Raw genomic sequence first — 228,025 nt, forward strand, 5'->3', positions numbered from 1 at the left:
ACCAGCTCGTGGGCGGGGAGCGCCGAGTCGGCAGCCAACGACGCCACCACACCCGAGGTGTCGAAGGTTGCCGTCTCGCTCATGTGTTCGATTGTACGGTCACCCACCGACAGGAATCGGCCGCGGCAATCATCGGTCGCCGACGCGCGCCAATCTGTAGTGGAGTCGCATCGCGGTCAGGGAACCGACGGCGAGGCGGTGGTCGGTACGGACCGTGTATTCGCCGTCGGGGTAGACGACGAACTCCTCCCGAAGTGGGGCCCGCGCGGCGAACCACCGACCGCGGTGCCGGACGGAGACATACGCCCCGTCCGCACCGAACGTCTGCGATCCGGAGACAAGTCTCAGCGAACCGTCAGGGGTCACCGACGGACGCAGGAACACCTGGACCGACCCCATCTCGAGTGCGAACGCGACCTTCACGTGCGGCTGCCCGTCGGCGGCGGCAGGTGGGGTCTGCACCCCGTAGAAACCGCTGTAGACGGGGCTGCCGTCACTCACCAACGTGCGCAGCCATGCGGCGCCGAGTCGACTGCCATCGTGGTCGCGCACCACACGAACGTCGCTGGTCATGCCGCGACTGACCGACAGAGACGACGTGGGTAACGCGAGCTGACGGACGCGCCGACCGAAGTATCGGGTGACGAACGCCCCGCCCGGGGCGAAGAGTGGGTTCCACTGCGACCACACGTCCATCGCCCAGGCCGAGGTCTGCTCGTAGAAATCCCGGACGAGGCCGTCGAGATCGTCTGCGCGGAACCCGGGCCCGTCGAGGGCCGACATGTCGTCGAGAAGCCCCGCGGGGCCGGCGGCCGCGACCATCCCCTCCGCGGCGAAGTCCTCCAACCAGGCGTCACCGGTGCCGCCACGCCGGTTGTGAGGAGCGGCGAGCCACGCGCCGTCGTCCGACGAGGGGTCGATCGGAACACCGACCGCCCGCCAGAACAGACGGGTGGACAGGTCGATCCGTGCGCTGATCCCGCCTGCCGTCATGCCACCGGAGAGTAGGGCGTTGCCCCCACACTGGCATCCTCGGTCCGTGACCACCCGTCTCGCCTCTGACCCGCACGAGGTGGCGGCCCTGCGCTGCGAATGGGCCCACGAGCGTGACCACACCGTCGACCCTCATCCGGACCAGGACTTCACCGAGGCCGTCGGCGCTTGGATGGACAACCCCTCACGCACGGTCTGGACAGCGCGCGGCGTCGACGACGCGGTCGGGATGGTCTGCCTGACCGAGTACACCCGGATGCCGTCGCCGTCGGAATCGGCGAGCGGGCGGTGGGGGTACCTCGGCCACCTCTATGTCCGGCCCGAAGCCCGCGGCGCGGGCGCCGGGGAGGCACTGGTCCGGACGCTGCTCGCCGAGTCGGCACGGCGTGGCCACACCAAGGTGGTGCTGTCACCGACCGCCCGGTCGATCCCGCTCTACGAGCGCTGCGGATTCACCGCCGGCAACGACCTCATGATCCGGCACCCCTGACCCACAACGGTTCCGGTGCAGCTGCGTGTCGCCGGGCGACACGTGCGTGCACCGGAACCGTCATGAGCGGAGCGGATCAGGTCAGGGCGTAGACCGTCTGGCCGCCGACCGTCGTCGCGGTGTAGTTCGCCGCGACCCACTGCGCGATCTGCTGCGCGCTCGAGCTGCTACCACCCGGGCCGCCGCCCGATCCACTGCCGATGTAGTAGGCGATCTTGCCGTCCTTCACGTAGGAGATGAACTGCGCGAGCGTCGGGGTGGGATCACCACTCCATCCGCCGATGGCCATCACCGATGTGCCGCTGGCGATCTCGAGGCCCGCAGCCGACTGTGACCCGTTGGTGGCCGCCGCCCACGTGGTGGTGGTCGACTTCAGCAAGGCCGTCAGCTGCGACGAGGTCGCGCCGCCGCCCATACCCATCCCGCCACCTGCACCACGGGCTCCGGCCTGCGCGGAACCCTGCCCGGCCGGCGCAGAACCCTGACCACCCGGTGCACCGGAACGTGCGGCGCCGCCACCCATGCCACCACCGGGGCCACCCATGCCCGACGACTGCGATGTCGACACCGCGGTCGGGATGGACCCCGTGTGCTCCGTCGCGGCGGTCGCGATGCCGAACGCGGCTGTCGCACTGGACCCGACGAGCGCACCGAGGATCGCCGCGGTGGCAACCATCTTCTTCCACCGGAGGACACCGCCGACGAGGACAGCCAGTACGCAGATGACCGCGACGACGCCGATCGCCCAGCGGGTCCACACCGGGCCGAAGTCGTTGCGGGAGAGCAGCACGATCGACCATCCGGCGGCCAGCCCGATCATGGCGGAGAGGGCGACACGGCCGTCGAGCCGGTCCCGCAGTCGCCACGCGAACGCCGCGCCGAGCCCGACCAACGCACCGATCGCCGGCGCGAGCGCCACCGTGTAGTACGGGTGAATCGTGCCGCTCATGTAGCTGAAGATCACGCCGGTGACGACGAGCCACCCACCCCACATCAGCAGTCCGGTCTTCTCCCCGCGGTCGAGCTGGCGGGTGTCCCGTGCCCGGATGAACTGTTGTGCAACGAGATACAGACCGAAGACGAGCACGAACAGTGCGACGGGGAGCAACCAGGAGATCTCGTTGCCCATCTCGGACCCGAAGAGCCGATCGAGTCCGGTGGCGCCACCGAAGCTGGACCCGGCCGCTCCCTGGCCACCACCGCCGCCTCCGCCACCGTTACCGCTCCCGCCCAGGATCCGGCCGAGGCCGTTGTACCCCAGCACCAGGTCCATCACGGTGTTGTCCGTCGACCCGCCGATGTAGGGCCGCGATCCCGCGGGCCAGAGCGCGACCACGAGAACCCACCACCCGGCGCCGACGATCAGCGACACGAACGCCAGGGCGAGGTGCGCGATCCGACGCAGCCACCCGGTGTTCGCCAGCAGCAGGTAGGCGAGACCGAAGGCAGGCAGGACGAGCAGGCCCTGGAGCATCTTGGTCAGGAACGCGAATCCCAGTGCGACACCGACGAGGGCGAGCCACCGGCCGGATCCGCCGGTCGTCGCCCGGATCAGCGCATACCCCGCGGCGACCATCAGGAGCACCAACAGCGCGTCGGGGTTGTCGAACCGGAACATCAGTGCGGCCGCCGGGGTGAACGCGAGCACCGCACCCGCGATGGTCGCGGCAGCGGTCCCGAGCCCTGGGTCGGCGATCGTCCGTCGGATGGTGGCGTACAGCAGGGCGACAGCGGCGACACCCATGAGTGCCTGCGGGGCGAGGACGGCCCAGCTGTTCATCCCGAAGACCCGCACCGACAATCCGGTCACCCACAACGACGCGGGCGGTTTGTCGACGGTGATGAAGTTCTGCGCATCGAGCGATCCGAAGAACCACGCCTTCCAGCTCGTCCCGCCGGCCTGAGCGGCCGCCGCGTAGAAACTGTTGGCGTATCCGTTCATCGACAGGTTCCACAGGTAGAGCACCGCGGTCACCGTCAGAAGGATGGGCAGTGGCGCCCTGGTCAGCAGACGTGAACGGGTGGTCTGCGGGGATCGCGCGCTGACCCGATGGCGACCGCCGTCAGGGTCCGGATCGGCGGGCGGACGGGCCCGGTCGACGAGGGTGGTCATGGTTCCTCCGTGGGGATGGGACCGACACATGTCGGTCGGTTCGGTCCTGACGATGTCCGTTCTGCCTCGGTTGCGACTGTCCGGAGGCTGGGAGGTCGCTGGGAGCGATCGCTGGTAGGAACGAGAGATGATCGGCGATCGGTGGGGAGTGCGGGACGACGAGACCCGTCGCCGGTTCGCCTGCGACGACATCGTCACCGCACCGGTCCTGCAGGCCTGGCGGGGCGTGACGATCGATGCACCGGCCGACCGTGTCTGGCCGTGGGTCACGCAGATCCGCGCCGCGCCGTACTCGTACGACTGGATCGACAACCTCGGGCGACGCTCACCGCAGACGTTGCTCGGCCTGCCGGGACCGGAGGTCGGTGAACCGTTCATGTCCTGCGGTGCGCGCCCGATGGGTCGCATCCTGGACGTGACGCCGGGCGAGCAGCTCACGGGCGAGATCGCCGGGGCGGTGATGTCCTATGTGCTGATGCCGCAGGGTGATTCGACGCGACTGCTGCTCAAGATCGTGATGGGCCGAGGGCGCCTGATCGCGCCGCTGGTGTCCGTCGGCGACCTCGTCATGGCCCGACGCCAGCTGCTGAACCTGCAGCGCCTCGCGGCGACCTGAACCGGGATCAGCTGCCGGCGATCGCCGCCTGATCGCCGACGCCGGTCACCGTCGCCTGCAGCGCGGCGACCGTCGAGGCATACCGCGACGACTTGATCTCGCCCAGAGTGCGACCGCGGGTGTTCTGGTGGGTCCGTCCGTAGGTGATGGCGGCGGCCAGCACCTCGTCGACCGCGACAGCCGCGTCGGCGATCCCGAGGTCACGCGCCAGTTCCCCGCCATAGCGACGGCCGGTCATGAGCATCTCGTGGGCGGGGCGCACGGGCAGGCGGTCGGCCACCAGCAGCACGCTTCCCGGTGCGTAGCTGGCACCGATGGTGATGCCGGGCATGCAGATGTAGCCGCGGTCGGCGCGCATGACGATGTGGTCGTGGGCGATGGCGACGAGCGCGCCACCGCCGAACGCGTGACCCTGCACCGCGGCGGCGGTCGGCATCGGGAAGGTCAACAGCCGCGCGAGGAGCTCCTGCACGCTCTGGGTGTAGGCGTCCACCTGGTCGACGTGCTCGAGCACCCACGCGGTGTCGAGACCGGTGGAGAAGAACTTGCCTGCGCCGGTGGTGACCAGCGCCGCAGGTCCTTCCGAGGCGAGCACCTCGTCGAGCAGGGTGTTGATCTCGGTGATCTGCGGCGGTCCCAGGACGTTCTCGGTGTCGGTCACACCCTCGTCGTTGAGATGGAGCACGAACACGGTGTCATCACGCGTCAGGTGGGGCACACGCCTGACCCTAGTCGGCCGCGCGGACCGGTGACGCCGGGTCGAGAACGTCCGGCGGCGCCGGCCTAGCCCGCGGCCGGCGCCGACTGATCGCCACACCGGTCAGGCACAGGGCGCCCCCGACGAATCCGAACACCGTCGGCACCTCGCCGAGGGTCAGCCACGACAGGCCGATCGCGAGCGCCGGCACCACCAACGACGTCGCCGCGAGCTTGCCCGCATCCGTGCGGGTCAGCGCGTACGCCCACGTGGTGAAGGCGATCGCGGTCGGTCCCACGCCCAGGTACACGACCCCCAGGACGGCGGACACCGGGGCGTCGGCGAGTTCACCGACGCCCACGGGCGCGAACGGGAGCGTCGCGAGCATGCCCGCGGCACAGCCGACCCACGTCGCCGTCACCGAATCCACCGTGCGCAGTGCGGCCTTCTGCATCAGGACACCTGACGCGTAGAGGACCGCGGTGACCAGTCCCAGCCCGATCCCGAGGACGTCGTTGGTCCCACCGCCCGTGCCCCCGACCGCGATGATGACCACCCCGGTGAACGCGATCGCCATGCCGACCACGAGCGGCCGGGGGAATCCCTCGCCGAAGAACAGCCCGGCCAGCACCGCGACGATGATCGGCGCGAAGTTGACCAACAGCGACGCCGTGCCCGCGTCGAGGTGGCGTTCGGCCCAGTTGAGGATGACGGTGTAGGCGCCGAACCACAGCACGCCGTACCCAGCCACCAGCGCCAGCGGACGTCCCCGCGGGATCCGACGCCGGTGCCGCAGTGCGAGGAGCAGCAGCACAGCGGTCCCCACCAGCAGCCGACCGAGAGCCATCACCCCGGGTGAGAAGTGCTCGCCCACAGCGCGGATCACGACGAACGACGACGCCCACAACAGCATGGTGACCGCGGCGGCGATCACCGCCAGGTTCGCGGGATCCCTGCGACGCGTCATGGACAGAGCGTGCGCGACGGGACACCGCAGGGGCAAGCGGGATCCGGACGCGGACCGTACAGATCGCGCCAGAGTCCGTTCAGTCGAGGCCGAGGAACAGGGCGAGACGGTCGACCATCGCGTCCGGGTCCCACATGTGGTGGGCGCCGGCGATCCGCTCGGACGCGCCGTCGGGCGCCGCCGCGGCGATCGCGTCGGCCGCCTGCGCCATCCCGGGGAAGGTGTCCTCGCCGACGATCGCCAGCACCGGGACCGAAACCGCCTCGAGGACGCGCTGCAAGGGCTCGGCGGCGACCGCGACGAGCGCGCGCCCGTCGGGACGAAGGCTCTCGACCGCGGCGACGATCGCGTCCCACACCCCGGCCGCCTGCGCGTTCTCGATGAACTCGGCGGGCATGTCCCGCATGTACTGTCGCTGCGCGCCGTCACGGTCGCCGGCGTCGAGCCGACGCTCGAACTCGTCGATCCACTCCCGGGCGTCATCGGCCGTCTTCATGAACGGCGCCTCCCAGAGGACGAGGCCGTCCACCGGGGCCCCGGCCCGCGCCGCCTCGATCGCGATCGCACACCCCGACGAGTGGCCGACGAGCACAGCCGATCCACCCGCGGCGTCGATCATGGCCGCGACCGCCGCGAGTTCCCGCTCGAGCGTGAGGACACCCTCGGCGGGACTCTCGTTGCGTCCCAGTCGATCGTGGACGACGGCCGTGACCCCACGGTCGGCGAGCATGCGCGCCGTCGCGGTGGTCATCGGGTCGCCGGCACGGTTCGGTCCCGCACCGGCGATGAACACCACCCCCGGACCACCGTCGCCGTGGCGGTCGTAGGCGACGGTGTCGCCCATCGTGGTGGTCGCGAACTCGGTCATGCGCAGGTCCCCTCGGCTCGATGTCGTGTCACCGGTACTGACCCGACGCCGAGCGAGAACTCATCGCGGCCGGGGTCAGTCGGTCGAGACCGACAGCTCGCGCAGACGGGGCGCGAGGTCGGAGGCGAAGTTGTCGAGGAATCTCTGCTGGTCGTGGCCGGGCGCGTGGAACACCAGGTGGTTGAGACCGGCGTCGGTGTACTGCTTCACGGCCTCGACCGCCTCGTCGGGGTCGGACGCGACGATCCACCGCTTGGCGACCTGCTCGATCGGCAGCTCGTCGGCGAGGCGCTCCATCTCGGTCGAGCTGTTCACGCTGTGCTTCTGTTCCTGCGTCAACGACAGCGGCGCCCAGAACCGCGTGTTCTCCAACGCCAGTTCGGGATCCGGGTCGTAGGAGATCTTGATCTCGATCATGCGGTCGATCTCGTCGATGGACCGTTCCGCCTTCTCGGCGCCCTCCTTGACGGCGGGGATCAGCTTCTCGGTGTAGAGCTCCATCCCCTTGCCCGAGGTGCAGATGAAACCGTCGCCCTGGCGGCCGGCGTAGCGGGCGACGACAGGACCGCCCGCGGCGACGTACACCGGGACCGGCTTCTCGGGGATGTCGTACATATATGCACCCTGGGTCGTGTAGTACTCGCCCTCGAAGTCCACCTTCTCGCCGGTCCACAGTTCCCGCATCAGGCGGATGGACTCGCGCAGACGGGCGAAGCGTTCCTTGAACTCCGGCCATTCGCCCTGGAAGCCGGTCGCGTACTCGTTGAGCGCCTCGCCGGTGCCCACGCCGAGCATGATCCGGTTCGGGTAGAGGCAGGCCATCGACGCGAACGCCTGAGCGATGACGGCGGGGTTGTAGCGGAAGGTCGGGGTCATCACCGACGTGCCGATCTGGACGCGCTTCGTGCGCTCGCCGACCGCGGCCATCCACGACAGGGAGAACGGTGCGTGGCCACCCTCGTGGCGCCACGGCTGGAAGTGGTCGCTGACGGCGACGGAGTCCATGCCGGCGCCCTCGGCCGCGACGGCGATCTCGACGAGTTCCCGCGGGTCGAACTGTTCTGCCGACGCCTTGTATCCGAGTCTCAGTTCCTGGGCCACTGCTCCACCTCACCCTGTGACGATCACCGCCGCGTTCGCGACAGCTCCACCGTAGTCCGACCTACGGAACGGGCGACGGCGCAGATCCCGGTGCTGCCGCGGGGAGGTCGAGCCGGAACTCCGCGCCGGGCGGTCCCGTCGGCACCAGCACGACGTCCCCGCCGTGCAGGCGGGCCAGGCCACGGGCGACGGCGAGCCCGAGACCCGATCCGCCCGACCGCCGGTCGCGGGAGTCGTCGAGGCGCACCATCCGCTCGAAGACGCGGGCGGCGTCGTCGGGCGGGACGCCGACACCGGCGTCGATGACGCGCAGGTGGACCCAGCCCGGGGTGGGGTCGCGGGGGCTGGACTCGACGACGAGACGGACGTCGCCACCGGGGGGTGTCGCCTGGCAGGCGTTGTCGAGGAGGTTCGCGACCACCTGGGCCACGCGCACCGGGTCGGCCAGGGCGGGCGGGGCGGTGCCGCTCACCGTGATGGTCAGCTCGGGGTGCAGCAGCCGCACGCGCTGCGCCTGCTCGTCGGCGATGACGGCGAGGTCGGTCGGGACCGGGGTCAGGGTCAGCCCGGCGTCGATGCGGGCCATGTCGAGCATGTCGTCGACGAGGCGCCCGGCGCGACGGGTCTCCCGGATCAGCAGCAGGGTCAGCCGCTCCCGCTCCTCGACGGGGGTGTCGCTGTCGGCCTGGAGCAGCGTCTCGGCGACCGCCTGGACCCCGGTCACGGGGGTGCGCAGCTCGTGGGCGGCGTCGGCGACGAACTGTCGCACCGCCTGCTGCGCGCCGCGTTCGCGGACCTCGGCCCCCTCCAGCGAGTCGAGCATGTCGTCGAACGCCGCGGCGGTCCGACCGAGTTCGGTGTCGCGCCGGGTCGGCGCCAACCGGGCACCCCGGTTGCCGCCGGCGATGGACCGTGCCAGTTCCGTCATCGCGTCCAGCGGGGCGAGCGCGACCCGCACGAGGACCAGCAGCAGACCGGCCGTCACGAGCAGGGCGACCGCACCGGTGACGACCATCCCCCACACGAGACGCGACTCGACGCGGTCGAGCAGCCGTCCGTCGACCTCGAGCGTGAGCCGTGCACCCCTCGTCCACGCCCGCGCACCCGTCAGGTCCACGGTCCGGCGGGCGCGCGCGTCCTCCGTCGGCGACTCCGGCGGGCCGTAGACGGTCCCGTCGGACAGGACGAGCCGGGCCCGCACCGACCGCCCGTCGACGCGGGCGAAGAACTGTCGCGGGGTCGCCGCCGTGCGCGCGAGTTGACGGGCGACGGCGACCCGGTCGGTGAGTTGCCCGTCGACGGCGTGCCGCGACGCGGTCTGGAACAGGGTCAGGCCGATACCGACCACCGCGGCGAGCGCGACGGTGAGAACGAGCACCCCGGCCGCGGTCACCCGCAACCGCAGCGACCCGGTCACCGTGCGGGCCCCAGCAGGTATCCCAGCCCACGCTCGGTGTGGATCAGCCGCGGCCCGTGCGCCTCGACCTTGCGGCGCAGCGCGCTGATGTTCACCTCGACGATGTTCGGATCGTAGTGCTCGTACCCCCACACCCCGGTCAGGATCTGGGTCTTGGTGACCACCCTCCCCCTGCGCCGGGCGAGGAACAGCAACACTTTGAACTCGGTGGCGGTCACCGCGATCGGTTCGCCGTCGCGCTGCACCACCGCGGCGTCGGGATCGATGACGAGGTCGTCGACGTGGAGCACGTCCGACGACCGGCCGCGACGCCGGAGCACCGCACCCACCCGGGCCACCAGCTCCGCCATCTCGAACGGCTTGGAGATGTAGTCGTCGGCGCCCTCGGTGAGTCCGTGCAACCGGTCGGCCACGGAGTCCCGCGCGGTGACCATGAGGATCCCGGCGTCGCTGCGTCGCCGGACCACGTGGAGCAGGTCGAAACCGTCCGAGCCGGGCAGCATCACGTCCAGCAGCACCGCGTCGGGGCGGAACTCGCGCAGGTCGTGTTCGATGCGCGATCCGTCGCCCCGCGCGCGGACGGTGTGCCCGGCCGCGCCGAGCGCAGCGCTGATCGCCACACGGATCGGTTCGGAGTCCTCCACCACGAGGACCGCGGGGCTCACGGGCGCCGATTCTGCCAGGTGGCGACGCCGATCAGCTCGGCTGCACGGGCGCGCTCGACGACGGGGCCGTCGTCGGTGCGGTGCGCTTCACCACGTGCGTCGCGGTGAGGGCGCCGTCGGTGCGTGTCCCGGTCGCGGCGACGCGGTCGCCGACGGCGAAGTCGGTCCGCTGCTGGGGCGTCCTCGTCGTCCCGAAGGCCGTCGACGCGGTGATGGTGACCGTCACGTTCTGACCCTTCGCGGTCGTGAGCGTCCACGAGTCGCCGTTGATGGCGTCGATCGTCCCGACGACACCGCGCGCCCGGTGGGCCCTCTTCTGGCCGCCCCCGTTCTGCGTCCCACCGGTCCCGTCGCCGAACCGATGGCTGTGGGACGCCTGCGCGACCGCGGCCCGCGAGGAGCCGCCGGAGTCGCCGGTGACGCCCCAGCCGATCAACCCGCCGAGCACGGCACCGATCACCAGACCGCCGGCCGCGGCGAGCACGCCCACTCGCGTGGCCCCGGTGAGGCGACGGCGAGGCGGCGGCCCGGCGACGACCTGTCCGTCACCGCCGGCGGTGTACGGCGCGGCGGGTGGCGGCGAGCCCGGCGGCGTCTCGAACTGCCGTGTCGGCTCGTCCTGCGGTCCGGGGTTCTCGGGTGTGTCGGTCATGGCACCACGCTAGGAACGAACGGACGGCCGGGACAGAAGGCCACCTGAGGGATCGTCGGATTCCTCTGAGCGCGAACATGCCCTGAGCAGCAGACTTCGAGTCCGCTTGATGTCTTACGCTCGGGTCCATGACCATGGAATCGGTCGCGTACAACACCATGTACCGCGGCATGGCCGCGAGCCGGAAACCGCCTCGCCTGCCGAAGGGCACCCGGCGGAGCACCATCCGCCGCATCGGGGCGTTCGCCCGCCCGCACCGTCGGATGATCTCGGTGTTCCTCGCACTCAGCGTGCTCACCGCGATCCTCACCGTGGTCACGCCCATCCTCGCCGGACGGGTCGTCAACCAGATCACCGGACACGGGTCCACGACGACCATCACGTGGCTGGCCGTGGTCATAGCGGTGGTCGCTCTCGCCGAGGCCGGCGTCGGGCTCGTCGTGCGGTGGCTGTCGGCGTCGATCGGCGAGGGGCTGATCCTCGACCTCCGTCGGACCGTCTACGACCACGTCCAGCGGATGCCGGTCGCCTTCTTCACCCGCACCCGCACCGGTGCGCTCGTCAGCCGGTTGAACAACGACGTGATCGGCGCCCAGCGCGCCTTCTCCGACACCCTCTCCGGTGTCGTCTCCAACTTCGTGACGCTGGTGCTGACGCTGACCACCATGCTGCTCATCTCCTGGCAGATCACACTTCTCGCGCTGGTGCTGCTGCCGGTGTTCGTCATCCCCGCACGGCTGATGGGGCGCCGGATGGCGGCGCTCTCACGCCAGGCCGCGGAGTACAACGCGCTGATGTCCACGCAGATGACCGAGCGGTTCTCGGCGCCCGGCGCGACGCTGGTGAAGCTCTACGGTCGACCCGACGAAGAGTCGCGGCGCTTCGCCGACCGGGCGTCGTCGGTGCGGGACATCGGTGTCGCGCGGGCGATGTCGCAGTCGTACTTCGTCACCGCGCTGACGCTGGTCTCGGCCCTGGCGCTGGCCATGGTCTACGGCCTGGGCGGCGTGCTCGCCGTCGACGGTCACCTGAACGCGGGCGCCGTCGTGTCCCTCGCGCTGCTGCTCACCCGGATGTACGCACCGCTCACCGCACTGGCGAACGCGCGTGTCGAGATCATGAGCGCGCTGGTCAGTTTCGAGCGCGTCTTCGAGGTCACCGACCTCGTCCCGCTCATCGACGACAAGCCCGACGCGACACCCGTCCCCGCCGGACCGCTGTCGATGCGGTTCGAGGACGTGCGCTTCGCCTATCCATCGGCGGACAAGGTGTCGCTGGCGTCGCTGGAGGAGGTGTCCGCGCTCGACACCCGCGGGGGTGTCGATGTGCTGCACGACATCTCCTTCGAGGTGCCGGCCGGCGAGATGGTCGCCCTCGTCGGCAGTTCCGGTGCGGGGAAGTCGACCATCGCCCAGTTGGCGACCCGCCTCTACGACGTCGACTCCGGCGCGGTCCGGGTGAACGACGTCGACGTCCGCGACGTGACATCGCAGTCACTGCACCGGGCAGTGGGCCTCGTGACCCAGGACGGCCACCTCTTCCACGACTCCGTCCGCGACAACCTCCTGCTGTCGAACCCGGACGCGTCCGAGGACGACATCTGGACGGCGCTGCGGCGCGCACGCCTCGAGGAGCTGATCGCGTCACTGCCCGACGGACTCGACACCGTCGTCGGGGAGCGCGGGTACCGCCTGTCGGGCGGGGAACGGCAGCGGCTGACCATCGCGCGGCTGCTGCTCGCCGCGCCGTCGGTGGTGATCCTCGACGAGGCCACCGCCCACCTCGACTCGACGTCGGAGGCAGCGGTGCAGGAGGCCCTGTCCGAGGCGCTCGTGGGTCGGACGTCGATCGTCATCGCCCACCGACTGTCGACGGTCCGGGCCGCGCACCAGATCCTCGTGCTCGAGGCGGGGCGCATCGTCGAACGGGGCACCCACCTGTCGCTGTTGGCCGCGAACGGCCGGTACGCCGAGCTGTACCGCACCCAGTTCGCCGACGACGCCGACGCACCGGTCGCGGCGATCGCCCCCGCACAGGTGTGATCGCGCCCCAGGTGTGACTGCCCCGCAGCGCGGGTAGCCGTGCACCTGTCCCCGACAGACAGGTGCTCCCCGATGACGTCCATCGCCCACCGCCCGGTGCACGAACTGGGCGGGCCCACCAGCGTTCTCGTCCGCCAGCGCGACGACCACGTCGAGCTCGACCGACTCATCCGGGCCGTGCACGACACACACGGCCCCGAACGTCAGCTGACGGTGAACCGCCTGTGCCGCCTCGTGTTCCCGCACGCGTTCGCCGAGGAGTCGGTGCTGTGGCCGGTGATCCGTCGCGTCCTCCCCGACGGTGAGGAGCAGACACTGCAGATCGAGCGGGAGCACCAGCAGATCAACGAGCTGTTCACCCGCCTCGAGCGCGCCCGGCCCGACTCGATCGAGTACGACGACCTGTTCGCACGGATCACCGACCTGCTGAGGGAGGACGTCCGCGACGAGGAGGACCAGATGTTCCCCGACCTGCGCGATGCCCTCGACGACCGCGAACTCCGACGTCTCGGGTGGGCGTGGCTGGCAGTCCGGCGCACGGCGCCGACGCGGCCCCATCCGGTGGTCTCACGGCGACCACCAGGGAACGCCCTGGCCGCCCTCCCACTGACCCTGATCGACCGCTCCCGCGACGTGCTCGATCAGGTCGCGGTGCGGGGGTCCTCGCGGGTCGCGTCGTCGATCAGCACCGGACTGGCCGCCGCGGCCGGTCGCGTCGAACGCGTCGGCGTCCTCCGTCGGGGCGAGCGCCCCGACACCCACATCGACTGATCCCCGCGTCAGCGCGGTGAGGCCAGCAGCAGTTCGACGTTGTGGTCGGCAGCACCGCCGAGACGCTTCGCCTCGTAGCCGATGTCGTTGTACGAGAACTCGCGGTACATCGACGCCAGACCCGTCACCGAGTGGTCGCTGTAGTCCACCGAGTACGGTGCGCCCGACTCGATGAGCGTGCAGAACAGTGACAGCGTGCCGTCGCGGTTGTCGCACACCTCGATGATGCGGGCGTTCTGTGGGAAGTCGATGTGCGAGGCGGTGTTGATCTCCCAGAAGCTCTGTGCCGGAGTGGCGCCGGCGTGCGGGGTGATCTTGTTCTCGTGCGTGTGCCCGTTCACCCAGGCGACGACGTTCGGGAAGCGGTGGAAGAAGTCGACGAGCTGCTTCCCCGTCCGGCGGGCCTCGAACGGTCGCTCCGGGTCGGGGATGGGCAGCTCCATCGTGTCGCTGGTGTGGTGACTGAACGCGACGAACAACGTCCCGCGGTTGCCGGTGATCAGCCGTTCCATCCAGTCCAGCTGGCCCTGCCCGATGGACCCGTCGGTGAACCCGGCGTGGTTCGTCGTGTCCATGGAGATACCCACGACGCCGGGGGCGATCTCGAACGAGTAGTAGGTGACGCCGGATTGCGGTGCGTCGGAGGCGAACCCGTGTCCGACGGGGCCGGGACCGGTGTAGCGCGGCCGGAAGTGCTCGGCCATGTACTGCCGCGGCGTGAACGGTGCCCGCTTCGCGTCGGGGGTGACCTTGCGGATCGGTCCGGTCGCGACCTGCTCGGCGAACACGCGGCCGGCCGCCTTCGGGTCGGACCCGAACACGCGTGCCATCGCGTCGATCTGACGACGATCCTGCGGCAGGTCGATCTTGATGTCGCCGGTGTACAGCGCGTCGATGAAGGCGATACCGCTGGGCAGGGTGCCCTCGACGCTGTCGTCGTGGTTGCCGAAGACGCTGTACCAGCGGGTGTTCAGCCCCGGGCTGGCGATCGGCGTGATGCTCGACGCGAGGAGGCCGGGGATCTGGGGGAACCCCTTCTGCTTGTAGATGTCGTTCACCGCCGACTCCGGCTGCCAGTAGAGCGTCGACCCCCACACCTGCACGCCCTCATAGCGGTTCGGGTCGCCGGTGGACGGGCGGAACGTCCCGCCGCTGAACGCGGTGAGGAACCAGTCCAGCTCGGCGAACTCGTGGTTGTCGGTGTTGTCACCGGTCGAGACGACGGCGTCGAACGTCCGGCCCGAGAACGGGGCCGACCGCAGTGCGTTGATGCGCTCGACGAGGGTGATCGCACCGTGCGGACCCAGCTTCTCGTGGGGGCGGAACGCCGACCCGTTCTGCAGGTGGATGAACTCCGCGCGCACGGGACTCTCCGCGTCGACCATGTGGATGTCGGTGGTCTGCACCACCGAGGCCAACCCGACGCGGCGACCGTCGCGACCCGCCTTGGGCGCCGCCAACTCCGAACGCACGATGAGCGGCCATCCCGGGCCGGCGACCAACCTGCGGTACTTGTCCGGCCCGCTCGCGGCGGGAACGCCGACCACGTCGAGGGTGGTCCCGGCGACCGAGGCCGCGCGGGACGCCGCGGGCTCGGCCCAGGCGAACGGCGACAGCTTCGTCCCCAGGTACGCCGCCGCGGCACCGACACCGGTGGCCTTGACGAATGTGCGGCGGTTGAACGAGCGACGATCCATCACGACCTCCTGGTGCGGCAGGCGCTCTGCCCCGGGCGCCCAGGTGGATCCTGCCCTACCGAGTCACCGATCGTCGGTGTTCTCCGCGACGCGGAGTCCGTCGAGCAGCACCGTCACCATCCGGCGGGCGTCGTAGCGCGCGTCGGTCCCCGCCCCGATGCAGAGGCTGCCGACGGCCCGCATCACCGCGATCGCCCCGACGTCGGCGCGGATGTCGCCGTGGGCGACACCGGCCTGCAGGAGGTGCGCACAGACCGGCACGAGACGGTCGAGGAAATAGGTGTGGAGGTTCTCGAACGCAGCGTCGTCCGAGCGCAACGCCTCCGCGAGCCCGTGCTTGGTCACGAGGAAGTCGACGAACTGATCGATCCACCGGGACAGGGCCTCGTGCGGGGTGAGTTCGCCGTCGAGCAGCGCCGGCCCCGCGTCCGCCAACGCCTCCACCTGGTGGCGGTACACCGCGACGATCAGGTCGGCCCGCGTCGGGAAGTGCCGATAGATGGTCCCGACCCCGACGCCGGCGCGGGTCGCGATCTCGCGGACCGGGACACCCACGCCGGACTCGACGAACGCGGCCGCCGCGGCGTCGACGAGAGCGTCCGCGTTGCGTCGTGCGTCGGCCCGCTGACGCGGTGGCTGATCGCCGGCCATGCCCGCCTCCCGAAATGATCCCTTGGCAAACGGAACAGTGTTCCGTATCGTCGTCGTGGTGAGCGGAACAACGTTCCGCTTCACGCCCCAGGATGCCAGACCAGCCCTGCCGCATCCACTCGCACCACGGAGAAGAGATCACCATGCAGTACCGCACTCTCGGACGCACCGGCGTCACCGTCAGCACGCTCTCGCTCGGGGCGATGAACTTCGGCGCCATCGGTCGCACCACGCAGGACGAGGCGACCGCCATCGTCGACGCCGCGCTCGAGGCCGGCATCAACGTCATCGACACCGCCGACATGTACGGCCAGGGCGAGTCGGAGGAGATGGTCGGACGGGCCATCGCCGGCCGTCGCGACGACGTCGTCCTCGCGACGAAGGTCTTCAACCCGATGGGCGACGAGCGCAACCACCGGGGCAGCTCACGCCGGTGGATCACGACCGAGCTCGAGAACAGCCTCCGCCGGCTCGACGTGGACCACGTCGACCTCTATCAGATCCACCGCGCGGACCCGACGACGAGCGACGAGGAGACGCTGTCGGCGCTCACCGATCTGCAACGCGCGGGCAAGATCCGCTACGTCGGCTCGTCGACCTATCCGGCCCACCGGATCGTGCAGGCGCAGTGGGCGGCGCGGGAGAACCACCTCACCCGCTTCGTGACCGAGCAGCCGCCGTACTCGATCCTGCAGCGCGGCATCGAGTCCCACGTCCTCCCGGTGACCGAGCAGTACGGGATGGGTGTGCTGGTGTGGAGCCCGCTGGCCGGCGGCTTCCTGTCCGGTGCGATCCGCGCGGGTCAGGAGAACACCACGCACCGCGCCACGCTGCTCCCCGATCGATTCGGGCCCGACGCCCCCGCGACGGCCTCGAAGCTCGATGCGGTCGAGAAGCTCGTCGCCCTGGCGGACGAGGCGGGTCTGACCCTCATCCAGCTCGCCCTGGGGTTCGCGACCGCTCATCCGGGTGTGACCAGCGCGATCATCGGCCCGCGCACACTCGACCACCTGCGCTCGCAACTCGCCGCCGCCGACACCGTCCTGACCGCGGATGTGCTCGACGCGATCGACGAGATCGTCGCGCCCGGTGTCGATCTCGCGCCCGAGGAGAAGTTCGACACCCCGCCGTCGCTGCTCGAGAAGTCCCTCCGGAGGCGCTGACATGGTCTCGTTCGGCATCATGACGGCGGCGCAGAACGTCGACTACGCCGACGTCGCACGCGTCTGGCAGGAGGCCGACGGCCTGCCGGAGATCGAGCACGCCTGGCTGTTCGACCACCTCATGCCGATCGGCGGCGACCTCGACGGTCCGATCCTCGAGGGGTGGACGCTGCTGTCGGCGCTCGCCGCCCAGACGCGTCGTCTGCGGCTGGGGCTGTTGGTGACCAGCAACAGGATCCGTCCGCCGGCCCTGCTCGCGAAGATCGCGACCACCGTCGACGTGGTGTCCGACGGGCGGCTGGACTTCGGCATCGGTGTGGGGTCACGACCGAGCGTCCCGTGGGCGCGTCGCGAATACGACGCGTTCGGCCTGCCCTGGGTCGAGACACAGGAGGCGATCACCGGTCTCCGCGAGGGCGTGGCGCTCATCCGACGCGTCTGGACCGAGGAGTCACCGTTCGACGTCGACGGCGCCGTGGTGCGGGTGGCCGGGGCGTTCCAGAGGCCCACACCGGTGCAGTCGCCGGGGCCGCCGATCATGATCGGCGGCCGGTCCGCCGCGGTCCTGCGGATCGCCGCCGAGCACGCGGACCTGTGGAACATCCCGGGCGGCGACATCGCCGACGCCGCCGACCGGAGCCGCCTCCTCGACCGGTACTGCGCGGACGCCGGACGCGATCCGGCGGCGATCACCCGGTCGATCCATCTCGGGGTGTCCTACGACCGCCCACAGGACACCCGCGCTGCGATCGGCGCGGCGATCGACGCAGGGTTCACGCACATCGTGCTCGGACTCGGTGCGCCGTACCCCGACGGCGTCGCCGGGTGGGTCGCGGACGAACTCGTCCGACCGTCGAACTGACGGGTCCGGGATCCGCGGGTCAGTGGTCCGCGCGGGCCTCGGAGACGAGCGATGCGGCCTGGGCCAGGCTCAGGCCCCTGTCGGCGCGACGCAGCGTGCGGATCTGCGCGACCTCACCGTGGACGGGCTCGATCACGGCGCGCACCTCGTCGACCGTCCAGTCGCGGGGCTTGGGTGTGGGCCGCAGCCGCACGAACACCACACCCAGGTTGGCCACGATCACGACGACGCCGATGACGACCCAGCCCCAGCGGCGGTCGTCCCACCAGCCGCCCAGCAGGTAGCCGACGCAGGCGATCAACACCACCGACCCGATCAGGGTCAGGCTGTTGGCGAACGTCCGCATCCCCTTCTCCATGGGCAGCAGCCTAGTGGGGGATCAGCGGAACGCGTCACGCCCCGTCAGGGCCTTGCCGACGGTGAGCTGGTGCATCTCGCTCGTACCCTCGTAGGTCAGCACCGACTCGAGGTTGTTGATGTGCCGGATCACCGGGTACTCCAACGTGATCCCGTTCGCGCCCAGGATCGTGCGGCACTCGCGTGCGATCTGGATCGACTCACGCACGTTGTTCAGCTTGCCGGTGCTGATCTGCTCGGGACGGATCTCGCCGCGGTCCTTGATGCGGCCGAGGTGCACGGCCAGCAGCTGACCCTTCCCCAGCTCGAGCGCCATGTCGGCGAGTTTCGCCTGGGTCAGCTGGTATCCCGACAGCGGCTTGTCGAAGACCTCGCGGTCGGCGGCATAGGAGATGGCGGTCTCCAGGCAGTCGCGAGCGGCGCCCAGCGATCCGAAGACGATGCCGAAGCGTGCCTCGTTCAGACAGCTCAGCGGCCCCTTGAGCCCGGTGACACCCGGGAGCATCGCCGACGCGGGCAGCCGCACGTCCTCCAGCACCAGCTCGGAGGTGACCGATGCGCGCAGCGAGAGCTTCCGGGTGATCTCCGGGGCGCTGAAACCCGGTGTGTCGGTGGGCACCACGAACCCGCGGATGCCGCGGGGCCCCTCGTCGAGGTCGGTGCGGGCCCAGATGACGGCGACGTCGGCGACGGACCCGTTGGTGATCCACATCTTCGAGCCGTTGAGCACCCAGTCGTCGCCGTCGCGCTTGGCGTTGGTGCGCATGCCGCCGGGGTTCGAGCCGTAGTCGGCCTCGGTGAGACCGAAGCAGCCGATGGCCTGGCCCGCCGACATCTTCGGCAGCCACTCGTCCTTCTGCTCGTCGCTGCCGAACGCGTGGATGGCGAACATCGCCAGCGACCCCTGCACGGAGACGAAGCTGCGCAGGCCGGAGTCGACGGCCTCGAGCTCCTGGCAGGCGAGGCCGTAGGTGGTGGCCGACATGCCGGCGCACCCGTACCCGGTGAGGTGCATGCCGAACAGCCCGAGCTCGCCGAGCTCGCCGGCGAGCTCCCGCACCGGCAGGTGGGCGTTCTCGAACCACTCGCCGACGTGGGGGCGGAGCTTCTCGTCGCCGAAGCGACGGACGGTGTCCCGGATCTCCCGCTCGTCGGCGTCGAGGATGTCGTCGAACGCGAACAGGTCACCGATCGTCTGAGCGGACATCAGCGTCACTCCCTCTCGTGTGGAACTCGATCCACACTAACCCCGGCACAATGGGGAGATGACCGACCGCGAATCCAAGGTGTGCGAGGTGTGCGGCCGCCCGTTCACCAACCGGAAGCGGTGGAACTCCCGCGGCCAGTGGGACGAGGTGCGCTACTGCTCGCAGTCCTGCCGGCGCGCGGCCCGCCGGTTGCGCCGGAGTGGAGACCGTCCCGCGTCCTGACCTGAAGTCATTCATCGAGCAAGGTGCGGGCGCTTGACGGCTGCGCGCTCAAGGATTCGCGTGACCGACGGCTTAATGGCATCCTCGCGACGCCACCCGAGATGACTCTCAGTCGGGTTGTAGCCCCGCCGATCGTCGATCAGCGAGAGGTCGCCCGCACTATCGAGGGTCCAGCCAGTCCCGGACCAGCTGATCGTTGACTTCGTTTCTATCGAGCGTCTTGTCGGCCTCCAACGCTGCCTTGAGGCGGGCCACGAGATCGATGTCGACACTCCCAAGCAACGGCGTGCGCTTCTTCGGTTGCCTCGTCGGCTGAACCGCGAGCTTTTCTCTCGGGAACAGGTCGACCAGATCGATCATTTGCTCGTAGCGGACCTGTATCGGATCACCCTTGTTGAACTTCCACGGGATCACCCGCAGCTTGGTTGCGCTGTCGGCCTCGCCGTAGTGGTGGACGAAGTCGTTCCTGATCAAACGAATATCACCGAAGAAGTCAGACGTTATGTCATTCTTGCCCAACGCATCCGGTTCCGGCAGCGACCGGTTGAAGAACTCGGCGAGCCGCGGCCTGAACTGTTCATCCCAGATTGCGTGCATGTAGGTGAACCACTGGGCGTACTCGATCGACTGCATCTCGGGGTAGTACTCAGTCTCGCCGAAGCCGCCGCCCGCGATAGCCAGGTTGGTCCCTGAGTTAATCGCAGAAATAAAGTGCTGCATGTGAACGCGTCCTGGGCCTGGGGTGTTCGCGTAGAACCGCCTCTCCTCCGGGATCAACGCCGCCTGCATGGGTGATGTCTCCGCCGGAACGTTTGCACGGAAACTGAAGTAGTGCCCGATATCCCGGGATCTTCCGCCTTCCAGAAACCGCTTGTGTTGCTGCTCCCACCCCTCGACACGCTGCGTGCTCGGGAAGTGTGCGGACATCGACATGAATAGCGAGATCATGAACGTTCGTTCTAGCTCGGCAATCAGATCCTCGACCACCTCGACTTCGTCTACGACCGTCGCCTGAAGCACAGGTACAACGACTCGAACCGCGTCCAGCAGGGTCTTTATGTCGGCATCGAATGTTCGTCCTGTCCGCAGACCTGCCGCCGCTTCGATCACATCCTCGAGCTGGCTCTTCAGGACCGTCCCAGCCATCGGTGGGTCCGCCTCCGCGATCAAGTTGATCGGGTCTGCAAGGTGAATGACGAGCAGTTGTTGACCTTGCACTGGGATTGAGTTTCCCGCCGATGCGAAAGCGGCGAACGATCTTAAAATCTGCTCCGTCATGTTTTGACTGTTTTCGAGCACCTTCAACCACCGCGAGGCCCTGCTCTGCCTGTTCATGGGGCAAGTATCGACGCGAGCACTGGCGTCGAACCCGATCTAAGAGACCGGTGTCCTACGAACGGCCGACCCAGCTGATCGCCATATAAAGCAACCCGATTGATTGCAGCAGCGCGGAGGAGTCTCGGTGTTCTTTGACTAATTTGCGACGTTGCATGTCGGCTTCCCGTGCTGCTGGAGAACGCCTGGCTGCGAACCAGTAGGCGGTTTACGCACCTGTTTAAGGCGCAGCGGACGCCCATCACGTGGCGCCCGGACCGATCGGTCAGAACACAGACCCGACGTCGGACGGGATGATTCGGTCGATTGCCCATTCGGCGATCGCCGCGATCGTCATCGACGGGTTGCACGCCGCGGTGTTGCCCGGCATCAGGGCGCCGTCGAGGACGTAGAGGCCCCGGTGCCCGTTCACACGCCCCTGCAGGTCACACACCACGTCCATCGGTGCGCCACCGAGCGGGTGCCAGGTGGACGGGTAGGGCTTGAACGTGTCGAACAGGATCGACGACGGGCCGGCGATCTTCTGCGTCAGCGGGCCGATCCGGGTGTCCTGCAGGACGTGGTCCCCGTCGCGTGGCCAGCGCAGCACCGCCTGGTCCTGGGCGCGGTCCCACACGAACGTCCCGCGGGCGTCGCTGACGCCGTAGCCGACCATCATCGTGGTCCGCGGATCGGTGCCCAGCGTCGGGATCGACGCCTGGATGACCGTCGCGGCCTTCCGGGGGTCACCGGACCAGTCGAGGCTGCCGAACACCACCGGCCCACCCTGCTGTGTGCCCATGCTGTCGGCGGGGTCGGTCCACGTGTAGATGCGGTCGCCGTTGCTGCCCCACCCGGTACCGAGACCGGCCGGCAGGTCCGGGATGGTGTCGTGCGCCTGGGCGCGCATGAGCAGCTTGGTCGTGTTCATCGTCCCCGCGGCCATCACCAGAGCCCGCGTCGTCATCTCGATGGTCTCGAGGACTCCGCCGGACGACGAGATGCGGTTGACCCGGACCCTCCAGCGCCCGTCGCGCTCGCGGATCACGTCGGTGACCTCATGCTGCAGGCGCAGGTCGAGCCGGCCGGTGGCCTCCGCCTGCTTGATGTAGGTGACGTCGACGGTGTGCTTGCCACCGTTGTTCACCCCGAGTGATCCGGCACCGTTCGTGTAGGACTTGCGCATCTCACCGCGCAGCTCGGCGAGCGCGTAGCTCCAGTCGATGGGCATCGGGATCTTCGACACCGGCAACCCGGCCCGGATGCAGTGATCCCGGAACACCCGGGGCGCGAGGTACTCCGGCGAGCTGATCAACGCGTCCGGCGCTGTCTCGATCCGGAGCATCTTCGAGACGCGCGGGTAGTAGGTCCGGGCGAGCAGGCCGTAGTCGATGCGCGAGGGGAACTGCGTGTAGAAGACCGACTCGATCGGCTGCAGCGTCATCCCCTGGTACACGAGCGATCCGCCGCCGAGCCCCGCCGCACACAACGCCGACATGTTCTCGCCCGCAACGGCTTCGATCAGACCCACGTAGGGATCGACGACGAGCGGCCGCCCGAACAGTGTCGGCGCCGACCGGTACCAGAGCATCCGCTTGTCGGGGTTCGTCGGGGTGGCGAAGGTGTTCGCGTTCGGGCCGGTCGCCCACCGACGGCCACGCTCGAGCATGGTGACCGGGACACCCGCCTGGGTCAGACGCAGCGCGGTGACGCCGCCGCCGAAGCCGGACCCGATGACCACGACGCGGTGGTCCTCGCGTCGGAACGGGATGCGGCCCGGCCGCGGGGCGGTGGGCTCGGCGACCGCCCTCCCCGCGACGCCCGCACCTGCGGCCACCGCAGCCGCCGCCCCGGCACCCGCGATGAACGTCCTGCGTCCGAATCCACCCACTGTCGACCCCCGCGTCGTCTCGTGACCTGTGTCACGCAAAAACTAGACAGAACGCAGCGCGAGTGTCAATTTCGTGGTGACGGCGACCAGTCGCGGAACGCCGGCTCGACCCAGCGCAGCAGGAAGGCCGCCAGGTCGTCGTCGGGGCGGTCGGGGCTCTCGAAGAGCACGCTGAACAATCCGACCGCGAGCGCGATGTCGATGACGTCGTCCCAGCGATCCGCGAGCTCGGGATGGCGAGACGCCATGCGGGCGAACATCTCTCGCGCGATGGGCCGTGCTCGGTCCACCATGCCGGGGTCGAACAGGGGGTTCTGGCCGGAGGGTCCCATCAGGACCGCGAGCACCGGGTGGTCCCGCATCACCGCCCGGGCGCCGACGATGAGCGCGACGAACTCCCCGGCCGGCCCGGGATGTGTCGGTGTCACACCATGGATCTCGTCGAACGCCGTTCGCGCGAGTTCGGAGACGGCCTCGGAGATGAGCTGCTCGCGCGACCCGAAGATCGAGTAGACGGTCTGCCGGGACACGGCCGCGGATTGCGCCACCGCCGCGATGGACGCCGCGTCGAACCCGCCCGACCCGATCAGGTCCAGCGTGGCGTCGAGGATCTTCTGTCGCGACCGCACTCGGTCATGGTCCCACCGCGGGACCCGTCACGGCGGAGGTCGGCTCAGCCGGCCTGGCCCCGTGCGGTGTCGTGCTCCGCTGCGCGGGACGACCGGATCGCCTCGGTGATGAAGTCGGCGGCCAGTGCGATGGCCTCGAGCGACTCGGGATGTCGGGCGTTGAGCGCCGGGAACGCGTGTACCTGCCAGCGGAAGCGATGGGCCACCGCGACACCACCCACCGAGTCGATCGACTCGACGAGCTCGATGATGTCGGCCTCGAGCATCTCGTCCTGCGCATTGATGATGAGCGTCGGCGGGAGCCGGTCGGCCGGGACGTCGATGATGCGACGGACGCCGCGCAGGGCGATGGGCCCCTGGTCGAACATCGGCGCGAGCTCGGCCATCTTGGATTTCGGCAGGTACGCGTCGCTGCGGCTGCTGCGGTCGGGATTCGAGGCGAGATCCAGGTCGAGCAGAGGCGAGAACCCGACGAACGCGTCCGGGACCTGGATCCCGTCGGCGGCGGCCAGCTCGGCGACCTTGGGGGCGAGGAACCCGCCCGCGGAGTCGCCGGCGACCACGACGTGGCGATACCCGCGCTCCATGATCAGCTCGCGATAGGCCATGTAGGCGTCGTTGACAGACGTGCCCACACCGGCCTCGGGCAGCTGCCGGTAGGCGAGGGAGACGACAGGCAGGCCGGTCTTCCGCGACAGGCGGGAGGCGACGGCGCGATGCGTCGCGAGTCCGCACACCACGAACGCCCCACCGTGCAGGTACAGCACCGCGGTGTCGCTGTCGCGGCGGCTCGGGCCCGACGGGACGATGTACTCCGCCGGACGGCCGGCGAGGGTCATCGGCTCCCCGACGACGCCCTTCGGCTTCGGCCCCCGCGCGAGCGCCTTGTCGACGAGGTACAGCATCTTCATCGTCTGCGGCGTCAGCGGCCAGTACTTGAGCACCGGCCGGATCAGCAGACGGCTGCCGAACCACAGTGCATAGGAACCGCGACTGGGATTGTCATGGGTGATCACCGGCATCGAGAACCTCCTCCGGCGTGGTCGGCAGTCCGTCCGCGGGCACTTCTTGCCGCACCGGACGCCGGTCCCGGTCTCTGCAGTGTGCCCCGATCCATCCGTGGCCACCCAACTTTTGTGATCCTTCGGGACGCCGGGGGTCGACGGTTGTGTGGATCACCGGCACCCGGGGACTGTGACGTGGCTGGGTGGTGATGCCCGCGTCGTCGCCCCGGCGACGATGATGGGAAACTCTTCTGCGGTCGGCTCCCGGTCGGGAGATGTCGGTTCGAGCAGCGGAAGGACCCTGGTGGACGTCACCGCCAACGCGTCGCAACACCCGTCCCCACCGCCGTACCCGATCCCGTCGCACTTCCTCGCCGGCGACCGCGCGCCGAGTCCGCGCACCCTGATCGACATCCTCCACGCGACGGCGGAGACGTTCCCCCAGGCGCCCGCGATCGACGACGGCGAGGCCGTCCTCAGCTACGCCGAGCTGATCGAGGCCGTCGACGAGGGCGCGCTGTGGATGGCGCGGCAGGGCATCCGGCGCGGCGATCGCGTCGGCATCCGCATGCCGTCGGGATCACGGGCCCTCTACCTCGCGATCCTCTCGGCCATCGCCGCCGGTGCGGCCTATGTCCCTGTCGACGTCGACGACCCGGACGAGCGCGCGGACCTGGTGTTCGGTGAGGCGCAGGTCGCCGCCGTCGTGGACTCGGTCGGTCTGCACCGTGCGGCGGCGGTCCGCGAGCGGGACGCTCCCACCGACCCCGACCTGACCGAGCTGGCCCCCCGCACCACCGACGACGCCTGGGTCATCTTCACGTCCGGGTCGACGGGTACGCCGAAAGGTGTTGCGGTGACGCATCGCAACGCCGCGGCCTTCGTCGACGCCGAGGCGCAGCTGTTCCTGCAGGACGAGCCGATCGCCCCGGGTGATCGCGTGCTCGCCGGGCTGTCGGTGGCGTTCGACGCCTCCTGCGAGGAGATGTGGTTGGCGTGGCGGCACGGCGCCTGCCTGGTGCCGGCACCCCGATCGCTGGTGCGCAGCGGGATGGATCTCGGCCCGTGGCTGGTCGCCCGCGACATCACGGTGGTCTCGACTGTGCCCACACTGGCGTCGTTGTGGCCGGCCGAGGCACTCGAGGCGGTCCGTCTGCTCATCTTCGGCGGCGAGGCGTGCCCACCCGAGCTCGGTGAGCGCCTGGCCGTCGCCGGGCGCGAGGTGTGGAACACCTACGGGCCCACCGAGGCGACGGTGGTCGCATGCGCCGCACCGCTCACCGGTTCCGGGCCCGTCCGCATCGGCCTGCCGCTCGCCGGATGGGATCTCGCCGTCGTCGACCCCGCCGGCCTGCCCGTGGCGGAGGGCGAGACCGGGGAACTCGTCATCGGTGGCGTGGGCCTCGCGCGCTACCTCGACCCCGCCAAGGACGCCGAGAAGTACTCGCCGATGCCGTCGCTGGGGTGGGACCGCGCCTACCGCAGCGGTGACCTCGTCCGACTCGACCCCGAGGGTCTGGTGTTCGCCGGACGCGCCGACGACCAGGTGAAGGTCGGCGGCAGGCGCATCGAGCTCGGCGAGATCGACACCGCACTGCAGAACCTGCCCGGGGTCGGCGGGGCGGCGGCCGCCGTGCGGACCACGGCCGCCGGGAACTCCGTGCTCATCGGGTACCTGGTGTCCACCGATCCCGACTTCGACGTCGAGGCCGCGCACGACCTGCTCTCCGAGCGGCTCCCCGCGGCGCTGGTACCGCGCCTCGCACTCGTCGACGAGCTGCCGACCCGCACCTCCGGCAAGGTGGACCGCGCCGCACTGCCGTGGCCCCTGCCCGGCTCCGCCGGGGGCGGCGAGGGCGACCTGTCCGCGACGGAGCGGTGGGTGGCCGACCGGTGGACCGCCGTCCTCGGGGTCACGATCACCGACGCCGACACCGACTTCTTCGCCGAGGGCGGGGGGTCGCTCGCCGCGGCCCAGCTCGTCACGGCGCTGCGCGAGCGGTATCCCGAGGTCACCGTCGCCGACCTCTACGACCACCCGCGGCTCGGTGCCCTCGCGGGCATGCTCGACGACTCGTCGCCGCAGGTCGCCGTCGAGCCGCGCACCGTCCGGCCCACCCCCCGGATCACCGGTGTCGCGCAGATCCTGCTGTCGGTACCGCTCACCACCCTCACCGGACTGCAGTGGGCGACGTGGCTGGGAGTCGCGAACAACATCGCGGCGTCGGTCACGGACGTCCCGTGGCTGATCTCGGTGAACTGGTGGGTCCTGCTCGCCGCCTTCGTCGTGTTCATCACCCCGGTGGGCCGTATGGCCATCGCCGTCGGCGGATGTCGGCTGCTGCTCGCCGGTGTGCGGCCGGGGCGGTACCCCCGCGGTGGCGGCGTCCACCTCCGCCTGTGGGTGGCCGAGCGGCTCACCGAGGCCAGCGGCGCGGCGAACCTCGCGGGCGCACCGTGGATGATCTATTTCGCCCGGGCGTTGGGCGCGGACATCGGCCACGGCGTCGACCTGCACACCCTCCCCCCGGTGACGGGGATGCTGTCGCTGGGCGACGGCTGCTCGATCGAGCCCGAGGTCGACCTCGCCGGGTGGTGGATCGACGGTGACGTCGTCCACATCGGCGACGTCGAGATCGGCGAACGGGCCACCGTCGGTGCACGGTCCACCCTGCTGCCCGGTGCGCGGGTCGGACGCGACGCGATCGTCGCACCCGGGTCGGCGGTGCTCGGCAGGGTCAAGGCCCGCCAGCACTGGGCGGGTTCGCCCGCGGTGAAGACCGGCAAGGCGACGACCCACTGGCCCGCGCAGCGACCGCCGCGCGCCAGCGGGTGGGTCCCGGTCTACGGGCTGACGTCGATCCTGCTCGCCGGGATCCCGCTGATCGCGCTCGCGGCCGGTCTGGGTGTGATCGCCACGTGGGCGGTCCACGCCGATCGACTCCGCGATGTCGCCGTCCGCGCGCTGATCCTGCTCCCCGCGGCCACGCTGACGAGCCTGCTGGTGTTCGCGGCGATCACCGCGGGTGGCGTCCGCCTGCTGTCGATCGGTCTGCACCAGGGCTACCACCCCGTCCGCTCCCGGATCGGGTGGCAGGTGTGGGCGACGGAGCGGTTGATGGACTCCGCCCGCACCTATCTGTTCCCGCTGTACGCGAGCCTGCTGACGCCCGCGTGGTTCCGACTGCTCGGCGCCGACATCGGCACGGGCACCGAGATCAGCACCGCCCTGGTCATCCCGAAGTTCACCTCGGTCGGCGACGGCGCGTTCCTCGCCGACGACACGATGGTCGCGTCCTACGAACTGGGCGGCGGGTGGATCCACATCGACGAGGCGCGGATCGGCAAACGCGCGTTCCTCGGCAACTCCGGCATGACCGGCCCGGGCCGCAAGGTGCCGAAGAACAGCCTGGTGGCCGTCCTCTCGGCGACACCGGACAAGGCCAAGTCCGGGTCGAGCTGGCTCGGCAGTCCCCCGGTCCGCCTGCGTCGTGCGGTCGCCCCGACGGACAGCTCACGCACCTTCGATCCCCCACTGCGGCTGAAGATCGCCCGCGGCGTGGTGGAGACGCTGCGGCTGATCCCGGTCATGATCTCGTTCGGGCTCGGGTTGTTCGTCCTGATCGGCCTGCAGTACATCGCGTCGCAGTCGAACTTCTGGCTCGCCGGACTGGTCAGCGGGCTGGTGCTGCTCGTGGCCGGGGCCGCCGCATGTTGCATCGCGGCGGCCGCCAAATGGCTGGTGGTGGGCCGGATCTCGGTGGGTGACCACCCGCTGTGGAGCTCGTTCGTCTGGCGCAACGAGCTGTCGGACGCGTTCGTCGAGACGGTGGCGGCGCCGTGGTTCGCCAACGCCGCCACCGGCACGCCGATCCTCAACCTGTGGCTGCGGATGCTCGGTGCCACCATCGGCCGCGGCGTCTGGTGCGAGACCTACTGGCTGCCCGAGGCCGACCTGGTGACCCTCGGTGACGGCGCCACCGTGCAACGCGGCTGCGTGGTGCAGACCCACCTCTTCCACGACCGGGTCATGGCGATGGACGAGGTGCGGATCTCCGACGGCGCCACGCTCGGCCCGCACTGCGTGGCGCTCCCCGCGTCGGGTCTGGGCGAGTCCGCCACGGTGGGCCCGGCCTCGCTGGTGATGCGCGGGGACGTCGTGCCCGCGCACACCCGCTGGCAGGGCAACCCCATCGCCCCCTGGTCTGATCGATGACCGTCGGGGACGTGACGCCTACGTGCGGGCGCGGCGACGGCGGTTGACGAGGTACCCGTCGACGCCGGTGCGTCCGGTGTTCACCAGACCGACCGCGACGAGGGCGGCGATGAGCGCGAGCGGGAACTCGTAGCCGCCGTCGCTGTTCCAGAAGCCCTTGTCGGCGTGGACGGTGATGATCGCGCCGGCCATGTCGATGATGAGCAGGATCGACACCAGCGGGACCAGGACGCCGACGATCAGCAGGATGCCGCCGACGAACTCGACCCACGTCGCGTAGTGCGCACTGAACTCGGGGAACGGCACGTCCATCGCCCGAAAGCCCTTCTCGGTGGCGCCGATTCCGTTGGTGTGCAGCTTCTGCCACCCGTGCATGATGAAGATGATCCCGAGGATCACCCGGGCCACCAGCGACGTGATACTGCGCGACGAATCCATGAGCGATGTCCTCTCGAGGGGGGATGTGGCGGTGTCCGGTTGGTCGGACTCGATCCGTCGCGAACGCTACCGCGCGGGATCGACGAGCGACAGCGTAACCGGTCCGCGGTCCGTTTACGGCGAGGGCGCCGACCCCGCAGCTCCACGGACCGCCCGGTAACGTCGTCCCTCACAGCATCTCGGCCGGCGAGTGGAGGTTCGGTGCCGGGCAAGTCCCACAAGCGCGACGCGGCCGGGAACGGCGGTCCGCTCCTCGGCGACCCCGCGGACGGCATCGACCCCTATCTGCCCACCAACGGCAACCTCGGTTACCGGGTGAGCCGCTACGAACTCGATCTCGAGTACAAGGTGGCGAGCAATCGCCTGGCCGGCGAGGCGACGCTCACCGCGACAGCGATCAACCACCTCGGGCGTTTCACCGTCGATCTCGCCAGTCACCTCTCGGTGTCCAAGGTGTCGGTGAACGGTCACCGGGCGCAGCGGTACTCCCATCGGTCGGGGAAGCTGTCGATCAGTCCGGCCCACCCCCTGCCCCCGGGCTCGGCCTTCACCGTCGACATCAAGTACGGCGGGTCGCCGCGTCCCATCCGCGGGCCCTGGGGGGAGGTCGGGTTCGAGGAGCTGACCGAGGGCGCGCTCTGCGCCAACCAGCCCAACGGCGCGGCGTCGTGGTTCCCGTGCGACGACCATCCCGCCTCCAAGGCGTCCTATCGCATCGCGATCACCACGGAGTCCCCGTACTTCGCCGTCGCGAACGGGACGTTGGCGCACAAGCGGACCAAGGCCGCGATGACGACGTGGGTCTACGAGCAGGTCGAGCCGATGGCGACCTACCTCGCCACCATCTCGATCGGCCCGTACGAGAAGAAGCAGCTCGCCCGCAAGCCCGTCCCCATCACGGCGGTCCTCCCCCACCGGTTGCTGGACCGCTTCGAGTCCGACTTCGGCCGCCAGACCGAGATGATGGACGCGTTCACCGACATGTTCGGCCCCTACCCGTTCCCGGAGTACACGGTCGTCGTCACCGACGACGACCTCGAGATCCCCATCGAGGCGCAGGGGATGTCGACGTTCGGGGCGAACCACTGCGACGGCGAGCGGGGGTCGGAGCGGCTCGTCGCGCACGAACTCGCTCACCAGTGGTTCGGGAACTCCCTGACGCTGACCCGGTGGCGGGACATCTGGCTGCACGAGGGGTTCGCCTGCTACAGCGAGTGGTTGTGGGCCGAGCGCGCAGGCGACGACACCGCCGACGCGCTGGCGCGGTCACACCATCGCCGGGTCGCCGGTCAGAAGCAGGACCTCGTCCTGGCCGATCCGGGCCCGTCGACGATGTTCGACGACCGTGTCTACAAGCGCGGCGCCCTGACCCTGCACGCGCTGCGCCTGACGATCGGCGACGACGCGTTCTTCGACCTGCTGCGCGACTGGACCCACGAGTACCGGTACAGCTCGGTCACCACCGACGACTTCATCGGCGTCGCCGCACGCCACACGGACCTGTCGCTGAGCGAGCTGTGGGACGAATGGCTCTGGTCCGAACCCCTGCCGGACCTGCCGGACGCCTGAACCCGCCCAGCCCTCTCGGGGCCGGGCGGGGCGGGTGATCAGGGCAGCTGGTCGGACGGGATCGTGTGCACGGCAGCCTCTTCCGCGGACGCGGCGGCTCCGTCGATCCCGGCGTCGGAGGCGATCTCCTGGTGGGTGCGGTGGTCGACACCACCGTCGGGTCCGACCAGTCGACCGGATCGGTCGTCCCCGGTCTGTGGGTCGTACTCCTCGATCGCGTCGATGTCCTCGGACAGCTCGTCGTCGTTCTCGGGCACACGCGGACGGGTGTCCTCGTGGAAGGCGACCTCGGTTGCCGGGTCCGGCTCCTCCTCGGCGAGGTGCTGGTCGAGCGACTCGCCCTCGCGCTGCTCTTCGGCGGTGATGCCGTAGCGGGTGGCCGGGCTGGGCTTCTCCGGCGGGGAGATCCCCTCGTCGAGGATGTCGTCGACACCGCGGTCGTCGAGGGTGTCCTCGGGCTGGAGCTGATCGTCGGGGTCGTAGTTGTACTCCCCGTCGGATCCCTCGGTCATGCTCTCGACATCGTCTTTCATGTCTCCACCCTGCCACGGTCGCGGCGGGCGTTGCCACCGGCTCAGACGATGCTGATGCTTCGCAAGAATTCCGTGACCGTCGCTGCGTCCGGTAACAGTCCGGACTCGCGGGCCTGCGCGAGCGCGGGCGCGGCGGTGTCCTTCTCCGACAGCGAGTAGGTGAGCGGGGAGCCGTCGCGGGCCGTGGCGGGCCATTCGATGCCGATCTCGGGGTCGAGCGGGTGCACCCCGTGCTCGCCGGTCGGGTTGTAGCCGGTGGAACACAGGTAGGTGACCGTGCTGTCGTCCTCGAGCGCGCAGAACCCGTGGCCGAGCCCCTCCGACAGGAAGATCGCGCGGCGGTCGACGTCGTCGAGGAGCACCGAGTCCCACCGGCCGAATGTCGGCGACCCCACGCGGATGTCCACGACGATGTCGAGGACCGCTCCGCGGGCACAGGTGACGTATTTCGCCTGCCCCGGAGGCACATCCGCGAAGTGGATGCCGCGCAGCGTGCCCGCCGTCGACACCGACAGGTTCACCTGCGCCAGGTCGAGCCGTCGGCCCGTCGCCTCCTCGAGAGCCTGCGCCTTGAACGCCTCGAGGAACACGCCGCGGGCATCGCCGAACTGCTTCGGCGTCACCTCCCACGCGCCCTCGACGGCCAGCGGTCGGATGATCACGCCGGTCCTCGCCCCCGTTCCAACAGTCCGAGGAGGTAGTCGCCGTATCCCGACTTCCGCAGCGTCTCCGCGCGGGCGCGCAGGGTCTCGTCGTCGATGAACCCCCGGCGCCAGGCGATCTCCTCCGGCACCGCGATCTTCAGGCCCTGTCGTTGTTCGACGGTGCGGACGAAGGCGCCGGCGTCCTGCAGGTCGGCGAAGGTCCCCGTGTCCAGCCATGCCGTGCCCCGCGGGAGGACGTGCACCGAGAGACGGCCCTGTTCGAGGTACGTCGCGTTCACATCGGTGATCTCGAGCTCGCCCCGCGGACTGGGGCGGAGGTTCCTGGCGATCTCGACCACGTCGTTGCCGTAGAAGTACAGTCCCGGCACCGCATAGTTCGACCGCGGGTTCTCCGGCTTCTCCTGCAGGGCAACCGCTTTGCCGTCGTCGTCGAAGTCGACGACGCCGTAGGCGGACGGGTTCGCCACCCAGTAGGCGAAGATCGCACCACCGTCGACCGAACTGAACCGCATCAGCTGGTTGCCCAGGCCGGGACCGTAGAAGATGTTGTCGCCCAACACCAGAGCGACGGAGTCCGAGCCGATGTGGTCGGCGCCGAGGACGAACGCCTGGGCGAGGCCGTCCGGCGAGGGCTGCACCGCATAGGTGATGTCGACACCGAACTGGCTGCCGTCGCCGAGCAACGCCTGGAACGACGACGCGTCGGTCGGCGTGGTGATGACGAGGATGTCGCGGACGCCCGCCAGCATCAACGTCGAGAGTGGGTAGTAGATCATCGGTTTGTCGTAGACAGGGACGAGCTGCTTGCTCACGCCGAGCGTGATCGGGTGCAGCCGAGACCCCGTCCCACCCGCCAGGATGATTCCCCGCATGTCGCCCAGCCTAGAACAGCGGACAGATGTCCGCGTGTCGTGCATCCAGGTGACGTCGCGACCGCGCGAGGAGCCCCCGCACGCCGGTACTGTCGCCGCATGCGTGTTCTGGTCACCGGCGGTGCCGGATTCATCGGTGCGAACTTCGTCCTGCGGACCGCCCACGAGCGGCCCGACACCCAGATCACGGTGCTGGACAAGCTGACCTACGCCGCCAACCCCGCGACACTGGCCCCCGTGGCCGACCGCGTGCGCATCGTCGCCGGCGACATCGCCGACGCCGCACTGGTGGACGGCCTCGTGGCCGAGTCCGACCTCGTCGTCCACTTCGCCGCCGAGTCCCACAACGACAACTCCCTCGCCGACCCGTCGGCGTTCGTGCAGACCAACCTCGTCGGCACCTTCACGTTGCTGGAGGCGGTCCGCCGGCACGGCATCCGGTTCCACCACATCAGTACCGACGAGGTCTACGGCGACCTCGAACTCGACGACCCGTCACGGTTCACCGAGTCGACGCCGTACAACCCGTCGAGTCCCTACAGCTCCACCAAGGCCGGCAGCGACCTGCTGGTCCGCGCGTGGGTGCGGTCGTTCGGGGTCGCGGCGACGTTGTCGAACTGCTCCAACAACTACGGCCCCTACCAGCACGTCGAGAAGTTCATCCCGCGTCAGATCACCAACGTGCTCAGCGGCTCCCGCCCGAAGCTGTACGGGGCGGGCACCAACGTGCGCGACTGGATCCACGTCGACGACCACAACGACGCCGTGTGGACGATCATCGAGCGGGGCGAGATCGGCCAGACCTACCTCATCGGCGCCGACGGCGAGGCCGACAACAAGACGGTCGTCGAGAAGATCCTGACGATCCTCGGGCATCCCGCCGACGCCTACGACCACGTCACCGACCGCCCCGGGCACGACCTGCGCTACGCGATCGACTCCACACGGCTGCGCACCGAACTGGGATGGCGCCCGCGGTACACCGACTTCGACGCGGGACTGCGGGCGACCATCGAGTGGTACCGCGACAACGAGCAGTGGTGGCGGCCCGTCAAGGACGCCGTGGAGCAGAAGTACGCCCGCGCCGAGAAGGTCCTCGGCTAGACCGGCCCGAGCAGCCGCAGCACGCCGTCGATCACCTCGGACATCGCCGGGATCCCGGTGGAGTGCCCGAACAGCGTCGGCTGCGCCGACCGCAGGAACGTCGCGCTCACCATGAGATACGCCGCCGCGTGGACGTCGACGTCGGCGCCGACCACACCCGTCTCGCGCAGCGCGTCGAAATAATTGGTCATCGCCGCGACACCGCGGTGCGGCCCGAAGTCGTTGGCCGTCACCACCGCACCGACCTCGTCACGGACCGCGGCGTCCCCGTGGGCGGCGACCAGCACCTCGAGGCCGTCGTCGAGGAACGCGCGCATCGCCTCGGCGTACTGCCCCAGCACCACGCGGACGTCGTCGAGATCGCGCGCCGCGGCGGGGTCCAGGTCGTTCTTGAACGCGAACAGCGGCCGGAGCGCCTCGTCGAAGACGGCGGTGAGCAGACCCCGTCGATCGGTGAAGTGATAGAAGATCGACCCCTCGGACACCCCTGCGCGAGACGAGACCTCGCGCGTGGTCAGGCGTGCGACGCCGCGCTCGCGCAGCACGTCGAGCGCGGCGGAGAGCACCTCGTCGCGCCCGATCGCCGGTGGTCTCCCGCGTCGCGCCATGGCGGCCACGATACGCACCAGAAGTCAATTCTTGAGTATCCACTCAGAATATGCGATCTTTCCTGAGCACGCACTCAGACCTGGAGGCACCATGGCCCGCAAGTGGCTCACCCTGACCGCCGTGTGCACCGGCGTCTTCATGCTCCTGCTCGACGTCACGATCGTGAACGTCGCGCTCCCCGACATCCAGAAGGACCTCGACTCGAACCTGTCGGACCTGCAGTGGGTCGTCGACGCGTACGCGCTGTCGCTGGCCGCGCTGCTGCTCACGTCGGGCACGATCGCCGACATCGTCGGCCGACGCCTGGTCTTCGCGACGGGGATCGTCGTGTTCACGGTCGGGTCACTCGCCTGCGGCCTGGCCCCGAACATCCTCACGCTGATCATCGCCCGCCTGGCGCAGGGCGTCGGCGGCGCGATCATGTTCGCGACGGCTCTCGCGCTGCTCGCCCAGGCCTTCGCCCCGCGCGAGCGCGGCACCGCCTTCGGCGTCTTCGGCGCCGTCACCGGCGTGTCGGTCGCCGTGGGCCCGGTCCTCGGCGGCGTCCTCACCACCGGCCTGTCCTGGCACTGGATCTTCTTCGTCAACATCCCGGTCGGCGTGATCGCACTGATCATCACGATCGTCGGGGTCGACGAGTCGAAGGCGCCGGGCACCCACAGGATCGACTGGCTCGGATGCGTGACCTTCAGTGCCGCACTGGCGTTCCTGGTGTTCGGGTTGATCCGCAGCCACGCCGACGGGTGGGGTTCGCTGCAGGTCTCGGGGTCCCTGATCGCCGCCGCGGTCCTGCTGGTCGCGTTCGCGGTGATCGAACGGATGGTGGCCGAACCGATGGTCGACGCCTCGCTGTTCCGGGTCCCGACGTTCACCGGTGGCCTGATCGCGGCATGGGCCATCTCGGCGGCCATGTTCTCGCTGCTGACCTACATCGTCATCTACCTGCAGGGCACGATGGGATATTCGGCGCTGCAGGCCGGGCTGTACTTCCTGCCGTTCTCCGGACTCGTCTTCGTCGCCGCGGCGATCGCCGGTCGACTCTCGGACAAGGTGCCCGCGCGCTGGCTCATCACGCCCGGGTTCGTCCTGGTCGGCGTGGGCCTGTTGCTCATGCGCGGCACGGATCCCACCGGCGGCTGGACCCAGTTCGTGCCCGGTTTCGTCGTCGCCGGGATCGGGACCGGTCTCATCAACGTCCCGCTGGCGTCGACGGCGGTCGGCGTGGTGGAGCAGGCGCGCGCAGGCATGGCGTCGGGGATGAACTCGACGTTCCGACAGATCGGGATCGCCACCGGCGTCGCGCTCCTCGGCAGCCTGCTCGCCTCCCGCCTCAGCGACAACGTCCAGCAGGCCCTGGCGGGGACACCGCTCGCCGAGAGGGGACGCGAGATCGGGGATGCCGTCGCCAACGGCGCCGCGGGTCAGGTCATCGCCTCGGTGCCCGCTCCGCTCCGTGAACTGGTGGCCGACCGGGCCGGTCGCGGGTACGCCGACGCGCTCGACCTCATCCTGCTCATCGCCGCGTGCATCGCGGGTGCGGCAGCCGTGTGCTCGGCGGTGCTGATCCGGTCGAAGGACTTCCACGCCGCCCGAGTGGAGGCCGGCCAGGCCGTCGACCCCGGGTTGGCGACCGCCGAGTCCTGACCCGGCTCGACAACCGGGCGAATCCCGCGAAACGCTTCCTTCGGGCGCTCTGACCGGGCACCATTCGAACCATGACAACGACGGTTGGTGTGGTCCTGGCGGCGCCGGGGTCCGAGGGCGGCGGCGCCGCGCTCGATCAGGTCTTCGGGATGAGTGCGGCGGCAGCCGTCGTCTCCGTCGCCCTGCTGTGGATCGGCTGGCGACACCGCACGCACAAGATCACCTGGCTGGCGCGACTGGGCGCGTGGGCCGGACGGACGATCAACCGCCCGGGCTGGGCGGCGCTGCCGGTCGGCATGTTCATCTCGACGATCATCTGCGCGCTCTTCGGGTTCCTCTGGGACGTCAGCCTGCACGTCGGCAAGGGGCGCGATGCCGGCCCCCTGGCGAACCCCGCCCATTACTTCATCCTGGTGGGCCTGTTCTTCCTGTTCATCGCGGGCATGCTGTCGATCTTCCTGCCGTTCGAACGGCCCGGCCGTGCCGCCATCCGGATCACCCGCACCTGGTACGCACCGGTGGGCGGCGTGCTGCTCGCGGGGTGCGGACTGTACGCACTGATCGGCTTCCCGCTCGACGACATCTGGCACCGCATCTTCGGTCAGGACGTCACGCTCTGGGGACCCACCCATCTCATGCTGATCGGTGGTGCCGGCACGTCACTGATGGCGCTGTTGCTGCTGGAACGTGAGGGCCGCGCCGCGATGGGCGACGCCGCGCCTCCGGACTCCCGCGGGGTGTGGGTGATGCGCTGCACCGCATTCGGCGGCCTCCTCATCGGCCTGTCGGTCTTCCAGATCGAGTACGACTTCGGCATCGAGCAGTTCCGACTGGTCTTGCAGCCCATGATGATCGCGGGCGCCGCCGCGTTCGCGCTGGTCGCGGCCCGCATCACCCTCGGTCGCGGCGCGGCACTCATCGCAGCGGTGTCCGCGGCCCTCATCCGCGGTGCCGTCGCGCTCGTCGTCGGACCCGGGTTGGGTGCGCCCCTCAACGTCTTCGCGCTCTACATCGGACCCGCGCTGGTCGTCGAGCTCATCGGGCTGACGGCGCTGGTCCGTCGCCCGGTGCTGTTCGGCGTCGTCGCGGGTCTCGGCGTCGGCACGATCGGGCTGTGGCTCGAGTCGTTCTGGATCGACGGGGTCTACCACTACCCGTGGCCCACGAGCATGTGGGGCGAGGCACTGGCGATGGCCGTGCCGGTGGCCGTTGCGATGGGGATCTGCGGTGCTCTGATGGGGATCGTCCTCACCGGAGAACGTCTTCCCCGGCCGAAGCTCGCAGGGGTCGCCGTCGCCCTCACCGTCCTCGTCATCGGGGGCGCCGTCGCGAACGGACTGCGCGTCGAGGTCCCGTCCGACGCGCGGGCGTCGATGACGCTGACACCGGCGGCGTCGGTCGACGGCGAGACCCGCGCGACGGCCGTCGTCGCCCTCTCCCCCACCGACCTCGTCTCGGACGACCCCGAGTGGGTGACGATCCTGTCCTGGCAAGGGGGACTGGACAAGTCGCGCGGCCTGCTCATCGATCCGCTCGAGAAGATCGGACCCGGGCTGTACCGCTCGACGCAGTCGTTCCCGACCTCCGGCTCGTGGAAGACCCTGCTGCGGGTGCAGGACGGGACCACGATGACCGCGGTGCCCATCTACCTGCCCTCGGACCCCGGGATCGGCGCGCGGGAGGTGACGGCGGAGCCGCAGATGACACGGCCGTTCGTCAAGGAGATCTCGATCCTGCAGCGCGAGAGGACCTTCCACTACCCGAGCTGGTTGTACGGTGCGGCGTCGCTGGTGGTGCTGGTCTGTTCGATCATCCTCATCACCGCGCTGGCCTGGGGTGCCGCCCGGATCAACCGTGCCGACGCCCTGCCCGCGCGTTCCCGGGATCGCGAACCCGTGGAACCCCGCCCGTGACGGCCACCCTCGCCAGTCACTCACTGCTCCTCGCCCTGCCCGCGTTCGTCCCCGCCGTGCTCCTGGTCGGGGTGATCGTGGCGATCGCCGTCCGCGACCGGCGACGGGGCGACGACGAGGGCGACGAGCTGCCGCTCGAGGACTGGGGTACCGGCGACGGGGGTACGCGCGACGCGGGTGACGACGACCGGCGATGAGCGACACCGTGTTCTCCGCGCACGGACTCGGCGCGGAGTATCTCCCTCTGCCGTACACCTATGCGCTGATCGGCGGGGCGTGGGCGCTCACCGCGTCGTTCGCGATCGTCGCCTTCGCCTGGAAGTCACCGAGGCTCGACCCCGACCGCGCTGGCGTCCGACTACCGGCCTCGCTGACGCGCGCCGTCGACTCCCGTGTCGTGCGCGGTGTCGTCGCGGCGCTCGCGCTGCTGCTGACCCTGTGGATCCTGCTGGCCGCGGTCGCCGGTCCGTCGGACGCCGACGAGAACCCGCTCCCGGGTGCCTTCTACATCCTGCTGTGGGTCGGCTTAGTCGTCCTGTCGGTGCTTATCGGGCCGGTGTGGCGGGTCGTCTCTCCACTGCGGTTCCTCACCTCGGCGGTGCACCGCGCCCCGACCCGGACCTACCCGCAGTCGTGGGGTCATCGACCCGCCGCCCTCGGACTGCTCGCGTTCGTGTGGCTGGAACTGGCATCGCCGGACCCCGACTCGGTTCTGGCGGTGCGGATCTGGCTGGCGCTCTACGTCGTCGTCATGCTCGCAGGGTGGTGGTCGTTCGGGACCAGGTGGTTCGCCCGGACCGATCCGTTCGAGACCTACAGCGTGGTCGCCTCACGGATCGCCCCGTTCCGACGGGACCGTGACACCGGCCGTGTGGTCCTGGGCAATCCCCTCGCGCACCTGACGACCCTGCCGGATCGGCCGGGGATGCTCGCGGTGATGGCCGTGCTCCTGGGTTCCACCGCGTTCGACAGTTTCTCCGCTTTTCCCGTGTGGCGCCGGTGGATCGACGGTCTGGGTGAGGGCAGCGCCGCCGCGACGCTCGTCTCCACCGCCGCGCTGGGGGTCTTCGTCGCCGTGGTGGCGGTGACGTTCTGGGCGGCGACCCGCGCGACCGGCGGCGTCACACCCGAGCAGCGTCGCCGCCTCCCCGGGCGGATGGCGCACACCCTGATCCCGATCGTGGTGGGCTACATCCTCGCCCATTATCTGAACTACATCGTCGAACGCAGCCAGGCGGTGATCGCCTCCTTGGGCGACCCTCTGGGACGAGGGTGGAACGTGTTGTGGCTGGGTGACATCCACCCCGAGTACGTCCTCAGCGAGCACCCGACCGTGTCCTCGACGCTCAAGCTGGTGTTCGTCGTCGGCGGACACATCGCGGCGGTGGTCAGCGCCCACGACGCCTCGTTACGCCTGCTGCCCCGTCGACATCGCCTGACGGGGCAGCTGGCGCTGATGCTCACGATGGTGGGTTACACCTTCCTGGGCCTCTACCTGCTTTTCGGGGGCTGATCAGCCCGCGACACGCTCCGGCTCACGCTCCTGTGCACGCTGCGCGGCGGTCAGGGCCGGACGGCGATTGGCACCGTAGGCGCCGAACCACCGGCCGATCGCGTCGATGCGATTGCCCACGCCCGACAGGTAGTACAGGTGCACCGCGAGCCAGGCACCCCAGGCCGGCAACCCGCTGATGCCCGGGCCGACCGGTCCCTGCAGGACGGCCTTGCCGCGCCCGATGATCGACATGCTGCCCTTGTCGAAGTAGCGGAACGGCGTCCCGGGACCGATCTTTCGGGTGATGGTGTCGGCCGCGTGGCGGCCTTCCTGCATCGCGACCGGGCTCTGCCCGGGGTAGCCCTTCAGCGACGTCATGTCGCCGATCGCGTAGATGTCCGCGTACCCGCCGACCGTCAGATCCGGGTTGACGAGCAACCGGCCGGCGCGGTCGGTGTCACATCCGGTGGCCTCCGCCAGCACCGCCGCGAACGGCGACGCCGACACCCCGGCGGCCCAGATCACGGTGTCCGACGCGATCCGCCGTGTCGCAGCGCCCTTCTCGATGTCGACGGTGACGACGCCGTCGTCGATGTCGGTGACGAGCGACTTCAGCACCACGTCCACACCGGCGGCCTCGAGGGTCTTCTTCGCATACCGGCTCAGGCGGCCGCCGAACACGGGCAGCACCTCACCGACACCCTCGACGAGGGTGATGGACACGTCCGCGCGCTGGTGGCGGCGGGCGAGCCCGGCGATCTCACCGGCCAGCTCGACGCCTGTGGCACCCGCACCGACCACCACGTAGCTCGACGCGGAGCGGTCGTCGGGCCGGGCGAAATTGCGGACGAGCTGCTCACGCAATGCGACGGCGTCCTCGCGGGTCTTCAGCGAGAACGTCCGGTGCGCGTACTCGTCGTGACCGAAGTACGACTGCGACGCACCGGTCGCGGCGATCAGCGACGAGTACCCGGCCTGCTGCTCACGGTCGGCTCCGGTGTAGGTCACGCTGTGCGCGTCGGGGTCGATCGCGGTGACCGTGCCCTCGACGACGTCGATCTTCGTATCGACCGAGTCCGCAGCGGCGGGCGAGACGGTGTCGGCGTCGAGGACACCTGTCGCGACCTGGTACAGCAGCGGCTGGAAGAGGTACTGCGCCACGGAGCTGATCATCAGCACCGACTTGTCCGACCGCGCGAGCCGACGGGCGGCGGCGACACCACCGAACCCCGATCCGACCACCACCACGTCGTACTGCGGTGCACCCATGACCATCTCCTCACCGTCTCGTCGATCAGAGAACTTCGCGTTTCATCATCGACAACGCCCATGCTGACGGCGTTTCATCCGTCCGACCAGCGCATTTCTCCGATGACATCTATCTCGATCGTCGATCAATGGCGGTAGGGTCGCCCGGTGGAGATCCGACAGCTGACCTACTTCGTGGCGGTGTGCGGCGACCTGAGCTTCTCCCGGGCCGCCGAGCGGCTCTACATGTCGCAGTCGGCGATCAGTCATCAGGTGGCGCGGCTCGAGCGCGACCTGGGCGTCACCCTGCTCGAGCGCTCGACGCGGTCGGTGACGATCACGGATGCGGGACGCCGGCTGCTGCCCGTGGCCGAACAGATCCTCGCTCTCACCGACCGCGCCTACGCGGTGGTGCGGGAACGCACGTCGCGGATCCGGCTCGCCGCGAACATGTCCTTCGCCGAACGGGCGTTGGCCGCCATCTCCGACGTCCGCGACGAGCACACCGAGGTCGAGATCGAGTTCGTGCTCAAGGACTTCACCCAGCGCGTCGACGCGGTCGTGTCCGGTGACGTCGACATCGCCCTGATCCGCGGCGACCTCGACGACCACCGCGTCACCGTCCACCCGCTGTGGGTGGAGGACCTCGTGGTCGCCGTCGCCAAGCGACATCCCCTGGCCAGGAACGACACCGTCACCCTCGACGACCTCGCGCCCTATCCGCTGCTCCTGCCACCGCGTCGGCAGCAGGTCCTGCTGCACGGGATCGTCGAATCCGCCTTCGCCGCAGCGGGACTGACACCGCGCTACGGCGACCCCGTCCCCAGCGACCACACCGCCACGCTCGAGCTGGTGAACCGTCCGGATGCGTGGACCGTCCTCTACGACGAACCGCACGCGCAGGCCCTCGCGGGACTCCGCGAGTCGAGCGGACGGTTGCGGGTCCCCGTCTGCGGCATCGTCCGGGGGCGGGCCTCGGACCGTCGACGACCGTCCGGGGAACCCGTCGTCGATGACCTCCTGCAGGCCCTCCGACGGACCGGGGGTGAACTCACGTGAGCCTCGACTGGCCGCGTCGGATCCCGACCATCGCCGACGACGTCGTGGAACTGCGCCCCCTCGAGGCCCATGACGTCGACGCCGTCCTCGAGTGCGCGTCGGACCCTGTGTCGCAACGGTTCACGACCGTCCCCAGCCCGTACCGCCGCCAGGACGCCGTGGAGTTCGTCGACCGGGCATCCGCGCAGGTGTGGCCGGGCTTCGTGGTGGCGATCACCGAGGGCGACGACGACGACCTGCTGGGCACCTGCCACCTGCGAGTCCACGACGAGGACAGTGACGTCGTCGCGATCGGCTACATGGTGTCGCCGGCCGCGCGAGGGCGCGGCATCGCCACGCGGGCGACACGACTGCTCATCGACTTCGCGTGGTCGGTCGGTGCCCATCGCGTCACGATCGACGCCTTCGCGACCAACGCCGCGTCCCGCGCGGTGGCGGTGCGCTGCGGGATGCGACAGGAGGGGGTCCTGCGGGAGGCACACCTCGGCAACGGCGGGATCCGCCACGACGTCGTCGTCTACGGACTGCTGCGGTCGGATCCTGCTGCAGCGTCGGATGATCCGAGCACCGGGGGCGGCATCCGGTAGGTCGCCGGCGTCGCCGACAGACCGATCGGGTTGCGCACGGTGGGCTGCGCGACATCCCCGATCCGCGCCGTCGGGTCGATGCCCACCGACCGCGCGAAGTCGAACGCCTCGGCCATGTCGTTGATCGGTCCCGCCGGGACACCGGCCCCGGTGAGCGCGTCGAACCAGTGGTCGGCGCCGTGCCGGGCGAGCGCCGGCGCGACCGCCTCGATCAGCGCGTCGTGGTGGGCGACACGGTCGGAGTTGGTCACGAACCGCGCATCGTCCGCGAGGTCCGCGGCGCCGATCGTCTCGACGAAGCGCCGGAACTGGACGTCGTTGCCGACCGCCACCGCCAGTGGACGGTCCGCGGTGGGCAGGACCTCGTACGGGACGATGCTCGGGTGTCGGCTCCCCATCGCCGTCGGCACGACGTCGGCCGCGAGGTAAGCGGTGGTCTGGTTCGACATCGTCGCCAGCGCGACCGACAGCAGGTCGAGATCGACGCGTTGGCCCTCGCCGGTGCGGTCCCGGTGTCGCAGCGCCGCCAGGATCCCTGCCATCGCATGCGCTCCGGTGAGGACGTCGACGACGGCGACACCGACCTTGACCGGCGGGCCGCCGGGCTCACCGGTGATGCTCATCAACCCGCTCATGGCCTGGATCAGCAGGTCGTACCCGGGGATCGATGCGCCCGCGTCGCGACCGAAACCGGTGATGGCGCAGTAGATCAGGTCCGGCTTCACCGCGACGAGGTCGTCGTACCCGAGTCCGAGACGCTCCATGGTCCCCGCCCGGAAGTTCTCGATGACGACGTCGGCACCCCGCACGATCTCGAACGCCGCGTCACGCCCGTCATCGGTGGACAGGTCGAGGGCGACCGACCGCTTGTTGCGGTTGACCGACGCGAAGTAGGTGGCCATCTGTTCGGGTCCGTCGGGGCCCGGCACCTCGAGATGCGGCGGCCCCCACGACCGGGTGTCGTCGCCTGTTCCCGGTCGTTCGATCTTCACGACCTCGGCACCGAGGTCGGCCATCAGCATCGTCGTGTACGGCCCGGCGAGCACCCGACTGAAGTCGGCCACGACGATCCCGTCGAGAGCTCCCGCCATGTCCGTCCCGTCCCTCGTCGCCGCACGCCGTCGTGACACCTACCGTAGGCGGGCACCGCCCCACCCGATCCCGAGAGGCCCGCGTGATCGCCCACACCTCCCGCCTGACCCTCGCCCCGGTGGGCGAGCAGGACGTGGACGACTTCGTCGCGTTGGTGATCCGTCCGGAGCTGTACGTCGTCATCGGCGGCGCCCCGGCCGACCACGGCGAGGCCCGCGGCCGGGTCGAGCGGTGGTTGGCGGGATCCCCGGACCCGCGACACCTGTGGATCAACCACGTCGTGCGACACCGCGACACCGGCAGCCTGATCGGCCACTGTCAGGGCACGATCACGACGGACGACGATGCCGGCGCGCCCGATTGCGTCGTCGGCTACACCGTTCACCCCGACCACCACGGCCAGGGTGTCGCGACGGAGATGATGCGTGCGTTCGTTGATGTGATCACCTCGGAGTTCCACCCGAGACGATTCGTCGCCCACATCGCCCCGGGTCATGAGGCGTCCGAGCACGTGGCAGCGGCGCTCGGCCTGTTTCCGACAGGCCGACTCGACGACGCCGGCGAGCGGATCTGGGCGTCGCACACCACCCCGTGACGGCAATGTCCGGGTTGCACGGCCAACACTTGTAGTTTCACAATGGTTGCCATGGGTCAAGAACTCACCGCACGCCGGAAGACGATCATCCTGGCCACCTGCTGCCTGAGCCTGCTGATCGTCTCGATGGACGTCACCATCCTCAACGTCGCCCTCCCCGACATCCGCCGCGACCTCGGCGCGTCGGTGTCCGGGCTGCAGTGGGTGATCGACATCTACACGCTGACCGTCGCGAGCCTCCTGCTGCTCTCCGGCGCGACGGCCGACCGCTTCGGCCGCCGGCGCGTGTTCCAGATCGGGCTGACCGTCTTCGCCGTCGGATCGCTGCTCTGCAGCCTCGCGACCAGCGTCGACATGCTCATCGGGGCACGGTTCCTGCAGGCCATCGGCGGGTCGATGCTCAACCCGGTGGCGATGTCGATCATCACGCAGGTGTTCACCGGCAAGCAGGAACGCGCCAAGGCGGTCGGCGTGTGGGGTGCGGTCGTCGGCATCTCGATGGCTCTCGGGCCGATCGTCGGCGGCGTCCTCATCGACACCCTGCGGTGGCAGTCGGTGTTCTGGATCAACCTGCCGATCTGCGCGGCGGCGATCGTCCTCTCGGCGATCTACGTGCCCGAGTCGAAGGCGTCGACGGTCCGACGCCTGGACCCGGTCGGTCAGGTCCTCGGCATCCTCTTCATGGCGACGATCGTGTCGGGGCTCATCGAGGGACCGAACATGGGCTGGTCGGACCCGCGGACCCTGGCGCTGTTCGCCGTCGGGATCGCGGGCCTGGTGGGCTTCATCGCCTGGGAGCTGCGGCACCACACACCGTTCATCGACGTGCGCTTCTTCCGCAGCGTGCCGTTCTCCACGGCGACGGTGGTCGGGGTCATGGCGTTCGCCGCCTACGGCGCCTTCCTGTTCCTGATGTCGAGCTACCTGCAGAACGTGCGCGGCTACTCCGCGATCCACGCCGGCATGTTGTACCTGCCGATCGCGGTCGCGACCCTGGTCTTCTCGCCCGTCTCCGGGCGGCTCGTGGGCAGGTACGGGACGCGGCCGTCGCTGCTGGCCGCGGGACCCCTGCTCGCGGCGGGCTCCGTCCTGCTGACGTTCCTCACCCCGACCACCCCGGTCTGGCAGGTGATCGCGACGTTCTTCGTGTTCGGGATGGGGTTCGCCTTCGTCAACGCACCGATCACCACATCCGCGGTCAGCGGGATGCCGCGCGAGCGGGCGGGCGCCGCCTCGGCGGTCGCGTCCACCAGCCGCCAGCTCGGGGTCAGTCTCGGTGTGGCGATCAGCGGTTCGGTCGCCGGGTCGGCGATCGCCGCGAGCGGCGTGACGTTCACCGACGCGATCGCACCCCTGTGGTGGATCACGGCGGTGTTCGCGGTCGTCATCGCCGCACTCGGCCTGATCAGCACCACCGCGTGGGCAGACCGCACGACCCAGCGCATCGCCTACCTCTTCGGCGACGAGGCGACCGTGCCGGCGGCGTCGGCGCCCGTCCCGGAACGGGTCTGACGTGGAGTCGGGCACGCGGGCCGGACACTGGGCCGCTGCGCGCACGTCGGATCCGGCCGACGAGGCGTGGCAGCTCATGGCGCACTTCGTGATCGACAACCGCGGGGCGTGGAAGAAGGCCGTCACCGAGCGGACCGGTCTGGCGTTCAACCAGATCCGACTGTTGCGCCGCATCGCGGCGCAGCCCCGCTCGGTGTCCGAACTCGCCGAGGCGGTCGGCATCGACGCGCCCGCCGCATCGGTGGCCATGACGCACCTCGAGCGCGACGGTCTGGTGGCGCGTCATGTCGACCCGGAGAACCGGCGGCGCAAGATCGTGTCGGTCACCGAGGCCGGTCGCGCGGTGCTGCACTCCGCGATGACCACCCCGGACCCCGCGCCACCCGCCTTCGGCGTCCTCGACGCCGAGGAGATCCAGACCCTGCGCCGCATCGTCGGACGGCTCGACGGCGCCCGCGACGACGCGGAGCGCTGAGCGACCCCGGTCAGCCGGCCGATCGCACCGCGCTGCGGACGCGATCCGCCTCGCGGACCGCGCCGCTGTTCGACGTCCCCTGGCGGGACCCGGCCAGTTTCGCCGCGATGTGGTCGCGCACGGTGATCGGCTCGTAGGGGATCCCCTCGCCCTCCCACCCGCGCAGCGTGCTGACGACGGCGTCGGGATTGCCGTCGTGGAAGAACGCGGCCGACCGCCGGCGGCGGATGGTCCCGTCCACGATCGGGGGCTTCACGCGGTGCAGCGTCGACATCCACCGGTCGCCGGTGAGGCGCGCGGTGAGATCACCGAGGTTGACGAGCAACGCATCGTCCACCGGTGCCACGTCGTGCCACTGCCGTTCCGAACCCAGGACCTGCAGCCCCGCGACCTGGTCGGCCCACAACACCGTGACGATGCCGAAGTCGGTGTGCTCCCCCATGCCCGTGAGATCGCCGTCGAGCGTGACCGTCCCCTCGGGAAGCGCGTAGTTGTTCATCCGCAGCACATCGATGGAGTGGTCGGCGATCGACGGGAAGAACTCGTCGGGCACACCCAACGCCGCGGCGAAGATCGTGGTGAGCGCCCGGGCCACGCGCGACGCCTCGTCGAAGTAGGCCTGCACCTGCGACCGGAAGCCCTCGACCTGCGGCCAGACGTTGGTGCCGTAGTCCGACTCCGACAGATCGAGGTCGGGGAAGGACGCCGCCTCGACCCCGACGTTGTAGGCCTCGAAGAAGTCGTTCATGCCCGAGGCCGCCGCCACACCCAGGCTGAGCGACAGCGATTCGCTCGCCGGTGGGCTGTAGCCGCGGTTCGCGCCCGCCACCCGCCAGGTCTTCTTCGCGTCGATCGGGAGACCGAAGAAGGCGTCGATGGCGTCAGCCAGACCGTGCGTCACGGAGTCCGGGATGCCGTGGCCCCGGATCTGCATGAAGCCGACCCGACGGCAGGCGTCGTCGACGGCGTCGACCACCGCGGCGACCTCACGCGGGGAACCGCCACCGGTCGCTGCGCTGATGTCGATCACGGGGACGTCGAACGGGGGTTCTGGGGAACGGTCCATGGTGGATCCTCACCGGATGCGCGTCCTCGCATCTCGCCGACGCCGCGGTCGCGGTGTGCGGCGCTCCGCGGCCCCGCGCATCTCGACCGGCCTCAGGTTGTTGCCGGTGCAATCATCCCTGCGCTGCGACAGGCGTCGTGTCGTCGGCGATGTGGTCCCGCACCTCGCCGAACACCTGCCCGATCCGGTCGACGTCGCGCGGACTGAGGCTGTCGAACAGCAGCCGCCGCACCTGGTTCACGTGACCGGGACTGGTGACCTGCAGCTTGGCCCGCCCGGCGTCGGTCAGGACCGCGACCTGACCGCGCCGATCACTGGGACAGGGGCGCCGCTCCACCCACCCCAGGTCGACGAGTCGGCTGATCGCCCTGGTCACGCCGCTGCGGGTCGCCATCGTCGCATCCGCGAGGGACGACATCCGCATCTGACCGCCCTCGGCCTCCGACAACGTCACCAGCAGTTCGAAGTCGGTGAGCGAGATGCCGGCGTCGCGCTGCAGCTGGTGGTCCAGACGGGCGAGCAGCATGCGCGTGGCGTCGAGGTAGGCGCGCCAACTGCGCTGTTCGTCCTCCGAGAGCCATCGGACCTCATCCATGGGTCCCAGTCTAGACGAAGTAGTTGACATCGCAATCAACTTCGGTAGCGTGGTCGGGGACAGACAGACGACGAGAGGTGAGGGACACCCTGATGACGAAGATCGCGATCATCTACTACTCCGCGACCGGGCACGGCACCACGATGGCGAAGAAGCTCGAGGAGGCCGCACAGGCCGCCGGCGCCGAGGTGCGCGTGCGCCACATCGCCGAGACCACCGACCCGTCGGTGTTCGCCGAGAACCCCGCGTGGACCGCCAACTACGAGGCCACCAAGGATCTCCCGGCCGCGACCGGTGACGACATCGTCTGGGCCGACGGCGTGATCCTCGGTTCGCCCACCCGCTTCGGCAACACCGCCGGACCGTTCCAGGCGTTCATCGACACCCTGGGCGGCCTGTGGGCGCAGGGCAAGCTGGCGAACAAGGCCTACGCCGGGTTCACCTCCAGCCAGACCGCGCACGGCGGTCAGGAGGCCACGCTGCTGGCGCTCTACACCACGATCATGCACTGGGGTGGCCTCGTCGTCGCCCCGGGTTACACCGACGGCCTGAAGTTCGCCGACGGCAACCCCTACGGCGTCGGCCACGTCACCGGCCCGAACAACACCGAGGAGCTCGCGCCGGAGACCGTCGCCGCGCTCGAGCATCTGGCGCAGCGCATCGTCACCTTCGCCGGCAAGCTGGCACAGTAGGTCTCACCACCGCGGCGGGCGTTCCGACACCGGGACGCCCGCCGTGTCGTCTCCCAGGGTCGTCCCCCAGTGAGGTTCGCATGACTTCAGCAACACCCCTCGTCGACGTCCGCCGCGCGGCCGATCGCTACTCCACGCAGATCGGCTGGCTGGACTCCCACCACTCGTTCTCGTTCTCGTCGCACTACGACCCCGACAACACCCACCACGGGCTGCTGCTGGTCAACAACGACGACATCGTCACGCCCGGTCAGGGATTCGACACGCACCCGCACCGGGACATGGAGATCGTCACCTGGGTGCTGCAGGGATCACTGGTCCACCAGGACTCGATGGGACACTCGGGCGTCATCTATCCCGGCCTGGCGCAGCGGATGAGCGCCGGGACCGGCATCCTGCACTCGGAGAAGAACGACTCGTGGCGCCTCGGCGCCGACGCCGGCACCCACGGTGATCGTCACGACGACCCCGTGCACTTCATCCAGATGTGGGTCGTCCCCGACGAATCCGGGATCACACCGACCTACGAGCAACTCGAGATCGACGACGAATTGCTCTCGGGCGGGCTCGTGACCGTGGCCTCGGGCATGCCGGGGCACGTCGACCACTCGGCGATCCGCATCCGCAACAAGTTCGCGGCGATGCACGTCGCGCGACTACGGCCCGGCGGTGAGCCGGTCACCCTGCCCGACAGTCCGCTCGGGCACGTGTTCGTCGCCCGCGGCGAGGTCGAGATGGAAGGTGTCGGTCCACTCTCCGAGGGCGATGCCGTACGTCTCACCGGTTCCGGCGGCCAGAGGGTCTCCAGCGCGACCGGCGCCGAGGTCATCGTGTGGGAGATGCACGCGACGATCGGGTGACCCCGACGCGCGTCAGAGCGGCAGTCGGTCGACCATCGGTCGCTGCCGCAGATCGGCGTGACGGAACCACTCGACCCCGAAGACGGTGCGCAACAGCTCGATCGGCATCGCGAGGAACGGGCCGAAGTCGCCCACCTGCGTGGCGTGGGCGACCATCGCCGCACGTTTCGCGTCGATCACCGAGGTCACGTCGACCTCGACGGTGATCTCCGAGGCGGGCACACCGAACGAGTCAAGGTCGAGATCGGGGGTGTCCTCCGTCCACGCCGGGTTGGCCTTCATCATCGCCTTCATGCTGTCGCGGTTGGCGACGCTCTCGAAACGGTGTGGTGTCTCGGCCATCTCGGCGGCCGCGCGTCCGACATGGTGCACCGCGATGTGGTCGGGGTGGCCGTACCCACCGTTGCTGTCGTAGAAGGTGACGACGTCGGCCGACTCCTCGACGAGGACATCGGCGAGACGGCGGGCCGCCTCCTCGACCGGGATGTTGGAGAAGGCCGCGGGGTTCTCGTTCTCCGGCGTGCCCGCCATCCCCGAGTCGGGGTAGTCGAACATGACCAGCCGATGGACGCCGAGCGCCTCCGCCGACGTCTCCAGTTCTCGGCGACGCCGCGACAACAGCGACTCCCCCGGTTCGAGGATCCCGTCCGGGAACTCGCCCAGCGCACCGTCGGTGGCGGTCACCAACACCACGCGATGCCCGGCATCGGCGGCCAGACGGATCGTGCCTCCCGTCGAGAAGACCTCGTCGTCGGGATGGGCGTGGAAACACACGAGAACACTCACCCGACGAGCGTAGTCAGCCCGGCCCGACGTCACCGACCGGCCGTCGCCCGCCCGAGGAACGCCGCGAGTCCGTACGGCGCGGAGTCGCCGATGCAGAGCTCCAGGATCTCGCGGGCGTCGGGCCCCGCCGTCGCCGTGCGCGCCGCCATCGCCTCCTCATACTTGGCGATCGCCCGGTCGGCGTCGTCGGGATGCCCCGCCAGCGCCAGCGCGAGCTGTGCACCGTCGAGCATGGCCAGATTCGCGCCGTCACCGGCCGGCGGAGCGAGGTGGGCGGCGTCGCCGATCAGCGTCACCCCCGGGATCCGGTCCCAGCGTGTCCCCTCCGGCAGCTCGTGGATCCGTCGGATCACCGGGGGTGTCGCGGTCTCGGTGATGAGCGCGAGCAGCTCGGGCGCCCAGCCGTCGAACTCGGCGGCGACGCGGGCGCGGACGTCGCCCGATGCCTCCAGGTCATCGACCCAGTCCGCCGATCGGCGCAGCTGGAAGTAGGCGTGCAGCACACCGCCGGATTCGCGGTGGGTCGAGATCCCCTGTCCGGGGGACAGCGCGAACATCGCGCCGCTCCCGGCCAGTGCCGCGGTCGCCGGGTGATCGGTGTCGACGTCGTGCAGGTAGGTCTCGACGAACGTCACGCCGACGTATTGCGGGGCAGCGTCGGTCAGCAGCGATCGCACGCGGGACCAGGCACCATCCGCACCGACGAGCACGTCGGTGACGGTCGCGGTGCCGTCGGTGAACCGCACCTCGTGACGGCCGTCGTCGAGGGTGGTCACCGACGCCACCTTCATCCCCCACCGGACCGCGCCGTCGGGGAGGGACTCGAGGAGGATGCGGCGCAGATCGCCCCGCAGGACCTCGGGTCGACCCGTGGCGACGTCGTCCTCGGGGGCGTCGTCGTCGAGCAGGACGGTGCCGATGCTGTCGACGACGCGGGTGGCCTGGCCGCCGGAATGGATGATCGCGCGGAACTCGTCGGTGAGCCCGGCCGCCGCCAGGGCCGCCTGTCCGTCCTCCTCGTGGATGTCGAGCTGGCCACCCTGCGTACGACTCTGCGCCGACGACTCCGCCTCGTAGACGGTCGCGGTGATCCCGTGTACGTGCAGGACCCGGGCGAGGGTCAGCCCGCCGAGACCCGCCCCGATGATCGTGATGGTGGTCATGCCGACTCCCTCCGTTGCCTGGAACGGCGTTCCAGTCTCGCCAGCAAGTTTGGAACGCCGTTCCAGAGATGTCAAGATGTCGGCATGCCCCCGCGTGCCCGTCGTACCGACTCGCTGTCGAAGGAGGCCATCGTCGCCGCGGCGACGGAGATCCTCGACGCCGACGGCGAGAGCGCACTGACCTTCCGGGCACTCGCCGCGCGGTTGTCGACCGGGGCGGGCGCGATCTACTGGCACGTCGCCGACAAGGACGATCTGCTCACCGCGGCGACCACCGACGCCGTCGACCGCACGCTGACCGGGATCGACGATCTCGCGGATCCGCGAGAAGCGCTGCGCGCGATCGCCGTTCGTGTCTTCGACACGGTCGACGACCACCCGTGGGTCGCCACCCACCTCGCACGGGGCCTCGGTCAGCCGGGGATGATCGCGGTGCTCGACGCGATCGGCCGTCAGGTCGACGCCCTGGGCGTGCCGCCGGGGCGCCTGTTCGACACGGCCACGGCACTGCTCAGCTACATCCTCGGTGGGGCGGGTCAGAACGCGGCCAACGCCCGCCTGCACGCGCAGGACCCGGAGGCGGCCGGACGCTCGGCGGCACTCGGCCGGGAGTCGGATCGGTGGGCGTCCCTCGACGCGGAGCGGTACCCCTTCGTCCGGGCGATGGCCGACTCCCTGCGGGATCACGACGACCGAGAGCAGTTCCTCGCCGGGGTGGACCTCATCCTGGCCGGGATCGATGCCCGGGATGGGTGACGTCCGGGGCGGGTGGTGCGTGGAGCCGCCTGCGAGAATCGAACTCGCGACCTTTTCATTACGAGTGAAGCGCTCTACCGACTGAGCTAAGGCGGCGTGCCGCCCGAAGGCAGCGTCGACCAGTGTATCGACCGCGCGGCGGCGCGGCCAAACCGCTCCGGCCCAGGCGCCCGCGTCAGCGACGCAGCGCGGTGGCGATGGCCGCGACCATGGCGTCGACAGCGAACTTCGGTTTGACGTTGTGGTCGAGGACCTCGCGGCACTCGAGGACCGCCTCGACGCACTGCAGGAGCCGTTCGGGCGGGGCGAACGCGGCCATCCGGTGTGTCTGGTCCGCCATGTCCGGGTGCATCGCGGCGACCGGGGCCGCGTAGGCCGCGACGACCGCGTCGCGGAACAACGCCGCGAGGTCGACCAGGGCACGGTCGAGGACATCGCGCTGCAGGCGGGTCCGCCGCGACTTCTGTTGACGCTCCAGGTCTTTGAGCACGCCGGCGGACCCGCGCAGCGCTCCCGCCGATCCCTTGCCCGTACCGCCCGCACCCAGCGCGGTGCGCATGGTCTCGGTCTCGGCCTCGTCGATCTCGGTGCTGATGGACTTCGCGACCGCCTCGGCGGAGCGGACCAGGTTCTCGGCGTCGCCGTAGACCGTCGACTCTCGGGTGGCGGCCCGCGCCAGGCCCAGGGCCTGCGTCCGCTGCGACCGGGCGCTCTCGTCGGTCGCGAGCCGGCGCGCCCGCCCGACATGGCCGCCGCAGACCGAGGCGGCCCAGCGGGCGGTCTCGGGGTCGACGCCGTCGGCCGCGAGGACCTGCGCGATCGCCGCGACCGACGGCATCGTCAGCGGGACATGGCGGCAGCGGGAGCGCAGGGTCACCGAGATGTCCTCGGGATCGATGCTGGGGGCGCACAGCAGCAGCACCGTCCGTGACGGCGGTTCCTCGACCACCTTCAGCAGGGCGTTGGCGGCCTGCTCGGTCAGACGGTCGGCGTCCTCGATGAGGACGACCTGCCAGCGGCCCGTGGCCGGGCGCCGCGACGCGATCTGCACGGTCTCGCGGATCAGCTTGACGGAGATGCTCAGGCCATCCGGGACGATCCGCCGTACGTCGGCGTGGGTGCCGCTCATGACCGTGGTGCACGCGTGGCAGTGGCCGCAACCCACCTCGTCGGCGTCCTGACACTGCAGGGCCGCGGCAAAGCACTGCGCTGCGACCGAGCGACCGCTGCCGGGCGGACCGGTGAACAGCCAGGCGTGCGTCATCGAGCTGCGCACCGGGACGGAACCGGCTCCGGAGTCCTCGCCGAACATGGAGACCGCGCCGTCCTCGGTCATCGTGATGTCGGAGGACACGGCACGGGCGGAGCGGGCGGCCGCGGAGAGTTCGTCGACGACACCCTGCTGCCCCACGAGGCGGTCGAACACCGATGTCACGCGGGCAAGCCTAGCCGCGCCCCACGACACCGCCCGCCCGCTACCGTTACGTCGTGGTCGAACGTCAGTCCCGTGCGCGCAGGCTTCTCCACCTGCTGCGCTGGCTGGCGCACACGCCCTGGCCGGTGCTGCTGCTCGACCTGCTGCGCGCGAACATCATCGGCGCGCTGTTCACCTTCGCCTTCCTGCGCTTCGGCATGCCGTACGAGTACAGCGTCCGGCTCGACCAGATCAACGGCTACAACCAGGCGGTCTTCGTCGTCTACCTGTTGACGGCGGCGTTCGTCGGGGGCTACCTCAGCATCCTGCTGACGCTGCCGGTCCTGGTGTGGCACCGCCGCCGCAGCCGTCTCGACAACGAGTTCGCCCGCCGCCGGGCACTGCGTCTGCCGGTGCTGCTCACCATGGTCAACCTCGGCCTGTGGACTGTCGGCGGGATCCTGTTCGCCCTGCTCAACCTGCAGGCGTCGGGGTCGACGGCGTTCGTGGTGTGGTTGGCGTCGGCGATCGGCGGGTTCGTCTCGTGCGTGCTCGGCTACCTGCAGGCCGAGAAGGTGTTGCGGCCCATCACCGTCTCGGCGATGGCCAACGACCCCACCAGCACCCCCGTCGCGCTCAGCGTGACCATCCGCATCGTCCTCTTCTGGTGCATCAGCGTCGTCGTGCCATTGGTGGCGATCGTGCTGCTGATCGTCGGCCAGCAGACCGGGGTCATCACCACCGACGCCGCCGGCCTCCAGCGCCCTCTGCTGTGGCTCGTCGTCGCGACCGCCGTGTTCGGGCTGATCGGTCTGATCCGGCTCGTCGGTGCCATCGCCGACCCGATCCGTGAGCTGCGGGAGGCACTGCTCTCGGTCCGCGCCGGTGACCTCGACACCTCGGTGCGGGTCTATGACGGCAGCGACATCGGCCTGCTGCAGACCGGGTTCAACGACATGGTGGTGGAACTGCGCGAACGCCAGGAGCTGCGCAACCTGTTCGGCCGCTACGTCGGCGAGGACGTCGCCCGCAAGGCCATCGAGAGCGGGACCCAGCTCGGCGGCGAGGAACGCTACGTGGGGGTCCTCTTCGTCGACATCGTCGGCTCGACGCGACTGGCCGTGACGCGTCCGCCGCGCGAGGTCGTGGATCTGCTCAACGAGTTCTTCCGGGTGGTGGTCGAGACCGTGGGTCGCCACGGCGGGTTCATCAACAAGTTCCAGGGCGACGCGGCGCTGGCGATCTTCGGCGCCCCCCTGGATCTGCAGGACTTCGCAGGGCAGGCACTCGCCGCGGCCCGCGAACTGCGGATCGAGCTCGAGCGCACCCTGGGCGAGACCGACGTCGGCATCGGCGTGTCCGCGGGCAAGGCGATCGCCGGTCACATCGGGTCGGAGAAGCGACTCGAGTACACCGTCATCGGCGACCCGGTGAACGAGGCAGCGCGTCTGACGGAGATGGCGAAGGGCGAGTCCGCCCGTGTGCTGGCCTCGGCCCGCGCCATCTACCTCGCGTCCGACGCCGAGGCCGAGTGCTGGGACATCGGCGAGAGCGTCGAGCTGCGGGGTCGGGGTCTCGAGACCAAGCTCGCGCGACCGAAGTTCGCCCTCGTCGTCGAGGACGACGAGGCCGTCGACGACAACGCCGACGGTGTCGTCGACAGTGCGGTGGGCGCGTCGCTCACCAGCCCGACAGGCCGTGGTGGCGCGTCGAGCGGGGCCGTCGACGACGAGGACGAGGACTCCGACGAAAGTGCCGCGTCGCGCCGCTGACCTGACGGGTCGTGGCCGGTCGGCGATCGTGGTCTGGGTCCGGGGTCGGGGTCCGGGCCGCCTCAGCCCGTGACGACGCGACCGCGGCCGCTGCGTTTCGCCTGGTACAGAAGGGCGTCCGCCCGACGGAAACAGTCGACCGTCGCCTCGTCGGGACGACGGACGGTCAGGCCCGCGCAGAACGTCTGACCGTCGGGGACCACCGCCGCGAGCTCGTCGAGCACCTGTCGCGCGGACTCGTCGTCGCTGTCGGGCAGTGCGACCGCGAACTCCTCGCCGCCCCACCGCGCGAGAACCGCCCTGTTCCCGACGGCGGTCGTGGCGTCCCGCGCGAAGTCGACGAGGAGCTGATCACCGGCCGCGTGCCCGAACGTGTCGTTGTAGGTCTTGAACCGATCGAGGTCGACGATGGCCAGGGCCACGTCCTGCGACCGCGCCGGCGGCTGCTCGAACCGGGTGAGCAGGTCCTCCCAGCCACGCCGGTTCATCAAACCGGTCAGCGGATCGGTGGTGGCGGCGACCATGAGCGACTCCTCGGCGCGCCGACGGTCGGTGGTGTCGTGGATGACCGCCATCGTCCACACCTGCCCCTGCGGCCCGGTCACCGGACTCGCCGACACCCACCCCCATCGGACGCTGCCGTCGGGATGGACATACCGCTTCTCCACGCGCAGTGCCTCACCGCGCGACGCGGCTGCGTCCATCAACTGCGCCATCGCCCGGTGCTGGGCGATGTCGTCGGGATGGGTGAACGCCCGCGACGACATCCCGGCGATGTCCGACCAGGGCCGCCCGACCATCGCGCAGTAGGCGGAGTTCGCGGCGGTGAGGAGTCCCTCCTCGTCCGCGAGCGCCATCGGGACCGTGCTCGCCTCGAACGCGGCCACGAACCAGCGATGGTCGACACGACCGTGGTCCCTCATCGCTGCGCCCCCCGCGTCACGATGACCGGCGCAGGACTAGTCCTGCGCCGATCCGCTCGACTTCTTCGCGGCCGACTTCTTCGCGCCCGACTTCTTCGCAGCTGACTTCGAGGCGGTCGCCTTCTTCGTCGTCTTCGTGGCGGTGGCCTTCTTGGCGGTGGTCTTCTTCGCCGGTGCCTTCTTCGCCGCGGTGGTCTTCTTCGCGGCAGCCTTCTTGGCACGCTTCGGGGCGGGACCCCGCGCGCGTCGGTCCGCGAGGAGCTCCATCGCACGCTCGGCGGTGATGGAGGCGACGTCGTCGTCCTTGCGGAGGCTCGCGTTCGTCTCGCCGTCGGTGACATACGGCCCGAAGCGGCCGTCCTTGATCACCATCGGCTTCTCGCTCACCGAGTCGTTGCCGAGTTCCCGCAGCGGAGGAGCCGCGGCCTGACGACCACGCCGCTTGGGTTCGGCGTAGATCTTCAGTGCCTCCTCCAGCGTGATGTCGAAGATCTGCGACTCCGTCGCCAGCGAGCGCGAGTCGGTGCCCTTCTTCAGGTACGGCCCGTAGCGACCGTTCTGCGCGGTGATCTCGTCACCGGTCTCCGGGTCGGTCCCGACGACGCGCGGAAGCGACAGCAGCTTGAGCGCGTCCTCCAACGTGACCGACGCGATCTCCATCGACTTGAACAGCGAACCGGTGCGCGGCTTGGGGCCGGCCTTCTTCGCGGCGGTCTTCTTCGCGGCCTTCTTCGCCGGTGCTGCAGCGGTTTTCGTGGCGGTCGCGGTGCCGCCGCCCGAACCACCCGGGGCGCCTGCCGACACCGGGTCGCCGTCGAGCGGCGTCGGCCCCGACGGCACCGTGGCCGGGTCGGACCCGTCGTCGTCCGAACCGTCGTCGTCGGGATCCGGGAGGATCTCGGTGACGTACGGGCCGAAACGGCCCTCCTTGGCGACGATCTCGTGACCGGTCACCGGGTCGTTGCCCAGTGAGCGCCCCTCCTGCGGGGTGCTGAACAGCTTCTCGGCCACCTCGAGCGTCAGCTCGTCCGGCGTCATGTCGTCGGGGAGATTCGCCCGCTGCAGATCCGGGTCGGCCCCGGCCGGCGCCACGTCGCGCTCGAGGTACGGCCCGAACCGTCCGACGCGCACGACGACGGGCCTGCCCTCGGCGTCGTCGAAGAGCTTGATGGAGTTGATCTCCCGGGCGTCGATCTCCTCGAGGTTCAACCCGACGAGCTTCTTCAGCCCGCCGTCATGGGCGATCTCGGCGTCCGCATGCGACCCCGACGTCTCGCCGCCGAAGTAGAAACGCGACAACCACGCGGTGCGGTTCTCCGCACCCGACGCGATCTGGTCGAGGTCGTCCTCGAGCGAGGCGGTGAAGTCGTAGTCGACGAGTCGACGGAAGTACGCCTCCAGCAGACCGACGACCGCGAACGCCACCCACGAGGGGACGAGCGCACTGCCCTTCTTGTGGACGTATCCGCGGTCCTGGATCGTGCCGATGATCGAGGCGTAGGTCGACGGGCGTCCGATCCCGAGGTCCTCGAGCATCTTCACCAGCGACGCCTCGGTGTACCGGGCCGGCGGGTTGGTCGAGTGCCCCTCGGCCTGCAGGTCGGTGCTGGTGAGGTGCTGGCCCTCGGTGAGGGTCGGCAGACGCACCTCGGCGTTGTCCGCCTGGCCCCCGGCCTGCTCGTCGACGGTCTCGACGTAAGCGGACAGGAAGCCGGGGAAGGTGATGGTGCGCCCGGATGCGGCGAACGTCGCGCGTTCGCCGGTGGTGGCGGTGCCGCTGATCCGCAGGCTCATCGTGGTGCCGCGGGCGTCGGCCATCTGCGACGCGACCGTGCGCTGCCAGATCAGCTCGTAGAGACGGAACTCGTCGGACTGCAGCGCCGAGGCCACCTGGCCCGGCGTCCGGAAGGACTCACCGGCGGGACGGATCGCCTCGTGGGCCTCCTGCGCGTTCTTCACCTTGCGCGTGTACTGCCGCGGCGTCGGGTGCACGAAGTCGGGGCCGTAGAGCTCGCGGGCCTGATCCCGGGCAGCGGTGATCGCCGACTCCGACAGCGTCGTGGAGTCGGTACGCATGTAGGTGATGTAGCCGTTCTCGTACAGGCGCTGCGCCACCCGCATGGTGCGGTCGGAGGTGAAGCGCAGCTTGCGTCCCGCCTCCTGCTGCAGCGTCGACGTCATGAACGGTGCGTAGGGGCGGCGTGTGTACGGCTTCTCCTCGACGGAGGTCACCGTCATGTCCGCGCCCTGCAGCCCGTCGGCGAGGGCACGGGCGCGGGCCTCGTCGAGGACGACGATCCCGTCGGTCTTCTTGACCGTGCCGGTGGAGTCGAAGTCGCGTCCGCTGGCGACCCGGTTCGCGTCGACCGAGACCAGCTTGGCGCCGAACGTCCGCGGGGTCACGTCGGCCCCTGCATCCAGTGTGGCCTCGATGTCCCAGTACGACGCGGACACGAACGCCATCCGCTCCCGTTCGCGCTCGACGATGATGCGCGTGGCCACCGACTGCACGCGGCCCGCCGAGAGCTTCGGCATGACCTTCTTCCACAGCACCGGCGACACCTCGTAGCCGTAGAGGCGGTCGAGGATGCGGCGGGTCTCCTGCGCGTCGACGAGGTCGATGTCGAGGTCACGGGGGTTGTCGGCGGCGGCCTGGATGGCCGACTGGGTGATCTCGTGGAACACCATCCGGCGCACGGGCACGCTGGGGCGCAGGGTCTCCAACAGGTGCCACGCGATGGCCTCGCCCTCGCGGTCACCATCCGTCGCGAGGTAGAGCTCGTCGACACCCTTCAGGAGCTGCTTGAGCTCGCTGACGGTCGACTTCTTGTCCGGGGAGACGACGTAGAGGGGCTCGAAGTCCTCGTCGACGTTGACGCCGAGGCGCGCCCAGGGCTGTCCCTTGTACTTGGCGGGGACGTCGGCGGCGCCGCGGGGCAGGTCACGGATGTGCCCGCGGGAGGACTCGACGACGTAGTTGGACCCGAGGTAGCCCGCGATCTTGCGCGCCTTGGTCGGTGACTCGACGATCACCAGACGACGCACGTCGCCCCGTGACGGGGACGAGGTGTCGCTATCTGCCACGGTGTGTTCCCGCGCCCTTCCTCATATATGTCGACTCGGTTGTCGACCGCTGTGCCGGACTGACGACAAGCACACTTGTGGCCTGTTGTACCCCATGAACGGTCCCTCCTGCACAACGCTCCGGCCCGACCGATCGTTTCCCGGCGCTCCGACACGCCGGGACCGATGCGCTGTGGTCGTCCACAAAGCGCTGGTCACGGGCGGTCACCGGACGAGATCAGACGGTCGGCCAGGCGGCGAACGCGGCCGGGTGGTCCGGCGGGGCGCCGATGCTCTCGACCAACCGGGTCAGACGCCGACGACCCGCCACCCTCAGCGCCGGACTGCTGCCACGGGTACCGACGAGGGTGGGCGCGATGCCCGCCCGCATGAGCGCCGTCGCCAGCGGGCCGTGGGTGTCGGGCGCATGGGGGTCGAGACCCAGCAGGTAGCGGCCACCCTCGTCCGCGCGTCCGGCCGCGATCGTCCACAGCCGTAGCGCCCGGGGCGACGGGACCCACCCCGCGGGCATCGTCTTGACCGCACCTGTGATCCACGCCCGGGTCAGCGATTCCAGGGCCTTGCTCGTCTCGGTCCGCGCCATCGGCGAGCCCTCGTCGGAGACGGCGGTCGCCGCGCGGGCACCGCTGAGCTCGATCTCCTCCACCAGCGCATCGGCACGCCACGGGGCGGCGACGACGATCGACACCCGGCTGCCGGCCGGTGTGTGACTCGACTGGCCCTGCGCCGCAAACAATCCCGCGAGATCGTCGAGCGAGGGCTCGTCGGTCTCGGCGGAGAAGAAGGAGAGCTGGCCCACGCCGGGAACACTACCGCCCCCGTACCCGCGCGACCTGCACGGACGCCGTCGGGACAGGTGCGGACAGACGTCGCCCCCGACACCCGTGACGGGTGCCGGGGGCGAGTCGTGAAAGTCATGGTCGCCATCTGTGCGGGTCACGCCACGAGGACGTGGCCCACCGGGACCGTGAAATTCTCAGAGTGCGCGGACCCCGGTGGCCTGCGGGCCCTTGGTGCCCTGACCGACCTCGAACTCCACGCGCTGGTTCTCCTCCAGCGAGCGGAAGCCCGACCCCTGGATCTCCGAGTAGTGGACGAACACGTCGTCGGGTCCGCCATCAGGTGCGATGAAGCCGAAGCCCTTCTCCGCGTTGAACCACTTCACAGTCCCCTGTGCCATATCTCCTGCTGTCCTCACTGCTCACAGATTGCGGCGTGATGTGTCTCGCGCCGGGTCCGTCACGTCCGCCATACCTGGTGGGCGACGTTCGCGGGACAACCGCGCACTAACCTCGGGTACCACGTCCGCAACGCGGTTCCGGGTGTCCGACATCGCGATGAAGCACCCCGGCACCTGCGACCGACGTCAGTCAACCATGAAGGGTCCGATCCCGTCAGTCAGGAAGCCATGCAGTTCACAACGCTGTCAGATGTCAACTCCCGGACACCTGGTGGTCATGGTGATCGACAACATCGGTGTCTGCGATGACGCTGCCCGACACGTTCGGTGGGCAGCTCCTCCAGCGGTCGCTCGCGGGCGTCACCGAGGGGTTGTCACCTGTCACATACGCGACCGTGATCGACTCGCAGACAGCACAGTTCGACGACTGGCCCGCGTGGGCGTCACCGGCGGTGGTCGACGCGTTCCGCGAGCGTGGAGTCGCACGGCCGTGGATCCACCAGACCGCCGCCGCGGACCACGCGCATGCCGGTCGACACGTCGTGGTCGCGACGGGCACGGCGTCGGGGAAGTCGGTCGCCTACCAGCTCCCCGTCCTCACCGACCTCGTCGCGAATCCCCGTGCCACCGCGCTCTACATCTCACCGACGAAGGCGTTGGGCGCCGACCAGATCCGCTCGGTGAGCGGCCTGATCGCGGGCCGTCCCGAATTCGCCCACATCGCACCGTGTTCCTACGACGGCGACACCGAACCCGATGTGCGCCGATGGGCCCGCGAACACTCCCGGTGGTTGTTCACCAACCCCGACATGCTGCACATCGGGTTCCTCGGGTCGCCCGGGCGCTGGCGACACTTCTTCCGCAACCTCCGCTACATCGTCGTCGACGAGTGCCATCACTACCGCGGCGTGTTCGGTGCCCACACCGGACTCGTCCTGCGGCGCGCGCTGCGCATCGCCCGGGCTGCCGGCGCCGATCCCACCGTGGTCGCGGCGAGCGCGACCGCCGGGGACCCGCAGGGCGCGCTCACACGGCTGATCGGCGCGGAGTGCGTCGCCGTGACGACCGACGGTTCGCCCCACGGCGAGCGCACGGTCGCGCTGTGGGAACCGGGGTTCAGCCCGGGCATCACCGGCGAGCACGGTGCGCCCGTGCGACGGTCCGCCGGTGCCGACGCGGCGCGCATCCTGGCCGACCTCGTCGTCGAGGGCGCCCGCACCCTCTGTTTCGTCCGCAGTCGGCGCGGCGCGGAGATCACCGCGCTCAGCGCCCGCCATCTGCTCGCCGCCGCGGATCCGGAGCTCGTCGACCGCGTCGCGGCCTATCGCGCCGGATACCTCGCCGAAGACCGTCGCGCGCTGGAGGCCGCGCTCTCGGACGGGCAGCTCCTGGGTGTGGCGACCACCAACGCCCTCGAACTCGGCGTCGACATCGCCGGACTCGACGCCGTCGTCGTGGCGGGCTATCCCGGCACCGTCGCGTCGTTCTGGCAGCAGGCCGGCCGCGCCGGCCGCCGCGGCGAGGGGTCGCTGGTGGTGATGGTGGCCCGCGACGACCCCCTGGACACCTACCTGGTGCACCACCCGGAGGCGTTGTTGGGTCGCCCCGTCGAGTCCGGCGTGTTCGACCCGGGCAACCCCTATGTGCTCGGTCCGCACATCCTGTGCGCCGCCACCGAGGCGCCGCTGACCGAGGCGGATGTCGTCGCGTTCGACGCCGCCGAGGTGGTCGCCGACCTGACCGACCGCGGTCTGCTGCGACGCCGCGCCGCGGGCTGGTACCCGGCCGCCGGGCTCGACCCGCACGGCGACGTCGACATCCGCGGGGGGATCGGCGGACAGGTGATGATCGTCGACACCACCACCTCGCAGCTGCTCGGCACCGTCGACACCGGGCGGGCGATGTCGACGGTGCACGCCGGTGCCGTCCACCTGCACCAGGGGCGCACCTTCGTCGTCGACGAACTCGACCTGACCGACGGCCTGGCGCTGTGTCACCCCGAGGAACCGGACTGGACGACGTCGGCGCGGGAGACGACGTCCATGGACATCACCGCCGTCCTCGAGTCCGTCGACGCGGGTGAGCTGCAGATCGCGTTCGTCGAGGTCGACGTCACGCACCAGGTGGTGGGGTATCTCCGGACCCTGGTGTCGGGTGAGGTGCTCGACGTCGTCGAACTCGACATGCCTCCGCAGACGCTGCACACGCGGTCGGTGATGTACACCCTCACGCCCGAGGCGCTCGAGGGCGCCGGGGTGACCGCATCGGCCTTCCCCGGTGCGCTGCATGCCGCCGAGCACGCGGCCATCGGACTGCTCCCCCTCATCGCGACCTGCGACCGGTGGGACATCGGCGGCCTGTCGACCAACCTGCACCCGGACACCGGCCTGCCCACCGTGTTCGTCTACGACGGCTACCCCGGTGGCGCGGGGTTCGGTGAGCGTGGTTTCCGCGCGTTCCGCACCTGGATCCGCGCCACGCTCGACGCGGTCACCGCCTGTCGGTGTGAGTCGGGCTGTCCGTCGTGTGTGCAGTCGCCCAAGTGCGGCAACGGGAACGAGCCACTGGACAAGGCGGGGGCGATCGCGGTGCTCACGCTGGTGCTCGCCCACGCCGGCGACGACTGACCGACAGCCCGACCCCTACGGTGGGTCGTCCCCGGCGGGACCTGCGCGCGCCCGCGCCCGGGCGACACGGTCCCCGAACGGCCCCAGCGCCACCGCGACGTCAGCGGTCACCGTCACCTCCGTCCCGTCGACCACACACTCCGACACCGTCAGATGATTCGCCGCCGCGACCGTCCGCGCGGCGGAACACGGGTCGGGTTCGGCGAGGATCGCGCGACCGGCACCCGCGAGGGCGGCGAGATCGGCGCCGCTCTGGGCACGATGCCGGGCCACCACCGCCGCCCCCACGAACACGATCGTCACGGTCAGCCCGACGACTGCGGCGACGACGAATGCGCCCAGCACGGTGGCGAATCCGCGATCGTCGGCGACCGACCCCGGCCCGTCCCGTGACCTCATCCGTCCGCGCCCTGCGGTTCGCGGGCGGCGACAGCCGTCGCACCCAGTTCCACACCGGGCAGCACCGGCGAGCGGACCCTCACCCGGGCGGTGACGCTGTCGGAGTCGATCGCGATCGAGATGTCGGCCCCGGCCGGGGCGACCGACCGGCCGCGCGCGAGGGCCGAATCGTCATCGGCCGCGGCGAGTCGCGCGACCTCCCGGGCGGCGTCGACGCTGCGGACATGGGTCGCGACCCCCAGGACGGCCCCGACGCCGAGGACCACCACCGCGACGATCGCCGCGATCGCGAACGCGGCCTCCACGGTGACCATCCCGCGTTCGTCGCCGACCAGTCGCATACGCCGGCGCCGACGTGTCCCATCCCCCATGTCCATCAGACGCGGCGGCGTCCGATCCGGTTCCACCGTCGGGTCAGACGGACCCGACGTCGACGGTCAGGGCGCGGTCACCACCACGTTGTTTCGCCTCGTACATCACCGTGTCCGCGGTGCGCAGCGCCGGCCGGACCACCCCGATCCCCGCCTCCCGCACGGCCGCGGCGCCGACGATGGCGGCGCCCACGCTGACCGTGCAACCAGGGTCGCGGATCGCGCGGATACGGGCGGGCACAGCGGCGATCCGCCGACGCAGGTCCTCCGGCGGGCCCGCGATGTGCGCGGTGAACTCCTCACCGCCGGTCCGAGCGCACACGCCGTCCCCCACCGCGTCGACGAAGGCCGCGGCGAGTCGACGCAGTGTCTCGTCGCCGACGTCGTGGCCGAAGGTGTCGTTGATGCGTTTGAAGTCGTCGACGTCGATGACCATCACCGCGACCGCGTGTCCGTCCGCCGCGGCATGTGACCACAGCGGTTCCACCGACACGTCCGCCCCGCGGCGGTTCAACAGACCCGTCAACGGGTCGCGAATGGCCTGTCGGGAATCGGCCGACAGCGTGGACCAGGCGAAATGCGCCACCGCAGGGATCCCGTCGACCGCGGCGACGAGCACGATGGTGCCGGCGACGATGGCCTGGTCGTCGAAGCTCCCCGCCGCGTGCAGGCGGGCCACCGTCACCGCGATCACGGCGGTCGCGAACGCCAGGTGCGCCAACAACCAGCGCGAACTCACCATGAACGTGCACAACGCGCCGTTGACCACGAAGAACACACACGCGTACGCGCTGACGATCGGCGAGTACAGGAGCAACACCGAGGCCAGTCCGAGGTCGGCGAAGATGCCGAACCCGACGATGCAGGGGCGCGCATGCCGGATGAGGAAGTCGCGGGGCACCGCGGCGATCAGCAGGACGACTGCGACCTGCACGACGAACACGAGGATCGTCCACACCACGCCCGCCCGGGTCGGAGGACCTTCCTCGCTGCTCAGGAGCGTCATCGCGCAGATCGCGAGGAGCGCGGTGTTGCCCGCGAGGATCACGCGCATCGGGTTGTACAGCGGTCGCAACGAGTGGTGCTCGATGACGTACGCGTAGTCGAAGTCGCCTGTCAGCCACCGCCACAGCAGGGCACGGAACGAGGGCTTCGGGGTGGGCCCGGGCATGGGGCCATCGACGTTCGTCAGGGGGTCCACGCGTACCCCCCGTTCGAACTCGGTCTCGGCGGACCGCGGTGGTGCGGTCATCGCGGGATTCATCGTCTCCCGCATCGAGGTGGTTACGGGTCGGATTCTGTGGAGCCGCCCACGCCGACCCGCACGGCTCGGGGTGCAGTGCTTTACTCCCCGTGTGACCAGCAGCCCCGGGCCCCGCGGCGGGCCGACCGAACCCGCGGTGGCGGTCATCGTCCCCGCCCACAACGAGGAACGCCTGATCACCGACACGCTGCGCGCCCTCGACAGGCAGTCCTTCGACGACGTCGTCCACCGGGACGTCCTGCGCGGGTACCGGGTGATCGTCGTGGACAACGCGAGCACGGACTCGACCGCCCAGGTCGTCGCGGACTTCATCGACCGCGGCACCTCGGTGCCCATGGAACTGGTGAGCGAACCGGAGAAGGGCACCGGGTGCGCCGCGGACACCGGCGCACGCCGCGCGATCGAACTGGGTGCGGCGTTCATCGCCCGCACCGACGCCGACACCCTGCCCGCACCGGACTGGCTCGCGCGGATCGTCGCGCCCCTGCTGCACGGGTACCGCCTGGTCGGCGGCCGGGTGCAGGCGCGCTCGGACGGCGGGAGCTCCGCGACGGTGTTCAACGCGGTGGGCCGGCTCTGGCGTGTCGGTCACGCCGTCGAGTGGGCGCGGACGCTGCGAGCGGCCCCCCACGAGCGGCGCAGCTTCGCCGTGGTCGGCAACAACATGGCGATCGACGCCGAGATGTACGAGGAATCCGGCGGATTCCCCCGGACCCGTATCGAGGACGCGCACGAGGACGAGGTGCTGCACCAGCGCGTCCGCGGCATCGTCGGGGCCGACGGGATCGCGCTCGCGACGAACGCCGTCGTGCGCACGTCGCTGCGCCGGCTCGACGAGTACGGCACCCGCGACTTCGTGACCTGGTACAGCTCCGACGACCGGGGTCGACCCGACCGCGACGCCGACATCCGCTGAGCTGCACAGACTCTGCAGGGCGGTCGGATCCATGTTGTACTGAAGTAATGACTAGCGATCAGTCGCCGGTGGCCGTGATCGTTGCCGCGTTCAACGAGGAGAAATACATCCTCGACACGCTGCGGGCGATCGACGCCCAGCGCTTCGACACGGTGCTCGCCCGTCGGGTGTTCGACGGGTTCCGGGTCATCGTCGTCGACAACAACAGCACCGACCGCACCGCGGAGATCGTGCGAGCCCACATCGCGAGCGGTCCGCGTTTCCCGGTCGAGCTGATCTCGGAGACCGAGAAGGGCTGCGGCTTCGCCGTCGACACCGCGACGCGCTACGCCATCGCCACCGGTGCGAAGTTCATCGCCCGCACCGACGCCGACTCCCTCCCCGAGCCGGCGTGGCTGTCGGAGATCCTGCGGCCGCTGTACGACGGCAAGCGGCTCGTCGGCGGGCGGCTGCGCGCGCGCGAGGACGAGGGCGCCGTGAACGTCGTCTTCAACATCATCGGCAACGGGTGGCGGCTCGGACACCTGCTCGAGTGGTACAAGACCCGTAAGGAGCCCGACGCCCACCGCCGCAGCTTCGCCATCTGCGGGCCGAACATGGCCTTCGACGCCGACATATACGAACGCAGCGGCGGTTTCCCGCGCGCCTCCATGGACGACACCGACGAGGACCTGGTGTTCCACCGCCGCGTCCGTGCGCTGATCGGGGCCGACGGGATCGCGTTGGCGCAGAAGGCCGTCGTGCGGATCTCCCTGCGACGCCTCCACGAGGTGGGCCTGAGGGACTTCGTCGCCTGGTACGGCGAGAAGGAACGCGACACCACGGGCAAGAAGGTCGACATCCGTTAACCGTCGAGTCGCGCACCGGACCGATGTCTGCCACTGTCGTCCGGTATGCCGCACGATCGGGTCGCCGTCGTCATCCCTGCACACGACGCCGCCGGTCTGCTGCGGGACTGTCTCGAATCCGTGATCGGCCAGCTCCTCCCGGACGATGAGCTGGTGGTCGTCGACGACCGGTCCACCGACGCCACACTGTCGGTGTGCGCTGAGGTCGGGGTCCGAGTGGTGCCCAACACCCATGCGCCCGGGCCGTACGGAGCCAGGAACTGCGGGGTCGGGGCGACCGACGCGGAACTGCTGGTGTTCTTCGACAGTCGCTGTCGGGCGCGTCCCGGCTGGCTCGACCATCACCGACGCGCGCTGGCGGCCGGTTCCGACCCGGTCATCACCTACTCGGACGTCGCTGTTCGGCCCGGTGGATCGCCCGCGGGTGCGATCGCAGCGCACATGAACCCGTTCGGCACGGCCACTTACCGCGGACTCGGCTTCTTCCCGGCCTGCAATCTCGGTGTGTCGCGGCGACTCTGGGCGTCCGTCGGGGGTTTTCCGGAGGTGCGCAGCGGTGGCGACGAGACACTGTGCCGGCGCGCCGTCGTCGCGGGGGCGCGGCTCGACGGGGATTCGACGACCCGGGTGGACTGGACCCCGCGAGAGCGATTCGGCGACCTGCTGTCGCAATATCACCGCTACGGCAGGAGTTCCTACGACCCGTCCGCGGCGTCCCCGCTGGGCTTCGCGGCCCGTCGGCTGCCGCTGCTGCCGATCCGTGCGCTCGGGACGTTCGTCGGCCCCCTGTCACGCAGATCTCGGTTCTCGGCGCGCATGGGCGCGGCCGCGGTGCAGGCGGGTTTCGAGGTGGGCGGCCTGCGCGCGGCGGCCGCCGCCCTTCGCAGCCGCACCGCTGTCCCCGCCGCCGCCGGCCCCTGATCCCCGCGACGGCCCGACGTCGGACCGTCGCGGGAGTGGCTCAGAACCGTCCCAACCTCAGCCGACCGAGGTGTTCAGCGCCTTGGTCACGATCCCCGTCAGCGCGGACACGATGTTGTCGCCGGTCACGACCGTGTAGAGGATCGCCCCGAACGCCGCCGCCGCGATCGTGCCGATGGCGTACTCCGCCGTGGACATGCCGTCGTCGGCGGCGGCCGCCTCCATCACCCGCACCTGCGCGCGTTCGATCCACCTGTGTTGCATGATCTCTCCCTTCACCCCGACCGGCGGACCATCCACCGTTCGCATCTGCGGCGGGCGTGTCACAACACCCCGCCGCCGAGCACCGTCCCGGCCAGTCCGACCACCACGGGCACGATGCCCAGGCACACGAACGCCGGGAGGAAACAGAGACCGAGCGGCCCCGAGACGGCGACCCCGGCCCGCTCCGCCGCGGCAGCGGCGGCGTCCTGCGCCGACTCCCGTTGTGACCGGGCCAGTTCCGCCAGACCGTGCACTGGCGAGGACCCCGCGCGCGCCGACCGACGGGCCATGGCGCACAACGACACCGCGGCCGGCGCGGCGTCGGGCGACGGTTCCCACGCCTGCACCGGGTCCGCGCCGAGAGCCAGCAGCTCGGCGGCGCGACGCAGGGTGTCCGCCAGCTCGGGTGGAGCGGTGTCCGCCACCACGGCTGCGGCGGTCGACACTGGCATCCCGGAGCGCAGACACACCCCGAACAGGTCGTACCCGGCGGCGACCGCGAACGGATCGGTGCGGGCACGGGCGACCCCCAGCCACCGCGGCGAGCGATCCCGCGGCGGCGGCGGCGCGACACGCCACAGGACCCACCCGCTCGGGGGTGCGACGATCACGGCCATCGCCGCCGCGACGGCTGCCGGTACCCACCACCCGCTCACGGCGACAACACCTTCGCGGTGATCCGCTCGGTCCACCACAGTCCCGTGACCACGAGGACGACACCGACCACCAGCAGGATGCCGCCGAGACCACCCCCGAGGAGGATCGCGACCGGGCCGGCGCCCATGGCCTGCCCGAGGCCGATCCCGAGCACCGGCAGTCCCGCCAGCACGATGGCGGTCGCCCGCGCACCCGCCAGGGCGGCACGGGTTCGCTCGGCGAATCGCCTGCGGGCCACGAGGTCCTCCCGCACCGACTGCAGCAGGTCGGCCATGGGCAGCCCGTGATGGTCGGCGGTCCTCCAGGCCACAGCGATCCGCGACCATGTCTGCGATGCGGCGCCGTCGACGGCGTCGAGACCTGCCGCGACGTCGCCACCGAGCTCCGCTCGACCGGCCATCCCGGTGACCACGTCCGCCACCGAGTCGACCCGGTCGTCCGGGGTCCTGCGATTCACGTCCTCCGCCGCCTGACGGCAGGCGAGAGCCGGGTGCGCGCCGACCGAGAGTTCCGCCACGATGACGGTCACCGCGTCGAGAACAGCGTCCAGCTCACGGTCCCGCGCGCGGTCCGCTCGGCGAGATCTTCTGCGGCGCACCACGGCCGACGTCGCGACACCCGCAGCGATCCCGGCGGACACCCCCACGACGAGCAGCGAGCCGAGAACCACCACCGCACCGCCGACGACCCAGGAGTCGGCCGGGAGGAACCTGCGGAACCCGGCCAAGCCGTCCACCGGCGCCGGTGTCACCGCGGACAGGCGACGGGTGGGCACCGCGACAGGCCACAGGCACACCACCGCGGCGACCGCGAGGAACACCACCGCCCCGCTCACCCGCGGTGTCCCGTCACGTCGTCGCGGATCCGGCCGCTCATCAGCAGACGCAATTCGTCTGCCGCGGCGGTGAACCCGTCGGTGCGGTCCCACACGCAGCGGGTCCGCACCCATCCGTCGGGTCCACGGTCCAACAGGCCGATCTGGCTGATGCCCCGTGAACCGTCGGCGCCACGGGCGACGGCGACGACCACGTCCACGGCGGCGGCCAGCTGACTGTGGACGGCAGGCCGGTCCATCCCGCCGAGAGCGGCCAGTGCCTCGATGCGGGCCGGCACCTCCTCGATGGAGTTGGCGTGCAGCGTGCCCGCGCAGCCCTCGTGTCCGGTGTTGAGGGCGGTCAGCAGGTCGACGACCTCCGCGCCCCGGACCTCCCCGACGACGATGCGGTCCGGCCGCATCCGCAGCGCCTGGCGCACCAGATCACGGACACCCACCGCACCCACGCCCTCCACGTTCGCGGTGCGCGCCACCAGACGCACGACGTGCGGGTGCGTGGGAGCGAGTTCCACGGCGTCCTCGACGCACAGGATCCGCTCGGCCGGGTCCACCCGGCCCAGCAGCCCGCTGAGCAGCGAGGTCTTCCCTGCCCCGGTGCCGCCGACCACGAGGAAGGCCAGGCGCGCGGCGACGATGCCGTCGACGAGACCGACGATGTCCGGGGCGATCGCGTCGCGGGCGACCAGCGCGGCGAAGTCCAGGGTGGCCGGCCGCAGGACACGCAGCGACAGGCAGGTGCCGTCGACGCTGATCGGTGGGATGACCGCGTGCAACCGCACGCTGTACCCACGCCGTCCGACCGCCCGGAGCTGCCCGTCGACCCACGGAGCGGCGTCGTCGAGGCGGCGCCCCGCGCCGGCGGCGAGGCGCACGGCGAGTCGGCGGACGGCCGCGTCGTCGTCGAACACGATGTCGGTGAGTCGCAGGCCCGCCCCGCGGTCGACCCAGACCTGGCGTGGTCCGACGACAAGGACGTCGGCGACGTCGGGTTCGGCGAGGACGTCCTCGAGCAGACCTGCACCCACCAGCTCGGTCTGGAGGAACCGCAGGGCCTCCAGGAGGTCGGTGTCGCCGAGCATCCCACGGGATTCCGTGCGGATCGCATCCGCCATGACCTGCGGCGTCGGGTCGGCAGCGTCACCGGCCAGTCGCTCGCGGACACGCGTCAACAGCTCCCGCCGCCCATCGGCGCCGTCGGTCATGCCGCCACACCCGTCGGGTCGAGGACGCGATCGAGGACGGCGTCCGCGGCGCGACCCAGCGGGGAGCGCCGTGCGATCGGCAGCCGCCCGGACTCCAGGCCCGCCACGACGGAGGGCTGCGACCGGACCGCGGCCAGGAGGTCGACGTCGACCGTCGACGCGATGCGGGCGGCCGTCAGACCTCCGGGCGCGGGACCCCGCACCACGAGCCCCATCCGCTCGGTGACGGCCCGCCACCGGTCGACGGTGGACCGGGTCGCCGCGCATCCGCGGACGGTCGCACCGGTCACGACGACGACGAGGTCGGCCGCCTCCACGACAGCGTGGGCGACGTCGTCGTCGCGGCGGGACAGGTCGACGATGACCACGTCGCCACCGCTCCGGGACGCTTCGAGCACCGCGGTGGCTGCGTCCACACCGACCCGATGGCCGCTGCCCCGGCGCGGTCCGAGCACGGTGACGCCGCCGGATGTCCGCGGGAGTGCCGCATGCAGGCTCTCGGCGAACACCTGACCGCTGTCGACGGTGAGGTCGGGCCAGCGGAGGCCCGCAGCGTCCTCGACACCGAACACCAGGTCGAGTCCACCGCCGGCGTCGTCGAGGTCGACGACGAGGGTCTGCGTCCCGAGATCGTGGGCCGCGCGGAGAGCCGTCGCGGACGCCAGGACGGACGCTCCGGCGCCCCCGTGCCCACCGACGACCGCGATCGCGGCCCCGACGGCACGACGCGGCGCGCGCAGCCGGCTCAGCGTCCCGACCACCGCGTGTTCGTCGGCGGGGAGCAGATGGGCGTCCTCTGCGCCGATGGCCATCGCCGAGCGCCAGAGAAGTGCCTCCACCTGGGGTGATCCGACGACGACCACTCCTCGGCGCCGCGGCCACCCGGCGTCGGCGACGTGCTGGGCGGTGGTCGGGTCGACCACGACGGCCATGGCCTCCGACCATGCGCGACGTGCTCCGTCCGGGTCCGACGCGACCACCCGATAGCCGGCGGCCGCGGCGCACCGGGCGACGTCGTCGGCGAGATCGTCCTGGACCATCGCCAGGAGGCGGTCGATTGCGGGAGCGGTGGGTGGCATGACGGCGAGAATGGCCGATCGGCGCGTCGTCGCGTGCTCAGAAAACGCACTCGTGCGCCATTCTGGTGATGCACCATGAAGTGTGCACAAATGCTCACCGAGTGCATCGCCGTCGCTGAGGTGACCGGCCGCGGATCCGCGAGACAGCTACTGTCCGCGAGGGAGAAAAAGACCCCCGAATAGAGGACGACCCCGGCCAGGGGGGGAGGAGGCCAGGGTCGTCGCGTTTCAGCCCCGGGGGGTCGGGCTGAAAGCCCCGGATGAACCGGGTAACCCAGACTATACACATCACCACCCCGAAGATTGCAACCCCGACCATCTTGTTACCGCTGGGTAATTTATGCGGCCTGACCTGCACAGGTGTGTTGCGCAACCTACCGGACCGTAAGTTCACCTACCGCGCACCGCCGATCCGGTCGGCGACAGTCCCCTGTCCCTCGGCCGACCGACGTAGGCTTCTCGCGTGGACTCCGCATCGACGGACGAGGGGACGCCGGGGACCGGTCGGTCGGGACCGACAGAACCCCGGGCGGGCTCGGTCGCCGCATTCTTTGATCTCGACAAGACCATCATCGCGAAATCGAGCACGCTCGCCTTTTCTCGGCCCTTCTTCGACGAGGGCTTGATCAATCGTCGCGCGGTCCTGAAATCCAGCTACGCACAATTCCTGTTCCTGCTCACGGCGGCCGATCACGACCAGGTCGACCGTCTCCGTCGACACGTCACCCAGATGTGCGCCGGCTGGGACGTCGCGCAGGTCCGGGCGATCGTGGCCGAGACACTCCACGGCATCGTCGAGCCGCTGGTGTTCGCCGAGGCGGCCGAGTTGATCGCCGGGCACCGGGCGCGCGGCCACGACGTCGTCATCGTCTCCGCCTCCGGCAGCGAGATGGTGGAGCCGATCGGCGAGATGCTCGGAGTGGAGACCGTTCTGGCGAGCCGCATGGAGGTCGTCGACGGTCACTACACCGGCGAGCTGGACTTCTACTGCTACGGCGACGCCAAGGTGACCGCCATGCGGGAACTGGCCGAACGCGTCGGCTACGACCTCGAGCAGTGCTTCGCCTACTCGGACTCCGTCACCGACCTCCCCATGCTGGACGCCGTGGGCCACCCGACGGCGGTCAACCCCGACCGCGCACTGCGCAAGGCGGCGTCGTCCCGAGGGTGGCCGGTGGCGTCCTTCAACCGGCCGGTGTCGATGAGGGATCGGATACCGCACCCGCCACGACCGTCCAGCCCCGGCGGGGTCGTCGCGATGGGTCTCGGTGCAGCGATCGCCGGCGGCCTCACCTACGCGGCCGTCCACCGGGGGCGCGCCCGACGCGCCCGCACCCTCGTCGCCGCAGACCCTTGATGTGACGCCGATCACGGTGTAGAACTACAGGCACGGCAGGCACCACCGGCAACGTCCACCCCGGAAGAGAAGGGATGGATCCCCGGGCCGGCGCCTCCCAGCACGGATACCGAGCACCCACGCGGAGCACGCCGCGACAGGCAGAAGCGTTGCGGGCCTGCGACTCCCGGTACCACTCGATCACGACAGCCCTTGGGTGGGCATCGAGGACGAGCGGTCGCCGCCGAGGACGCCGAGGCCACCCACGCAACCCACCTTTGCACGCTTGGTAACTCGGGTCCGTGCTCGCAGGCGGCGCGATCTCTGGAGATCGCGTCGCCTGCAATGTTTTCCGGGTCCTCGTGGTCCGCAGCCGACGTCAGCGGCGGGCGTCCGCGATCGAACGTGCCTCCGCCGCACCGGCTTCGAGCGCCTCGATGTGCAGGACGATCCACGCCGCGACCCCCTCCGCCGTCCCCGTCGCGAAGCCCTCGGCCGCTGTGCGATAGGCGTCAGCCTTGCGCAGCCAGGTCACCTCGGGGACCCCGAGGCTGTGCGGGTCCAGGCCGGCGGCTGCGGCTGCCAATCGCGCCGCCGCCCGGGCGACCAGACCGTTCGCGACACCGAACGGCGCCATCGCCGCCAGCTCTCCGTGGACGACCGCGGTGAGGACAGGTGCCGGCACCGACGTCCCGCCGGTCACGAGACCCGCCAGCAGGTCGAGCCGATGGGACACCTCGGGGTCCACGCGGGGGCGACCGAGCTGGTCGGCGTCGTCGACGATGTCGGCCGCGGCCAGCAGGTGCAGCCGCGCCAACGCCTGCAGGGGCGCGCGGGTCCACACCGTCGTCAGCGACTCGAGGGACTCCCCCGTCAACGCGAGGTTCACGCGCAGCGCCCCGGACACCACGGGATCGACGACCTCGTCGTCGCGACGCAGGGAGACCGACGACCCCTCGATCGCCGCCGACGACTGCGCCGCGCGCCACGAAGCCTCCACCGAGCTGTCGAGCCATCCGCGCAGGTTGACGGGGTGCCGATGCACGGCGGCCAGCGCATCACGGGCGGCGTCCGCGGCAGCCGCCACACCGGGCAGCCCCACCAGGGGCGCCAACGGGTCCGCGTTCTGGGGATCCGTGGTCGAACGATCGGGGCTCACGTCGCCAACCCTAGTGACGCGTCATCGCAGCAGCGCGGCACCCGGGATGGCGTCGAGGAGAGTGCGTGTGTACTCCTGCTGCGGTGCGTCGAACACGGCGTCCGTCGTGTTGTGTTCGACCACCCGACCCTGCTCCATCACCACGACGTCGTCGGCTATCTGCCGGACCACCGCGAGGTCATGGGTGATGAACAGATAGGTCAGTCCCAGCTCGGCCTGCAGCTGGTTCAGCAACTCGAGGATCTGCGCCTGCACCAGCACGTCGAGCGCGGACACCGCCTCGTCGCAGACCACCAGTTCGGGGTCGAGTGCGAGCGCCCGGGCGATCGCGACGCGCTGTCGCTGACCGCCGGACAGCTCGTTCGGGAAACGCTTCATCACCGACGACGGCAGCGCCACCTTGTCCAGCAGGTCCCGGACACGCGCCTCCCGCTCCTTCGCCGACCCGATCTTGTGGATCCGCAGGGGCTCCTCGACGACGCGATAGATCGAGAAGAGCGGGTCGATCGACCCGTACGGGTTCTGGAAGATCGGCTGCACCCGCCGACGGAACGCGGATGCGTCGCGGCGGGCTAACTCGCGGACGTCGCGACCGTCGAAGGCCACCGAGCCGCTGGTGGGTTCCAGCAGACCGAGCACCATCTGCGCCACCGTCGACTTGCCCGACCCGGACTCGCCGACGATCGCGGTGGTGGTGCCGCGGCGGATGGAGAAGGAGACGTCGTCGACCGCGGTCAACTGCGACGACTTCCACGGCGCGCCACCGCGGATCGAGAACACCTTGGTGAGGTTATCGACCGCGACGATGTCGGTGGGGGCGTCCGCGGGGGCCGACTCCTCGGCGATCTCGGCGGCCTGCTCGACGATCTCGGCGCGCTCGGCGCTCACGGACCGTCGTGTCGACGCCAGCGACGGAGCGGAGGCGATGAGACGTTTCGTGTACTCGTGCTGCGGATCCCGCAGGATGTCCAGCGCGGGACCGCTCTCCACCACGCGTCCGCGGTACATCACGACCAGATGCGACGCACGCTCGGCGGCGAGCCCGAGGTCGTGGGTGATGAGCAGGACGGCGGTGCCCAGGTCCCGGGTCAACCCGTCGAGGTGGTCGAGGATCTGTCGCTGGACGGTCACGTCGAGCGCGGACGTCGGCTCGTCGGCGACGAGCAGCTTCGGCCGACACGCCAGCCCGATCGCGATGAGCGCGCGCTGCCGCATACCGCCGGAGAACTCGTGCGGGAACTGGTTCATGCGCTTCTCGGCGTCCCGCATACCGGCCTCGGTGAGCAGCTCGGCCGCTCGCTTCTTCGCCGCCGCGCCCTTGGCCACGTTGTTGGCCTCGAGCGCCTCCCGCACCTGGAACCCGATGCGCCACAGTGGGTTGAGGTTGCTCATCGGGTCCTGCGGGACGAGTCCGATCGCACTGCCGCGCAACGAGTCGACCTGCTTGCGCGACGCGGTGGTGAGCTCGGTGCCGTCGAAGACGATGCTGCCGGCGGTGACCCGACCGGTGCCCGGCAGGAGGTTGAGCACGGCGTTCGCCGTCGTCGTCTTGCCCGAACCCGACTCGCCGACGATCGCGACGGTCTGGCCCGGGTAGATGGTGAGGTCGACGCCGGAGACGGCCTCCGTGGTGCCGAAGGAGACGGCGAGATCACGGACGGACAGGATCGGTTCCGGGGTGCTCGCGCTCATCGGGTTCGGGCCTTCGGGTCGAGGGCGTCGCGCAGCGCGTCGCCCATCATGATGAACGCCAGGACCGTCAACGCCAGCGCCACGGCCGGATACAGCAGGATCGGGTTGCCCGAGCGCAGCAGGTTCTGGCCCGCGGCGATGTCGATGCCCCAGGAGACGCTCGTCGCGGGGAGCCCGATGCCGAGGTACGACAGCGTCGCCTCGGTCACGATGAACACACCCAGGCTGATCGTGCAGATGACGATGATCGGGCCGAGCGCGTTGGGCACCACGTGGGCGACGATGATGCGGAGTCGGGAGGCGCCCAACGCCTTCGAGGCGGTGATGAACTCCTCGTTGCGGATCGAGATCGTCGCGCCGCGGGCGATGCGGGCGACCTGGGGCCACCCGAACACGGCGAGGATGGTGACCACCGTCCACACGCTGCGTTGGGCGAACATCTGCATGATGACGATCGCCGCGAGGATGAGCGGCAGGGCGAAGAAGACGTCGGTGATGCGCGAGATCAGGACGTCGAGCCAGCCGCCGATGAACCCGGCCAGGACGCCGAAGACGGTGCCGATGACGAACACGATGAGGGTCGTCACGACACCCACCACCACCGACGCCCGGGCACCGTAGATCGTGCGGGCGTAGATGTCGCAGCCCTGCAGATCGGTGCCGAACCAGTGAGCGCCGGAGGGCTTCTGCAGGCTCAGCGACCCCAGACACTGCCGCGGGTCCTGGTGTGCGAACAGCCCCGGGAACAGGCTGACCACGATGACCAGCAGGATCATGAGCGCGGAGATGATGAAGAGCGGACGGCGGCGCAGGTTGACCCACGCGCCCTTCCAGAACCCTGCCGACGACCCGGACTCGTCGACGACGTCGACGGCGAGGACCTCGGCCTCCGACGCCCCGGCGACGAACCGGTCCTGGTGCGGATAGATGGTGGGGACGCCCGGTCGCGGCGCGTCGGGATCGTGCTCAGGCATAACGGATCCTCGGATCGATGAGGGCGTAGAGCAGGTCCACCACCAGATTGGCGATGAGGTAGATCAGGACGAGCACGGTGACGATGGAGACCACCGTCGGTGCCTCGCCGATCTGGACGCTGCGGAAGACGGTCTGGCCGATGCCGTTGATGTTGAAGATGCCCTCGGTGACGACGGCGCCGGCCATCAACGCCCCGAGGTCCGCTCCGAGGAACGTCACCACGGGGATCAGCGAGTTGCGCAGGATGTGCACGGTGACCACGCGGGGCCGTCCGAGCCCCTTCGCCGTCGCCGTGCGGACGTGATCCGCCCCGGCGACCTCCGCGACGGAGTTGCGGGTGAGCCGCAGGATGTAGGCGATCGACACCAGCGCCAACACGAACGCCGGCAGCAGCAGGTTCTGGACGGAGGTGTTCGCCCCCACGGTCACCGGCGCGACGCCCCACTTCACCCCGAGGACGAACTGGGCGAGGAAGCCGAGCACGAAGATCGGGATCGCGATGACGATGAGGCTCGTGACGAGGACCGTCGAGTCGAACCACCCGCCGCGACGCAGACCGGCGATCACACCGATCGCGATGCCCAGGACGGCCTCGATGAGCAGCGCCATCACCGCGAGCTTGATGGTGGTGGGGAACGTCTGCTGCATCACGTCGAGCACCGGTCGGCCCGAGAACGACTGGCCGAAGTCGAACGTGAAGATGCCCTTGAGGTAGATCCAGTACTGCTGGAAGAAGCTGTCGTTGAGGTGGAACTGCTCCCGGATCTGTTCGCGCACAGCGGGGGTCAGCGGTCGCCCGCCGCCCAGCGCGGCTGTCGGGTCACCCGGCAGCTTGTAGACCATGAAGTAGAGGAGCAGCGTCGCACCGAAGAAGACGGGGATCAGCTGCAGGATCCGCCGGACGGTGTACCAGACCATGATCGGTCACTTCCTTCGCACACACCTGCATCCTCCCGCCCCGGGCGGACCCGGGGCGGGAGGACGTCGGTGGATCGTCAGCTCTTGGTGATGTTCTCGAAGTCCGCGAGACCCGACCAGGTCATCGGCGCGTTGACGCCGACGCCCTCGCCGCCGTTGGCGACGTAGTCCCACATCGGGATCGCGGGCAGGTCGTTGAGCAGGATGGACTGCGCCTGACCGGTGAGCTGGTAGGAGGCCTCGTTGCTCGACGCCGCCTCGGACTCACGCAGCTTGGCGTCGAACGCGGGGTTCGAGTAGTCGGTGTCGTTCGACCCTGCACCGGTCACGAAGATCGGCTCGAGGAACTCCAACATCGACGGGTAGTCACCCTGCCACCCCGCACGGAACGCCGACTTGATGGTGCGGGCGTTGATCTGCTGACGCAGCTGCGAGAACGTCGCGACGGCCTGCGGCTGCGCGTCGATCTTCAGCACGTTCTTGATGCTGTTGGCCGTCGCCTCGATCCACTCCTTGTGGCCGCCGTCGTAGTTCGACGCCAGGACGAACGACCCGCTCCACGGGGAGATGGCGTTCGCCTGGTTCCACAGCTGGACCGCCTTCGTCGGGTTGTAGTCCAGGTTCGACGCGTTCGGCAGGTCACCGTTGTACCCGGGCAGTGTCTTCGCGGTGAAGTCCCGGGACGGGTTGCGCGACCCGGCGAAGATGTTCTGGGTGATCTGCTTGCGGTCGATCGCCATCGAGATGGCCTGACGACGCAGGACACCCTCCTGGCCGGAGAAGTGCGGCAGCGAGTACGGGATGTCCACGGTCTGGTTCTGCGCGGTCGGCTTGGTGATCGCGCGATCGCCGAGGTCCTGCTTGTAGGTGCGCAGCGCCGAGACCGGGATGGTGTCGAGGAAGTCGAGGTTGCCCGACTGCAGGTCGCTGTAGGCCGAGTCGAAGTCGAGGTAGAACTTGAACACGAGGCCCTTGTTCTTGGCCTTGTTGTCCCCCGGGTACTGGTCGTTGGGGACCAGCGTCGCCTGGACGTTGTGCTGCCAGCTCTGCAGCTTGTACGGGCCGTTGCCGACCGGGTTCTCGCCGAAGGCCTTGATGTCCTTGAACGCGACGTCGGGCAGCGGCTTGAACGGCGTGAAACCGAGGCCGAGCTTGAAGTCGATCGCCGGGTTCTTGAGCGCGACGGTGAATGTGTAGTCGTCGACGACCTTCAGTCCCGACATCGTCTTCGCGGTGGGCTTCTCCGCGGACACGGCGTCGTAGCCCTCGATGGGGGCGAAGAAGCTCTGCTGCTTCTGGGCGTTCGGGGTGTAGGCGCCGAAGTTCCAGGCGTCGACGAAGTTGTGGGCCTTCACCTCGGTGCCGTCGGTGAACTTCCACCCCTTCTTGATGGTGATGGTGTAGTTCTTGTTGTCCGTCGTCTGCAGGTTGTCGACCATGGCGGGCTTCGGATTGCCGTCGGCGTCGTAGTAGTACAGACCGGTGAACAGGCGGTCGACGATGCGTCCGCCGCCGTTCTCGTTCGTCGTGGTGGTGATCAAGCCCGTCTCGGGCTCGCTACCGTTCACGGTCACCATCGAGCTGTCCGACGACGAGCCGCCACACGCCGCGAGCACGCCCGCGCTGATGACCACTGCGCCGGCGACCGCTGCCAGCCTCTTGAATCTCACCTGAGTTGATCTCTCTTCTCGACCGCACGTGGGTGCCCGGGTTCCGGCCACCGGTTCTCGTCCATCTCGCGTGCACCTGGTGGACGCACGGCGGTCACGGACCCGGCAGACGATACCCAGGCAAACGACAGGTCGTCTCGGTGAGTGGGAAAACAGGTGGCGCACGTTACCGCTGGCTACGCGGCAATCGGACCTATCGGACAGCACGGGGTCCGAGGGCGCCTGCAACGCGATCCCAACGTGACTACCCTCACGATGACCGCGAACTCGCGACGACGGAGAGGTGTCACCACATCATGTCCAGCGCCACAGGCCAGTCCGGATCGGAATCGGCCACGGCCGACCACCCGAAGGACTACCCGCCGCCCGCCGAGTTCGCCTCGGCAGCGGTGGCCACCGCCGATCTCTACGACGAGGCCGACGCGGACCGGTTGGCGTTCTGGGCGAAGCAGGCGCGCGCGCTGCGGTGGGACACCGATTTCACCGACACCCTCGACTGGTCGGACGCCCCGTTCGCGAAGTGGTTCGTCGGCGGGACGCTCAACGTCGCCGCGAACTGCATCGACCGCCACGTCGACGCCGGCAACGGCGACCGTGTCGCCATCCACTGGGTCGGCGAGCCCGGCGACACCCGCGACCTCACCTACTCCGACCTGCTGGCCGAGGTCAGCAAGGCCGCCAACTACCTGACCGAGCTCGGGCTGCAGGCCGGTGACCGCGTCGCGATCTACATGCCGATGGTCCCCGAGGCGATCGTCGCGATCCTCGCGTGCGCACGCCTGGGACTTCCGCACTCGGTGGTGTTCGCCGGCTTCTCCGCCACTGCGTTGCGCTCCCGGGTCGACGACGCTCAGGCCAAGCTGGTCATCACCACCGACGGCCAGTTCCGACGCGGCAAGCCCGCGCCGCTGAAGGCGTCCGTGGACGAGGCGTTGGGCACCGGCGACGACGCCGCGCCGTCGGTGGAGCACGTCCTGGTCGTCAAGCGCACCGACCACGACCCCGATCTGAACTGGGTGCAGGGTCGTGACCTGTGGTGGCACGAGACAGTCGGGCAGGCGTCGGACACCCACGCGTACACCGCGTTCGACTCCGAGCACCCGCTCTTCCTGCTGTACACCTCCGGCACCACGGGCAAGCCCAAGGGCATCCTGCACACCTCCGGCGGCTACCTGACCCAGATCGCCTACACCTTCAAGAACGTCTTCGACCACAAGCCGGAGACCGACGTCTTCTGGTGCGGCGCCGACATCGGCTGGGTGACCGGGCACAGCTATCTCGTCTACGGCCCGCTGTCGAACGGCGCCACCGAGGTCGTCTACGAGGGCACCCCGAACTCCCCGAACGAGCACCGGCACTTCGAGATCATCGAGAAGTACAAGGTCACGACCTACTACATCGCGCCCACGCTGATCCGCACGTTCATGAAGTGGGGCCGCGAGATCCCCGACGCCCACGATCTGTCCTCGCTGCGACTGCTCGGCAGCGTCGGCGAACCGATCAACCCCGAGGCGTGGCGGTGGTACCGCAGCGTCCTCGGCGCCGACCGCTGCCCCATCGTCGACACCTGGTGGCAGACCGAGACCGGCGCGATGATGATCGCCCCGCTCCCCGGCGTCACCCACACCAAGCCCGGGTCCGCGATGCGCCCGCTGCCCGGGATCAGCGCGAAGATCGTCGACGACGACGCCAACCCCGTCGCCGCCGGCGAGCAGGGCTACCTCGTGCTCGACCAGCCGTGGCCGGCGATGCTGCGCGGCGTGTGGGGCGACGACGACCGCTTCCGCGACACCTACTGGTCGCGGTTCGCCGAGCAGGGCTGGTACTTCGCCGGTGACGGCGCCCGGTACGACGAGGACGGCGCCCTCTGGGTGCTCGGTCGCATCGACGACGTGATGAACGTGTCCGGCCACCGCATCTCCACCTCCGAGGTCGAGTCGGCTCTGGTCGGGCACTCCGGTGTCGCCGAAGCGGCGGTCATCGGCGCCGCCGACGAGACCACCGGCCAGGGGATCGTCGCGTTCGTCATCCTGCGCAGCGGCATCGCCGACCGCGGCGACGAACTCATCGACGAGCTCAAGGCCCATGTGTCCAAGGACATCTCGCCGATCGCCAAGCCGCGCGAGATCTACGTGGTCCCTGAGCTGCCGAAGACCCGCAGCGGCAAGATCATGCGCCGACTCCTCAAGGACGTCGCCGAGGGCCGCGAACTCGGCGACACCTCCACCCTCGTCGACCCCACCGTCTTCGAGAACATCCGCAAGAAGAACTAGCGCGCCCGGCCATCGCCCGCGCGGTTGCGCCCTAGATCGACAAACGTCAATATAGACGCGTGTCGATACACGGGACCGCCGCGCAACCGCCCGACCCGTGTTGCTCGCCCCTGGTCGCCGAGCCGCTGGGCGCCGACGACGCGGACGGGCTCGCCCGGATGTTCAAGGCACTCGGCGACCCGGTGCGGCTGAGGATGCTCAGCCTCGTGGCGAGCCACGCCACCGGCGAGGCCTGCGTCTGCGACATCACCGACTCGTTCGAGCTGTCGCAACCCACCATCTCCCATCACCTCAAGGTGCTGCGGGAGGCGGGACTGCTCGAATGCGAACGTCGCGGCACGTGGGTCTACCACCGCATCGTTCCCGCTGCGCTGGAACAACTCTCGACCGTGCTCGGTGCCGTCGATCCCGCCGCGGCCGGGATGACGGCGGTGCGGGCGTGAGTACCACCACCGACGCCCCGGCCGTCGTCGGCAAGCTCTCGACCCTCGACCGTTTCCTCCCGGTCTGGATCGGCGTCGCGATGGTCGCGGGCCTCCTGCTCGGGCGCGGCATCCCCGGATTGAACGATGCGTTGTCGTCGATCTCGGTCGACGGCGTCTCCCTGCCGATCGCGATCGGCCTGTTGATCATGATGTACCCGGTGCTGGCGAAGGTCCGCTACGACCGCCTCGACACGGTGACCGGCGACAAGAAGTTGCTGCTCGGGTCGCTGGCGCTGAACTGGATCCTGGGGCCTGCGGTGATGTTCGCGCTGGCCTGGCTGTTCCTGCCCGACCTGCCCGAATATCGCACCGGACTGATCATCGTCGGGCTGGCCCGTTGCATCGCGATGGTCGTCATCTGGAACGACCTCGCCTGCGGCGACCGCGAGGCCGCGGCGGTGCTCGTCGCGATCAACTCGGTGTTCCAGGTCCTCATGTTCGCGGTCCTGGGCTGGTTCTACCTGTCGGTGCTGCCCGGCTGGCTGGGCCTGGAACAGACCACCATCTCCACCTCGCCGTGGCAGATCGCGAAGTCGGTCCTGATCTTCCTCGGCATCCCCCTGGTGGCGGGATTCCTCTCGCGTGTTCTCGGCGAGAAGGCCAAGGGCCGCACCTGGTACGAATCGAGATTCATTCCGCGCATCGGCCCGTGGGCGCTCTACGGACTGTTGTTCACCATCGTCATCCTGTTCGCCCTGCAGGGCGATCAGATCACCTCCCGCCCGCTCGACGTCGTCCGGATCGCCCTGCCGCTGCTGGTGTACTTCGCGGTGATGTGGGGCGGCGGGTACGCGCTCGGCGCCGCGATGGGTCTCGGGTACGAACGCACCACAACGCTCGCGTTCACCGCGGCGGGCAACAACTTCGAACTCGCCATCGCCGTGGCCATCGCCACCTACGGCGCAACCTCGGGTCAGGCCCTCGCCGGTGTCGTCGGCCCCCTCATCGAGGTACCGGTCCTGGTGGGGCTGGTCTACGTGTCACTCGCGCTACGACAGCGATTCGCCGTCCATGCCTGACATCCCCAGCGTCCTGTTCGTGTGTGTGAAGAACGGCGGCAAGTCGCAGATGGCGGCCGGCCTCATGCGCGCGCTCGCCGGTGACACCGTCGAGGTGCACTCCGCAGGCACGAAACCCGGTTCGACGATCAACGCACAATCGGCCGCGTCGCTGCTCGAAGTGGGCGTCGACATCAGCGCCGAGCACACCAAGCCCGTCGACCCGGACCTGATGGCGCGCATGGACCACGTCATCACCCTGGGCCGCGAGGCCACCGTCGAGCAGGTCGCCGGACCGCGATACGAGAACTGGGACACCGACGAACCGTCGACCCGAGGCATCGAGGGAATGGAACGGATGCGGCTCGTGCGCGACGACATCGCCGCGCGGGTCCGCGAGCTCCACTCTCGCCTCGCGTCGCGGTAAAGTCGTAGCCGGTGCGCCGGGAAGTCTGGTCGGCAAGTTCTGCTGCCGACCCCGCGACACGAAGGACCCCGTCATCGACGCGCCGAAGCTGTCACCACCGTCCCCGAGCGACTTCGCGCGGTACCTGCGCACCGAGACCTTCGGCGGCATGGTTCTTCTCGGCGCCGCGGCCGTCGCACTGCTGTGGGTGAACTCGCCGTGGGGTGATGTCTACCTGTCGCTGCGGGACGCCCACGTGGGCCCCGACGTCCTCGGCCTCCACCTCAGCGTCGGCCACTGGGCGCAGGACGCCCTGCTCGCGGTCTTCTTCTTCGTCGCCGGCCTGGAGCTGAAACGCGAGATCGTCCTCGGCGAGCTGTCGAGCCTCAGACAGGCGACGCTCCCGATCGCCGCGGCGGTCGGCGGCGTGGTGGTCCCCATCGTGATCTGCCTCGCCATCGGTTGGGGCACATCGGGAATCGAGAGGGCCTGGGCGATCCCCGCAGCCACCGACATCGCCTTCGCACTCGGCATCCTCGCGCTGGTGGGTTCGCAGATCCCCTCGAGCGCGCGCGTGTTCCTGCTCGCCCTCGCCGTCGTCGACGACCTCATCGCCATCGCCATCATCGCCATCGTCTTCACCGAGTCGCTGAACTTCCTCGCGGCCGGCGTGGCCGTCGCAGCACTGGCGTCGTACTGGCTCTGCCAGCGGCAGCGTGTCACCAGTCCAGTCGTCTACGTCCCGCTGGCGGTGATTACCTGGGTGGCGGTGTACGACGCCGGGATCCACGCGACCATCGCCGGTGTCGCACTCGGCCTGCTCACGCGCGTGCGCCCCGACCCGGACGAGGACCACGCTCCCGGTGCCCGGCTCGAACATCGGATACAGCCGATCTCCGCCGCGATCTGCGTGCCGATCTTCGCGCTCTTCGCCGCGGGTGTCCCCGTCAACCCGTCGGTGGCGGGTGAGCTGTTCAGCGACCGCATCGCCCTCGGGATCATGGTGGGCCTCGTGGTCGGCAAGACCGTGGGCATCTTCGGCGTGAGCTGGGTGCTCATCCGCCTCGGCTGGGTGACCAAACCCGCGGGTTTCTTCCCGCGGGACATGCTCGCGGTGGCCATCCTCGGCGGCATCGGGTTCACCGTCAGCCTGCTGATCGCCGAACTCGCCCTACCGCCGGAGGAGGCCGAGTTGGCCAAGGCCGCAGTGCTTCTCAGCTCGATGGCCGCCTCGCTGATCGGTGCGGCGGCCCTGATCAGACGGGGCCGGGTCCACACCCGACTGCTCGACGAGGACTAGACCGCCCGGGATCAGGCGAGCGTCGCGAAGTGCTTCACGGTGTCGGTGCGGAACGTGCTCAGCGCGGGCTTGCTGACGACCGACAGACCCGGCAGCTTGGCGAGCGGACCCGCGGGCTCGATCGCGAACGCCCACGTCAGCCGCGATCCGAGTCCGGCGGGGACGACCTCGGTCAGTTCGCCGAAGCGGCGCAGTCCGGGGACGTTCGCGGAGACGACGGTGAACGCGTTGCGGTAGGTGCCGGCCTCGGCGTCGGCCTCCCACACGAAGAATCGCTCGTCGATCTTCACGAGTCCGGGCGCGAGTTCGGCGGTGCGGGTGGTGCCCACGCCGTGTGGCTCGGGCGAGGTGAACGTGACCTTCTTGATCATCCGGCACCAGTCGAGGGTGTTCTGCCGCGTCAATTCGGCCCACGCGACATCGGGCGTCACCGGGAGATCGACGGTGAACCGGTAGGTCACCGGCGCACGGTGGAAGAAGGTCAGGTCGTCGATCGGGAGCAGCGCATGGTCGGCCATCGCGCGAGCCTAGCCCGCACCGGTCCCGGCATCCTCGTCCACGCCTGACCGTCGGGGTCGCAGGACCAGCAGGACGCCGATCCCGACCACCAGAGCCCAGAAGGCCGCGCCGACACCGAGGAACGCCGCGCCGGACGCCGCGGTCAGCACGGTCGCCACCGCAGCGATGGTCTCGTGTGGGCGCGCCGAGGAGGAGTCCGCATCCGGGCCGACCGCGGCGGTCAGTGCGCCTCCCAGGGTCCCGAGGAGCGCGACGCCGGCGACGGCCTGCACCACACCGTCCGGCGCCAGGGCCACGAGGGTGGCCGCCGCGGCGGATGCCGCCCCCAGGGCGAGGTAGACCCCGCCCGCGGTCACCGAGGCGATCCACCGTCGTGACCGGTCGGGGTGGACGTCGGGACCCGCCGCCAGCGCCGCGGAGATCGCCGCGAGGTTCAGCGCGTGCACCCCGACCGCCGCGCCGAGAACCGTCGCACCCCCGGTGACGGCCATCGACGACCGCCACGGCACCCGGTAGCCGAACGCCCGCATGATCGCGACGCCCGGGATGTTCTGCGCCGCCATCGTCGCGACGAACAGGGGGACCGCGAGGCCGGTGATCGCGGCGAGCGACCACGCAGGCGCAGTGAACTCGAGGCGGGGGACGAGTGCGCCCGCGTCGATGGTCGTTCCGGTGCGCACGATCTCGACGCCGACGACGACGGCCGCGACGAGGAACGCTGTCGGGACCGCCCACCGCGGCGCAAATCGGCTGAGCAGGAGCCAGACCGCGAGCACGGGCGCGACCGAGGCGGGGTGGTGGGCGAGAGCGGTCACCGGGGCGAGACACAGCGGCACCAGGACGCCGGCGAGCATCGCCTGCGCGATCCTCGTCGGGATCGCCCGGACCAGCGCGGCGAGAGCCGGCACGAAACCGGTCGCGGCCAGCAGCACACCGCACACCGCGAAGGCGCCGACGGCCATCGGCCACCCGCCGGCCGCTCCCCCGGCGCCGGCGAGCACGGCCGCCCCCGGGGTGGACCAGGCGAACGCCAGCGGCATCCGGTACCGCAGACCCATCGCGATCATGATCACGCCCTGCAGCACGCACGCCGCCACGAGGCCCGACGCCGCCTGGGCGGGCGTCGCACCCACCGCACGCAACCCGGTGAGCACCACGGCGAAGGAACTGGTGAACCCGACGAGCGCGCACACCACGCCCGCCGACACCGCCCCCGCCGTCCGGGTCCGTCCTGTCGTCGTCACGGCTCCACTGTTCTGTTTGCGGAACGTTCTGTCAACAGAACGCTTGTGGCACGCTGGTGCCGTGGACGACGACATCGCACGACCAGCCGCCGACGTGGGTCGTCGCGTCCGCGAGCTGCGTGTCGACCGTGGGCTGAGCCTGTCGGAACTGGCCCGGCGGGCCGGGATCGGGAAAGGGTCGCTGTCCGAGATCGAGGCGGGCCGACGCAACCCCACCATCGAGACGCTCTATGCCCTGTGCGGACCGATGTCGGTGCCGATGACCGCGCTCGTGGGCGATGAGCCTGCTCCGCCCGGGCACCATCCACGCACCCGCGGCGGCGGGATGACGTCGGTGACGCTCGACGTCCGCCATCTCGCCGACCACACCGTCGAGGTGTTCCGACTCGAGTTCGAGCCCGGCGCCGACCACACCTCACCCGCCCACGGGCCGGGCGTCGTCGAGCACCTCACCGTCGTCGCGGGGACCGTGTCCGCAGGCCCGACAGGCCGCCTCACGACGGTCCCGGCGGGGTCGTCGACGTCGTTTCGCAGCGATTCGACCCATCGCTATCGCGCCGGCGACGACCCCGCCGAGGCGGTCCTGGTGATCCTCACCCCCGCCGACGCCGAACCGCCCCCGCCGGGCATGGCACGATGAGACCGACCGACAGGCGGGAGCCCGCCCGTCACGAGCGACACCGATGGACGACATCGATGAAGGGATCCCCCGTGAGCCTGGACGACCGTGCCCCGATTGCCGGCGATCGAGCTGTCTCCTCGATCCCCCTGACCGATCCGCACGACCCCGCCACGCAGTCGATCGGTGGCCTGGTCAAGGACGCGACGGCGCACATGTCGACGCTGCTGCGCGCCGAGGTGGAGCTGGCCAAGGCCGAGGTCGTCGGCGAGGCCAAGAAGGCCGCCATCGGCGGCGTGCTGTTCCTGGTGGCCGGGGCGATCGCCCTCTACTCGAGCTTTTTCTTCTTCTTCTTCCTCGCCGAGCTGCTCGACGAGTGGCTCCCCCGCTGGGCGGCCTTCGGCATCGTGTTCCTGATCCTGGTGGTCATCACCGTGATCGCGGGCATCGTCGGGTTCATCTTCTTCAAGCGCATCCGCGGGCCGAAGAAGACCATCGAGACGGTGAAGGCCGTCCCGTCGGTCATCCCCGGCACCGGCAAGGGTGCCCCGGTGGACCTGCCCGGTGGGACGGGCGTCGCGCCGCGTCGCTGACGTCACGCGCGCTCTCGATCTGACACCATGCCACCGCCCGACCCGTCGACCGTCCGGTTCGAGGGGCCGTGGACGCACCTCGACGTCCGCGCGAACGGCATCCGGTTCCACGCCGTCGAATGCGGTCCACCTCGCCTCGACCGACCGCTGGTGTTGCTGCTGCACGGTTTCGGGGAGTTCTGGTGGAGCTGGCGTCACCAACTGGCCGACCTCGACGCCGCCGGATATCGAGCTGTCGCCGTGGACCTGCGCGGCTACGGGGACACCGACAAGCCGCCGCGCGGCTATGACGGCTGGACTCTCGCCGGTGACACGAACGCACTGATCCGCTCGTTGGGGCACACACACGCCTCGCTCGTCGGTCACGCCGACGGTGGACTGGTCTGCTGGGCGACAGCGACCCTGCATCCCCGCGCCGTCGACTCCATCGCGACGGTCGCCTCACCGCACCCGCGGGCCCTGCGTCGCGCGGTCATCCGGGACCGCGCGCAGCGATCCGCGTTCCTCGGCGACTTCCTGGGCAACCAGCTGCCGCGGAGGGCGGAGAAGACCCTCACCCGCGACGACGGCGCGTTCATCGCCCGGATGTTCGTCGAGCGGGCCGGCGCCGCCTGGCGCCGCACCGAGGACTTCGCGACCACGGTCGGACACAACCGGTCCGCCATCCAGATCCCCGGCGCCGCGCACTGCAGCCTGGAGTACCGGCGCTGGGCGTTCCGCTCCCAGTTCCGGCGGGACGGGGCGACGTTCCTGCACCTGATGAACAGACGCCTGACGGTCCCTGTGCTCGAGATGCGGGGACAGGACGACCACTACATCGGCGCCGACACCGTGGCCGCGGGTCGCTACTACGCCACCCGGTTCGCCTATGCCGAGATCCCCGACGCCGCCCACTTCGCGCACCAGGAGAACCCGACGCGCAGCACGGAGCTGCTCACCGAGCATCTGGCCGGCGTCGACCGCTGACGGTCAGGAGTGCACGCAGGACTGCGTGTCGACCGCCTCGGTGAGGTTCTCCGACCGGGCGAGGTCGTCGGAGACCTGCTTGGCGGTCAGCACGAACCCGGTCTCGGTGGTGGTGTCCTCGGCGGCGCCGAACACGACCCCCAGCACGCGGCCGTCGCTGTCGATGAGCGGCCCGCCGGAGTTGCCCTGCCGGATGGACCCGCGCACGGTGTACACCTCGCGACGGACCTGGCTGTCGCGGTAGATGTCGGGCCCCGACAGGTCGACGACCTCACGGATCCGCTCGGGACTCGCGGTGTACGGGCCGGCTTCCGGGTATCCGAGCGCGATCGCGTCGTCGCCGGTGGACGCCGGCCGGTCGGCGAACCGCAGCGCGGGGGCCGTGAGCCCCGGGACGTCGAGGATCGCGATGTCGGTCGACGGGTCGAACAGGACGACGGTCGCGTCGAGCGTCCCGTCCTGCGACTCCACGCGCAGGGTCCGGGTGCCGGCGACGACGTGGGCGTTGGTCATCACCCGCTCGGGGGACACGACGAACCCGCTGCCCTCCAGCGCCTGGTTGCAGCTCGGCGCGACGCCCTCGATCTTCACCACGCTCGGACGGACCGACGCGACGACGGGGAGACCACCCAACCCGGTGTCCGGTGGGTCGACAGAGACGATCGGCGTGCGGCCGAACGGACCGATGACCTGCGGCAGGCCGGAGTCGTCGAGAAGGGCGCTGAAGTCGCTGGGCAGGTCACGCATCCACTGGGGTGCGACGTCGTCGACACCGCCGAGGACCTGTGATCCCCGCACCGCCGACGCGATGGTCGGTTCCGCCGAGCTGCTCACCGGGATGGCCAGCAGCCACGCCGCGATGAGCACGGCGACGGCCTGCAGGACCGACCCGACCACGCTGTCGACGCGGCGCACGCCCACCGACCGGATCACGCTGCGTGCGGCGCGGCCCAGGATCATCCCCGCGGCCTCACCGATCAGCACGAGCACCACCAGCAGCGCGACGCCGACGAGCAGACGCCACCGGCGGTCGTCGATGTGCCCGATCACCGTGGGCGCGAGCATGATCCCCGCGACGGCGCCGAGCACGACACCGACGAACGCGAGTCCCGACGCCACCGCCCCCTGGCGATACCCGGATCCGGCGGCGAGCAGCGCGATCACCACGACGACGATGTCGACCCAGGTGGACCCACTCATCGCTGCCCCGCCTTCGCCAGTTCGTCGTTCAGATCACGGATGTCGTCGGTGTCCCAGGGCCGGGCCCACCCGGCGGCGTCGAACACCGCGGCGAGAAGGCCTCCGGTGAACCCCCAGACGAGCATCCCCTCGACCGCGAACGCCGGTCCGCGATAGACCCGCCCGCCCATGACCGAGCGCTGCACCTGGAAACGGTTCGCCGGGTCGACGAGGTTCGCGATAGGGACGCGGACCACCCGGGACGTCTCACCCGTGTCGACGACGCGGACGGGCGTCGGCTGCGCCGACCATGCGAGCACGGGGATGACGTCGAAGCCCGACGGCGGGACCGGGAACGAGCGGAGGCGGGCGATCGGCGTGACGTCGGCCGCGGCGAGACCGGTCTCCTCGGTCGCCTCCCGCAGCGCGGTGCCGACGGGATAGTCGTCACCCGGGTCGCGGGCGCCGCCGGGGAAGGCGACCTGACCGGCGTGGTTGCGCAGGGTCGTGGCCCGCGCGGTGAGCAGCACGGTGGCCTCGGGCGGCGGCGTGGTGTCGGGACCGTCGGGGCCGGCGACGGCGATCAGCACCGCTGCCGAGCGGCGGTTCGGCTTGAGCGCGGCCAGCAGACGGGTGCGGTCGCCACCGCGGTTCTCCACGGCGGAGGTCACCGCGTCCACGTCGGCGGCGAGCGGGCGCAGCCACGCCGGGATGGTCTCCAGCGGGACGAGCGGCCCGGGCGGGACCGACGGTTCGGGGTCGGTGTCCGAGGATCGGCCGCTCACACGCGCACGCCGAGGTAGCGGTCGACGGCGTCGGCGACGGACTGTTCGTCGGTGAAGACCGTCGGCAACACCTTGGCGACGGTGCCGTCGGCGCGGACGAGGACCGAGACCGGGTACACGCGGGGGATGCCGAGGGCGGCGGCGATCCGCGACTGCGAGTCGACGACGGAGGGCAACCGGACACCGATCTCGGTGAGGAGGCCGAGCGCGAGCACCGGGTTCTCCGACCCCTCCTTGGCCTGCACGGCGAGCACGTCGACGGCGGCCCGGGCGCGGTTCGCGAACGCCTCGACGGTCGGGAGCTCGCGGCGGCACGGCAGACACCACGGCGCCCAGAAGTTGATCAGCAGCGGTTGGCCCGCGGTCGCGGCACCGAGGTCCACGTCGCCCGGTGCGCCCAGGCACGGGACGGTCACACCTCGCAGCGCCGACGACGCCGGCGCGGGTCCGGTAGCCGTCGGGCACGGCGCCAGCCCGGCTCGCGACCGGGCCTCGTCGAGATCCGCCGGGGTGACCGATGCCGTCGCGCCCGGGATCGGACCGGCGGTCTGTGCCGAGCCACCCGAGTCGAGCACAGTGTCGCCGCCGCCGCGGGGCCAGATCGCGACGATCAGGGCCACGACCACGACGAGCAGCACGACGCCCCAGCGTGCGGACGCAGGGATGCGCGAGAGTCGGTTCATGGGCGTCACAGCCCGGCCAGCGAGAGCAGATGCTCGGTCTCGGGGCCCTTCACCAGCGCGGCCGCCACCTGTGGATCGGTGGGACCCTCCCCGAACGACGGGCAGTCCGCGGCGAGGACGCAGACACCGCAGGCGGGCTTCTTCGCGTGGCACACGCGGCGTCCGTGAAAGATCACGCGGTGCGACAGGTCGGTCCAGGCCTTGCGCTCGATGAGCTCGCCGACGGCGTGTTCCACCTTGACCGGGTCGGTCTCCTCGGTCCACCGCCACCGGCGGACCAGCCGGCCGAAGTGCGTGTCGACGGTGATGCCCGGCACCCCGAATGCGTTGCCCAGCACGACGTTCGCGGTCTTGCGACCGAATCCCGGCAGCGTGACCAGATCCTCGAGTCGACCGGGGACCTCACCGTCGAACCGTTCGAGAAGCGCCTGCGCGAGCCCCATGATCGACGTCGCCTTGTTGCGGTAGAAGCCCGTGCTGCGGATCAGTTCCTCGAGCTCGGTCCGGTCGGCGGAGGCATAGGCCTGCGCGTCGGGGTACCGACGGAACAGTGCCGGGGTGACCATGTTGACGCGGACATCGGTGCACTGTGCGGACAGGATCGTCGCCACCGACAGCTCCAGCGGCGTCGTGAAGTCGAGTTCGCAGTACACGTGGGGGAACGCCACCTGCAGGGTGCGGTCCATTCGTCGTGCGCGGCGCACCAGCCCGGTGCGGGTCTCGGTCCCGCGCTCCGCCGCGGTCCTGCGACGAGGTCGCGTACCGCTCGCTGACGCGGGAACAGCGGCGTCCGGTTCGTTCACGCAGGCAAGACTACTGAGGCCCCCTGAAGGGCTCTTCAGGAGCGCCGCGCGAGGTAACACTTGTGTTCCGACCCCGGTCGTCGTTGCCCTGTCGAGACCTGCGGTGTGTTTACTGCAAGCCATGCACGGACTGGCCGTACTGCTCTTCCCGGCGGTGCTCATGCTGTTCGCACTCGCCATGGAACGCATGGAGAACGAGGTCGACGACCACAGCGTGCACCGCGAGGAGGTCGAGGACTTCCTCGCCTCCGCCGCACTGCCCGACGCGACCGCGCTCCCGTCCTCGACGCCCGCCGATCACCCCCGCGACCACGACGATCTCGCCCACCGGCGCGACACCATCGAGTTCGACCTGCCGAGCGAGTTCCAGCAGGGTCTCGGCACCCGGACGCATCGCGCGGGCTGAGGCTCCGCGCGCCGCCCCACACCCACCGCAGCGGGTTCACCGCCTATGCGCGGTGGATGGTCGTAGACTCGACATCACATGTGAGTGACACATCTGACACTCACCACGACGGGCGTGCGAGAACACCGCCGCTCACGCCGACGGCGATGAAAGGGACGTACGTGGAGGAAGTACTGGCCAGGGCCGGCATCTTTCAGGGAGTCGAGCCCAGCGCGGTGGCCGCTCTCACCAAGCAGCTACAGCCCGTCGACTTCCCTCGCGGTCACGTGATCTTCAACGAGGGCGAGCCGGGCGACCGGCTCTACATCATCCTCAGCGGCAAGGTGAAGGTCGGCCGACGGTCGACCGACGGTCGCGAGAACCTGCTGACCATCATGGGTCCGTCGGACATGTTCGGTGAGCTGTCCATCTTCGATCCCGGCCCCCGGACGTCGTCGGCCACCACGGTGACCGAGGTCCGTACGGTCTCCATGGACCGCGACGCCCTGCGCGCGTGGATCGCCGACCGCCCCGAGATCGCCGAGCAGTTGCTGCGCGTCCTGGCCCGTCGTCTGCGGCGCACCAACAACAACCTCGCCGACCTCATCTTCACCGACGTCCCGGGTCGCGTCGCCAAGCAGCTCCTGCAGCTCGCGCAGCGCTTCGGCACCCAGGAGGCCGGGGCTCTCCGCGTCACCCACGACCTCACGCAGGAGGAGATCGCCCAGCTCGTCGGCGCCTCCCGCGAGACCGTGAACAAGGCACTGGCCGACTTCGCCCAGCGTGGATGGTTGCGGCTCGAGGGCAAGAGCGTCCTCATCGCCGACTCCGAGCGTTTGGCGCGTCGCGCCCGCTGACGCCGCGTCGGACCGGGTGAGCACCGTGACCGACGTGTGGCTCCGTGACGCCTCCGCCGCCGAACTGGCCGAGGCGATCCACTCGGGACAGGTCACGTCCCGGCGGGTCGTCGAATTCCACATCGGTCGCCTCCGCAGCCGGTCGTCGCTGACGTCCGTCGTCGCCGACCGGTACGACGCCGCCCTCGACGAGGCCGATGCCGTCGACGCGCGGATCGCCTCGGGTGAGGCGCCCGGCGGTCCGCTCGCGGGGGTGCCGTGCACGGTGAAGGAGTCGATCCCCGTCACCGGGATGCCGCACACCGCGGGGATGGCGAGCCGACGCGGCATCGTCTCCCCGACCGACGCCGTCGCCGTCCAGCGCATCCGTGCAGCCGGGGCGATCGTCCTCGGCGTCACCAACACCGCCGAGCTCTGTCTCGGCATCGAGAGCACCAACAGCGTCCACGGCCGGACCAACAACCCCTACGACGAGCGCCGGGTCTCCGGTGGGTCCTCGGGTGGTGAGGGCGCCGCGATCGGCAGCGGCGGCAGCCCCATCGGGATCGGCGGTGACACCGGCGGGTCGATCCGGATCCCGTCGTTCTACTGCGGCGTGTTCGGGCACAAGCCGTCGCCGGGTCTCGTGCCCGCGAACGAGAGCGTCCCGTCGCTGGCGGGCGACGCCGACCTCGACACGATGGAGACGCTGGGCCCGATGGCCCGCCGCGCGGGCGATCTCATGCCGCTGCTGCGGATCCTCGCCGACGACGACGGAACCCGATGCGGGGAAGTCGGATCCGTCGACCTCGACGGGCTCACCGTCGTCGTGCCGACGAAGTCGTCGTTCGTGCGGCCGATGAACCGCGCCGTCCGGGACGCCCGCGACGCTGCCGGTCGGGCGCTCGCCGAGGCCGGCGCCGACGTGACCTGGCAACCGATGCCCGGGATGCGTCGCGTGATCGCCAGCTACCTCATGGAACTGCGCCGCCATGCCGGGATGCCGGTCATGTCCCTGTTCGACTCGCTGTCGGAGAAGCCGGGTCGCCACCTCACGCCGGCCGTCCTGCGGGCCGACAGCCTGCAGCTGCGCCTGGCGATGATCGGCGACCGCATCCCCGAACTGCTCCCCAAGCCCGGGCGCGACCTGCTCGACCGGTACGCCCGCGAACTCGCCGACGAGGTGTTCACCGCCGTCGGCGACGGCGTCATGCTGCATCCCCCGTTGCCCGCGCCGGCACCCCTGCACCACGGGACGCTCGCCCGGCCCTGGCTGTTCGGCGGGGCCGCGATGTTCAACATGCTCGGCATGGCCGTCACCGAGGTGCCGCTGGGCTTCGATCCCCGCGGTCTGCCCGTCGGCGTGCAGGTCGCCGCCGCGCCCGGCAACGACCACGTCGCCATCGCCGTCGCCGAACACCTCGAGTCGGTCTTCGGCGGCTGGGTCGCCCCCGAGGACGTCACCCGCGCCTGACTCAGGCCTCCGGCGACGCGATCACGTCGACATCGGATGCGCGGAACGCGAAGCCGTCCTGAGATGCGGCCTCCCAGGCGAACTCGACGCGCGCGCCGGGTGTCAGCACCCGATAGCCGGTTCCATGGACCTCGCTGAAGTGGACCCATGCACCGCCGGGTGTCGCGTCCGAATCGACCACACCCCAGCCCTCCTCCGGATGCCACCCGCGAACGACACCCGTGGTCCGGGGTAGCGGAGGTCGCGGAGGAACCGGCGGCAGGTTGTACGGATCGACCTCCCGCATGATCGTGACGCCGTCCTCGCGGGTTGCACTCATCCATAGCGAAGTCCGGTACGCGCCCGTCGACGGCGAATCCGGCGCGGCACACCGCGACGGCCACACATCGGTGATCTCGGGCCCGTAGGCGTCGTCCCCTGTTCGCCAGAAGAAGTCGACGACCTCGCCGGTGTCGAGACCGTGGGTCTCGAGTCCGTCCGAGGTGTCGACGGTCACGGCCTCACGCCGGATCGCCCACGCCGAGGCGACGCACCCACCCGGGATGTCATCCGAGTCGATGATCCCCTGGCCCGCGTCGAAGTCCCATGATCGGACGATGCCTGTGCTCCTCACGGCGGGTCAGCGTAGGCGCGGGAGCGATCACCGGTCACCCGGTTTTCGACCCGGCGTTCACCGACCCTCGGGCGACCACCTGCGCTCGATGTCGCCGATACGCCAGATGGCCAGGGCGAGGGCCCAACTGGCGACGAAGAGAGCGACCACCACGTAGCCCGCGTACTCGAGGTCGATGGCACCGATCCAGGCCAGCGGGCCCGAGGTGATCCCGAGCTTGTCCGCGAGCAACCCGATGAGCTCGATCCCACCGATCAGCAGCGCGACCGCCACCGACAGCGCCGTCACCGTCACGTTGTAGAACAGTCGTCGCGCGGGTCGTTGGTGCGCCCAGCCGTAGGCGTAGTGCATGACGGCCCCGTCGAGGCTGTCGAACAACGACATCCCGGCGGTGAACAGCACCGGCAGCGTGAGGATCGCGTACCAGGGCAGGCTGACGGCGGCGGTCCCGGCGAGCACGAGCAGCGACACCTCGGTCGCCGTGTCGAACCCGAGTCCGAACAGCAGCCCGACCGGGTACATGTGCCACGGCGCGCGGACGACGCCGAGGAACCGTCCGACGACCCGGGTCATCACGCCACGTTCGCTGAGCCGCGCATCGAGCTCTGCCTCGTCGAACCGGCCGTCACGCATGTCCCGAACGATCTGTCGGATACGCAGCAGCACAACGAGGTTGAGTACGCCGATGGCGATGAGGAACAGCCCCGAGACGCTCGTGCCGAACACGCCGGTGACCGTCTGCAGCGTCGAGGAGTCGTCGTCGATCTGCGAGGCCAGCGCGCGGACACCGGCCGCGAGCAGCAGACACAACCCGAACACGACCGTGGAGTGTCCGAGGGAGAACCAGAAGCCGACCGTCAGCGGTCGACGTCCGTCGACGACGAGTTTGCGGGTGGTGTTGTCGATGGCGGCAATGTGGTCGGCGTCGAAGGCGTGTCGCATGCCCAGCGTGTACGCGGTGACACCCAACCCGATGCCGAACACCGCTCCCCCGGCCATCCGGTGGTCGCCCGACGCGACGGCGATCAGCGCGGCGAACCCGATGACGTGCAGTGCGACGACGGCGCCGGCCATCGCAAGGAGCGGACGGAGGTCGCCCCGCCGGAACCCCCCACGTGGCACCGCCGGAGCGTCGGGGGTGTTCGTCGACATGGACCTGCCTTCTCTCCGGGTGCCTGATTCCTAGCAGGTGCCGCGACCGGCCGCATCGCGGAGAGCGCACGGGGTCTCCGGCGATACGCTCGGCCCCATGCGTATCGCCGTCGTCGGTGCCGGCCCCTGGGCGCTCGAGACCCACTACCCGGCACTCCTCGCCCATCCCGATGTCGATGTCGTCGGGGGGTGGACCCGACGACCCGAGGCGGCCGGCGACCTGCCGGTATCCCGGTTCGAGAGCGTCGAGGCGATGCTCGACGCTGCCGACGCCGTCAGTCTCGCGGTACCACCCGACGCGCAGGCACCGATCGCGCTGCAGGCCGTCCGGGCGGGCAAGCACGTCATCCTCGACAAGCCGATCGCCGGATCGGTCGAGCAGGCCGCCGTACTCGCCGACGCCGTCGAGGCGGCGGGCGTTACGTCGATCGTCACGTTCACCCGGCGCTTCGCCCCCGAGACCCGGGCGTTCCTCGACGCGGCCCGGTCCGGGCAGTACGGGGGTGGGATCGGGCGGTGGCTGTCCGGCGCCCTGTTGGGCGGTCGCTACTCGTCGTCGCAGTGGCGCAAGGACGGCGGCGCGCTCCTCGATGTGGGGCCCCACGTCGTGGACCTGCTCGACGCGGCGCTCGGCGAGGTCACCGAGGTGGTCGACGCCCGCCTCGTCCCCGACGACCTGTGGCACATCACCCTCGGCCACGCGGGCGGGGCGACCTCGGCGCTGCAGTTGTCGCTGTGTGTCCCCGCACGTCCCACCGTCACCGAGTTCGCGGTACACGGCCGCGACGGCGTCGTCTCCCTGACCGATCGGTCGACGTCGTCGGTGGACTGCTTCACCACGCTGATCGACGAGTTCCTGGCCTCGGCCGCGTCCGGCACCCCGCATGCCTGCGACGTCCACCGGGGCCTGCACGTGCAGGAGGTCCTCGGCCGGGTGCTCGACGCGGTCGGGTGACGACGGACCCCCTGACGCTGTGGGCGGCAGGGGGTCCGGGTGTCCGATGCGCCGCATCCGCTCCGGTCGGGGGTCGAGAGCGGACCCGGCGGCATCGGGTGTCCGCAGGTGCGAACAGAGACGAACCTACGGTCGGTTCCTGTCGTCCCGATGCGACGACGCTGTCTGCCTGCTGTGGGCCCGGAGATGGGTGGACACCGCGGTGAAGGCCGTCTCGATCCGGCGCACGGCGTCGTCGCGCCCTCGGGCGTTGCGTTGCGACGGGTGGGGTGCGGCCACCACCGGCAGCAGGCGGCGGCCCGGCTCGGCGGTCAGGTAGCCCATGTACCCGGCGAGAGCCGGGCGCCCGAGAGTGAGGACCACCTCGACGTCCGTCGCCCGGGAGAGGACGTCGTGCAGCATGGCGCCGCCCTCGGCGAGCTCGAGCGCGGACGGCGACCGGGCGCCGCCTGCGTCGTCGAGGACGGCCCACGGGACGATGTTCCACTTCAGACAGTCCGAGCGGGGCGGCCCGTGCGTACCTCGCAGTGACGACAGCAACCGGTTGCTCGGGTCGGGGTTGTCCCCCGAGCAGAACCCGCTTCCGCCGGCGCGCATGGTGCGGGGCGCCGGCGACTCCATCAGGATCAGCAGCCGGGCCCGGACGCCACCGTCGTCCGGATCGAACCAGGGCACCATCGCGTGGTCGCGGCGCCAGGTCGCGACGAGCTCGTTGAGGGGTGCGACGTGCGGATCGCGGATGCGCGACAGCTTGTCACCGTTCACCGCGTCGACCACCTGTCGATGGTGGCACGGGTGTCACACCCACTGCTGGTGTGCTGCGGGGTCGTCCCCGACAATGCGGGGATGATGTCGGCCGGCACCGCGGAGACCCGACGATGACCTCGTCGGAGCGTCAGCGCCGCCCGCTGCCGCTGGTGAAGAAGCGAATGCCGTCCGGGCGCGGCTCCATGATCCAGCCGAACGTGACGAACGACGGGGACACGCCCCTGACACCGCGGTTCTGGGTGCTCGTCGCCGTGGTCGGCGTCGTGGCCGGGCTCGTGGGGATCGCCCTGATGCGTCTGCTGTTCCTCGTCGAACACCTCGCCTTCGGTGTCGGCAGCGACGGACAGGGGTTCACCGCCGCCGTCGAGCGGGCGGGCGGGTGGGAACGCGCCACCCCCGTGCTCGTCGCCGGCGTGATCGGCGGCGTCGGGTGGTATCTCCTGCGGAAGTTCACACCCGGCATGAAGTCCGAGGCCGACGAGGTCCTGTGGACCGGGGAGGGCCGGTTGTCGTTCCGACGCAGCGCCGGGACGTCGGTGCTGTCCGAGATCGTCATCGGCCTGGGAGCATCGCTCGGCCGTGAGGCCGCACCGAAGTTGATGGGCGCCGTGGCCGGCGGCCTCGTCGGCGAGTGGGCGCGACTGTCGGATGCGCAGCGGCGGTTGCTCGTCGCCTGTGGCGGTGGCGCCGGACTGGCAGCGGTCTACAACGTCCCGCTCGGCGGCGCCCTGTTCACCGCGGAGGTCCTGATCGGTTCGGTCACCCTGCCGACGGTGATGCCCGCGCTGGCCTGCGCGGCCGTCGCGACGATGGTCGCGTGGGTGTCGTTGGGCGACAACCCGATCTACCCCGGCGTGCCCGACTACGCCTTCGACGTGCGACTGCTCGTGTGGGCGGTCGTCGCCGGACCCGTCATCGGTGTCCTCGCCGCCGTGTACATCCGGTTCATCGGCTGGATCTCGTTCCGTGGGGCACGCGGGGCCTGGATCCTGGTCGCCATCCCGGTGGTGTTCGCCGGCCTCGCGGCGCTCGCCGTCGTGTACCCGCAGCTCTACGGCAACGGCCGGTCCATCGCCCACGACGCGTTCCTGGGCATCGGGAGCGTCGCGGTCCTCGCCGCGCTCGCCGTCCTCAAACCGGTCGTCACCGCTCTGTGTCTCGGCGCCGGGGCCTCGGGCGGGTTGTTCACCCCGGTGATGTGCACAGGCGCCGCGATCGGCGCCGTCGGCGGCATCCTGTTCGGCCACCTGTGGCCGGGCAGCCCGGTCGGTGCCTACGCCATGATCGGTGCCGCCGCGATGATCGGCGCCGGGATGCAGGCACCGCTCGCGGGCCTCCTGCTGGTCGTGGAGCTGACCCACAGCGGCCTGTCGTTGATGGCGCCGATGGTGGTCGCGACCGTCCTCGCGACCGCCGTGACCCGGCGCGTCGACGGCTACTCCATCTACTCCGCACGCATCGCGGGCGAGGCCCCCGTCGCCCCTGCCGTCGCGCCGATGACCTCGCCTCCCACCGACGGTGACGGGCGGTGATCGACGACCGCCGGCTGAGCCCGCGCATGCCGGATCTCGCCGCGCTCGAACTGCTCGTCGCCGTGGCCCGCACCGGCAGCCTCGGCGCCGCCGGACGCGAACTCGGGATGACCCAGCAGGCGGCGTCCGCGCGCATCCGGTCGATGGAGACCCGGACGGGGGTCGCACTGGTGCAGCGGTCCCCGCGGGGATCGACACTCACCGACCACGGCGCGCTGGTCGCCGAGTGGGGTTCCGCCGTGCTCGACGCCGCCCACCGCGTCGACGCCGGGCTCGCCGGGATCCGCGGCGAGTCCCGCGATCACCTCACCGTGGTCGCGAGCCAGACCATCGCCGAGCAGCTCCTGCCGCGCTGGCTGGTGTCGTCGCGCGCCGCTGCCGTCCGCGCGGGTGTGACCCCGCCCGAGGTGACGCTGACCGCGAGCAACAGCGACGGCGCCGTCGACGCGGTCCGCGGTGGACGCGCCGCGCTGGGGTTCGTCGAAGCGCCGGACGTGCCGTCGGACGTGCGCAGCCGGGTGGTCGCGCACGACGACCTGGTGCTCGTGGTCGCGCCGTCGCATCCGTGGGCCGGGTCCGGGGTCACCGTCGACGCGGCGACCCTCGCACGGACGCCGCTGGTCAGTCGTGAGGCGGGATCGGGGACGCGGTTGTTCCTCGACGCGGCCCTGCGGGCGGCGACAGGACCGGACCGCGCGCCGGTCGCCCCGGCCGCGGAGATGCCGACCGCATCCGGGGTCCGCGCGGCTGTCGCCGCCGATGCCGGCCCCGCCGTGATCAGCCGACTCGCCGTCTCCGACGACCTCGCGATGGGCCGCCTGGTCCTCGTCCCGACCACGGGACTCGATCTGAGCCGTCCCCTGCGGGCCATCTGGCTCGGCGGAGCGGCGCCTCCCGCCGGACCCGCTCGCGATCTCGTCGACCACATCGGCCGCGGCACCCACAACGCGGACCGGTGAGCTGCCACAACTCGCGGTTGTGAGCTCACGCTCGCAGGCGCTCTACCAGCGATGACCCTGTCGGCCGAGACTCATCTCATGACCGCAGCACACGCCGGATTCCCTCCCGTGACGTTCCCGCGGACGGCGAGTCGACGTGTCCTCGCCGAGCTCGAGCACCCGCGCGATGTCATCGCTCACATCACCCCGAACTGGTACGCGTCGGTGATGGGCACGGGGATCGTGGCCAACGCCGCGGCGACCCTGCCCCTGCAGTTCACGGGCCTGCACGCGTTCGCACTCGTCGTGTGGCTCATCGCGTCGGCCGCCCTGGTCGCGCTGACGGTCGCGTTCGCCGCGCACTGGGTGATGCACCGCGACAACGCCCGGGCCCACGCTGCGCATCCGGTCATGTCGCAGTTCTACGGCGCACCGCCGATGGCCATGCTGACCGTCGGCGCCGGCGCGATCACGCTGGGCCCGTCGCTGATCGGGACGAGCACCGCGGTGTGGATCGACGGGGTCCTGTGGACTGCGGGCACGCTGGCCGGCCTCGCGACCAGCGTGTTGATCCCGTTCCGCATGATCACCGCCCGCGATCACGGCACCGCCACGGCTCTGCCGGCCTGGTTGATGCCGATCGTGCCGCCCATGGTGTCGGCGTCGACCGGCGCGCTTCTGCTCGACCACGTCGCGGCCGGGCAGCCGCGACTGGCCCTGCTCGCCGCGTGCTACGCCATGTTCGGCCTGAGCCTGTGCCTCGGGATGATCACCATGACGATGATCTGGTCGCGACTCGTCCACAGCGGTGTACCCGCGGTCCAGGCCACCCCCACCGTGTGGATCACGCTCGGCGTGATCGGCCAGTCGATCACCGCGAGCAACCTGCTCGGCACCCACGCGGCATCGGTGTTCGTCGGGACGCAGGCCGAGATCGCGACCGGACTGCACGTGTTCGGCATCGCCTACGGGTTCGCGATGGGCGGCTTCGGGATTCTGGTGTTCGCGCTCGCCACCATGCTGACCGTCCACGCGGCGCGCCGGGGTCTGCGCTTCTCGCTCACCTGGTGGAGCTTCACCTTCCCGATCGGCACCTGCGTGACCGGCGCCACCGCACTCGGCACCGCCGCCGGGATCTCCGTCGTCCACGTCCTCGCCGTGGCGCTGTACGTCGTGCTCGTCGGGGCATGGGTCACGGTCGCCGCTCACACGCTGCGCGGGACCATCACCGGTCGAGTCTTCCTTCCCGCCTGACCATGCGACGGGCGTCTGTCACCATCGGGAGATGTCCACAGACCCGCGCGGCGCCGACCTCAAACGCTTCCTCGCCGAGGATCCCGGTGGCGAGGTCGTGATGCTCAACCTCCTGCGGTTCGCCGAGGGCGGACGGGAGTCGTACGCGCAGTACGCGGCCGCGCTGAACGAGAAGTTTCTCCCGCGCCACGGTGGCGAGGTGCTCTACGCGGGCGACGGGTCGACCGCGCTGGTCGCCGACGACGGACAGCAGTGGGACGCCGTGTTGATCGTCCGCTATCCCTCGCGTCGGGCGTTCTCGGAGATGGTGGCCGACCCGGCCTACCAGGAGGTGACGCAGCTGCGGACCCGCGCACTCACCGAAGCCGTGCTGCAGGCGACGTCGCCCTGGCCGACCACCATCTGAGAGCACAGCTCGACCGGCCTCACCCGCAGACCCCCGCGCATCGCCTGTTCACGACGATGCGGACACGGCGTAGCGTCAGCGCCATGGGCGCACCAGAGCATCCCGCGTACGAGACCCCCAGGCAGGTCACACCGTTCGCGTCGGTGGTGCTGTGTGAGAACCCCGGGATGATGGAGCTCGACGGCACCAACACCTGGATCCTGAGGGCCCCCGGCCGGTCCGACTGCGTCGTCGTCGATCCGGGACCGAAGAAGCATCGCGACCACCTGCGCCGCGTCGCCGAGCAGGGCGAGGTGGTGCTCACGCTGATCACCCACCGCCACCGCGACCACACCGGCGCCATCAAGCGGTTCCACGCGATGACCGGCGCACCGGTACGTGCGCGCACCGAGGAGCACTGCCGCGACGGCGCACGACTCGCCGACCGCGAGGTCATCGAGGCGGCGGGTCTGCGGATCACCGTCCTCACCACCCCCGGTCACACCGGCGACTCGGTCAGCTTCCTCGTCGAACATGTCGCTGTCGACGACCCGGCGAACACGGCGACCGACGAGCCGGCGCGCGTCGTCGGACGCGCAATGGTCACCGGGGACACCATCCTCGGCTCCGGCACCACCGTGCTCGACCCGACCGACGGCACCCTGCGCGACTACATGAACTCGCTGAACCGGCTCATCGTCGAGGGCACCGACTGTGCGATCCTCCCCGGGCACGGGCCCGACCATCCCGATCTCATCCCGGTCGCCCAGTTCTACAAGCGGCACCGTGAGGAGCGGATCGACCAGATCCGTTCCGCCATCGCCGATCTCGGCACCACCCCGGAGAAGGCGAAGCCGATGAAGCTGGTGCGTCGCGTCTACCGTGACGTCGACAAGAAGCTGTGGCCCGCCGCGCGGATGTCGGTGAAGGCGCAGCTGCAGTACCTCCGCGAGGCGTGACACACCTCCGACCGGGCGCCCTGGCGCTCGTCTTCCTCGGCGGGATCGTCGGCACCGCATCACGCTACGGACTCGAGGAGGCGTTCCCGCACCACGGGACCGGTTGGCCCACAGGAACATTCGTGGCGAACATGCTCGGGGCGTTCGCCCTCGGTCTGCTGCTCGAGGCCCTCGTCCGTCTCGGCGACGACACCGGGCGTCGACGAGATGTGCGGCTGCTCCTGGGCGTCGGGTTCTGCGGAGCGTTCACCACCTACAGCACGCTCGCGCTGGAGATCTCGTTGTTCGTGCGGGACGACGCCGTGGGGATGGCCGTGCTCTACGGGGTGGTGTCGGTGCTCGCCGGCCTCGTCGCGGTGTGGCTCGGGATCGTCACGGCGACCGCTCTGGTCCGTCGCGGGGTCGAGTCGTGATCGTCGCCCTCGTGTTTCTCGCCGGGGCTCTCGGGAGTGTCACCCGGTTCGTGGTCGACTCCGAGGTCAAGGCGCGGCTGGCGCCCCGATTCCCCTGGGCGACGGTCGGTATCAACATCTCCGGCTCGTTCGTCCTCGGGGTGCTCGCCGGTGCTGTTCTGTTCCACGCCGCATCACCCGACTGGCAGACGGTACTGGGCACCGGGTTCTGCGGCGGCTACACGACGTTCAGCACCGCGAGCGTCGAGACCGTCCGGCTGGCGCAGGCGCGACGACATGCCGCCGCGCTGATCAATCTGCTCGGCACCCTGGGGCTGTCGGTCGGCGCCTGCGCACTCGGATTGGTGCTCGCCTCCGCCGCCTAGACGGGTCTAGCTCGTGACCTCGACGATCAGTTCCACCTCGACCGGTGAGCCGAGCGGCAGTTCCGCCACTCCGACCGCGGACCGCGCGTGGTGCCCGGCGGTACCGAAGATCTCGCCGATGAGGTCCGATGCGCCGTTGAGGACACCGGGCTGACCGGTGAACCCCGGCGCCGACGCGACGAACCCGACCACCTTGACCACACGGACCACGGTGTCGATCCCGACCAGTCCGTGGACCGCGGCGAGAGCGTTGAGGGCGCACAGCCGCGCCGCCTGCGTGGCCTGCTCCGGGCGGACGACACCCTCGGCGCCGTCGGACACCTTGCCGTGCAGGGTCAGTTCACCGTCGGCCATCGGCAACTGCCCGGAGGTGTAGACGAGCGAACCGGACTGGACGGCCGGGTAGTAGACCCCGAGAGGCGCGACCACCTTGGGCAGTTCGATGCCCAGCTCCGACAACCGCTGCGACCAGGTCACGGGGCTCAGCCCTTCGGACGCTTGAGGTAGGCGACGTGCTGCTCGCCGGTGGGTCCCGGCAGGACGCTGACCAGCTCCCACCCGTCGGCGCCCCACGTGTCGAGGATCTGCTTGGTCGCGTGGGTCAGCAGAGGCACGGTCGCGTATTCCCAGCGGGTGAGCTCACTCATGCCGCCACCCTATCCACTCGGGCGTGCCCCGCATCACCCGCCGATCGGCGTTGGCGGGACCCGCGCGTCGATATCCTCGGAGATGTGGCGCAACAACCCGCGACCGATACGCAACGACGCGTGACCGACCTGAACAAGGCTGTCACCGAGTCCGGCGATGCCTGGCCCGAGAGCGCACGCCGCGCCCGGCTGCACTTCGTCTCCGGCAAGGGCGGCACCGGCAAGACGACCCTCGCCTCCGCACTCGCCCTGGCCCTGGCCGGCGAGGGCAAGAAGGTGCTCCTGGTCGAGTCGGAGGGACGTCAGGGCCTCGCCCAACTCTTCGACAGGCCGCCGCTGCCGCCGACCGAGACCAAGATCGCCACCGCCGAGGGCGGCGGGCAGGTGCACGGGCTCGCGATCGACATCGAGCACGCGCTCCTCGAATACCTCGACATGTTCTACAACCTCGGTTTCGCCGGTCGCGCGATGCGCCGTATCGGTGCGATCGACTTCGTGACCACCGTCGCGCCGGGTCTCCGGGACGTGCTGATCACCGGGAAGATCAAGGAGTGCGTGATCCGCGTCGACGACAGCGGCCGTCCCGTCTACGACGCGATCGTGGTCGACGCACCGCCGACCGGACGCATCGGCAACTTCCTCGATGTGACCACGGCGATGCGTGACCTCACCAAGACCGGCCCGATCCGGAACCAGAGCGACGGTGTCGCACAGTTGCTGCACTCGGAGAACACCGTCGTGCACCTGGTGACGCTGCTGGAGGCCATGCCGATCCAGGAGACGATCGACGCCGTGGCCGAGCTGCGCGGCAAGGACCTGCCCGTCGGCGCACTCATCGTCAACCGCGTCGCGCCGCCACACCTGTCCGACGACCAGATCGATCCCGTCGCCGAGGGTGACGTGGACGGACCGGCGCTGGCGGAGGCGCTCACCCGCGCCGGACTCACGGCCACCGACGCCGACCTGCAGGGCTTGCTGACCGAGGCCATCGAACACGCCGGCCGGGTCCAGGCCCAGCAGGTGGCCAAGTCCCAACTCGACGAGATCGATGTCGCGGCTGTCGAGATCCCGTCGTTCGACGACGGCGTCGACCTCGGTCGCGTCTACGAGATCGCGGCGCTGCTGCGCCAGGCAGGTGCATGAGATGACCGAACGACTGCAGATGGGCCGTGTCCTGGCCGACAGCAACACCCGGGTGGTCGTGTGTTGCGGGGCCGGCGGTGTCGGCAAGACCACGACGGCGGCGGCGATGGCCGTCCACGCCGCGGAGCAGGGACGCAGGGTCGTCGTGCTCACCATCGACCCGGCGCGACGCCTCGCGCAGTCGCTGGGGATGAGCGAGCTGACCAACACCCCGCAGCCGGTCGCGATCGACGGCCGCGGATCGCTCGACGCGATGATGCTCGACATGCGTCGCACCTTCGACGAGATGGTGACGCAGTACTCGACGCCCGACCGCGCCGAGGCGATCATGAACAACCCCTTCTACCAAACGGTCGCCACCTCGTTCTCCGGGACGCAGGAGTACATGGCGATGGAGAAGCTGGGTCAGCTGATCGCGCTCGACAAGTGGGATCTCATCGTCGTCGACACCCCACCGTCGCGGAACGCTCTGGACTTCCTCGACGCGCCGGCACGTCTGGGCTCGTTCCTCAGCGGACGCCTGATGAAGGTGCTGCTCGGCGGGGGCCGCGGCGTGGGCCGCGTGGTCACCGGCGTCGTCAGCCTGGCGATGCGCGGCGTCTCGACGATCGTCGGCGGCGACACCCTGCGTGACGTGTCGACCTTCGTGCAGTCCCTCGACGCGATGTTCGGTGGTTTCCAGGACCGCGCCTCGACGACCTACGCACTGCTCAAGCGGCCCGGCACGCAGTTCGTGGTGGTCGCGGCGGCGGAACCCGATGCGCTGCGGGAGGCCGCGTTCTTCGTCGAGCGGCTGTCGGAGGAGTCGATGCCGCTGGCCGGGCTGATCCTCAACCGGACGCATCCGAACCTGACGACCATCAGCGCCGACGCCGCGCGCTCGGCACTGGAGTCCGCCGACGACCCGCTGGCGCGGGCCGTGCTGTCGATCCACGCCGAGAGGACGACGACCGGTCGTCGCGAACTGCAGCTGCTGCAGCGGTTCACGTCGTCGCACCCGGGCGTGCCCATCGTGGGCGTGCCGTCGCTGCCGTTCGAGGTGGCCGACATGACCGCCCTCAGGGCGGTCGTCGAACAGATCGTCGGCGACGCGGTCTAGCTCGACCGACCGGGCGAACCGGCCAGGTCAGACGGCTGGCTCAGGCGGCCGGGTCAGACGGCATCGGCGTGACGCCGACGCTGCAGCTCGAAGAACTCGCCCCACGAGGTGACCTCGGGGTGCTGGCGGAGCAGTGCGCGGCGCTGACGCTCGGTCATGCCACCCCACACGCCGAACTCCACGCGGTTGTCGAGGGCGTCGGCCCCGCACTCCAGCTGCACCGGGCAGTGGCGGCAGATCGTCGCGGCCTTGCGCTGGGCGGCGCCGCGGACGAACAGCTCGTCGGGGTCACCCCCACGGCAACGCGCCTGTGACACCCATGCGAGACGGGCCTCTGCTTCTTTGGTGGTCACTGCCGCGTCGGCCATAGCCAAACCCCTGTCTGCGGTGCGAACACGCCGCCGGGGCGTGGTGGGCCACTTTTCCCGGCAACTGTTATGTGGATCACATTCGGTACATCAATCTAGGTATCAGCGACAGTGAGCGTCAAGTCGGGGGGCCATACGAAGTGGGACCGGCGTGCAACCTGGATCGAGACGGGCGTGCAGCACGGCCGTGACCGCGGCGTCGCCGGGCCCTCTCAGAACCGACCCGTATCCTGTGCTCGTGTCCGATGTCACCCGCCGCCCGGTGCGGTCCCGTGCGCTCTGGGTCCTCCTCGGGTGTTGTGTCCTCGCGGGCGTCCTCGTCGCCGCGCTGATCTTCCCGCTGGCCGGCGGGGTGGGCCTGCTCACCACGAAGGCCGCGACCACCGTCGAGAACTCGTCGTCGGAGCTGCTGGACGGAACCGTCCCCGAGGTCACGACGATGACCGACTCCACCGGGCGACCCATCGCGTATCTCTACGACCAGCGTCGCCAGCAGGTCGCCTACGACGACATCTCACCGGACATGATCCGGGCGATCATCTCCATCGAGGACCGTCGCTTCCTCGAGCACGACGGCGTCGACTGGAAGGGCACCATCCGCGCCTTCCTCAAGAACTCCTCGTCGGGCGAGGTCCAGCAGGGTGCGTCGACGCTCGACCAGCAGTACGTGAAGAACTACCAACTGCTGGTGCTCGCCCGCAGCGAGGCGGACCGCGAGGCGGCCACCGCCACCACCCCGGCGCGCAAGCTCCGCGAGGCGCGGATGGCACTCACCCTGGAGCAGACGCTCACCGATCAGGCCATGCGGGACCGCAACATCGACCGCGCCGCGGCCAAGCAGGAGGCGAAGAAGGAGATCGTCACCCGCTACCTGAACATCGTCCCGTTCGGCAACGGCGCGTACGGGATCGAGGCGGCGGCGCAGACCTACTTCGGCAAGCCCGCGAAGGCCCTCACCGTCACGGAGTCGGCGATGTTGGCCGGCATGGTGCAGTCGAGCTCGGCACTGAACCCGTACACGAACCAGTCCGGCGTCACCGATCGTCGGAACCTGGTGTTGGACACCATGAAGCAGAACTTCCCGGCCCGGGCCGCGGAGTTCGAGGCGGACAAGGGACAGCCGCTCGGTGTGCTCCCGCAACCGCGGTCGCTGCCCCAGGGATGCATCTCCTCCGGCGACAACGGCTTCTTCTGCGACTACGCGCTGCAGTTCCTGGCCGAGAACGGGATCAGCCGCGACGCGGTGCTGCGCGGCGGGTACACGATCCGCACCACCCTCGACCCGCAGGTGCAGCAGGCGACGCACTCCGCCGTGCAGTCCGTGGCCGCACCGGATCTCACCGGCATCGCGAACGTCATGAACGTCATCAAGCCGGGCACGAACTCGCACGACCTCCTCGCGATGACGTCGAGCCGTGAGTACGGCCTGGACGCCAACCGGGATCAGACCGTTCAGCCGCAACCGTTCTCGATGGTCGGCGACGGCGCCGGCTCGGTCTTCAAGATCTTCACGGTCGCGGCGGCGATGGAGAAGGGGCTCGGGACGTCGGCCTCGCTGGACGTCCCGACGACCTACCAGGCCAAGGGGATGGGCTCGTCGGGCGGCGTGAACGGCTGCCCCGTCAACACCTACTGCGTGAAGAACGACGGTCGCTACCCGCGGACGATGTCCATCACCAACGCCCTCGCGCAGTCGCCGAACACGGCGTTCGTGAAGCTGCTGCAGCAGGTCGGTGTCCCGTCCGCGGTCGACATGGCGGTGAAGCTCGGCATGCGGTCCTACGCGCAGCCCGGCACCGCGGGCCAGGGCGACCTGAGCCTGGCCGACTACACCAAGCGCGGCAACTTCGGCTCGTTCACGCTGGGCCCGAACGCCGTCAACCCGCTCGAGCTCGCGAACGTGGCGGCGACGTTGTCGTCGGGCGGGGTGTGGTGCCCGCCGAACCCGATCGCCTCGATCACGCAGAAGAAGCGGGACCGCTACGGCAACACGGTGGTCGGGTCCAACGGCCAGCCGGAGACGACGCAGGTCGCCTTCACCCCGCCGAAGTGCGAGCAGGTCGTCCCGCAGGGCCTCGCCCACTCGCTGGCCAACGCGCTCTCCGCCGACGACCGCGGGGGCGGCACGTCCGCGGGCGCCGCGCGCTCCGCCGGATGGTCCCTGCCCGTCTCGGCCAAGACGGGGACCACCGAGGCGCACCGCTCGTCGGCGTTCCTCGGGTTCACCAACAACTTCGCCGGGGCCAGCTACATCTACGGCGACTCGACGAGCCCGGAGGACATCTGCTCGTCACCGCTGCGCCAGTGCTACGGCGGCGATCTGTACGGCGGCCTCGAACCGGCGCGTACCTGGTACAACGCGATCCTGCCGGTCGCGGACAAGTTCGGACCGACCTCCCTGCCGCCGACCGATCCGCAGTACGTCGAGGGCAGCAACCAGGGCCGGGTGCCCAACGTGGTCGGCCTGACGGCGAGCGCCGCGACGCAGCGTCTGCAGGAGAACGGTTTCCAGGTCGATCAGGAGACAACGACCAGCGCGGAGAGCGCCGGGACGGTCACCGGGACCGCGCCCTCGGGGACCGCCATCCCCGGCAGCACCGTGGTCATCTACGTCAGCGACGGTCAGGGTCGGGTCACCAACACCCCGGACCCCGGACCCCGTCTACCGCCGACGACGATCCAGATCCCCGGCATCGGCCCGATCGTCATCCCGGGCGGATAGCCCGGGTCGGCCGGTCGCGCGTCAGCCGAGTGCGGCTCGCACTGCGTCCGACAAGCGCTTGCCGTCGGCGCGGCCGGCGGCCTTCGTCTTGGCGATCCCCATGACCTGACCCATCTGGCGCATGCCGGGGGCCTCGCCGAGGTCGGCGGCCACCTGGTCGACGGCCTCCTGCACGAGGGACTGCAGACCCTCGTCGTCGAGCGGGGTCGGCAGGTACTCGGCGATGATGGCCGCCTCGGCACGCTCGGCGTCGGCCAGCTCGCCGCGACCGTTCTCGTCGTAGATGGCCGCGGACTCACCGCGCTTCTTGCTCTCCCGCATGAGCACCGCGAGCACCTGCTCGTCGGAGAGTTCCGTCGCCTGCGCGCCGGCCACCTCCTCGGCCCCGATCGCCGCGATGAGCATCCGCAGCGTCGCGGTGGTCGCGGTGTCCCGGGCCTTCATCGCCGCGGTCAGATCGGTGCGGATGCGCTGTTTCAGGGGTGCGTCGGCCATGGCGCCACCGTAGTGCGGATGCCGCGCGCCGGGACCCGGCGGCGACAACGGACCGCCTCCGGCCGCGACAACGGACCGCCTCCGGCGGCGACAACGCTCCACCTCGTGGCGTGCGGCCGCTATCCTGGCCGGATGGACGCGTTCGATCCGGTGCGGCGAGCTGTCGGGGCCTCGCCTGAGCGCCTCACCCGCATACAGCAGACCGCGGCGGTCACCGCCGGAGCGGCGGCGGCAGGTCTCGCCTACGCCACGCTCATCGAGCGCAACGCGTTCGTCCTGCGCCATCAGACGATGAACGTCCTCGAGCCCGGGTCGAGCACCCTGCGCGTGCTGCACATCAGCGACATCCACATGCTGCCGAACCAGCGGTTGAAGCAGGCGTGGATCTCCGAGCTCGAGGCCCTCGAACCGGATCTGGTCGTCAACACCGGCGACAACCTCGCCCACCCGCAGGCGGTGCCGTCGGTCATCCAGTCGCTCGGCGGGCTGCTGTCGCGTCCGGGCCTGTTCGTCTTCGGCTCCAACGACTACTTCGGGCCCACGCCGAAGAACCCGCTGAAGTACTTCAAGAAGGACCACAAGCGGAGCCACGGCGCGCCGCTGCCCTGGCAGGACCTGCGCGCGGCGTTCACCGAGCGCGGCTGGCTCGACGCGACGCACACCATCCGCGAGCTCGAGGTCGCCGGTGTCCGCGTGGCCGCGGCCGGCGTCGACGACCCGCACATCGGCCGCGACCGCTACGAGACCGTCGCAGGGCGGCCGAACCCGCTCGCACACCTGAGGCTGGGTCTCACCCACTCACCCGAGCCCCGTGTCCTCGACCAGTTCGCCGACGACGGCTACGACCTCGTGATGGCGGGCCACACGCACGGTGGGCAGCTGTGCCTGCCGCTGGTGGGCGCGCTGGTGACCAACTGCAACATCGACCGGTCGCGCGTGAAGGGCCCGTCGAGCTGGGGTGCGTCGATGAAACTGCACGTCAGCGCCGGCCTGGGCACATCGCCGTATGCGCCGGCCCGGTTCTGCTGCCGCCCGGAGGCGACGTTGCTGACGCTCACCCCTGTGTCGCACGGCGACGCGGAATACGACGAGGAGCAGTCGGTCCCGCCTCTCGCGGAGACGCGTCGGGGCTGACCGCTTCGTCCTGCTCGACCGTCGGATGTGCCGGTAGGTAGACAAGGGTCAGGATCGCGGCCACTGCTGTGACCGCACCCGCGACTATGCAGCCCGTGGTGAAGCCGTCCACGAAGCTCGCCCGCGCAGCGTCGGCGAGGCGGGCACCGGCCTCCGCGCCGAGTCGGCCGAACTGGGCGGCAGCCTGTTCCGAGGCGGCGAGTGCCGCACCCACCGACTCCCGCGCGGGCTCGCGGAGTGGTTCCGGGAGCGAGCCGGCACCCAGATGGTCGCGGTAGACCGACAGCGCCACCGATCCGATCACCGCGACGCCGAGGGTGCCTCCCAGCTCGCGGGTGGCGTCGTTGACCGCTGAACCCATGCCCGCCTTGTCCGGCGACACGACGCCCATGATGGCCTCGGTCGCGGGGGTGCTGGTCAGTCCGATGCCGGCACCCAGGAACACCATCTGGCCCACGACGATCCAGTAGCTGGTGTCGGTCGAGAGCGTCGACGCCCATCCGAAGGCCGCGCTCAGGGACACCAGACCCAGCGCGACGACCACCTTCGACCCGATGGCCACCGCGATCCGGGGTCCCAGGATCGAGGCGACCGCGATGGACCCTGCCACCGGCAACATGCGCACGCCGGTCTCGAGGGCGCCGTAGTCGCGAACCGACTGGAAGTACTGGGTCACCAGGAAGATGAACCCGAACAGCGCGAAGAACGCGCTGGTCACGGCACCGCTGGCCGCGGTGAAGCGCAAGTTGGTGAACAGTCGGACATCCAGCATCGGATGTTCGACGCGAACCTCCTGCAGCACGAAGACCACCAGGACGACAGCAGCGACCGCGAACCCGACCAGGGTGGGAACCGACGCCCAGCCGCGGTCGGGGGCCTCGATGATCGTGTAGACGAGCGCCCCGAGGGCGACAGTCGACAGGACAAGTCCGATCCGATCGAGCGGCGGCGTGGACGGATCCTTCGAGTTCGGCACGTACCGCAGCGCGAACAGGAGGGTCCCCGCGGCGGCGAGACCGTTGAACACGAGGATCGACCCCCACCAGAAGGACTCGAGCAGCGCACCGCCGACCACCGGCCCCACGGCGACCGACAGTCCGGTTGCCGCACCCCACATCCCCAGTGCCATCACGCGTTCCGACCGTTCCGTGAACACGTTCGTCAGGATCGACAGGGTCACGGGGTAGACCATCGCGGCGGCGACTCCCGCCAGGACCCGCCACGCGATGAGCGCGTCGGGACTGCCGCTCAGCGCGCCACCGACCGACGCGACGAGGAACAGGCCGAGGCCCGCGAGCAGCATCGGCCGGCGACCGAACCGGTCGCTGAGAGAACCGCCCGCCAGCACCAGCGCCGCGAACGCGAGGTTGAACGCGTCGACGATCCACAGCAGATCCCGGGTCGACGCACCGATCTCGGTCACCAACGACGGAAGGGCGATGTTGATGATCGTCGTCGAGACGTTCACGACGAACACGGCCAGGCAGAGGGTGATCAACACGGCAGTCTTGTTCGTGACCGCAGATCGACGTCGCGTCAGCATAATGAAGTTATAGCAGATGCTGTGGAACGATGGCGCGATGCGATCGGCACCCGACCCCGATGGGCGTGGAGCCGACGAACCGGTGCGCGAACGCCTCATCCGATCCACCGTCCGACTGCTGGCCGACGCCGGCCCCGGCGAGATCAAGGTCCGGCGGATCACCGACGACGCAGGCGTCTCGACCATCGCCGTCTACCACCACTTCGGGGGCCTGGCCGAGCTACTGCGCGCTGTGGTCGAGCGGGGGTACGCCAACCTGCGGGCGGCCATGGTCGCGGCGTCCACAGCCGATCCCGACCCCGGGGTGCAGCTGTTCGCCATCGCGCTGTCGACGCGGGATGTGGCGCAACGCAACGCCCACCTCTACGACATGATGTTCGGCCTCTCGACACGGGGCACCTACCGCCACATCGCATCTCCCGAGCACGGCCACGACGACGGGTTCGCCGCCGCGTACGCGGTCCTCGTCGAGGTGTGCGACCGTCTCGTGCAGTCGGGACGCGTCACGATCGACGACCCCCAACAGATCGCCGCGGAGCTGTGGAGCGCCGTCCACGGCTTCGTCACCCTGGAGATGGCGGGGTACTTCGCCCACTTCGACGACCCCGTGACGAGCGTGCTCCGACCGATGGCCGTCAACCACTTCGTCGGCATGGGCGACGAGCGTGCCCGCGCCGAGTCCGGGGCCGACGAGGCGCTGCGATGGTGGTCGCACCGGTGACCGGTGCGGCCGATTTCGACCGCGGGTGATCGGGGCGGTAGGCTGGTCGAGGTCGTCCGCAAGGACAGCCACCGGGGTGTGGCGCAGCTTGGTAGCGTGCCTCGTTCGGGACGAGGAGGTCGTGGGTTCGAATCCCGCCACCCCGACAGGACGTCAGTCCGACAGATGTGTTGGTTGAGACACAGCAGATGAGGCCCTGACCAGGGAAACCCGGTCAGGGCTTCCTCGTTTCACGCGGTTGTCACCCTCCGGGCTCGTACGGCGGGGCGACGCCCCAGCCCCACCTGGGCACCGGAGCCTGCCTGATCGGCTGCGCGCCCGGCTGCGAGTTCGCCATCGCCAACCGCGTACCCCACTCGACGTAGGCGAGCAGTGCCGACCGGAACTCAGGATCGTCGGGGAGGCCGGCGGCGTCGGCGGCGATGCTCATGAGCTCCACGAATCGGCGGCGCTGCTCGGCGGTGATCCCCAGGTCGATGTGGTGCGCGAGCATGGTGGAGTACCCGCCGTGTTCGCTGGTGTACCGGGCCGGGCCGCCGAACACCTCCACCCACCACACGGTGACGTGTGCTCGGTGTTCTTCCGACACCCCACCGGGAAACATCGGTGCGAGCAGGTCGTCGCGTTCGACGCGGTCGTAGAAGGCGTCGAGGAGTCGCCTCAGCGCTTGCTCACCGCCAGCCCACTCGATCAGAGTCGGGGTCATCCCCCAATGAGAACAGAGTCGGCGGCCGCTGTCGTCCGATCGATTCCGTCGCCATCACGACCGGACACCGACATGCGCGACGTCAGACGTGCGTCCACGTCAGCGCCGGATCAGTCGATGATGACGTCGAGCCCCCGCTCGCGGAGTCCCCTGAGTCCGGCCGTCATGGCGTCGATCTGCTCGGGCGTGTGCCCGGTCCAGTCGATCAGTTCACCCACGACGCGCAGCGGCTCCAGCGACCGGTAGGACCGCGTCGGATTCCCGGGCAGCTTCTTGTCGGTGACGTTCGGGTCGTCCTCGACATCCCCGAGAGGCTCGACGACGTAGATCCGGGGCGGCCCGTCGCCCTGCGCGAGCTCCGCTCCCCACGCGGCCGCGTCGAGTGTCTGCGTCATGTAGATGTGCCGCAGCGGCCGTTCCCGGAAGTTGGATCCGCGTCCCGGCGCGAGCAGGTCGCCGACGGCGAGGTCGGCTCGCGTGCCGTGCAGGTACGCCCCCGACTCGTGGACCTCGAACGGTGTGGGTGGGTTGCTCGTCATGTGGTCTCCCCATCTGCCTGACGCGGTGTGCGCCGGAGCAGTCTGGACCACCCACGGGGTCTTGCCGCAAGCCCCTCCTCCACCCATAATCTGAGATGGGACGAGGGTGCGACGAGGTCAGCTGACGATGTCCTTGCGGCCGAACCACCACCACGACGCCCCGAACAGGATCGCCGCGTAGATCAGTGAGATCCCCACACCGCGCGCCATGTCCTCCCACACCACACTCGGGTTGAGGGCGTCCAGCCACGCGAATTGATAATGGGTGGGCAGGAACTGGCGGTACGGGTCCAGCGCCGAGATCGAGTCGAGGATGTTCGACAGGATCACCAGCATCGTCGCGCCACCGACCGCACCCAGTGGTGCGTCCGTCACCACGCTCAGCAGGAACGCGAAGCCCGCGACCACCAGCGACTGGATCAGGGTGTAGCCCACCACGATCGCCAACCGTTGCAGGGTCTCGGCACTCGTGAACTCACCGCCGAGTGGCGACCTCGCCGGACCCCACCCGAAGAAGAGTCCCCCGACGACGTACGCCCACACCGGCAGCAGGATCAGCACGACCGCACTCGACGCGAGTCCGACGATCAGCTTCTGCCGCAACAGGTGTGACCGTCGGACCGGGATCACCAGCAGATACCGCAGCGACGCCCACCCGGCCTCACTCGCCACCGTGTCGCCGCAGAACAGTGCCACGAGCACGGTGAGGAGGAACGAGCCGGCGGCGAACTCGGTGAACAGCGCGAAATTCGCGCCGCCCGCGGTCGCCAGCGAGTACAGGGCCGACGTCTGACGTCCGCCGCCCGAGTCCGACCCACCGGCCGTCGACGGGTCGTCGGAGCTGAGCGAGAAGGCGATCGCGATGATCGGCGGCAGGATCACCAGCAGCACCGCGGCCACCTGCGTGCGCCGTCGACGGAGCTGTCGGATCGTCTCGACGCGCAGGCCCAGGGTCCGGCGCGGGTGCAGATCCACCGGTTGCACGGCACCGAGTCCGTCGAGGCGATCGTGCACACCCTTACGGGTGGCCGCCACCCTCGCGGTGGGCTCCTGGTCGCTCATCGCGACTCCTCTCCGATCAGGTCGAGGAAGGCCTCTTCGAGGTGACGACGGGACTCGACGACGTCCGAGGCGATCCCCGCCTCCGACAGGACACGTTGTGCCGCATCCACATCCGCCACCGACAGCGTCGACGACGCCGCACCGGCGAGATCGGCGACCGACCCCGTGGTGATGAGCCGACCCTTGTGCATCACGACGACGTGGCTACAGGTCTGCTCCACCTCCGACAGCAGGTGGCTGGACACCACGACGGTGCGTCCGGTTGCGGCGTAGCGCCGCATGACCTCGCGCATCTCGGCGATCTGCGGCGGGTCGAGACCGTTGGTGGGCTCGTCGAGGATGAGCAGCTCCGGCAGTCCGAGCATCGCCTGCGCGATGGCCAGCCGCTGGCGCATGCCCTGGCTGTACTTGCGGACCTTGCGGTCGACCGAGGCCCCCAGGCCGGCGATCTCGAGAGCGGTCTCGACGTCGGCCTCCTCCCGCGGACGGCCTGTCGCGGCCCAGAACAGGTCGAGGTTCTCGCGGCCCGAGAGATGCGGCAGCAGCCCGGGCCCCTCGATGAACGCCCCGACGCGGGCGAGGACGTCGGAGCCGGGGCCGACGGTCTCGCCGAACAGGCGGATGGACCCCTCCGTCGGGGCGATCAGGCCGACCATCATGCGCAGCACCGTCGTCTTGCCGGCGCCGTTGGGGCCGAGCAGACCGACGACCTGTCCACGCTCGACCGAGAACGACACCCCGTCGACGGCGCGGTAGGAGTCGCCGTACTCCTTCACCAGGGAGTCCACGACGATCGGCGTGGTATCACCGAGGGCGTCGGCGCGGTCGCGACGGTTGCGTCGCCACCCGGCCAGCACGATGCCCGCGATGAGCACGAGGATCGCGACCACGCCGGCGACCGGCCATCCCCACGGGAACGGTGTCGACGTCGCACGTCCGGACAGCGTGGTGAGCGCGAGCGTGGGCTGATCCAGGGCGATCGAGTAGGTGCGGGCGTCGTCGGGCAGTCGGTAGCCGAGGTCGGTCGTCGAGACCTGCACGGCCAGTCGGTGTCCGCCGGCGACCGTGCGCACCACGGTGGGCAGCGGCACGGTCACCGCGCGGGGCTGTCCCGGGGTGAGTCCGGTCAGCCGCACCGGCGTCACGAGACCCGACGGCTGGGTGCGCTGGCCGTCGGGGGCGACGTCGACCAGGGACACGAACAGCGTCGCGTCGGTCGTGGTGCGAGGCGTCACGCGCAGACGCACCGACGACGACCCACCGACCAGGGTGTCCGACGACAGCGGCGCGGACACGAACCCGCCCGCCTGGCCGGGTATCGCCGACAGGGCCGATCCGCCGGTCACCGACGCCGCCGTCGCGAGCAGGCTGCCGATGCCGGGGACGGCGGTGATGGCGGTCGGGGTGCCACCCGCGGGGGCGTTGATCGTCTGCGCGGGTCCGAGAAGTGGCAGCTGCGTGGTCTTCTGCCCGTCGGCGAGCGACGACGCGGTCAGCTGACGCGGCGTGGACCGGCCCGTCTGCGTCGAGAGCGCGGCATCGGGCACGGACGCGGCGAAGCCGTCGCGCGGGGTCTGCCGGTCCGTCAGCACCTCGGTGAACCAATCACGCGCCTGCGCCGTCGGGTCGCCGCCGGGCTGATCGTGGCCGCCGGAGCGCCACACCATCCGCACGGGCGCACCCGTCGCCCGGATCCCCGCGGCGTTGCGCACGGCCTGGTCCAGCGGGAACAGCGAGTCCTGCTGTCCCTGGCTCAGCAGCGTGGGGACGGTGATCCTCGACAGGACCGACGCCGGGCTCGACGCCTCCATGAGTCTGTTCAGCTCGGCGGTGGGCGCCCCCGCCGCGGCCGACGCCTGGTAGGCGGCACACACGTCGGGCGCGAACGTCCCACACCCGGAGGCCGTCCCGGTCCGCGCGGCCTGGGAGAAGAGCTGGCCCGCCCATCCCTGCTTGAAGACCTCGTCGGTGCCCTGCCCCGCGGTGGGGAACAGCGCCTGCGACAACCGGTTCCACGTGATGTCGGCGGCGACCGCGTCGACGCGGCGGTCGTAGGCGGCGGTGAGCAGCGCGAGCGCGCCGCCGTACGACGCTCCGGCCACACCCACCCGGGGACTGCCGTCGGCGTCCTCGCGCACCTGCGGCATCCCGGCGAGCACGTCGATCATGCGGCGGGCGTCGGCCACCTCGTAGTCGGGGCTGTCGAGGTGGATCAGTCCGCCCGACGCACCGAACCCGCGCGCGGAGTAGGTGATGACGACGAAACCGCGCCCCGCGAGATCCCGTGCCTGCGCGCGGAGATCGTCCTTGGACCCGCCGAATCCGTGGGCCAGCACCACCGCCGGCGCCGGTGTCGTCGTCGCGGGCAGGAACAGCGAGGTGTCGAGCGAGACCGGCGTCGACCCCTCCGGCACACCGGCCACGCTCATCGCCTTCTCGGTGACGCCCGCGTCGTCGTCACCGGAGGTCGAGACCACGGCCGCGACGATGGCGACGATCAGGACCACGAGAAGCGCCACCGCGACCCACAGGCGGCGACCGCGCGTCAGGGTGCCTACCCGAGACCTGAGACTGGAGATGACAGTGCCTTTCCGGCTGGGCGTACCCACGAGGTGTCCGCTGATGACCGATGGTAGGCGCGCCCCGGCGCAGCCGTCGGTGTCATCAGCGTCGGCGACCTCAGGGGATGATGTGCGCCTCGCGGTAGCGGGCGACGGCGTCGGCGAAGCTCTGCGGCGTGGACCGGAATCCGAGGAAGCCGGCCTGACGGCTCTTGGTCATGTCGGTGAGACACTCGATGTCGCGGCCGAGGTCGCTGTCGGTGTGCCACCACGAGGCGAGGCGGTCGACGTCGCCCTCGACGAGTGAGTGCTTCTCGGCCAGTTCGGACCACTCGGTCGCGGCATCACCCATGCGGTCGTCGAGCGGACGCGGCTCCTCGTCGAACCCGACGGGCTCCACGCCGAACATCTCCGCGATCTGCGGCCACATCCACCGCCACCGGAACACGTCGCCGTTCGCGACATTGAACGGCTCGTCCGCGCCCTCTGGATGTGTTGCGGCCCAGATCATCTGCTCGGCGAGCAGGCCGACGTCGGTCACGTCGGTGAGGCCGTCCCACTGCGTCCGCGACCCCGGGAACACGAACGGCCGGTCGTGCTCGCGACACAGGGTGGCGTAGACCGACAGCGTCAGCGCCATGTTCATGGCGTTGCCGACGGCGAACCCGACGATGGTGTGCGCGCGGTGCACGCTCCAGGTGAAGCCCATCCGCTCGGCGGCGGCGAAGAGCTCGTCCTCCTGCGCGTAGTAGAAGTTCTCGTTGTCCAGGCGCGGTTCGGACTCGTGGAACGGCGTCTCGGCCATGACGGCGGTGCCGTAGTCCTCGAACGGTCCGAGGTAGTGCTTGAGACCGGTCATGAGGGCGACGTGGCGCACCGACCCCGCCGGTTCCAGTGCGGCGAACACGTTGCGCAGGAGCTCGCTGTTGACCTCGATGTTCTCGCGCTCGGTGTCCTTCTTCATCCACGCGACGAGGAACACGACATCCGGCCGGACGTCGCGGAGCCGCTCGGTGAGCTGGACGGGGTCGAGGAGATCGGCCGCGATCGGGGTGACGCCGTCGACGGGGAGCGTCTCGTGGCGGGACAGGCCGTAGGTGGTCCATCCGCCGTCGACGAGCTGTTCGCACAGCGCCTGGCCGGAGATCCCGGTGGCGCCCACGACGAGGGCGGTACCGGGTGCACGGGTGGTCGATGCGGGGGTGGTCATGCCTCGTGCAGCACGCGCCGTGTCCTTCTTGTTCCGTGCCCGCTCGTTCACGGTCGACGCTCAGAGTGGCGTTCTACTCTTGTCGCGTGACCGCACAGCTCGACGACCGCGCCGACGACCGTCTCGACCCCGAGGACGTCGTCGACCACACGCGGCCCGGCGCGGTCGCCTCGTGGATCGTGCTGGTCACGGGTGTGATCGGCCTGGTCGCGGCGAGCACCCTCACCATCGAGCGGTTCAAGCTGTTCGCCGATCCGGGGTACCGGCCGAGCTGCAGCATCAACCCGATCATCTCGTGCGGCTCGGTCATGACGACCGATCAGGCCGCGTTCTTCGGCTTCCCCAACCCGATCATCGGCATCGCCGCGTTCGCGGTGGTGATCGTGGCGGGTGTCCTCGGGGTGGCGCGGGTGCCGATCCCCGGATGGTTCTGGGCCGGGCTGACCGCGGGCACCGCGGTGGGTCTGGTGTTCATCGGGTACCTGATCACCCAGAGCCTGTACCGGATCGGCGCGCTGTGCCCCTACTGCATGGTGGTCTGGGTCGTGACGCCGCTGCTGTTCGTGACGACAGCGCAGCTCGCGGCGGCCGCGAGCGGGCGCCGGTCGCTCATCGAGGCGGCCGGGTGGCTCCGACCGCTGCTGATCGTGGCGTACGCGGTCGTCGTGGCGATGATCGCGGTGCGCTTCTGGTCCTACTGGTCGACGCTGATCTGACGTCGTCGCGCCCACCGGGCGCCGACGAGGCCCCAGACGCTGCACACGAGCGCGAGTTGTTCCTTGGTGAGAACCGCGTAGCCCATGATCCGACCTCTCGTTCGACTGTGACGCACGTTACACAAGCGAGTGCTTGGTCGGCGGGCTTTCGTAGGCATCCACGATCGGTTCGAGTTCGGTCGGCGTCGAGCCGTGGAGGATGACCGCGTCGCAGCCGAGACCGCGTTGGCCGCGGATCGCCGCGGCGCACGTCTCCGGGCTCCCCACCGCCGCGTTCGCGAGCCACTCGTCCGGCAGGAGCGACGCCGCGTGCTCGAGCTGGTCGGGAGTGGCGGCGATGTCGAGGCCGGCGATGGACGAGACCACCGGGTCGGCGAGGAACCGCTGCAGGACGGCGGGGTCCCAGTCGTTGGTGCGCACCAGCAGATCTCCGTAGCCCTGCAGATACGTGCCGAGCCGGCCGACGGTCTTGCGCAGCCGCACGGTCTCGGGCAGGTGGTCGCCGACGGTCGCCAGGCACGACCACACGCGGACGGAGGAAGGATCCCGACCGGCCTTCTCGGCGGCCTCCTTCACCGTCCGGACGCAGCGCTGGGTGGTCTCCGGCGTGAAGTAGGTGTGGAGCACGACCTCGTCGAAACAGCGGCCGCCGAGGGCCAGGGTCTGTGGTCCGAACGCGACGAGCGCCAGGGGCAGGTGCTCGTCGAGGGACGAGTCGAGGTGGAGGAGGGGAAAGTGCCCCGCCGGACCGTCGTGACCACCCACCATCTCCCCGCGGAACAGTCGCCGCAGGAGGCCGGCGGTGTCCTCGAGCGCCGCAGTGGTGACCAGCGGCAGTCCGTACAGGGACTGCAGGATCGGGATGCCGCGGCCGAGGCCGAGCACGAACCGCCCGCCGGACAGGTCGCGCAGGGTGCGGGTCATGCCCGCGGTGACCATCAGGTGGCGGGTGTTGTGGTTGGTGGCCGCGGTGGCGACGGTGATGCTCTCGGTCACGGCCACCGCTGCGCCGGCCAGCGCGACGGCCTCTTTCCGGTTGTAGCGCTCGGAGATGAACGCCGTGCCGATGCCGAGCCGCTCCGCGGTACGGGCCTCGTCGAGGATGTCGCGGCTCGAATCCGGCTGGCCCGCCAGCAGGTAGCAGCCGAGATCGGGATGCGATCGGCTCACACGTACTCCTCGACGAGGGACAGGGTGTCCAGGTCGCGGATCGCCGCGCACCCGCGGGTGAGCATCACCGCCGCCATCTCGTCACCGCGGTCGGTGGCGGCGGAGAAGGCGAACCCGAGGGTCGTGATGAGGGGCACCTGGAGCATCGCGAGCCGGTGGTCTCGACGACACTGCGCGAGGTCGTGTCCGGTGACGCCGTGCTCCAGCAGCCCGTCGTGGTAGGCCGCGACCGCGTCGTCCTCGATGGTCGATCTGCGATCCGGCTCGACCGACGTCGCCACGAGGTAGGCGAGGTCGCGTGCGGGCAGCCCCACCGCGAGCGTCTGCCAGTCGACCACCGTCACCGATGTGCGGTCCGGGCTGAACATGAGGTTGTCGAGGCGGTAGTCGCCGTGCAGCACGGAGAACCGGTCGTGTTCGGCCATCAGCCACGGCGCGATGTGCGGGGCGACTGCACGCAACGTCGCCACGTCGTCGGCACGCAACCGATCCCCCAGCCGCTCGATCGTCGTGTCGATCGCGATGCCGGCGATCTCCCCCAGGCCCTGCGCTCCGTCACGGTCGGGTCGTCCGAGGACGATGCCCGGCAGCGACAACCACGCCGGGTCGCACCACCGCGGGCCGTGCAGCCCCGCGAGTGCGCGTGCCGCCGCCACCGCCTCGTCGCGGCTGCATCCCGCGATCTGATCGCCCTGTTCGGCCGGTGCGAGATCGTCCATGAGGAGCACGAACTCGGCGCCGTCCCCGGCGATGTCGATGTGGTGGCACGTCGGGACGGGGACAGCGACGGTGTCGGCCACCCGGGTGTAGAAGGTGTGCTCCGAGCGGTAGCCGAGCGCGACACGGTCGCGGACGTCCGGGTCCACCGACGGCAGCTTCACCGCGAACGTCGCCGGCAGACCGTGATCGGCACCGTCGGGATAGGTGACCTCGAGCCGATACGTCGAGCCGGTCTGACCTGTCCCGACGACGGCCGACCCGACCGACTCGACGACGACCGGGCGATCGGGACGGGACTGCACCTGACCGAGCCAGGTGGGCGTGACGTCGTCGATGCCTTCGGGTATCGGAGCGCGGTCCACCATCACCATCCGGCCGACGATAGACAGGTGGATGGACAGCTGTCCAGATCCAGGGGTCGGCGACTTCCTCTCGCCGTGACGATTTCGTTATCCGCGCCACGAGCGCGTACCGGTTGTCGCGAACTGCTTGTCGTCATGGCCCCGGGGGCGCACGCTGCGATGGACCTGTCCCCGGCGGCGCCCGCGGTGCCGCCCTGCCGGAGAGCTGACCGCCATGACCTCCATCGCCGATCGCAGCGCCTCCAGCCCGTCGTCCGACGTCCACGTCGCCATCGCGGAGATGGTCCGGCACCTCGCCTCCGCCGGGCCTCGTGACCTCGACCAGGTCCTCGACGACCTCGCCGCCGGCGCCGTCCACAACATCGACGGTGCCGAGGAGGCCAGCATCTCGATCGCGGGTCGCAAGCGCACGCTGGTCATCGAGGCCGCGACCGGGGAACTCGCCGAGGTGCACAACAAGATCCAGAACAGCACCGGACAGGGTCCATGCCTCTCCGCGATCTGGGAGGAGCCGCTGGTCCGGATCACCGATCTGCACGACGAGACCCGGTGGCCGCAGTACACACCCGACGCCCGGGCGACCATCCCCTACCGGTCCATCCTGTCCGTGCGCCTGCACACCGGGTCGGAACCGTTGGGGTCGCTGAGTCTCTACGCCACACCACCGCACGCCTTCGCGCCCGAGTCGGAGGAGATCGCGTCGATCTTCGCCGCCCACGCCTCGGCGGCGTGGACCGCCGCCGTGCGCGGCGCCCAGTTCGAGGACGCGCTGGCCAGCCGCGACATCATCGCCCAGGCCAAGGGCATGGTGATGGAACGGTTCGGCATCGACGCGATGGAGGCGTTCGGACTGCTCAGCAAGCTGTCCCAGGACACGAACACCCGCGTGATCGAGGTCGCCCGGAAGCTGCTCGACGCCGAGGCACGGGGCATCACCCCCTCCTGACCTCCCTCGGAACCCGTTGCGACGCAGTGGCGAGTGTTCGACCCACGGTGATCGCAACTCCGTGCGGGTGCGGTTCTCGCGGGGTCGTCGGTGTTGGCTGATGTCATGCCGACCCACGTCGGCGACATGAGCCGAGGAGGACCCATGACGACCGCGACGGACGACGACCGTCACGTGGACGAGCTCCGCATCCTCGAGGCCGAGGCGGTGCACATCATCCGCGAGGTGGTGGCCGAGCTCGAACGACCCGTGCTGCTGTTCTCGGCGGGCAAGGACTCGATCGTCCTGCTCCGGTTGGCGGAGAAGGCGTTCCGTCCGGCCCCGATGCCGTTCCCGGTGCTCCACGTCGACACCGGGCACAATTTCGACGAGGTCGTCGAGTTCCGTGACCGCCGTGTCCGCGGGGCCGGGCACGAACTGATCGTCGCGTCGGTGCAGGAGTCCATCGACTCCGGTCGCGTCACCGAGGTCGGCGGCCCGAGTGCCTCCCGCAACCGGCAGCAGACCCGCACCCTGCTCGACGCCCTGGAGGCCGGACGGTTCGACGCCGCGTTCGGCGGTGCGCGTCGCGACGAGGAGCGGGCGCGCGCCAAGGAGCGGGTGCTCAGTTTCCGCGACGAGTTCGGACAGTGGGATCCCCGCGCGCAACGACCGGAACCGTGGTCGCTGTACAACGGTCGGATCCGACGGGGCGAGCAGGTGCGGGTGTTCCCCCTGAGCAACTGGACCGAGACCGACGTGTGGAGGTACATCGAGCTCGAGGGCCTCGAGATCCCGTCGATCTACTTCGCCCATGAGCGCGAGGTGTTCGAGCGGGACGGGATCCTGCTGGCGACGTCACAGTTCACCGCGCCCCGCGACGGCGAGACCGCCCAGGTGGAGACGGTGCGGTACCGGACCGTCGGTGACCTCACCATCACGGGCGCCGTTCGGTCGAACGCTGCCGACGTCGCGTCGGTGATCGAGGAGATCTCTGCGGCCACGGTGTCCGAACGTGGCGCGACCCGCGCCGACGACCGGACGTCGGTGGCGGCCATGGAAGACCGCAAACGCGAAGGGTATTTCTGATGACGACCGGCACCGGGACGAACCGCCGCGAGCTGCTCCGTCTGGCGACCGCGGGTTCCGTCGACGACGGGAAGAGCACGCTCATCGGGCGGCTCATGCACGACACCGACAGTCTTCCGCTCGACCACCTCGACGCGGTCCGCCGCGACGGTGTCCCCGACCTCGCGGCGCTGTCGGACGGACTGCGCGCCGAGCAGGAGCAGGGCATCACGATCGACGTCGCCTACCGCTTCTTCTCGACGGACGCCCGCAGCTACATCCTCGCGGACACGCCGGGTCACGAACGCTACACGCGCAACATGTTCACGGGCGCATCCACCGCCGACGTCGCCGTGCTGCTCGTCGACGCGAGCGCCGGCGTGCTCCGCCAGACCCGTCGGCACGCCCGCATCGCGACACTGCTCGGGGTGCCGCACCTCGTCGCCGCGGTCAACAAGATCGATCTCGTCGACTTCGACGCGGCGCGGTTCACCGAGGTCGAGGCCGAGTTGCGCACGCTCGCAGAACGTCTCGGCGGTGTGGACATCACCGTCATCCCGATGGTGGCTCGAGACGGCGACAACGTCGTGCACCGGTCGACCCGGACTCCCTGGTACTACGGACCGTCACTCCTCGAGTGCCTGGAGACCATCGATCTCGAGGCGCCGGCCGCGCGCGCCGGACATCTGCGCCTCCCCGTGCAGTGGGTGTCGCGGCCCGCGGCCGGGGAACGACGCCGCTACACGGGACGGCTGTCCGCCGGGACCGTGCGGACCGGGGACGAGATCGTGGTGTTGCCGTCGGGGTCGCGCAGCACTGTGACCGCGATCGACACGCTCGACCCCGAACGGTCGGTGGCGGTGGCGCCCCTGTCGGTGTCGGTCGAGCTCGCCGACGACATCGACGTCGGCCGCGGCGACGTCCTCGTCGCGGGTTCCGACGACGCGCACCGACCCGTGTTGGCCCGCGAACTCGATGCGACCGTCTGCTGGTTCGGCGAGACCCCGCTGCGGGCGGGCGACCGACTCGCGCTGAAGCACTCCACCTCGACGGTCCGTGCGACGGTCCAGACCATCGGCAACCGCCTCGACCCCGAGACGCTCGAGGTCCAGGACCTGCCGGTGGCGTTGGCGCTCAACGACATCGGGTCGGTGACGATCCGGACGAGCTCGGTCCTCGTCGCGGACCCGTACACCACCGACCGCGAGGCCGGGGCGTTCATCCTCATCGACGAGACGACCAACGACACCGTCGGCGCCGGCGTGATCGACGAGGCGAGGGAGGTGGTGCCGGGCAAGCAGACCCGCAACGACATCACCTGGCACCCGTCGGCCCTCGACCGCGGCCACCGGTGGTCGAGCACGGGTCAGCGCGGGGCCACCATCTGGCTGACCGGTCTGCCCGCGTCCGGGAAGTCGACGGTGGCGGTCGCCCTCGAGCGGGCACTCGTCGAATCGGGGCGGGCCGCATACCTCCTCGACGGTGACAACGTGCGTCACGGCCTGTCCGACGACCTCGGCTTCTCGGCCGGCGACCGCGCGGAGAACATCCGTCGGGTCGGGCACCTGACGCGACTTCTCGCCGACGCGGGCGTGGTGGCGATCGCGTCGCTGGTCTCGCCCCTCCGGTCGGACCGTGCGGTCGCCCGTGCGTTGAACGACGCCGCGGGGTTGCCGTTCGTCGAGGTCGCGGTGACGACGCCGCTGGCAGAGTGCGAGCGCCGTGACCCGAAGGGCCTGTACGCGCGCGCACGGGCCGGTGAGCTCACAGGCCTGACCGGCCTCGACGCGCCCTACGAGGCACCGGAGTCACCCGAGGTGTCCGTCGACACCACCGACGTCGACACCGACGCGGCGGTCGCGCTCGTGTTGGCCGAACTGGCCCGCGTCGAGACACAGACGGGTGTCGGCGCCCTGCGCTGAGGAACGAGAACAGGTTCTCGTTGCGGTGTTATCGTGCGGAGATGGCACGGATCGGCGATTTCGCACCTGACGACCTGATCGGCTGGATGGGGCTCTCGCCGACCATCGGCGGGGCCCTCGGCGGCTATGCCGACGCCGTGTACCGGCACGGGAGGTTGGCGCCGCGGGTCCGCGAGATCGCGCGGATGGTGATCGCCCTGGACAACGAGTGCGAGGTCTGCCGCAACACCAGGACCGCAGACGGCGTGTCCCATGGGCTCGACGAGACCTTCTACGAGCAGGTCGAGCAGTGGCGGACGTCCCCCGACCACTCCGACGCCGAGCGCCTCGCAGCCGAGTTCGCCGAACGGTTCGCCCGCGACCACGTCGGCCTCCGCGAGGACGACGGCTTCTGGACGCGGCTCCACGCGGCGTTCACCGACGAGGAGATCACCGACCTCGCCCTGTCCTGCGCACTGTGGCTCGGGCAGGGACGGGCGCTCCGTGTGCTCGACGTCGGTCAGGCGTGTCACCTCACCCTGTGACCGGTGCGCGGTAGTCGATGACGCGGATGATCCGCGGCTCGGATTCGGGCGGCGGCGCGGTCTCTGCCGAGTTGTGTTCGGCGAGGATGAGTTCGAGGCGATGCTCGATGTCGGACCAGTGCGGGTCCGGTGGGGCGTGATCGGCGAGTATCTGACCCGGTCGGTGCAGGTGGTTGGTTCTGGGTGGGTCGGTGGTGCCGTTGGCGGTCCACCCGAACTTCCCGCGATCGGGACCCTCGGTGATCTTGCGGGTCTGCCAGCCACCGGGCCTGTCGTGCACGGCACGGTTGTGGGGTCCGCACGCCGGGGCGAGGTCAGTGATGTCGGTCGACCCGCCCTGCGCCCAGTCCTGTTCAGCGTGATGAGCCTCGGTGTGGGAGAACGGTGCCGGGCAGTTAGGCATGGAACACCCGCCGTACTGGGCGAACGACACGAACCGTTGCGCCTCCGACGCGAGTCGGCGGCTGCGGCCGTAGAACAGGGCTTCGCCGGTGATGTCGTCGAACACCGCCAGATGCATCTGCGCGTGCGCGGCCAAGCTGATGATGTCGCTCATGGGGAGATCGGTGCCGGTGGCGGTGTGGCCGATCCCTGCGCGTTCGCGCAGTTGGGTGTCGGTGATGGAGATGATCAGGTGCGGCGGCAGTCCACGATGCGACTTCCCCAGCAACCCACCATCGGCAGCGGCCCGCAGCAGCGCGTTCAGTGCGTCGTGGTTGCGTTGCTGCTGGGACCGCGAATCCCGCTCCGCAGCAGCCTTCACGGCGTCGGCGTCTAGGCCGTCATCGTCGACTCCACCGCGCGGTGAGGCCTCGTCGTCGGGGTTGTTCATGCCGGGCTTGGCCCACTTGGCCAGGACGACTTCGAACAGTGCTCGGGTAACTGGATCGAGATCCCCGCGCAGCTTCGACATGAGCTGCGGATCATGGTTACCCAACGACAGCGAGCGTTGACGAGCACGGTCCCGATCCGACGGTTCGGCACCGTCGGGGTCGAGGTGGGCAAGCAGCCGCGCACCCGCCCGGTGGATGTCCTTCGGCGAGTGATGCCGGGCGATGTCGGCGAGTTGTTCCTCGGCCTTCTCCCGTACCTCCGGTGAGGTCGCGGCCGGCACTTTGTCCATCACCGACAACACTGCATCGACGTGCTCGTGGGTGAGGTCGCCATCGGCCATGGCCGCCGCGGTCTCGGGGCACTTGGCCGGCAGCTTCTCGCCGGTCACAGAGTGCATCTCCGACAACGCCAGCACCTGCTTCAACCGGCGCTTCGGATTCGGCACCCGCAACCGCTCAGCGACAAAGTGCGTGAGCGTCGGAGACTGCACCGACGTGTGGGCATCACGATCACTCACGTCCAGGATGCGTCGCAGACCGATCGACCCCATCGTGCGAACCGCACGCTCATGGGTGATCGCGAGTTCCGCGACCTCCGCCTCGGAGCACGAGTCGGACGTCGTTGCAGCAATGCGATCCAGGAGCTGTTCCAGCGCAGCGTAATCCGCGATCAGAGAGTCCTCGACGACGTCACCCACGATGCACCTCCCCCGGCTGCGGCAACGTCTCCCTCATAGAACATGTGTACGGCATTCGCCGGGGTGTTCGATACGTTTCGTCGGGCCCCCCACGTGGAATCCCCCTCCCCGTGACCGACGAGCCTGATGATGCGCGCAAGCCCGATTCCCCCACCGACCTGACGAAGCCGTCGATGATCTTCGTCCTGAAGAAGACGGCGCGGGAGTTCTCCCGTGACCAGTGCACCGACATCGCGGCGAGCCTGACCTACTACGCGGTGTTGTCGCTGTTCCCCGCACTGCTGGCACTGGTGTCGCTGCTGGGTGTGTTCGGGCAGGGGCAGCGGACGATGAACGCGGTCCTCGACGCGATCGGCGACATCGGTTCGGCGTCGGTGGTCGACGCGCTGCGTGACCCCGTCCAACAACTCGTCGACGCCCCGAGCGCCGGGTTCGCGCTCGTCGTCGGACTCCTGGGTGCGCTGTGGTCGGCGTCGGGGTACGTCGGGGCGTTCGGCCGGGCGCTCAACCGGATGTACGAGATCGAGGAGGGGCGGCCGATCTGGAAGCTGCGTCCGGCGATGCTGCTCGTCACCCTCGTGGCGGTCGTCATGGCGGCGGCGGTCGCGCTGATGCTGGCGATCAGCGGTCCGATCGCGCGCACCATCGGTGACTCCATCGGACTCGGCGACACGGCCCTGCTCGTCTGGAACATCGCGCGGTGGCCGGTCATCCTCGTCTTCGTCGTCGCCGTGGTCGCGATCCTCTACTGGGCGACACCCAATGTGCAGCAGCCGAAGTTCCGATGGATCAGCACCGGCGCACTCCTGGCCATCGTCACCTGGATCGTGGCGTCGGCGGCGTTCGCCGTGTACGTCACCAACTTCAGCAGCTACAACAAGACCTACGGCGCGCTCGCCGGCGTCATCGTCTTCCTGCTCTGGCTGTGGATCACCAACCTGGCGCTGCTGTTCGGGGCCGAGTTCGACTCCGAACTGGAACGCGCTCGCGAGTTGCAGGCCGGGCTTCCCGCGGAGGAGAGCGTCCAGCTGCCGCCGCGGGACACCAGGGCGTCGGTCAAGAACGACGAGAAGGACGCCCAGTTCGTCGAGAAGGCCAGGGCCCTGCGGGAGTCGCGGGGCCGGCGGGAATGATCACCCCGCGTCGATGACCGGTGCTGCGGTGGAGGAGATCTCGGCCCGGGACGTGTCCTTCAGGGCGACCCCGGACCGACCGAGCCTGCGGGCACCCTCGACGAGGGACAGCGCGATTCGCGCTGCCGTCGCGTAGTCGAGTCCATCCGGCGGGTGGATGTTCGAGATGCAGTTGCGGTCGGCGTCGCTGCGTCCCGGCTTCGGCAGATGGGTGAGATAGATGCCGAGGCTGTCGGCGACCGACAGGCCCGGTCGCTCCCCGATCACCACGATGAGGGTCCCGACGCCCAACGCTTCCCCGATGTGGTCGCCGAGCGCCACCCGCGCCTGGGTGGCGATGACCGGCGGTGCCACCGAGAACCGTTCTGCGAGGACGTCTCTCAGGGCGCTCAGCAGGCCCGTCGCGTGATCGACCAGGGCCCGCGGCGACAGGCCGTCGGCGAGCACGATGCCGATGTCGGCGTCGGCTGCCTCGAGCCCGCCGAGATCGTCGGGCTGTCGACCGAGGTCCGGACGCCGCAGGTACTCGCTGCGCGAACCCGCCCGACTCTGCACGTGGACCGGTTCACCGAGACCCACCTCGCGGACCGCAGCGGCGAAGGTCTCCACGTCGAGGGGATCGTGGACGGCGTCGCGGGCGGCGGCATGGGCGGCCCGGAACTCCAGCACGCGCTGTGACGGTAGGGAGTTGCCGGCCCGACCGAGTCCGATCCGTGCCTGCGTGGTGCGACGGAGATCGGCCCACCCGTCGACGGCGGGCTCGCGGGCGGTGCTCACCGTGCCACCGTCAGTGATCGCAGCGGCGACGACCCGACGTCGACCGGCAGGATGCGACCGTCGGTGTCGGCCATGCCGAGTCCCGCCAGCCACGCCTCGAACTCCGGTGCGGGACGAAGGTTCAACGCCTGTCGGACGTAGAGGGCGTCGTGGAACGACAGGCTCTGGTAGCCGAGCATGATGTCGTCGGCGCCCGGGACGGCGATGACGAATGCGGCGCCGGCCACGCCGAGAAGCGTGAGCAGCGTGTCCATGTCGTCCTGATCGGCCTCGGCGTGGTTCGTGTAGCAGACGTCGACGCCCATGGGCAGGCCCAGCAGCTTCCCGCAGAAGTGATCTTCGAGACCCGCTCGGATGATCTGCTTGCCGTCGTAGAGGTACTCGGGACCGATGAAACCGACCACGGTGTTGATCAGCAGGGGATCCAGCGCCCGCGCGACCGCGTACGCGCGGGTCTCCAGCGTCTGCTGATCGACCGGCCGGCCGCCGGTGCCGATGTGCGCACCGGCCGAGAGCGCCGACCCCTGACCCGTCTCGAGGTACATGACGTTGTCCCCGACGGTTCCCCGCCCCAGGGAACGCCCGGCCTCGTTGGCCTGCAGGAGGATCGAGAGATCGACACCGAAGCCGGTGTTGGCGCCTTCCGTCCCGGCGATCGACTGGAAGACGAGGTCGACGGGGACGCCCTTCTCGATGAGCTCGATCGTCGTCGTCACGTGCGAGAGGACGCAGGACTGCATGGGGATCGCGAACCGCTGTCGGATGTCGTCGAGCAGGTACAGCAGATCCGCTGTCGCCTCGGGCGAGTCGGTGGCCGGGTTTATCCCGATCACCGCGTCGCCGCACCCCATCAGCAGGCCGTCGAGGGTGGCCGCCGCGATCCCCCGGGGGTCGTCGGTGGGGTGGTTCGGTTGCAGCCGTGTCGCGATGCGTCCCGGCAGGCCGATGGTCGTCCGGAAGCCGGACACCACCGAACACGCCTTCGCGACGAGGACCAGGTCCTGGTTGCGCATGATCTTCGACGTGGCCGCGACCATCTCCGGTGTCAGACCGGGTGACACCGCGGCCAACCGGGCAGCGGCGTCGTCGCGCGTCGAGGTCTCCAGGAGCCAGTCGCGGAACCCGCCGACGGTGAGGTGGGAGATCGGGGCGAACGCGTCCGCGTCGTGCGTGTCGACGATGAGGCGGGTCACCTCGTCCGTCTCGTAGGGGACCACCAGCTCCGACAGGAACGTCGAGAGCTCCACGTCGGCGAGTTGCCATGCCGCGGCGGCGCGTTCGGCATCGGACTCCGCGGCGCACCCCGCCAGCTCGTCACCGGAGCGCAGCGGGGTCGCCTTCGCCATCAGGTCGACGAGACCGTCGAACTCGTAGGTGGTCCCCGCGAGCGACTGGGAGAACCTCACCGGAGGTCCTCCTCCGCGCGGGCGAGCGCCGCGAACTCCTCGTCGGGGGACGCGGCCACCAGGTGGTGGCGGCTGTGGAACGCGAAGTACGCCATGAACACCGCGAAGACACCGAGGCAGCTCAGGGCGGCGACCGTGTCGACGAGGAACGTGGCGATGACCGCGACGACCGCGACGACGAGCGCGAAGCCGGTGGTGACGACGCCACCGGGGGTGCGGTACGGACGCGGCATGTCGGGCTCACGGCGACGCAGGACGATGTGGCTCACCATGATCAACACATAGCTGAGCGCGGCACCGAAAACGGCCATGTTCAGCAGGAGCGCACCCTCACCGGTCAGCGACAGCAGGAACCCGATGACCCCGGGCACGACGAGCGCCCATGTCGGTGTCTTGCGCTTGTTCGTCACCGACAGCACCGTCGGGAGATATCCCGCCCGCGAGAGGGCGAACAACTGCCGCGAGTACGCGTAGATGATCGAGAAGAAGCTCGCGACGAGACCGGCGAGACCGATGTAGTTGACCACCGTCGCCATGGACGACCCGCCGAGCGCCTCGACGAGCGGGTTGCCCGACGCCGACATGGCGTCGGCCCCTCCTGCACCCGTGGTGAGGACGAGCACCGCGACGCAGGTGACGACGAGGATCCCCATCGCCGCGATGATGCCGCGGGGGACGTTGCGCTCGGGATTCGCGGTCTCCTCCGCGGCCAGCGGTACCCCCTCCACGGCGAGGAAGAACCAGATGGCGAAGGGGATCGCCGACCAGATGCCGATGTAGCCGTAGGGCAGGAAGTCCGAGGCGCCGGCGGCCGTCGTCGGGGCGATGTCGGTGAGGTTGCCGATGTCGAACTGTCCGAGGGCACTCACGGCGAAGACGATCAGCCCCACCAGGGCGATGGCCGTGATGACGAACATGACCTTGAGCGCCTCGCCCGCCCCGGAGAGGTGGATGGCGATGAAGATCGCGTAGACGGCGAGGTAGACCCACCAGCCGTCGGTGATGCCGAACAGGTTCAACGACTCGACGTAGGCCCCGATGAAGGTGGCGATCGCGGCGGGGGCGATGGAGTACTCGATGAGGATGGCTGTGCCGGTGGCGAATCCGCCCCACGGCCCCAACGCGCGTCGCGCGAACGTGTACCCGCCGCCCGCGGCGGGCAGCGCGGACGACAGCTCCGCCATGCCCAGCACCAGGCAGACGTACATCGCCGCGATGACGACGGCCGCGATGGCCAACCCGCCGAAGCCGCCCTCGGCCAGGCCGAAGTTCCACCCCGAGTAGTCACCGGAGACGACGTAGCTGACACCCAGGCCGGCCAGCAGCAGCCACCCGGCGGTGCCGCCCTTCAACTGGCGTTTCTGCAGGTAGTCGTCACCGGGCGCGGCGGCGGTCGGCGGCTGGGTGCGGATCGGTTCGTCGATGGACACCGTCGTGCTCCTGTCTCCTCCCCGGCGACGCCGGGATGTGCGGCCGGGATCGCCGGCGCAGTGTGAGGCCAGACACTAGGACCGCGACGTTGCGGTGACGTTGCAACGACAAGGCGGACAAAGCACGCGAGCCCACCGCCGTACGGTCGTCCGCCTGACGGCGGGCATCGTCGTCCCCTACGCTCCGGTCACCGGCCTCGTGAGATCCCCGCGGCCTGCAGAGAGTGGACGACACCGACGATGGATGATCGGTTCCGACAGCTCGTCGAGACCTCCCCGGATGGGATGTGCGTCCACGACGGCGAGCGGATCCTCTACACGAACCCCTCGGGGGCGGGGATTCTCGGAGTGGCCTCGCCGTCCGAGGTCATCGGTGAGCGGATCGACACGTACATCCATGTCGACTCCCGCAGCGCCCATGTCGATCGGGTCTCGGCCCTCGTCTCGGGCGGACCGGCGCGGGCGACCGTGGTGACACAGGTGGTCCGTCGCGACGGGAGGGTGCGGACGGTCGAGGCCCGATCGACATCCACGACGTGGGACGACCGACCCGCGATCCTGACCATGGTGCGCGACCTGACCGGCCAGACGACGGCGGAGGAGGCGGCGCGCGCCGCCGAACAACGCCTCGCCGAGATCGTCGACAGCCTCGTCGACGGCGTGATCGTCCAGGACCGTCACGGGTACGTCCGGTCGATGAACCCGGCAGCGGCCGCGATCCTCGGGGTCGACGCCGACGCGGTCGTCGGTACCGACCTGCCGGCGATGATGCTCGAACGCGGTGCGGTGCGCAGGGCGGACGGGCACCCGATCACCCTCGCCGACCTCCCCCAGCGAACCGCCCAGCGGTCGCCGTCGCCGAGCCGGTTCGGACTCGAGATCACCCGGCGCGACGGCAGCACGGTGACGATCAGTGGCACCACGACCCTGGTGGGCGCGGACGAGGCACAGCTCGTGGTCAGCACGTTCGCCGATGTCACGGCCGATGCGCGGGCCGCCGCCCACCTCGAGTACCTGGCACGGCACGACTCGCTCACCGGCCTCGCGAACCGCCAGCACGTCGTCGAGGAACTCGCTGCGGCCGTCCGCGAGCCGGACCGCGACCACGACCTCGGGGTCCTCTACATCGATCTCGACGCCCTGAAGTCCGTCAACGACTCCCTCGGCCACAGCGTCGGCGACGACATCCTGACCCACGTCGCGACGAGACTGTCGTCGGCGATCCCGGCCGACGGTGTCATCGGACGCGTCGGCGGGGACGAGTTCGTGGCCGTGTTGCGCGGTGACACCGACACCGTCGCCGACGTCGCCGACGCCCTCCACGAGGTCCTCCAGGAGGCCATCGAGCTCGACGGGCACTCCGTCCGCATCACCGCGAGCGTCGGCGCGGTGGCCGTCCCCGTCGGCGACCACCGATCGATCGACGAGGTGCTCCGCGACGCCGACTTCGCCATGTACGAGGCCAAGGGGTCCGGTGGCGACCGCACGGCGTGGCACCGACGGACCGGACGCACCGACTGAGGCCGACCGCGGACGGCGCGGGCTTGTCGGTGGCACGCGGTAGAACGGGCGGATGCCCGCCTCACCCGCGACGTCACGCCCCGTCGTCACCGATCTGCTCGACGTCCGGACGCTCTGGGCCGAACCCGGCGCGCTCGAGAGCCCCCGCGGACAGCAGGTGCGGGCGCGCTTCCCGGACGCCGAGGTGGTCGAGGTCGCGTCGCACTGGAACATCCCCGAGCTCCACGGCAACGCCGGCAGCGCGGACCGCTGGGTCCGCACGAAGATCGAGAACCTGGTCGTCGGCGAGAAGAAGTCGCTGTCGGCCCGTCCGAACGGCCGCTCGACCGACTTCGTGGCCCCGTCGATCGCGAACGGGTGCGCGTTGGCGTGCGCCTACTGCTACGTGCCGCGTCGCAAGGGCTACGCGAACCCGATCACGGTGTTCACCAACATCGACCGCATCGTGGGCTACCTCCGGCGCCACGCCGTCCGTCAGGGCGCGAAAGCGGAACCGAACCAGTGCGATCCGTACGCGTGGGTCTACGACATCGGCGAGAACAACGACTGCTCGGTCGACGCACTCGTCAGCGACAACGTCGCCGACCTCGTCACCGCGTTCGCCGAGATGCCCACGGCGAAGGCGTCGTTCGCGACGAAGTTCGTCAACAGGTCCCTGCTCGACCTGGACCCACGGGGGCGCACGCGCATCCGGTTCTCCCTCATGCCCGAGAGCGACTCCCGACTGCTCGACATCCGCACCACGCCGATCGCCGACCGCATCGCCGCCATCGACGACTTCGTGGCCGCCGGGTACGAGGTGCATCTGAACCTGTCACCGGTCGTCATCCGCGACGGCTGGCTGGCGGACTGGCGCGACCTGCTCGAGCAGATCGCCGACGGCACGGGCGCCGCGTTCCGCGAGCAGGCGGCCGCCGAGGTCATCTTCCTCACCCACAACGAGCAGCTGCACGAGGTCAACCTGGGCTGGCACCCGCGCGCCGAGGACGCGCTGTGGCGTCCGGACATCCAGCAGCCCAAGCGATCACAGAACGGCATGACCAACGTCCGCTACCGCAACGACGTGAAACGTCGTGGGGTCGAGGACCTCTGCGACCTCATCGCGACCACCACGCCGTGGTTGCGCGTGCGCTACGCGTTCTGACCGGACGAGCCGACCGCCGAGACCGTCAGCGCGGGTCCGAGCGGTGCTTGGCCAGTTCGAGGCGGGCGACCACACCCAGATGCACCTCGTCGGGGCCGTCGGCGAGTCGGATCGCCCGTGCCGCCGTCCACGCCGAGGCCAACGGGGTGTCGCTGCTGAGCCCACCGCCGCCGTGGATCTGCATCGCGACGTCGATGACCTGCTGAGCCATCGTCGGGACCGCGACCTTGATCTGCGACACCTCCGACAGCGCGTTCGCCGGACCGCCCTCGTCGAGCTTCCACGCCGCGTTCAGCACCAGCAGGCGCGCGGAGTCGATCTGGATGCGCGCCCACGCGATCCGCTCGCGGTTGCCGCCGAGATCGATCAGGCGTTTGCCGAACGCCGTGCGTTCCATGCCGCGACGGATCGCGAGCTCGAGTGACTTCTCGGCGAGTCCGATCAGACGCATGCAGTGGTGCACGCGACCCGGACCGAGACGCCCCTGAGCGATCTCGGACGCCTTCCCCGCGCCGGCGATCACGTTCTCGGCGGGGACGCGGACGTCGGTGAAGCTCACCTCGCCGTGGCCGTAGGGCTCGTCCTTGAAGCCCATGGTGTCGAGCAGCCGCTCGACGACCACGCCGTCGGTGTCACGCGGGACCAGGATCATCGAGTGGCGGTGGTGGCGGTCGGCGTCGGCGTCGGTGACCGCCATGACGATGAGGATGCGACAGTCCGGGTGGCCGACCCCGGTCGACCACCACTTACGACCGTTCAGGACGTAGTCGGCGCCGTCGCGCACCGCGGTCAGCTCCATGTTGGTGGCGTCCGACGACGCCACCCCGGGCTCGGTCATGCAGAACGCGCTGCGGATCTCGCCGGCGAGCAGCGGTGCGAGCCACTGTTCCTTCTGGTCCTGCGAGCCGTACTTCAACAGCACCTCGGCGTTGCCGGTGTCCGGCGCGTTGCAGTTGAACGCGTAGGGGGCCATCGCCGACCGACCCATCACCTCCGCCACCGGCGCGTAGTCGACGTTGCTCAGCCCGGCACCGCCGCGCGTGCCGTACCGCTCCGCCCACGGACCCTCGTGCCCGGCCGGGAGGAAGAGGTTCCACAGACCCTGGGCCCTGGCCTTCTCCCGCAGCTCGGCCAACACCGGCAGCGGCACCCACGGGTCGCCGCCGGAGTCGCGCACCGCGGCGAGCTCCCGGTGGTACCCGTCCTCGATCGGCTCGATCTCGGTAGCGACGAACTCGGAGACGGCGTCGACCAGCGCGGTCGCCCGGGGGGAGTGAGAGAAGTCCATGCCCTGAGGCTACGACCGGGCCGGCCCTCGGATCAGTCGCGCACCGGGTAGGCCGCGGTCCGCTCGAAGACGACGTCCTCACGGGCGACCCGATGCCCGTCCCCGTCGACGAATGCGACATCGACGGGCGCGCCCGTGAGCCTGTGCCGTCGCACCACCGTCGGACCGCAGTCCACGGGAAGGTGGGCATCGCCCCATTGCTGCAGCGCCGCGACGACCACCGTCAGGTCCGCGCCCCGCTCGGTGAGGTGGTAGCTGGGCCGCTCCCGCGCTCCGGGTTCGCGGTAGTCCTCGCGGCGCAGGACGCCCGCGTCGACCAACGCCCGGAGGCGTTGGGTCAGAACGTCACTCGCGACGCCGAGGTGCGTGCGGAAGTCCGAGAAGCGGGTGACCCCGTCGAGGGCTTCCCGCACGATGAGGAAGGTCCACGGATCGCGCAGGACATCGACCGTCCGGGCGATGGCGCATCGGCCACCACCCTTGATCGCTCGGTCCTCGGGCATACCTCCATCCTACCCCTGGATTGGATTCTCCAACTGAGCTACGCTGAGTTGGATTCACGAAGCCAGGAGGAACAATGTCCGTCGATCTGACCACCAGCACCGTTCTCGTGACCGGCTCGAACCGAGGGTTCGGCCGCCATCTGGCCGAACAACTCGTGGCGCGCGGGGCGACGGTCTACGCGGCCGCACGCGACCCCGAGTCCGTCGACATCGCGGGGGTGCGCGCAGTTGCCCTGGACATCACCGACCACGCCTCCGTCACGGCCGCCGCGGCCCTGGCCTCCGACGTCACCGTGCTGATCAACAACGCGGGGATCGCCACCGGCGCATCCTGGCTGAGCGGGGACGTCGCGGACCTGCATCGGGAGTTCGAGACGCAGGTGTTCGGGACGTCCGACGTCATCCGCGCCTTCGCGCCTCTCATCGAGGCGAACGGAGGCGGGGCCATCCTCAACGTCCTGAGCGTTCTCTCGTGGTACGCGACACCCGAGCTCGGCGGGTACAGCGCGTCGAAGGCGGCCGAATGGTCCATGACGAACTCGGTACGGGCCGAGCTGGCCCCCCGGGGCATCACGGTGACCGGACTGCATGTCGGCTACATGGACACCGACCTCGCGGCCGGCGTGGACGGACCCAAGTCCGACCCGGCGGAGGTGGCCACGCTCGCCCTCGACCAGTTCGCGGCCGGCGTGCCGGAGATCGTCGCCGACGAGATCAGTGCGCAGGTGCGCGCGGGACTGTCCGGAGGGGTTCCGGCGCTCTATCCCGATCTCGTGTCGTGATCAGCCCCGGCGACGACGCCGACGACGCGCGGTCTCGGTGAGTTCCGCTGCGCTCGTGAGCTTCACACGGGGACGGCCGGCGCCACGACCCCGTTCCCGCTCGACGCGGTCGATGGTGGCGATTCCGCGACGACGGATCGGGGACACGCCGCGCTTCTTGAGGAAGGCCTCGAAGTCACCGCCGTCCTTGGCCGACCTGGGCACACGCCCCTCGGCGATGTCGTCGATGACGGCCTGCACGGTGTCCTCGGCACAGGCGCGGTTGGCTCCGATGCCGCCCGACGGCCCGCGCTTGGCCCACCCGACGACGTACGAGCCGCGCAGGACCTCGTCGCCGTCGACGACGCGACCGTCGCGGCTCGGGATCATCCCGGCGTCGCCGTCGAACGGCAGCCCCTCGATGGGACGCGTCCGGTAGCCGATGGAGCTGATGAGGTTGTCCGCAGCGATCGCGTACTCGCGGTCACCACTGCGCACACGGACGGCGGTCATCGTGGCGTCGTCCCCGACCACCTCGACGGGCGCTGTCCCGAAGACGAACACGACCCGACGACGACCCGGCTCGGGTGGCCCGGCGAACGTCTCGGGCTCGACGTCGGCGGCATCGAGCGTGACGATCTCGACGTCGGGCATCGCGGTCAACGCGGCGAACTCGGCCTTCGTGTACGCCGCGGTCTCGGGACCACGCCGTCCGAGCAGGACGATCTCCGAGGTCGCGTTCTCGTCGAAGAACGGCAGCGAGCGGTCGGCGATGTCCGTGCGGCGCAGCGCATCCGACGACGTGTGGAACAGCCGCGCGATGTCCAGCGCGACGTTGCCGGTGCCGACGAGGACGGTGCGCCCGACCGTCGCGGGGCGCAGCGGGTTCTCGACGTCGGGGATGCCGTTGTACCAGGCGACGACCTCGGTGGCACTGGTGCTGCCGGCGAGGTTCTCACCCTCGATCCCGAGACGTCGCGGCTCGGACGCCCCCACGGCGTAGACGACGGCGTCGAAGTGGTCGGCCAGGTCGGATGGTGCGACGTCCGTACCGATCTCGACCCCACCCAACATCGTCACCCGCGGGTCACGGAGGTGCAGGTCGAAGCCGTGCATGATGTTCTTCGTCGCGGGGTGGTCGGGTGCGACACCCGAGCGGATCAGACCGCCCGGCGTGGGCAGCTTGTCGATGACCGTGACGGCGGCCGTCGTCCGGTTCAGCACGGCCCGCAACGCGTATCCGGCGGACGGCCCGGTGCCGACGATCGCGATGTGGAGTCCCTGCGGGAGTCGCGGCAGCCGCGCGTACTGCGTGGTCGTCGGACCGGCATCGACCTCGGTGTCGCGGTAGTACGCCGCATTCACCTCGGCGAAATGCGCGTCCTTCACACCCAGCCGGTCGATCGGGAAGATCGCGTCGACGGGACAGGCATCGGCGCAGGCGCCGCAGTCGATGCACTTCTCCGGGTCGATGTGCAGGATGTCGGCCGTGCCGAACCCGGGCTCACCCGGCGCCGGGTGGATGCATCCGACAGGGCACACCGACACACACCCGGCGTCGCTACAACACGACTGGGTGATCGCGAAAGCCATTGCGCGCGATCAGAGGATGTGCGCGCGGCGGTACCAGAACGCCGCGGGGCGGGTCAGCAGACCGACGCTGTCGAGGAACTCCATGAGGTGGGTGCAGCTGCCCCGCATCATCGAGTGGAAGTGCGCGTTGCCGCGACGGGCGGCCAGTGCCTGCTTGCGGTCGAGACCGGCGTTCACGTACGCCTCCGGCGAGTGCAGGCTGCCGACGATGACGAAGCCGGCGATCGCGATGATGAGCGCGCTGATCTGGCGACGGAGCCAGCCCACACCCTTCAGCGAGTCCCGGACCTCCTCGCGGGCGAACTTCATGTGCCGCGATTCCTCGAGGACATGGATCTCGTTGATGGTGCGCACGAACGGCAGGACGCGGTCGTCGTTCATGCATCCACGCTGGAGGACGTCGAGCACCTCCTCCGCGACGAGGATGCCCGCGTAGGCGACCTCCTTGCGGGCGAGCAACTTGAAGCCCTGGCCCAACCAGCCGACGACGCGCGACGGACGGTACGACGTGCCGACGAGCTTCTCCGAGCCCTTCGCGAACATCAGCGAGTGGCGGCACTCGTCGGCGATCTCGATGAGCGACCACTGGAACTCGGGGCTGTGGTACTGGCCCAGGTACTGATCGCGCAGCACCATCTCCTGCAGGATCATCTCGAACCAGATGCCGTTGGAGGCGACCGACGCGGTCTCGTGCCGGGTCAGCTCGATCTGCTGCTCGGTCGACAGGCTGTTCCACAGGTCGGTGCCGTACAGGGTGCACCATTCGGGGCTGCAGCCGTACTTGGTCGGGTCCATGGGCTCGTCCCAGTCGACCTCGGTCATCGCGTTGCGCGACAGCCGCGCCGCGGAGGCGATCAGACGGTCGGAGACCTCGTGAGCCCCCTGATCGAGACGCGACTCGGTCGGGGCGGCCTGCCCTGCAGCTGCGTCCTGCTCAACCGTGTTGTCGGCGATCACCGTCATCGTGCACCTCCGTTGTCAGACGGCATCGTCGCCGTCATCGATGTGACAATTTCTGTTGTCGTCAACGCTCATTGTCACGATACGGCGCGGGTTCCGACCTGTAAACAAGTGCGTTCGATCACACCGCGACGTCGGGGAGTGACCTACGTCACTGTCACGGCGCGGTAGTCCGCGGGACGCATCCGACCTGCCCGGCGACGGTACGACCACATCGACCACTGCCAGTTGTGGATGTCGTGGCCGTGGTCGTCGCGGTACCAGTTGCGGCAGCCGGCCCACACCGTCCGCCCCTCGGCGGCGCGCACCGCACGCCGGAATCCGTCGTACGCCGAGCGCCGCACCTCGAGGCCGCTTCCCGTCGCCGTGATGGCCGCGACCGCGTCGAGGATGTGCGCCGTCTGCGTCTCCAGCATGTAGACGATCGAGCCGGCGCCGAGGTTCGTGTTGGGCCCGTATACCAGGAACAGGTTGGGGAAACCCGGGACCGACATCCCCAGGTGCGCGGCCGCCCCGTCCCGCCAGGCCTCGGCCGGTGACAGGCCGTTGCGACCCCGGATGTCGACGGTCGAACAGAACTCCGTGGTGGCGAATCCCGTGGCGAGGACGATCACGTCGGCCGGGTGTGTGGTGTCCCCGGCGACGATCCCCGACGCCGCCACGCCGCTGATCCGGTCGGTCACCAGGTCCACATCGTCCCGTTGCAGGGCGGGATACCAGTCGCTGGACACGGTGATCCGCTTGCACCCGATCTCGTGGTCCGGGGTGAGGACGGCACGCAGGGCGGGGTCGGGCACCGCTGACCGGAGCTGTCGGAGGAAGAGTCGCCGCACCACCGCCATGCTCGCAGGCCAGCGCCAGAACGAGAGGGTGAACAGCTCGAACACCGCCCAGATCGATGCCCGCGCGACCGCCGTGTAGCCCGGCATCCTCCGACGACGCGCGCCGTACTCGGCGTCGGGCCGCGCCATCACATAGGGCGCGCTGCGCTGGAACACCGTGACGTGCGCGGCGTCGCCGACGATCTCGGGGACGACCTGCACGGCACTGGCCCCGGTGCCGACCACCGCGACGCGCCGCCCGGTGAGGTCGACGTCGTCGCGCCATCGAGCGGTGTGGACGACCTCTCCGGTGAACCCTGCGGCAGCCAGCGCCTCGGGCTGCGCCCACCCGGGCACCTTCGGCACCGACAACTGTCCGAGCGCGGGGACGAGCACGTCGGCGACGTCGGTGGTCCCGTCGGCGAGGGCGATCTGCCACCGACCGTCGACCCAGGCGGCCGATCGCACCGGTGTCGACAGGCGGATCCGGTCGGCGATGCCCGCGTCGTCGACGCATCGACGGAGGTAGGCGTGGATCTCGGGGCCCGGGGCGAACCGCCGCGACCACGAGACGGTACGTGCGAAGGAGTAGCTGTAGATGTGCGACGGGGCGTCACACGCCGCGCCGGGATAGGTGTTGGCGTACCAGGTGCCGCCGACGTCGTCGGCCTGCTCGAACACGACGAAGTCGTGATGACCGCGGGCTGCGAGGCGCAGGGCGACGCACAGACCGCCGAAGCCCGCGCCGATGATCGCGACCCGGGGCTGCGTCGACACCATCCGCGATGGTGGACACGCATCCGGACAGGTGTCAACCCCGGTGTGTCGACCCCGGTGTGTCGACCCTGGTGTGTCGACCCTGGTGTGTCGACCCTGGCCGACGACCCGTCCGGGACGGCTCAGCCGGCGGGTGCGAGGACGAGCGATGCGATGACGCGCTCGACCCCGTGTTCCTGGTCGACGACCCGGGACTCGGTGATGCGTGACATCGCGGCGGCGATGCGGGCACCGCCCCCGATCGGCTGCAGCTCGACGAAGTCGACCGGGCTGTGCCGGACCGCGACCACCGTGCAGACGCAGCGTCGGCCGTCGGGCAACGCGACCGAGACCAGTTCTCCCTTGTGCATGGAAGGTGGGTACCCGGCCGTGGACCCCACAAACGCATTCGTCACCGGGAGATCACTGATAGCTGATGTAATCCGGCGGCGGCGCCAGGGCGAGCACCTGCGCCGGTCCCATCATCCCGATGTCCTGCCGGTAGAAGACCTTGAACCCGCTGTGCATCCGCGGGTCGGCGAGCTCCGCGTATTTGCGCACCTTCGTGGGGGTCGTCCCGAAGCCGTCGGTGTGGTTGACGAGCGCGAGCTCGACGGGCGCCGCGAGGGCGGCGCGGTCGGTGATCATGTCCGGCGTGAACTGGTGCAGGACCAACGGTTTCTGCGGCAGCGCGCCCCGGCGGACGACGCCCGCGAGCCAGTCGGTGACCGCGTTGACCTCGCCGGCCGTGACGGTGCCGATCTGGGTACCGGGCACCGCGCCCGGGGGCATCCGCCACTCGGCGTCGAGCGCGAGGCCGACATCGGGCTGGGCCAGATATCGGCTCCACCGCATGACCTGGGGCAGGAACGGGCATCGGCCGGGTTGCACGTCCAGCACGACGAGCTGCCGGTGCGCGCGGGCGGCGGCGAGGTACCGGTCGACGTCCCCGTCGGCCACGGCGTGCGCGTAGCACCCGTCGGGACCCGGGGTGGGGTCCGCGACGGTCACGATCATCTCCATCACCGGCCGCACGGGTCGGCCCGGCCGCGCGTACGCCGCCGCCTGCTGCTCCAGGCGCGTCGCAGCCGCCTCGGGTGTGCCGACACCGAGGGCGCCCAGTCCCCCACCGTCGCCGGTCCCGTAGAGCGCGACGAGCCGATGACCGTCACCGAAGACGGTCCGTCCCCCGCGCGGCAGCTCGGACGGACGCTGAACCGCGGTGGTCGTTGACACGGGACTCGATGTCCCGTGCATCGCGGCGACGTGGTCAACGGGCTCCGCGTCGCTGCAGCCCACGACCGACGACATCAGCCCGACTGCGGCCGCCAGGATCGCGAGACACCGACCGCCCCGATGCGTTCTGTCCGTCCCACCCACGGTGGGCGATGCTGCCACGGCCGCGGTACGGGCCGACGCGCCGGGCTCGGTCGCACCGCGGCAGTCGCCGACGGCGTGCCGGTCAGCTGCGAGCGGCGACCGGTCGGAGGAGATCGTCGGGCGACAACTGCGCCACCTGGTCGGCGAACCACGGGCTGAAGGCCCAGGGGGTTGCGCGCACGGACGTCCACACGTCGGCGACATCCGCCCAGGCGTGCTCGGCCACCTCATCGGGCGCGGCGTCCACCGGGCCGACCGGCCGCGCCACGAACACCGGGCAGATCTCGTTCTCGACGACGCCACTGGCGTCGACGGCGCGGTAGCGGAAGTCCGGCAGGACGCACTGCAGGTCGGTCACGCGCAGACCGAGCTCGCGCGGGGCGTACCGCCGGACGGCGTCCTCGACGGCCTCGTCGGGGCGGGGATGCCCGCAGAAGGAGTTGGTCCACACACCGGGCCACGTGCGCTTGGACAAGGCGCGCCGGGTCATGAGGATGGCGCCGTCGGCGACGACGAAGCAGGAGAATGCGAGATGCAGGGGCGTGTCCAGCGTGTGGACCGCCGTCCGGTCGGCGGTGCCGGTCGGGCGCCCGGCGTCGTCGGTGAGCACCACCAGATCAGCGTTCATGTCTCCCGGCCGTTCCACGCGTACAGATTCCTGAACTGATCGTACAGAACCGATGCGTCCGGGAGGCGCGACCGCATCGAGACCTCCGGCCGGGAATGTCTCTGTTCGGCCGCACGTGACCGACGACACCGCTGGTGGCTCGCCACGGCTGATCGACGTCCGTAGCGTCGGGAACATGACCAGTGACCTCGTTTGCAGCCCCTCGCCGACGGGTATGTCTCGACGATGACCGAACCCGAGAAGACCCCCGACCTCGAACCCGGCGGTGGCGTGTCACCGGGAGAGACGCCGCCCGCCGCCGAAGCGACCGCCTGGGTCCACGACGACACCGATCCCCCTGTCACACGGCGTTTCCCGCCGACGGGGCGCACGGCGAAGATCATCGCCGGGATCGTCGTCGTGCTGCTCTTCGCCCTGCTCGTCGCCGGCGCGATCAGCGTCGGCATCAACTACGCCACCTGACGCGGACGCGCCACCTGACGCGAGAGCGCCTAACACGGTCACGTGTCAGGCGCTTTCGCGTAGCTTTCTGAACGAGACGGTGACATCCCGTCCCTCCGAACAGATCTCGGTGGCCACGTCCACCCTGTCGACCGCCGCCTGGACCAGGTGCCACCCGATTCCCTGACCGAATCGCGGCAGCAGTGCGTCGATCACGCCGCGGACCTCGCCGTCGGCAGCGTCTGGTCCGACAACGACCGAACAGGTGACGGGCCGGTAACGCGAGGATCGGTCGACGATCTGTTCGCAGATCTCGGTGATCGCCATCATCAGGTCGGCGGTCGCCTCCACGCTGAAATCAAGTCGCAGCAAGAGTGATTCGACCACCGAGCGCATCACCGACACCCTCTGGGGAGCGACCGTGATGGTCACCATCGCCGACGACTGTGTCCAGTCGTCGGACGGGGCGGCACTCACGGTCGGGCTCCTCACCGCGGCGAGGTCGATCCCGCCGCTGTCGCTGCCGAGGTACCCGCGTGGGGGTCGCTCAAACGCCGACGGGCGGCGACGACGGTGTTTGTGCCGCCTCACCGTGGGTAATCACGACGTCTGAGAGCGCCGACCGGCCCGGACGTGTGCCCATCACCGGAGGAGATCCATGTCATCGCTGTGGCTCGAGAACCGTCCCGTGGCGCCCCACCCCGGCACGGAGGTGGCCGACCTGACTGGATCTCGCTACGACCACGTCGTGGTGGGTGCCGGCATCACCGGCCTGGTCACCGGGGTCCTGCTGGCGCGCGCGGGTGCGACGGTCGCGGTGATCGAGGCCCGCACGGCAGGAGCCGTCACCACCGGACACACCACCGGCAAGGTCAGCCTGCTGCAGGGCACGCGGTTGTCCACGATCGCCTCCCGTCACGACAGCGCGGTGGTCGCGGCCTATGTCGACGCGAACCGCGAGGGCATGGAGTGGCTGCTGCGGTTCTGCGCCGACGCCGGCATCCCCGTCGACCGCGAGACCGCCATCACCTACGCCTCCGACGACAAGTCGGCGGACACCGTCGTCGCCGAGCATCGCGCTGCCCTCGAGGCGGGGCTGGACGTGCAGATGGTCGCCGACACCGACCTCCCGTTCGACGTCGCGGCCGCGGTGGCCCTGCCCGACCAGGCACAGCTCGACCCGATGCCGGTCCTCGACGCCCTCGCCGAGGACCTGCGCTCCCACGGCGGCGTCCTCATCGAGGGCGTCCGGGTCCGCGGGACGGGACTGCCCGGGCTGGGAATACCGGGTCTGCCGTCGACCGGCGACCTCACCCTCCGCACCGATCACGGGCACGTGCGGGCCGGCAGCGTCACCGTCGCGACGGGCATGCCCATCCTCGACCGCGGTGCGCACTTCGCCCGCCTGACCGCCCAACGGTCCTACAGCGCGGTGTTCTCCCTGCCCGACGACCAGATCCCACGATCGATGTCACTGGCCGCGGGATCGCCGTCGGTCTCGCTGCGGTACGCGTGGCGGCCGTCCCCGGACGGCGACGAGCGCGTCCTCATGGTCGGCGGTTTCGGGCACGAGACGGGACGGACCGGCTCCGAGCGCGCCCACGTCGAGGAGCTGATCCGGTGGACACGGGCGACCTTCCCCGGAGCGGAACTCCGGTCGCGCTGGTCGGCCCAGGACTACTCGTCGGTCGACGAACTGCCCGTCGTCGGTCCCGTGCTGCCGGGCGAGAGCCGCGTGCTGGTCGCGACCGGGTTCTCGAAGTGGGGCATGACGAACGGGGTGGCCGCGGCGATCGCCTGCAGCGGTCGGCTCCTGGGTGGTCGCCACCCGTGGGCGGACGTGTATCGCTCGTGGCGGCCGTCGCAGGTCACCTCGGTCGTGTCGGCGGCACAGATGAACGCCCAGGTCGGCATGCACATGGCCCGTGGGTGGGTCGGTGCCCTCACCCGGTCGGTGGGTCCGGCGCCCACCGCCGACGGTGACGGCAGGGTCGGACGCGACGGAGTCCGCCCGGTCGGGCGATGCCGGGTCGACGGCGAGACCACCGACGTGACGCCGGTGTGTCCCCACCTCGGCGGCATCCTGCACTGGAACGCCGCCGAGGAGTCATGGGACTGCCCGCTGCACGGCTCCCGGTTCGATGCCCGGGGAGCCGTGCTGGAGGGTCCCGCCACCCGCGATCTGCCCTGAGACGTCAGGCGGCGTCGGCGATCACGGGATCGTCGGCGACACCGGCGCGCAACCGGCCCAGGGTGGCGGCGAGGATGCGGGACACGTGCATCTGGGAGATACCCACCTCGCGGGCGATCTGCGACTGCGACATCGAGTCGAAGTACCGCAGGATCAGGATCCGGCGTTCGCGCTCGGGGAGCGCGTCCAGCACGGGCCGGACGGACACGAGCTCGTCGATCTGGCCCAGTCGGTCGTCGCGTGCACCCATCGTCTCCCGGATGCTGGACGTGGACGAGTCGGTTCCGTACTCCGCGTCGATGGACGTGGTGTGGTACGACGCGCCGGCGACCAACCCGTCGACGACGTCGTCGATGGACAACCCCGTCTCCGCGGCGATCTCGGCCGGCCGAGGTGACCGGCCCAACTGCTGGATGAGCACGTCGGACACCCGCTTGATCTGCAGGTAGTTCTCCTTCGTACGACGCGGCACGCGCATGCACCACGCCGAGTCACGGAAGTATCGGCGGACCTCGCCCATCACGGTGGGGACGGCGAACGACAGGAAATCGCTGCCGCGCTCCGGGTCGTAACGGTCGACGGAGTTGACCAGGCCGACACGCGCCACCTGGAGCAGGTCGTCGTAGGGCTCACCGCGGCCACCGAAACGACGGGCGACGTGGTCGGCCAATGGTAGGCAGCGAGCAATGACTCTGTCCCGCAGCAATTCTCGCTGAACTCCCGTCAGGGTAGCCATGTCGAGGATTTGGCGGGGAACATCGGCGTAGTCGTCGTCATGATTGCCGCGGGGCCGGCGGCTCGACGTGGATTCGTGCGGAGCGTTGGACATCGTGAATCACCCGGTTCCTGGGTTGATCTCGGGTCGGCGACGCCACGGGCGGATGCTAGAACGCATTGCCTGAGGTGCCATGAAAAGCACGGAGCTTCAGGGATGTGCGCACTTCTCGCGCCGACAACCGGATTGCCGTACGGCTTCCAACTCAACCGAGCGTCCGGTCCTGTACCGATAGTGGCACGTTCTGGACGCCGTGAACACCCACATCTGAACGCGAAGCAGCGGCAACGGCCCGAAAATGCACCCTCACCAGCCAACAGACCGGGCGAAACCCGATTCGACTCGTGCGTGCGGCAATTCGCCTACGCGATGGCCGGGCGATCCGCCTCAGCCGGGCAGCGTCTCACCACCGATCGGGGCGAGCACCTCACCGAAGTAGTAGGACGACATCGTCTCGGAGGCGAAGAACACGAAGGACGGCGCGATCTCGTCGGCGTCGGCCGCACGCCCGAACGGCACCTGCTTGCCGAACTCGGCGACCTGGTCCGCGGGCATCGTGGCCGGGATCAACGGGGTCCACACCGGGCCGGGGGCCACGCAGTTCACGCGAATCTTCCGTTCCAGCAACGACTGCGCCAGCGAATAGGTCAGCGCCGTCACCGCACCCTTGGTCGCCGAGTAGTCGATGAGGGTCTTGTTGCCCCGCAGCCCGTTGATCGACCCGGTGTTGATGATGGCGCCGCCACCCGTCAGGTGGTCCACGGCGGCGCGCGTGACGTGGAAGAAGCTGTGGATGTTGACGTCGAAGGTGCGGTACCACTGCTCGGGGGTGAGCTCGAGGAAGTCCTCGACCGGGTTCTGGAAGGCGACGTTGTTCACCAGGATGTCGAGGCCACCGAGGGCCTCCACCGTCTGGGCCACGACGTCGCGGCAGTGCTGGGGATCGGCCAGATCGCCGTCGATGGACAGGGCGGTCCGGCCCTCCGCCTCGATCAGCTCACAGGTCCTTGCGGCATCGTCGAACTCACTCAGATGCGCTATCGACACGTCCGCACCCTCCTTCGCGAAGGCGACGGCGACGGCACGGCCGATACCCGAGTCCCCACCGGTGACAAGCGCTTTGCGGCCGGACAGCAGGCCGCGACCGACGTAGTTCGTCATCTCGTCGCGGGGCTTCTCCGCCATGTCCTCGATGTGTCCAGGGCGGTCGATGGTCTGTTCGGGATGCTCGCTCATGTCCGGCGGGTGCCCCCGTCGTCGAGGGTCAAACGTGGCACCCGTGCCGTCTCCCGATCTCCGGGCAGCAGGTTTCCGAACACCTACATGGGGGAAGCCCCCGCCAGTCGTGGCCGAGAGGCGCCGCCGCGGCCTCAGAGGGTGTCGTCGACACCCGTCCCCACGAACTCCCATCAGGAGGCGATCGTGACCACTCGTCCGACAACGACCACGGCACCCCCACTGTCCCGTTCACCGCTGCGGCTCGCCGCCGCGGCAGTCGGGGCCGTGTTCCTGGTCGTCGGGATCCTCGGCTTCATCCCGGGGATCACCACCGACTACGACATGCTCGGCTGGGCCGGACATCATTCCGGCGCGAAGTTGTTGGGCATCTTCGCCGTGTCCGCACTGCACAACGTCGTCCACCTCGCCTTCGGCGTGGCCGGACTCGCGTTGTCGCGCACCGCGAGGACGTCGCGGGCATACCTCGTCGGTGGCGGCGTCATCTACGCCGTCCTCTGGGTCTACGGCCTGGTGGTCGACGAGACGAGTTCGGCGAACTTCGTCCCTCTCAACACCGCCGACAACTGGCTCCACCTGGTTCTCGCGGCCGGGATGATCTTGCTCGGCCTCACGCTCCCGGCAACACGGACACCCGGGACGCTCACGACCGCCCGGGCGACGCACGACCGCTGACACGCACGCACGTCTTTCGATCGACACCGCAGATCCTCTGCGACGAAGGGAAATACCATGTTCACCCATACCGACCATCTGCAGTTCGACGTCGCGCCGGAGAAACCGGACCCCGTCTACGCCCGCAAGCTGCAGGAGCTCCTCGGCGGCACCTTCGGTGAGATGACGGTCACCATGCAGTACCTCATGCAGGGTTGGAACTGCCGCATGAAGGGCAAGTACAAGGACCTCATCATGGACGTCGCCACCGAGGAGATCGGGCACGTCGAGATGATCGCGACCATGATCGCCCGCCTGCTCGAGGGAGCGCCCGCGACCGAGTCCACCAAGAACGCGATGGGTGACCCCGTCGTCGCCGCGGTGATGGGCGGCATGGACCCGCAACAGGCGATCGTCAACGGTGGGGCCGCCATGCTGGCCAACAGCAACGGCGTGCCCTGGCAGGGCAGCTTCATCGTCGCGAGCGGGAACCTGTTGGCGGACTTCCGATCCAACGTCTCCGCGGAGTCGCAGGGCCGGCTGCAGACGGCACGGCTCTACCACATGACCGACGACCCCGGTGTCAAGGACATGTTGAAGTTCAACCTGGCGCGCGACACGTACCACCAGAACATGTGGCTCGCCGCGATCGAGGAGCTGCGCGCCGACGGCTACGAGGACGTCATCGCGCCCAACGCCCTTCTCGACGAGGAGCACTCCGAGCACGCGACGTCCCTGTGGCACCTCTCGGACGGCACCGAGTCCGACAAGGGTCGCTGGGCCCACGGGACGGCTCCCGACGGTCGTCGCGAACTGGGCTTCCTCGCCGATCCGCGACCGCTGGGCAGCCCGCAGGCCGGCCCCCCGCCGAACCCGAAGCTGTACGCGACCTATGACGGCGCGATGGGCGATCCGCAGTCGGCGTCGTTGGGGACCGAGAAGGGTGTGATGGGCAAGCTCAAGGACGCTGTCGACCCCACCTGACACCGTCTTCCCATGCGTCCGTGGGGCGGGGCTCTGCCCCGCCCCACGGATGTCTCGTGTCGAGGGCGCTGTCTGTTCACGTCACCCCCTCGCCATCCACCGTCTGAGACCATCGGGGTTCACATTGCCTGCGCGACCTCCTGCTGTCGGCCGAGTCCGGAAACTGCGTTTCGCGGTCATCACCGGGGTCGATCTGCTGCTCGCGACGATTCTGGGGGGTGGGATCGCGGCCGGCGAGCTGCCGATGAACGTCGCGATCTCCGGTCAGCCGTTCACCGCGACGATCGCCAGGGCCGACGCGCGGAGCATCACGCTCTTCCCTCGCAGCATCGGCACCGCCGCGGGATCGAGGTCCAGCATCGCGATCCTGATGCAGTCGGTCACGCTGACCGATCTGTGCATGTCCACGGTCGCGCATGTGCCTGTGGTCGGCGACGTGACGATGTTCCTCCGGGTCCCCGGCACAGGGACCACCGCGGATCGGATCGTCGCCGACGTCAGCGACCTCGGGGGGTCGATCGGCGTTCGCGACACCCACCTGGGCGTCGACGTGTCCACCGTGGGCGAGGTGAAGGGTGTCGCCACCGCCGGGATCGTCGCGGGCGGTTCGGTGATGACCACAGCGCGGCTCACCGGCCTGTCGTTCACCGCGGAACAACTCTCGATGCGCCGCTTCGACCTCGACGTACGGCGCGGAAGTCACACGTGTTGACCCGCAGCGCACGTCGGTCACGCCGTCGGCGGTTCGCCGCGTGGCGGCGTACCCGACCCTTCGTCGGGTCCATGTTCTGTGTCGCATCGGGTCTGCTGCTGTTGCTCCCGGCCTACACGACCATCCATCTCGGTGACGTGATGGTGTCGATCAGCTCGATCAGCGGCGTCTCCACCCTCCTGCTGGGGGCACTCATGCTCAGCTGCGCTGGATGCGTCCTGGTCCGGCCGGGTGCACAGGTACCGGCGGGGGTGAGCGCGATGGTCATCGCGCTGGTGGCCCTGCCGGCGGCGAACTTCGGTGGCTTCGTCCTCGGAACGGTGAGCGGAGTGTGCGGTGCTGCCGCCACACTGGCCTGGACCCGACGCACCGCCGGTGCGCCTGTACCGGGCGACCCTGGCCCAGCCTCTCAGCCGGCTCTCTCGGGACCGGTCGACGGCACGCCGTTGATCGAGTCGACGACGTCGAGGAGGTCGGCCGCCGGGCGCGGCGGGCTCCACAGATATCCCTGACCGTAGGCGGCGCCGAGGTGTGCGGCCTGCTGTGCCTGGGCAGGCGTCTCGATGCCCTCGATCACCAGTACCGCACCCAGGTCCGCGGTCAGGGTGGTCAATGCGCGGGCGACCGCTGTGCCGGCGGGTGTGTGCAGGGATGAGCCGATCGTGCGATCGGCCTTGAACCCGTCGAACGTGAACGCGAGCAGATGCGGTGTGGGTAACCACATCCCACCGATGTCGTCGAGCATCACCCGGTACCCGCGAGAGCGCAGAGCGTCGATGACGTTTGCGTCGATGAGTTCTCGGGTCGGGACCGCGGCGGTCTCGGTGATCTCGATGCCGATCGAGGTGGGATCGACGTCGAAGTCGCGCACGACACCGTCGATGCGCGCGACACAGTCCGGTCGGTAGAAGTGGTGAGCGGAGAAGTTGACGGTGATGTTCAGAGCCTGTGCAGCGGATGACTGTCGACGCCAGGCGGTGAGGTCGGACAACGCATGTCGCAGCATCGTCAGGTCGAAATCGATGATGTGGTCGGTGTTCTCGATGATGGGGATGAACTGGTCCGGAGCCGGCGCCGTCCGCTCGGGGCCGGCCCACCGTGCCAGCGCCTCGACGGCCCGCACCCTGTGCGTCGTCAGGTCGACGATGGGCATGTACCACGGGCGGATGTCGCCGACGGTGAACGCGTCGACGATGTCGCCGATGGTGGAGGTGTGCGCGTCGGTGTCGTCGCTACGCGCAGAGTCCAGACAGTGCTGGGCGAGGAGCCCACACTGCGTCAGGGCAGGGATGTCCAGATCGATGAGAGGTGACGTGTGAGCGATGACGAGGCTCCCGACGGGCAGGCCCTCCCGCCCGGTGAGCGGGATCGCGACATAGGAGGCGAATCCTGCGTCGAGCATCGCCTGCGTCATGGCGGTGATCGGGGTGTGGTTGGCGGCGTCGGCAACGACGACGGGTCCGGGAACATCGATGGCGCCGAGGCAGGCGGCATCGGCGCCGGCGACCCGGGTCTCACCCGGCTCGGCGCCGACAGCGACGAGAGTGCGGTGCCCCGTCCCGCCGACGATGGTGATCGCCGCGACGTCAGCACCGGCGTGGCGCCGGGCCAGGTCGACCACGGCACGCAGCGCGTCGGTGGCGGGCAGGTCGAGGTAGTGCGCTGCGGACCGGGCCCGGCGCTCGTCGTCTGCCATGGGGACCATCCTGTCCCATGCACGGCGGGACCGGACCGGTTCGATTGCGCTGTCCACGGCGACGGCATCGCTCTAGACTCTCCTCGCGTCATCGAGAAGCCGGTGGGGGGCGGCGCGCATGCCCGCGCGTCCGTGTCGATGTTCAATGCTCGGGGACTGTCGGGAGACGAGGGGTTCGATCGATGACTTCCGGACCCTTCCCCCGGGGCCCGGGTGCGGCACCTCTCCGCGACAAGACACTGCGTGAACTGCTGCGGTGGTGGTGGGGACAGCCCTTCGAATACGAGTGGGTCTACGCCTACGCCGAGTCGCGCGCCTGGCTCCGCCTCGACCGCATGGTGATCGCCATCTGCTGTGTTCTGTGCACCGTCGTCGGCGCCACGTTGCTGGTGACGACACGCAACCCGTGGCCGTTCACCGTGGCGGCAATTGTCGCGACCCTCGGTTACGCCTGGGGATCCTGGTGGTGGTGGGCGAACAGGTCCTGGCCGACGGAACGCACATCGCTGCTGTTCATCGCCGCGGGCGACATCGGGACGGTGCCCCTGATCATCGTCGCGCCCAACGCGTTGCTCGCGATGGCGCTGCTCAGCCTCTACATCCTGCCGGGTTCCTACATCATGTTCCTGCACGGGCCCCGAGTCCTGTCCGTGCATCTCGGGTGGGTCACCCTCGTCATCCTGTCCACCGCGGCCTACTTCGTGTTCCTCACCGAACGTCCTGTGATCCCGACCGTCCTCCTGGCCGCCGTCCTGGTGTTCGCGTGCACCGGAGGGTTCGTCGTCGGGCAGATCGCGTTGACGTTCCTCCGCAACGACGCCCGCAGATCGTTCATCGATTCGCTCACGGGACTGCTGAACCGGCGCGGATTGTGGGAAGCCGTGGTGCATGCCCTGACCCGGTATCCGGACGGGAGCCCTGTCAGTGTGTTGATGGTCGACATCGACACGTTCAAGCCGTACAACGACACCCACGGCCACACCACCGGTGACGAACTCCTGCGCGAGGTCGCGCTGACGCTGCTGCGGGTGTGCGACAGTCACGCCGACGCACTCTCGCGGATCGGGGGCGACGAATACGTCGCGGTCCTGCACCTCGATCAGCCGGCCGCCGAAGCGATGGCACACCGGATCAGCGAGGCGGTCAGAGACCTCCCGGTCCCCGAGCCGCCGACCATCAGCGTCGGTGCGGTCACCTTCCACCCTCCGACATGGCCCCTGGCCGACACCGTGCTGCAGGACATGCTCACCGCCGCCGATCGTGCGCTCTACCGATCCAAGGCAGCCGGAGGCGGAACGGTCACCGCACTCTCGCCCTGAGGCGCACCCGGCCCGTAGTTATAGACGACCGGTCTATTCGCGAGTATCCTGGGCAGATGCCCACCCCGGAGATCGACACACGTCAGACGATCCTCGACACCGCCGAGCAGATCATGTCCCACAAGGGCTACGCGGCCGTCGGCCTGAACGAGGTCCTCACCGAGGCGGGCGTACCCAAAGGGTCCTTCTACCACTGGTTCGGCTCCAAGGACGCCTTCGGCAAGGCCCTCATCGAGAGCTACTTCGAGCACTATCTCGCGGGTATGGACGAGATCGTCGCGCGACCCGGCAGCGGTGCGGACAGGTTGAGCGCCTACTGGCAGGACTTCTACGACATGCAGGCCGTCAACGACTGCCAGGGCAGGTGTCTGGTGGTGAAGCTCGGCGCCGAGGTCGCCGACCTGTCGGAGACGATGCGACAGGCACTCATCATCGGCACGTCCGACATCGCCGAGCGCATCGAGCGCATGATCCAGGACGGCGTGAGCGACGGATCCGTGACGATCGACGTGGACCCGAGCGAGCTCGCTCGTGATCTGTACACGGGGTGGATCGGGGCGAGCGTCCTGGCGAAGATCAATCGGGCGCGCGAACCTCTCGACCGGGTGTTCGCGATGACCCGCCACCGCCTGCACCTCTCCTGACGACAGAGGACAACGCGACGAGCCCCACCGCACTGATCGCGGTGGGGCGTGTCGTGGGTGCGACAGGGTCAGCAGCTCACCAATGGAAGTCGGCCGGAACACTGTTCGGGTCGAGGCGGTCGGCCGGAACGCCGTTGACGTAGGTGGCGATGCCGTTGCCCATCGACCAGTCGGCCGGCTGGACGGTCTGCAGGTTGAAGAAGACGTCCTCGGTGCGCAGGAGGAGCTTCTCGTGCAGTTCGTCGACGACAGCCTTGTAGAAGGCGGCCTTCTGCTCAGGAGTGGCGACGTCCAGGAAGATCAGCTGGATGAAGACGGCGTCCTCGGAGCGGCGGATGCCCAGGTAGTCGGGATCGGCGATGACCTCGCCCGGCGGGTGCTGGGTGATGACCTGGAACCGGTCCTCGGGCACACCGAGGTGAACGATCATCTGGTCGTAGACGACGTCGGCGATCGTGCGGCGGTACTCGGCGGACTTGCCTTCGGTGAGGTCGATACGAGCGAGGGGCATGATGTCGTTCCTTGTCGTCGGTGGCGGTGCCTGCAGCCATGACGCTACACACTAGTAGACCAGTCGTCTAGTGCGCCAGTTGTCGTCGAACGTTCGTGGCGGAAGCCTCGTGACCACCCGTGTGCGCGCAAAGGCGGTCGACCCCCACGAGGGTCAGGGAGTCAGGGGTATCGTCGACGACATCGGACCTCATATCTGACAGAACCCTGTTGGCGTCGCCGGTACGCATCGACCACGTGGTGGTCAGTCAGGTGAGCTGTCATGCACGCCAACTGTTTTGCTGTCGCGACCGCCCGTCGCACACATCGTCCCGGAAGTCCCCGAGGCAGGGGGCTCGACTGCGCCCGTCTGCCTGGACCACGCGTGGTCGGCCTCGAATCGGCGCCGGCCGTCCCCGAACGCTTCGTGCGATCGTCGGGCCAGTGATGACACCCCTGCTGGGTCCGACACGCGTACACCTTCACGCTGATCTGACTCAACCCGTCGGGGGTGCCTGGTTCCCGTACACGACGACGTTGAGCGACGAGCTCGCCACGTTCTCCACCGCGATCGTCCCCACGCTGGGCTCGATCGTGGCGCTGCAGATGGACTGGCGTGCATTCCGATCACGCCCGGGGCTCGACTCAGAGGGCTCACCCCTGGTCCCCCCGCTGCTCCGGGTGACCACGAACCGCATGACCGTCGAACTGATAGTGATCCCACCGCGCACTCCGTCCACGCTCGCCGTGGCACTGATACGGCTCGCCAGCGGCAAACCGATACCCACACAGCATCGACACTCACTGCTGGTCCGGTATGCCGAACAGATCCTCGAACGGGCATCCACCGACGTGGGACACCGCAGCACTCTCAGCGTCCCTCCATCTCGGCCGGGAGACCTGGAGGACCTCACACCGCCTGAAGTCCAGCCGCTGAGTCTGTAGACGCGGACCTGTGCCACCGCACCGAACAAGCACAGAGGTCGGCGCGTACTGAGTGATGCACGACAACCAGGTTTTGACGTCACCCGGGCAGGTAATAACCAGTGTTACGGCGACCTTCGGGCCGTCGAGGTGTCGCGGTGAAGAAGTCCGCCCGGCGCCGTCCGCGCACGCGGTCCGGAACGGGTCTCCACAAGTCGACTTACGTTGCCTGTCAGACGATTCGGATCACGCGTGATCCTCTCACGCTCGGCCGTGAGTACACGTCGTGTGCGTTATGTTCACTTCGTGCACGCCACCCCTCACCCGATCACGATCCATGGCCGGAATGACTGACCCCAGCGACGCCGCTCGTCAGTTCATGTACGCGGGTCCGACCGAACGGGTCGGCGAGTTCCGGTTCGTCTACGCCGACAATTCGTGGGAGTGGTCCGCCACGGTCGCAGCGATCCACGGCTACGACCCGTCCCCCAAGCGCGTGACCACCGATGTCGTCCTCGGCCACAAGCACCCCGAGGACCGTGCCGAGTTCGACCGTGCTGTGCAGCGGACCCTGGCCGATCACGGCCCCTTCAACAGTCGCCACCGCATCGTCGACACCCACGGGAAGACCCACCATGTCCTGGTGATCGGCGATTCGATCCACGACGACGTGGGGGACGTCGTGGGCACCACCGGTGTCTACGTCGACCTCTCGGCCGTTCGGACCGATGCGGTGAACACCGAACTCGACAGCCGGGTCTCCGAATTCGCAGCGTCGCGCGCGGTGATCGAGCAGGCGAAAGGCATGCTGATGTTCGCCTACCACCTCACCGCCGACCAGGCGTTCGACCTGTTGTCGTGGCGTTCACAGGAGTCCAACGTCAAAGTCCGCGACCTCGCCACCGCGATCGTCGACCGCGTCCCCCGCGACATCGACCTCATCGACAGCAACAGGACGCGGTTCGACCAACTCCTCATGCACCCCGATCGGCCGCTCCCACCGAAGTGACCGGATCGGTCTCGAGCTCGGCGGCGACAGCGGCGACGGCGACGACGGCCCGCGATGTCGGCGACGGCTGCTGCGCACCCGCAGCGGCGTAGTGTCGGTGATGCCGGGCACACAGTCTCACCATCTGATCCGACGGCGCCCACCGCGCGAGCTTCCCCACCGGCCGTGAGGCCGTGATGATCGAACGTGGCGTGCGAGAACAGGATCCGACCACGGAGATCGGGGACCTGCTCAGCGAATGGGACATCCTCTTCTACCCGTTCGACCCGGGTGACACGGCCTGGTCGTCCGGCAACGTCCTGGCCCGCCGGGTACGCCGCCGTGACCGCTTCTCACGAACCACGATCCACGCCGATGATTCACACCCGGTCATCGTCGTCGCCGCTGTGCCGGATCTGACGGCGGGACGGGCCCTGTGGCAGCGCGCGATCGACCATTCGACCATCAGCGCGTCGCTGCTCGATCTGCTCGCCGAATCCACGCGTGGGCCTGCGGGGTCGCCGGACACAGGCTGAGCGCCCAGGGCCGCACCGCTCGATCTGCGCCGACGCGGCCCGCGTCTGCCGGTTGACTAGGGTGAACACGACGGACGCCCGGACCCGGGTTTCGCGCACGCCCCACGCATGGCCCTCGACGAACGGTCGGCGAAAGCGAGAGCAGATGAAGGCCCGAATGGCCGAGTATGCGCGGCCGGATTTCTGCATCCTCCACCTCAGCGACACCCACTTCGTCGCCGAGGGCACCCTCTATGGCGACGTGGACAGCGCAGAACGGTTGCGGCAGATCCTCGGCGACGTCCGGGCGTCCAAGGCCCGCCCGGACGTACTGGTCTTCAGCGGCGACCTGACCGACCGGGGTGAGGCCGCGGCGTACGACGACCTGCGGGCACTGGTCGATCCGCTCGCGGCCGAACTCGACGCGACGGTGATCTGGGCGATGGGCAACCACGACGACCGCGCGCAGTTCCGTGCCCATCTCCTCGACCAGGAGCCGTCGAGCGATGCCGTCGACGAGGTCCACGACATCGACGGGCTGCGCGTCATCAGTCTCGACACGACTGTCCCCGGTTACCACCACGGTGAGGTCACCGATGCGCAGTTGGCGTGGTTGGCCGACGTGCTCGCGACGCCGTCGCCCCACGGCAGCATCCTCGTGATGCACCACCCGCCGGTCCCCGCGGTCCTGGACCTGTCCACGCTGGTCGAGCTCATCGATCAACACAAACTGGCGGACGTCCTGCGCGGCAGCGACATCCGACAGATCCTGTCGGGCCACCTGCACTACTCGACGACGGCGACGTTCGCGGGTATCCCGGTGTCGGTGGTGTCGGCGACGAGCTACACGCAGGACCTGGCGGTGTCGGCGGGCGCGGTCCGAGGGCGAGACGGAGCCCAGGCGCACAACCTCGTCTACGTCTACGACGAGACCGTGGTCTGCTCGGTCGTCCCCCTGCGCGGCCACCCCACCGTGGGTGAAGGTGTCGACGCCGACGAGGCCGCGCGTCGGATCGAGGCGCATGGCGTCACGATCCGCGACAGCTCGCGGGCCGCGAGCCGGTCGGTCTAGTGCTTCGTGGGGGAGGCCGCTGCCGGCGTCTCCCACTCGGCGGCGATGGGGAAGTACCGGTCGAGGAAGCGCGTGACCCGGTCGGTGCGGACCTCGAGGTCGACCTCGGGAAAGCTGCCGTCGTTGAGGCAGAAGAAGTCCACGGCCCGCTTGGGCAGCAGCTTGTCCATCGACCGCAGACCGGCGGTGGAGGTGGTGTCGATGTACCGCACCTTGGCACCGCGCTGGACCACGGCCTGACCCGTGTGCAGGGCGTAGTAGTGGTAGAGCGAGTTGGTGACCGAGATGTTGTCGCTGGCCCGGAACGCACTGGCCGCGGTGGCGGTGAACTCCTCGGCGAACTCGGCCTCCATCTCCGACATCACGCTCTTGCGCAGCGGCGTCACGACGTGTTCCAGATGTCGCGTCGTCACCGACCCGAAGCGCTGCTCGAGGACTCTGCGGTTGACCCGGGCGGCGTTCTCGAAACCACTGCGCTCGTCGTCGTTCACGCCGAGCCCGATGCGCACGGGACTCTCGACGAACATGCTGATGCCGCCCGGTGAGAAGAACATGTCCGGTTGGACCGGTCGCGCGAAGAACATGTCGTCGTTGGAGTACAGGAAGTGTTCGGACAGGCCCGGGATCCGGTGCAGTTGCGACTCGACGGCCTGCGAGTTGTGGGTGGGGAGCACCGAGGTGTCGGCGAAGAACTCCTCGCTCGGGACGAACGTGACCCGGGGGTCGTCGGCCAGCCACGCCGGGCGCGGAGAGTCGGTCGCGACGAAGATGCGCCGGACCCACGGCGCGTACATGTGCACCGATCGCAGCGCGTATTTGAGTTCGTCGATCTGACGGAACCGTGCGGCGGACTCATCACCGGATCCGATGACGTAGTTCTTCATACGCTTCGCGCGCTGGGCCTGGAACTCCGCGGACGAACCGTCCACCCAGGAGAAGACGATGTCGATGTCGAACGAGAGGTCGGACGCGTGGGCGGCGAACATGTTCTCGATCGTCGGCCAGCTCGCGCCGAACCGCTCGACCGTGCCGAGCACCACCTCGTCGCTGCGGATGGTGGTGCGCGTCAACGAGTTCTCCGCCGGCAGCACCATCACCTCCGACGACATCGACCACAGCTCGACCAGCACCGCTGTCGATGCGCCGTAGTGCAGACCGCTCGTGGGTTCGTAGCGCGGCCGGTAGAGCCTCAGGACCCGTGCGTCGTCGTCCTCGGAGAGCGTGCCGTCGGCGACGAGTGATGGGCGACTGTTCGCGACGTCCATCGCCTTCACATAGAACGGCTCTCGCTCGCACGCGGAGACGAGCGCGGCCCGCAGTTGCGCGCGAAGGTGCCAGTCCACCGCCAGGACGGGCCGCGGATCATTCCCTCGGACCAGCAGGTATGCGATGCCTGCGGTGTCGAGCGCATCCCGGATGAAGAACAGATCGGCGACCATAGCCTGGTGGGGTGTGGTGGTCGTGTTGCACAACGCATGACGGCCGTGGAACTCGACGATGTCGGTGCGATCCCGCAGGCGCGGTGTGGTCGAGCGCTCGGTGGCGCGATCGCGCTGCGCCGCTGTCGAATTCGACGGGACGAGATAGAGCTCACGAGACTGCGGTGTCGATGTGATGGCGATCCTTCCCAGGCGACGCAGAACCCGGGGTTTCAGCCAATGCGTGCGAATCGAGTGTACGGCACATGGCGCCCACCTGACGATGAGAAGAACACCCCGGCGTCAGGCGAGCGCGGTGGATCAGCTCACCGACCGGGCCGCCGCGGCCAATTCGGTGACCGTGGCGCCGAGGCGGCGGATCGACGTCGGCGACAGCCGCGTGAACGGCTGTATCGCAACAGATCTGGGCGGACCGCTGCCCGATATCGCGGCCGCGACGGTCGCGACGGCGACCGTGTCACCCTCCCCCAGCTCGCCGTCGAGGACGTCGACGACCTCGAGTTCGGCGAACGCACCCGCCATGGCGGTGGCGATGCGGTCCGGACCGACGGTCTCACCGAGAGCATCCAGCGCCGCGTGCACCCGCACCAGCGGACCACTCAACCGGTCGATCGCGAAACCGCGGGCGGCGACGACGGACAGCACCGCGTCGAGCCGGTGGCGCAGATCCCCTGCACCCGGGGGGACCGACGACCACCAGCGTTCCCGCTCTTCGGGCGACACCGTCGCGACGTGCTCCCGCCCGAAGGGCGCCACGAACGGGATCGACACCCCCTCCGGGACAACGGATCCCCGATCGGTGCCGGTGACCGGCGGCCGGACGGTGTGCGTCACGACCATCGTCGCGCCCCGGAGCTCGGTGGCTGACACGGCCATCCCGACGTCTCGGGCACAGTCGGCCAGAAGGCGGTGGAGCGGGTCCGCCGAACTACCTGCGGTGGAGCCGGCAAAGCCCGGGCCGAGGGAGTAGGTGCCGTCGTCGCGGCGTCGAACCCAGTCGTGAGCGCACAGCGACCGGAGGACGGCGTGTCCGGTCGCCCGGCTGATCCCCGACGCGCGGCAGATCTGGGCGAGGGTGTGCGACCGATCGGGCGCCGCCGACAACATCTGCATCACCGCGACCACACGGGTCGTCGGGGGGGACGGGTCCCGCCCCGACGGGTCCGCGGGGGCGGGGGCGTCCGCGTCGACGTCATCCGGGGTCACCCCGGCAGGTTATGCGAAAGGCGTCGACATCTCGACAGTGTTGCTTTCTCGACGCCGCAGGCGTCGGCGGCTCAGCGCGGGAGCGCCCCGAACGCGACGGTCAGCAGGATGAGCGCGAGGACCAACAGCCCGACGATGACCATCACGCCGCCGTGGTCACCCAGCAGCAGACGTTCCGGGTCGAAGGCGGTGGTGAGGTCGACGTCCTCGATCGGGAGGGCGTCCCCCTCGCGAGGATCAGGTGAGGAGTGGTCGGTGAGTGGGTGCATCGGCGGTGTCCCTCCAACAGGGGCGAGCCGGACTCCAGGGTCTGCATCCGACGGACAAGGTGAACTCTAGGTACCCCGTCGTCCTGCGGACGAATCCTTCCGGCCTCTGGCGCCGTATCGATGCGGGCCCGAACACAGATCACAAGCCGGTAACGCAAGCTGCCGACATTCTCGCCATTTGGGACTTTCACCAAAGCTGCGTCCGATAGACCGGCTGTTGACAAGTCTCCGTGCCGATCCCTCGAGATCGTGAGACCTGCTTCCTACTGTGACCCCATCGTGTGAGGTCCCTCACACGGACCACGGAACCCACAGACACCCGGGAGTCCCATGACCATCACCTCGATTCGCGTGCGACGGGCGGCAGTCGCCTGTCTGTCGATGGCAGCGGCCGTCGGCATCACCATCGGCGCCACCGGGCCGGCCTCCGCCGCGCCGTCGGTGCAACAGTTGGCCGACACCATCAAGGCCGGCCTGAAGGCCCCGAACACCTCGACCAACCTCAAGGCCCGCCAGCAGAACATCACCACCGCCGCCGCACCCCTCGCGCTCCCGACGGGCACCGACAGCGTCGCCAGCGAGACATCCGGGTTCGGTCCGCGTCAGACCCGCTTCATCCCCGCCTTCGCCTACTCGGCGTTCAACCCGAACGTCGCCCCTCCCGGCGCCAACAACTACTCCTGCAAGCCGAAGGCGGGCCAACGCCCCGTCGTGCTGGTGCACGGCACGTGGGAGAGCGCCTACGACAACTTCGCGATGATGTCCCCGGACCTCACGAAGGCCGGCTTCTGCGTCTACACGTTCAACTACGGGAAGCTGAACATCACCAACGGCGGCGGCGTGATCTCGCTGATCCCCGGTGTCTACGGGACCGGTGACCTCGCGACGTCGGCCGGCCAGTTGTCGACGTTCATCGACAATGTCCTGGCCCGCACCGGTGCGTCCAAGGTGGACATCGTCGGTCACTCGCAGGGCGGCGTGATGCCTCGCTGGTACCTCAAGTTCCTCGGTGGCGCGGCGAAGGTCCAGAAGATGGTCAGCTACGGCGCGACCAACCACGGAACCACTCTCGACGGGATCGGCTCGCTCGGGCGGACCATCAACAACCTGGGCATCGACGTGCTCGGCGTTGCCCAGTTGCCCGTCGGCGTCAGCGGTATCCAGCAGGTGGTCGGGTCGGATTTCCTGACCAAGCTGAACGCGGGTGGCGACACGGCGCCCGGCGTCGACTACACCGCGATCCGAACGTTCTACGACGAGGTGACCACACCGTCGGCGTCGACGTTCCTGGTGGCCGGACCCGGCGCGACCGTCAAGAACATCACGCTGCAGGACGGGTGCCCGATCGACCTGTCCGACCACGTGTCGATGTCGTACTCGCCGCGCCTGATCACGCTGGTGCAGCAGGCCCTCGACCCGACGACGAAGCTCGTCTGCACCATCAACGGCTTCATCACCGGCTGATCCACGCACCACCGCCCGGCACGTCGCGCCCGACCGCAGCAGCGGTCGGGCGCGCTGTGTCTCAGGCGAAGACCGCGACGGTCTGGGTCGCGGCCATCACGGGCCGCAGGTCCTCGTCGAAGATGTGCATGGTCTGGTGTGCGTACCCGTCGCGCGCGTGGTCGCCGCGGGACGAGATGAGGAACCACCCCGACGCGTCGGGGACCTCGTCGACGCACAGGTGCACGTCCCAGGTGACGGAGCTGACCGGCGCCCAGGCCGAGAACGCGGCGGTGGCGGCCGGGGGGAGGGCGTCTCCCAGGGCCACGAGCGCGATCAGTGGGTCGGTGTCCTGCGCATCGCGATGGCGGACCCACACGAGGTAGTGGGGTTCGGTCGCCGACGAGACCGGCGCGGATCCGCCGGCCACCCGCATGTCGAAGTGCTGGGCGAACGCGGGACGCTCGTCGGGCGACCCGGTCATCTCCGGGCAGTCGTCGGGGGCCGGCACGGACGGCGGGGTGATCAGGTCGTGCGCGACAGCGCTGAGACGGCCCTGGGCGAACACAAGCGTGGACTGCGCGGCCACCTGGTCGCCGCTGGTGCCGCGGACCGCGACGGAGGTGACCGATCGGCCGCGGCGCAGGACCTCGACCGTGAGACCGATCGTCTCGACGACGGGGGCGGTGAACGCGAAGTGCGCCGAGACGAGCGGCGGGAGGTCGTCGACAGCGCGTCGGGCGGCCGCCACCGACAACGCCGCGGTGAGGCCCCCATACGCGGTACGACCCTGGGTCCAGTCGGAGGGGACCGGGATGGGCGACGACGTGTCGGTCACGATGCCTGCGAGGGGGGTCACCACCTCACCCGATCACACCGATGGGCCGACCGAGACGGCCGGCCCATCGGTGGGGTGCAGATCTACGCGGTCAGTCGCGCGACGGCATGTCGAAGTTCACGCCGTCCTCGCCGTTGTTGCTCTCCGGGCCCGCGTCGGGGTGGCCGGCGGGCAGACGCCCACGGAAGGTCGCGGCCTCACTCGGACGACCGTCGATGCCGGAGTGCGACGGACGACGGTACGGGCCGGGCTTCGGCTTGACCTCGCCACCGGGGAACGCCAGGCGCAGGATGGTGCGCTGCACCATGCCCCACTGCTTGAGGAACGGGCCGGTGTTGTACGGCAGGTCGTAGCGCTCGCAGATGTCCTTCACCTTCGGGGCGATCTGCGAGTACCGGCTGCTGGGCATGTCCGGGTAGAGGTGGTGCTCCACCTGGTAGCTCAGGTTGCCGCTGGCGATGTGGAACAGCGGGCTGCCGTCGATGTTGGCCGCACCGACCAGCTGGCGGACGTACCACGCGCCGCGGCTCTCGTCGGACGCCTCCTCCTCGCTGAAGGTGTAGGCCTGGTCCGGGAAGTGTCCGCAGAAGATGATCCAGTTGGACCAGAAGTTGCGGATGATGTTGGCCGTGAAGTTCGCCCAGAACGTCGCGATGAACGTGTCCTCGGCGGCCGGCAGGGCCAGGTCGGCGGCGGTCGCCAGCGAACGCGCGGGCTTGCTCTTCAGCGTGCGCAGGCGACGGCCCAGGCGCGAGGTCTTCTGCTGCGGCACACGGCCACCGGTGACGGCGTTCGTGAGCAGGACCGCACCGGCGCTGATCAGCGGCCAGCCGATGTAGTCCTTCACGACCTGGCGGCGCATCTTGTAGCCGCTGCCCTTGAGGTCCTTGAGGACCTCGCTCACCGGCTTCTCACCGCGGCGCATCGCCTCGAGGTCGAGGTCGTGCAGGGCGACGCCCCACTCGAAGAAGGCCATCAGCAGGACGTTGTAGATGGGCTGGAAGAGGTAGACCGGGTGCCACTTCTGGTGCGGGTCGATCCGCATGATCTCGTAGCCGAGATCCTTGTCCTTGCCACGGATGTTCGTGTACGTGTGATGCACGTAGTTGTGGGAGTGCTTCCACGCCTCGGCGGTGGACGCGGTGTCCCAGTCCCACACGGACGAGTGGATGGACGGGTCGTTCATCCAGTCCCACTGACCGTGCATCACGTTGTGCCCGATCTCCATGTTCTCCAGGATCTTCGCGGCGCCGAGCGCCGCGGTCCCGGCGACCCATGCGGGCTTCGACCGCGAGTTCAGCAGCACCACGCGGCCGAGGGCGGCGAGCTGTCGCTGGGCGGCGATGACGGACTTGATGTAGGCGCGATCGTTGTCGCCGAGGTCTGCGTAGACCTCGTCGTGGATCGCGTCGAACTCCTTGCCGAGTTGCTCGATGGTGTCGGCATCGAGATGGGCAATCGGGCTGATCGGTTCCGAACGCTCTGTGGTGGTCATGCTCGTCCTCCAGGTGGTGGGTGGTTCAGGTCGGTGACGCGGGCTCGGGTCGGGGCAGACGACCCGTGCGGTGTACCTGCGCTGCTCTACAGGTCCATCTCGACGTCGCCTTCGGCGCTGTGGACACAGATCCGGACGGATTGCCCCTCGGGTGAGCTGACATCACCCGTGCGCAGATCCCGGATCTGACCCTTCTTGAGAACTCCGGTGCAGGTGTGGCAGATGCCGATCCTGCAGCCGTACTTGAGTTGCAGGCCTGCTTCTTCACCTGCTTGGAGAATGGGAACGCCGGGCTCGCACTCGAATTCCTTGTCCGACTTCAGCATCGTGACATGACCACCCTCACCCTCGCCGGGCTCGGAACCGAAGGTGGGCTGGAACCGCTCGAGGAGGATCTTGTCCTTGATGCCGTTGGCGTCGTAGTGCTCGACGAGGGCGTCGAGCAGTTCGGCCGGCCCGGAGGCCATGGTCACACGCTCACGCCAGTCGGGGCACAGCTCGTCGAGGTCGTCGGGCTTCATGCGGCCCTCGTCGCCGGTGACACGCAGCTGAAGCTTGAAGCCCTCGTGCTCGCGGTCGAACTTCTCGAGCTCCTTGCTGAACATGGTCTGTTCTCGCGCATGGATCGAGTGGATGGCGACGACGTCGTTCATCTCGTCGCGGTGATCGAGGTCGCGCATCATGCTCATGATCGGCGTGATGCCGCTGCCTGCGCTGATGAAGAGCATCTTCTCCGGCAGGGGGTCCGGCAGGAGGAACGTGCCCTCGACGTCGCTGAGGCGGACGATCTCGCCCGGGCGCAACTGCCCGACGAGATACGGGGACACGGTCCCCTCCTCGACGAGCTTCGGCGAGACGCTGATGAGGCCGTCGCGGGGCTCGGGATCGGACGTGAGCGAGTACGCGCGCCAGTGGAACTTGCCGTCGATGACGAGACCGAGCCGGACGTACTGACCCGGCTCGTGTCCGGGCCACTCGTAGCCCGGGCGGATCCAGACGGTCGCGGCGTCGGTGCCCTCCGGGCGGACCTCTTCGACGCGGCCACGGAGTTCCTTCGTCGTCCACAGCGGGTTGATCAGCTCGATGTAGTCGTCGGGCTCGAGCGGGCTGAAGAGCGCCCGGATGCCCTTGAGGAACAGACGACGCGCCGGCGACACCTGTGGTGTCGCACCCCGTTCAGCCACGGTGCATCCCCTTCTCGACCTGATCGGCATGCTCCACGCGCTGCGAGCGCGATGATTGGCTGAGCACGTTCACCCCCTTCGCGCATCGATGTGACCCTCGTCTCTCCCCGAGAGTACAAGTGTTCACGGGTACACGCCGCAGCTTGGGGGGCTTCGAGGGCAGAATCGGACACCGATGGTTCGCGCCCGCGGTCGGGGGTCGCCGTCACCCCCAGGACACCGCCGACGAAGGGCCACGCGTGCGCATCAACGGTCGATCACTCCGGCACCGCCGACAGGCGCTCCGGACGGCGGTGGACACCGCCGATCGTGCGGCCTATCTGGCCGTGGCCCGTGCCGAGTCGCCGCTGCTGGACGCGCCGATGCGCCGACTCACCGTCGCCGCCAACTACTCGCGCCTGTGGTTCGCCATCGCCGCCCTGCTCGCGGCGACGCGCAAGTCGTCGGCACTGCGCGCCGCGGCGCGCGGCGTCACGAGCGTGGCGGTGAGCAGCCTCGTCACCAACCAGATCGCGAAGCGGGTCTTCGGACGCCGTCGCCCCGTGACCGACGCGGTCCCCATCGCCCGACTGATCAGGACACCGACGTCCGGGTCGATGCCCTCCGGACACTCGGCGAGCGCCGCGGCGTTCACCGTCGCCGTCGCGATCGAGAAGCCCGCGCTGGGAGTCGCCGTCGCACCTCTGGCCGCGGCCGTCGGGCTCTCGCGGGTCGCGACCGGCGCCCACTACCCGGGCGACGTCGTCGTGGGCCTGGCGACGGGCGCGGGGATCGCCTGGGCGATGGGCGAGCTGTTCCCGCCCATGTCCTCTCACCTCGACGACGCCCCCGAGCCCACGTGGGTCGACGTCCCGGCGAGGCCCGACGGCGAGGGCGTCGTGATGGTCGTGAACCCGGCGTCGGGGGGCGGCACCGGGTCGCGGGTCGTCGACGTCGTCGAGTCACGACTCCCCCGGGCGCGGATCGTCACGCTGGCGCCCGACGAGGACCTGACCGCGACCCTGGTCGACGCCGCGCGGGACGCGGAGATCCTGGGCATCGCCGGCGGCGACGGGACCGTGGGGGCGGCCGCGGCGACCGCGCGCGACCGCGGCATCCCCCTGGCGGTGTTCCCCGCCGGGACGTTCAACCACTTCGCGAAGGACATCGGGTGCGCGACCGTGGACGACACCGTCCGGGCGATCCACGAGGGCCGCGCCGCCGCTGTCGACCTGGCCCTGCTCAACGACCACGCCGCCTTCGTCAACACGGCGAACATCGGCACCTACCCCCAGTTCGTCCGGTTCCGTGAGCGGTACGAGAAGCGGGTCGGCAAGCCGATCGCGGCGATCATCGCGTTGCTGCACGTCCTGCGGCGCGAACGTCCCGTCCGGCTGCGGGTGGACGGCAGGGAGATCAGCACGTCGATGTTCTTCATCGGCGCCTCCACCTACGAGACGCCCGGGTTCGCGCCGGCACACCGACCCCACATGGACGACGGCGTCCTGGACGTACGCCTGCTCGACGTCGGCCGCCGGTGGGCGATCCCCCGGATCATGGTCGCCGCGCTCACCGGTCGACTCGACCGCTCCCGTCTGTTCCGGGAGACCCGGGTGTCCGAGCTCGAGGTGGTCTCACTGGACGGACCGACCTCCGTGGCTCTCGACGGCGAGGTGCGCACCCGCACCGACCGGGCCCACTTCCGGGTCGCGCACCGCGCCCTCACCGTCTACGGGACCTGGGAACGCGACTGACATCTCGCGGGGTTTGAGCCCACGGAGACGGGGGTAGTCCAGGACGCATCATGGACATCCACACCCGCATGGCAGAAATGGCGCGCAGCCTGCACGCCGTCCCCGAGGCCGACCCCGACGCGTTCGACCAGGTGTTGGCGGCGGTGACCGCGGGGGCGGTCGAGCACGTCGCCGGCGCCGACCACGCGGGGATCCTGCTGGTCGAGTCGAGGGCACGGACCATGACGACGGTGGCACCGACCGACGACGTCATGGTCACGCTGGACACGCTGCAGCAGGAGACGGATCAGGGACCGTGCCTGGAAGCCGCGTGGGAGCACACCGAGGTGTGGGTCGACGACATCGCCACCGACGGACGCTGGCCCGAGCTGTCGCGTCGGGTCGTGGCCGAGACCCCGGCCCGCTCGAGTCTGTCGTTCCAGCTCTTCACCCATCAGGGCACCATGGGGGCCCTGAACCTGTTCTCCGACAGGACCGATGCGTTCTCCCACGAGAGCAGGGAGATAGGCCGGGTGTTCGCCACCCACGCCGCACTCGCGATGTTCCGCACCCGTCAGCAGGGTGAGTTCCGCAGCGCGTTGGCCAGCCGGGACACCATCGGTCAGGCCAAGGGCATGATCATGGAACGCTTCGGCGTCGACCCCGTCGAGGCGTTCGCGTTGTTGCGCAAGCTGTCTCAGGACAGCAACACCCCGGTCACCGACGTCGCCCAGCGACTGGTGGAGTCCCCGCGGTCCACGTGAGACGCGTGCGGATCACGCGATGCGGTGATCCTCCGGCCGGAAATGCCGTGCGAGTCGCCGGAACGTGAAGCTGAAACCGGGGTAGGTCACCACCACGTGGCCGTCCGCGGACTTGTACCAGGAGTTGCAGCCGCCGGCCTCCCACACGGTGCCCTCCATCTCCCGATGGATCATCTCGGTGTAACGCGCCTCGGCGTCCTCGGTCACGTCGATGGTGCGCGCACCACGGGAGCGCACCTCGTCGATGGCGGTCAGGATGTAGTCCATCTGCGCCTCGATGAGGAAGATCGCCGACGTGTGCCCGATCCCGGTGTTCGGGCCGGTGACGACGAACAGGTTCGGGAACGACGGGATGGTCGTCCCGAGGTAGGCCCGGGGGAACGGTGACCAGACATCGGCGAGCATCCGTCCGTCCACCCCCTTGACCGGGTACGAGACGAGTCCGTCGGCGAAGTCGTACCCGGTGGACCAGACGATCACGTCGACGTCGACCCGGTGGCCCTGCGTGGTGACGATGCCCGTCGGGGTGACCTCGGCGATGCCGTCGGTCTTGTCGTGCAGGGTCACGGTGTCGCGCGCGAGTGCCGGGTACAGCGCGCTCGACAGGATCACGCGCTTGCAGCCCAGGGTGTAGTCGGGGGTGAGCTTGCGTCGGAGCTCGGGATCGCGGATCGTCCTGCGCAGCAACCGCTTCGCCGCCGTCTCGTAGACGAGGTGGATGGCCTGGCGGGAGTACTTGAACCCGATGATCCGGGTCTCGAGGTTCCAGTAGATCGCCGCCCGGAGCAGTCGGTTGACCCGCGGCCGGGCGAGGAACCGCGACAGGCGCGGGCCGAACGAGACGTCGTGGCGGCGCAGCACCCAGTGCGGTGTGCGTTGGAAGACATGGAGTTCCGCTACGTCGTCGACGATCGCGGGGATCACCTGCGCCGCACTGGCCCCGCTGCCGACGATCGCGACCCGCTTGCCGGTGAGGTCCACGTCGTGGTCCCAGTCGTTGGTGTGGAACGCGGGGCCGGTGAACGTGTCGCGGCCGGGGAAGTCCGGGACGACCGGGGTGCTCAGCGGACCGGAGGCGTTGACGACGAACCGTCCCCGGAAGTCACCGGCGGAGGTCCGGACGGTCCACGCGTCGTCCTCCCACTCGACGCCCGTGACGTCGGCGCCGAGCACGATGTGCTCGTCGAGGCGATGGCGTTCGATGACGTGACGCGTGTAGTCGGCGAGCTGCTCCTGCCTGGCGAACAGTCGACGCCACGGGTAGGGCTCGTCGGCGATGGAGTACAGCGGGGACGGCACGTCGACCGCCGCCCCCGGATAGGTGTTCTGCGTCCACGTGCCGCCGACGAAGTCGCGGCGTTCCAGCATGACGAAGTCGTCGATGCCCCGCTCCAGCAGGCGGATGGCGGCGCACTGCCCGCCGAAACCGCTCCCGACGATCACGACCGTGTGTTCGCGCATGCCTGCCTTCCCGCAGCCCTGGTCCCCGCCGGGATCCTATCTGACACGACATCGTTCCCGACGCTGGTCGCCGACGGTGCGGGTCGGTGACCGCAGCGCCGGTAGCATCGGCGCCCGTGGAGGACACGAGCGCGGCGGTGGACCGCCGGGGCACCGGTCGCCGGTACGGCGGCCGGTCGACGGCCGCCCGTGTCGCCGAGCGCCGCGCCGCGCTGCTCGAGGCCGGGCTCGACCTGTTCGGGACCGACGGCTATCAGCGGGTCTCGGTCAAGCAGGTCTGCGACCGCGCGGGCCTGACCCAGCGGTACTTCTACGAGTCGTTCGACGAGCGCGAGGCCCTGCTGCTCGCGGTGTACGACGAGATCGTGGCGGACGTGGGACGCCGGACGGTCGCGGCGATCGACGAGACGCTGCCCACCATCGCCGAGCTCGCCCAAGTCGCCCTCGCCGAGTTCATCGGCTACCTCACCGCGGACCGTCGCCGGGCCCGCATCATGCTCCTCGAGGTCGTCGGTGTCAGTCCCGCTCTCGACGCCCGCCGACGACGCGTGATCGGCGACTTCGCCGACATCATCGTCACCGCGGGGATGGCCCACGCCGGACTCGACGAGACCACCGACGAGTTCCGGCTCAGCGCGATCGGTCTCGTGGGGGCGGTGAACCAGCTGCTCGTGGACTGGGTGCTCGGTGAGGGTGTCGCCGACCCCGACGCGATCCGCGTCGTCTGTACGCGCCTGTTCTCGGCCGCTTTCGCCGAGCTCCTCCCCCGCTGACGCCGGACTAGAGCTCGTCGAGCTCGATCAGACCGTCCTGCAGAGCCCGGGCCAGCAGCTGCGCCTTGGTGCGCGCAGGCCGACCGACCTCGGAGTACTTGCCGCGGATACGCGCGATGTGGGTCATCACCGTCGCCGGCGCGATGACGAGGGTCGACCCCACCTCGTCCTTGCTCTCGGACTGGATCCAGAGTCGCAGGACCTCTTTCTCTCTCGGACTCAAAGCCGGCCGCACGAGTTCGGTCATGCCACACCCCCGTCGAGAGTCCTGACGCCGACGCGAGTCCTTGCACGCCGACACACACGAAAATACACAATCGGGAAGCGCGTTTCCGCTGGCAGTGGCGATTTCTGCGTCCGGCCGATCGATGTACAAAATCTTTGCACTCGCGGCCTACGATCATCGAGCGGGTGCGTCCGCCCGTCATCCCGGGCGGTCGGACGAGCTCAGAACCGGCTGCCCGTGAAGGGAGCCGCGCGCTCGCAGACGGTCGGTCGTGGGTGTCGCGGGTCGAGGGCGTTCAGCACGAACGTCGACGCCCGGTGCGACCCCGCCAACCCGGCGTGCTCGGTCAGGTCCTGCGGGCAGCCGTCCTGCACGACGATGTTGCGGACGTTCGCCCCGCCGGCCGCCAGACCCGAGGTGTACGGCACCACCGCCTCGTCGTGGACGGTGGCGATGTTGGTGTACTCGGTGTCGGGCGCGTACAACCCGCCGGCGTGGAGTTCACGGATGAAGGCCGACCCGGGATCGAACTCGCCGCAGGCGGCGCAGACGGGGAACTGCGCCGGCAGGAGCCCCCGCTGCCGCGCGAGCGCGATCATCGCGCCGCTCCCCGCGGGTGAGGTGCCCTCCCAGAGTGCCGCCAGCGACACGTATCTCGCGATCTTCCCGGCGCCGCCGCCGTACTTCGCCCACCACGCGGGGATGAGTGTCCCCTGCGAATGGCCGACGACGTCGAGTCGGGATGCCCCGGTGGCTGCGAGCACGCGATCGGCGAACGCGCCGAACTGCCGGGCGCTCTGGCGCATCGGCCCCATCCCGCCGACGGCGGTGACGGGCCACGGACCGGCGAGCGCACCGTAGGTGAGCGCGAACACGCAGTAGCCGGCGTTCTTCAGCAGCGGCACATAGGTGCCCCAGTTCGTCTGCTGCGATCCGCCGGTCCCGTGCACCAGGATCACCGGCTCGGGGTGCGCGGCGCTCGGGCGGCACGAGAAGTCGTTGGACCCGGGCAGCGAACCCCCGTGGTTCGCGAGCTCGGGGCCGATCCCGGCGAAGAAGTCGTACGTGACGGGCAGCGGCGCAGCCGACGCCGAGCCCGGCACGGCCACGACCGCGGCGGCGAGACAGGCGAGGACGAGCACGGCGAGGCGACGGGGAGCGGAGAGCACGCAGGCAACCTAGCAACTGCTTGGTCGGGGCGAGGTCGCTTCCGCAGGGCGGTGTCGAGCCGCGTCAGCCGCGGTCGATGATCTCCTGCACGGCGGTCTCGTCGGCGCCGCCGGGGACCTCGATCAGGCGCTCGCCGGCGAGCGAACCGTTGGCCCAGTCGTCGTCGCCCCCCTCACGCCAGTCCATCAGCTTCCCGTCGGCGTCGAAGGCGAGCGCGTCGCGCTGTGGGTACTGCTCGCTGATCTGGGCGATGCGTCGCGTTAACGTGCTCTCGTCATCCATCCCGTGGGGGTACCCGGGTGATCGGTGGTCAAACAGCGCAGATCTGAGGAACGGCAGGTCAGGCGCCCGGCTCCTCCGCAGCGGGAGGGTCGTCGACGGTGACGCGCGGCAATGTGGTCGCGGCGTGGAGCGCACGGCCGGCGAACACGACCGCCGACACCCCGAACATCGCCGTGGCGACCCCGCACACGATGACCAGGACGAGGGAACCCAGGCCGTCGGCCTGGGCCGCGACCACGGTCCCCGCCGCGGCGAGCACGGTCCCGACGACCGCCCACGTCGTGGCGATCACGCGCGGGCCGACCGTGCCCACCGAGAACAGTCGCTGGTAGATGCGGACCTCGAACTCGTCGACCGCAGCGCGGTGTACCGCGTCCGGACCGGCGAGGGACCGCAGCCGTTCGACCAGCGCGGCGTCGTCCTCGAGTCGACGGGAGTCGGCACGACGATGCGCGACGAACGCGACCGCGGCCACCACCGTCACCACGACGAGGACCAGGGCGGCTGTTGTTGGGCTCACGCGGGTCACCGTACAAGCCGTGGACCGAGCGCTCGGACGGTGCGCTGCCCATGTCGCCGATACGATCCGGCGAGGACACGACACGGAGAACGGAGGGGCGCCGTGGACCGACCGGGGCCGACGCGACGGGCGGTGCTCCGGGGGCTGGCCGCAGTCGGGCTCCTGGGTGTCGTCCGGGCCGTCCCCGCGACGGCCGACACCGGCTCGGCGTCCGGACCGGGATCGTTCGCCGCGATCACCGGAGGCGGACTGACGACTCCGCTCGATGCGGGATACGCGGCGGCCAAGCAGGTCTTCAACAGCCGCTTCGACGCGACGACACCGGTCGCCGTCGTCGCACCCACGACGACGGAGCAGGTGTCGGCCGCGATCGGGGTCGCGCGCGAGCTCGGGTTGCGCGTCGCCGTGCGCAGCGGGGGTCACTCCTACGTCGGTGCGTCGACGGCGGATGGCGCGGTCGTCCTCGATCTCCGACGGCTGGCCGGCGGAGTCGTCGTCGACGGCGAGACCGTCACCGTCACACCGGGTTCTCCGCTCGGGCCGCTGCAACGGGCCCTCGCGCAGTCGGGGCGATCGCTGCCTGTGGGGACGTGCCCGACGGTCGGCATCGGCGGGTCGACGCTCGGCGGTGGGATCGGGATCGACTCCCGGACACACGGTCTCACGTGCGATCGTCTCCGATCGGCCGACGTGGTCCTGCCGCCCGGCGAGGTGCTCACTGTCTCGGAGGGGGAGAACCCCGATCTGTTCTGGGCCTGCCGCGGCGGCGCAGGGTCGGTGGGTGTCGTCGTCTCGATGACGTTCCAGACCGCGTCCGCGCGCGACCGGGACGTCGTCGCGATGACCTTCCCCGACGAGGTCGCGCCCGCCGCGATCGTGTCGACCACCGCCTGGACGGCGGGGCGGTCGCGGGAGTCATGGGGAACGGTGACGGTCGCCACGGACGGGGCCGACGACGTCAGCGCGACCGTGCTGCTGGTCGTCCCGCGCGGCGAGGGAGCGGCTGCCACCACCGATCTGACGCAGCGCATCGGGGCGAGACCTCGCGCGTCGCAGACGGTCGGCCTCGACCAGACGGGAGTCCTCGACCTGTTCGCGCAGTACTCGCCGCAGACACCGCACCCGTTCGTCGGCGGATCCGACGTCCTGCGGACGGTCGACGATGCGGTGGCCGTCGCCGTCGTCGAGGCCATCCGCGCCCGACGCACGCAGGGCCGCGCGGCGGCGGCGATCGTCGATCCCCTCGACGGGGCGGTGAACGACGTCGCCGCGTCCGCGACGGTGTTCCCGTGGCGTGCGCACGCGGCCGTCGTGCAGTGGATCGTCGACCCCCTGGCGCCCGACGACACCGCGGCCGGCGCCACCGCATGGTTGTCCGAGTGCCACGACCGGGTACGCGAGGAGTCCGACGGCGGGTACGTGAACTACGTCGAGGTGGGGTCGTTACCCGAGCGCTGGTTCGCGGGCAACACCGCCCGTCTCACCGACATACGACGGCGACACGACCCGGATGGCCGGATCGTGTCGCCGTGGTTCGGGTGAGCGCCGGTCGAGACGACGCGTGGAGCAGATCAGACGTGCGCGTGCACCGTCTGCTCGATGTTGCCCTTGGTGGCCTTGGAGTACGGGCAGAACTGGTGGGCGCCCTGCGCGAGCTTGTCGGCGGTCTCCTGATCGAGACCGGGCAGCGTGACGTCGATGGTGGCGGTCAGTCCGAAGCCGCCGTCGGCGGGGTCCTTGCCGATGCCGATGGTGACGTTGACGGTGCTGTCGTCGGGTGCGGGGGTGCCGGCCTGCTTCGAGGTGGCGTGCAGTGCGCCCAGGAAGCACGCTGCGTACCCGGCCGAGAACAGCTCCTCGGGGTTGCTGCCCTCACCGCTGCCACCGAGCTCCTTCGGCGGGCGCAGGTCGAGGTCGATGTTGCCCGTCGCGGAGTACACCTGGCCGTCGCGCCCACCACCGGTGGCCTTGGAGGAGATGGTGTAGGCCGTCTCGATGCTCATCTGCAGTCCTTTCGATCGGTGCCGCGCAGGACACGCGGCTCGCCGACCCCCTACAACGCTGTGTCACGCATGGTGCATTCCCCTGGGTGAGGGTGACCTCAGTACCCGGTCGTCCGCCCGGGGCGCAGCCGCATCGGTTCTGGCAGCCAGAGGTTGACCTCGCGCCGGAATGTGAAGAGGGCCGACAGGACGACGAGTCCGAGCTGCACCCAGGCGACCACCGACATGACGGTCGGGATCTCGGGATAGCCGAACAGCAGGTCGATCCCGACGGGGATCGCGAGCGCCGTGATCACGACGACGGTGACGTAGAAGTTGCGGCAGCTCCGGCTGTGGCGCCGTGCGATCGCCACGAGCAGCGGGTACTGGATCGCCAGGGCGACCAGGATCCCGACCAGGAGGATCGGCGGCACCGTCGAGGACAGCGAGTCGATCTTGCCCGCCGGGGCGGCGTTGTCCGGGTCACGGACCACCCCGTCGGTCAGACTCGCGCGGAGCGCGTCCTGGATGGTGCCGAGAGACGAGAAACCGTAGACGACGGACACCAGCGCGAAGGCTGCCTGCAGGTACCAGATGGTCAGCGCGTGCCGCAGCGACGCGGGTGGCGGACCCGGATCGTCCGCGTCGCGCAGGTGCTTGTCGGCCGATGTGCGGCGGGCCGCGATCTCCGCCATGTCCATCGCGTCGAGCTCGGCCATGCTCGGTGTCCGTTCGGGGCTGCCGTCCGGCCCGGTGGGCGTCGTCATCGGTCCAGTGTGGCAGCCGACGACGTCACACCGATCGTCATCGTCCGAGCAGCAGCTCGGCGATCTGGATCGTGTTCAGTGCGGCACCCTTTCGGAGGTTGTCACCGGCGACGAAGAGCGCCAGGCCACGACCGTCGGGGACGCCGGGATCCACCCGGATCCGTCCGACCAGCGACTCGTCGATCCCGGCCGCGTCGCGGGGCGTCGGCACGTCCACGACGCGGACGCCCGCGGCGTCGGCCAGGATCTCCTGCGCCCGCGCCGGCGACAACGGCCTGTCGAACTCGGCGTTGATGGACAGCGAGTGCCCGGTGAACACCGGCACGCGCACACACGTGCCGCTGACGAGCAGCTCCGGGAGGTCGAGGATCTTGCGCGACTCGTTGCGCAGCTTCTGGTCCTCGTCGGTCTCGAACGACCCGTCGTCGACGATCGACCCCGCGAGCGGCAGCACGTTGAACGCGATCGGCGCCACGTACTTTACCGGGTCGGGGCCGGTGACGGCCGACCCGTCGTGGACGAGGAGTTCGACGTCGTCGATCCCCGCGCGCAACTGCCCGGCGAGTTCCTCGACCCCGGCCAGTCCGCTGCCCGAGACCGCCTGGTAGCTCGAGATGATCAGGCGGCGCAGCCCGGCCTCGTCGTGCAGGGGCTTGAGCACCGGCATCGCGGCCATCGTCGTGCAGTTGGGGTTGGCGATGATCCCCTTCGGCGGGGTGTGCGCCAGGTGGCCGTTCACCTCCGAGACGATCAACGGCACGTCGGGGTCCTTGCGCCACGCCGACGAGTTGTCGACGACGGTGACCCCGGCGGCGGCGAACCGCGGCGCCTGGTCGCGCGACATCGTGGCACCGGCTGAGAACAACGCGACGTCGAGACCGGACGGGTCCGCGGTCGACGCGTCCTCGACGGTGATCTCGCCGTCGAGCCAGGGGAGCTTCTTCCCCGCCGATCGCGACGACGCGAAGAACCGCACCTCGTCGGCGGGGAACTCGCGCTGTGCCAACAGGGTCCGCATCACGGCGCCGACCTGACCGGTCGCACCGACGACACCCACTCGCATGCCCATGTCTCAGCGCCCCGTTCCGGCGTGGACGACCGCGGGCTCGTCGCCGCCGAGATCGAACGCGGCGTGCAGCACGCGCACGGCGTCGTCGAGTTCGCTGTCGCGGCAGAGCACCGAGATACGGATCTCCGAGGTGGAGATCAGTTCGATGTTGATCCCGGCCGCGCTCAGTGCCTCACAGAACGTCGCCGTGACACCGGGGTGGCTCTTCATCCCGGCACCGACCAACGACACCTTGCCGATGTGGTCGTCGTAGAGGATCTCGGAGAACCCGATCTCGTCCTTGAGCTTCATCAGCTTGTTGGTGGCGAGCGGACCCAGCTCGCGCGGCAGGGTGAACGTGATGTCGGTCTTGCCGGTGTCGACCTTGGAGACGTTCTGCAACACCATGTCGATGTTGATGTCGGCGTCGGCGACGGCCCGGAACACCTTGGCGGCGTAGCCCGGCCGGTCGTCGAGACCGACCACGGTGATCTTGGCCTCGCTGCGGTCGTGCGCCACACCGGTCAGGATTGCGTCTTCCACGGGGATGTCCTCCATCGATCCGGACACGATGGTGCCGGGCTTGGTGGTGTACGACGAACGGACGTGCACCGGAACGTTGTAGCGGCGGGCGTACTCGACGCAGCGCAGCATGAGAACCTTCGCGCCGCAGGCCGCCATCTCGAGCATCTCCTCGAACGACACCGTCGCGAGGTGGCGGGCGTCGGCGACGATGCGCGGATCGGCGGTGTAGATGCCGTCGACGTCGGTGTAGATCTCGCAGACGTCGGCGTTGAGCGCCGCCGCGAGCGCGACGGCGGTGGTGTCGGACCCGCCGCGGCCGAGCGTGGTGACGTCCTTGGTGTCCTGCGATACACCCTGGAAGCCGGCGACCAGCACGATCTTCCCCTCGTCGAGGGCACTGCGCAGGCGGCCGGGTGCGACCTCGATGATCTTCGCCGACCCGTGACTGCTCGTGGTGATGACGCCCGCCTGCGACCCGGTGAAGGACTGGGCGTGCGCGCCCAGCGAACTGATGGCCATGGCGACCAGCGCGTTGGAGATCCGCTCACCGGCGGTCAGCAGCATGTCCATCTCACGCCCCGGGGGCGACGGGCAGACCTGCTCGGCGAGATCGAGGAGTTCGTCGGTGGTGTCGCCCATGGCCGAGCACACGACGACGACGTCGTGACCGGCCTTCTTGGTCTCGACGATGCGCTCGGCGACGCGCCGGATCCGCTCGGCCGACGAGACGGACGAACCGCCGTACTTCTGCACCACGAGCGCCACGCCGGCGTACCTCCACCTGAAGTCCATGCGGTCCGCCGGCGCGCGCATGGTGACGCGTCGACTCGGCGATGACGCGCCACACCTTACCGACAGGGGTGATCGGTGCAGATCGGGCGCCGCGTCGTGGCCGGTCAGGCCATCGCCGTGCGCGGGCTTACGATCTCTGGCGTGGCGAGCACACCCACCGCGACCGTCGACGACGCGGCGCAGGAGACGGCGGGTCCCGTCTCCCTCCCGCACTGGGTCACCGGCCGGGACTGGGTGCTGCCGGTGATCCTCTTCCTCGCGGTCCGCGCGATCGGCGTCGCGACGCTCGCGCGGTTCACCGAGCTGCGCGGCGGGTCGCTGCAGTCGACGCTCTCGGCCTGGGACGGCAAGTGGATGCTGGCGATCGCCGAGTACGGATACGGCGGCGTCCCCTACACGCAGGCCGACGCCCACGGGTACCGCGACGCGAACACCCCGTACGCCTTCTTCCCCGGCTACCCGTACCTGGTGGGCCTCGTCGCCGACGTCCCCGGCGTCTCGGCGCTCGGCGCGGCCATCGCGGTCAACGTGGTGCTCGGCGCCGTCGCGGCCGTCGGCGTCGCCCGCCTGGGCGCGTTGTGCGCGCAGCTGATGTCCCTGCGCCCGCGCGGTGGTCGCGGGTGGTTCACCGACAACCTGCGCGCCCGGACGCGGGTGTCGATGCTCTGGAACGAGAACCCCTCCCCCACCGGCGATCCCGATCCGACGCGCGTCGGCCTCATCCTCGTCGTGCTGTTCGCGGCCGCGCCGATGGGCATCGTCCTGTCGATGGCGTATACCGAGGCACTGTTCTGCGCGCTCGCCGTGTGGGCACTCGTCGGGGTCCTCGAGCATCGGTGGATCCTGGCCGGCCTGATGACGTTCGGCGCGGGACTGACCCGTCCGACCGCCGTCGTCCTCATCGGTGTCGTGATGCTGGCTGCGCTGCTCGCACGCCGCGACGGGCCGTCGACGTGGATCGCTGTCGCGCTGTCCCCGCTGGGCTACATCGGCTACCTCTGCGTCGTCTGGCACCAGACCGGCAGCCCGACGGGCTGGTTCACCATCCAGACGCAGGGGTGGGGCACCGAGATCGACTGGGGTCGCAGCACCTGGGAGTTCGTGAACTACTCGCTGGTCAACTCCTCCGAGGTGGCGTTGGTGGCGACGTCGTGGATCACGGTCGCCACCGTGGCCCTGGTGGCTGTGGCGATCTGGGAGCGGATGCCGTGGCCCGTCGTGGTCTACGGGACCCTCGTGGTGGTGTCGATCGGCGCGTCGAGCGGGTTGATGATGAGCCGGCCACGACTGCTGTTGCCCGCCTTCGTGTTGCTGGTCCCGGCCGCGATCGCGTTGGCCCGCAGCCGACCCTTCACCCAGGCGTGGGTCCTGGTCGCGGTCATCGCGCTGAGTTCGTGGTTCGGCGCCCACATGCTGACGGTGTACCCGCACGCCATCTGACGTCGTGCCGGCACGCGCCGTCACCGCACACCGATCCACCCCGGTCCGGGGAACCCCGTGGCGGGCTCGGTCGACGGACGTTCATGCGCCTGGATGGACAGGACCTCGGCGCGGATCCGGTCGGCGTCGGGGCCGAGGTCGGTGATGTACCCGGGATGCGAGTCGAGCGTGGGGAGCCCCTGGGCGCGACGGCTGCGCCGGTCCATGAGCGCGACGGTCAGGATGAGGAGGGGGATGAGGATGAGTGCGATGGTCATGGCAGAGACGATGCGCTCGCCAAGATCCCGCCACCAGTGGCAGTCACGACACCGTCGGTAAACTTTCTGCCATGATGGTCGGGTGTTGCGCACCATCGCCGTGATCGTCCAGGAACCCGTCGCACTGTTCGAGTACGGCGTGATCCACGAGGTGTTCGGCCTCGACCGCACCGACGACGGTGTGCCCGCGTTCGACCTGCGGATCTGTTCTCCCACCCCGGGTGTCCCTCTGAGCAGCGGCAACGGCGCGTCGGTGATCGCCCCACACCCGTTGTCGGCCGCGCTCGACGCCGACCTCGTCGCGATCCCCGGGGGCAGGACCGACATCGATCCGCCCGCCGAGGTGCTGGACACGCTCCGGACGGTGGTCGCCCGTGGCGGACGGTTGCTGTCGGTCTGTTCCGGCGCGTTCGCACTCGCTGCCACCGGACTGCTCGACGGGAAGCGCTGCACGACGCACTGGCGGCACGGCGACCTCCTCGCCGAGCGGTTCCCCGCCGTCGAGGTCGGCACCGATGTCCTCTTCGTCGACGAGTACCCCGTCATCACCAGCGCGGGCACCGCGGCGGGCATCGATGCGTGCCTGTACGTCGTGCGCGAGGAGCACGGTCCCGTCGTGGCCAACGCCATCGCCCGGCGCATGGTGGTGCCACCTCACCGCGATGGCGGCCAGCGACAGTTCGTCACCGCGCCCGTGCCCAAGTGCTCCGACGACGGCTTCGGCGCGATCCTCGTGTGGATGGTCGAGAACCTCGACACCGACATCTCCGTCGACGACCTCGCCCGCCGCGCGCACATGTCGTCGCGGACGTTCGCCCGACGCTTCGTCGACGAGGTCGGCACCACTCCCCACAAGTGGCTCACCGAGCAGCGGGTGGCGCATGCGCGGACGCTTCTCGAGTCGACCGAGCTCGGCATCGAGCAGGTCGCGGCGCAGGTCGGTCTCGGCAGTGCGACCCTGCTCCGCCATCACTTCACCGCCGCCGTCGGCCTGTCGCCCACGGCCTATCGCCGCCGCTTCGGCTGCGGGGTCACCGCCGACGCGAGCTGACTGATCGCGCCGGGCGAGAACCCCGGCTGGGACAGGCCCGGGGGCACTTCGCACGGTCTCGTGCCGTTCGCACGCCGAGGCGACGTTCGCACGTCGCCGACACCATGCGAACGACGCGAGCAGATGCGAACGCACGCTGATCGTGCGAATGTGCCCGAGACCGCCCCTGTCATTGCTGGTTTCGGGTTTTCGCCCACCTCGTGCGCACCTCGCCACCGAGACCAGGGTTCGCCCGTCGAATGTCCCGGGCGAACCCGACGCACGGTGGCGAAACCTGGAAATCGCGGGCGAACCTAGCTGCGGGACTCCCGGGCGGCGGCCTCGAAGCCGATGCAGAGGAGTTCGACGCCGCGGTCGAGGCGGCGACGCATGTCGGTGAGTCCCGTGCCGTAGCCCGCGCCGACGAGTTCGGCGATGCGCGAGGGCGGGTCGTGCGACGGGGTGCCGTCGAGCACCTCGTCGAGACCGCCACGCGCGGGGTCGTGACCGTCGCCGGTGGTGCGCAGAAGGTCGGCGGAGACCGCGGTCAGGGCGACGCCCTGGATGAAGCTCCACAACGTGAGGGTCATCTCGGCGGCACCCACGCGGTCGACGCCGAGTTGTGCGAAGCCGGCCATCATCCAGTCGAGGCAGTTCAGGCTGGCGGGTCCCATGCTGTGGCGCGGCGAGGAGTAGGCGAGCACCACCCACGGGTGCAGCGTGTAGAGGTTCCAGTCGGTGTCGGTCGCGACCTGGACGCACTCCCGCCAACTACGACCGCCGACCACCGCACGATCGTCTGTCGGGTCGTCGTCGGCGTGGTCGCCGTAGGGGTACGGGAACCGGGACCCGATCTCCTCGGTCATCGCCATGAGCAGCGCATCCTTGTCGGCGACGTGCCGGTACAGCGACATCGCGCCCACGCCGAGCCGCTCGGCGATCTTGCGCATGCTCAGCGCGTCGAAGCCCTCGGCGTCGGCGATGTCGATCGCGGCCGAGACGATCCCGGCACGGGTCAACCGTCCGCTCGGATCGCTGTCGGTCACCGTTTCTCCTTCCTGCCGCCCAGCGTGCGTGAATCACGTTTGCGTACACCGTACCCAGTGGGTATCTTCGCCAGGGCAACGTTTCCGCGTACGCCGTACGCGTCACCCGAGACCAGACGAAGGGGGTCGAGCGCGATGAGCACCATCCACCACACCACGGACGGCGACATCCGTCGTGACGAGACACCCCCGCCGACGCTGCGCACCTGGCTCGGGCTGGCCATCATGTGCATGCCGGTCCTGCTGGTCGCCATGGACTTCTCCGTCCTCTACCTCGCCATCCCCACGATCACCGACCAGCTCGCGCCGACCGCGGCGCAGCAGCTGTGGATCGTGGACATCTACGGCTTCCTCATCGCCGGCCTGCTCATCACCATGGGCAACATCGGCGACCGCTTCGGTCGTCGTCGCGTCCTGCTCAGCGGCGCGGTGCTGTTCGGTGCCGCATCGCTCGTCGCGGCGTTCGCGCCGACGGCGGCCGTCCTCATCGGCGCCCGCGCCGTGATGGGCATCGGTGGGGCGACGCTGCTCCCGTCGAGCCTGTCGCTGATCTCGACGATGTTCCCCGACCTGCGTCGGCGGTCGCTCGCCATCGGCATCTGGACCGCGTGCTTCGCGGGTGGGTCGGCCGTCGGACCGGTCATCGGCGGCGTCATCCTGCACCACTTCTGGTGGGGCTCCATCTTCCTACTGAACGTGCCGGTCCTGCTCGGACTGCTCGTCCTGGCTCCGCGGCTTGTCCCCGAATACCGTTCGGGCACAACGGAACCCTTCGACATCCTCGGCGTGGTGCTGTCCCTGGCCGGCATCCTGCCGCTCGTCTACGCCGTCAAGCACATCGCCGCCGACGGCGTCGACACGACGGGTGTCGTCGCCGGCGTGATCGGCGTCGCGGCCCTGGTCTCGTTCCTCCGCCAGCAGCGCCGCGCCCGGCACCCGTTGCTGCAGCTCGAGCTGTTCGGACTCCCCCGGTTCTCCGCGGCGGTCGTCTCGGCGCTGGTCTGCATGATGTCGCTGGGCGCCCTGTCGTACCTGACCGGCATCTACCTGCAGTCCGTGCTCGGCCGCGACGTCCTCGCCGCGGCCCTGGCGGGGCTCCCCATGGCCATCGCGGTCGCGATGTTCTCCCTCGGCGCGTCGAAGGTCGACAGACTGCTCGGCACGCGCAGGGCGTTCGTGATCGCTCTCCTGGCCGCGGCGGTCGGCAACGGCGGCCTGCTCCTCGTCGGCACCGACAGCCCCCTGTGGGTCTATCTCGCGACGACGACGATCGCGGGCATCGGGTACGGCATCGTCTTCAGCCTCGTGTCCGAGGTCGCCGTCGGGTCGGCCCCCGCCGAACGCGCGGGCGCCGCGTCGGGTATCTCCGAGACGAGCTTCGAGTTGGGCAGCGCCCTGGGCCTCGCATTGCTCGGGTCGCTGGCCACCGCGGTGTTCCGCGCCGACGGGCAGGGGCGGGGCTTCTCCGAGACCCTCGGCCAGACGTTGGACCGCGCGCGAGACCTGGGCGACAGCGCGCTCGCCGGTGATGCCCGGTCCGCCTTCGTTGACGGACTTCACATTGCCGTCGGCACCAGCGCGGTGCTACTCGTGGTCTTGGCCGCGGTGATCGCGGTGGTGCTCCGTCGCCGCGATCCCCGCGTCGACTGAGCACCGGTCGCCGGGCCTGGCCCGACGGCGCGCAGACGACGGGAGGGCACATGCACGAGTTGTTCGAGAAGCGCTGGAGCGCACGGGGTCTGGACGATTCGACACCCATCTCACCCGACGATCTCCACGACATCCTCGAGGCCGGTCGGTGGGCTCCCACGTGGGGCGCGACACAACCGGTCCGCTTCATCGTCGGTGTGCGCGGCGACGACACCTTCACCGCTCTCACCGAGATCCTCAGCCGTGGCAACACCTGGGCGCGGTCGGCATCGGCCTTGATCCTCGTCACCACACGGGACGACGAGCAGGACGACAACGCGACCACCTACGGCGCGGTGGACCTCGGTCTCGCGGTCGGACAGATGATCCTGCAGGCCGTCGCCGGCGGTCACAACGCTCACCCGATGGCCGGGTTCGAGGTCTCCGCGGCCATCGAACGGTTCTCCATCCCCGCGGCGGAACGTCCGCTCGTGATGCTCGCCGTCGGTCGGCTCGCCGATCCGTCGACCGTGGATGAGAAGATCGCCGAGCGTGATGCGCGGGAGCGCACCCGCAGGCCCCTGGAGGAGATCGCGTTTTCCGGACAGTGGGGACTGCCGTTCCGTGGCTGACCCGACGTGACGACGCCCGCAGCGCCCGACCACCCCGAGGCCCCACCCGGACGGCCGACGATCCTGCGCACCTTTGTCACGGTCGCCGGTGTCGGCACCCGCTGGCCGTCGGCGACGCGGGCGGCCGCGGCGTTCCTGCTCCCGGCGTCGCTCCTGCTCGCCGCGGGTCTCGGTCGCTCGGCCCTGCTCGCCGCGCTGGGCGGGTTCGCGGTCCTCTACGGCGAGAACCGTCCGTTCCGGATCCGCTGGCGCGTCATCCTCACGGCCGGTCTCGCACTCGTCGCCTCGGCGGCGGTGATGGGCGGTCTGTCCGACCTCGCGGGCGCGACACCCTCGACGGGCGCGTCACTCGGCCTCGTCGCCGCGGCCGTCGTGATGGCGGCGGTCGTCGTCTACGTCGGCAACGCCCTGCGGATCGGCCCGCCGGGTCCCTTCTTCCTCGTCCTCACCGGCGGGGTCGCGCTGAGCGTCGTCCGCCACGGCGTCCACCCGGGGGTGGTCGTCGGGTGCACCGCCGCCGGTGTCGTCGGGTCGCTGATCGCCGGGATGTCCCCCGCGCTCGTCCGACGACGGTCGCCGGAGACCGTCGCGGTCGCCGCCGCCACCTCGGCGGTCGAGGCATACCTCGACGCGGGTGCATCCCGGTCATCGCACCTCCGTCAGGGCGCGGCGGGCGCGCTCCTGCACGCGTGGAGCGTCCTGCACGACGCCGCGCAGGTCGACGGCCCGTTGGCACGGCGCCTGTGGGAGGCCCACCACCGCGTCCACACCGGGGAGCACCCCGACGACCCTGATCCCACGGCGATGGCACCGCTGCCGCGGCCGTCGATCGGGCAACGGCTCCGGTCCGCAGCGCATCCCGACAGCCCCGCAGCGGTCGCGACCCTGCGCGTGACCGTGGCCGCGACGGTCGCCGGTGTCCTGTCGGTGGTCGTCGGCCTCGACCGCCCCGACTGGGCCATCGTCGCCGTCGTCCTGGTCCTGCAGCTCGGCCCCGACCGTGTCCGGGGCGGTCTGCGCGGCGCGCACCGGCTCGTCGGCACGGTCGCCGGTGTCGGACTGTTCGCGCTGATCCACCACCTCGAACCGTCCACCGCGGCTCTCGTCGTGCTGCTGACGGTCCTGACGTTCGTCATCGAGCTGACCGTGGTCAGCAACTACGGCCTCGCCGTCCTCGCCATCACCCCGCTGGCGTTGTCGATGTCCGCCGTGGGTCCGGCGATCGCCGCGCCGGCGGTGTCCCGCATCGCCGAGACCGTGATCGGGGTGGTCGTCGGTGTCGGGGCCCTGTGGGTGGTCGCGCCGCACGCACACCGGCGGACGACCCGGTTCACCCGCGCCGCCACGATCACCGCGCTGCACCGCCTGCTCGCCGACGTCGTCGTCGACCCGCCCGATTCGCGACGGGCGATGACCCGGCGCCGCGACGTGCAGTGGGCGCTGATGGAGGCCGAGCTCGCGGCCGGGTCGGCTGCGGTCGACGAACCCGCCTTCGCCCACCACGACTGGCCACTCCACCTGAGACTGCGGGCGGTCGCCCACGAGGTGCTGAGCCTGTGTTGGCGGCACGGGGCGACGCCGCTCGGCGACGGCGACGAGACACGCGCGCTGGACCGCGCGGTGCGATCCCTGGCCGACGACGCGGTGTTGTCCCCGCCTGCGAGGCGGGGGTAGGGTCTCCGATCGTGCGGCGCAACCTCCTTCTCGGCTGCCGCGGCGGGGTCTGACCAGACCGGCTCCCTGCCGCGGGATCCCGTGATGTGCCGGTCTCCGTTCCCGAGAACGCAATCGCACCCGCCAGGAGATCACCGCAATGCCCGCAGCTGACAGCTTCACCTCCGGATCGAGCCGCATCGTCGAGCCCTCCGGACCCATCCCCGCCGGCCAGCCCGCCTGGAACACCCAGCGCGGCTCGGCGATGCCGTCCCACCGATACCGGCCGTTCGCCGACGAGGTCGAGACCATCACCCTCGCCGACCGCACCTGGCCCGACAAGGTCATCGACCGTGCGCCCGCGTGGTGTGCGGTGGACCTCCGTGACGGCAACCAGGCCCTGATCGACCCGATGAGCCCGGCGCGCAAGCGCCGCATGTTCGACCTGCTGGTCCGCATGGGCTACAAGGAGATCGAGGTCGGGTTCCCCTCGGCGAGCCAGACCGACTTCGACTTCGTCCGCGAGATCATCACCGACGACGCCATCCCCGACGACGTCACCATCCAGGTCCTCACCCAGTGCCGCAGCGAACTCATCGAGCGGACCTTCGAGGCCTGCCGCGGGGCGCGGTCGGTGATCGTGCACTTCTACAACTCGACGTCGGTGCTGCAGCGCCGGGTCGTGTTCCGTGCGGACAAGGCCGCGATCACGAAGATCGCCACCGACGCAGCGCATCTGGTGAAGTCCGAGGAGAAGAAGTACCCGGAGACCGATTGGCGTTACGAGTACTCGCCCGAGTCCTACACCGGCACAGAGCTCTCCTTCGCCAAGGAGGTCGTCGACGCGGTCAGCGAGATCATCGCGCCCACGCCCGACCACCCGATGATCGTGAACCTGCCCGCGACGGTGGAGATGGCGACGCCGAACGTCTACGCCGACTCCATCGAGTGGATGCACCGGAACCTGGCACGACGCGAGTCGCTCATCTTGAGCCTGCACCCGCACAACGACCGCGGGACCGCCGTCGCCGCAGCGGAACTCGGCTACCAGGCCGGCGCCGACCGCATCGAGGGCTGCCTGTTCGGCAACGGTGAGCGCACCGGCAACGTCTGCCTGGTCACCCTGGGCATGAACCTCTTCAGCCGCAGCGTCGACCCGCAGATCAGCTTCTCCGACATCGACGAGATCCGACGCACGGTCGAGTACTGCAATCAGTTGAACGTCGCCGAGCGTCACCCCTACGGCGGCGACCTGGTCTACACGGCGTTCTCCGGCAGCCACCAGGACGCGATCAACAAGGGCCTCGACCAGATGAAGGTCGACGCCGACGCCTCGGGCGCCGACGTCGACGACATCGTCTGGGCCGTACCGTATCTGCCGATCGACCCCAAGGACGTCGGCCGCAGCTACGAGGCGGTCATCCGCGTCAACAGCCAGTCCGGCAAGGGCGGGGTCGCCTACATCATGAAGGCCGACCACGGCCTGTCGTTGCCGCGGCGCCTGCAGATCGAGTTCAGCCGCGAGATCCAGAAGATCACCGACGGTGAGGGTGGCGAGGTCAACCCGAAGGAGATGTGGGACGTCTTCGCCGACGAGTACCTGCATCCTCTCCGTCCGCTCGAGCGCATCAGCCAGCGCGTCGACGCATCCGAGACCGACGGCGGCGACGACACCATCCACGCGGTGGTGAAGGTCGACGGCGTCGAGAAGGAGATCAGCGGCACCGGCAACGGACCGCTGGCGGCGTTCGTCGACGCCCTCGGCACCGTGGGGTACGACATCCGCGTCCTCGACTACAGCGAGCACGCGCTGACGGCCGGCTTCGACGCACAGGCCGCGAGCTACATCGAGACCGAGATCGACGGCGAGACGGTGTGGGGTGTCGGGATCGCCACCTCGATCACCACCGCGACGCTGCGTGCAGTGGTCTCGGCGGTGAACCGCGCCCACCGGGGTGCCGTACCGGAGTCCGGCGAGCAGGCCCCGCGCACCTGGGCACCGTGATCGTGCGGGTCACCCGGCCGGCAGCGGCCGGGTGGCCCCGATCTGCTGGGTCGCCCGTTCGCGCAGCTCGATCTTGCGGACCTTGCCGGTGACGGTCATCGGGAACTCGTCGAGGACCTGGACGTACCGCGGGATCTTGTAGCGAGCCAGGCCATCCCGGCAGAACTCCCGCAGCGATTCGGGCGTGACCTCGGGCGCCCCGGGTCGCAGCCGCAGGCACGCGACGAGTTCCTCGCCGTACTTCTCGTCGGGGATGCCGACCACCTGCGCATCGACGATGTCGGGGTGGCGGTAGAGGAACTCCTCGATCTCCCGGGGGTAGATGTTCTCGCCGCCGCGGATGACCATGTCCTTGATGCGTCCGGTGACCGCGACGTAGCCGTCGTCGTCCATGACGCCGATGTCGCCGGTGTGCATCCAGCCGTCGCCGTCGATCGCCTGTGCGGTCATCTCCGGGTTGTCCCAGTAGCCGAGCATCACCGAATATCCACGCGTGCAGAGCTCCCCGGGCTCACCACGCGGGACGCGTTCCCCGGTCGCGGGGTCGACGATCGCGACCTCGAGGTGTGGTCCGACCCGGCCGACCGTCGACACCCGCTTCTCCACCGGGTCGTCGACGCGGGTCTGCAAGGAGACCGGCGAGGTCTCGGTCATCCCGTAGGCGATGGACACCTCCGCCATCCCCATCCGGTCGATCACCTGCTTCATGATCTCCATGGGACACGGCGAGCCGGCCATGATCCCGGTCCGCAGGGAGCTGAGGTCGATGTCGGCGAACCGCGGGTGGTCGAGCTCGGCGATGAACATCGTCGGCACCCCGTACAGCGACGTACACCGTTCGGCGGCAACGGCATCGAGGGTCGCGCCCGGGTCGAATGCCGGCGCGGGTATCACCATCGTCGACCCGTGGGTGACGCAGGCGAGGTTGCCCATCACCATGCCGAAGCAGTGGTAGAAGGGCACAGGGATGCAGACGCGGTCGATCTCGGTGTACCCGCACAGCTCGCCGACGAAGTATCCGTTGTTGAGGATGTTGCGGTGGCTGAGCGTGGCTCCCTTCGGCGAACCCGTCGTCCCCGAGGTGTACTGGATGTTGATGGGGTCGCCGACCGCGGTGGTCTCACGTGCCCGCTCCACCGCGGCGGCATCGACAGCGCGGCCCGCGTCGAGGAACTCCGACCAGCTGTCGGTGCCGATCAGCACCACCCGCTCGAGGGTCGGCACCTCCGGCCCGACGTCGGCGAGCATCGCCGCGTAGTCCGACGACCCGGCGGTCGGTGTCGCGACCACGACCCGGGACGTCGACTGCTGCAGGACATAGCGCAGCTCGTGCGTGCGGTAGGCGGGGTTGACCGTCACGAGGATCGCGCCGATCGTCGCGGTGGCGAACTGCACGAGCACCCACTCGGCGCAGTTCGGCGCCCAGATCGCGACACGGTCGCCCTTCTGCACACCGGCGGCCAGCAGTGCGGCGGCCACCTCGTCGACTGCGGTCCTCAGTTCTGCCCACGTCCACCGGCGGCCGGTCGCGACCTCGACGAGTGCGTCGCGGTCCCCGTGTCGTTCTGCAGTCGCCACGAGTACCGCACCGATCGGGTCCTCGAGCAACGGCGGTTCGGTGGGGCCCGCAGCGTGGCTGGTCGTCGCGTCGGCCTGCATCGCAGTCACCTCTCGTCGCGTTCCGTTAAGCGTCGCTAACCGAAAATGGTAGGCGTTCCCTTGACGGCGTCTGACCGGTTCGCGCAGACTGCTCCGGTACCTGTGACGCAGAGTTATACATAGAAGGGCGGTGTCGACGATGACACCAGAGTTCGACGCGGTGATCGTCGGCGCCGGTTTCGGCGGCATGGGCGCGGCCATCGCACTGCAGGAGCTGGGCTACCGGAACCTGACGATCCTCGACCGCGAGGACGACCTCGGCGGCACCTGGCACGTCAACCACTACCCCGGCCTGGCCGTCGACATCGCCTCGGTGACGTACTCCTACTCGTTCGCACCCAACCCGAACTGGACCCGGCTGTTCGCCCCCGGCGCGGAGCTGAAGCGCTACGCCGAGCACATCGCCGATTCCTACGACCTCCGTCGCGCCATGCGGTTCGGCATCCTGGTCGAGCGCGCCGAATGGGATGACGACGCGCAGTTCTGGCGGGTCGTCACCGCGACAGGCGAGTCCATCACGGGCCGATTCCTCGTCACCGCGACCGGATTCCTGTCGCAGCCGCACACACCGGACTTCGCCGGCATCGACACCTTCGCCGGGACGATCCTGCACACCACCCGATGGGACGACGATCACGACGTCGCCGGTGAACGCGTCGCCGTCATCGGCACCGGGGCCACTGCGGTGCAGCTGATCCCGGAACTGGCCGAGCGGGCGCGGCACCTGACCGTGTTCCAGCGGACGCCGATCTGGGTGGTGCCCAAGATCGACTTCCCGATCCCGGCGCCGGTGCGACGCCTGTTCGCGCGGATCCCCACCACGCAGAAGGCCGCACGGTCGGTGAACAACGCGCTGCTCGAGGCGCTGATGATCGTCGGTGTGCTGCACTTCCGGCAGGCCAAGCCGATGAACTCCGCGGCCGCGCTGCTGGCCAAGGCCCATCTGCGGCTGTCCGTCCGCGACCGCGCCACGCGACGTGCCCTCACCCCGCACTACAGCTTCGGATGCAAGCGACCGACGTTCTCCAACAAGTACTTTCGAACGTTCAACCGCAAGGACACCGACCTGCAGACGTCGCCCATCGAGCGCTTCGACGCCGACGGGATCGTCACCGCCGACGGCACCCACACCCCCGTCGACACCCTCGTCCTCGCGACCGGCTTCAACCTGTGGGACGTGAACTTCCCCGCCCTGACCATCGTCGGCCGCGAGGGCCGCGACCTCGGGCAGTGGTGGCGTGACAACCGTTTCCAAGCCTACGAGGGCATCACCGTGTCGCGGTTCCCGAACCTGTTGAGCCTCAACAGCCCCTATTCGTACAGCGGGCTGTCGTACTTCACGACGATCGAGTCGCAGATGGGCCACATGCGTCGCCTCCTGGGCGAACTGCACCGACGCGGGGCTGCGTCCTTCGAGGTCACCGACGAGGCGAACGACGCCTTCCTCGCCTACGTCACCCGCCGACTCGACGACTCGGTGTTCTACCGCGGACAATGCTCGACGGCCCGCAGCTACTACTTCAACCAGCACGGTGAGGCAGCACTCCTGCGACCGACGTCCACCAGTTCGTCGTTCCGCGCGGCCTCCAGCTTTCCCCTCAACGACTACGAGTTCGGTGAGAGCACCCACGCGGGCTGAGTGACATCACTCATGCCGGCGACGCGCGGATGCGGTTGCCTCATGGCATGGACGACATGAGCAACCGCCCCGCCCCCGACGAGCACGAGCACGACAATCGCCACGGGATCGCACGGGGCTGCGCGGCGGTCGCCGTCATGCTCTGCGCGGCGGCCTGGCTGCTGTTCCTCTGGACAGCGTTGCGGGAGCTGAGCGGCGTCGCCGACCAGTCCTTCCGCGGGTCCTACGTGGTCGCCGGGATCATGGGAGCCCTCGCCATGATCGCCACAGCCGTCGCGGGCCGGCTCGGCACCCATGGCGGTGCGAACGTGGGCTGGGTCGACCTTCGTGCTGGTCCTGTGCCGACCTGGTGGGGCATGCACATCGCTCTCGTCATGGCGACCTCGTGACGGCGGGCGAGATCGTCACCCCAGTGCGGTCGCAGCACACAGGTCGGCGAGCGCTCCGACGACCGCGGTGGTGGCCCGCCGGTCGAGCGCACCCGGGCGGTGCAGGATCTCGTAGATCCGCGCGGCCCGTACACCGGACAGCTCGAGTTGGTGGATCCCTGGATGGCGCACCGCGTACCGCGGGATCAGCGCGACACCGTGCCCGTCGGCGACCATCGTCTCGATGACCGCGAAGTCGTTGATGCGGTGCACGACCCGCGGTTGCACACCGGTGATCGTCGCCAACGACAGCAGGACGTCGTCGACGGGGAACCCGCCGCGCACGCTGATCCAGTCCTCGTCCGCGAGGTCGTCGAGCGTGACCGACTCCTGCCCGACGAGCCGATGCCCGGGCGGGACCACCAGGTCGACGGGTTCGCGCATCAGCACCGACGACCGCACCCGCGGCGACGTGATCGACGGGGCCCGCTCATCCCGGTGGGTCAGCACGAGGTCATGGTCCGCCAGCGCCTCCGGAGCCGACGGGTAGGGCACGTCGACGTCGGTGGCCACCACCTCGATCCCGGACGCCCGCATCGCGGTCAGCAACCCGGGCAGCAACAGAGCCGCTGCCGATGGGAACATCGCGAGCCGCACGGTGCCGAGGGTGGACCTGCTGCGTGCCGCCATCTCCTCGGTCGCGCGATCGACGGCGGCCAGCACCTCGTCGGCCCGGAGCACGAGTGCCCGCCCGGCGTCGGTCAGTCGCAGGCCGCGGCCGTCCTGCTCGAGGAGATCGATGCCGGCCTCCCGTGCCAACACCTTGAACTGCTGGGACACCGCCGACGGAGTGAGCCGCATCGCATCGGCGACAGCCCCGACACTGCCCCTGTCGGCGAACTCCCTGAGCAGCCGAAGCCGGTGCACGTCCATGTAGGAAAACTACATCGTCAATGCACATCTATCCAATTGTGCTGCACCCTCGGCGCACCCCACGATGACGGACATGAGCACACGGGATCGCCTGATCGGCCTCACGGTCGTCGTGCTGTGGGGGCTGAACTTCCTCGCCATCCACGCCGGCCTCCAGCACTTCCCACCGTTCTTCTTCGCGGCACTGCGCTTCGCCGTCATGGCGGTGCCGGTCATCCTGTTCGTCCCCCGCCCCCAGGTGCCGCTGCGCTGGCTCCTGCTCTACGGCACCGGGTTCGGCGTCGTCCAGTTCGCGTTCCTGTTCCTGGCCATGGCGCACGGCATGCCGACGGGACTCGCGTCCCTCGTCCTGCAGTCGTCGGCGCCGTTCACGGTGGTCCTCGGCGTCCTGCTCCTCGGTGAACGGATGACCATGCGACAGGTGACCGGGATCGCGGTCGCCGTCGGCGGGATGGTGCTGATCGCCGTCGACCGCATCGGTCATGGCGCAGGCGCCGGCCTGCTGCCGATGGTCCTGACGCTGATCGCCGGGCTGGGCTGGGCGTTCGGCAACCTGGGCAGTCGCCTCGCGAAGGCGCCGAACGCCCTGCACCTCACCCTGTGGATGTGCGTGATCCCACCGGTCCCGACGTATCTGGTCAGCCTCGCCATCGAGGGCCCGGGCGCCGGGTTCCACGCGTTCGCGACGATCGGTGACCACAGCGGTCTCGTCGCCCTCGCAGGCCTGGCGTACGTCGTCGTGCTCGGCACCGCCGCGGGTTCGGGCCTGTGGACGTACCTGATGGGGCGCTACCCCGCGAGCACGGTCGCACCGATGTCGCTGATGGTGCCCGTGGTGGGGATCACCGCGTGCTGGTTGGTGCTCGGCGAGACTCCCTCGGCACTGCAGCTCACCGGGGCGGCGGTGGTGATCGTCGGCTGTGTGGCGGGCCTCATGGCACCACGGGCGAGGCGCCCGCTTGTGACAGACTCGTCGCCATGTCCGACGCCCACGCTCGATCCCGGGCACGCCTTCCCCTCCGTACCCGCACAGCACTCGCAGCGGCTGCCGGAGCCCGATGGGCCTCCCAGAGAACCGGTCGCGGCAAGGGGTCGATGATCGGTGGCCTGATCGCGGCGAAGATCGACCCGTCGATCATGCAGCGGCTCGCCGCGGGCAAGCGGACAGCGGTCATCACCGGCACCAACGGCAAGTCGACGACGACGAAGATGACCGCCGCCGCGCTGGGCACCCTGGGTGAGGTCATCAGCCAGGCCGATGGCGCGAACATGGACGCCGGGATCATCGCGGCACTGACCCTCGGGCGCACCGCATCCTTCGCGGCCATCGAGGTCGACGAGCTGCATGTGCCCCACGTGAGCGACGCCGTCGACCCGGATGTCCTGGTGCTGCTCAACCTCTCCCGCGACCAGCTCGACCGCGTCGGAGAGATCACGATCATCGAACGACGGCTGCGGGAGGGCATCGCACGGCATCCGGACATGACGGTGATCGCGAACTGCGACGACGTCCTGGTCGCCTCCGCTGCCTACGACGCGGCGAACGTGGTGTGGGTGGCCGCGGGCGCCGGCTGGGCCAACGACTCCGTCAGCTGCCCGCGCTCGGGCGAGCCGATCGCCCGCGACGGCGACGACTGGTGGTCGACGGGCACCGACTTCCGGCGTCCGACGCCGACGTGGTGGTTCGACGACTCCTCGATCCATGGGCCCGACGGTTTCACCGCCCCACTGAACCTCGTGCTGCCGGGGAAGGCCAACCGCGGGAACGCAACCCAGGCCGTCGCTGCTGCTGTCGCGATGGGCGCAGAACCGGGGTCGGCCGTCGAGGCTGTCGGGACCGTGGGCGAGGTGGCCGGTCGCTACGGCGTCCGCCAGGTCGGTGAGCACTCGGTACGCCTGCTGCTCGCGAAGAACCCCGCCGGGTGGCAGGAGGCGCTGTCGATGATCGATCCCGACGCCGCCGGACTCGTCATCGCCGTGAACGGCCAGGTCCCCGACGGTGAGGACCTCTCGTGGTTGTGGGACGTGCGGTTCGAGCACTTCGAGAACAACGCCGTCGTGGCATCCGGTGAGCGCGCAGCCGATCTCGGTGTCCGCCTGCTCTACGCGGGTGCGGAGCACACCACGGTCGACGACCCGCTCGCAGCGATCGCGTCGTGCCCACCGGGACGTGTCGACGTCCTCGCGAACTACACGGCGTTCCGCGATCTGGGCGTCGCGATCGACCGCATCGAACGGAGCCGGGAGGCACGTCATGGGTGAGACCTCCACACTGCGTATCGGTCTCGTGCTCGGGGACGTGATGGGCACCTACGGCGACGGCGGCAATGCCCTCGTCCTGCGTCAGCGCGCACTGATGCGCGGCATCGACGCCGAGATCGTCCAGATCACCCTGGACGACCCCGTCCCCGAGTCGCTCGACGTCTACACACTCGGCGGTGCCGAGGACTACGCCCAGCGACTGGCGACCCGACATCTCCTGCGCTACCCGGGATTGCAGCGTGCTGCCGAGCGCGGTGCTCCCGTGTTGGCGATCTGTGCGGCGATCCAGGTGCTCGGCCATTGGTACGAGACGTCGGCCGGTGAGCGCGTCGACGGCATCTCGATGCTCGACCTGACGACCATCCCCCAGGAGAAGCGCAGCATCGGCGAACTCGTCGCAACGCCCACTCTCGACGGGCTCACCGACACCCTCACCGGCTTCGAGAACCACCGGGGCGGAACCACTCTCGGCCCCGACTCCGTCCCTCTCTCCTGGGTCCAAGCCGGCGACGGCAACCGCGCGGGTGACCGCGTCGACGGCGCGGTCACCGGATCGGTAATCGGCACCTACCTGCACGGACCGGCGCTCGCCCGCAATCCGCAGTTGGCAGATCACCTGCTGTCGCAGGCCGTCGGCTCTCCCCTGCCGCCGCTCGACCTCCCCGAGATCGACCGCCTCCGCCAGGAGAGGATCGCCGCGGGCCGTCGCTGAGCGTCCCTCCGCCCACTCGTCGTCACATCTACACGATTGGCGTGTACGTGCAACTTTCGGCCCAAGTTGCGGGTTGCGTCAACGTACCCCGCGTAGGGCACCTATCGGATTTCGGCCATTATCTCGTACAGACCACCCGACAAGTGGTGACAACTGGCTGCGGTTCCGAGGTCGCAGGAACGTGAGGTATCCCGACGAACTTGACAGGACGTCTAGATCGGCCGGTACGCGAACGGCTGCTATGCGTTCAGTCGCGCAGCCGCGCGCCGATAACGTAGAATATACCAGGTCGACGCTCGGAAGTGATGTGCGGCAACCACTTCGTTGACCGCCTGCGCGCCGCGCTCGCGCGCCATGCAGCAATAATAGCCACGGGAACGGTGCGTCGAAGGCCGTCGGCATTACGCCTCGAACACGCCATCCAGGTAGGTCAAATCGAGCTGGGATCGCATATCAACGAGGGTTCCGTCGTAGTCGAACGGTTTTGGGTGCGTCCACGTCTTGGTGTCCATAGACACCAGTGAGCCGCCGTGGGCGGTGTCGACGTAGGACACATCGGGGCCGGCGAGACTTCGATACATCTTCTGGACCGCGAAGTGGCTGGGACAGATGAGTCCAGGGGCCACCGCTCGCCCGTTGCGGATGGCGGGGGGAACGCAGGCGAGGTTGCTCGACACCGCGCCGAGGTAGCTCTCAAAACTGCTGTAGTGCAGTTCGCGGGCAATCATTGTGTTGACCCTGAACTCGGCGGAGATGATCACCACCGGTCCGGCGTGCAGCGCGCTGAACCACGACACCCCTCCGTCGGTCGCGCCGGGCTCGCTCTCGAAGCGCATGAAGTCGAATTGTGTGCCCGGGTAGGTATCAAGGGTGAAGATGAGGTGCGTTCCGAAGTTTTGGGGCTGCCCTGTTCTCGTGAATCTGATCTGGCGTCGGTGCTGGACCGGTACGTCGAACCTGGGGCCTGTCTGCGTTGCGAGTGCGCCGACAATCGTCGCCCAGTGGGCCAGTCGGAAAAGGTCTTTCGGGGGCGGAGCGCCGCGTCCACCCATGAGCGATTCGATGATAGGACCGGCAGCCCTCTCGATCGGCTCCATCCAGAGTCGATTGCAGGGGTCACACAGCTTCTTGACGTTCATGTCACGAACATCACCTGTGTAGATGAGGTCTTGTACGAGCCCCCGAGCGACGCTCGACGCCGCCAGAGTCACCTCCGTGGACTCATTCGGAAGCGCGGCGCGGATGTCCTGATGGAACAGGTGCGCGCGGGTGAGCTTGGCATCAGTTCCGCAGAAGAAGCACTCGGCCATCTTTCCCTAACGTCGTTGTGCCTGGTATTCGGCGTTGTCTACTCCGCCAACAAGTGCGAGACCGGAATACCGAAGTGGTCGGCCAGTCTGAAGGTGAAGGTCTCGGTGTAGTTGGAACCGTCTGATCGTCGGGCTCGCCGCGGCCCTCGGCGTCATCATCACGTGGCGTCAGAAGCGGCGCCACGCCCCGTTGCCCTCACTCTCGACTGATAGGGGCCCTGCGCCGGGTGGCGGCCAGGAAACGGTGCACAGGACGAGAGGTGGGCGGGCGGAATCGCGTCGCATCAAGTCGCAGTGTTTCGCTATCAGTTCCCAGGACCGACCGTGCGAAGAACTGATCGCTATACGAGTTGGAGTGGGGAACCTCTTCGTCGATCGGGATAGGCCGAATGTCGGAGTTCATCACCGTCAGCGTGTTGGCTGTCAACGATGACCGATCCGGAGGTGGCGACGCAGCGGCTCTGGCATGGCCATCGATATCGGCCAGGGGATGGTGTTCATACGAGCCTGTCGCGAAGGTTTCGTACGACCCGGCATGGAAACCGGCGGCCCCAGCCATGTTCTGCGACAGCCAATAGGTTTGGTACGCCCCTGGTCGGCCGCCGTAGTACGACTCGTTGTAGTACCATCTGTACGCACCCATCCAGAAAAACTGACTGGCGGACTCAAGAGGTTTGCCCACGGAATCACGCAGTTGCGCGAACGAATCCCTGCCCAGGTGTCCGCGCATGAGCTGGTGGGTCTGTGCGTCGATGGGGTAGGCCAGATCCCGGTTTGTGATAGTGATCGAGAAAGCCAGCACCACACCGTCAATCAGCTCCACGGCGACCCACGCTCCATCGAGACGATGGATCTGCTGAGGGCGGTCATCAACCCTGTTCACGAACATCGGCGGCCCCAGGAGCTCGTCGACGAACTCCCGTGTTGACCCGCACGCGAGCCTGTCGAGAGTGTGCTGCAGCTGTCGGCGGCGCCCCGCTGTTGTCCGCTGCCCCACCCAGAAAGCCGCACGGATTGCACTGGGTGTCGCGCCGATGATGGTGATGCCAGCAGATGCATAGACGAGGTATGCCAATGCCGTCATGGCTCTCCTTCAAAAGGGATCCGGTGAGAACAGGTCCGCCCGGCATCTAGACGCCCCCGCGGTCGTCGACCAGGGCGCAGGGCTGATCCGGGCGCTAGGTCGGCGGCCGCTCGGCGCGGGGTGCAGCGCAGGCACACGTAGCGGCCCTCGTCGATCACGGTGATCGCCCTATCGCCGGACTCGATGCCGGCGAGACGCTCGGCTGCGGTATCGAATTCGTAGTCCACTCCCCGCCACGACCACGCCACTGTTGTGGCCTGCTCTGCGGTGATCTCGGTGTCGTCGAGATCGTCGACGGTGTAGACGTTCATCGCGCGCAAACCTGGCTCGACATGCTACGGCAAACCTCGGGCTTGCGGGCGGTGGCGTTGCTCGCGCCGGAGACCGAACATCGTGACCACGAACATCGTGACCCCGGCATCGTCACGACGAGTCGTACTTCAGACGTGGATGTGTCGGTGCGGCGTTTGATACTCCCGTACGGTCACCTCAACTGTGGCGAGGGGAGGCAGAGTGGCCGCTGGAGCTCCTGCGGGGTGGTACGCCGATCCGTCGGCTGCGGCGCCGCTGCGATGGTTCGACGGGGTGACGTGGACCTCGGCGGTGACGTCGGCGGCCGGCTGGTACGCCGATCCGTGGCAGCACGCACCGTTGCGCTGGTTTGACGGACGCCAGTGGACCCCGGTAATCCATCCGCCGGCGATAGCGATCGCCGCGTCCCCTCCTCCGGTGCTTGCAGCGGATCGCCCCGTCGCGGCACATACTGCTACGCCATCAACGGCTACGGAGCCGAGACTAAACACGTCCGCGCAGCCGCGTCCCGATCGCCAGCGTTCGCCGGGCATACCGGACAGGGACACCGGTCTATTCGTTCCTGAACTGACCGACCTACTGGGAGCCGCCCGTGGGGTTGCGGTGGTGGATGTGGAGACCACCGGGTTAGGGCGCACAGATCGTGTTGTGGAGATAGCGATCGTCACCCTGGACATCAACGGCAAGCCGCAAGAGACGTTTCACACGCTGGTTAATCCGCATCGCGATGTTGGTCCGACAGCGATTCACGGTGTTACGCCGTCGATGGTCGCGAGGGCGCCGGCGTTCGCTGATATCGCTGACGCCGTCGCGGAACGCCTCGACGGGGCGGTCGTCGCGGCACACAACATCGCATTCGACACCCGGATGATCGGTTACGAATTGCGTCGCGTCGGCATCAATGTCGACTGGGGTTTCGGGCTAGACACCCTGTCCGTGACCAACCGAAAACTACTTCACGCCTGCCGCGACCATGGTGTCGAACTCACTGACGCTCACCAGGCGTCGGCCGACGCTACTGCCACTGCGCAGCTGCTCGTCGCAGTCGCTAAGCAGCTCACCCGGTCCACGCGGCCGGCGGCAGTGCATGCGCCACGTCGTGGAACAGCGCCGAGGCTCCTCCCCCGCGGCGACTCCACCAACGTCGTGGCGTTCGCCCCGGTGGTCGCACTGTCCCGCGACATAGAACCAACCCCGGACGTCGCGCCGTACATGGTGTTGCTCGATCAGGCGCTCGCTGACCTCAAATTGACAGTCGACGAACAAGCGGCACTGCGCGAACTCGCCGACGATATCGGTTTGACGAGCAGCGATGTTCACCGCGCGCACCGCGACTTCCTCACCACTCTGATCGACAACGCACTGGACGACGACGTGGTCACCGACGACGAGCTCGACATGCTGACCAGGGTGGCCGCGCTACTCGAACTCGACCCGCACATGGTCACCACTCGCACAAACCACCACCGGATGCAGACCTCGCAACTCGTCCTCGACCAAGAACTAGCAGTGTGTTTCACCGGTGACGCCGACACCCCGCAGCGAGTCCTGACGCGTCAGGAGTTGCACGCGATCGCGACCGATCACGGACTGCGCACAGTGGACTCAGTTACCGCGTCGGGATGCCACCTCTTAGTCGCAGTAGACACCGCAACCACATCGGGCAAAGCGATCAAGGCCCACAAATTTGGGATCCCGATCGCCTCGGTCGATGGCTTCCTGGAGGCCGTCGCCACCCGGCAACCTCTGCAGGTCGTAACATTAAGCACCGCGGGAGTCGGCTGCGTCTGCACGCACTGCGGCGATTCATGGACCGCGACTCGCCGCGCTCAGCTGTGCCCAGCGTGCCGGGGCCGACAACACTTCACACCCACCCCGGCGCGGCCCGGCCCCAAGCACACGGTGTTACCTGCGGTCGACACCTTAACGTGTATCGAATGCCATGCGACCTGGGAACGACCCCGCGTACGCGGACGACGTCCCCACCGCTGCCCAGCCTGTGCCGCAGCGGCGTGAACAGCTCCACGATCTCAGGAGGCCTTGTGGATACGTTGTCGACAGTCGCAACAGTCTGGACGCGCAATGGCCGGACCGCCATCTGGCACACAGACTGCACCGTCGGCGCCGACACCAACCGCCTCACCGGAGCGTGGGTCGACCCAACCCCGGAACTGGCGCGGCACATCCTTTACCGCCGGATGCTGCTGCTCATGCCCGGCACCCCCGCACCCACCCTCGGCGATGCACGCCGCGAGCTAGTGGTGTTCGATGCCGCCGCCACTCACGCGGAAATCGTGGGCGAAACAGATCGCCTCGACGATCTACACACCGCGACCCGCACTGCCTCCGGCGCCCGTCGCCCACCTATCTCCTGGCCGGAGGTCCCTCGGATGCTGAACGTGACTGACCTGCCCGCCCCGCCGACGGGCGTCACCACTGACCCGTTGATCGCCGACACCATCGCCGTCGCGAGCTGGGTCGCCGCTCTTGCCAACGCCTGGACCAGTATCGAAAACCGCCGCACAGGCCGCGAACACCTCAGAGAGCTGCACCCGACAGCAAGACCATTTCCCGCCATCGCGAAGTAGTTGCGGAAGGGTGCTTGTCCACACAGAGCGACTTGCGTCGTCCGGGCCACCAGCCGCCTCGAAGTTCGAGCCGACGGCTCCGAGGATCTAGAGCGCGCCGACACCGGCGATTCAGTCGCTCCGTATCGAGGAATTGGCGTAATTGGCAAGTAGTGTTTTGGACATGGCCCAGAACTCCCTGCGGGATCGTGTCCCCCCCGCCCAGGAGAAGGTGGTTCTTGCTCGAAGTGGCAACAAGTGCGCCTACCCCAATTGTGGTCAGGACCTAGCAATCGATCCGCAGGCCGACGGCGACCGCCCAAAGGCGACAGGCAGGGTTGCGCACATCGCTGCGGCCAGTCCCGGCGGCCCTAGGTACGACCCGAGCATGACTCCGGAGGAGCGAGGGTCGGCGCAAAATCTCATCTATATGTGCGGCCCACATCACGACGCCGCTGACACACAACTCGAGTATCACACGCGCGCGTTTCTCGAGGAGGCGAAGCGCATTCACGAGACCGCGGTGGAGCGCGCCGTGCGGAACGCCCTTGGCGAGGTCACCTACGAAGAGCTTATGGTTGTGTGCACTGTAATCGCCAGTACATCGGCGGCACCCCAGAAGTTGGGTGTCGAGCTCGCCGTGCCCTTGCAGCAAAAGATCGAAGTGAACGAGCTGGGACCAGCGTCTGTGCAGCGGATCACTGATGGCCTGTCGCAGGCGGCGCGCGTCGAGGCGTTTATTGGCTTCCAAAACGCCGCGACACCCTCGTTCGGGCGCAGCCTGGTCGCGAGATTTAAGAGCGACTATTACGCCGCGCGCGCAGAGAATCTTGAGGCTGATGCGGTTTTCGACTACTTAGTCGACACTGCGATTGAGAACTCCGGTCCGCGAGATACCCCTAAGGTTCGAGCGGCCGCGCTCGCGGTAATCGCTTATCTGTTCGAGATCTGCGAGATCTTTGAACGTGAGTGAATTTTTTCCCGACAAGTTCACGCCCCTAGACCGCACCATTGTTGGTGAAGCTGCCGCGCTGCTGGCTCTTCTGGGAGGCCGCGGCCTAAGCGTTGGGCAGCTGTATGTCGAACATCGGCAAACGTCAGTTGCCTCGACATATGACGGTTTTGTTGCGGCGTTAACTCTTCTGTATGGCGCCGCTGTGGTCGATTACAAGGACGGGACGGTAAGGGAAAGCTAGTGTTTATCCGCCTCGGTGCTAACCGCGATGAGTTCAGAACAATCAACTTTCAGCCTGGCTTCAATGCGATTATTGCCGATCGGGCCCACGATTCGACCGATCAGGATAGCCGCAATGCTCGCGGCAAGTCGACGCTTCTCTTGCTGATGAATTATGTCTTGGCCGGCGCTCTGCACCCCAGCTTGCGCCCGCTGGCCGACGACGGGTGGGAAATCACCCTGACTCTGGAAATGTTTGGCGGAACGGTCGCTGCGACCCGTTCTCTGGCAAGCGGTCGCAGACTCTCTATCGAGGCGGACGGCCCTGCGCGCGGGGTGATGAGTCCTTGGTTTTCGGAAGGTCAGATCACCGTCGATAGCTGGAAACAGCTCCTGGGGCTCGCGCTTTTCCGGTTGGAGCCTTTGCAACAGGAAGTAAGCGGCGGGCTATCGGTGCGCACGCTGCTGTCGTACGTCGTCCGGACCGACACTCCCAAGGACCCGCTTAAGGTATTGGCCCAGCAGAGCGCGACCAGCAGCCGCGAGCACGTCGCGTTTCTTCTCGGACTCGATTGGGAGGTAATCCATGAGCTAGCCGCCGTTAAAAAGGGCTTAGAACAATTAAAGGCAATCACCGCGGCGTCTAAAGAGGGATTGGTTGCTACGCTTCGACCCGAGCACGAACTGGTGCTTACCCGTGCCGCTCTTCGAAACGAGGCCGACGCGTGGCAACAACGAATTTCGGGATTCCGCATCCTTGAAGACCCGAACTCGCTGGTCGGTCGTGCAGATCAATTAACGGCGGAGATCAGCCGTCTGCGGGACGCGGCCGTCATAGATCGACGCATGCGCGAATTGTATCTTTCATCCTTGTCCGATACGCAGGTTGCTGACAGTGCGATTCCTGTCGAAGAAATCTTTAGCGCAGCAGGCGCGGTTCTTGCCGATGGCTTTAAACGTCAGACCAGCGAGGTCCGCGACTTCCACGCCGCTCTGCTTGCCAACCGCCGGATATTTCTGCGCGGCGAACTTGAAGTACTCGACGAACGAATTAATGTGCGCTCAGCTGAGTTGACGCGCCTCGATGAGCAACGCGACGGCATCTTGCGAACGCTCGATGCGGGAGGTGCACTACAAGAGCTAAACGATATGCGTGCGGAGCTAAGTAACATTGAAGTTCGTATCGCTGCATTAGATCTCCAGATCGAACAAGCGCGCGAGCTGGTCACCCGCCGCGAGGAGCTCAAGCTCGAGCAGTCTACGAGGCGGAGCGAAGCGACCCGCTACCTGACGACGTCACGCGAAAAGTTGGACCGAATCGGTGACCGGTTCAGCCAGAAGATGCGGCAGCTTTACGGAAAAGACGCCGCGTTAACGGTCTCCGTCGACGACGCAGGCTACAAGTTCGCGCTTCGCGCCTCAGGCTCTGGCAGCAGTGGAGTCGATCGCATGACCCTCTTCTGCTTCGACCTCACGATGCTGGAGGAGGGCATCACCACCGCACACCACCCCGACTTTCTCGTGCACGACTCGTCGGTCTTCGACGGTGTCGATCCTCGTCAACGAGCGGGCGCACTGCACTTTGCTCAAGCGATGGTCGAGTCAACGGGTGGACAATACATCTGCACCATCAATAGCAATGACGTTCCCGACGAAGTCCTTGATCAGGAATGGTTCAAGGCTGGGGTTGTCCGCACTGTCTTAGATACGGAAATTGGGGGATTGCTCGGACGAGAGTTCTAGATAAGCGTACCAACCGATGCTACGGCGAAGTCCTGCCGCCGCGGCGGGCAACTAAAAACCCTTTCTCAGGTCATTTGCAAGGAGGGGCTATCTTAGGCGGACAATTAAAAACATAGGTCGCGCCGATCAGATCCGATCGGCCCTCGACTATTACTTCACATTCCGGCTCAGCGACACCGCGGCCATCTAGGCCGGAATCAAGGGCGCCCGCGACCGCCAGGACGCCGCGCTTTCTGTGCTAACAGCCGACTCCGCCCCGCGGTCCGTCCCGGACGTTGTCGAGGAAGGGGAGGGCGCCGATGGCGAGCGCCCGCGGCTGGACAAGCCGGTGACGCAGCGCGTCCGGAGCCGTGCTTTCGACCAGCTCACCGCGTTCTCGCTCATCGACGACGTGTCGTTGGCCGACGTGTTGAGGTCGGCAATTCACTGGTACATCGCCTACCGCGAAGACGACCCCGATTTGCGTCGAGCGCTGCGGCAGGCGAAGGCAAATTATGAAACCACAATGGCGGTGCTGGCGGCCGGGTCTGAGTAGCGAACGACGCGAAGACAAATCCCACTACGTATTCGATCGTCACTCGACCGCGGACGCGAGTTTCCCTGGCCGCTCGCGCAACAGCGGAATCCTGCTCGTCACCGCGGGCGCTGTCGTGGCGCGTGGCTCGCGGTACGGGCGGCCGTCCCCTATAGACGCTCCCGTGTATGACGGGTGCAGCGCTGTTCACCCGTGCGGCATGATGCCCGGATGAGCTAGAACTCCGCGTTCTGGTGCGGTGGTGATGATTTCGACGCCGAGCATGTCTATCACCAGCTGTCCGCCGTTGAACGAGTCACCGGTCGGAAGATCGTCGATCGATCGCAGACGCCCTCGAACAGCGCGACGTCACCCGCCTCGAAACCGGGATGGTGATTCTCGGAGACTGGCAACCATCGGTCCAGGCCGACACCGAGTATGACCGCGCCAGCGAACAACACCGGCGCGAGGCCATCGCTGCGCTCGCCACCGAGCTCCCCATCTCCCCCGACACCGTCGAGGACGTCTACAAGCTCGCACGGCGCCGCCACCGGCATCCGCGTCTCACGCACTCACGGACCGACAGGAACCCGCAATGAGCCACTCGCACAGCAACGTCGACATCGTGAAGATCGACGACACCATTACCGACGGCGAACCCAACACCTGGTACGTCGGGCCTACGGCCCCACCCGCGCCGGCCAGGTCGCCTCCAGCCTCGATTCCAAGGCGCAGCGGCCACGGACATGCACCGTCATCCCCCTGTTTTCCGACGACGAATGCCTCGTCGTCCAGGACTACGGCCGCGCCACCACCAGATCCCTGCACTGACCACCTACAGAGCTACCGCGACCCCGGCGACTTCCCGGACCCGCGCCGCTCCCGGGCAACCACCACGAGCTGGTGGTGCGGTGGAGCCACTCACCCCACCACCGGCGACGCGGCCCAGTCGCCCGGCGAGCACCCACGACAGACACCCGCGGTGCTGCGGTTGCTTCGTCGACGAGCGTCCAGCCATGATGAGCCGCCACCTTCGAGAGGCCCACGGTGGCAGGGGTGCCTTCGCAGTTCGGTGTACCCGACCGTCCGGGCTCGACCGGTTCCACGGCTGGACCGAGTAACTACCAGGAACTGACTGGACGTGCGCGTGCCCAGAATGTTGCCCCGATGACTGTCAGCAGGATTGCGCCTACGAGAAGGCCGACTCCGAGTGCGACGTGGGAAATGGCGACGTTCTGGCATTGATCCTGGAACATTTGCGCAGCGCGGGCGCCACTCTCGCTCGAGGTGTCCATTCCCGTGGTCACAACGGTGGGGTGGAACAATACGGTCACTGCGGACTGTCAGCTCGAGCCGACACCACACCACCCGTTGGGCTGTGCAGGGAGCGGCTCGAAACTTGTGATGACCGCCCAAACCAGCACTGTTACGGCGCTCACAATAAAGATGATGGCCGCAGGTCGCTGCAAACGGTTCCCGCTCGGCGGTGCCCACTGCTGCCCGTCCCACCATCGCGCAACGCCGTCCCCGCGGTCGTACCGGCCTGGCGGCGGCGGCGGCCCGTCTGGGTTCATGTCACGGACTTTACCGTCGTCCGACGACGTTCTGGCGCTACAGGTCGTAACCGTGATCGCCCTCCGCACCCTCTGAGAGGTGTTTTTCGTGTCTTCATAGCACGGCCTGGGCCCGGCGATTCCACACGAACCCAGTGCGCACCCCCCGGCCACGCATGCGTGCAGAATTACCCGTCATGGTCAAACCGCACGCAGAGGCGCTAGCCGACAGAATCGTCGAGGGCAGATGGCCCAGTATCGAATGTCCCGTGTGTGAGTCCGGACATTTGGTGGCCCAAAACTTCGGTGAGGATGTCCCAGACTGGCTCGGAGATTCAGCAAGTTCGTCCTGGTCAGACTGGGGTGATCCCAGCGACATCACCGGAACGTTCGGAATTAGGTTTCGTTGCAACAACTCCGCGCGGTGCGGGGACTATGTCCACATCGTGGGCGACGCCGAGGTCGACTACAACCGGACGACACTGCTGAACCGCGATGACCCATTTGAAACCTACTTCACTGTCCGGTACGCCTACCCGCCCCTTCGCGTAGTTCAGCACCCGGCGGACACCCCAAAGGCCGTCCAGGCCGAGCTTCGCAACGTCGGGGCGCTTATCTGGTCGAATCCGGACGCCGCAATGTGGACCCTGCGGAAGGCAGAGGAATTTTTACTAGATGATCAGGGGGTCGAGAAGCAGAAATCGAACGGCTCACCTATCCCGCTGAACGATCGACTCAAGACCTTCGCACGCGAAAAGCCTGAGTATGCAGACGTATCCGAGCTACTGCTTGCCGTCAAATGGGTTGGCAACGACAGCACACATGGCACCACCCGCAATGTCCGGGAGGTGCTAAAGATGGCCCGATTCGTCGAGCTGGCGCTAGAGAGTCTCTACTCGGAGTCCGATCGAGATGCCGCGTTGAGACACGCTCGAACAATCAACGAAAACCGCCGGTATACCGCCCCGCCCGCGCCGTAGCTGTCGTCCCTCGTGAGCCTGGTCAGACCACTCCGGTAGCCCCATAGCTACCGCGGCCCCGGTGACCTCCCGGACAAACGCCGCTCCCGCACAACCAGCTCCCAGCAGTGTTGCGGTTGAGCTACCCACCTACCGCGGTCGGCGCCGGTCGGCCGGGCCTGCCGGCCGGGGCGAGCCGGGCCATGCTGCGCATCCCCACTCGGAGCTCCCTGCGGTCGCACTGCCAGAAGAATTGTTGGTTTCCCTTCTGGCCGTCCGATTTTGACCGGCGTCGTCCGCCGCGCAACCCCCTGACGCTGACGCGCCCTGTCGGGTCGAGAAACTTTCAACCCCCTCACTGCTTTCGGTGAACCTTTCCCGATCGCGGGGTTGTGCTCTGTCCTCCTATTCCGGTCTTTATCTCCCTTGCCAGAAGGGCAAAAGAATTGGCGGACAACAGGAGGCAGCCATGACCGGTATCGATCCCATCCAGGCCGCGCGCATCGCGTGGCGAAAGCTAGCAACCCCCACTGACGGGGCGTTCGACGTCCTGAGCGTTGACGACAAGGTCGCGCTGATGGAGCTGGGCCTGGACGACCCCGCCATCCGCGAGGCCGCGACCGTCACCGTCGAGATCGCCTGAGAGCAGGGACGACATGACCACCACCGACGTGCACCTCGACCCCGACGCCCTGACCGTGGACGGGCCGGATCTGACAGCGGTCGCGGTGATCGCCGCGACACGAGGGATCACAAAGCCCAGGCCCGCGAACAGCTCCTCGCCGAATGGGACGAGCGGCTGGTGGCGGGGATCAACAGCGAGGCGCAGATGGCCACCGACTGGCTGGGCAAGGCCCGCGACGACACGAGCGCCGGGGACCTCGCCACCGCAGCCCTCGACATCATCGCCGACCAGGAGTGCCACGCCGCGATGGAGGTCTACCGCACCAAGCGCGAACAGTGCGCCGCGATGCGCCGCATGAACCGCGAGCACTCCCAGCTCGGGGACCAGAACTACCGCTGACCCGATCCGGGTCCGTGGACAGCCCGACCGGGGTTGCCGCACAAACAAAAACAACCAGCCATCCGCAAAATGGCTGGTTGCTTCCCCACCAGATTAGGAGACACATCCGTGGGAATCAACCAGGACACCACCGCCCCCGCCGAGACCACCGAAGCGGTCCTCGAACACGTCGACCCGACCACGCTGGTGGTCGACGCGAACGTGCGCACCGAGGCCACGTGGACCGGGCGTTCGTCGCGTCGATCACAGAGCGCGGGGTGATTCAGCCGGTGCTCGCGACCCGTGACAGCGCGGGCACGCTGCACGTGCGTGACGGGCAGCGCCGCACCCTGGCCGCACGCGAGGCCGAGCTGACGAGCATTCCGGTCTACGTGATCGCCACCCGCCGGTGACGACGAGGTGATCGAGCGGGTCACTGATCAGCTCATCGCCAACGAGCACCGCGCGGACCTCACCACGACCCAGCGCGCCGCCGCGGCGCAGCAGCTCATCGAGTTGGGTGTGTCGCGCACCAATGTCGCCAAGGCGACCCCGCCTGGGTCGACCAAGGCTGTCGACGCCGCCGTGACCGTCGCAGGGTTCGAGGCCGCAATCACCGGCCTGGCGTGGGGTCTGACGATCGAGCAGGCCGCGATCGTCGCCGGATACGAAGACGACGGTGACACCCAGGCGGTCGAGGCTCTGATGAGTGCCACGACCGAGGGCCGTTTCGACCACAAGGCGGCCGAGCTGGTCGCCACCGCCGATGACCGGTCCGCGCCCCGTGCAGCAGCCGAACCGCTGATCGCCCATTAGTACACGATCCTCGAATCTCGCCCTGTGGGGGTGCGGCAGCGAGTACACGCCGCTGAGCCGGTTGGTCCACATCAAAACCGGCGACGAAGTGACCCGACGATCAGGTGCCGTCGCTGACGCGCGAGTACCTCGCCGCCGACGTTTGTCTCGCCAACTGCATGGGGGGCAACCCACTTGACCGTCACCCCCGTCAGGCGTCGAGGACCCGGCACCGCTCGCGGGTGCGGTCGACGGCGAACCAGCCGGTCTCGAAGTCCTGCCAGCGACGCAAGTGGGGGCGGGCGGACTCCCCGTCGCGGGCGACGGCACGTTCGAGACGGGCGTCGCGGTCGTCACCGTTGATCCAGAACGCCTGCGACACATCGCCACTCACGCGTCGACGAGCGGACGTGACGCCCTCGATGACCAACAGCGGTTCCCACCGACGCCACACGCGCGGGCCGGGTTCGGCGACGTCCCCGGACCACACGCGAGGTCGGTGCCGGTAGTCGTGTCCGCGGCGATAGGCCTGCAGCACTTCCCGTTCGAGTTCCGGCCACCAGCCGGCGGGGTCGTCCCAGGTGGCGAACTCGTCGGTGCGCACGAGCGCCGCATGCACCCGTCGGGCAGCGAGCTCACGCATCAGCGCGTCGGCGAACGTGGATTTCCCCGCGCCCGACGGGCCGTCGATGACGACGATCCCGGACTCCAACTCGGCGGCGACAGCCGCGGCCGCGGAGTCGACGTCGAACCGGGTCACGTCAGGATCCGACGTCCCGACAACGCGCGACCCAGCGTCAACTCGTCGGCGAACTCGAGGTCGCCACCCATCGGCAACCCCGAGGCGAGCCGTGTCACCGACAGCCCCGGGAAGTCCTTGAGCATGCGCACCAGATAGGTGGCCGTCGCCTCGCCCTCGGTGTTGGGGTCGGTCGCGACGATCACCTCGGTGACGTCGACGCCGTCGGCCTGGTTGGCCAGCCGCCGCAGGAGCTCGCGGATGCGCAGCTGGTCGGGTCCGACCCCGCCCAGCGGATCCAGCGCCCCACCGAGCACGTGGTACCGCCCGACGAACTCCTTGGTCCGCTCGATCGCCTGCACGTCCTTGGGCTCCTCGACGACGCAGATCTTCGACGCGTCGCGACGCCCGTCGGAGCAGATCCGGCAGAGGCGGTCCGCGGAGACGTTGCCGCACTCCGCGCAGAAGGTGACGTTGTCGCGGACGTTTCCGAGCGCGGCGATCAGACGGTCGATGTCGGTGCGTTCGCCGGCCAGGAGGTGGAACGCGATGCGCTGGGCACCCTTGGGACCGAGACCGGGCTGTTTGGCCAGCTCGTCGATCAGATCCTGGATCGGCCCCTCGTACACCGGCCGGTCACTGCCCCAGGCCGGGGCCGCCGAATCCGGGGATGCCCCCGCCCAGGCCTCCGGCGAGCGGGCCCATCGTCGACGACGTCAGCTCGTCCCGCTTCTGCGCGAGGTCCGCCAGGGCCCCGACGAGGAGGTCCTGCAACGTCTCGACGTCGGTCGGGTCGACGACCGCGGGGTCGATGGTGACACCGGTGACGTCTCCGGCTCCGGTGCCGGAGACGGTCACGCGACCGTTGCCGGCAGTGCCCGTCAGCTCGGTCGCCGCGATCGTGTTCTGGGCCTCGAGCAGCTGCTGCTGCATCTTCTGTGCCTGCTCGAGCAGGCCGGCCATCGGGTTCTCGGGATCCACGTCCCCGAGAGTAGTGCGCGGCGGCGACAGGTCAGCAGACGAGGCGCTCGACGTGGTCGGCGATGTCGGCGAGCGTCATCCCGTCGGCGGGTTCCACCACGAACGACAGCACGTCGGCGCCTCCGAAGATCCGGGCGGCGCGCGGGGTGAGCGCGAACTCGAAGCGGTCGTCGACCCGTCGCCAGTCGTCGATCCCGCCGGGCAGCGGCGCCGACACCCCGGTGGTCAGGTGGTAGGTCGGCGCGGTGTCGGTGACGACCGCGGGCAGGTCACGCTGGATCTGGAAGCACTCGCCGCTCTCGGTGTCGAGGAAGACGACGGCCTCCACCCCGTGCCGCTCGAGGCGGTCGTACGACGCGACGATCACCCGCCCATCGTCGCACTGTGCCCGGCAGACCACCGCGAGCGTGCACTCGAATCGTCGCGTCCTGACGAAGTGCACGCTCGGCGCTCAGTTTGTGCACGCTCGGCGGCGAGTTTGTGCACGCTCGGCGGTCAGCGGGGCGACGTGAACTCCCGACGGCGACCGGTGATCGGATCGTCGAAGGCCAGTCGGTGCGCGACGAGCCGCAGCGGCCGGGAGAAGTCGCCGTGGTCGGGCAGGGCGGCGAGGTCCGGTCGGACGTCGGGATAGAGCGGGTCGTCGACGATGGGCACGCCGAGCCGGGCCATGTGCAGGCGCAGCTGATGGGTCCGACCGGTCAGCGGCAGCAGCCGGTACAGCGACGTCCCCACCTCGGGCCCCGGGCCGAGCACCTCGATCCGGGAGCGGGCGTTGACCGGCCCGTCGACGACTCGGGCACGCAGATCCCCGGCCGTCTTCTCGATCCTGTCGGCGACATCGCACGGCAACGACAGGCCGTCCGGTGGCGACGGCGCGAGCGCCCGGTACTCCTTCTCGACGCGACGGTCGGCGAAGAGCTCCTGGTAGGGCCGTCGCACCTCGGGTCGGCGCGTGAACAGCAGGACTCCGGCGGTGAGCCGGTCCAGGCGGTGCGCCGGGCTCACCGCGTCGTCGTCGAGGAGACGACGCAGGCGCACCAGTGCCGTCTGCGACACGTGGGCACCGCGGGGCATCGTCGCCAGGAAGTGCGGTTTGTCGACCACGACGATGTCGTCGTCGAGGTGCAGGACGGTCAGCTCGAACGGGACCGGCGTCTCGACGGGGAGATCCCGGTACATCCACAACGGCTGGCGGGCGGGCACCGGGTCGTCGGCGCGGAGCGGCCGCCCGGCGCCGTCCACCACCTCACCGTCGGCGAAGCGGGCCAGGATCGCCTCGTCGCCCAGGTCCGCGAGCGACGGCGCGGCTCGCAGGGCGTCGACGGCGAGAGCATCGACGCGCGGGACGATCCGGGTCGCGTCCACGCCGTCCCGCGCGGGCAGCGGCACCGGCCGCCGCCGACGGGACATCGCCCGCTACTTCTCCAGGCGCGACTTGAGGTTGCCCAGCAGCGCGGCCTGGATGCGGTTGAGGCCCTTGGGCGCGAAGGTCTTCTCGAAGAACCCGCCGATGCCGCCGGCGCCCTGCCACGACGTCGTGGTCGACACGGTCGAGCCCGATCCGCTCGGCGTCACGGTGTAGGTGGTCACCATCGTCGAGTTCGCGTCGGTCTCGGTGATCGTCGAGCCCTGGACGGCGACGGTGGCCTTCACGTTCCGTGAGCGCTTCTTGGTCGCCTGCAGCGTCCACTGCGCGACGGTCCCGCTCCCGGTCTTGCCCTCGAGCACCTGGTAGTCGAGGTACTGCTCGGGAAGGATCTGCGGGCGCACGGTCGCGTAGTCCGCCAACGCCGTCAGCGTCGCATCGGGCGCGGCCGCGATGTCGATCGACTGGGTCGCGGTCACCTGTGCCACGTCGTCACTCCTGGGTCGTCTCGGATGGATGTCGGCATCGAGGGTACGGCGACCGGGACGCGCGGGCGTCTCAGCCCCGGCGCACCGCGACCGGGACGCCGAGCGTCTGCGCGACGACGCAGTACCGCTCGGTCAGCTCCAGCAGCTTGGCCACCTTCGCGTCGTCGGCGTCGGTCTCGAAGGTGAAGGTCAGGCCGACGTCGTACATGCCCACCGGCGCCTCACGGTCGATGCCGAGGGTGCCGCGGGCGTCGAAGGCACCGTCGGCGCGGACCGCGACGTCACGCACGTCGATCGACATGGCCGTCGCGACGGACCGGAACGTGACCCCCGCGCAGCCCACCAGCGCCTGCAGGAGCATGTCGGCCGAGCACGCGTCGCTGCCGTCGCCGCCGGTGGTCGGGTGGAACCCGGCGCGCACCGGCCCGGCCCAGGTGTCGACGGTCGCGGTGATCCCCGCGTCGGCGAACAACCCGTCGGCGTGCACGTGGGCGACCGCGGCCGACGGGTCCGTCTTGTAGGTGTCCTTGAGCGGCTTCTGGAGTTCGCGCAGCGAAGAGGCATCCATGCCCCGATGCTCCCACGGGGTCCGCCGCGCACCCGCGCGCGAGGGGTCCTAGGCTCATCGGTGATGACTGCTGACGACTCCGGTGCGGCCGGGCGGGAGATGGGCTGGGACGCCTTCTCCCGCGGAGTCGACACACTGCAGGCGAGCTACCGGGCGATACCGCCGGAGGCGACCGTCCGTCTGGCGAAGAAGACGTCGAACCTCTTCCGACGTCGTGCCGCCAACCCCCACCCCGGTCTGGACGTGTCCGGCCTCGACGCCGTGATCGAGGTCCACCCGGACGACCTCACCGCCGACGTCGCGGGCATGTGCACCTACGAGGACCTCGTCGCCGCGACCTTGCCGTACGGCCTCGCACCGCTCGTGGTCCCGCAGTTGAAGACCATCACCCTCGGCGGCGCGGTCACCGGTCTCGGCATCGAGAGCACGTCCTTCCGCAACGGCCTCCCGCACGAGTCGGTCCTCGAGATGGACATCCTCACCGGCAGCGGCGACATCGTCACCGCGAGCCCCGACGGCCCCGAGTCGGCGCTCTTCTTCGGGTTCCCCAACTCCTACGGGACGCTCGGGTACGCGACGCGTCTGCGGATCCGGCTCGAACGGGTCCAGCCCTACGTCGAACTGCGGCACGTGCGGTTCACCGACGTCGACGAGCTGCAGGCCACGATGGACGCGATCGTCACCAGCCGCACCCACGACGGCGAGCCCGTCGACTATCTCGACGGCGTCGTGTTCTCCGCGACGGAGAGCTACCTGACGCTCGGCCGTCGCACCGACGTCGCCGGCGCGGTGAGTGACTACACGGGCTCGCAGATCTACTACCGGTCGATGCAGCACGCGGCCGCGCACACCCCGCTCCGGGACCGGTTGACCATCCACGACTACCTGTGGCGCTGGGACACCGACTGGTTCTGGTGTTCGCGGGCGTTCGGGGCGCAGAACCCCCGGATCCGCCGTCTGTGGCCGAAGCGCCTGCTGCGCAGCAGCTTCTACTGGAAGCTCATCGCGCTCGACCATCGTTTCGACATCGCCGACCGACTCAACGCGCGCAAGGGTCTGCCCGCGAACGAACGCGTAGTGCAGGACATCGAGGTGCCGATCGAGCGCACCGCGGAGTTCGTCACCTGGTTCCTGGATAACATCCCGATCGAGCCGATCTGGTTGTGTCCGTTGCGTCTCGCCGACCCCGGTCCGCCCGGGTCCGACCCTGTGCGTCCCTGGCCGCTGTACCCGCTGGAACCGCGGCGGACCTACGTCAACGTCGGCTTCTGGTCGGCGGTGCCCATCGAGCCCGGCGCTCCCGAGGGCCGCGCGAACCGTCTGATCGAGACGATGGTGTCGAAGCTGGACGGTCACAAATCCCTGTACTCCGACGCGTTCTACGACGAGGCGGAGTTCGACGAGTTGTACGGCGGCGACGCCCTTCGCCTCCTCAAGAAGCAGTACGACCCCGGGTCGCGACTGCTCGGCCTGTACGCGAAAGCAGTGAGAAGACAGTGATGGTGACCCGATGACCACATCCCGCGAACGCGCGCGTACCGACCACCCGAACGCCCGCGCACTGCTCGACGCCCCGCGGATGACCCTCGCCCAGATCGTCGAGTCCATCGCCGGAGGCGATCTGCGGGTCCGCGTCACCGCCTACGACGGGAGCACCGCCGGGCCGCAGGACGCGGAGTTCGGTCTGGATCTCGTGTCGCCGCGCGGGACGACCTACCTCGTCACCGCGCCCGGCGATCTCGGGTTGGCGCGCGCCTACATCGCGGGCGACCTCCGTCTGCACGGCAGTCCTCCCGGTGACCCCTACGACGCGTTGAAGGCGTTGTCGGACACCGTGAGTTTCCGCCGTCCCGACGCGTTGACCCTGGCCACGATCGCCCGCTCGCTCGGGCGTGAGCACTTCAAGCCGATCGCCCCGCCCGCCCAGGAGGCGCTGCCGCGGTGGCGCCGGATCGCGGAGGGGTTGCGCCACAGCAAGACCCGGGATGCCGAGGCCATCCATCACCACTACGACGTCTCGAACACGTTCTACGAGTACGTCCTCGGGCCGTCGATGACCTACACCTGCGCCTGCTACCCCGAGCGGGACGCGAGCCTGGAGACCGCGCAGGACAACAAGTACCGGCTCGTGTTCGAGAAGCTCGGCCTCAAGGCCGGCGACCGTCTCCTCGACATCGGGTGCGGCTGGGGCGGAATGGTGCGCTACGCCGCCCGCCAGGGTGTGCACGCGATCGGTGCGACGCTGTCCGCGGAGCAGGCGGCCTGGGCGCAGAAGGCGATCGCCGACGAGGGACTCGCCGAGTTCGCCGAGGTGCGTCACAGCGACTACCGCGACATCACCGAGAGCGGTTTCGACGCGGTCTCCTCGATCGGGCTCACCGAGCACATCGGCGTCGCGAACTATCCGTCGTACTTCGGGTTCATGCACGACAAGGTGAAGCCCGGCGGGCTGATCCTGAACCACTGCATCACCCGGCCAGACAACAAGGGCAAGCACAAGGCCGGCGCGTTCATCGACCGCTACGTCTTCCCCGACGGCGAACTCACCGGCTCGGGCACCATCATCAGCGCCATCCAGAACCTGGGTGGGCTCGAGGTCATGCACGAGGAGAACCTCCGCGAGCACTACGCGATGACGCTGCGTGACTGGAACCGCAACCTGGTGGAGAACTGGGACGCCGCGGTCGCGGAGGTCGACGAGTCGACCGCGCGGCTCTGGGGTCTGTACATGGCGGCGTGCCGGATCGGGTTCGACCGCAACGTCATCCAGCTGCACCAGGTGCTCGCGGTCCGCCTGCACGACGACGGGTCGAACGGCCTGCCGCTGCGTCCGTGGTGGAGCGCCTGACCCGGGGCCTCTGACCCCAGGCGTCTGGCCTCAGCCGCCGGCACCCCCGCCGAGCGTGCCGAAACTCGCCGCCGAGTGTGCCGACACTGGTCGCCGACCGTGCCAGAAATCCGCGGCGAGTCAGCGCTCACGCAGGTTCGGCCCACTCGGCGAGGGGTTTTGGCACGCTCGGCGCAGTAGGTCGGGGGTACCCGTCGGTCAGTCGATGCGGCGGGCGCCGAGCTCGGACTGCAGCAACTCCAGCGCCAGCGTGTCCGGGTCCTGGTGGGGGTCCGGATCGCTGTCGCGGGCGTCGGCGATCATCTCGTCGCGTTCGGCCTCACTGAGGTCCTCGTCGGCGACAGGCGGCCCGGGTTCCGGCGCAGGCTCCTCCGGCGGCGGCTCGTCACCCGCCGACACAGCCGGGGAGGGCTTGTTCCGCCGGGTGTAGGTCGGCGTCGTCGCGGCTTTGGCCGGCTTGCCGCCCTGGGGTGTGGGCGGTGCCGCGTCCGCGGGCATGTGCACGCAGCGCATGCTCCACTCGCCGCCGAAGATCGACCCCATCGCTGTCCCGACCGCCGCGGACGCGCGTGCGTCCGACAGACGCGCGACGAGTGGTGCGGTGTCGTGGCTGATCACCAGCGTCGACCCCTCGACGGCACGGACCACCGCCGCCGACAGCATCACCTGGATGACCTTGTCGCTCTCGCCGACCTTCGCCCGGACATCGCTCCACGCGGCGCGCACCGCATCGATGTCGACGGACGGCCCGGCAGCGGGTTCGGCCTGCTGTGCGGGTTCCGGCTCGGGCTCAGGTTCGGGCTCTGGATCAGGCTCCGCGGCCGGCTCGGGCCCCGGATCGAACTCCGGTTCCGGCTCGGACTGCACGACCGGCTCGGGCTCCCGCTCCGGCTCGGGCTCGACGGCCGGCGCTGCCTGGGGCTCCGACTCCGGCTCCGGCGCAGGGACCGGCTCCGGCTCGACGGCCGGGACCGGTGCGGGAGCAGCCGCGTCAGGTTCGGGCTCGGGGGCGGGGACCTGCTGCGACCGGCGGACGAACCGCGATCCGGCCTCCGACGAGTCCACCGACGCCGGGGGCGCGGTCACCGGGGCACTCGGGGCCTGCACCGAAACGCTCGGCGACGGGCCATCGGCCGCAGACGCTGCCCGCGCGGGCGGAGCGGCGACAGCCGGTGCGCCACCGGCGAGCTGGGCCTCGATGCGTTCGAGGCGCTGCAACAGTGCCGATTCCTCGTCGGAAGCGGCCGGAAGCAGCATCCGCGCGCACATCACCTCGAGCAGAAGGCGCGGTGACGTGGTGCCGCGCATCTCGCCGAGTGCTGCGTGCACGGTCTCCGCATAGCGGGTGAGCGTCGCGGGTCCGATGCGGGCGATCTCCTCCCGCAGGTGTTCCAGCTGTTCGCCGGGTGCCTCGACCAACCCACGCTCGGCGGCGTCGGGCACGGCCTGCAACAGGATCAGGTCGCGGAAGCGCTCCAACAGGTCGACGGCGAACCGACGGGGATCGTGACCGGCGTCCACGAGGCGCTCGACGGCGGAGAACAACGACGCGCCGTCCCCGCCGGCCAGGGCGTCGACGGCGGCGTCGATGAGGGCGACGTCGGTGACGCCGAGCAACGTCAGCGCGCGGGCGTAGGTGACGCCGGTGTCGTCGGCGCCGGCCAACAGCTGGTCCAACACGCTGAGCGAGTCACGGGGCGAGCCGCCGCCCGCGCGGATCACGAGCGGGAACACCAGCGGGTCGACGGTGACGCCCTCCCGGGCGCAGATCGACTCGAGCAGACCGCGCATCACCGGCGGCGGAAGCAACCGGAACGGGTAGTGGTGCGTCCGCGACCGGATCGTCGGCAGCACCTTCTCGGGTTCGGTGGTGGCGAACACGAAGATCAGGTGTTCCGGCGGCTCCTCGACGATCTTGAGCAGCGCGTTGAAGCCGGCCGTCGTGACCATGTGCGCCTCGTCGACGATGAACACGCGGTAGCGCGACTCGGCGGGTGCGAAGAACGCGCGGTCGCGGAGTTCACGGGTGTCGTCGACACCGCCGTGGCTCGCGGCGTCGAGCTCGATGACGTCGAGGTTGCCGGGCCCTCCGGGTGCGAGCGCCACACACGACGAACAGACCCCACACGGTGTCGAGGTGGGGCCCTGCACGCAGTTCAGGGAGCGCGCGAGGATCCGCGCCGACGACGTCTTGCCACAGCCGCGCGGTCCGGAGAACAGATAGGCGTGGTTGATGCGACCCGAATCGAGCGCGCGGCAGAGCGGCTCGGTCACATGTTCCTGGCCGATGACCTCGGCGAATGTCGACGGTCGATACGTCCGGTACAGCGCCACGGGTAGAGACTACCGGCGGACCCCGACGCTCTCCCGGCCCGTCACGGCAGCCTGTGGACGGCGCTGTCGACGGGCATACACCACGATCGTGACCACGGCCGTCACCGCGAACGCCCACAGGTACGGCTGGGCCGCGAACCACTTCAGCGCGGGATGGACGGGGTTCATGAACATGCCGATCCCGTAGAAGGGCCGCAGGGCTCCCACACCCTCGGGCGCGAAGAACTTCCAGATGAACGCGTCGAGCACGACGGCGAGCGGGGCGACCACGAGTGCGGCGGCCGCGAGACGACGGCCCTGTGCCCACGCCCGCAGGACGAGGTCGATCGCGATCACGAGGAGCGGGACGAACCACACCCAGTGATGGCCCCACGAGAACGGCGACACCGCGGTGGTGGTCATGCCCGTCAGCGTCAGCGCCAGGAGGGCGTTGCCGTTCCGGTGCGCGAGCCAGGCCGCGGTCAGCCCGAGCCCGGCGGCGGCCAGGCACAGGAGGATCCAGAGGACCGGGTTCGGCTGGGCGTCACCGAGCGAGATGGCCAGGGCGCCCCGCAACGACTGGTTCGCGGGGTTGAGGTTCGCCCCGACGCGCTGGGAGTCGAAGACCTTGTCGGTCCAGAACATCCACGACTGGCGGGGGATGACGGCGAAGCCCAGGGCGACGGTCCCGACGAACGTCGTGACGGCGACGGCAGCTGCACGCCACTGGCGGGTCACGGCGAGGTGGACGACGAAGAAGGCGGGTGTCAGCTTCACGCCCGCGGCGAGACCCACCGCGAAACCCCGGGCCCGTGATTCGGTGCCCCGCATCAGATCCCACAGGATCGCCGCCATCAGGAAGATGTTGACCTGGCCGTACCAGATGGTGGTCCGCACGGGCTCCAGCACCGACGCGACCGCCGCTGTCGCCACCGTGAGCAGCATCAACGTGACACCGGGCCGATGACCCAACCGGCGGAAGCTCATCCACACGACCCACAGCAGGGCCGCCAGCTCCAGTCCCGTCCAGACCCCGATCGCGACGTCTCGGCTCAGGAGGGCGAACGGCGTCAACACGATCGTCGAGAACGGCGGGTACGTGTACTCGAAGCGGCCGAGGACGGTCCCGTCGTAGATGGGCAGTCCGTGGAGGAGGCGGGCTGCACCCGCGCGGTAGACCCTCAGGTCGACCTGGTTGTCGAACAGCCCGAACACCCTGGCCGACAGGGGGATGTAGCGGTACTGGACATACAGTGCGAATCCGGTCACGAGCACCAACAGCACCCGGAACGTCGTGTGTCGGGGCAACACTCGGGCACCTGGGGTGGTCACGGAAACGAACTCGGCTCGATCGGGGGACTCGGGCGTCTGTGATGCTATAGCCAGACGCGCCGATCGCGGCCCGTGCACCGCTGGAACCCCCGCTCGAACCCCCGCTCGAGCCCACCGTCAGGAGTTCACCATGCCCGCTGTCCTCGTCACCGGAGCCGGGCGCGGCATCGGGCTCGCGACCACCCGGCGTCTGGCCGTGGCCGGGATCACCGTCTACGCGGGCGCCCGATCGCAGACGCAGCGCGACGAGCTCGCGGCAATCGACGGCGTCGTCCCCGTCGAGCTCGACATCACGTCCGAGGCGCATGTCGACGCACTCGTCGAGAACCTGCCCGAGCGTCTCGACGGGCTGGTGAACAACGCCGGTGTCGCGATCCACGGGCCGATCGAGGCGCTGTCCCGCGCCGACGTCGACCGCCAACTGCAGATCAACGTCGCCGCCCAGGTGGCTGTCACCCAGGCTGCGCTACCGCTGCTGCGCCGTGCGCGCGGTCGGATCGTGTTCGTGTCGTCGGTCAGCGGTCGTGTGGCGACGCCGGGCACCGGGATCTACTGCGCGTCGAAGTACGCCGTCGAGGGACTGGCCGACGCGCTGCGCATCGAGCTACGCCCGTGGCGGATCGGCGTCTCGCTGGTGGAGCCCGGACCCACGCGCACCGACATGTGGACCGGCGTGTTCGACGACTTCGACGCCGCGACCGCGGCGATGAGCGAGGAACACCGGCAGCTGTACCGCCCACAGCTCACCGGGATGCGTCGACTGCTCCCCGCGATGCAGCGCAGTGCCGTCGACCCGGATGTGGTCGCGCAGCGGATCGAGCACGCCCTGACCGCCCAGCGTCCGCGGCGGCGTTATCTGTGCGACACGGCCAGTCGGGCGCAGGTGGTCAGCACGCTCCTCACGCCCGCCGCGGTCACGGACCGGATCATCTCGCGGGTGACGCGGTCTCGCTGACCCGGGCGTCGACCGCCGCGACGTCGCGCGGTCGACGCAGGGTCACCAGCGTGACCACCGCGGTCACGACCAACACCCAGACGTACGGCGCGAGGGTGAACCACCGCAGCCAGTCGATGCCGTACTTGAAGAACAGGCCGGTGTAGAGCGCATACGGGTGGTCGGTCCCGACGTAGATCATCGGGCCGTCGATGCGGGTCCGCCAGGCGAACGACGTCAGCACCAGAGCGACAACACCGACCCCCGCCGCGACGGCGACGGTCCGCCGACCGTCGAGCAGGTGGTGCACGCCGATCACCAGCAACGGGACGAACCAGACCCAGTGATGTCCCCACGACATCGGCGACACCGCGCACGACGTCATCCCGACGAGGGTGACGGCGAGCAGTTCCTGGCCGCATCGATGGGCGCGGTGCGCGGCGGCGAACCCCAGCACGCCGACGACCGCCGCGAGCACCACCCACAGCAGGGTCGACGGCGAGTCCGTGCGGCCGAGGTTCGCGATGAGACCCCGCAGGGACTGGTTGCCCGCGGTGTCCGGGTCGCCGACGCGGTCGGAGTCGACGAATGTGCCCGTCCAGTACTTCCAGGAGTCGCCCGGCAGGACGGCGAACGCGACGGCGATGGTGCCGAGGAAGCCGGCGAGGCTGGTCATCGCGGCGCGGGTCCGGCGCGTCATCAGCAGGTAGACGGTGAAGATCAGCGGCGTCAGCTTGATCCCCGCCGCGATCCCCGCGCCGAGACCCCGCGCGCGAGACCCCCTGCGTCGCAGCAGGTCCGCCAGGACGACAGCCATGAGGAACACGTTGACCTGACCGAACCAGATGGTGCTGCGTACCGGCTCGAGCATCGTCGACACCGCGACGAGTGCGATGGCGACCACACGCAGCCGCCAGGTGACGTCCCGGCCGAGTGCACGGAAGGACGCGACGATCACCCAGTACAGCGCCGCGAACACCAGTGCGGTCCAGAGGATCCGGGCGACGAGGAACGGGACCGCGGCGAACGGGGTGAACACCAGCACCGAGATGGGTGCGTAGGTGTAGTCCATGTGACCGAGCAGCTTGGCGTCGTAGAGGTTCCCGCCGTCGAGGACCGTCTGCGCTCCGGCGCGGTAGACGTCGAGGTCGAGCTGGTTGTCGAACAGCCCCCAGAACGGCTCGTCGAACGCCGTGATCAGGTGTTGCAGCCAGATCGACACCAGACCGAGCACCACGAACGCGACGAGCACGACGCCCCGGACATCACGCGGTGGTCGAGTACCGGCGAGCGGCTCCCCGACTGTCGTCACGGCGGACTCAGTCCTCGTGGGCGGTGAGCAGGCTGTCGGCCGCGGCGAGCAGAACGCAAGTCGCCACACCGTCCATCGCCGTCTCGAGGTCGTCGGTGCCCGGGAACGTCGGCGCCAACCGGATGTTGCGATCGTGCGGATCACGCTTGTACGGGAACGTGGACCCCGCCGCGGTCAACGCGATCCCGGCGTCCTTCGCGAGATCGATGACGCGCGATGCCGTCCCGTCGAGGACGTCGAGGCTGACGAAGTAACCGCCCTCCGGTTCGGTCCACGACGCGACCTTCGACGCGCTCAAGCGGTCGTCGAGGATGGAGTTGACCAGCGCGAACTTCGGCGCCAGCAGCTCACGGTGGCGCTTCATGTGTGCGCGCACCCCGTCGGCGTCACCGAAGAAGCGGAGGTGGCGGAGGTGGTTCAGCTTGTCCGGACCGATGGTCGAGACCGACTGGTTATCCTGGTGCCAGGCCAGCGTCTGCTCCGAGGCGCCGAGGAACGCCACGCCACCACCGGCGAACGTGATCTTCGACGTCGATCCGAACACGTAGGGACGGTTGGGCACCCCGGCGTCGGCAGCCATCTCGAGGATCGGCAGCGGGGTCAGGAACTCGTCGGTCAGGGTGTGCACCGCGTAGGCGTTGTCCCAGTAGATGCGGAAGTCCGGTGCCGCGGGCATCGACAGCAGTGCACGCAGGACGTCCTCGGTGACCGTGACGCCGGTCGGGTTCGAGTACATCGGCACCAACCACATGCCCTTGATGGACGGGTCGGCGGCGGTCAGCGCCGCACACTGGTCGACGTCGGGCCCGGTGGGCAGCATGTCGACGACGATCATCTCGATGCCGAGCTTCTCGCAGATCGCGAAGTGCCTGTCGTATCCCGGTGCGGGACAGAGGAACTTGACCGTTTCCCGCGACCACGGACCGTCGGAGTCGGGTGTGCCGTGCAGCAACGCCTCGACGGTGAGGTCGTACATGATCTCGAGGCTGGAGTTGTTGGCGGCGACGAGGTTGTCCGTCGGCACGCCCAGCAGCTCGGCGAAGACCGCCCGCAGGTCCTTCAGTCCCGCCAGACCGCCGTAGTTGCGGCAGTCGGTGCCGTCCGGCGCACGGAAGTCGTCGCCGGGGAGGGAGAGCAGCGGCGCCGACAGGTCCAGCTGGTCGGGCGCGGGTTTGCCGCGGGTGAGATCGAGGGTGAGGCCGGCCGCGAGGAGCTCGTCGTAGCGGGTGGTCAGCTCGTCGCGGGTGGCGCCCAGTTCGGCGGCACTCATCGAGTGGAAGTTCACGCTGACCTCTCACCGGCGGCTGCGGCCGGTCGATCCCGGGAAATTAAGGGGACCCCGCGCACCCGAGAGAGCCCGTTGACCCTTGCTGTCTTCCGACCCTGGGGGAGTTCACAGGATGCACGCCGCGCGGGATCCGTGGCCAAGTGTAGACGCCCCGCCGCTGCCACCCGAATCCATCCTCTGACCTGGTGCGTTGTGTCGGTCGCCGCGGGCGCGGCTACTATCTTCCCCACTGGAGGATTCGCCTAGTGGCCTATGGCGCTCGCCTGGAACGCGGGTTGGGTTAACAGCCCTCAGGGGTTCGAATCCCCTATCCTCCGCCACACCTCTCACGGCTCGGTCACCCACGGTGACCGGGCCGTGGTCGTCTCGTGACCCCTCTGTGACCACCGTGGGTCTCGGCTGTGTCGGCCCGTGACGACCATGGCGGACACGCGTCGATCCAACAGAGGGGTTCACATGTCCGTCACCACACGTCGTATCGCCGCCACCGGCGCATTCACCCTGTTCGCCGGTGCGGGGATCGCATTCGCCGCGGCTCCCGCCTCCGCCGCACCTCTGGCCTGCCCGGCACTGCCGAACCAGACGTCGGTCACGGACAACTGCTCGGCGACCTCGTCACCCACCGGCACCTCGGCCGGCATCGGCGACACGAAGGGCGCCGCCTCCGCGAACGCCAAGGCGAACGGCCTGTCGTTGGCGATCGGACTCGGCGGCGGCAAGGCCACCTCGCAGGCGCAGAACTTCGCGGCGCCGGCGGCGATCGCCAACGGCAAGGGCGCCGTCGTCGACCTCACCGGCGTGAAGCCCGGCCTGGCGATCGGTATCGCGGGCCCCGGCGCCACCGTCACGGTGACCGGCACCTCCGCGGCCACCTGCACCGGCGGGCAGGGCTTCGCGGGTGACTTCCAGACGTTCTCCGGATGCATCAACTTCGGCAACGGATCCATCCCGCTCGGCAACCGCTGACCCGTTCATCAGGGGCGGTTCTTCCTGTGACCAGGGGGAACCGCCCCTGATGCATGTCCGTGGAAAGTTTTCCTCCCGCCGGGAACCTTTCGCGTCGTCGACCGCATCCAACGCTGTGACCGACCGGAGACCACTTCGGTCGCCGACACACGGAGGCACCGATGACCACGCGCAACTACGACACCAACCACGACGGCCGCACCGATGTCCGCCTCACCGACACCAACGGTGACGGCCGCGCCGACATCGAGGAGAAGGACACGAACTTCGACGGGCGCGTCGACGTCAAGCTCACCGACACCGACGGGGACGGCCGGGCCGACATCAAGCAGACCGACACCGACCACGACGGACGCTTCGACCGCACCGTCCGCGACACCGACCACGACGGACGGGCCGACAGCACGGGCGTCGGCGGGACGTCGGTGACGACCACGTCGGACACGACCGGCGGCAGCGCGACGACCTCCGACTCGACCTCGTCCTCCAGCTCGAGCTCGTCCTCGTCCTCGTCCTCAGCCCACGCCGACAGGTACGGGATCACCCACACCACCGACTCCCGCGGAGACGCCGTCGTCCTCATGGACACCGACCGCGACGGCCGCACCGACATCAAGCTCTGGGACACCGACCACGACGGCAAGGCGGACGTCACCACCGCCGACACCGACCACGACGGCAAGGTCGACATCACCATGTGGGACACCGACCACGACGGCTACTACGACACCGCGCAGACCGATCGGGACGGCGACGGCACGGGTGACCACACCTTCTCGGTGCACATCGCCTCGTCGACGATGCCCGAGGACACCTCGTCGGACAGCTACTCCTCCGGCAGCGACAGCTACTCCGGGCACGACAGCTACTCGGGCAGCGACAGCCACAGCTCGGGCGCGTACGACCACTACGGGGCCTGAGATGCGAGGTCGGCCGGCCCGGGACCCCACGCCCGGGCCGGTCGGCCGGTCAGTTCGCGTTCTGGTCGGCCTGGGTGAGGACGAGATATTGCGCCGAGATCTGTTGCGCCGCGGCTGTTGCCGATTCGTCGTTGCTCTCCCCGACGTACCGACCCACGACGACGACGCAGGAGTTCTGGGAGCCGGAGCTCGCGTCGCGGGTGAGACACGTGGCGATGGGCAGTCCTCGTGGCGAGGGCGCCCTGGTCCACCCGGAGGCCAGGGACGACGTCACCAGGGTGTCGCGCAGACGCTCGGCGGCGGTCCCCGTCGACGCGCGGTACACCGAGGTCAGCCAGTAGGCGTTGTGCTCCGCGCCGGCCGCCGTCAGCGCGCGGAACACGGTGTCGGGGGATCCGCTGATGTGCGCGATGCCGCGAGGCCCGTACACCGCGCGATCGGTCCCGTTGACGGCGTCCGCCTTGGGGTTCGGGAGCGCGTAGATCAGGATGCGGTTGGCGTCGACCTGCGCAGACGGCGTCCGACCCCCGTTCTGGGAGCGGGTGGGCGTCTTGGGGAACCGGTCGAGCAACGGCACCTGGAGCGCCAGCGCCTTCTGGATCGCCGGCACCTGGCGGGGCTCCTCCGCCGGAGGTGTGGAGGACCAGGTGTAGACCACGTAGTCGTTGTGGGCGGTGAACGCCGACAACGACGTGTTGGGGTCCTTGTCCTGGAACCGCACCCCGGGCACCCGGACGCCGACCGTGTCCGGTGCACCGGGGATCGTGACCCGCGTGGCCCCCGCCTGGCGCGCGAACGCCGTCGACATCTGTTGCGCGGCAGTGGTCGCCGTGGCGGGATCGGCGTACCGGATCACCATCTCGATGACCGTGCGGCTCGGATCGGTCTGCCGCAGGGTGGGCGTCGACGCCGCCGAGACGAACCCGGCGAGGAACTTCTCGTTCGCCGGCACGAACGCCGCCTCCTTGCCGACGACGGCGGAGATGTTGGCACGACTACGGATGATCTCCGTGGGAAGGACGGTCCTCGTGGCATCGCTGTCGATCTCGAAGGGCACCACCGTGAACTCCGCCATCCGCTGGCCCTCCACCGGGACGATGTCGTCACCGGTCACGGCGGCGAACGGCCGCGACGGGGTCTTCTGGTACGTCCCGGTGTCCAGGGCTGCGATGTCGACCTCGCCGGACGGGACGGCCGAGGACGAGGGCGCACCGGAGTCGGTGGCGCTGCCGGAGCGGCCGCCCTCCCCGCAGGCCCCGCACAGCAGTGCCGCCGCGGTCACCGCGCAGGCCAGCCGCACTACCCTCATCCGCATGTCGCCTCCTGCCGACGTCGCCTCGGGGCGGGCCCCCGTCTCGGTGGTCGACGTCTGGTTCGCGGGCAACAGTCAATCAGATCGGTCAGGTGTCCGATGAGTCATGAGTCCGCCACCGCCGCCCCCGACGGGGTCGAATCGGTGATCAGCGCGGCGTCGTCGGTGCTGCGCGCGTACCGCCTCGGGGACATCGCCGACCTGGCGGCCCGCAAGGCTGCGCGCGAGAGCCAGCGGCGCACCGTCGTCGTGGTCGGCGAGGTTGCCCGCGGCAAGAGTTCGCTGGTCAACGCCCTGGTGGGGCGGCGCGACCTGTGCCCTGTCGGGGTGGACGCCACCACCACCGTCGCGATCGGTGTGGTGCCGACGGACGACCCCCCGCTCGACGGCACCGCCGAACTGCTCTTCGCCGACCGTGCCGAGCAGGTGCCGTTGAGCACCCTGGCCGACTGGGCCACCACCGGCGGGTCCCACGTCACCGATCCCCGCACGCCGTCCCTCCCGACCAGCGCCAGCATCCCCGTCACCG

Annotated in this window: 225 protein-coding genes, 3 tRNA genes, 1 other RNA gene and 1 pseudogene (1 of these 230 only partly in view); 110 read left to right on the forward strand and 120 right to left on the reverse strand. The window is 69.5% G+C overall.

Annotation, left to right across the window (positions count from 1 at the left end):
* Window positions 1-129: 129 nt before the first annotated feature.
* Entirely contained in the window at window positions 130-993 is an 864-nt protein-coding gene (locus LX14_RS04580; RefSeq protein WP_253646076.1) for a hypothetical protein, read from the reverse strand.
* A gap of 46 nt (window positions 994-1,039) precedes the next feature.
* Here LX14_RS04580 and LX14_RS04585 point away from each other — a divergent pair, with 46 nt between their 5' ends.
* Entirely contained in the window at window positions 1,040-1,483 is a 444-nt protein-coding gene (locus tag LX14_RS04585) for a GNAT family N-acetyltransferase (protein ID WP_253646077.1), read from the forward strand.
* Between the two features lie 76 nt (window positions 1,484-1,559).
* Here LX14_RS04585 and LX14_RS04590 read toward each other — a convergent pair whose 3' ends face one another.
* The gene (locus LX14_RS04590) at window positions 1,560-3,596 is read right to left on the reverse strand and encodes an ArnT family glycosyltransferase (protein ID WP_253646078.1); all 2,037 of its coding nucleotides are present in this window, start codon (window positions 3,594-3,596) and stop codon (window positions 1,560-1,562) included.
* Window positions 3,597-3,723: 127 nt separating this feature from the next.
* Here LX14_RS04590 and LX14_RS04595 point away from each other — a divergent pair, with 127 nt between their 5' ends.
* The gene (locus LX14_RS04595; RefSeq protein ID WP_253646079.1) at window positions 3,724-4,212 is read left to right on the forward strand and encodes an SRPBCC family protein; all 489 of its coding nucleotides are present in this window, start codon (window positions 3,724-3,726) and stop codon (window positions 4,210-4,212) included.
* Window positions 4,213-4,219: 7 nt separating this feature from the next.
* On the opposite strand, the gene LX14_RS04600 is transcribed toward LX14_RS04595, so the two are convergent.
* The 7 genes from LX14_RS04600 to LX14_RS04630 form a co-directional block, all read right to left on the reverse strand.
* Entirely contained in the window at window positions 4,220-4,930 is a 711-nt protein-coding gene (locus LX14_RS04600; RefSeq protein ID WP_253646080.1) for an enoyl-CoA hydratase/isomerase family protein, read from the reverse strand.
* Window positions 4,931-4,940: 10 nt separating this feature from the next.
* Window positions 4,941-5,876, reverse strand: coding sequence for a DMT family transporter (locus LX14_RS04605; RefSeq protein ID WP_253646081.1), 936 nt, complete (start codon window positions 5,874-5,876; stop codon window positions 4,941-4,943).
* A 79-nt stretch (window positions 5,877-5,955) separates the two neighbouring features.
* Window positions 5,956-6,744: an alpha/beta fold hydrolase gene (locus LX14_RS04610; RefSeq protein ID WP_253646082.1), complete on the reverse strand. Its 789-nt coding sequence runs from the start codon at window positions 6,742-6,744 to the stop codon at window positions 5,956-5,958.
* Window positions 6,745-6,819: 75 nt separating this feature from the next.
* Window positions 6,820-7,845: a glucose-6-phosphate dehydrogenase (coenzyme-F420) gene (gene fgd / locus LX14_RS04615; protein ID WP_253646083.1), complete on the reverse strand. Its 1,026-nt coding sequence runs from the start codon at window positions 7,843-7,845 to the stop codon at window positions 6,820-6,822.
* 61 nt (window positions 7,846-7,906) lie between these two features.
* The gene (locus tag LX14_RS04620) at window positions 7,907-9,262 is read right to left on the reverse strand and encodes a HAMP domain-containing sensor histidine kinase (RefSeq protein WP_253646084.1); all 1,356 of its coding nucleotides are present in this window, start codon (window positions 9,260-9,262) and stop codon (window positions 7,907-7,909) included.
* Window positions 9,259-9,927, reverse strand: coding sequence for a response regulator transcription factor (locus tag LX14_RS04625; protein ID WP_253646085.1), 669 nt, complete (start codon window positions 9,925-9,927; stop codon window positions 9,259-9,261). The genes LX14_RS04620 and LX14_RS04625 overlap by 4 nt, the downstream gene beginning before the upstream one ends.
* A gap of 31 nt (window positions 9,928-9,958) precedes the next feature.
* On the reverse strand, window positions 9,959-10,579 hold the full coding sequence (locus tag LX14_RS04630; protein WP_253646086.1) for a DUF5666 domain-containing protein: 621 nt from the start codon (window positions 10,577-10,579) through the stop codon (window positions 9,959-9,961).
* Window positions 10,580-10,707: 128 nt separating this feature from the next.
* Here LX14_RS04630 and LX14_RS04635 point away from each other — a divergent pair, with 128 nt between their 5' ends.
* A complete protein-coding gene (locus LX14_RS04635) occupies window positions 10,708-12,621 on the forward strand; it encodes an ABC transporter ATP-binding protein (protein WP_253646087.1) in 1,914 nt (637 codons plus the stop codon).
* Between the two features lie 72 nt (window positions 12,622-12,693).
* The gene (locus LX14_RS04640) at window positions 12,694-13,392 is read left to right on the forward strand and encodes a hemerythrin domain-containing protein (protein WP_253646088.1); all 699 of its coding nucleotides are present in this window, start codon (window positions 12,694-12,696) and stop codon (window positions 13,390-13,392) included.
* An 8-nt stretch (window positions 13,393-13,400) separates the two neighbouring features.
* Here the strand turns inward: LX14_RS04640 and LX14_RS04645 are convergent, their stop codons facing one another.
* Both LX14_RS04645 and LX14_RS04650 read right to left on the reverse strand, forming a co-directional pair.
* Entirely contained in the window at window positions 13,401-15,089 is a 1,689-nt protein-coding gene (locus LX14_RS04645; protein ID WP_253646089.1) for a TIGR03767 family metallophosphoesterase, read from the reverse strand.
* Between the two features lie 63 nt (window positions 15,090-15,152).
* Complete coding sequence (locus LX14_RS04650) at window positions 15,153-15,740, reverse strand: TetR/AcrR family transcriptional regulator (RefSeq protein ID WP_253646090.1); 588 nt, start codon at window positions 15,738-15,740, stop codon at window positions 15,153-15,155.
* A gap of 143 nt (window positions 15,741-15,883) precedes the next feature.
* On the opposite strand from LX14_RS04650, the gene LX14_RS04655 reads away from it, so the two are divergent.
* Together LX14_RS04655 and LX14_RS04660 are read left to right on the forward strand one after the other, a co-directional pair.
* Entirely contained in the window at window positions 15,884-16,903 is a 1,020-nt protein-coding gene (locus tag LX14_RS04655) for an aldo/keto reductase (RefSeq protein WP_253646091.1), read from the forward strand.
* Between the two features lies 1 nt (window position 16,904).
* Window positions 16,905-17,765, forward strand: coding sequence for an LLM class flavin-dependent oxidoreductase (locus LX14_RS04660; protein ID WP_253646092.1), 861 nt, complete (start codon window positions 16,905-16,907; stop codon window positions 17,763-17,765).
* A 19-nt stretch (window positions 17,766-17,784) separates the two neighbouring features.
* Here the strand turns inward: LX14_RS04660 and LX14_RS04665 are convergent, their stop codons facing one another.
* Together LX14_RS04665 and LX14_RS04670 are read right to left on the reverse strand one after the other, a co-directional pair.
* Window positions 17,785-18,123: a hypothetical protein gene (locus LX14_RS04665; RefSeq protein ID WP_253646093.1), complete on the reverse strand. Its 339-nt coding sequence runs from the start codon at window positions 18,121-18,123 to the stop codon at window positions 17,785-17,787.
* A 21-nt stretch (window positions 18,124-18,144) separates the two neighbouring features.
* A complete protein-coding gene (locus LX14_RS04670) occupies window positions 18,145-19,329 on the reverse strand; it encodes an acyl-CoA dehydrogenase family protein (protein ID WP_253646094.1) in 1,185 nt (394 codons plus the stop codon).
* Between the two features lie 58 nt (window positions 19,330-19,387).
* On the opposite strand from LX14_RS04670, the gene LX14_RS04675 reads away from it, so the two are divergent.
* On the forward strand, window positions 19,388-19,552 hold the full coding sequence (locus tag LX14_RS04675) for a DUF2256 domain-containing protein (protein WP_253646095.1): 165 nt from the start codon (window positions 19,388-19,390) through the stop codon (window positions 19,550-19,552).
* A gap of 159 nt (window positions 19,553-19,711) precedes the next feature.
* Here the strand turns inward: LX14_RS04675 and LX14_RS04680 are convergent, their stop codons facing one another.
* The 4 genes from LX14_RS04680 to LX14_RS04695 all read right to left on the reverse strand — a co-directional run bounded on the left by LX14_RS04680 (window position 19,712) and on the right by LX14_RS04695 (window position 24,408).
* Complete coding sequence (locus LX14_RS04680; RefSeq protein ID WP_253646096.1) at window positions 19,712-20,887, reverse strand: hypothetical protein; 1,176 nt, start codon at window positions 20,885-20,887, stop codon at window positions 19,712-19,714.
* 265 nt (window positions 20,888-21,152) lie between these two features.
* Complete coding sequence (locus tag LX14_RS04685; RefSeq protein WP_372505357.1) at window positions 21,153-22,757, reverse strand: GMC oxidoreductase; 1,605 nt, start codon at window positions 22,755-22,757, stop codon at window positions 21,153-21,155.
* A 65-nt stretch (window positions 22,758-22,822) separates the two neighbouring features.
* Window positions 22,823-23,386, reverse strand: coding sequence for a TetR/AcrR family transcriptional regulator (locus tag LX14_RS04690; protein WP_253646098.1), 564 nt, complete (start codon window positions 23,384-23,386; stop codon window positions 22,823-22,825).
* Window positions 23,387-23,430: 44 nt separating this feature from the next.
* On the reverse strand, window positions 23,431-24,408 hold the full coding sequence (locus LX14_RS04695; protein WP_253646099.1) for an alpha/beta hydrolase: 978 nt from the start codon (window positions 24,406-24,408) through the stop codon (window positions 23,431-23,433).
* 220 nt (window positions 24,409-24,628) lie between these two features.
* Here LX14_RS04695 and LX14_RS04700 point away from each other — a divergent pair, with 220 nt between their 5' ends.
* Window positions 24,629-28,606: a Pls/PosA family non-ribosomal peptide synthetase gene (locus LX14_RS04700; RefSeq protein WP_372505358.1), complete on the forward strand. Its 3,978-nt coding sequence runs from the start codon at window positions 24,629-24,631 to the stop codon at window positions 28,604-28,606.
* An 18-nt stretch (window positions 28,607-28,624) separates the two neighbouring features.
* Here the strand turns inward: LX14_RS04700 and LX14_RS04705 are convergent, their stop codons facing one another.
* Window positions 28,625-29,044 (reverse strand): DoxX family protein, encoded by a 420-nt coding sequence (locus LX14_RS04705; RefSeq protein WP_253646101.1) that lies wholly within the window; start codon window positions 29,042-29,044, stop codon window positions 28,625-28,627.
* Window positions 29,045-29,245: 201 nt separating this feature from the next.
* Here LX14_RS04705 and LX14_RS04710 point away from each other — a divergent pair, with 201 nt between their 5' ends.
* Window positions 29,246-30,613, forward strand: coding sequence for a M1 family metallopeptidase (locus tag LX14_RS04710; protein ID WP_253646102.1), 1,368 nt, complete (start codon window positions 29,246-29,248; stop codon window positions 30,611-30,613).
* A gap of 38 nt (window positions 30,614-30,651) precedes the next feature.
* On the opposite strand, the gene LX14_RS04715 is transcribed toward LX14_RS04710, so the two are convergent.
* Genes LX14_RS04715 through rfbA form a run of 3 tightly spaced genes read right to left on the reverse strand, consistent with a single transcriptional unit; the run spans window position 30,652 to window position 32,683 of the window.
* On the reverse strand, window positions 30,652-31,146 hold the full coding sequence (locus LX14_RS04715) for a DUF5709 domain-containing protein (protein WP_253646103.1): 495 nt from the start codon (window positions 31,144-31,146) through the stop codon (window positions 30,652-30,654).
* Window positions 31,147-31,187: 41 nt separating this feature from the next.
* The gene (locus LX14_RS04720) at window positions 31,188-31,808 is read right to left on the reverse strand and encodes a dTDP-4-dehydrorhamnose 3,5-epimerase family protein (RefSeq protein WP_253646104.1); all 621 of its coding nucleotides are present in this window, start codon (window positions 31,806-31,808) and stop codon (window positions 31,188-31,190) included.
* Window positions 31,805-32,683: a glucose-1-phosphate thymidylyltransferase RfbA gene (gene rfbA, locus LX14_RS04725; RefSeq protein ID WP_253646105.1), complete on the reverse strand. Its 879-nt coding sequence runs from the start codon at window positions 32,681-32,683 to the stop codon at window positions 31,805-31,807. Before rfbA ends, LX14_RS04720 begins: the two co-directional genes overlap by 4 nt.
* A 99-nt stretch (window positions 32,684-32,782) precedes the next feature.
* On the opposite strand from rfbA, the gene rfbB reads away from it, so the two are divergent.
* Entirely contained in the window at window positions 32,783-33,787 is a 1,005-nt protein-coding gene (gene rfbB, locus LX14_RS04730; protein ID WP_253646106.1) for a dTDP-glucose 4,6-dehydratase, read from the forward strand.
* Here rfbB and LX14_RS04735 read toward each other — a convergent pair.
* A complete protein-coding gene (locus LX14_RS04735; RefSeq protein ID WP_253646107.1) occupies window positions 33,784-34,395 on the reverse strand; it encodes a TetR/AcrR family transcriptional regulator in 612 nt (203 codons plus the stop codon). The two genes, rfbB and LX14_RS04735, sit on opposite strands and share 4 nt — an antisense overlap.
* A 91-nt stretch (window positions 34,396-34,486) precedes the next feature.
* Between LX14_RS04735 and LX14_RS04740 the strand changes: the two genes are divergently transcribed.
* The 4 genes from LX14_RS04740 (at window position 34,487) to LX14_RS04755 (ending at window position 39,466) form a co-directional block, all read left to right on the forward strand.
* On the forward strand, window positions 34,487-36,040 hold the full coding sequence (locus LX14_RS04740; protein ID WP_253646108.1) for an MFS transporter: 1,554 nt from the start codon (window positions 34,487-34,489) through the stop codon (window positions 36,038-36,040).
* A gap of 71 nt (window positions 36,041-36,111) precedes the next feature.
* Complete coding sequence (locus tag LX14_RS04745) at window positions 36,112-37,953, forward strand: hypothetical protein (protein ID WP_253646109.1); 1,842 nt, start codon at window positions 36,112-36,114, stop codon at window positions 37,951-37,953.
* Window positions 37,950-38,150: a hypothetical protein gene (locus LX14_RS04750; protein WP_253646110.1), complete on the forward strand. Its 201-nt coding sequence runs from the start codon at window positions 37,950-37,952 to the stop codon at window positions 38,148-38,150. The genes LX14_RS04745 and LX14_RS04750 overlap by 4 nt, the downstream gene beginning before the upstream one ends.
* Entirely contained in the window at window positions 38,147-39,466 is a 1,320-nt protein-coding gene (locus LX14_RS04755) for a hypothetical protein (protein ID WP_253646111.1), read from the forward strand. The genes LX14_RS04750 and LX14_RS04755 overlap by 4 nt, the downstream gene beginning before the upstream one ends.
* Here the strand turns inward: LX14_RS04755 and LX14_RS04760 are convergent, their stop codons facing one another.
* On the reverse strand, window positions 39,467-40,717 hold the full coding sequence (locus LX14_RS04760) for an NAD(P)/FAD-dependent oxidoreductase (protein ID WP_253646112.1): 1,251 nt from the start codon (window positions 40,715-40,717) through the stop codon (window positions 39,467-39,469). It lies immediately after the preceding gene.
* A 147-nt stretch (window positions 40,718-40,864) separates the two neighbouring features.
* Between LX14_RS04760 and LX14_RS04765 the strand changes: the two genes are divergently transcribed.
* Together LX14_RS04765 and LX14_RS04770 are read left to right on the forward strand one after the other, a co-directional pair.
* Window positions 40,865-41,755: a LysR family transcriptional regulator gene (locus LX14_RS04765; RefSeq protein ID WP_253646113.1), complete on the forward strand. Its 891-nt coding sequence runs from the start codon at window positions 40,865-40,867 to the stop codon at window positions 41,753-41,755.
* A complete protein-coding gene (locus LX14_RS04770; protein WP_253646114.1) occupies window positions 41,752-42,342 on the forward strand; it encodes a GNAT family N-acetyltransferase in 591 nt (196 codons plus the stop codon). Before LX14_RS04765 ends, LX14_RS04770 begins: the two co-directional genes overlap by 4 nt.
* Here LX14_RS04770 and LX14_RS04775 read toward each other — a convergent pair.
* Window positions 42,273-43,433, reverse strand: a complete 1,161-nt coding sequence (locus LX14_RS04775; protein ID WP_253646115.1) for a CaiB/BaiF CoA transferase family protein — start codon at window positions 43,431-43,433, stop codon at window positions 42,273-42,275. The genes LX14_RS04770 and LX14_RS04775 overlap by 70 nt on opposite strands.
* 83 nt (window positions 43,434-43,516) lie before the next feature.
* Here LX14_RS04775 and LX14_RS04780 point away from each other — a divergent pair, with 83 nt between their 5' ends.
* The 3 genes from LX14_RS04780 to LX14_RS04790 are packed head-to-tail and all read left to right on the forward strand — an operon-like array spanning window position 43,517 to window position 46,016.
* The gene (locus LX14_RS04780; RefSeq protein WP_253646116.1) at window positions 43,517-44,029 is read left to right on the forward strand and encodes a GNAT family N-acetyltransferase; all 513 of its coding nucleotides are present in this window, start codon (window positions 43,517-43,519) and stop codon (window positions 44,027-44,029) included.
* A 42-nt stretch (window positions 44,030-44,071) separates the two neighbouring features.
* Window positions 44,072-45,541, forward strand: coding sequence for an MFS transporter (locus LX14_RS04785; protein WP_372505250.1), 1,470 nt, complete (start codon window positions 44,072-44,074; stop codon window positions 45,539-45,541).
* 1 nt (window position 45,542) lies between these two features.
* The gene (locus tag LX14_RS04790) at window positions 45,543-46,016 is read left to right on the forward strand and encodes a MarR family winged helix-turn-helix transcriptional regulator (RefSeq protein WP_253646118.1); all 474 of its coding nucleotides are present in this window, start codon (window positions 45,543-45,545) and stop codon (window positions 46,014-46,016) included.
* A gap of 10 nt (window positions 46,017-46,026) precedes the next feature.
* Here LX14_RS04790 and LX14_RS04795 read toward each other — a convergent pair whose 3' ends face one another.
* Both LX14_RS04795 and LX14_RS04800 read right to left on the reverse strand, forming a co-directional pair.
* Complete coding sequence (locus tag LX14_RS04795; protein WP_253646119.1) at window positions 46,027-47,082, reverse strand: isopenicillin N synthase family dioxygenase; 1,056 nt, start codon at window positions 47,080-47,082, stop codon at window positions 46,027-46,029.
* 112 nt (window positions 47,083-47,194) lie between these two features.
* Complete coding sequence (locus LX14_RS04800) at window positions 47,195-47,677, reverse strand: MarR family winged helix-turn-helix transcriptional regulator (protein ID WP_253646120.1); 483 nt, start codon at window positions 47,675-47,677, stop codon at window positions 47,195-47,197.
* Between the two features lie 92 nt (window positions 47,678-47,769).
* Here LX14_RS04800 and LX14_RS04805 point away from each other — a divergent pair, with 92 nt between their 5' ends.
* Window positions 47,770-48,369 carry a flavodoxin family protein gene (locus LX14_RS04805; protein WP_253646121.1) on the forward strand — a complete coding sequence of 200 codons (600 nt, stop codon included), beginning with the start codon at window positions 47,770-47,772 and terminating at the stop codon, window positions 48,367-48,369.
* An 80-nt stretch (window positions 48,370-48,449) separates the two neighbouring features.
* Window positions 48,450-49,229 (forward strand): pirin family protein, encoded by a 780-nt coding sequence (locus LX14_RS04810; protein WP_253646122.1) that lies wholly within the window; start codon window positions 48,450-48,452, stop codon window positions 49,227-49,229.
* A 12-nt stretch (window positions 49,230-49,241) separates the two neighbouring features.
* Here the strand turns inward: LX14_RS04810 and LX14_RS04815 are convergent, their stop codons facing one another.
* Both LX14_RS04815 and LX14_RS04820 read right to left on the reverse strand, forming a co-directional pair.
* A complete protein-coding gene (locus LX14_RS04815; protein WP_253646123.1) occupies window positions 49,242-50,015 on the reverse strand; it encodes a PIG-L deacetylase family protein in 774 nt (257 codons plus the stop codon).
* A gap of 29 nt (window positions 50,016-50,044) precedes the next feature.
* A complete protein-coding gene (locus LX14_RS04820; protein WP_253646124.1) occupies window positions 50,045-51,178 on the reverse strand; it encodes an FAD-dependent oxidoreductase in 1,134 nt (377 codons plus the stop codon).
* Between the two features lie 84 nt (window positions 51,179-51,262).
* Here LX14_RS04820 and LX14_RS04825 point away from each other — a divergent pair, with 84 nt between their 5' ends.
* Window positions 51,263-51,934 (forward strand): TetR/AcrR family transcriptional regulator, encoded by a 672-nt coding sequence (locus LX14_RS04825; protein ID WP_253646125.1) that lies wholly within the window; start codon window positions 51,263-51,265, stop codon window positions 51,932-51,934.
* A 20-nt stretch (window positions 51,935-51,954) separates the two neighbouring features.
* Here the strand turns inward: LX14_RS04825 and LX14_RS04830 are convergent.
* Window positions 51,955-52,030, reverse strand: a tRNA-Thr gene (locus LX14_RS04830).
* 79 nt (window positions 52,031-52,109) lie between these two features.
* Window positions 52,110-53,369, reverse strand: coding sequence for a DNA polymerase III subunit delta' (locus LX14_RS04835; protein WP_253646126.1), 1,260 nt, complete (start codon window positions 53,367-53,369; stop codon window positions 52,110-52,112).
* Window positions 53,370-53,422: 53 nt separating this feature from the next.
* On the opposite strand from LX14_RS04835, the gene LX14_RS04840 reads away from it, so the two are divergent.
* The gene (locus tag LX14_RS04840; RefSeq protein WP_253646127.1) at window positions 53,423-55,120 is read left to right on the forward strand and encodes an adenylate/guanylate cyclase domain-containing protein; all 1,698 of its coding nucleotides are present in this window, start codon (window positions 53,423-53,425) and stop codon (window positions 55,118-55,120) included.
* 62 nt (window positions 55,121-55,182) lie between these two features.
* Here LX14_RS04840 and LX14_RS04845 read toward each other — a convergent pair whose 3' ends face one another.
* The 4 genes from LX14_RS04845 to LX14_RS04860 all read right to left on the reverse strand — a co-directional run bounded on the left by LX14_RS04845 (window position 55,183) and on the right by LX14_RS04860 (window position 60,307).
* Window positions 55,183-56,043 (reverse strand): sensor domain-containing diguanylate cyclase, encoded by an 861-nt coding sequence (locus tag LX14_RS04845; RefSeq protein ID WP_253646128.1) that lies wholly within the window; start codon window positions 56,041-56,043, stop codon window positions 55,183-55,185.
* 36 nt (window positions 56,044-56,079) lie between these two features.
* Window positions 56,080-59,127 carry a type I DNA topoisomerase gene (gene topA / locus LX14_RS04850; protein ID WP_253646129.1) on the reverse strand — a complete coding sequence of 1,016 codons (3,048 nt, stop codon included), beginning with the start codon at window positions 59,125-59,127 and terminating at the stop codon, window positions 56,080-56,082.
* Between the two features lie 217 nt (window positions 59,128-59,344).
* Entirely contained in the window at window positions 59,345-59,926 is a 582-nt protein-coding gene (locus LX14_RS04855; protein ID WP_253646130.1) for a hypothetical protein, read from the reverse strand.
* A gap of 177 nt (window positions 59,927-60,103) precedes the next feature.
* On the reverse strand, window positions 60,104-60,307 hold the full coding sequence (locus tag LX14_RS04860; protein ID WP_253646131.1) for a cold-shock protein: 204 nt from the start codon (window positions 60,305-60,307) through the stop codon (window positions 60,104-60,106).
* A gap of 305 nt (window positions 60,308-60,612) precedes the next feature.
* Between LX14_RS04860 and sftH the strand changes: the two genes are divergently transcribed.
* The gene (gene sftH, locus LX14_RS04865; RefSeq protein ID WP_253646132.1) at window positions 60,613-62,934 is read left to right on the forward strand and encodes a DEAD/DEAH box helicase; all 2,322 of its coding nucleotides are present in this window, start codon (window positions 60,613-60,615) and stop codon (window positions 62,932-62,934) included.
* Window positions 62,935-62,949: 15 nt separating this feature from the next.
* Here sftH and LX14_RS04870 read toward each other — a convergent pair whose 3' ends face one another.
* From LX14_RS04870 to LX14_RS04880, 3 genes are all read right to left on the reverse strand, one after another.
* Window positions 62,950-63,333 carry an Rv3654c family TadE-like protein gene (locus tag LX14_RS04870; protein ID WP_253646133.1) on the reverse strand — a complete coding sequence of 128 codons (384 nt, stop codon included), beginning with the start codon at window positions 63,331-63,333 and terminating at the stop codon, window positions 62,950-62,952.
* Window positions 63,330-63,674, reverse strand: a complete 345-nt coding sequence (locus LX14_RS04875; RefSeq protein ID WP_253646134.1) for a TadE family type IV pilus minor pilin — start codon at window positions 63,672-63,674, stop codon at window positions 63,330-63,332. The genes LX14_RS04870 and LX14_RS04875 overlap by 4 nt, the downstream gene beginning before the upstream one ends.
* Window positions 63,675-63,747: 73 nt before the next feature.
* Entirely contained in the window at window positions 63,748-64,956 is a 1,209-nt protein-coding gene (locus LX14_RS04880; RefSeq protein ID WP_253646135.1) for a diguanylate cyclase domain-containing protein, read from the reverse strand.
* Between the two features lie 103 nt (window positions 64,957-65,059).
* On the opposite strand from LX14_RS04880, the gene LX14_RS04885 reads away from it, so the two are divergent.
* From LX14_RS04885 to LX14_RS04895, 3 genes are read left to right on the forward strand one after another with little or no spacing between them, the layout of a single operon-like run.
* Window positions 65,060-65,884: a glycosyltransferase family 2 protein gene (locus LX14_RS04885; RefSeq protein WP_253646136.1), complete on the forward strand. Its 825-nt coding sequence runs from the start codon at window positions 65,060-65,062 to the stop codon at window positions 65,882-65,884.
* Between the two features lie 47 nt (window positions 65,885-65,931).
* A complete protein-coding gene (locus LX14_RS04890; RefSeq protein ID WP_253646137.1) occupies window positions 65,932-66,732 on the forward strand; it encodes a glycosyltransferase family 2 protein in 801 nt (266 codons plus the stop codon).
* A gap of 45 nt (window positions 66,733-66,777) precedes the next feature.
* The gene (locus LX14_RS04895; protein ID WP_253646138.1) at window positions 66,778-67,653 is read left to right on the forward strand and encodes a glycosyltransferase family 2 protein; all 876 of its coding nucleotides are present in this window, start codon (window positions 66,778-66,780) and stop codon (window positions 67,651-67,653) included.
* 57 nt (window positions 67,654-67,710) lie between these two features.
* Here the strand turns inward: LX14_RS04895 and LX14_RS04900 are convergent, their stop codons facing one another.
* From LX14_RS04900 to ssd, 5 genes are read right to left on the reverse strand one after another with little or no spacing between them, the layout of a single operon-like run.
* Window positions 67,711-67,917, reverse strand: a complete 207-nt coding sequence (locus LX14_RS04900) for a DUF4244 domain-containing protein (protein WP_253646139.1) — start codon at window positions 67,915-67,917, stop codon at window positions 67,711-67,713.
* A 59-nt stretch (window positions 67,918-67,976) separates the two neighbouring features.
* Window positions 67,977-68,534, reverse strand: a complete 558-nt coding sequence (locus LX14_RS04905) for a type II secretion system F family protein (RefSeq protein ID WP_253647889.1) — start codon at window positions 68,532-68,534, stop codon at window positions 67,977-67,979.
* 35 nt (window positions 68,535-68,569) lie between these two features.
* The gene (locus LX14_RS04910) at window positions 68,570-69,409 is read right to left on the reverse strand and encodes a type II secretion system F family protein (protein ID WP_253646140.1); all 840 of its coding nucleotides are present in this window, start codon (window positions 69,407-69,409) and stop codon (window positions 68,570-68,572) included.
* Window positions 69,406-70,611, reverse strand: a complete 1,206-nt coding sequence (locus tag LX14_RS04915) for a TadA family conjugal transfer-associated ATPase (protein ID WP_253646141.1) — start codon at window positions 70,609-70,611, stop codon at window positions 69,406-69,408. The genes LX14_RS04910 and LX14_RS04915 overlap by 4 nt, the downstream gene beginning before the upstream one ends.
* Entirely contained in the window at window positions 70,608-71,690 is a 1,083-nt protein-coding gene (gene ssd, locus LX14_RS04920; protein ID WP_253646142.1) for a septum site-determining protein Ssd, read from the reverse strand. The genes LX14_RS04915 and ssd overlap by 4 nt, the downstream gene beginning before the upstream one ends.
* Window positions 71,691-72,153: 463 nt before the next feature.
* Here ssd and LX14_RS04925 point away from each other — a divergent pair, with 463 nt between their 5' ends.
* Window positions 72,154-73,047, forward strand: a complete 894-nt coding sequence (locus LX14_RS04925; RefSeq protein WP_308214070.1) for an HAD family hydrolase — start codon at window positions 72,154-72,156, stop codon at window positions 73,045-73,047.
* Window positions 73,048-73,405: 358 nt separating this feature from the next.
* Here LX14_RS04925 and LX14_RS04930 read toward each other — a convergent pair whose 3' ends face one another.
* The 5 genes from LX14_RS04930 to LX14_RS04950 form a co-directional block, all read right to left on the reverse strand.
* Window positions 73,406-74,185: an oxidoreductase gene (locus LX14_RS04930; RefSeq protein ID WP_253646143.1), complete on the reverse strand. Its 780-nt coding sequence runs from the start codon at window positions 74,183-74,185 to the stop codon at window positions 73,406-73,408.
* Window positions 74,186-74,206: 21 nt separating this feature from the next.
* Complete coding sequence (locus LX14_RS04935; protein ID WP_253646144.1) at window positions 74,207-75,877, reverse strand: dipeptide ABC transporter ATP-binding protein; 1,671 nt, start codon at window positions 75,875-75,877, stop codon at window positions 74,207-74,209.
* The gene (locus LX14_RS04940; RefSeq protein ID WP_253646145.1) at window positions 75,874-76,851 is read right to left on the reverse strand and encodes an ABC transporter permease; all 978 of its coding nucleotides are present in this window, start codon (window positions 76,849-76,851) and stop codon (window positions 75,874-75,876) included. Before LX14_RS04940 ends, LX14_RS04935 begins: the two co-directional genes overlap by 4 nt.
* Window positions 76,844-77,770 carry an ABC transporter permease gene (locus tag LX14_RS04945; RefSeq protein ID WP_253646146.1) on the reverse strand — a complete coding sequence of 309 codons (927 nt, stop codon included), beginning with the start codon at window positions 77,768-77,770 and terminating at the stop codon, window positions 76,844-76,846. The genes LX14_RS04940 and LX14_RS04945 overlap by 8 nt, the downstream gene beginning before the upstream one ends.
* A 77-nt stretch (window positions 77,771-77,847) precedes the next feature.
* Complete coding sequence (locus tag LX14_RS04950; protein ID WP_253646147.1) at window positions 77,848-79,440, reverse strand: peptide ABC transporter substrate-binding protein; 1,593 nt, start codon at window positions 79,438-79,440, stop codon at window positions 77,848-77,850.
* 296 nt (window positions 79,441-79,736) lie between these two features.
* Here LX14_RS04950 and acs point away from each other — a divergent pair, with 296 nt between their 5' ends.
* From acs to nhaA, 5 genes are all read left to right on the forward strand, one after another.
* Entirely contained in the window at window positions 79,737-81,713 is a 1,977-nt protein-coding gene (acs, locus tag LX14_RS04955; RefSeq protein WP_253646148.1) for an acetate--CoA ligase, read from the forward strand.
* Between the two features lie 65 nt (window positions 81,714-81,778).
* Window positions 81,779-82,156: an ArsR/SmtB family transcription factor gene (locus LX14_RS04960; RefSeq protein WP_253647891.1), complete on the forward strand. Its 378-nt coding sequence runs from the start codon at window positions 81,779-81,781 to the stop codon at window positions 82,154-82,156.
* Window positions 82,153-83,217, forward strand: coding sequence for an ACR3 family arsenite efflux transporter (gene arsB, locus LX14_RS04965; RefSeq protein ID WP_308214071.1), 1,065 nt, complete (start codon window positions 82,153-82,155; stop codon window positions 83,215-83,217). The genes LX14_RS04960 and arsB overlap by 4 nt, the downstream gene beginning before the upstream one ends.
* A complete protein-coding gene (locus LX14_RS04970; protein WP_253646149.1) occupies window positions 83,210-83,623 on the forward strand; it encodes an arsenate-mycothiol transferase ArsC in 414 nt (137 codons plus the stop codon). The genes arsB and LX14_RS04970 overlap by 8 nt, the downstream gene beginning before the upstream one ends.
* An 88-nt stretch (window positions 83,624-83,711) precedes the next feature.
* Window positions 83,712-84,902: a Na+/H+ antiporter NhaA gene (gene nhaA, locus LX14_RS04975; RefSeq protein WP_253647893.1), complete on the forward strand. Its 1,191-nt coding sequence runs from the start codon at window positions 83,712-83,714 to the stop codon at window positions 84,900-84,902.
* Between the two features lie 11 nt (window positions 84,903-84,913).
* Here nhaA and LX14_RS04980 read toward each other — a convergent pair whose 3' ends face one another.
* Window positions 84,914-85,420 carry an SRPBCC family protein gene (locus LX14_RS04980; RefSeq protein WP_253646150.1) on the reverse strand — a complete coding sequence of 169 codons (507 nt, stop codon included), beginning with the start codon at window positions 85,418-85,420 and terminating at the stop codon, window positions 84,914-84,916.
* A gap of 9 nt (window positions 85,421-85,429) precedes the next feature.
* Window positions 85,430-86,665, reverse strand: coding sequence for a benzoate/H(+) symporter BenE family transporter (locus tag LX14_RS04985; RefSeq protein ID WP_253646151.1), 1,236 nt, complete (start codon window positions 86,663-86,665; stop codon window positions 85,430-85,432).
* A 61-nt stretch (window positions 86,666-86,726) separates the two neighbouring features.
* On the opposite strand from LX14_RS04985, the gene LX14_RS04990 reads away from it, so the two are divergent.
* From LX14_RS04990 to LX14_RS05000, 3 genes are read left to right on the forward strand one after another with little or no spacing between them, the layout of a single operon-like run.
* Window positions 86,727-87,305 carry a helix-turn-helix domain-containing protein gene (locus LX14_RS04990; protein ID WP_253646152.1) on the forward strand — a complete coding sequence of 193 codons (579 nt, stop codon included), beginning with the start codon at window positions 86,727-86,729 and terminating at the stop codon, window positions 87,303-87,305.
* A gap of 56 nt (window positions 87,306-87,361) precedes the next feature.
* Window positions 87,362-87,877, forward strand: a complete 516-nt coding sequence (locus LX14_RS04995; RefSeq protein ID WP_253646153.1) for a phage holin family protein — start codon at window positions 87,362-87,364, stop codon at window positions 87,875-87,877.
* A 27-nt stretch (window positions 87,878-87,904) separates the two neighbouring features.
* Window positions 87,905-88,843, forward strand: a complete 939-nt coding sequence (locus LX14_RS05000; RefSeq protein ID WP_253646154.1) for an alpha/beta fold hydrolase — start codon at window positions 87,905-87,907, stop codon at window positions 88,841-88,843.
* 3 nt (window positions 88,844-88,846) lie between these two features.
* On the opposite strand, the gene LX14_RS05005 is transcribed toward LX14_RS05000, so the two are convergent.
* The 4 genes from LX14_RS05005 to nth are packed head-to-tail and all read right to left on the reverse strand — an operon-like array spanning window position 88,847 to window position 92,176.
* Window positions 88,847-90,043, reverse strand: coding sequence for a MarP family serine protease (locus LX14_RS05005; RefSeq protein ID WP_253646155.1), 1,197 nt, complete (start codon window positions 90,041-90,043; stop codon window positions 88,847-88,849).
* Window positions 90,040-90,807, reverse strand: coding sequence for an NUDIX hydrolase (locus LX14_RS05010; protein WP_253646156.1), 768 nt, complete (start codon window positions 90,805-90,807; stop codon window positions 90,040-90,042). Before LX14_RS05010 ends, LX14_RS05005 begins: the two co-directional genes overlap by 4 nt.
* Window positions 90,804-91,490, reverse strand: a complete 687-nt coding sequence (locus LX14_RS05015; RefSeq protein WP_253646157.1) for a TlpA family protein disulfide reductase — start codon at window positions 91,488-91,490, stop codon at window positions 90,804-90,806. The genes LX14_RS05010 and LX14_RS05015 overlap by 4 nt, the downstream gene beginning before the upstream one ends.
* Before the next feature lie 5 nt (window positions 91,491-91,495).
* Window positions 91,496-92,176, reverse strand: coding sequence for an endonuclease III (gene nth / locus LX14_RS05020; protein ID WP_253647894.1), 681 nt, complete (start codon window positions 92,174-92,176; stop codon window positions 91,496-91,498).
* Window positions 92,177-92,414: 238 nt separating this feature from the next.
* On the opposite strand from nth, the gene LX14_RS05025 reads away from it, so the two are divergent.
* The 3 genes from LX14_RS05025 to LX14_RS05035 all read left to right on the forward strand — a co-directional run bounded on the left by LX14_RS05025 (window position 92,415) and on the right by LX14_RS05035 (window position 94,988).
* Complete coding sequence (locus LX14_RS05025; protein ID WP_253646158.1) at window positions 92,415-92,699, forward strand: hypothetical protein; 285 nt, start codon at window positions 92,415-92,417, stop codon at window positions 92,697-92,699.
* A gap of 161 nt (window positions 92,700-92,860) precedes the next feature.
* Window positions 92,861-93,535: a Crp/Fnr family transcriptional regulator gene (locus LX14_RS05030; RefSeq protein WP_253646159.1), complete on the forward strand. Its 675-nt coding sequence runs from the start codon at window positions 92,861-92,863 to the stop codon at window positions 93,533-93,535.
* 25 nt (window positions 93,536-93,560) lie between these two features.
* Complete coding sequence (locus LX14_RS05035; RefSeq protein ID WP_253646160.1) at window positions 93,561-94,988, forward strand: amidase; 1,428 nt, start codon at window positions 93,561-93,563, stop codon at window positions 94,986-94,988.
* A gap of 1 nt (window position 94,989) precedes the next feature.
* Here the strand turns inward: LX14_RS05035 and LX14_RS20870 are convergent, their stop codons facing one another.
* Together LX14_RS20870 and nicT are read right to left on the reverse strand one after the other, a co-directional pair.
* Complete coding sequence (locus tag LX14_RS20870; protein ID WP_253646161.1) at window positions 94,990-95,601, reverse strand: cold-shock protein; 612 nt, start codon at window positions 95,599-95,601, stop codon at window positions 94,990-94,992.
* A gap of 57 nt (window positions 95,602-95,658) precedes the next feature.
* A complete protein-coding gene (gene nicT, locus LX14_RS05045; RefSeq protein WP_253646162.1) occupies window positions 95,659-96,675 on the reverse strand; it encodes a Nickel transporter NicT in 1,017 nt (338 codons plus the stop codon).
* A gap of 175 nt (window positions 96,676-96,850) precedes the next feature.
* Between nicT and LX14_RS05050 the strand changes: the two genes are divergently transcribed.
* Entirely contained in the window at window positions 96,851-97,708 is an 858-nt protein-coding gene (locus LX14_RS05050) for a Gfo/Idh/MocA family protein (RefSeq protein ID WP_253646163.1), read from the forward strand.
* Window positions 97,709-97,834: 126 nt separating this feature from the next.
* Here LX14_RS05050 and LX14_RS05055 read toward each other — a convergent pair whose 3' ends face one another.
* Window positions 97,835-98,485 carry a uracil-DNA glycosylase gene (locus tag LX14_RS05055; protein ID WP_253646164.1) on the reverse strand — a complete coding sequence of 217 codons (651 nt, stop codon included), beginning with the start codon at window positions 98,483-98,485 and terminating at the stop codon, window positions 97,835-97,837.
* A gap of 101 nt (window positions 98,486-98,586) precedes the next feature.
* On the opposite strand from LX14_RS05055, the gene LX14_RS05060 reads away from it, so the two are divergent.
* From LX14_RS05060 to crcB (LX14_RS05090), 7 genes are all read left to right on the forward strand, one after another.
* Window positions 98,587-100,008, forward strand: coding sequence for a chloride channel protein (locus LX14_RS05060; protein WP_253646165.1), 1,422 nt, complete (start codon window positions 98,587-98,589; stop codon window positions 100,006-100,008).
* Between the two features lie 26 nt (window positions 100,009-100,034).
* Window positions 100,035-100,967 carry a LysR family transcriptional regulator gene (locus LX14_RS05065; RefSeq protein WP_253647895.1) on the forward strand — a complete coding sequence of 311 codons (933 nt, stop codon included), beginning with the start codon at window positions 100,035-100,037 and terminating at the stop codon, window positions 100,965-100,967.
* 78 nt (window positions 100,968-101,045) lie between these two features.
* Complete coding sequence (locus LX14_RS05070) at window positions 101,046-102,200, forward strand: TDT family transporter (RefSeq protein WP_253646166.1); 1,155 nt, start codon at window positions 101,046-101,048, stop codon at window positions 102,198-102,200.
* Between the two features lie 31 nt (window positions 102,201-102,231).
* On the forward strand, window positions 102,232-102,606 hold the full coding sequence (locus LX14_RS05075; RefSeq protein ID WP_253646167.1) for a DUF1330 domain-containing protein: 375 nt from the start codon (window positions 102,232-102,234) through the stop codon (window positions 102,604-102,606).
* Between the two features lie 83 nt (window positions 102,607-102,689).
* Entirely contained in the window at window positions 102,690-103,544 is an 855-nt protein-coding gene (locus tag LX14_RS05080) for an MBL fold metallo-hydrolase (RefSeq protein WP_253646168.1), read from the forward strand.
* Window positions 103,541-103,957, forward strand: a complete 417-nt coding sequence (gene crcB / locus LX14_RS05085) for a fluoride efflux transporter CrcB (protein WP_253646169.1) — start codon at window positions 103,541-103,543, stop codon at window positions 103,955-103,957. Before LX14_RS05080 ends, crcB (LX14_RS05085) begins: the two co-directional genes overlap by 4 nt.
* On the forward strand, window positions 103,954-104,322 hold the full coding sequence (crcB, locus tag LX14_RS05090; RefSeq protein ID WP_253646170.1) for a fluoride efflux transporter CrcB: 369 nt from the start codon (window positions 103,954-103,956) through the stop codon (window positions 104,320-104,322). The genes crcB (LX14_RS05085) and crcB (LX14_RS05090) overlap by 4 nt, the downstream gene beginning before the upstream one ends.
* A gap of 6 nt (window positions 104,323-104,328) precedes the next feature.
* Here crcB (LX14_RS05090) and LX14_RS05095 read toward each other — a convergent pair whose 3' ends face one another.
* Window positions 104,329-104,799, reverse strand: a complete 471-nt coding sequence (locus LX14_RS05095) for a RidA family protein (protein WP_253646171.1) — start codon at window positions 104,797-104,799, stop codon at window positions 104,329-104,331.
* 5 nt (window positions 104,800-104,804) lie between these two features.
* A complete protein-coding gene (gene sp36, locus LX14_RS05100) occupies window positions 104,805-104,969 on the reverse strand; it encodes a Sp36 family protein (RefSeq protein WP_253646172.1) in 165 nt (54 codons plus the stop codon).
* A 120-nt stretch (window positions 104,970-105,089) separates the two neighbouring features.
* Between sp36 and bagA the strand changes: the two genes are divergently transcribed.
* Window positions 105,090-106,112 carry an ATPase BagA gene (gene bagA, locus LX14_RS05105; RefSeq protein ID WP_253646173.1) on the forward strand — a complete coding sequence of 341 codons (1,023 nt, stop codon included), beginning with the start codon at window positions 105,090-105,092 and terminating at the stop codon, window positions 106,110-106,112.
* A gap of 1 nt (window position 106,113) precedes the next feature.
* On the forward strand, window positions 106,114-107,211 hold the full coding sequence (bagB, locus tag LX14_RS05110; RefSeq protein WP_253646174.1) for an ArsA family ATPase: 1,098 nt from the start codon (window positions 106,114-106,116) through the stop codon (window positions 107,209-107,211).
* Between the two features lie 53 nt (window positions 107,212-107,264).
* Here the strand turns inward: bagB and LX14_RS05115 are convergent, their stop codons facing one another.
* Window positions 107,265-107,579 (reverse strand): WhiB family transcriptional regulator, encoded by a 315-nt coding sequence (locus LX14_RS05115; protein WP_253646175.1) that lies wholly within the window; start codon window positions 107,577-107,579, stop codon window positions 107,265-107,267.
* Between the two features lie 262 nt (window positions 107,580-107,841).
* Between LX14_RS05115 and LX14_RS05120 the strand changes: the two genes are divergently transcribed.
* A complete protein-coding gene (locus LX14_RS05120) occupies window positions 107,842-110,301 on the forward strand; it encodes a penicillin-binding protein (RefSeq protein ID WP_253647896.1) in 2,460 nt (819 codons plus the stop codon).
* A 21-nt stretch (window positions 110,302-110,322) separates the two neighbouring features.
* Here LX14_RS05120 and LX14_RS05125 read toward each other — a convergent pair whose 3' ends face one another.
* Window positions 110,323-110,796, reverse strand: coding sequence for a GatB/YqeY domain-containing protein (locus tag LX14_RS05125; RefSeq protein WP_253646176.1), 474 nt, complete (start codon window positions 110,794-110,796; stop codon window positions 110,323-110,325).
* A 132-nt stretch (window positions 110,797-110,928) separates the two neighbouring features.
* On the opposite strand from LX14_RS05125, the gene LX14_RS05130 reads away from it, so the two are divergent.
* Entirely contained in the window at window positions 110,929-111,930 is a 1,002-nt protein-coding gene (locus tag LX14_RS05130; RefSeq protein ID WP_253646177.1) for a metallophosphoesterase, read from the forward strand.
* Here LX14_RS05130 and LX14_RS05135 read toward each other — a convergent pair.
* Window positions 111,851-113,431, reverse strand: coding sequence for an MFS transporter (locus LX14_RS05135; RefSeq protein ID WP_253646178.1), 1,581 nt, complete (start codon window positions 113,429-113,431; stop codon window positions 111,851-111,853). The two genes, LX14_RS05130 and LX14_RS05135, sit on opposite strands and share 80 nt — an antisense overlap.
* Window positions 113,432-113,510: 79 nt before the next feature.
* Between LX14_RS05135 and LX14_RS05140 the strand changes: the two genes are divergently transcribed.
* Window positions 113,511-114,194 carry a TetR/AcrR family transcriptional regulator gene (locus LX14_RS05140; RefSeq protein ID WP_253646179.1) on the forward strand — a complete coding sequence of 228 codons (684 nt, stop codon included), beginning with the start codon at window positions 113,511-113,513 and terminating at the stop codon, window positions 114,192-114,194.
* Window positions 114,195-114,266: 72 nt separating this feature from the next.
* Window positions 114,267-114,340: transfer RNA gene (locus LX14_RS05145), tRNA-Pro, on the forward strand.
* Window positions 114,341-114,435: 95 nt separating this feature from the next.
* Here LX14_RS05145 and LX14_RS05150 read toward each other — a convergent pair.
* From LX14_RS05150 to LX14_RS05170, 5 genes are all read right to left on the reverse strand, one after another.
* A complete protein-coding gene (locus LX14_RS05150; RefSeq protein WP_253646180.1) occupies window positions 114,436-114,900 on the reverse strand; it encodes a group II truncated hemoglobin in 465 nt (154 codons plus the stop codon).
* Between the two features lie 110 nt (window positions 114,901-115,010).
* The gene (arr, locus tag LX14_RS05155; protein WP_253646181.1) at window positions 115,011-115,439 is read right to left on the reverse strand and encodes an NAD(+)--rifampin ADP-ribosyltransferase; all 429 of its coding nucleotides are present in this window, start codon (window positions 115,437-115,439) and stop codon (window positions 115,011-115,013) included.
* 117 nt (window positions 115,440-115,556) lie between these two features.
* On the reverse strand, window positions 115,557-116,501 hold the full coding sequence (locus LX14_RS05160) for an ABC transporter permease (RefSeq protein WP_253646182.1): 945 nt from the start codon (window positions 116,499-116,501) through the stop codon (window positions 115,557-115,559).
* Window positions 116,498-119,020: an alpha/beta fold hydrolase gene (locus tag LX14_RS05165; RefSeq protein ID WP_253646183.1), complete on the reverse strand. Its 2,523-nt coding sequence runs from the start codon at window positions 119,018-119,020 to the stop codon at window positions 116,498-116,500. The genes LX14_RS05160 and LX14_RS05165 overlap by 4 nt, the downstream gene beginning before the upstream one ends.
* A 160-nt stretch (window positions 119,021-119,180) precedes the next feature.
* A complete protein-coding gene (locus tag LX14_RS05170; RefSeq protein WP_253646184.1) occupies window positions 119,181-120,272 on the reverse strand; it encodes an SDR family oxidoreductase in 1,092 nt (363 codons plus the stop codon).
* 86 nt (window positions 120,273-120,358) lie between these two features.
* On the opposite strand from LX14_RS05170, the gene LX14_RS05175 reads away from it, so the two are divergent.
* Window positions 120,359-120,988, forward strand: coding sequence for a vitamin K epoxide reductase family protein (locus LX14_RS05175; RefSeq protein WP_253646185.1), 630 nt, complete (start codon window positions 120,359-120,361; stop codon window positions 120,986-120,988).
* 117 nt (window positions 120,989-121,105) lie between these two features.
* Here the strand turns inward: LX14_RS05175 and LX14_RS05180 are convergent, their stop codons facing one another.
* Complete coding sequence (locus LX14_RS05180; RefSeq protein WP_253646186.1) at window positions 121,106-122,158, reverse strand: TIGR03857 family LLM class F420-dependent oxidoreductase; 1,053 nt, start codon at window positions 122,156-122,158, stop codon at window positions 121,106-121,108.
* Window positions 122,155-123,243 (reverse strand): phosphotransferase family protein, encoded by a 1,089-nt coding sequence (locus tag LX14_RS05185; protein ID WP_372505361.1) that lies wholly within the window; start codon window positions 123,241-123,243, stop codon window positions 122,155-122,157. The genes LX14_RS05180 and LX14_RS05185 overlap by 4 nt, the downstream gene beginning before the upstream one ends.
* A gap of 211 nt (window positions 123,244-123,454) precedes the next feature.
* Between LX14_RS05185 and LX14_RS05190 the strand changes: the two genes are divergently transcribed.
* The 4 genes from LX14_RS05190 (at window position 123,455) to LX14_RS05205 (ending at window position 127,679) form a co-directional block, all read left to right on the forward strand.
* Window positions 123,455-124,186, forward strand: a complete 732-nt coding sequence (locus LX14_RS05190) for an ANTAR domain-containing protein (protein ID WP_253646188.1) — start codon at window positions 123,455-123,457, stop codon at window positions 124,184-124,186.
* Window positions 124,187-124,330: 144 nt separating this feature from the next.
* Window positions 124,331-125,254 carry a sulfate adenylyltransferase subunit CysD gene (gene cysD, locus LX14_RS05195; protein WP_253646189.1) on the forward strand — a complete coding sequence of 308 codons (924 nt, stop codon included), beginning with the start codon at window positions 124,331-124,333 and terminating at the stop codon, window positions 125,252-125,254.
* The gene (gene cysC / locus LX14_RS05200) at window positions 125,254-127,155 is read left to right on the forward strand and encodes an adenylyl-sulfate kinase (protein ID WP_253646190.1); all 1,902 of its coding nucleotides are present in this window, start codon (window positions 125,254-125,256) and stop codon (window positions 127,153-127,155) included. Before cysD ends, cysC begins: the two co-directional genes overlap by 1 nt.
* A 41-nt stretch (window positions 127,156-127,196) precedes the next feature.
* Window positions 127,197-127,679, forward strand: a complete 483-nt coding sequence (locus LX14_RS05205) for a carboxymuconolactone decarboxylase family protein (protein WP_253646191.1) — start codon at window positions 127,197-127,199, stop codon at window positions 127,677-127,679.
* On the opposite strand, the gene LX14_RS05210 is transcribed toward LX14_RS05205, so the two are convergent.
* Window positions 127,669-129,210, reverse strand: a complete 1,542-nt coding sequence (locus LX14_RS05210) for a DUF222 domain-containing protein (RefSeq protein WP_253646192.1) — start codon at window positions 129,208-129,210, stop codon at window positions 127,669-127,671. The two genes, LX14_RS05205 and LX14_RS05210, sit on opposite strands and share 11 nt — an antisense overlap.
* A gap of 98 nt (window positions 129,211-129,308) precedes the next feature.
* Here LX14_RS05210 and LX14_RS05215 point away from each other — a divergent pair, with 98 nt between their 5' ends.
* Window positions 129,309-130,343, forward strand: coding sequence for a YihY/virulence factor BrkB family protein (locus LX14_RS05215; protein WP_372505362.1), 1,035 nt, complete (start codon window positions 129,309-129,311; stop codon window positions 130,341-130,343).
* Here the strand turns inward: LX14_RS05215 and eutC are convergent, their stop codons facing one another.
* Genes eutC through eat form a run of 3 tightly spaced genes read right to left on the reverse strand, consistent with a single transcriptional unit; the run spans window position 130,344 to window position 133,956 of the window.
* The gene (gene eutC, locus LX14_RS05220) at window positions 130,344-131,120 is read right to left on the reverse strand and encodes an ethanolamine ammonia-lyase subunit EutC (protein WP_253646194.1); all 777 of its coding nucleotides are present in this window, start codon (window positions 131,118-131,120) and stop codon (window positions 130,344-130,346) included. It lies immediately after the preceding gene.
* On the reverse strand, window positions 131,117-132,526 hold the full coding sequence (locus LX14_RS05225; RefSeq protein WP_253646195.1) for an ethanolamine ammonia-lyase subunit EutB: 1,410 nt from the start codon (window positions 132,524-132,526) through the stop codon (window positions 131,117-131,119). Before LX14_RS05225 ends, eutC begins: the two co-directional genes overlap by 4 nt.
* A complete protein-coding gene (gene eat, locus LX14_RS05230) occupies window positions 132,523-133,956 on the reverse strand; it encodes an ethanolamine permease (RefSeq protein WP_253646196.1) in 1,434 nt (477 codons plus the stop codon). Before eat ends, LX14_RS05225 begins: the two co-directional genes overlap by 4 nt.
* Before the next feature lie 240 nt (window positions 133,957-134,196).
* On the opposite strand from eat, the gene LX14_RS05235 reads away from it, so the two are divergent.
* Together LX14_RS05235 and LX14_RS05240 are read left to right on the forward strand one after the other, a co-directional pair.
* The gene (locus tag LX14_RS05235; RefSeq protein WP_253646197.1) at window positions 134,197-135,477 is read left to right on the forward strand and encodes a sensor domain-containing protein; all 1,281 of its coding nucleotides are present in this window, start codon (window positions 134,197-134,199) and stop codon (window positions 135,475-135,477) included.
* Between the two features lie 52 nt (window positions 135,478-135,529).
* Complete coding sequence (locus LX14_RS05240) at window positions 135,530-136,621, forward strand: spore photoproduct lyase family protein (RefSeq protein ID WP_253646198.1); 1,092 nt, start codon at window positions 135,530-135,532, stop codon at window positions 136,619-136,621.
* 25 nt (window positions 136,622-136,646) lie between these two features.
* Here LX14_RS05240 and LX14_RS05245 read toward each other — a convergent pair whose 3' ends face one another.
* Together LX14_RS05245 and LX14_RS05250 are read right to left on the reverse strand one after the other, a co-directional pair.
* Window positions 136,647-137,909, reverse strand: a complete 1,263-nt coding sequence (locus LX14_RS05245; RefSeq protein ID WP_253646199.1) for an acyl-CoA dehydrogenase family protein — start codon at window positions 137,907-137,909, stop codon at window positions 136,647-136,649.
* A 32-nt stretch (window positions 137,910-137,941) separates the two neighbouring features.
* On the reverse strand, window positions 137,942-138,412 hold the full coding sequence (locus tag LX14_RS05250) for a winged helix-turn-helix transcriptional regulator (protein WP_253646200.1): 471 nt from the start codon (window positions 138,410-138,412) through the stop codon (window positions 137,942-137,944).
* A 74-nt stretch (window positions 138,413-138,486) separates the two neighbouring features.
* On the opposite strand from LX14_RS05250, the gene LX14_RS05255 reads away from it, so the two are divergent.
* Window positions 138,487-139,194, forward strand: a complete 708-nt coding sequence (locus LX14_RS05255) for an SDR family oxidoreductase (protein WP_253646201.1) — start codon at window positions 138,487-138,489, stop codon at window positions 139,192-139,194.
* Here the strand turns inward: LX14_RS05255 and LX14_RS05260 are convergent, their stop codons facing one another.
* The 6 genes from LX14_RS05260 to idi form a co-directional block, all read right to left on the reverse strand.
* Window positions 139,195-140,766 (reverse strand): FAD-dependent oxidoreductase, encoded by a 1,572-nt coding sequence (locus tag LX14_RS05260; protein WP_253646202.1) that lies wholly within the window; start codon window positions 140,764-140,766, stop codon window positions 139,195-139,197.
* A 9-nt stretch (window positions 140,767-140,775) separates the two neighbouring features.
* Window positions 140,776-141,729, reverse strand: a complete 954-nt coding sequence (locus LX14_RS05265) for an AurF N-oxygenase family protein (protein WP_253646203.1) — start codon at window positions 141,727-141,729, stop codon at window positions 140,776-140,778.
* Between the two features lie 143 nt (window positions 141,730-141,872).
* Window positions 141,873-143,324, reverse strand: coding sequence for a flavin-containing monooxygenase (locus LX14_RS05270; protein ID WP_253646204.1), 1,452 nt, complete (start codon window positions 143,322-143,324; stop codon window positions 141,873-141,875).
* 122 nt (window positions 143,325-143,446) lie between these two features.
* Entirely contained in the window at window positions 143,447-143,674 is a 228-nt protein-coding gene (locus tag LX14_RS05275; RefSeq protein ID WP_253646205.1) for a hypothetical protein, read from the reverse strand.
* A gap of 52 nt (window positions 143,675-143,726) precedes the next feature.
* The gene (locus LX14_RS05280) at window positions 143,727-144,539 is read right to left on the reverse strand and encodes a hypothetical protein (protein ID WP_253646206.1); all 813 of its coding nucleotides are present in this window, start codon (window positions 144,537-144,539) and stop codon (window positions 143,727-143,729) included.
* 226 nt (window positions 144,540-144,765) lie between these two features.
* Window positions 144,766-145,311, reverse strand: coding sequence for an isopentenyl-diphosphate Delta-isomerase (idi, locus tag LX14_RS05285; protein ID WP_253646207.1), 546 nt, complete (start codon window positions 145,309-145,311; stop codon window positions 144,766-144,768).
* A gap of 225 nt (window positions 145,312-145,536) precedes the next feature.
* Here idi and LX14_RS05290 point away from each other — a divergent pair, with 225 nt between their 5' ends.
* Window positions 145,537-145,773 carry a DUF6480 family protein gene (locus LX14_RS05290; protein ID WP_253646208.1) on the forward strand — a complete coding sequence of 79 codons (237 nt, stop codon included), beginning with the start codon at window positions 145,537-145,539 and terminating at the stop codon, window positions 145,771-145,773.
* A gap of 45 nt (window positions 145,774-145,818) precedes the next feature.
* On the opposite strand, the gene LX14_RS05295 is transcribed toward LX14_RS05290, so the two are convergent.
* The gene (locus LX14_RS05295) at window positions 145,819-146,187 is read right to left on the reverse strand and encodes an ATP-binding protein (RefSeq protein WP_253646209.1); all 369 of its coding nucleotides are present in this window, start codon (window positions 146,185-146,187) and stop codon (window positions 145,819-145,821) included.
* A 223-nt stretch (window positions 146,188-146,410) separates the two neighbouring features.
* Between LX14_RS05295 and LX14_RS05300 the strand changes: the two genes are divergently transcribed.
* Window positions 146,411-147,943 (forward strand): FAD-dependent oxidoreductase, encoded by a 1,533-nt coding sequence (locus LX14_RS05300; RefSeq protein ID WP_253646210.1) that lies wholly within the window; start codon window positions 146,411-146,413, stop codon window positions 147,941-147,943.
* 4 nt (window positions 147,944-147,947) lie between these two features.
* On the opposite strand, the gene LX14_RS05305 is transcribed toward LX14_RS05300, so the two are convergent.
* Both LX14_RS05305 and LX14_RS05310 read right to left on the reverse strand, forming a co-directional pair.
* The gene (locus tag LX14_RS05305; RefSeq protein ID WP_308214072.1) at window positions 147,948-148,772 is read right to left on the reverse strand and encodes a SigB/SigF/SigG family RNA polymerase sigma factor; all 825 of its coding nucleotides are present in this window, start codon (window positions 148,770-148,772) and stop codon (window positions 147,948-147,950) included.
* A 333-nt stretch (window positions 148,773-149,105) separates the two neighbouring features.
* Window positions 149,106-149,954 carry an SDR family oxidoreductase gene (locus LX14_RS05310; RefSeq protein ID WP_253646212.1) on the reverse strand — a complete coding sequence of 283 codons (849 nt, stop codon included), beginning with the start codon at window positions 149,952-149,954 and terminating at the stop codon, window positions 149,106-149,108.
* 186 nt (window positions 149,955-150,140) lie between these two features.
* On the opposite strand from LX14_RS05310, the gene LX14_RS05315 reads away from it, so the two are divergent.
* From LX14_RS05315 to LX14_RS05330, 4 genes are all read left to right on the forward strand, one after another.
* A complete protein-coding gene (locus tag LX14_RS05315) occupies window positions 150,141-150,629 on the forward strand; it encodes a DUF4383 domain-containing protein (RefSeq protein WP_253646213.1) in 489 nt (162 codons plus the stop codon).
* Window positions 150,630-150,686: 57 nt separating this feature from the next.
* Window positions 150,687-151,592: a manganese catalase gene (locus LX14_RS05320; protein ID WP_253646214.1), complete on the forward strand. Its 906-nt coding sequence runs from the start codon at window positions 150,687-150,689 to the stop codon at window positions 151,590-151,592.
* Window positions 151,593-151,836: 244 nt separating this feature from the next.
* Window positions 151,837-152,304 (forward strand): DUF6230 family protein, encoded by a 468-nt coding sequence (locus LX14_RS05325; RefSeq protein WP_253646215.1) that lies wholly within the window; start codon window positions 151,837-151,839, stop codon window positions 152,302-152,304.
* Entirely contained in the window at window positions 152,298-152,816 is a 519-nt protein-coding gene (locus tag LX14_RS05330) for a DUF6114 domain-containing protein (protein ID WP_308214073.1), read from the forward strand. Before LX14_RS05325 ends, LX14_RS05330 begins: the two co-directional genes overlap by 7 nt.
* Here LX14_RS05330 and LX14_RS05335 read toward each other — a convergent pair.
* The gene (locus LX14_RS05335; RefSeq protein WP_253646217.1) at window positions 152,714-154,000 is read right to left on the reverse strand and encodes a sensor domain-containing phosphodiesterase; all 1,287 of its coding nucleotides are present in this window, start codon (window positions 153,998-154,000) and stop codon (window positions 152,714-152,716) included. The genes LX14_RS05330 and LX14_RS05335 overlap by 103 nt on opposite strands.
* Window positions 154,001-154,182: 182 nt before the next feature.
* Here LX14_RS05335 and LX14_RS05340 point away from each other — a divergent pair, with 182 nt between their 5' ends.
* Window positions 154,183-155,319 (forward strand): GGDEF domain-containing protein, encoded by a 1,137-nt coding sequence (locus LX14_RS05340; protein ID WP_253646218.1) that lies wholly within the window; start codon window positions 154,183-154,185, stop codon window positions 155,317-155,319.
* 56 nt (window positions 155,320-155,375) lie between these two features.
* On the forward strand, window positions 155,376-155,963 hold the full coding sequence (locus LX14_RS05345) for a TetR/AcrR family transcriptional regulator (protein WP_253646219.1): 588 nt from the start codon (window positions 155,376-155,378) through the stop codon (window positions 155,961-155,963).
* Between the two features lie 76 nt (window positions 155,964-156,039).
* On the opposite strand, the gene LX14_RS05350 is transcribed toward LX14_RS05345, so the two are convergent.
* On the reverse strand, window positions 156,040-156,474 hold the full coding sequence (locus LX14_RS05350; RefSeq protein ID WP_253646220.1) for a tautomerase family protein: 435 nt from the start codon (window positions 156,472-156,474) through the stop codon (window positions 156,040-156,042).
* A 425-nt stretch (window positions 156,475-156,899) separates the two neighbouring features.
* Here LX14_RS05350 and LX14_RS05355 point away from each other — a divergent pair, with 425 nt between their 5' ends.
* The 4 genes from LX14_RS05355 (at window position 156,900) to LX14_RS05370 (ending at window position 159,951) form a co-directional block, all read left to right on the forward strand.
* Complete coding sequence (locus LX14_RS05355; protein WP_253647897.1) at window positions 156,900-157,397, forward strand: DUF5994 family protein; 498 nt, start codon at window positions 156,900-156,902, stop codon at window positions 157,395-157,397.
* Between the two features lie 325 nt (window positions 157,398-157,722).
* Complete coding sequence (locus LX14_RS05360; RefSeq protein WP_253646221.1) at window positions 157,723-158,385, forward strand: PAS and ANTAR domain-containing protein; 663 nt, start codon at window positions 157,723-157,725, stop codon at window positions 158,383-158,385.
* A 173-nt stretch (window positions 158,386-158,558) separates the two neighbouring features.
* A complete protein-coding gene (locus LX14_RS05365) occupies window positions 158,559-158,900 on the forward strand; it encodes a hypothetical protein (RefSeq protein WP_253646222.1) in 342 nt (113 codons plus the stop codon).
* A gap of 145 nt (window positions 158,901-159,045) precedes the next feature.
* Window positions 159,046-159,951 (forward strand): phosphodiesterase, encoded by a 906-nt coding sequence (locus tag LX14_RS05370; RefSeq protein ID WP_253646223.1) that lies wholly within the window; start codon window positions 159,046-159,048, stop codon window positions 159,949-159,951.
* Here the strand turns inward: LX14_RS05370 and LX14_RS05375 are convergent.
* The 3 genes from LX14_RS05375 to LX14_RS05385 form a co-directional block, all read right to left on the reverse strand.
* Window positions 159,948-161,390 carry a stealth family protein gene (locus LX14_RS05375; protein ID WP_253646224.1) on the reverse strand — a complete coding sequence of 481 codons (1,443 nt, stop codon included), beginning with the start codon at window positions 161,388-161,390 and terminating at the stop codon, window positions 159,948-159,950. The genes LX14_RS05370 and LX14_RS05375 overlap by 4 nt on opposite strands.
* A gap of 300 nt (window positions 161,391-161,690) precedes the next feature.
* Complete coding sequence (locus LX14_RS05380; RefSeq protein ID WP_253646225.1) at window positions 161,691-162,596, reverse strand: helix-turn-helix domain-containing protein; 906 nt, start codon at window positions 162,594-162,596, stop codon at window positions 161,691-161,693.
* A 71-nt stretch (window positions 162,597-162,667) separates the two neighbouring features.
* Window positions 162,668-162,865 carry a hypothetical protein gene (locus LX14_RS05385; RefSeq protein ID WP_253646226.1) on the reverse strand — a complete coding sequence of 66 codons (198 nt, stop codon included), beginning with the start codon at window positions 162,863-162,865 and terminating at the stop codon, window positions 162,668-162,670.
* A gap of 330 nt (window positions 162,866-163,195) precedes the next feature.
* On the opposite strand from LX14_RS05385, the gene LX14_RS05390 reads away from it, so the two are divergent.
* Window positions 163,196-164,329, forward strand: a complete 1,134-nt coding sequence (locus LX14_RS05390) for an esterase/lipase family protein (RefSeq protein WP_253646227.1) — start codon at window positions 163,196-163,198, stop codon at window positions 164,327-164,329.
* A gap of 61 nt (window positions 164,330-164,390) precedes the next feature.
* Here the strand turns inward: LX14_RS05390 and LX14_RS05395 are convergent, their stop codons facing one another.
* The 3 genes from LX14_RS05395 to LX14_RS05405 all read right to left on the reverse strand — a co-directional run bounded on the left by LX14_RS05395 (window position 164,391) and on the right by LX14_RS05405 (window position 167,825).
* Complete coding sequence (locus LX14_RS05395) at window positions 164,391-165,167, reverse strand: thioesterase family protein (protein WP_253646228.1); 777 nt, start codon at window positions 165,165-165,167, stop codon at window positions 164,391-164,393.
* A gap of 70 nt (window positions 165,168-165,237) precedes the next feature.
* Entirely contained in the window at window positions 165,238-166,641 is a 1,404-nt protein-coding gene (locus LX14_RS05400) for a fatty acid desaturase family protein (RefSeq protein WP_253646229.1), read from the reverse strand.
* An 86-nt stretch (window positions 166,642-166,727) separates the two neighbouring features.
* Entirely contained in the window at window positions 166,728-167,825 is a 1,098-nt protein-coding gene (locus tag LX14_RS05405; RefSeq protein ID WP_253646230.1) for a ferredoxin reductase, read from the reverse strand.
* Between the two features lie 245 nt (window positions 167,826-168,070).
* Between LX14_RS05405 and LX14_RS05410 the strand changes: the two genes are divergently transcribed.
* Window positions 168,071-169,558, forward strand: a complete 1,488-nt coding sequence (locus LX14_RS05410) for a bifunctional phosphatase PAP2/diacylglycerol kinase family protein (RefSeq protein ID WP_372505363.1) — start codon at window positions 168,071-168,073, stop codon at window positions 169,556-169,558.
* Between the two features lie 50 nt (window positions 169,559-169,608).
* Complete coding sequence (locus LX14_RS05415; RefSeq protein WP_253646232.1) at window positions 169,609-170,301, forward strand: GAF and ANTAR domain-containing protein; 693 nt, start codon at window positions 169,609-169,611, stop codon at window positions 170,299-170,301.
* Window positions 170,302-170,313: 12 nt separating this feature from the next.
* Here LX14_RS05415 and LX14_RS05420 read toward each other — a convergent pair whose 3' ends face one another.
* A complete protein-coding gene (locus tag LX14_RS05420; protein WP_253646233.1) occupies window positions 170,314-171,762 on the reverse strand; it encodes a flavin-containing monooxygenase in 1,449 nt (482 codons plus the stop codon).
* A 116-nt stretch (window positions 171,763-171,878) separates the two neighbouring features.
* Between LX14_RS05420 and LX14_RS05425 the strand changes: the two genes are divergently transcribed.
* Entirely contained in the window at window positions 171,879-172,535 is a 657-nt protein-coding gene (locus LX14_RS05425; RefSeq protein ID WP_253646234.1) for a TetR/AcrR family transcriptional regulator, read from the forward strand.
* Window positions 172,536-172,542: 7 nt separating this feature from the next.
* Here the strand turns inward: LX14_RS05425 and LX14_RS05430 are convergent, their stop codons facing one another.
* From LX14_RS05430 to LX14_RS05445, 4 genes are all read right to left on the reverse strand, one after another.
* Window positions 172,543-172,782, reverse strand: coding sequence for a response regulator transcription factor (locus tag LX14_RS05430; protein WP_253646235.1), 240 nt, complete (start codon window positions 172,780-172,782; stop codon window positions 172,543-172,545).
* 200 nt (window positions 172,783-172,982) lie between these two features.
* Entirely contained in the window at window positions 172,983-173,930 is a 948-nt protein-coding gene (locus tag LX14_RS05435; RefSeq protein ID WP_253646236.1) for an esterase/lipase family protein, read from the reverse strand.
* A 64-nt stretch (window positions 173,931-173,994) separates the two neighbouring features.
* Window positions 173,995-174,213 carry a hypothetical protein gene (locus tag LX14_RS05440; protein ID WP_253646237.1) on the reverse strand — a complete coding sequence of 73 codons (219 nt, stop codon included), beginning with the start codon at window positions 174,211-174,213 and terminating at the stop codon, window positions 173,995-173,997.
* Between the two features lie 58 nt (window positions 174,214-174,271).
* A complete protein-coding gene (locus LX14_RS05445) occupies window positions 174,272-174,733 on the reverse strand; it encodes a hypothetical protein (RefSeq protein WP_253646238.1) in 462 nt (153 codons plus the stop codon).
* A 102-nt stretch (window positions 174,734-174,835) separates the two neighbouring features.
* Between LX14_RS05445 and LX14_RS05450 the strand changes: the two genes are divergently transcribed.
* Window positions 174,836-176,275, forward strand: coding sequence for an FAD-binding oxidoreductase (locus LX14_RS05450; protein ID WP_253646239.1), 1,440 nt, complete (start codon window positions 174,836-174,838; stop codon window positions 176,273-176,275).
* Between the two features lie 29 nt (window positions 176,276-176,304).
* On the opposite strand, the gene LX14_RS05455 is transcribed toward LX14_RS05450, so the two are convergent.
* The 4 genes from LX14_RS05455 to LX14_RS05470 all read right to left on the reverse strand — a co-directional run bounded on the left by LX14_RS05455 (window position 176,305) and on the right by LX14_RS05470 (window position 179,820).
* Window positions 176,305-176,736, reverse strand: coding sequence for an organic hydroperoxide resistance protein (locus LX14_RS05455; RefSeq protein WP_253646240.1), 432 nt, complete (start codon window positions 176,734-176,736; stop codon window positions 176,305-176,307).
* Window positions 176,737-176,834: 98 nt separating this feature from the next.
* Window positions 176,835-177,482: a hypothetical protein gene (locus LX14_RS05460; protein WP_253646241.1), complete on the reverse strand. Its 648-nt coding sequence runs from the start codon at window positions 177,480-177,482 to the stop codon at window positions 176,835-176,837.
* A 37-nt stretch (window positions 177,483-177,519) separates the two neighbouring features.
* Window positions 177,520-178,551 (reverse strand): aspartate-semialdehyde dehydrogenase, encoded by a 1,032-nt coding sequence (locus LX14_RS05465; protein ID WP_253646242.1) that lies wholly within the window; start codon window positions 178,549-178,551, stop codon window positions 177,520-177,522.
* A gap of 3 nt (window positions 178,552-178,554) precedes the next feature.
* Entirely contained in the window at window positions 178,555-179,820 is a 1,266-nt protein-coding gene (locus LX14_RS05470; protein WP_253646243.1) for an aspartate kinase, read from the reverse strand.
* Window positions 179,821-179,988: 168 nt separating this feature from the next.
* Between LX14_RS05470 and LX14_RS05475 the strand changes: the two genes are divergently transcribed.
* The gene (locus LX14_RS05475) at window positions 179,989-181,287 is read left to right on the forward strand and encodes a putative hexosyltransferase (protein ID WP_372505253.1); all 1,299 of its coding nucleotides are present in this window, start codon (window positions 179,989-179,991) and stop codon (window positions 181,285-181,287) included.
* A 20-nt stretch (window positions 181,288-181,307) separates the two neighbouring features.
* Here the strand turns inward: LX14_RS05475 and LX14_RS05480 are convergent, their stop codons facing one another.
* The gene (locus LX14_RS05480; RefSeq protein WP_253646244.1) at window positions 181,308-181,544 is read right to left on the reverse strand and encodes a hypothetical protein; all 237 of its coding nucleotides are present in this window, start codon (window positions 181,542-181,544) and stop codon (window positions 181,308-181,310) included.
* An 82-nt stretch (window positions 181,545-181,626) separates the two neighbouring features.
* Between LX14_RS05480 and LX14_RS05485 the strand changes: the two genes are divergently transcribed.
* The gene (locus LX14_RS05485; protein ID WP_253646245.1) at window positions 181,627-182,595 is read left to right on the forward strand and encodes a GlxA family transcriptional regulator; all 969 of its coding nucleotides are present in this window, start codon (window positions 181,627-181,629) and stop codon (window positions 182,593-182,595) included.
* Window positions 182,596-182,888: 293 nt separating this feature from the next.
* Here the strand turns inward: LX14_RS05485 and LX14_RS05490 are convergent, their stop codons facing one another.
* Entirely contained in the window at window positions 182,889-183,620 is a 732-nt protein-coding gene (locus tag LX14_RS05490) for a TetR/AcrR family transcriptional regulator (protein WP_253646246.1), read from the reverse strand.
* A 135-nt stretch (window positions 183,621-183,755) separates the two neighbouring features.
* Here LX14_RS05490 and LX14_RS05495 point away from each other — a divergent pair, with 135 nt between their 5' ends.
* The 4 genes from LX14_RS05495 to leuA all read left to right on the forward strand — a co-directional run bounded on the left by LX14_RS05495 (window position 183,756) and on the right by leuA (window position 189,539).
* Complete coding sequence (locus LX14_RS05495) at window positions 183,756-185,270, forward strand: MFS transporter (protein WP_253646247.1); 1,515 nt, start codon at window positions 183,756-183,758, stop codon at window positions 185,268-185,270.
* Between the two features lie 50 nt (window positions 185,271-185,320).
* The gene (locus LX14_RS05500) at window positions 185,321-185,881 is read left to right on the forward strand and encodes a nitroreductase family protein (RefSeq protein WP_253646248.1); all 561 of its coding nucleotides are present in this window, start codon (window positions 185,321-185,323) and stop codon (window positions 185,879-185,881) included.
* Between the two features lie 6 nt (window positions 185,882-185,887).
* Complete coding sequence (locus LX14_RS20875; RefSeq protein WP_253646249.1) at window positions 185,888-187,555, forward strand: FUSC family protein; 1,668 nt, start codon at window positions 185,888-185,890, stop codon at window positions 187,553-187,555.
* A 139-nt stretch (window positions 187,556-187,694) separates the two neighbouring features.
* Window positions 187,695-189,539 carry a 2-isopropylmalate synthase gene (gene leuA / locus LX14_RS05510; protein ID WP_253646250.1) on the forward strand — a complete coding sequence of 615 codons (1,845 nt, stop codon included), beginning with the start codon at window positions 187,695-187,697 and terminating at the stop codon, window positions 189,537-189,539.
* A gap of 9 nt (window positions 189,540-189,548) precedes the next feature.
* On the opposite strand, the gene LX14_RS05515 is transcribed toward leuA, so the two are convergent.
* Window positions 189,549-191,198 (reverse strand): AMP-binding protein, encoded by a 1,650-nt coding sequence (locus tag LX14_RS05515; protein WP_253646251.1) that lies wholly within the window; start codon window positions 191,196-191,198, stop codon window positions 189,549-189,551.
* Between the two features lie 139 nt (window positions 191,199-191,337).
* Between LX14_RS05515 and LX14_RS05520 the strand changes: the two genes are divergently transcribed.
* Both LX14_RS05520 and LX14_RS05525 read left to right on the forward strand, forming a co-directional pair.
* A complete protein-coding gene (locus LX14_RS05520; RefSeq protein WP_253646252.1) occupies window positions 191,338-192,837 on the forward strand; it encodes a flavin-containing monooxygenase in 1,500 nt (499 codons plus the stop codon).
* Between the two features lie 56 nt (window positions 192,838-192,893).
* Window positions 192,894-193,226 (forward strand): hypothetical protein, encoded by a 333-nt coding sequence (locus tag LX14_RS05525; RefSeq protein WP_253646253.1) that lies wholly within the window; start codon window positions 192,894-192,896, stop codon window positions 193,224-193,226.
* A 15-nt stretch (window positions 193,227-193,241) separates the two neighbouring features.
* On the opposite strand, the gene LX14_RS05530 is transcribed toward LX14_RS05525, so the two are convergent.
* Complete coding sequence (locus LX14_RS05530; protein ID WP_253646254.1) at window positions 193,242-194,138, reverse strand: LysR family transcriptional regulator; 897 nt, start codon at window positions 194,136-194,138, stop codon at window positions 193,242-193,244.
* A 73-nt stretch (window positions 194,139-194,211) separates the two neighbouring features.
* Here LX14_RS05530 and LX14_RS05535 point away from each other — a divergent pair, with 73 nt between their 5' ends.
* The 3 genes from LX14_RS05535 to LX14_RS05545 are packed head-to-tail and all read left to right on the forward strand — an operon-like array spanning window position 194,212 to window position 197,112.
* Complete coding sequence (locus LX14_RS05535; RefSeq protein WP_253646255.1) at window positions 194,212-195,237, forward strand: EamA family transporter; 1,026 nt, start codon at window positions 194,212-194,214, stop codon at window positions 195,235-195,237.
* Window positions 195,234-196,400 carry a Mur ligase family protein gene (locus LX14_RS05540; RefSeq protein ID WP_253646256.1) on the forward strand — a complete coding sequence of 389 codons (1,167 nt, stop codon included), beginning with the start codon at window positions 195,234-195,236 and terminating at the stop codon, window positions 196,398-196,400. The genes LX14_RS05535 and LX14_RS05540 overlap by 4 nt, the downstream gene beginning before the upstream one ends.
* Window positions 196,393-197,112, forward strand: a complete 720-nt coding sequence (locus LX14_RS05545) for a type 1 glutamine amidotransferase (RefSeq protein WP_253646257.1) — start codon at window positions 196,393-196,395, stop codon at window positions 197,110-197,112. Before LX14_RS05540 ends, LX14_RS05545 begins: the two co-directional genes overlap by 8 nt.
* 401 nt (window positions 197,113-197,513) lie before the next feature.
* On the opposite strand, the gene LX14_RS05550 is transcribed toward LX14_RS05545, so the two are convergent.
* From LX14_RS05550 to LX14_RS05560, 3 genes are all read right to left on the reverse strand, one after another.
* On the reverse strand, window positions 197,514-198,422 hold the full coding sequence (locus tag LX14_RS05550; RefSeq protein ID WP_253646258.1) for a hypothetical protein: 909 nt from the start codon (window positions 198,420-198,422) through the stop codon (window positions 197,514-197,516).
* Between the two features lie 196 nt (window positions 198,423-198,618).
* Window positions 198,619-199,506, reverse strand: a complete 888-nt coding sequence (locus LX14_RS05555) for an ETEC_3214 domain-containing protein (protein WP_253646259.1) — start codon at window positions 199,504-199,506, stop codon at window positions 198,619-198,621.
* A complete protein-coding gene (locus LX14_RS05560) occupies window positions 199,503-199,817 on the reverse strand; it encodes an Lsr2 dimerization domain-containing protein (RefSeq protein ID WP_253646260.1) in 315 nt (104 codons plus the stop codon). Before LX14_RS05560 ends, LX14_RS05555 begins: the two co-directional genes overlap by 4 nt.
* Before the next feature lie 202 nt (window positions 199,818-200,019).
* Here LX14_RS05560 and LX14_RS21045 point away from each other — a divergent pair.
* The 13 genes and pseudogenes from LX14_RS21045 to LX14_RS05620 all read left to right on the forward strand — a co-directional run.
* Window positions 200,020-200,196 (forward strand): annotated as a pseudogene (locus LX14_RS21045) (DUF2510 domain-containing protein); the annotation flags it as partial.
* A gap of 228 nt (window positions 200,197-200,424) precedes the next feature.
* Entirely contained in the window at window positions 200,425-201,834 is a 1,410-nt protein-coding gene (locus tag LX14_RS05565; RefSeq protein ID WP_253646261.1) for an exonuclease domain-containing protein, read from the forward strand.
* Window positions 201,831-202,406: a hypothetical protein gene (locus LX14_RS05570; RefSeq protein WP_253646262.1), complete on the forward strand. Its 576-nt coding sequence runs from the start codon at window positions 201,831-201,833 to the stop codon at window positions 202,404-202,406. The genes LX14_RS05565 and LX14_RS05570 overlap by 4 nt, the downstream gene beginning before the upstream one ends.
* Window positions 202,407-202,569: 163 nt before the next feature.
* Window positions 202,570-203,358: an ABC-three component system protein gene (locus tag LX14_RS05575; protein ID WP_253646263.1), complete on the forward strand. Its 789-nt coding sequence runs from the start codon at window positions 202,570-202,572 to the stop codon at window positions 203,356-203,358.
* A 222-nt stretch (window positions 203,359-203,580) separates the two neighbouring features.
* A complete protein-coding gene (locus LX14_RS20880) occupies window positions 203,581-205,302 on the forward strand; it encodes a DUF2326 domain-containing protein (RefSeq protein WP_253646264.1) in 1,722 nt (573 codons plus the stop codon).
* A gap of 328 nt (window positions 205,303-205,630) precedes the next feature.
* Window positions 205,631-205,837, forward strand: coding sequence for a hypothetical protein (locus LX14_RS05585; RefSeq protein ID WP_253646265.1), 207 nt, complete (start codon window positions 205,631-205,633; stop codon window positions 205,835-205,837).
* A gap of 368 nt (window positions 205,838-206,205) precedes the next feature.
* Entirely contained in the window at window positions 206,206-206,415 is a 210-nt protein-coding gene (locus LX14_RS05590) for a hypothetical protein (protein ID WP_253646266.1), read from the forward strand.
* Between the two features lie 1,151 nt (window positions 206,416-207,566).
* The gene (locus LX14_RS05595) at window positions 207,567-208,349 is read left to right on the forward strand and encodes a DUF4145 domain-containing protein (protein WP_301283164.1); all 783 of its coding nucleotides are present in this window, start codon (window positions 207,567-207,569) and stop codon (window positions 208,347-208,349) included.
* Window positions 208,350-208,797: 448 nt separating this feature from the next.
* The gene (locus LX14_RS05600; protein WP_253646268.1) at window positions 208,798-208,971 is read left to right on the forward strand and encodes a hypothetical protein; all 174 of its coding nucleotides are present in this window, start codon (window positions 208,798-208,800) and stop codon (window positions 208,969-208,971) included.
* Between the two features lie 159 nt (window positions 208,972-209,130).
* Window positions 209,131-209,352: a hypothetical protein gene (locus LX14_RS20885; RefSeq protein WP_253646269.1), complete on the forward strand. Its 222-nt coding sequence runs from the start codon at window positions 209,131-209,133 to the stop codon at window positions 209,350-209,352.
* 108 nt (window positions 209,353-209,460) lie between these two features.
* Window positions 209,461-209,613: a hypothetical protein gene (locus tag LX14_RS20890; protein ID WP_253646270.1), complete on the forward strand. Its 153-nt coding sequence runs from the start codon at window positions 209,461-209,463 to the stop codon at window positions 209,611-209,613.
* Window positions 209,571-209,744: a ParB/Srx family N-terminal domain-containing protein gene (locus tag LX14_RS20895; RefSeq protein WP_253646271.1), complete on the forward strand. Its 174-nt coding sequence runs from the start codon at window positions 209,571-209,573 to the stop codon at window positions 209,742-209,744. Before LX14_RS20890 ends, LX14_RS20895 begins: the two co-directional genes overlap by 43 nt.
* Window positions 209,745-209,751: 7 nt before the next feature.
* Window positions 209,752-210,147, forward strand: a complete 396-nt coding sequence (locus LX14_RS05620; RefSeq protein ID WP_253646272.1) for a hypothetical protein — start codon at window positions 209,752-209,754, stop codon at window positions 210,145-210,147.
* Window positions 210,148-210,337: 190 nt separating this feature from the next.
* Here LX14_RS05620 and LX14_RS05625 read toward each other — a convergent pair whose 3' ends face one another.
* The 7 genes from LX14_RS05625 to LX14_RS05655 all read right to left on the reverse strand — a co-directional run bounded on the left by LX14_RS05625 (window position 210,338) and on the right by LX14_RS05655 (window position 214,271).
* Window positions 210,338-210,886 (reverse strand): hypothetical protein, encoded by a 549-nt coding sequence (locus tag LX14_RS05625; RefSeq protein WP_253646273.1) that lies wholly within the window; start codon window positions 210,884-210,886, stop codon window positions 210,338-210,340.
* Window positions 210,883-211,494, reverse strand: coding sequence for a recombination mediator RecR (recR, locus tag LX14_RS05630; RefSeq protein ID WP_253646274.1), 612 nt, complete (start codon window positions 211,492-211,494; stop codon window positions 210,883-210,885). Before recR ends, LX14_RS05625 begins: the two co-directional genes overlap by 4 nt.
* A 7-nt stretch (window positions 211,495-211,501) precedes the next feature.
* Window positions 211,502-211,828 (reverse strand): YbaB/EbfC family nucleoid-associated protein, encoded by a 327-nt coding sequence (locus LX14_RS05635; protein ID WP_253647899.1) that lies wholly within the window; start codon window positions 211,826-211,828, stop codon window positions 211,502-211,504.
* 49 nt (window positions 211,829-211,877) lie between these two features.
* Window positions 211,878-212,213 carry a hypothetical protein gene (locus tag LX14_RS05640; RefSeq protein ID WP_253646275.1) on the reverse strand — a complete coding sequence of 112 codons (336 nt, stop codon included), beginning with the start codon at window positions 212,211-212,213 and terminating at the stop codon, window positions 211,878-211,880.
* 128 nt (window positions 212,214-212,341) lie between these two features.
* Window positions 212,342-213,259: a pseudouridine synthase gene (locus LX14_RS05645; RefSeq protein ID WP_253646276.1), complete on the reverse strand. Its 918-nt coding sequence runs from the start codon at window positions 213,257-213,259 to the stop codon at window positions 212,342-212,344.
* Between the two features lie 6 nt (window positions 213,260-213,265).
* Entirely contained in the window at window positions 213,266-213,703 is a 438-nt protein-coding gene (locus tag LX14_RS05650) for an SRPBCC family protein (RefSeq protein ID WP_253646277.1), read from the reverse strand.
* 70 nt (window positions 213,704-213,773) lie between these two features.
* Window positions 213,774-214,271, reverse strand: a complete 498-nt coding sequence (locus LX14_RS05655; protein WP_253646278.1) for an OsmC family protein — start codon at window positions 214,269-214,271, stop codon at window positions 213,774-213,776.
* Between the two features lie 99 nt (window positions 214,272-214,370).
* Between LX14_RS05655 and LX14_RS05660 the strand changes: the two genes are divergently transcribed.
* Both LX14_RS05660 and LX14_RS05665 read left to right on the forward strand, forming a co-directional pair.
* The gene (locus LX14_RS05660; RefSeq protein WP_253647900.1) at window positions 214,371-215,771 is read left to right on the forward strand and encodes an FAD-binding oxidoreductase; all 1,401 of its coding nucleotides are present in this window, start codon (window positions 214,371-214,373) and stop codon (window positions 215,769-215,771) included.
* 79 nt (window positions 215,772-215,850) lie between these two features.
* Window positions 215,851-217,119 carry a class I SAM-dependent methyltransferase gene (locus tag LX14_RS05665; RefSeq protein WP_253647901.1) on the forward strand — a complete coding sequence of 423 codons (1,269 nt, stop codon included), beginning with the start codon at window positions 215,851-215,853 and terminating at the stop codon, window positions 217,117-217,119.
* Window positions 217,120-217,317: 198 nt separating this feature from the next.
* Here LX14_RS05665 and LX14_RS05670 read toward each other — a convergent pair whose 3' ends face one another.
* Both LX14_RS05670 and LX14_RS05675 read right to left on the reverse strand, forming a co-directional pair.
* On the reverse strand, window positions 217,318-219,453 hold the full coding sequence (locus LX14_RS05670; RefSeq protein ID WP_253646279.1) for a DNA polymerase III subunit gamma and tau: 2,136 nt from the start codon (window positions 219,451-219,453) through the stop codon (window positions 217,318-217,320).
* Window positions 219,454-219,462: 9 nt separating this feature from the next.
* Complete coding sequence (locus tag LX14_RS05675; protein ID WP_253646280.1) at window positions 219,463-220,701, reverse strand: glycosyltransferase 87 family protein; 1,239 nt, start codon at window positions 220,699-220,701, stop codon at window positions 219,463-219,465.
* Window positions 220,702-220,894: 193 nt separating this feature from the next.
* Between LX14_RS05675 and LX14_RS05680 the strand changes: the two genes are divergently transcribed.
* Window positions 220,895-221,719 carry an SDR family NAD(P)-dependent oxidoreductase gene (locus LX14_RS05680; protein WP_253646281.1) on the forward strand — a complete coding sequence of 275 codons (825 nt, stop codon included), beginning with the start codon at window positions 220,895-220,897 and terminating at the stop codon, window positions 221,717-221,719.
* Here LX14_RS05680 and LX14_RS05685 read toward each other — a convergent pair.
* The 3 genes from LX14_RS05685 to ffs form a co-directional block, all read right to left on the reverse strand.
* A complete protein-coding gene (locus LX14_RS05685) occupies window positions 221,691-223,010 on the reverse strand; it encodes a glycosyltransferase 87 family protein (protein ID WP_253646282.1) in 1,320 nt (439 codons plus the stop codon). The two genes, LX14_RS05680 and LX14_RS05685, sit on opposite strands and share 29 nt — an antisense overlap.
* 7 nt (window positions 223,011-223,017) lie before the next feature.
* A complete protein-coding gene (locus tag LX14_RS05690; RefSeq protein WP_253646283.1) occupies window positions 223,018-224,295 on the reverse strand; it encodes an aspartate aminotransferase type Ic in 1,278 nt (425 codons plus the stop codon).
* A 43-nt stretch (window positions 224,296-224,338) separates the two neighbouring features.
* Window positions 224,339-224,433: signal recognition particle sRNA small type (gene ffs, locus LX14_RS05695), an RNA gene on the reverse strand.
* Window positions 224,434-224,529: 96 nt separating this feature from the next.
* Here ffs and LX14_RS05700 point away from each other — a divergent pair.
* The 3 genes from LX14_RS05700 to LX14_RS05710 all read left to right on the forward strand — a co-directional run bounded on the left by LX14_RS05700 (window position 224,530) and on the right by LX14_RS05710 (window position 226,184).
* Window positions 224,530-224,618 (forward strand) — tRNA-Ser (locus LX14_RS05700).
* A 136-nt stretch (window positions 224,619-224,754) separates the two neighbouring features.
* Entirely contained in the window at window positions 224,755-225,264 is a 510-nt protein-coding gene (locus LX14_RS05705) for a DUF6764 family protein (RefSeq protein ID WP_253646284.1), read from the forward strand.
* 161 nt (window positions 225,265-225,425) lie between these two features.
* A complete protein-coding gene (locus LX14_RS05710) occupies window positions 225,426-226,184 on the forward strand; it encodes a hypothetical protein (protein ID WP_253646285.1) in 759 nt (252 codons plus the stop codon).
* A 49-nt stretch (window positions 226,185-226,233) separates the two neighbouring features.
* Here the strand turns inward: LX14_RS05710 and LX14_RS05715 are convergent, their stop codons facing one another.
* Window positions 226,234-227,499, reverse strand: coding sequence for a DUF7373 family lipoprotein (locus tag LX14_RS05715; protein WP_253646286.1), 1,266 nt, complete (start codon window positions 227,497-227,499; stop codon window positions 226,234-226,236).
* A gap of 96 nt (window positions 227,500-227,595) precedes the next feature.
* Between LX14_RS05715 and LX14_RS05720 the strand changes: the two genes are divergently transcribed.
* A protein-coding gene (locus LX14_RS05720; RefSeq protein ID WP_253646287.1) for a dynamin family protein crosses the window boundary here: on the forward strand, window positions 227,596-228,025 show its 5' portion. It continues 1,397 nt past the right edge of the window; only the first 430 of its 1,827 coding nucleotides appear in the window; it begins with the start codon at window positions 227,596-227,598; its stop codon lies off the right edge, out of view.

The sequence above is a fragment of the Williamsia deligens genome (assembly GCF_024171765.1).
Taxonomy (GTDB): Bacteria; Actinomycetota; Actinomycetes; order Mycobacteriales; family Mycobacteriaceae; genus Williamsia_A; species Williamsia_A deligens.

Excerpts from the sequence above, each read along its gene's own strand:
- LX14_RS05715 (WP_253646286.1), bottom strand. The coding sequence starts at position 227,499 with ATGCGGATGAGGGTAGTGCGGCTGGCCTGCGCGGTGACCGCGGCGGCA.
- LX14_RS04945 (WP_253646146.1), bottom strand. The coding sequence starts at position 77,770 with ATGGTCTGGTACACCGTCCGGCGGATCCTGCAGCTGATCCCCGTCTTC.
- LX14_RS04995 (WP_253646153.1), top strand. The coding sequence starts at position 87,362 with ATGAAGGGATCCCCCGTGAGCCTGGACGACCGTGCCCCGATTGCCGGC.
- LX14_RS04795 (WP_253646119.1), bottom strand. The coding sequence starts at position 47,082 with ATGGACCGTTCCCCAGAACCCCCGTTCGACGTCCCCGTGATCGACATC.
- leuA (WP_253646250.1), top strand. The coding sequence starts at position 187,695 with ATGCCCGCAGCTGACAGCTTCACCTCCGGATCGAGCCGCATCGTCGAG.
- cysC (WP_253646190.1), top strand. The coding sequence starts at position 125,254 with ATGACGACCGGCACCGGGACGAACCGCCGCGAGCTGCTCCGTCTGGCG.
- LX14_RS05595 (WP_301283164.1), top strand. The coding sequence starts at position 207,567 with ATGGTCAAACCGCACGCAGAGGCGCTAGCCGACAGAATCGTCGAGGGC.
- LX14_RS05050 (WP_253646163.1), top strand. The coding sequence starts at position 96,851 with ATGCGTATCGCCGTCGTCGGTGCCGGCCCCTGGGCGCTCGAGACCCAC.
- LX14_RS05635 (WP_253647899.1), bottom strand. The coding sequence starts at position 211,828 with ATGGCCGGCCTGCTCGAGCAGGCACAGAAGATGCAGCAGCAGCTGCTC.
- LX14_RS05555 (WP_253646259.1), bottom strand. The coding sequence starts at position 199,506 with ATGACGGCATTGGCATACCTCGTCTATGCATCTGCTGGCATCACCATC.
- LX14_RS05515 (WP_253646251.1), bottom strand. The coding sequence starts at position 191,198 with ATGCAGGCCGACGCGACGACCAGCCACGCTGCGGGCCCCACCGAACCG.
- LX14_RS04670 (WP_253646094.1), bottom strand. The coding sequence starts at position 19,329 with ATGTCCGCTCAGACGATCGGTGACCTGTTCGCGTTCGACGACATCCTC.
- LX14_RS05440 (WP_253646237.1), bottom strand. The coding sequence starts at position 174,213 with ATGGATGACGAGAGCACGTTAACGCGACGCATCGCCCAGATCAGCGAG.
- LX14_RS05545 (WP_253646257.1), top strand. The coding sequence starts at position 196,393 with ATGGGTGAGACCTCCACACTGCGTATCGGTCTCGTGCTCGGGGACGTG.
- LX14_RS05460 (WP_253646241.1), bottom strand. The coding sequence starts at position 177,482 with ATGACGACGCCCACCGGGCCGGACGGCAGCCCCGAACGGACACCGAGC.
- LX14_RS05575 (WP_253646263.1), top strand. The coding sequence starts at position 202,570 with ATGGCCCAGAACTCCCTGCGGGATCGTGTCCCCCCCGCCCAGGAGAAG.
- LX14_RS04895 (WP_253646138.1), top strand. The coding sequence starts at position 66,778 with ATGCCGCACGATCGGGTCGCCGTCGTCATCCCTGCACACGACGCCGCC.
- LX14_RS05015 (WP_253646157.1), bottom strand. The coding sequence starts at position 91,490 with ATGAACCGACTCTCGCGCATCCCTGCGTCCGCACGCTGGGGCGTCGTG.
- LX14_RS04775 (WP_253646115.1), bottom strand. The coding sequence starts at position 43,433 with ATGGCGGGAGCTCTCGACGGGATCGTCGTGGCCGACTTCAGTCGGGTG.
- LX14_RS05060 (WP_253646165.1), top strand. The coding sequence starts at position 98,587 with ATGACCTCGTCGGAGCGTCAGCGCCGCCCGCTGCCGCTGGTGAAGAAG.
- LX14_RS04935 (WP_253646144.1), bottom strand. The coding sequence starts at position 75,877 with ATGAGCGCGAGCACCCCGGAACCGATCCTGTCCGTCCGTGATCTCGCC.
- LX14_RS04605 (WP_253646081.1), bottom strand. The coding sequence starts at position 5,876 with ATGACGCGTCGCAGGGATCCCGCGAACCTGGCGGTGATCGCCGCCGCG.
- LX14_RS05680 (WP_253646281.1), top strand. The coding sequence starts at position 220,895 with ATGCCCGCTGTCCTCGTCACCGGAGCCGGGCGCGGCATCGGGCTCGCG.
- LX14_RS05535 (WP_253646255.1), top strand. The coding sequence starts at position 194,212 with ATGAGCACACGGGATCGCCTGATCGGCCTCACGGTCGTCGTGCTGTGG.
- LX14_RS05390 (WP_253646227.1), top strand. The coding sequence starts at position 163,196 with ATGACCATCACCTCGATTCGCGTGCGACGGGCGGCAGTCGCCTGTCTG.
- LX14_RS04980 (WP_253646150.1), bottom strand. The coding sequence starts at position 85,420 with ATGGCCGACCATGCGCTGCTCCCGATCGACGACCTGACCTTCTTCCAC.
- LX14_RS04745 (WP_253646109.1), top strand. The coding sequence starts at position 36,112 with ATGACAACGACGGTTGGTGTGGTCCTGGCGGCGCCGGGGTCCGAGGGC.
- LX14_RS05525 (WP_253646253.1), top strand. The coding sequence starts at position 192,894 with ATGAGCAACCGCCCCGCCCCCGACGAGCACGAGCACGACAATCGCCAC.
- LX14_RS04785 (WP_372505250.1), top strand. The coding sequence starts at position 44,072 with ATGGTTGCCATGGGTCAAGAACTCACCGCACGCCGGAAGACGATCATC.
- LX14_RS05290 (WP_253646208.1), top strand. The coding sequence starts at position 145,537 with ATGACCGAACCCGAGAAGACCCCCGACCTCGAACCCGGCGGTGGCGTG.
- sftH (WP_253646132.1), top strand. The coding sequence starts at position 60,613 with ATGACGCTGCCCGACACGTTCGGTGGGCAGCTCCTCCAGCGGTCGCTC.
- cysD (WP_253646189.1), top strand. The coding sequence starts at position 124,331 with ATGACGACCGCGACGGACGACGACCGTCACGTGGACGAGCTCCGCATC.
- LX14_RS04900 (WP_253646139.1), bottom strand. The coding sequence starts at position 67,917 with ATGCAACACAGGTGGATCGAACGCGCGCAGGTGCGGGTGATGGAGGCG.
- LX14_RS05335 (WP_253646217.1), bottom strand. The coding sequence starts at position 154,000 with ATGGCAGACGACGAGCGCCGGGCCCGGTCCGCAGCGCACTACCTCGAC.
- LX14_RS04635 (WP_253646087.1), top strand. The coding sequence starts at position 10,708 with ATGACCATGGAATCGGTCGCGTACAACACCATGTACCGCGGCATGGCC.
- LX14_RS05125 (WP_253646176.1), bottom strand. The coding sequence starts at position 110,796 with ATGGCCGACGCACCCCTGAAACAGCGCATCCGCACCGATCTGACCGCG.
- LX14_RS05240 (WP_253646198.1), top strand. The coding sequence starts at position 135,530 with ATGCCCGCCTCACCCGCGACGTCACGCCCCGTCGTCACCGATCTGCTC.
- LX14_RS04695 (WP_253646099.1), bottom strand. The coding sequence starts at position 24,408 with ATGCCGGTGATCACCCATGACAATCCCAGTCGCGGTTCCTATGCACTG.
- LX14_RS05455 (WP_253646240.1), bottom strand. The coding sequence starts at position 176,736 with ATGAGCATCGAGACGGCCTACACCATCTCCTCCAAGGCCACCGGTGGT.
- LX14_RS05005 (WP_253646155.1), bottom strand. The coding sequence starts at position 90,043 with ATGAGTGGGTCCACCTGGGTCGACATCGTCGTCGTGGTGATCGCGCTG.
- LX14_RS05350 (WP_253646220.1), bottom strand. The coding sequence starts at position 156,474 with ATGCCCCTCGCTCGTATCGACCTCACCGAAGGCAAGTCCGCCGAGTAC.
- nth (WP_253647894.1), bottom strand. The coding sequence starts at position 92,176 with ATGGACCGCACCCTGCAGGTGGCGTTCCCCCACGTGTACTGCGAACTC.
- LX14_RS05265 (WP_253646203.1), bottom strand. The coding sequence starts at position 141,729 with ATGACGGTGATCGCCGACAACACGGTTGAGCAGGACGCAGCTGCAGGG.
- LX14_RS05495 (WP_253646247.1), top strand. The coding sequence starts at position 183,756 with ATGAGCACCATCCACCACACCACGGACGGCGACATCCGTCGTGACGAG.
- LX14_RS05080 (WP_253646168.1), top strand. The coding sequence starts at position 102,690 with ATGGGCGCACCAGAGCATCCCGCGTACGAGACCCCCAGGCAGGTCACA.
- LX14_RS05370 (WP_253646223.1), top strand. The coding sequence starts at position 159,046 with ATGAAGGCCCGAATGGCCGAGTATGCGCGGCCGGATTTCTGCATCCTC.
- LX14_RS04890 (WP_253646137.1), top strand. The coding sequence starts at position 65,932 with ATGACTAGCGATCAGTCGCCGGTGGCCGTGATCGTTGCCGCGTTCAAC.
- LX14_RS05345 (WP_253646219.1), top strand. The coding sequence starts at position 155,376 with ATGCCCACCCCGGAGATCGACACACGTCAGACGATCCTCGACACCGCC.
- LX14_RS04825 (WP_253646125.1), top strand. The coding sequence starts at position 51,263 with ATGCCCCCGCGTGCCCGTCGTACCGACTCGCTGTCGAAGGAGGCCATC.
- LX14_RS05375 (WP_253646224.1), bottom strand. The coding sequence starts at position 161,390 with ATGGTCGCCGATCTGTTCTTCATCCGGGATGCGCTCGACACCGCAGGC.
- LX14_RS05550 (WP_253646258.1), bottom strand. The coding sequence starts at position 198,422 with ATGGCCGAGTGCTTCTTCTGCGGAACTGATGCCAAGCTCACCCGCGCG.
- LX14_RS05520 (WP_253646252.1), top strand. The coding sequence starts at position 191,338 with ATGACACCAGAGTTCGACGCGGTGATCGTCGGCGCCGGTTTCGGCGGC.
- LX14_RS05325 (WP_253646215.1), top strand. The coding sequence starts at position 151,837 with ATGAACGTCGCGATCTCCGGTCAGCCGTTCACCGCGACGATCGCCAGG.
- LX14_RS04845 (WP_253646128.1), bottom strand. The coding sequence starts at position 56,043 with ATGAGGGACCACGGTCGTGTCGACCATCGCTGGTTCGTGGCCGCGTTC.
- LX14_RS05560 (WP_253646260.1), bottom strand. The coding sequence starts at position 199,817 with ATGAACGTCTACACCGTCGACGATCTCGACGACACCGAGATCACCGCA.
- LX14_RS04675 (WP_253646095.1), top strand. The coding sequence starts at position 19,388 with ATGACCGACCGCGAATCCAAGGTGTGCGAGGTGTGCGGCCGCCCGTTC.
- rfbB (WP_253646106.1), top strand. The coding sequence starts at position 32,783 with ATGCGTGTTCTGGTCACCGGCGGTGCCGGATTCATCGGTGCGAACTTC.
- LX14_RS05065 (WP_253647895.1), top strand. The coding sequence starts at position 100,035 with ATGCCGGATCTCGCCGCGCTCGAACTGCTCGTCGCCGTGGCCCGCACC.
- idi (WP_253646207.1), bottom strand. The coding sequence starts at position 145,311 with ATGAACGCTGATCTGGTGGTGCTCACCGACGACGCCGGGCGCCCGACC.
- LX14_RS05205 (WP_253646191.1), top strand. The coding sequence starts at position 127,197 with ATGGCACGGATCGGCGATTTCGCACCTGACGACCTGATCGGCTGGATG.
- LX14_RS05665 (WP_253647901.1), top strand. The coding sequence starts at position 215,851 with ATGACCCTCGCCCAGATCGTCGAGTCCATCGCCGGAGGCGATCTGCGG.
- LX14_RS04610 (WP_253646082.1), bottom strand. The coding sequence starts at position 6,744 with ATGACCGAGTTCGCGACCACCACGATGGGCGACACCGTCGCCTACGAC.
- LX14_RS04705 (WP_253646101.1), bottom strand. The coding sequence starts at position 29,044 with ATGGATTCGTCGCGCAGTATCACGTCGCTGGTGGCCCGGGTGATCCTC.
- LX14_RS05355 (WP_253647897.1), top strand. The coding sequence starts at position 156,900 with ATGACACCCCTGCTGGGTCCGACACGCGTACACCTTCACGCTGATCTG.
- LX14_RS05415 (WP_253646232.1), top strand. The coding sequence starts at position 169,609 with ATGGACATCCACACCCGCATGGCAGAAATGGCGCGCAGCCTGCACGCC.
- LX14_RS05400 (WP_253646229.1), bottom strand. The coding sequence starts at position 166,641 with ATGACCACCACAGAGCGTTCGGAACCGATCAGCCCGATTGCCCATCTC.
- LX14_RS05160 (WP_253646182.1), bottom strand. The coding sequence starts at position 116,501 with ATGAGCGACCAGGAGCCCACCGCGAGGGTGGCGGCCACCCGTAAGGGT.
- LX14_RS05255 (WP_253646201.1), top strand. The coding sequence starts at position 138,487 with ATGTCCGTCGATCTGACCACCAGCACCGTTCTCGTGACCGGCTCGAAC.
- LX14_RS04660 (WP_253646092.1), top strand. The coding sequence starts at position 16,905 with ATGGTCTCGTTCGGCATCATGACGGCGGCGCAGAACGTCGACTACGCC.
- LX14_RS05000 (WP_253646154.1), top strand. The coding sequence starts at position 87,905 with ATGCCACCGCCCGACCCGTCGACCGTCCGGTTCGAGGGGCCGTGGACG.
- LX14_RS05385 (WP_253646226.1), bottom strand. The coding sequence starts at position 162,865 with ATGCACCCACTCACCGACCACTCCTCACCTGATCCTCGCGAGGGGGAC.
- LX14_RS04735 (WP_253646107.1), bottom strand. The coding sequence starts at position 34,395 with ATGGCGCGACGCGGGAGACCACCGGCGATCGGGCGCGACGAGGTGCTC.
- LX14_RS04915 (WP_253646141.1), bottom strand. The coding sequence starts at position 70,611 with ATGACCGACGGCGCCGATGGGCGGCGGGAGCTGTTGACGCGTGTCCGC.
- LX14_RS05070 (WP_253646166.1), top strand. The coding sequence starts at position 101,046 with ATGACCGCAGCACACGCCGGATTCCCTCCCGTGACGTTCCCGCGGACG.
- LX14_RS04680 (WP_253646096.1), bottom strand. The coding sequence starts at position 20,887 with ATGAACAGGCAGAGCAGGGCCTCGCGGTGGTTGAAGGTGCTCGAAAAC.
- LX14_RS05660 (WP_253647900.1), top strand. The coding sequence starts at position 214,371 with ATGGGCTGGGACGCCTTCTCCCGCGGAGTCGACACACTGCAGGCGAGC.
- acs (WP_253646148.1), top strand. The coding sequence starts at position 79,737 with ATGTCCAGCGCCACAGGCCAGTCCGGATCGGAATCGGCCACGGCCGAC.
- LX14_RS05260 (WP_253646202.1), bottom strand. The coding sequence starts at position 140,766 with ATGGCTTTCGCGATCACCCAGTCGTGTTGTAGCGACGCCGGGTGTGTG.
- LX14_RS04715 (WP_253646103.1), bottom strand. The coding sequence starts at position 31,146 with ATGAAAGACGATGTCGAGAGCATGACCGAGGGATCCGACGGGGAGTAC.
- LX14_RS04655 (WP_253646091.1), top strand. The coding sequence starts at position 15,884 with ATGCAGTACCGCACTCTCGGACGCACCGGCGTCACCGTCAGCACGCTC.
- LX14_RS05295 (WP_253646209.1), bottom strand. The coding sequence starts at position 146,187 with ATGGTGACCATCACGGTCGCTCCCCAGAGGGTGTCGGTGATGCGCTCG.
- LX14_RS04630 (WP_253646086.1), bottom strand. The coding sequence starts at position 10,579 with ATGACCGACACACCCGAGAACCCCGGACCGCAGGACGAGCCGACACGG.
- bagB (WP_253646174.1), top strand. The coding sequence starts at position 106,114 with ATGACCGAACGACTGCAGATGGGCCGTGTCCTGGCCGACAGCAACACC.
- LX14_RS04650 (WP_253646090.1), bottom strand. The coding sequence starts at position 15,740 with ATGGCCGGCGATCAGCCACCGCGTCAGCGGGCCGACGCACGACGCAAC.
- LX14_RS05540 (WP_253646256.1), top strand. The coding sequence starts at position 195,234 with ATGATCGGTGGCCTGATCGCGGCGAAGATCGACCCGTCGATCATGCAG.
- LX14_RS05710 (WP_253646285.1), top strand. The coding sequence starts at position 225,426 with ATGACCACGCGCAACTACGACACCAACCACGACGGCCGCACCGATGTC.
- LX14_RS05600 (WP_253646268.1), top strand. The coding sequence starts at position 208,798 with ATGACCGGTATCGATCCCATCCAGGCCGCGCGCATCGCGTGGCGAAAG.
- LX14_RS04595 (WP_253646079.1), top strand. The coding sequence starts at position 3,724 with ATGATCGGCGATCGGTGGGGAGTGCGGGACGACGAGACCCGTCGCCGG.
- LX14_RS04970 (WP_253646149.1), top strand. The coding sequence starts at position 83,210 with ATGCCTGACATCCCCAGCGTCCTGTTCGTGTGTGTGAAGAACGGCGGC.
- LX14_RS05025 (WP_253646158.1), top strand. The coding sequence starts at position 92,415 with ATGCACGGACTGGCCGTACTGCTCTTCCCGGCGGTGCTCATGCTGTTC.
- LX14_RS04880 (WP_253646135.1), bottom strand. The coding sequence starts at position 64,956 with ATGACCGCACCACCGCGGTCCGCCGAGACCGAGTTCGAACGGGGGGTA.
- LX14_RS05530 (WP_253646254.1), bottom strand. The coding sequence starts at position 194,138 with ATGGACGTGCACCGGCTTCGGCTGCTCAGGGAGTTCGCCGACAGGGGC.
- ssd (WP_253646142.1), bottom strand. The coding sequence starts at position 71,690 with ATGCCACCCACCGCTCCCGCAATCGACCGCCTCCTGGCGATGGTCCAG.
- LX14_RS05430 (WP_253646235.1), bottom strand. The coding sequence starts at position 172,782 with ATGACCGAACTCGTGCGGCCGGCTTTGAGTCCGAGAGAGAAAGAGGTC.
- LX14_RS05480 (WP_253646244.1), bottom strand. The coding sequence starts at position 181,544 with ATGACCATCGCACTCATCCTCATCCCCCTCCTCATCCTGACCGTCGCG.
- LX14_RS05190 (WP_253646188.1), top strand. The coding sequence starts at position 123,455 with ATGACCTCCATCGCCGATCGCAGCGCCTCCAGCCCGTCGTCCGACGTC.
- LX14_RS05150 (WP_253646180.1), bottom strand. The coding sequence starts at position 114,900 with ATGACCCCGACTCTGATCGAGTGGGCTGGCGGTGAGCAAGCGCTGAGG.
- LX14_RS05310 (WP_253646212.1), bottom strand. The coding sequence starts at position 149,954 with ATGAGCGAGCATCCCGAACAGACCATCGACCGCCCTGGACACATCGAG.
- LX14_RS05245 (WP_253646199.1), bottom strand. The coding sequence starts at position 137,909 with ATGGACTTCTCTCACTCCCCCCGGGCGACCGCGCTGGTCGACGCCGTC.
- LX14_RS04640 (WP_253646088.1), top strand. The coding sequence starts at position 12,694 with ATGACGTCCATCGCCCACCGCCCGGTGCACGAACTGGGCGGGCCCACC.
- LX14_RS05185 (WP_372505361.1), bottom strand. The coding sequence starts at position 123,243 with ATGGTGGACCGCGCTCCGATACCCGAAGGCATCGACGACGTCACGCCC.
- LX14_RS05590 (WP_253646266.1), top strand. The coding sequence starts at position 206,206 with ATGGTGATTCTCGGAGACTGGCAACCATCGGTCCAGGCCGACACCGAG.
- nicT (WP_253646162.1), bottom strand. The coding sequence starts at position 96,675 with ATGGCCGGCGCCGTCGTCGCACTGCACGTCATCGGGTTCGCCGCGCTG.
- LX14_RS04810 (WP_253646122.1), top strand. The coding sequence starts at position 48,450 with ATGACTTCAGCAACACCCCTCGTCGACGTCCGCCGCGCGGCCGATCGC.
- LX14_RS05420 (WP_253646233.1), bottom strand. The coding sequence starts at position 171,762 with ATGCGCGAACACACGGTCGTGATCGTCGGGAGCGGTTTCGGCGGGCAG.
- LX14_RS05130 (WP_253646177.1), top strand. The coding sequence starts at position 110,929 with ATGGACGCGTTCGATCCGGTGCGGCGAGCTGTCGGGGCCTCGCCTGAG.
- LX14_RS04905 (WP_253647889.1), bottom strand. The coding sequence starts at position 68,534 with ATGGCCGTGATCGTCGCACCCCCGAGCGGGTGGGTCCTGTGGCGTGTC.
- LX14_RS05140 (WP_253646179.1), top strand. The coding sequence starts at position 113,511 with ATGCGATCGGCACCCGACCCCGATGGGCGTGGAGCCGACGAACCGGTG.
- LX14_RS05235 (WP_253646197.1), top strand. The coding sequence starts at position 134,197 with ATGGATGATCGGTTCCGACAGCTCGTCGAGACCTCCCCGGATGGGATG.
- LX14_RS04645 (WP_253646089.1), bottom strand. The coding sequence starts at position 15,089 with ATGGATCGTCGCTCGTTCAACCGCCGCACATTCGTCAAGGCCACCGGT.
- LX14_RS04805 (WP_253646121.1), top strand. The coding sequence starts at position 47,770 with ATGACGAAGATCGCGATCATCTACTACTCCGCGACCGGGCACGGCACC.
- LX14_RS05250 (WP_253646200.1), bottom strand. The coding sequence starts at position 138,412 with ATGCCCGAGGACCGAGCGATCAAGGGTGGTGGCCGATGCGCCATCGCC.
- LX14_RS04760 (WP_253646112.1), bottom strand. The coding sequence starts at position 40,717 with ATGGGTGCACCGCAGTACGACGTGGTGGTGGTCGGATCGGGGTTCGGT.
- LX14_RS04580 (WP_253646076.1), bottom strand. The coding sequence starts at position 993 with ATGACGGCAGGCGGGATCAGCGCACGGATCGACCTGTCCACCCGTCTG.
- LX14_RS05115 (WP_253646175.1), bottom strand. The coding sequence starts at position 107,579 with ATGGCCGACGCGGCAGTGACCACCAAAGAAGCAGAGGCCCGTCTCGCA.
- sp36 (WP_253646172.1), bottom strand. The coding sequence starts at position 104,969 with ATGAGTGAGCTCACCCGCTGGGAATACGCGACCGTGCCTCTGCTGACC.
- LX14_RS05500 (WP_253646248.1), top strand. The coding sequence starts at position 185,321 with ATGCACGAGTTGTTCGAGAAGCGCTGGAGCGCACGGGGTCTGGACGAT.
- LX14_RS04875 (WP_253646134.1), bottom strand. The coding sequence starts at position 63,674 with ATGCGACTGGTCGGCGACGAACGCGGGATGGTCACCGTGGAGGCCGCG.
- LX14_RS05705 (WP_253646284.1), top strand. The coding sequence starts at position 224,755 with ATGTCCGTCACCACACGTCGTATCGCCGCCACCGGCGCATTCACCCTG.
- LX14_RS05275 (WP_253646205.1), bottom strand. The coding sequence starts at position 143,674 with ATGCACAAGGGAGAACTGGTCTCGGTCGCGTTGCCCGACGGCCGACGC.
- arr (WP_253646181.1), bottom strand. The coding sequence starts at position 115,439 with ATGACGAGCAACCCACCCACACCGTTCGAGGTCCACGAGTCGGGGGCG.
- LX14_RS05340 (WP_253646218.1), top strand. The coding sequence starts at position 154,183 with ATGACTTCCGGACCCTTCCCCCGGGGCCCGGGTGCGGCACCTCTCCGC.
- LX14_RS04755 (WP_253646111.1), top strand. The coding sequence starts at position 38,147 with ATGAGCGACACCGTGTTCTCCGCGCACGGACTCGGCGCGGAGTATCTC.
- LX14_RS04860 (WP_253646131.1), bottom strand. The coding sequence starts at position 60,307 with ATGGCACAGGGGACTGTGAAGTGGTTCAACGCGGAGAAGGGCTTCGGC.
- LX14_RS04590 (WP_253646078.1), bottom strand. The coding sequence starts at position 3,596 with ATGACCACCCTCGTCGACCGGGCCCGTCCGCCCGCCGATCCGGACCCT.
- LX14_RS05075 (WP_253646167.1), top strand. The coding sequence starts at position 102,232 with ATGTCCACAGACCCGCGCGGCGCCGACCTCAAACGCTTCCTCGCCGAG.
- LX14_RS05360 (WP_253646221.1), top strand. The coding sequence starts at position 157,723 with ATGACTGACCCCAGCGACGCCGCTCGTCAGTTCATGTACGCGGGTCCG.
- LX14_RS04820 (WP_253646124.1), bottom strand. The coding sequence starts at position 51,178 with ATGACCACCATCACGATCATCGGGGCGGGTCTCGGCGGGCTGACCCTC.
- LX14_RS04800 (WP_253646120.1), bottom strand. The coding sequence starts at position 47,677 with ATGGATGAGGTCCGATGGCTCTCGGAGGACGAACAGCGCAGTTGGCGC.
- LX14_RS05655 (WP_253646278.1), bottom strand. The coding sequence starts at position 214,271 with ATGGATGCCTCTTCGCTGCGCGAACTCCAGAAGCCGCTCAAGGACACC.
- LX14_RS04700 (WP_372505358.1), top strand. The coding sequence starts at position 24,629 with ATGGGAAACTCTTCTGCGGTCGGCTCCCGGTCGGGAGATGTCGGTTCG.
- LX14_RS05320 (WP_253646214.1), top strand. The coding sequence starts at position 150,687 with ATGTTCACCCATACCGACCATCTGCAGTTCGACGTCGCGCCGGAGAAA.
- LX14_RS05170 (WP_253646184.1), bottom strand. The coding sequence starts at position 120,272 with ATGACCACCCCCGCATCGACCACCCGTGCACCCGGTACCGCCCTCGTC.
- LX14_RS04940 (WP_253646145.1), bottom strand. The coding sequence starts at position 76,851 with ATGCCTGAGCACGATCCCGACGCGCCGCGACCGGGCGTCCCCACCATC.
- LX14_RS04740 (WP_253646108.1), top strand. The coding sequence starts at position 34,487 with ATGGCCCGCAAGTGGCTCACCCTGACCGCCGTGTGCACCGGCGTCTTC.
- LX14_RS05300 (WP_253646210.1), top strand. The coding sequence starts at position 146,411 with ATGTCATCGCTGTGGCTCGAGAACCGTCCCGTGGCGCCCCACCCCGGC.
- LX14_RS05645 (WP_253646276.1), bottom strand. The coding sequence starts at position 213,259 with ATGTCCCGTCGGCGGCGGCCGGTGCCGCTGCCCGCGCGGGACGGCGTG.
- LX14_RS04665 (WP_253646093.1), bottom strand. The coding sequence starts at position 18,123 with ATGGAGAAGGGGATGCGGACGTTCGCCAACAGCCTGACCCTGATCGGG.
- LX14_RS05305 (WP_308214072.1), bottom strand. The coding sequence starts at position 148,772 with ATGTCCAACGCTCCGCACGAATCCACGTCGAGCCGCCGGCCCCGCGGC.
- LX14_RS05465 (WP_253646242.1), bottom strand. The coding sequence starts at position 178,551 with ATGGGCATGCGAGTGGGTGTCGTCGGTGCGACCGGTCAGGTCGGCGCC.
- LX14_RS04870 (WP_253646133.1), bottom strand. The coding sequence starts at position 63,333 with ATGAGGTCACGGGACGGGCCGGGGTCGGTCGCCGACGATCGCGGATTC.
- rfbA (WP_253646105.1), bottom strand. The coding sequence starts at position 32,683 with ATGCGGGGAATCATCCTGGCGGGTGGGACGGGGTCTCGGCTGCACCCG.